Below are 225,966 nucleotides of genomic sequence, written 5' to 3' on the forward strand. Positions count from 1 at the left end.
GGCACCGCTCCGTCGGGCAACTGGTCGAGGCGCTGGATGCGCCGGACTTCTGGATTCGCCTGGTACGCCTGCTCGAACAGTACGTTCCGTTCGACAGCTGGGTGGCCCTGCTGTTCAGCCAGGGCCGGCCACAGGTGTTCGCCGAATGCCCGGGCGCCGACGGCGGGCCGGACCCGCTGTTCCAGGACTACCTGCGAGGCCTCTACCTGCTCGACCCGTTCTACATCGCCAGCCGCGAGAACCCGTGCAGCGGCCTGTTCCGTCTGGCCGACGTGGCACCGGAATGCTTCGAGCAGACCGATTACTACCAGCGTTACTTCCGCCTCAACGTGGTGGCCGATGAAATCCAGATCAACGTCCAGCTCTCCGGCGAACGCACCCTCTGCCTGTCGCTCGGCTCGCGGCGCCGCTTCACCCCCGAGCAACTCGCCGTGCTCGGCCTGGTGCGGCCCTGGGTGGCCGGGCTGATGCGCCAGCGCCTGGCCTTCGAGGACGAAGTGTTGAACAGCCCCGCGGCGCCGGAGCCGGGCTGGCAGGGTTCGCTGGAGAAGGTCGCGGAGCAGATGGGCACGCCACTGACGGCGCGCGAACTGGAGGTCGGCAGGCTGATGCTCAGCGGCTGCTCGAGCAAGGAGATCGCCCGCAAGCTGGCGATCTCGGCGGAAACCGTGAAGGTCCACCGCAAGCACATGTACGGCAAGCTCGGCATCAAGTCGCAGTCCGAGCTGTTCGGCCTGTTCCTCCAGGCCCAGGGCTGACGGGACGGGCGACCGTCCCGTCGCCGCTCAGCGGCGCTTGATCTTCGGCTTCGGCCGGCCCTGCACGCACTTGAAGCGCGGATTCGACTTGCAGATCACGTAGAGCCGGCCACGGCGCTTCACCACCTGGCAATCGCGATGGCGCAGCTTGGCCTGTTTCAGCGAGGCGAGGACTTTCATCAGGCCCCCTTGCCGCCGACGAAGCCGGCGAAACGCTTGTTGAACCCGGCCACGCGGCCTTCGCTCTTGGTCTTGCGCTGTTCGCCGGTGTAGACCGGGTGCGAGGCGCTGGAAACGTCCAGCGTCACGTAGGGATAGGTCTTGCCGTCGGTATGGGTATGGGTCTTGTCGGTCTCCGCGGTGGAGCCGATCAGGAAGTACACGTCGGCCGAGGTGTCATGGAACAGGACGGGACGGTATTCGGGATGGATGCCGGGTTTCATGGGGATGCCTCCTACATAATGTTATATAGTTACATATTACTCCGATAAGAATAATTCGCAACTCCGGAAAGAGTTCCCGGCGACCATTCGGCTGCTCGACCATCCAGACACAATTATTAGCTTGCTTTCTATCCCCGTTTGTTTCCCATAATCAGCGCTTGGTTAGCGCGGGGGGAACCCGTCGTAGACGCCTCGAAGAAGGTGACTACCATTTTGAACCGAAGCCTGAAGATTGGAGACATGATGAATCTGTCGCTACTCAGTCGCTATGCGTTTTTCGCCTGTATCGCCCTGTTCACCTTGGTCAGCCTGCCGTTCCTCGGCAGCACCGAATGGCTCTGGCCGTTCACCCTACTGGGCGTGGCCCTGAGCCTGCTCGGCCTGTTCGACCTGATCCAGACGCCCCACGCGGTGCGCCGCAACTATCCGATCCTGGGCAACATCCGCTATCTGGTGGAAGGCATCCGCCCGGAGATCCGCCAGTACCTGCTGGAAGCCGACGGCGACGCCCTGCCCTTCTCCCGCGCCCAGCGCTCGCTGGTCTACTCGCGGGCGAAGAACGAAAGCTCGGAGAAGCCCTTCGGCACCCTGATCGACGTGTACACCGCCGGCTACGAATTCATCAGCCACTCGATGCGTCCGGCGCCGCTCAGCGATCCCTGCGAGTTCCGCGTCGACATCGGCGGGCCACAATGCAGCAAGCCGTACTCCGCTTCGCTGTTCAACGTCTCAGCGATGAGTTTCGGCGCCCTTAGCGCCAACGCCATTCGCTCGCTGAACCGTGGCGCGCAGATGGGCAACTTCTACCACGACACCGGCGAGGGCAGCATCAGTCCCTATCACCGCGAGAACGGCGGCGACCTGGTCTGGGAACTGGGCAGCGGCTACTTCGGGTGCCGCACCCGCGATGGCAAGTTCGACCCTGAGCGCTTCGCCGCCCAGGCCCTCGACCCGCAGGTGAAGATGATCGAGATCAAGCTCAGCCAGGGCGCCAAGCCGGGACACGGCGGTATCCTGCCCAAGCACAAGGTCACCCCCGAGATCGCCGCCACCCGTGGCGTGCCGATGGGTGAGGATTGCGTTTCGCCGTCGCGCCACAGCGCCTTCTCCACGCCGATCGAGCTGATGCAGTTCATCGCCCAGCTGCGCGAACTGTCCGGCGGCAAGCCGGTCGGCTTCAAGTTCTGCCTGGGCCATCCATGGGAGTTCATGGGCATCGCCAAGGCCATGCTGGAGACCGGCATCCTCCCCGACTTCATCGTCGTCGACGGCAAGGAAGGCGGCACCGGCGCGGCGCCGCTGGAGTTCACCGACCATATCGGCGTGCCGCTGCGCGAAGGCCTGCTGTTCGTCCACAACACCCTGGTCGGCCTCAACCTGCGCGACAAGATCAAGGTCGGCGCCAGCGGCAAGATCGTCAGCGCCTTCGATATCGCCAGCGTCCTGGCCACCGGCGCGGATTGGGCCAACTCGGCGCGCGGCTTCATGTTCGCCATCGGCTGCATCCAGTCGCAGAGCTGCCATACCAACAAGTGCCCGACCGGCGTCGCCACCCAGGACCCGCTGCGCCAGCGCGCGCTGGTGGTGCCGGACAAGGCCGAGCGGGTGCGCAACTTCCATCGCAACACCCTCAAGGGCCTGGCCGAGATGCTCGCCGCGGCGGGCCTGGAACATCCCTCGCAGCTCGAAGCCAAGCACCTGGTGCGACGCATCACCGACACCGAGATCCGCCTGTTCTCGCAGCTGCACTACTTCCTCAAGCCGGGCGAACTGCTTTCCGGCAAGATCGAGGGCGAGTTCTACGAGCGCATGTGGAACATGGCGCGGGCCGACAGCTTCGACGCGGCGGCCTGAGCCGCCGCCCTCGCACGCAAGAAAAAGCCGGAGGCATCGCTGCCTCCGGCTTTTTCATGTCCGCGTAGATCAGCCCAGCAGGATGGTCGCCCAGGTCACGGTGATCACGGTGAGGGCCACGAACTGCGCGGCGCTGCCCATGTCCTTGGCATTCTTCGACAGAGGGTGGCGTTCCAGCGAGACGCGGTCGACGGTGGCCTCGATCGCCGAGTTGAGCAGCTCGACGATCAGCGCCAGCAGGCACACCGCGATCATCAGCGCGCGTTCGCCGCGACTGACGTCGAGGAGGAAGGCCACCGGGATCAGCACCACGTTGAGCAGCACCAGTTGGCGGAAGGCGGCTTCACCGCGGAAGGCGGCGAGGAAACCTGCGAGGGAATAGCCGGTGGCGTTGAGGATACGCTTGAGGCCGGTCTGGCCTTTGAAGGGGGAAGGCGACACGTCGGGTTCTCATCGATTCGGAAGGCCGGCAGTCTAGCCGCCGGCTGGTCAAAAAAGCGTTAAGCCGTCTCTCAATGAGAAGCGGGAACCGTCTCCATTTGTTGCAGCAGCAGCGCGGCCTGGGTCCGGGTGCGCACGTTGAGCTTGCGGAAGATCGCCGTGACGTGGGCCTTCACCGTCGCCTCGGAAACGTTCAGGTCGTAGGCGATCTGCTTGTTCAGCAACCCTTCGCAGACCATGGTGAGTACCCTGAACTGTTGCGGGGTGAGGCTGGCGAGCCCGGCGCTGGCGGCCTTGGCCTCCTCGCTGAGGGCTTCGGCGGCGGCATCCTGCGGCGGCCACCAGGTGTCCCCGTCGAGCACCGCGCGCACCGCCTGCTGCAGGGTTTCCAGCGGACTGGACTTGGGAATGAAGCCGCTGGCGCCGAACTCGCGGGAGCGCTGCACCACCGCGGCCTCCTCCTGTGCCGAGATCATCACCACCGGCACCTGCGGGTATTGCCCGCGCAACAGCACCAGGCCGGAGAAGCCATAGGCCCCCGGCATATTGAGGTCCAGCAGGACCAGATCCCAATCGGCCTTCTCGTTCAGCCGCGCTTCCAGTTCGGCGATGCTGGCGGCTTCCACCAGGCGCACGTCGGGACCCAGCCCGAGGGTGAGGGCCTGGTGCAAAGCGCTGCGAAACAGGGGGTGATCGTCGGCGATCAGGATCTCGTAAGAAGCCATGACATGTCCTAGTTTGTTCGGCCCAGCCGAGGCGGCGCTCAGGATGCCGACCGAGGGCGGACCGGTCAAGCCGAATGAGGGATACCTCGTACACCGCGTTCGTCTTTTCAAACACCCCGGCTTGCTGGCAGAGTGGCGGACCCTCCCCGCCCCGTCGAGCGAGCCATGCGAAGCCAAGCCCTGCGTGCCGATGTCCTGATGCTGATCACCGCCATGATCTGGGGGGTGTCGTTCGTCGCCCAGCGCCTGGGGATGGACGCCATCGGGCCGTTCCTCTATACCGGCCTGCGCTTCGTCCTCGGTGCCCTGGTGCTGGTGCCACTGCTGATGCTGCGCTCGCGACGCGACGGCGCGCAACCCTTCAATCGCGGACAGTTGCTCGCCGGTGTGATCCTCGGCGTCGCCCTGACCACCGGGATCAACCTGCAGCAGGTCGGCCTGCTGTTCACCAGCGTGACCAACTCCGGCTTCATCACCGGGCTCTACGTGATCGTCGTGCCGTTGCTCGGCCTGCTGTTCGGCCAGCGCACCGGCGCGGGCACCTGGCTGGGGGCGTCGCTGGCGGTGCTCGGCATGGCCCTGCTGAGCATCGGCCCGGGCTTCCAGGTCGCCTCCGGCGACTGGCTGCAACTGGCCGGCGCGGTGGTCTGGGGCGCGCACGTCCTGCTGGTAGGCCTGTTCGCCAGCCGCTACGACCCGATCCGCCTGGCCTTCCTGCAGTTCGCCACCTGCGCGGCGGTCAGCCTGCTGCTGGCACTGGTCTTCGAGGAAATCCACTGGGACGCCATCGTCCAGGCCGGTCCCGCCCTGCTATACGGCGGCCTGCTCGGCGTCGGCACCGGCTTCACCCTGCAGGTGGTGGCGCAGAAGCACGCCATCGCTTCCCATGCGGCGATCATCCTGTCCCTGGAAGCGGTGTTCGCCGCCATCGCTGGCGCCCTGTTCCTCGCCGAGACCCTGCACCTGCGCGGCTATTTCGGTTGCGCGCTGATGCTGGCGGGCATGCTGGTGGCGCAGTTGTGGCCGCGCAAGCTCGCCGCCGAAGCGCGCCCGGCCTGACGCTCAGCCACGGAACGGCGCCAGGGCACGGTGCGCCGGGCTGGCCTCGTCCAGCGGAATGTGCCGCTTGGCGCCCAGGTAGCGCTCGCTGAACACCTCCAGGTAGGCGCCGAGCGCCTCGCCCGCGGCCTCGTCGCCAGCCAGCTCCAGGCACAGCGCCGCCACTTCGGCGGTGCACAGGTGCTCGCCACGGGTCGAGCGACGCAGGCGATAGCGCGAGAGCTGCTCGGGCAGCAGGCTGAGCACCGGGAACGGCTCCAGGTAGGGACTCTTGCGGAACATCTTGCGCGCCTCGGTCCAGGTCGCGTCGAGCAGGATGAACAGCGGTCGCTTGCCTTCCACCAGCGGGGCGACCTCGTTCACCACCCGCTCCGCCGCCACGTATTCGCCGGGGAACACCAGGTATGGCTGCCACTGCGGGTCGGCCAGCAACTCCAGCAAGCGCGGGTCGACCTCGGTGCGCGACCAGCCGAAGGCGAAGGTGTCGGCCACGGTATCGGCGATCAGCCAGCCGGTGTTGGTCGGTTTCAGCGCCTCGATGTCGTGCATGACCAGGCACATGCCGGCGCGCACCTCGACCCGCGGCCGCCAGGCGCACATGCAATAGCTCGGCAGCAGCCGACAGCCTTCGCAGCGCGGCATGCGCGAACCGCGCGCGACGAAGGGTTTCAGGCTGCGCGCCAGGCGCTCCTGGCGCAAGCGGGAAACGGCATGGCTCATCGGGCAGGCTCCCGATACGGAAAGGACGGGCGAAGGAACATCGAAGACTCGAGGAAACGGGCTGGAAAGCGACCGCGAAATTCTATCAGAGCCCGCGTGGCTCCTGCTTTGTCGGACAACGTCCGAGGCCGCGAAAAAAAATTCCTCACAGGGGCCTCAGACGTCTAGTTAGAGCGGGATGCGATCCCTATAATCCGCCCCCTTTTTCGACACCGGGCAGCCGGCTCCGCCCGCTGACCTTACTGCCTCTCCAGACGAGTGACGCCCCCCTTGCTCGAGATCCGCAACGTGACCCGCCGCTTCGGCGACTTCACCGCCGTCGACAATGTCAGCCTGACGATCAACACCGGCGAATTCTTCACCCTCCTCGGCCCTTCCGGGTGCGGCAAGACCACCCTCCTGCGCATGCTCGCCGGCTTCGACCAGCCGGACAGCGGCGAGATCCGCCTCAACGGCCAGGACCTCGCCGGCGTCGAGCCGGAGAAGCGCCCGGTGCATACGGTGTTCCAGAGCTACGCGCTGTTCCCGCACATGAGCGTGGCGCAGAACATCGCCTTCCCGCTGAAGATGGCCGGAGTGGCGAAGAGCGAGATCGACGCCCGCGTCGAACAGGCCCTGAAGGACGTGCGCCTGGCGGACAAGGGCGGGCGCATGCCGACACAGCTTTCCGGCGGCCAGCGCCAGCGCGTGGCGATCGCCCGCGCGCTGGTCAACCGGCCGCGCCTGCTGCTGCTCGACGAACCGCTGTCGGCGCTGGACGCCAAGCTGCGCGAAGAAATGCAGATCGAACTGATCAACCTGCAGAAGGACGTCGGCATCACCTTTGTCTATGTCACCCACGATCAGGGCGAAGCCCTGGCGCTGTCGCACCGCATCGCGGTGATGAACCAGGGCCGGGTGGAGCAACTGGACGCCCCGGAAACCATCTACAGCTTCCCGCGCAGTCGTTTCGTCGCCGACTTCATCGGCCAGTGCAACCTGCTCGACGCCACGGTCGAGGCGGTCGACGGCGAACGCGTGCGCATCGACCTCAGGGGCCTGGGCGAGGTCCAGGCGCTGAAATCCTTCGACGCCCAGCCCGGCGAGGCCTGCGTGCTGACCCTGCGGCCGGAGAAGATCCGCCTGGCGCAGAGCGTCACCGCCGACAGCGACGAGGTGCACTTCCGCGGTCGCGTCGCCGAACTGCTCTACCTGGGCGACGTGACCCTGTACATCGTCGAGCTGGAGAACGGCGAGCGCCTGGAAACCCTGCTGCCCAACGCCACGCCCGGCCGAGCCAAGTTCTTCGAGGTGGGCGACGCGGTGGAAGCCGCCTGGCGCTTCGATGCCGGCCATCTGGTCAGGGCCTGACACGATGAGAAAGAACCTCGGCAAGTGGCTGCTGGTCTGGCCGCCGCAAGCGTATCTGCTGTTCTTCTTCCTGGTTCCGGCGCTGATCATGCTGTTCGCCTCGTTCCGCTTTCCCGGCGACTACGGCGGCCTGGCGCCCTGGATGTACAGCGAGGACGGGCAGACCGTCTACGACCTCAGCGTGGAGAACTACACCCGGCTCACCGAGAGCTGGGTGTACCTGCAACTGTTCGTCAAATCCTTCGGCTACGCCCTGGTCACCACCCTGGCCTGCCTGCTGCTCGCCTACCCGGTGGCGACCACCCTCGCCCGGGCCCCGGCGAAGTGGCGCAACCTGCTGATCCTGCTGGTGATCCTGCCGTTCTGGAGCAACCTGCTGGTACGCGTCTACGCCTGGATGATCATCCTCTCGCCGTCCGGTGCCCTGACCCGCGGGATCAACGCCGCGCTGGACCTGTTCGGCGCGCAGCCGATCAGCCTGATGTTCACCCCGTTCGCGGTGATCCTGTGCATGGTCTACGTGCACCTGCCGTTCATGATCCTGCCGCTCTACGCCAACCTGGAGAAACACGACCCGGCCCTGCTGGACGCCGCCCAGGACCTCGGCGCCGGTCGTTGGCAACGCTTCTGGCGGGTGACCTTCCCGCTCTCGCTGCCGGGCGTGGCCGCCGGCGCGGCACTGGTATTCATCCCGGTTCTGGGAATGTTCGCCATCCCCGACCTGGTCGGCGGTACCGACGGCATCATGATCGGCAACCTGATCAAGAGCCAGTTCCTCGACTCCCGCGACTGGCCGTTCGGCAGCGCGCTGTCGATCGCCCTGACCGGCTGCATCCTGCTGCTGGTCGCCCTCGGCATGGGCGCCGCGCGCGCCCGCAAGGGAGGCGCCCATGCGTAGGCCCTACCTGCTCTGGAGCGCCACCGCGCTGGTGTACCTGTTCCTCTACGTACCGCTGGTGATCGTGGTGCTGTACTCCTTCAACGACTCGCGGCTGAACGCCGAGTGGGTGGGCTTCACCCTGGACTGGTACCGCAAGCTGTTCGGCAACCGCGACATGCTCCAGGCCGCCGCCAACTCGCTGGTCATCGCGCTGGTTTCGGCCAGCGTGGCGACCCTGCTCGGCACCCTCGCCGGGGTCGCCCTGCATCGCTTCAAGCTGCGCGTGCTGCCCCTGCTGGTGCTGACCCCGATCGCCATTCCGGAACTCCTGATGGGGGTCTCGCTGGTGATCTTCTTCATCGGCCTGAACATGAGCCTGGGCATGCTCTCGGTGACCCTCGCGCACATCACCTTCTCGGTCGGCTTCGTCGCCCTGGTGGTGCAGGCGCGCATGTCGGGCATGGACGAAAGCCTCACCGAGGCGGCCCGCGACCTCGGTGCCACGCCCTGGCAGAGCTTCCGCCTGGTGACCCTGCCGCTGATCATGCCGGGCATCGTCGCCGGCGCGCTGATGGCCTTCACCCTGTCCATCGACGACTTCGTGATCACCTTCTTCGCCGCTGGCGGCGGCTTCGCCACCCTGCCGACGCAGATCTACACCATGATCAAGATCGCCGTGACGCCCGAAGTGAACGCCGTCTCCACCCTGCTGATGCTGCTCACCCTGGTGCTGATCGTGATCGCCTCGAAACTCTCCCCCAGCGCCATCAAGGGCCATTGATCCGCCGAAACCCGCGTGCCTCCCGGAGAGGCCCGCGGCCTTGCCCTGCTCCGGTTTCCGGAGCCCTGCCACCCCGTAACAAGGAACCATGATGAAAAAGCTGTTGCTCGTCGCAACCCTCATGGCAGGAGCCGCCCAGGCCACCGCCGCCGAGAAGCTGTATCTGTTCAACTGGAACGACTACATCGCCGAGGACACGCTGAAACGCTTCGAGCAGCAATGTGGCTGCGAGCTGGTGCAGGAGTTCTATTCCGGCACCGAGGAAATGATGGCCAAGCTGGCCGCCGGGGCCAGCGGCTACGACGTGATCATCCCGACCCAGAACGCGGTCGAGGCGCTGATCCGCAAGGGCGACCTGCTGGAGCTGGACAAGAGTCGCCTGGCGAACCTGAGCAACGAGGCCGCGGGCTACCTCGACAAGGATTTCGACAAGGGCAACCGCTATTCCCTGCCCTACGCCTTCACCACCACCCTGGTCGGCTACAACAAGACCGAGCTGGACAAGCTGGGCATCGACCCCGCCGACTGGTCGGTGATCTTCGACCCGGCGGTCCTGGAGAAGATCAAGGGCAGGGTCACGGTGATGGACGACCCGCAGGAACTGTTCGGCGCCGCCCTGAAGTACCTCGGTCACTCCGCCAACGACACCGACCCGCAGCACTGGAAGGAAGCCCAGGCGCTGATCCTCGCGGCCAAGCCGTACTGGGCCGCGTTCAACTCGTCGAGCTATATCAAGGAGCTGACCCTGGGCAACATCTGGGTCGCCCATGGCTACTCCAGCGACATGTACCAGGCCAGGGCCGACGCGGAGGCTGCCGGCCGCGCCTTCAAGGTCGACTTCGCCCTGCCCCGCCAAGGTGCGGTGCTGGCCATCGACAACATGGTGATCCACAAGGGCTCGAAGAACCCTGACCTGGCCTACCGCTTCATCGACTTCATGCTCGACGGTCGGAACGCTTCCGAGCTGACCAACCAGATCGGTACCGGCACGCCCAACGCCGCCGCCCTGCCCTTCATCAAGCCGGAAATCAAGACGCTCGCCGCCCTGTTCCCGGACGCCACCACCCAGGCCAGGCTGGAGCCGCTGAAGGACCTGAACTCGCGCCAGCGCCGCGCCCTGAACAAGCTCTGGACAGAGATCAAGCTGCGCTGATCCGCACCGCTATCGACGAAAGGGCGACCCTCGGTCGCCCTTTTGCGTTTCCGTGCCCCGCCCCGAACGCGGTAACATGGCGCCCATTCGCCACCGTCCGTCCCGGGAATGGGCCGACGGAAACAATTCGCCCCCTCCATCGGTCGAATCCGCTTATTGCCCCAGGAGATCTTCGATGTCGCGCTTCATGGCCCTTGCCCTTTGTTTCGTCCTGCCCACCGCCGCCCATGCCGCCTCGCTCAAGGATTTCGAACTGAGCAAGATGCTGGAGAAAGTGGCCAAGGAAAGCAGCGTAGGCACTCCCCGCGCCATCAACGAAGACATCCTCGACCAGGGCTACACCGTCGAAGGCAACCAGTTGATCAATCACCTCAGCGTACGCGCCAGCCACGCCGAGCGCATGCGCTCCAACCCGGACAGCGTGCGCAGCCAGCTCGGCGATAGCGTGTGCAGCAACACCGGCTATCGCCAGTTGCTCGCCCGCGGCGCGATCCTCACCTACAGCTTCACCGAGTACAAGACCAACCAGCCGGTCGCCACCGAACGCTTCGATGCCGGCAGCTGCCGCATCCAGGGCAAGAAGTAGGCGCGCCGCGCGGTCGCCATGCTGGACAAGCAGCATCTGCTGAAGATCGCCAGGACGCCGATGCCGTTCGGCAAGTACCAGGGACGGATGCTGGTCGACCTGCCGGAGGAGTACCTGCTGTGGTTCTACAAGAAAGGCTTCCCGCCTGGTGAACTCGGGCGGCTGATGCAGTTGACCCTGGAACTGAAGATCGACGGGCTGGACGGGCTGCTCAAGCCGCTTCGTCCCCCCGCTCCGTAGGCGAATGACGTCGCCGACGCTATCCGCCGATACCCTGCCCACACCCTGCCTTCGCCAGACACCCGCCCCCGTTCGGCAGGGCGAATAACGCCACAGACGTTATCCGCCGATACGCAGCCGAACTCAGCGCAACAACGCCGGATCGCCCTTGCCGGCCACCGCCGCCGCTTCCTCCGGGGTCAGCAGCGCGGTGCGCGGGACCTCCATCAAGCGGGCGCAAGCCGCCAGCACGTTGCCCCAGCAGGCGCGGTTGGCGAACTGCATGCCCGCCTCGTCGAGGGTGCCGCCGCGGTTGCGATAGCCGAGTACCGAGGTGCGCCGGGCATCCGGCAGGATCGGCCAAAGATGACCGCGCGCCACTTCCGCGCGCATATGGGTGAGTAGCACGCGGCGCTCATGGCTATCCGGGAACAGTCGTTCCACCAGCGCCTCGTCGGCCACCGCCTCGACCTCCCAGCGATCGCGCGGCGCGCGGAAGCGTCCCGGCTCCTGCAGGTAGACCAGCCGGTAGGCCTGCCCGGCCTCGGCCAGGCGCTGCGCGGCGCGGCGCATCTGTTCGAGCTGGTAGCTGCCGTTGGCGATCAGCAGCAGCGGATCGGAGCCGCAGCGCTCCTCGACCAGGATCGCGCCGTCGCGGGCCAGGCGCTCGGCCTGGACGGCGTCGAACACCATCGGCCGGTCGCGCTTGGGGATCACCAGGCAGGCCAGTTGCCCCCGGCTGCGGTAGATCGTCGGTAGCAGCGCCAGGGCGCTGTTGTGATCGGCCGGGAAGAGCACCCGGACCATGTCGCTCATCTCGCCAAGCAGGGCCTCGCAGAAGGTGGTGTCCTGGTGCGACTGCTGGTTCTTGCCGTTCTCCCAGGTATGCGAAGTAGCGACCAGCGGCCAGCCCAGCCAGCCGGCCGGACGCCCGACTTCCTTCTGCTGGCGGGCGAAGATCAGGGTCTGGCGCACCGCGCCGAGCATCTTCACGCAGAACGCCTCGTAGCTGGCAACCAGGTTGAGTCCGCCCTGGTTGGCCAGGCAGGCGGACACCACCGCCTCCTCGTTGAGCGCGGTGATGACCCGACCGCTCACCAATTCCAGTTCGCTCTCCGGCTCGCTGACCCGATGCTTGAGCGCCTTGAGCACGCCGCCGAGGCGGTTGCTGGCCAATTCGTCGGGATTGCCGACCCGGGCGCGCAGGTCGGGGTTGGCCTCCACCAGCTCGGTATAGAAGCGGTCCAGCGCGGCCATCGGCGAGCAGGCGTCGTCGCGATAGCGCAGCGGCGGGATGATCGGTTCGATGGGATGGCGCAGGGCCAGCGGGTTGTCCCGTTCGAGGGGACGCTCGCCACGCTGCTCGGCGAACAGCCGGCGGGCCAATTCGAGAGCCTCAGGCTCGACCCAGAGTTCGTTTGCATGCTGGTTGAACAGTTGCCGGGCCTGTTCGTCGTTATGCGGATTGCCCGGCAGCGGCAGGTTGTGCGCGGCGTTGCTGCCGGCGCCATAGAAGCCGAAGCCCTTGACCGTCTCGGCGATGCCGTAGGGAATCGGCAGCGGGTAGCGGAGGATGCCGCTGTTCTTCTCCTGCACGCGCCGCTCCAGGCGCTGCTCCATCTCCCAGAGCGTACAGACGAAGGCGGCCGGGTCGCGCCCATCGAAGCTGATCGGATCGAAGCCGCAGCGGCGCAGGTGCAGCTTGAAGCCCTCCAGCCCCTCATGGGTGCCCAGTTCGGTGCGCTGCTCGATGCGCCGGCCATTGGCGATCATCACCGGCAGCGCCGCCCCGCAATCCTCGGCTCGCCACCAGCGCGGAATCCAGTCGCTGCCGCGCTGTTCCTCGGCGGCACCATCGGAGAGGAACGCCACCAGGGTCTCGCCGGGCAGCGGCATGTGCGCGTACTGCAATTCGGCGAAGCCGAGGTAGCCGCCCTCGGCGATACCGCCGGCGGTATGCGGATTCACGTGGCTGCCCAGTGGCGCCGCCGGTGCGCCGTTGGGGGCCTGGGCGTAGCCGTAGAAGTCCTGCAGCAAGCGGTTCAGCCCTTCCTCGCCGTCGGCATAGGCGCGCTCCTGCTCCGGGTGCAGGTTGCCGGTGAGGACGTTCAGCGCGTCGATGGCGGCCACGCAATGGCCCTGGCCCATCAGCCAGGCGCGAGTCTTGCCGGTCAGGACGTTGAGTGCCAGATAGCCGGCGTAGGCCGGGACCATGTTCAGGGCTCCGCCGGTGTGGCCCTCGGGCTGTGTCTTGAAATCCTCGGCCTGCAACGGCTGGCCGTCCAGGCGGATGCGCCGGGCGTAGGTCATGTGCACGACGATGCGCAGGGCGCTGGCGGTCAGCCGGTCGAGGGCGCGGAACAGCTGGTAGACGCTGGCCAGGTCCGGTTGCAGCCCGGCTTGGACCAATTGATGAGCGGTGCGGAACACGGCGGCGCGGGTCTCTGCGCTATGCTGGAGCGGACCATGGCCTTGCAGCCACGCGGCAAACGCCGGCTCGGCCGCCGCATGGGCAAGCAACTCGTCCTGACTGGGCAGAATCTGACTCATGGTGGGTAGCCTCCCTAGTGGTGCCTTGCAGTCTAGGCAGCACACGGCAAAGGGCGCTGACCTGCATCAAGCTCCCCGCCCCCGATTCGTTCACCCTGGCCCTGTACGAAGGTTCCATGGCATTCCACGATCCCCGAAAGGTATCGGGGTGTCGACAGAGCTCTGACGGAGGAGGCTCGATGGCATCACTGACGTTTCTAGGCGCCGCCCAGGAGGTCACTGGCTCCTGTTATCTGCTGGAAACCCTCGATGGCGTGAAGGTCCTGCTCGAATGCGGCATGCGCCAGGGGCGCCGCGAAGCCGACAACGGCAACCGCGCGCCCTTCCCCTTCGATCCCGCGAGCATCGACGCGGTGGTCATCTCCCACGCCCACCTGGACCACAGCGGCCTGCTGCCGCGCCTGGCGGCCGAGGGTTTCAAGGGCCCGATCTTCGCCACCGAGGCCACCTGCGAACTGCTGGAACTCATGCTGCTGGACTCCGCGCACATCCAGGAAAAGGACGCCGAGTGGGAGAACCGCTGGCGCAACCGGATCGGCAAGCCGAGCATCAAGCCGCTGTATACCCAGGCCGACACCGAACGCGCGCTCAAGCTGCGCCGGCCGATCAGCCTCGGCAGCACCGTGGCGGTCGCTCGTGGCGTGCGGGTGACCTTTCACAACGCCGGGCACATCCTCGGCTCGTCGATCGTCGAAGTGCAATTCCACGACCAGGTGCAACCGCGCCGCCTGGTGTTTTCCGGCGACCTCGGCAACACCTGCTCGCCGTTGATGCGAGCGCCCTCGCCGCTGAGCCGGGCCGACGTGGTGATGCTCGAATCCACCTACGGCGATCGCGATCACCGCGACAGCAACGACACCCTGGAGGAACTGGCGGCGATTCTCGACCAGGCGCATCGCGACGGCGGCAACGTGCTGATCCCGTCGTTCGCCGTCGGTCGCACCCAGGACCTGCTCTACTACCTCGGCCGCTTCTACCAGGAGGGCCGCCTGCCGCAACAGGCGGTATTCCTCGACAGCCCGATGGCCGCCCGTGCCAATGGCATCTACCTGCGCCACAGCAACGAGTTCGACGACCGCGACCGCGAGTACATTCGCGGCACCGGCACCACCCGCCTGGAGGAATGGCTGCCGGTGCTGCGCGTCACCCGCAGCGCCGACGAGTCGATGGCGATCAACCGGATCAAGAGCGGCGCGGTCATCATCGCCGGCAGCGGCATGTGCACCGGCGGCCGTATCGTCCATCACTTCAAGCACAACCTCTGGCGCCCGGAATGCCATGTGGTATTCCCCGGCTTCCAGGCGCGCGGCACCCTGGGCCGCAACATCGTCGACGGCGCCAGCGCGGTTCGCGTGTTCCACCAGCGCATCGCGGTCAAGGCGCAGATCCATACCCTCGGCGGCTTCTCCGCCCACGCCGGGCAATCGCAGCTGCTCGACTGGGTCGGTCACTTCGCCCACCGTCCAGCGCTATACCTGATACATGGCGAGCGGGAAAAGATGGAAGCGCTGCAGGGCGCGATCCGCGAGCGTCTCGACTGGGATGCCGAGATACCGGAACCCGGCGAACGCATCGAGATCTGAGCCGCCGTCCGCAACTGTCACGCAGTCCGTGGCAGTATGCGGATGACCGCCTGTCCAGGGTGGTTGTAGAAGGAGTATGCGAATGCCCTACGAAGCCGATGACTATCTTTCCCGGCACTTCCAGACCAGCGGCACCGACCTGGCGCGGAAGGTCGACGAACTGGCGGCCCTTGCGGCTCCCGGCGACAGCCCCAATCTCGCGCTCTACCGCGAGATGCTCTTCACCGTGACGCGCATGGCCCAGGCCGACCGCAACCGCTGGGACGCCAAGATCATGCTGCAGACCCTGCGCGAGATGGAGCATGCCTTCAGCGTCCTCGAGCAGTTCAAGCGGCGACGCAAGGTCACCGTGTTCGGCTCGGCGCGCACGCCAGTCGAACATCCGGTCTATGCCCTGGCGCGCAAGCTGGGCGAGGAACTGGCCCGCTACGACCTGATGGTGATCACCGGCGCCGGCGGCGGCATCATGGCCGCCGCCCACGAAGGCGCCGGGCTGGAGAACAGCCTGGGCTTCAACATCACCCTGCCCTTCGAGCAGCACGCCAACCATACGGTGGACGGCAGCGGCAACCTGCTGTCGTTCCACTTTTTCTTCCTGCGCAAGCTGTTCTTCGTCAAGGAAGCCGACGCCCTGGTGCTCTGCCCCGGCGGCTTCGGCACCCTAGACGAGGCACTGGAAGTGCTGACCCTGGTACAGACCGGCAAGAGTCCGCTGGTGCCGATCGTGCTGCTCGACCAGCCGGGCGGCCGCTACTGGGAACACGCCCTGGAGTTCATGCAGGAACAGTTGCTGGAGAATCACTATATCCTGCCGGCCGACATGCGCCTGATGCGCCTGGTGCATTCGGCCGAAGACGCGGTGAAGGAAATCGCCCAGTTCTACCGTAATTTCCACTCCAGCCGCTGGCTGAAAGGCACTTTCGTGATTCGCCTGAACCACGCCCTGAACGAAGCCGCGCTGGCGCACCTGCACGAACACTTCGCCAGCCTCTGCCTGAGCGGCGGCTTCCAGCAGCAGGCCTACAGCGAGCAGGAACAGGACGAACCGGAGTTCCGCAACCTGACCCGCCTCGCCTTCGTGTTCAACGGGCGCGACCAGGGGCGGCTGCGGGAATTGCTGGACTACATCAACCTGCCGGAAAACTGGGACTGAAGCTGCCGCTCCGGCACGCGCTCAATCGTCGCTGCGGCCGTTCAACAGGCGGCTGATCGACTCCATGGAGTAACCCCGGTACGCCAGGAAGCGGCCCTGCTGGGCCTTTTCCCTGGCGTCCTGCGGCAGGCGGGCGAACTTGCGGCGCCAGACCTCACGCAATTGCGCACTCCAGTCGACCTCGCAGGCACCCAGCGCCCTTTCGATATCGGCGCGCGGCAGACCGCGTTGCGCCAGTTCCTCACGGATGCGCAACGGCCCATGGCCGCTACGGGCGCGACTGGCGATGAAGCTTTCGAGATAGCGGGATTCGTCGAGCAGACCTTCCTCGGCCAGGCGGTCGAGGGCAGGATCGATCAACTCGGCAGACGCGCCACGCTGGCGCAACTTGCGGGAAAGCTCGGCGCGCCCGTGCTCACGGCGCGCCAGCAGATCCATGGCCGCCCGCCGCACGGCGACGGGCGTATCGAGCACGATCGCCATTGGCCTCAATCGGCTTCGGCGTCAGCCACTTCTTCGGCGTCGGCCTTCACCGGGCCGCTCTTGGCCAGCAACTGGTCGCGAATGGTCTTCTCCAGTACCGAACCGATTTCCGGATTGTCTTCCAGGTACTTGGCGGCGTTCGCCTTGCCCTGGCCGATCTTGCTGCCCTGGTAGCTGTACCAGGCGCCGGACTTCTCGACCAGGCCCAATTGCACGCCCAGGTCGATGATCTCGCCGGTACGGTAGATGCCCTTACCGTAGAGGATCTGGAACTCGGCCTGGCGGAACGGCGGGGAAACCTTGTTCTTCACCACCTTGACGCGGGTTTCGCTACCCACCACCTCGTCGCCTTCCTTCACCGCGCCGGTACGACGGATGTCCAGGCGGACCGAGGCGTAGAACTTCAGTGCGTTACCGCCGGTGGTGGTTTCCGGGTTGCCGAACATGACGCCGATCTTCATGCGGATCTGGTTGATGAAGATGACCAGGCAGTTGGCGTTCTTGATATTGCCGGTGATCTTGCGCAGCGCCTGGGACATCAGGCGTGCCTGCAGGCCGACGTGGGCGTCGCCCATCTCGCCTTCGATCTCGGCCTTGGGTACCAGCGCGGCCACGGAGTCGACGATGATCACGTCGACCGCGTTGGAGCGCACCAGCATGTCGGTGATTTCCAGGGCCTGCTCGCCGGTGTCCGGCTGGGAGACCAGCAGGTCGTCGACGTTGACGCCCAGCTTGCCGGCATAGTCGGGATCGAGCGCGTGCTCGGCGTCGACGAAGGCACAGGTGGCGCCCTGTTTCTGGGCCTCGGCGATCACCGAGAGGGTCAGGGTGGTCTTGCCCGAGGATTCCGGACCGTAGATCTCGACGATCCGGCCCTTGGGCAGGCCGCCGATGCCGAGGGCGATGTCCAGACCCAGGGAGCCGGTGGAGATGGCCGGGATCGCCTGGCGCTCATGGTCGCCCATGCGCATGACCGCGCCTTTGCCGAATTGGCGTTCGATCTGTCCCAGGGCCGCGGCCAGGGCGCGCTTCTTGTTCTCGTCCATTGAAGTCCTCGCGAAGTCAGGGCGGCCGGACGGCCACGAACAACTGTATAAGTAGACAGTATTATTCCACAGGGCAAGTCGCTCGCCTACCCCCGACGGGAAGAATGTTCCGAACGGTTGCCCGCAGGCGCGGCTAGCCCGGGTTCTCGCCGTTGCTCATGCGCAGCAGGCCGGTCAGCGCGGTCGCCACCGTCTGCCGGCGCACGGCGTCGCGGTCGCCGTTGAACTGGCAGCGCTCACTGACCAGCCGCTCGCCGTCGGCCCAGGCCAGCCAGACCGTGCCTACCGGCTTTTCCGGCGAGCCGCCGTCGGGCCCGGCGACACCGCTCACCGCCACCGCGAAACGCGCCCCGCTGTGCCGCTGGGCGCCGCGCACCATGGCCTCGACCACTTCCCGGCTGACCGCGCCGACTGCCGGGAACAGCGACTCGGGCACCTCCAGCTGGAGGGTCTTCTGGCGGTTCGAGTAGGTCACGTAGCCAGCCTCGAACCAGCCCGAACTCCCCGGGATGCGGGTGATCGCCTCGGCGATGCCGCCACCGGTGCAGGATTCCGCCGTGCTGACCTGCTCGCCCAGGTAACGAAGGCTTTCGCCGAGGCGGGCGGCCAGTGCGGTCAGGTCGGACTCCATCAGGGTCATCACTGTTCTCCAGGGTAGAAACGGAAAGGGACTACCCTACACCATCGGCTTTTCCATTCAGAAGCAGCTTTCGGACAAGCGCAACCGCGCGAAGGCAGCGAATGCGCGAACATGCGTGTTCCATCACCGTCCAAGGAAAGGCACCCCATGAACATCGCGCCACTCAAGGTCTCTCTGCTCTCCCTCGCCCTGCTCCTCTCCCCCGTTGCCAGCCTCCCCGCCCATGCGGCCTGCACCGCCAACCTGGCCCTGCAACCCGCCAGCAGCCTGCCCGCGCTCGGCGGGCGCCTGGTCTACCACAGCTATATGGAGTACGGGGACGGCTCCTCGAACCTCTACCTGCACGATTTCAAGAGCAAGAGCACCCGCCAGCTCAACCAGCCCGGCTGGAACATCGAGGACCCGATGAATGCGCATTTCTCCCCGGACGGCCGCTACCTGACCTTCATGGGCCGCCAGAATGGCGCCTGGCACGTGTTCGCCTGGGCCATCGGCGGTACCCAGGCGCCGAGCAACCTGACCGCGGCCATCGGCGGTCGCAACGAGGATCCGAAGTTCTCCTTCGACGGCCGCCAGGTCGTGCTCAAGCACGAGGGCGACATCCGCCTCGCCACCCTGGTCTTCAATGGCGATGGCAGCGTCGGCGTGAGCGCCTGGAAAGCCGTGACCGGCGACGGCTGGAGCACCGAGGAGTCGATGCCGTTCCTCACACCCTCAGGCAAGTACGTGGTCTACGCGACAGGAGCCGGCGACAGCCTGCGGGTGGTGCACAGGAACCTGGAGAACGGCCAGGTCTGCGCCCTCGCCACCCCGGCCGCGGGGGGCCGCGACTATTACCCGGTGGTACGCGACTACACCGCCTACTTCCTCTCGCGTACCCAGCCGGCCGGCAACGACCAGTTGGCCATGGTCGTACCCAACAGCCCGCCCGGCACCCCGGCGATCCTGCCGCTCAACCACTGCCAGGGCGACAATTCCGACGCCGCGCCGGTGAACGAGGACTACCTGATCTTCTCCAGCACTTCGTTCGACCCGACCTACAGCCTGCTCCTCGGCGACATCGCCGCGGCGCGGGTCTGGCGTCTCGACCCGGCGCAGATCAACCTGCCCGACGGTCGGCAGAAGCTCGGCGCCAGCTATACCGCGGCACGCTGAAAGCAGCCCGCACAGGCACGGACCTGAGGGTCCGCGCCGGTTCCGAACGGACCCGACACAGGCCGGCGAATCGGGTTAACATTACCCTCTTTTGCACCGTCCAAAGCCCGCTTCCGAAGGCCCGTATGACCGACCTCTCCCAGCACACGCCGATGATGCAGCAGTACTTCAAACTGAAGCATCAGCACCCCGACCAATTGATGTTCTATCGCATGGGCGACTTCTACGAGCTGTTCTACGAGGACGCGAAGAAGGCCGCCAAACTGCTCGACATCACCCTGACCGCACGCGGCCAGTCCGGCGGCAAGGCGATCCCGATGGCAGGCATTCCCTTCCATTCGGCGGAGGGCTACCTGGCCAAGCTGGTCAAGCTCGGCGAGTCGGTGGCGATCTGCGAGCAGATCGGCGACCCGGCCACCAGCAAGGGGCCGGTGGAGCGCCAGGTGGTGCGGATCATCACCCCCGGCACGGTGAGCGACGAGGCGCTGCTCGACGAACGCCGCGACAACCTGCTGGCGGCGATCCTCGGCGACGAGCGCCTGTTCGGCCTCGCCGTGCTGGACATCACCAGCGGCCGCTTCAGCGTCCAGGAGATAAAAGGCTGGGAAACCCTGCTGGCCGAACTGGAGCGCCTCAACCCGGCCGAGCTGCTGATTCCAGACGACTGGCCACAGGGCCTGCCGGCGGAGAAGCGCCGCGGCGTACGTCGCCGCGCGCCATGGGACTTCGATCGCGACTCGGCGCACAAGAGCCTCTGCCAGCAATTCGGCACCCAGGACCTGAAAGGCTTCGGCTGCCAGAACCTGACCCTGGCCATCGGCGCCGCCGGCTGCCTGCTCGCCTACGCCAAGGAAACCCAGCGTACCGCCCTGCCGCACCTGCGCAGCCTGCGCCACGACCGCCTCGATGACACGGTGATCCTCGACGGTGCCAGCCGCCGCAACCTGGAGCTGGATATCAACCTCAGCGGTGGCCGCGAGAACACCCTGCAATCGGTGGTCGACCGCTGCCAGACCGCCATGGCCAGCCGCCTGATGAGCCGCTGGCTGAACCGTCCGTTGCGTGACCGCGCGGTACTGGAAGCCCGCCAGGAGTCCATCGCCTGCCTGCTGGAACGCTACCGCTTCGAGAACCTGCAACCGCAGCTCAAGGAAATCGGCGACCTCGAACGCATCCTCGCCCGCATCGGCCTGCGCAACGCCCGCCCTCGCGACCTGGCGCGCCTGCGCGACGCGCTGGCGGCGCTGCCGGACCTGCAGAACGCCATGACCGAACTGGAAGCGCCGCACCTGCAGGCGCTGGCCACCACCATCGGCACCTATCCCGAACTCGCCGAACTGCTGGCCAAGGCGATCATCGACAACCCGCCAGCGGTGATCCGCGACGGTGGCGTGATCAAGACCGGCTATGACGCCGAGCTGGACGAGCTGCAGGCGCTGAGCGAAAACGCCGGGCAATTCCTGATGGACCTGGAAGCGCGCGAGAAGGCCCGCACCGGCCTGCCCAACCTGAAGGTCGGCTACAACCGCATCCATGGCTACTTCATCGAGCTGCCACGGGTGCAGGCCGAACAGGCGCCGGCCGACTACATCCGCCGGCAGACCCTGAAAGGCGCCGAGCGCTTCATCACGCCGGAACTGAAGGCCTTCGAGGACAAGGCGCTGTCGGCCCAGAGCCGCGCCCTGGCCCGCGAGAAGGCGCTCTACGAAGAGCTGCTGGAACGCCTGATCGGCCACCTCGCTCCGCTCCAGGACAGCGCCTCGGCGCTGGCGGAACTGGACGTGCTGGCGAATCTCGCCGAACGCGCGCTGAACCTCGACCTGAATCGCCCACGGTTCGTCGAACACACCTGCCTGCACATCGAGCAGGGCCGCCATCCGGTGGTCGAGCAGGTGCTGGAGACACCGTTCGTGGCCAACGACCTGGCGCTGGATGCCGACACCCGGATGCTGGTGATCACCGGTCCGAACATGGGCGGTAAATCCACCTACATGCGGCAAACCGCGCTGATCGTGCTGCTTGCGCACATCGGCAGCTTCGTTCCGGCTGCACGCTGCGAGCTGTCCCTGGTGGACCGCATCTTCACCCGCATCGGCTCGTCCGACGACCTTGCCGGCGGCCGCTCGACCTTCATGGTGGAGATGAGCGAAACCGCCAACATCCTGCACAACGCCACCGACAAGAGCCTGGTGCTGATGGATGAGGTCGGCCGCGGCACCAGCACCTTCGACGGCCTGTCGCTGGCCTGGGCAGCGGCCGAGGACCTGGCCCGGACTCGCGCCTTCACCCTGTTCGCCACCCACTATTTCGAACTGACCGTACTGCCGGAAAGCCAGCCCGCGGTAGCCAACGTGCACCTGAACGCGACCGAGCACAATGAACGCATCGTGTTCCTGCACCATGTACTGCCGGGACCGGCGAGCCAGAGCTACGGCCTCGCGGTGGCCCAGTTGGCCGGCGTGCCGGCCCCGGTAATCCAGCGCGCCCGCGAACACCTCAAGCGCCTGGAAACCACCAGCCTGCCGCACGAGATGCCGAGCCAGCAGAGCGGCAAGCCCGCCTCGCCGATGCAGAGCGACCTGTTCGCCAGCCTGCCGCACCCGGTGATCGATGAATTGTCGAGGATCAATCCCGACGATATCAGCCCGCGGCAAGCTCTCGATCTGTTATATGCATGGAAGATGCGGGTCTGACGGACTACCGCACAAGCTGCTAGAATCGCGCGCGCTTAGCCGCCCGCCTGAGGAGAGAACTAGAAAATGACCTTCGTCGTCACCGACAACTGCATCAAGTGCAAATACACCGACTGCGTGGAAGTCTGCCCGGTAGACTGCTTCTACGAAGGACCCAACTTCCTGGTCATCCATCCGGACGAGTGCATCGACTGCGCCCTGTGCGAGCCCGAATGTCCGGCCCAGGCGATTTTCTCCGAAGACGAAGTGCCGGAGAACATGCAGGAATTCATCGAGCTGAACAGCGAGCTGGCGGAAATCTGGCCGAACATCACCGAGAAGAAGGATGCCCTGCCCGACGCCGAGGAATGGGACGGCGTCGCCGGCAAGCTCCAGCATCTGGAGCGCTGATACGCCAAGGCCCGCAAACAGCGGGCCTTTTCTTTGGCGACGAGTAAAACGGCAGGCAAAAAAAAGGGGCGGGGTATTACCCCGCCCACTCTTCAGTCCCTCGTCATCATCCTGATGAATCGCCTCCCTGGCGACGTCCCTTCCCCGATCCTTCGGGGTTGCGTGTTCCCTGTACGCAGGAGTGATATTAGCGATTCCCAGTGCTCCCGCAACCTGCCAGAAAACCCAGCGAAGCTTCTTCGGCAGCCATTTTAGAAAAATATATTCCTTTAATTTCAATAAGTTACTTAAATTCACCGAGCGTTTTTGGCAAACCTCCCGGGCATTTATCTACTTAGGCTCACACGCCGTGTAAGTTAATGCTTACAAGAGCAGACACAAAAAACCCGGCGAACGCCGGGTCTTCAGTGGGTCTAAGGTTTTCCGTCACTGGAACAGCGCGTCACTCGACAGGCCATTCTTCTCCAGAATCTCCCGCAGGCGCTTCAGCGCCTCGACCTGGATCTGACGAACCCGCTCGCGGGTCAGGCCGATTTCCTGGCCGACCTCTTCCAGCGTGCTGCTTTCGTGCCCGCGCAAGCCGAAGCGGCGAATCACCACCTCACGCTGCTTGTCGGTGAGTTCCGTCAGCCACTGGTCGATGCTTTCGCTGAGATCGTCATCCTGCAGCAGCTCGCACGGGTCGGTGGGGCGATCGTCGGTGAGCGTATCCAGCAGGGTCTTGTCCGAGTCCGGACCAAGAGAGACGTCCACCGAAGTCACCCGTTCGTTCAGGCCGAGCATGCGCTTGACCTCGGCGACCGGCTTCTCCAGCAGGTTGGCGATTTCTTCGGGTGAAGGTTCGTGGTCGAGCTTGTGGGTCAGTTCCCGCGCCGCACGCAGGTAGACGTTGAGCTCCTTGACCACATGGATCGGCAAGCGAATGGTCCGGGTCTGGTTCATGATGGCCCGCTCGATGGTCTGGCGGATCCACCAGGTGGCGTAGGTCGAGAACCGGAATCCGCGCTCCGGATCGAACTTCTCCACGGCGCGGATCAGGCCTAGGTTGCCTTCCTCGATCAGGTCGAGCAGGGACAGTCCGCGATTGACATAGCGCCGGGCGATCTTCACCACCAACCGCAGGTTGCTCTCGATCATCCGCTTCCGACCAGCGGGATCGCCCTTCTGCGCCAGACGAGCGAAGTGGACTTCCTCTTCGGGCGTCAACAGGGGCGAGAAACCGATTTCGTTGAGATACAGCTGCGTTGCGTCCAACGCGCGCGTGTAGTCGATGTGCTTGTGTTGTTTGGAAGAGAAGGAAGTGGTGGCTTTTGGAGTTGCCCGGGGAGAAGGCTGCTCGTCGGCAGACGACTCGTCCAGCATGATGCCGGGCTCCAGGAGGAGCACTTCATCATCGTGGTCAAACTCCGGCCCTTCTTTTTTGAGTGCCATGTCGTTATCCCTTGCATGAGTTCGACTCAAGCCCGGGCGATTCCTTTCCCGCTGGACACGCCCGGACCCGCTCACCTACATGATGTGGGCGGGCGAACTCCCGGTCAGCGACGTGGCAAATATTGCAGTGGATCGACAGGCTTACCCTGGCGGCGAATCTCGAAGTGCAGCTTCACCCGATCGGTTCCTGTGGAGCCCATCTCGGCAATCGATTGCCCTACCTTGACCTGTTGCCCTTCCCGCACCAGCAGCCTGCGGTTGTGACCGTAGGCACTCACGTAGGTCTCGTTGTGTTTGATGATGACCAACTCGCCGTAGCCCCGCAAACCACTACCGGCGTATACAACGGTCCCACCAGACGCAGCCAGGACAGGCTGGCCCAATTGACCGGCTATATCAATCCCTTTATTCAAACTTCCGTTTGAGGCAAAACGGCCGATCAGAGTACCGCTCGCGGGCCATGCCCACCCCCCCACCGCAGGCCCCGCGACGACGGGAGTCGCGCCGCTGCTGGGTGGGGTCGTGGTCGAGGCCGGAGCCGGTGCGGGCTTGGCAGGTACCGACGTACTAACTGCGGGTGGAACCGGGGTAGGCTTGGTCGCCACGGGCGCAGCGACGACCGGCGTGTTTTTCGCGACGGACGGTTGCGCCGATGCCCGCCCACCAAATTGGATAGCTTGACCGACCTGGATGGTATAGGGCGGCGCGATGCCATTGCGCGCGGCCAGGGCTTTCCAGTCCCAGCCGAAGCGGAAGGCAATGGAATACAGGGTGTCGCCGCGGCGTACGATGTACTGCCCGCTGGTGACCGGCGTACGCCGCGCAGCGGCAGGCGCGGAACCGTTGCGATCGACGACCTTGACCCCGCCGGGAGGCGACGACGAACAGGCGGCGAGAAGGGAACAGACGACGGCCCCAAGCAACAGGTGGCAGCCACCATAGAGCCGAGTCCATTGCCGCAGGGTCGCTGCTAGCCTCAATCCTTCCCCCTTATCCATCTTCTTCGCTTTCGTTCAATCGGGCCGGCGACGCCGGCCGCCGGCTCAGGCGATCGGGCCGTTGAGCAGCGGGACGAAACGTACCGAGTCGAGTACCTGGCGGCTGAACCCGTCCTCGGTGCGGACGATCAGCATCAGTTGCTGGACCTCGCCGCCACCGACCGGGATCACCAGACGGCCCCCCGGGGCCAACTGGTCCAGCAACGACTGCGGGACTTCCGTGGCCGCCGCGGTGACGATGATTCCATTGTAGGGAGCCAACGCCGACCAGCCTTCCCAACCATCGCCCCAACGAAAGACAACATTACGCAGGTTTAGCTCCGCAAGACGCTCCTTGGCCTTGTCCTGCAACGCCTGGATCCGCTCGACGGAGAAGACCCGCTCGACCAGTTGCGCCAGCACCGCGGTCTGGTAGCCGGACCCGGTACCGATCTCCATGACCTTGTCCAGCGGGCCGGCCGCCAGCAGCAACTCGGTCATCCGCGCCACCATGAACGGCTGGGAAATGGTCTGGTTGTGGCCGATCGGCAGGGCGGTGTCTTCGTAGGCGCGATGCGAGAGCGCCTCGTCGACGAACAGATGACGCGGCGTGCGGCGGATCACCTCGAGCACGTGGGCGTTGGACAGGCCTTCTTCGTACAGGCGCTGGATCAGGCGCTCTCGGGTACGCTGGGAGGTCATGCCGATACCCCGGCGATGCAGGTCTTCGGACATCACGTCAGTCCTCCCAGCCACTCGTCGAGGCCGCCGAAGGCTTCGTGGAAGGTACGGTCCAGCTGCAACGGAGTGATCGACACGTAGCCTTGCATGACCGCGTGGAAATCCGTCCCCGGCCCGCCATCCTCGGCATCGCCGGCCGCGGCGATCCAGTAGCCTTCCTTGCCGCGCGGATTGACCACCTTCACCGGTGCGGCGGCACGGGCGCGGTGCCCGAGGCGGGTCAGTTGGATACCACGTACGCGATCCAGCGGCAGGTTCGGGATATTGACGTTGAGCACGGTACGCGGCGGCACGGCCAGGCGCTCGTGGGCGGAGACCAGCAGGCGGGCGAAGTGCATGGCGGTGGGCAGGTTGTCCGTCAACCGCGAGACCAGCGAGAAGGCGAAGGCCGGCCCCTTCAGGAAGCGCCCTTCGATGGCCGCCGCCACGGTACCGGAATAGAGGACGTCATCGCCGAGGTTGGCGCCCAGGTTGATACCCGAGACCACCATGTCCGGCAATTCCTCCAGCAAGCCGTTCAGGCCCAGGTGCACGCAGTCGGTCGGCGTGCCGTTGAGGCTGATGAATCCGTTGTCCAGGCGCTGCGGGTGCAGCGGGCGGTCCAGCGTCAGGGAACTGCTGGCGCCGCTCTTGTCCTGGTCGGGGGCGATCACTACGCAATCGGCATGATCCGCCAGCGCGTCGTAAAGCGCGGCGATACCGGGTGCGGTCACCCCGTCGTCGTTGGCAATCAGTATGCGCATGGGTTTTCCGTCTGCCCTGTCGGTACCAGGTCGAGGATTTCACGCACCACTACGGTGGCGAAACAACCGGCCGGCAGGACGAATTCCAGTTGCAGAACATCAGGTTCGGGATAATGCCACGCCAGCCCCTGGATGGGGAGCCGCAGGATGCGCCGTTCGTGCGCCATGCCCGCCTTCGCCAGCCAGCGGCAGAGCGCCGGCTCGCTCCCGGCCAGGGCCAGCTCGCGTTCGAGGACGCCGGCGCCGCTCGGCGGATCGCCCTCGCCCCAGAGCGGTCCGGTGGGGTGCAGGTCGAGGGCGGCCAGACGGGCATCGCGGCATTCTTCCTCGCCAGCGAGGAAAAAGCTGCGGCTGTCGGTGAAGGCCAGCAGGTCGCCGACCGCTGCCCGGTTCCAGCTACCCTCCGCGACCCGCTCGGCGAGCAGGCGATTGAACAGGTAGCTGCGCCCGGCGGAAAGGAAGCGCGAACGCAGGTTGCGGTTTGCCGGCAGCAGGTCCTGTTCCGCGCAACTGCGCGCGTCGACCAGGTTGCCGCCGCCGTGGCCGAAGCGTTGCAGGCCGAAATAGTTGGGCACGCCGTCCGCGGCGATACGTTCCAAGCGCGCGTCGAGAACGGCACGCTCCGCCCGCAGCCCGGTCAGACGCAGGGTGAAGCCGTTGGCGGCATGCGCGCCTCGCTGCAACTTGCGCGAATGACGGGTGCGGCGAAGAATCCGCAGGTCCGCGCCCTCGGCTGCGCCCAGGTCGGGATCGGCCTTGCCCGGCAGGTGCAGGCTGAACCATTGCCGGGTCAGGGCCTGGCGGTCCTTCAACCCGGCGTAGCTGACGTTCTTCTGCTGCACGCCGGCGGCGCGGCCGAGGCGACGGGCCGCCTCCTCGGTGTTCAATCCGCGCTTTTCCACCCACAACCAGAGGTGCTCGCCTTCACCGCTGAGGGGAATGTCCAGCACCTCGTCGACCTGGAAGTCCTCGGCCACGGCCTTGAGCACCGCCTCGCCGCAGGCTGCCCCATGGGCGCGCGGCCCGAGCAGGTCGAGTTCGCCGAGAACGCTCATCGGGCCATCAGCAAAGCGACCGCATGTACAGCAATGCCCTCTTCGCGTCCGGTGAAACCTAGCCGCTCGGTAGTGGTGGCCTTGACGTTGACCTGGTCGACCGCGACGCCGAGGTCCTCGGCGATCAACCCGCGCATGGTCTCGATGTGCGGCGCCATCTTCGGCGCCTGGGCGACGATGGTGGCGTCGACGTTGCCGACCTTCCAGCCCTTCTCGGCGACGATGGCGACCACGTGTCGCAGCAGCGCGCGACTGTCGGCGCCCTTGAACCGCGGGTCGGTGTCCGGGAAGTGCTTGCCGATGTCGCCCAGCGCCGCCGCGCCGAGTAGCGCATCGGACAAGGCGTGCAGCAGCACGTCGCCGTCGGAGTGGGCGACCAGCCCATGTTTGTGGGGAATGCGCACGCCGCCGAGGGTGATGAAGTCGCCCTCGCCGAAGCGATGCACGTCGTAGCCATGGCCAATTCGCATGAAAAAACGCCCTGGTTGGAATCAGGGCGTGATTCTACCCCGGATCGGGACAGGCTTCAGGTATCGCGGATCAACCGTTGAGAACCCCGGCATGATGGCGCAGGTGATCCTCGATGAAACTGGCGATGAAGTAGTAGCTGTGGTCGTAGCCTGGTTGCAGACGCAGCTCCAGCGGGTGGCCGGCCTTGTCCGCCGCATTGCGTAGCGCTTCCGGCTTGAGCTGGACGGCGAGGAAGTCGTCGCGCTCGCCCTGGTCGACCAGGATCGGCAAGCGTTCGGACGCACCCTCGAGCAACGCACAGGCATCCCACTCGCGCCAGGCCGCCGGGTCCTCGCCCAGGTAGCGGGAGAACGCCTTCTGGCCCCAGGGACAATCGCTCGGATGGCAGATCGGCGCGAAGGCCGACAGCGACAGGTAGCGCCCCGGGTTGCGCAGCGCGCAAACCAGCGCGCCATGCCCACCCATCGAGTGCCCGCTAATGCCGCGCCGCCGGGACACCGGGAAATGCGCCTCGATCAGCGCCGGCAACTCGTGCACCACGTAGTCGTGCATGCGGTAGTGCGCGGCCCAGGGCTCCTGCGTGGCGTTCAGGTAGAAGCCTGCGCCCAGGCCGAAGTCCCAGGCGCCGTCGGGATCGCCGGGGACACCGCTGCCGCGCGGGCTGGTATCCGGCGCCACCAGTACCAATCCCAGTTCGGCGGCGACCCGCTGGGCGCCGGCCTTCTGCATGAAGTTCTCGTCGGTACAGGTCAGCCCGGACAGCCAGTACAGGGCCGGCAGCGCCGCCTCCGGCTCGGCCTGGGGCGGCAGGTAGATGGCGAAGACCATCTCGCAGTTCAGGGTCCGGGAAAAATGACGGTAACGCTGGTGCCAGCCGCCGAAGGTCTTCTGGCTGCCGATCAGTTCGAGGGAATCCTTCACGTGACCTCCGTGAAACGGTCGTGGCGAGCCGCAGGGCCCGCCGCGACGGCTTGTCAGTAATGAATGACGGTGCGGATGCTCTTGCCTTCGTGCATCAGCTCGAAGGCCTCGTTGATGTCCTCCAGCCCCATGGTGTGGGTGATGAAGGTATCCAGCGGGATCTCGCCCTTCTGCGCCTTCTCGACATAGCTCGGCAGCTCGCTGCGCCCGCGCACCCCGCCGAACGCCGAACCGCGCCAGACGCGGCCGGTGACCAGTTGGAACGGCCGGGTGCTGATTTCCTGGCCGGCACCGGCGACACCGATGATCACCGACTCGCCCCAGCCCTTGTGGCAGCATTCCAGCGCGGCGCGCATCAACTGCACGTTGCCGACGCACTCGAAGGAGTAGTCGACGCCGCCATCGGTCAGTTCGACGATGACGTCCTGGATCGGCTTGTCGTAGTCCTTCGGATTGATGAAGTCGGTGGCGCCCAGTTCCCTGGCGATATCGAACTTGCCCGGGTTGATGTCGACCGCGATGATGCGCGCGGCCTTGGCCATCTTCGCCCCGATGATCGCTGCCAGGCCGATGCCGCCCAGGCCGAAGATGGCAACGGTAGCGCCCTCTTCCACCTTGGCGGTGTTCAGCACGGCACCGATCCCGGTGGTGACGCCGCAGCCAAGCAGGCAGACCTTCTCCAGCGGGGCATCCTTGGGAATCTTCGCCAGGGAAATTTCCGGCAGCACGGTGTATTCGGAGAAGGTCGAGCAGCCCATGTAGTGGAAGACCGGCTCGCCCTTGTAGGAGAAACGGCTGGTGCCGTCGGGCATCAGGCCCTTGCCCTGGGTGGCGCGCACGGCCTGGCAGAGGTTGGTCTTGCCGGACAGGCAGAATTTGCACTTGCCGCACTCGGCGGTGTAGAGCGGGATGACATGGTCGCCCACCTGCAGGGAGGTCACGCCCTCGCCCACCGCTTCGACGATACCGCCACCTTCGTGGCCCAGGATGCACGGGAACACCCCCTCGGAATCCTGGCCGGACAGGGTGTACGCGTCGGTATGGCAGACGCCGGTGGCGACGATGCGCACCAGTACCTCGCCCTTCTGCGGCGGCGCCACATCCACCTCGACGATTTCCAACGGCTTGTTGGGGGCGAAGGCGACGGCGGCACGGGACTTGATCATCTGGGAACTCCTGAACGATGGAAGCCGGCGGGCCGCTAAGCGACCCACTGAAACGGAAAGTGTAGAAAACCGCGTTTCAAGGAATAATCAGGCAATAATCAAAACATTATTGCCATACAGGGACAATCCAGATGAATCGCTGGGAAGGACTCGACGAATTCGTCGCTGTCGCCGAAACCGGGCAGTTCACCGCGGCAGCCGAACGCATGGGCGTTTCCTCGTCGCACATCAGCCGCCAGGTCGCCCGCCTGGAGGAGCGCCTGCAGACCCGCCTGCTCTACCGCAGCACCCGGCGAGTATCGCTGAGCGAAGCCGGACAGACCTTCCTGCAACATTGCCAGCGCCTGCAGGACGCCCGCGACGAAGCCCTGCGCGCGGTCAGCGACCTCTCCGCGGAGCCCAAGGGCCTGCTGCGCATGACCTGCGCGGTAGCCTACGGCGAACGTTTCATCGTGCCGCTGGTGAATGCCTTCATGGCCGACTATCCGCAACTGCGGGTCGACATCGAGCTGTCCAACCGCCAGTTGGACCTGCTCCACGAGGGCTTCGACCTGGCCATCCGCCTCGGCCGCCTGAGCGATTCGCGATTGGTCGCCACACGGTTGGCACCACGCGTCATGTACCTCTGCGCCACCCCGGAATACCTGCGCCGCCACGGCACTCCGCAGTCGCCGGCGGAACTCGGCCAGTTCAACTGCCTGATCGGCAGCAGCGACCTGTGGAGCTTCCTCGAGGACGGCCGGGAAACCCAGCACCGGGTCCAGGGCAACTGGCGCTGCAACAGCGGCCAGGCGGTGCTCGACGCCGCCCTGCGCGGCTTCGGCCTGTGCCAGCTGCCCGACTACTATGTGATCGAGCATCTGCGCAGCGGCCGCCTGGTCTCCCTGCTGGAAGGCCACCAGCCGCCGAATACCGCGGTATGGGCGCTGTACCCGCAGCAGCGGCACCTGTCGCCGAAAGTCAGGCAACTGGTGGACTATCTCAAGGAAGGCCTGGCGCAATCCCATCCGGGACTCGCCGGGGAGAAAAACCTGCGCTGAAGCAGTAAGGCGATTCACCGCTGCGATAGACTTGGCGGTTTCCCGTTCCACCCGCTATCGATTCAAGGAAGTCGCATGTCTGCCTTCAATGCGTTTCGCCAACGCTACCTGGTGAGGTTCTGGTCGCCGCTGCCGGCGCTGGTCGCCCTCGGCGTCGCCTCCGCCTACTACTTCGCGCTCACCGGCACCTTCTGGGCGGTGACCGGCGAATTCACCCGCTGGGGCGGCCACGTGCTGTCCTGGTTCGGCTACCAGCCACAGGACTGGAGCTACTTCAGGCTGATCGGCCTTCAAGGCACGCCGCTGGACCGGATCGACGGAGTGATGATCATCGGCATGTTACTCGGCGCCCTGTGCTGCGCCCTCTGGGCCGGCAACGTCAGCCTGCGCTGGCCGACCAGCAAACGTCGCCTGCTGCAGGGCCTGGTCGGCGGTATCGTCGCCGGCTTCGGCGCGCGCCTGGCGATGGGCTGCAACCTGGCGGCGTTCTTCACCGGTATCCCGATGTTTTCCCTGCACGCCTGGGCCTTCATGTTCGCCACCGTCGGCGGCGCCTGGATCGGCGTGAAGATCAGCCTGCTGCCGTTCCTGCGCACACCGCTGAAAGTCGGCGCCACGGCCAGCGCCCTGCCCAGCGCCGAAAGCCTGGCCCGACGCGCACGCCTGCAGGCCCGCCTGGGCCTGGCGGTGCTGGCGCTCGCCGCGCTGTTCGCCGCCTGGCGCTTCGAGGTATCGCTGGTGCTGGGCATGGCCTGCCTGTTCGGCCTGCTGTTCGGCGGCCTGATCGAGCGCGCGCAGATCTGCTTCACCAGCGCCGCACGGGACCTCTGGACCACCGGCCGGACCCGCGCCGCCTTCGGCATCCTGCTCGGCATGGCGGCCGCCTGCATCGGTACCTTCGCCGCGATCCGCCTGGGCGTCGCGCCGAAGATCTTCTGGATGGGCCCGAATGCGATCATCGGCGGCATTCTCTTCGGCATCGGCATCGTCCTCGCCGGCGGTTGCGAGACCGGCTGGATGTACCGCTCGATGGAGGGCCAGGTGCACTTCTGGGTGGTCGGCATCGGCAACGTCATCGGCGGAACCCTGGTGGCGATCTTTTGGGACCAGTTGGGCACCCGCCTCGCCCTGCCCTATCCCAAGCTCAACCTGCTGGAAAGCTTCGGGCCCGGCAACGGCCTGCTATTGACCTTCGCCGGCCTGGCCCTGTGCCTGCTGCTGGTGCAACTGAACGCCTCCCGATTCACCCGACCGCGGAAACCGAACCATGAGCCAGACCGACAAACCGACCCTGTCGCTTGACCTGCGCGGCGAACATTGCCCGTACAACGCCATCGCCACCCTGGAAACCCTGGCGACCATGCAGCCGGGCGAACGCCTGGAAGTGGTCACCGACTGCTCGCAATCGGTCCACGGGATTCCCGAAGATACCCAGCGCCAGGGCTACAAATGCCTGGCGGTGGAGCAGCATGGCGCGCTGTTCCGCTTCCTCATAGAGGTGCCGCTGGAAAGCTGAACGAGCGAGCCAGCAACGACAAGAAAGCCGACCCTCGGGTCGGCTTTCTTGTGCCAGGGTTCAGTGCGGAAAACTGCGCTGCAGGCGCAGCAGGTCTTCCGGGGTGGTGATCTTCAGGTTGTCGGCGCGCCCTTCCACCAGCTTCGGCGCATAGCCGGCCCACTCCATCGCCGAAGCCTCGTCGGTGATCGCCACGCCGGCCACCAACGCATCGGCCAGCGCCCGGTGCAGGGCGCCGAGGCGGAACATCTGCGGCGTATAGGCCAGCCAGACCACCGAGCGGTCGATGGTTTCGCTGACCCGGCCGTCGCGGTCGGAGCGCTTGAGGGTGTCCCTCGCCGGCACCGCCAGCAGCCCGCCGACCGGATCTTCGGCGAGTTCTTCGAGCAGGCGGTCGAGGTCGCCGCGGGTCAGGTTCGGCCGCGCGGCGTCATGCACCAGCACCCAGTCGTCGGCCTGTGCCCCCAACTCCAGCAGGCGCAGCAAGCCGTTCAACACCGAGCCGGCGCGCTCGGCGCCCCCGGCGGCGCGCTGCACATGCCGGCTGGCGGCGCAGTCCAGCCCGGGCCAGTAGGGATCGTCCTCGGCCAGGCAGACCACCAGGCCCCTGAGCATCGGGTGTTCGAGGAAACAATCGAGGGTGCGCTCGATCACGGTGCGACCGGCAAGATCGAGATATTGCTTCGGGCGGTCGGCGCGCATGCGCGAACCCACGCCGGCGGCGGGGATCACCGTCCAGAAGGCGGGAAGGTCGGAAGTCGTCATCGGGAGAAGGGTCGTCAGCTCACTTGGCGAGCTGGTAGAGGGTTTCGCCGTCCTTGACCATGCCGAGCTCGTGCCGCGCACGCTCCTCGACGGTCTCGGTGCCTTTCTTCAGCTCGGCGACTTCGGCTTCGAGAATCCGGTTGCGCTCCAGCAGGCGCTCGTTCTCGCCATGCTGGTCGGCGATCTGCTTCTGCAGGTCGCGCACCTGCGCCAGGCTGCCATCGCCGACCCACAGGCGATATTGCAGGCCCGCCAGCGCCAGGATCAGCACCACGAACAGCCAGTAGGGGCTACGTAACCTCAAGCCTCGAACTCCTTGAGAAGAAAAGGGGTGGCTCTTGCCACCCCTTCACCGTACCAGACTAGGCTCAGCCGCGGAATTCCGCGCGACCACGGTACGGCGCCTTGGCGCCCAGTTGCTCTTCGATGCGCAGCAACTGGTTGTACTTGGACACGCGGTCGGAGCGGCACAGCGAACCGGTCTTGATCTGACCGGCGGCGGTACCCACGGCCAGGTCGGCGATGGTCGAGTCCTCGGTTTCGCCGGAGCGGTGCGAGATCACCGCGGTATAGCCGGCGGCCTTGGCCATCTGGATGGCCTCCAGGGTCTCGGTGAGCGAACCGATCTGGTTGAACTTGATCAGGATCGAATTGCCGATGCCCTTCTCGATGCCTTCCTTGAGGATCTTGGTGTTGGTCACGAACAGGTCGTCGCCGACCAGTTGGACCTTGGCGCCGATCTTGTCGGTCAGGCCTTTCCAGCCGGCCCAGTCGGACTCGTCCATGCCGTCCTCGATGGAGATGATCGGGTAGCGCTGGGTCAGGCCGGCCAGGTAGTCGGCGAAACCGGCGGCGTCGAATACCTTGCCTTCGCCTTCCAGGTCGTACTTGCCGTCCTTGAAGAACTCGCTGGAGGCGCAGTCCAGGGCCAGGGTCACGTCGTCGCCCAGCTTGTAGCCGGCCTTCTCGACGGCCTCGGCGATGGCGGCCAGGGCGTCTTCGTTGGACGACAGGTTCGGCGCGAAGCCGCCTTCATCACCGACGGCGGTGTTCAGGCCACGGGCCTTCAGCACGGCCTTGAGGTGATGGAAGATCTCGGCGCCCATGCGCAGCGCCTCGGCGAAGTTCTTCGCGCCGACCGGCTGGACCATGAATTCCTGGATATCGACGTTGTTGTCCGCATGCTCGCCGCCGTTGATGATGTTCATCATCGGCACCGGCATGGAGTACTGGCCGGGAGTGCCGTTGAGGTCGGCGATGTGCGCGTACAGCGGTACGCCCTTGGCCTGTGCGGCGGCCTTGGCGGCAGCCAGGGACACCGCGAGGATCGCGTTGGCGCCCAGCTTGGCCTTGTTCTCGGTGCCGTCCAGCTCGATCATCGCGTGGTCGAGGGCTTTCTGGTCGGCCGCGTCCTTGCCCAGCAGCAGGTCGCGGATCGGGCCGTTGATGTTGGCCACGGCTTTCAGCACGCCCTTGCCCAGGTAACGGCTCTTGTCGCCATCGCGCAGCTCGAGGGCCTCGCGGGAACCGGTGGAAGCACCGGAAGGCGCGCAGGCGCTGCCGACGATGCCGTTGTCCAGGATCACGTCCGCTTCAACGGTAGGGTTGCCGCGGGAGTCCAGGACCTCACGGCCCTTGATGTCGACGATCTTTGCCATTCTTGTTAACACTCCGAAGTGAATGAACGGGGCGGTCTGAGGAGACTAGGCAGTCTCGATTGCAGGAAAGCTCTTGATCAGCTCGTCCAGTTGCTTGAGCTGGGACAGGAAGGCTTCGAGTTTGTTCAGGCGCAGCGCGCACGGACCGTCGCACTTGGCGTGCTCGGGGTCCGGATGGGCCTCGAGGAACAGCCCGGCGAGCTTCTGGCTGAGCCCGGCCTTGGCCAGGTCGGTGACCTGGGCGCGCCGGCCGCCGGCGGAGTCCGCGCGACCGCCAGGCATCTGCAGGGCGTGGGTGACGTCGAAGAATACCGGGTACTCGAACTGCTTCATGATGCCGAAGCCGAGCATGTCGACCACCAGGTTGTTGTAACCGAAGGAGGAGCCGCGCTCGCAGAGGATCAGGCGGTCGTTACCGGCTTCCTCGCACTTGGTCAGGATGTGCTTCATCTCCTGGGGCGCGAGGAACTGGGCCTTCTTGATATTGATCACCGCGTTGGTCCTGGCCATCGCCACCACCAGGTCGGTCTGTCGCGAGAGGAAGGCCGGCAGCTGGATGATGTCGCAGACCTCGGCCACCGGCTGGGCCTGGAACGGCTCGTGGACATCGGTGATGACCGGTACCTTGAAGGTCTTCTTGATCTCTTCGAAGATCTTCATTCCCTCTTCCAGGCCCGGACCACGGAACGAGTGGATCGAGGAACGGTTGGCCTTGTCGAAGCTGGCCTTGAACACATAGGGGATACCGAGTTTCTCGGTAACCCGTACGTATTCTTCGCAGACCTGCATGGCCAGGTCGCGCGACTCCAGCACGTTCATGCCGCCGAACAGCACGAACGGCAGGTCGTTGCCGATCTGGATATCGCCGACGCGAACGATCTTCTGTGCCATGCTCAGGCCTTCCCGGAATATTTCAGCGCGGCGTTGACGAAACCGCTGAACAGCGGGTGGCCATCACGCGGTGTGGAGGTGAACTCCGGGTGGAACTGGCAGGCGACGAACCACGGATGCTCCGGGGCCTCGACCACTTCCACCAGGGCGCCGTCGCCGGAGCGGCCGGAAATCTTCAGGCCGGCCTGTTCCAGTTGCGGCAGCAGGTTGTTGTTCACTTCGTAGCGATGACGATGGCGCTCGACGATCACGTCCTTGGCATAGCAGTCGTGCACCAGGGTGCCGGTCTGCAGCTGGCACTCCTGGGCGCCCAGGCGCATGGTGCCGCCCAGGTCGGAAGCTTCGGTGCGGATCTCGGTGGCGCCGGTCGCGTCCTGCCATTCGGTGATCAGGCCGACCACCGGATGGCCGCTGGACTTGTCGAACTCGGTGGAGTTGGCGTCGCTCCAGCCGAGCACGTTGCGGGCGTATTCGATGACCGCGACCTGCATGCCCAGGCAGATGCCCAGGTAGGGGATCTTGTTCTCGCGGGCGTACTGCACGGTGCTGATCTTGCCTTCCACGCCGCGCAGGCCGAAGCCGCCCGGGACCAGGATGGCGTCGACACCTTCCAGCAGGCTGGTGCCCTGCTGCTCGATGTCTTCGGAGTCGATGTAGCGCAGGTTGACCTTGGTGCGGCTCTGGATGCCGGCGTGGGTCATCGCCTCGATCAGCGACTTGTACGCGTCCAGCAGTTCCATGTACTTGCCGACCATGGCGATGGTGACTTCACGCTCGGGGTTGAGCTTGGCATCGACCACCCGGTCCCATTCGGACAGGTCGGCCTGCCCGCACTCCAGGCCGAAGCGCTCGACGACGATGTCGTCCAGGCCCTGGGCATGCAGCACCGACGGGATACGGTAGATGGTGTCGACGTCTTCCAGGGCGATCACCGCGCGCTCCTCGACGTTGGTGAAGAGCGCGATCTTGCGCCGCGAGGAGACGTCGATCGGGTGGTCGGAACGGCAGACCAGCACGTCCGGTTGCAGGCCGATGGAGCGCAGCTCCTTGACCGAGTGCTGGGTCGGCTTGGTCTTGGTCTCGCCGGCGGTGGCGATGTACGGGACCAGGGTCAGGTGCATCAGCATCGCGCGCTTGGCGCCGATCTCGACGCGCAGTTGGCGGATCGCCTCGAGGAACGGCTGCGACTCGATGTCGCCGACGGTGCCACCGATCTCCACCAGGGCGACGTCGGCATCGCCGGCGCCCTTGATGATGCGCCGCTTGATCTCGTCGGTGATGTGCGGGATCACCTGCACGGTGGCGCCCAGGTAGTCGCCGCGGCGTTCCTTGCGCAACACGTCCATGTAGACGCGGCCGGTGGTGAAGTTGTTGTTCTGGGTCATGGTGGTACGAACGAAGCGCTCGTAATGGCCCAGGTCCAGGTCGGTCTCGGCGCCGTCCTGGGTCACGAAGACCTCACCGTGCTGGAACGGGCTCATGGTGCCCGGGTCCACGTTGATGTAAGGGTCCAGCTTGAGCATCGTGATCTTCAGGCCACGCGCTTCCAAGATCGCAGCCAGAGAAGCCGAAGCGATGCCTTTCCCCAATGAAGAAACAACACCACCCGTGACGAAGATGTAGCGCGTCATGAAAAACCCTAGAAGTCAGCGTTTAGGCGGGATCAACCGCCGGGGATTCGGAGAAGGGAGGCCAGCTCCCGCCACGGACAAATCCGTGGGCAAAGCAAACTCCTGCTGATTCCGGAGGGAATCGGCGGGAGCAGTACAAGACGGGAGCGTAGTCTACTGGAAACGGCTTACTAGCTCAAACCCGGGTCGTTCGTCGGCGGGCTCCAGGACAGTCGCCAGCCCCCCTCGCGGGGACTGTCCAGGCCAGGAATGTTGGCCACCGCGAGCAGTTCGTCGGCTCGGAAGAGCAGCGGCAAACGACCGCGTAGGAAGCTCGGTACGCCCGCTTCGTTGAGCAATCGCTTGAGGTCGCGGCGACCGCGCCCGGCCAGGGCCAGCACCTCCCCACCCCGCCGGTAGTCGACGCGCAACGGTCCCGCCGGAACCTCGCCGAGCAACGCCAGCCGACCATTGCCGGGAAGAAGCAATGGATGAGCGGGACGCTCCCAGACGAACGGTCCCGCCGCCGCCCGCCAGTCCGCCGGCAACCACCAGATCCGCCCCGCGCCGCGACGCAGCTCGCCGCTCTCCAGGCGCCAGATCGGGTCGGCATCGTCGCCGGCATCGCGCAACGACTCCCAGCCGGCCCAGTGGTCGCTGTCCGGCAACCGCGTCAGCTGTCCCAGCCAGGCCCGCAGCAGGTTGCGCTGGCGCGCAGCGCTGAGGCGGCGCAGAGGCTCCAGGGCGATCCGGGGCAGATCCAGCCAGTCCGGCCAATCCAGTTCCGAGGGTTGGCGGCAGGCCCGGAGGTCGATGGCGGCCAGTTCAGCCAGCAGGTCTTCGGCCTCGCGCAGATGCGCCGCGCAGCGCGCCATGCCGGCGACGGCCTGCGGCCAGTGGGAGGCGAGACGCGGCATGATCTCCCGGCGCAGGTAGTTGCGCGAGAAGCGCGGATCCTGGTTGGAAGGATCCTCCACCCAGTCCAGCCGGTGCGTCTGCGCATAGGCTTCCAGTTCGGCGCGGGAAACCCCGAGCAAGGGTCGGCACAGGCGGCCGCCGCCCAGCGGCCGGCTCACCGGCATCGCCGCCAGGCCGCGCAGGCCCGCTCCACGCAACAGGCGGAACAGCAAGGTCTCGGCCTGGTCGTCGAGGTGCTGCGCGGTGAGCAGCACCTGTCCCTCGCCCAGGTTCGCCTGGAATGCGCGATAGCGGGCGTCGCGCGCCGCCTGCTCGATGCTGCCGCCAACGGCGACCTGCACCCGCTCGACCCGCAGCGGGATACCCAGCGATCGGCAGACCGCCTGGCAGTGCGCCGGCCAACCGTCCGCCGCAGCCTGCAAGCCATGGTGGACATGCAGCGCCGACAGCGCCGGCAAGGCTTCGCTCCGGGCCAGTTGGGCGAGCAGATGCAGCAACACCGTGGAATCCAGCCCGCCGGAAAACGCCACGCACCAGCCCCCCGCTTCGCGCCAGGGCGCCAGGGCCTGTAACAGACGGGATTCGAGCGGCACCGCCGGCATGCTTGCGCTCCTCATGCGACAAGCCCGGCGAATGCCGGGCTTGTCGATCGTACCAGTGCGCCGGATGGCTTACGGCGCGCCGTAGCTCATCAGGCGGTCGTAACGACGCTCCAGCAACTCACCCATTTCCAGGCCCTGGAGCATCTTCAGTTGCGCCAGCAGTTCGCCACGGATCGATTCGGCCATGCTCGCCGGATCGCGATGGGCGCCGCCCAGCGGTTCGTCGATGACCTTGTCGACGATGCCCAGGCCTTTCAGGCGCTCGGCGGTGATGCCCATGGCCTCGGCGGCTTCCGGCGCCTTCTCGGCGGTCTTCCAGAGGATGGAGGCGCAGCCTTCCGGCGAGATCACCGAATAGGTGGAGTATTGCAGCATGTTCAACTGGTCGCAGACACCGATGGCCAGCGCGCCGCCGGAACCGCCCTCGCCGATCACGGTGGCGATGATCGGCGTCTTCAGTCGCGCCATCACCCGCAGGTTCCAGGCGATCGCCTCGCTCTGGCCGCGTTCCTCGGCATCGATGCCCGGGTAGGCGCCGGGCGTGTCGATGAAGGTGAGGATCGGCATCTTGAAGCGTTCGGCCATTTCCATCAGGCGGCAGGCCTTGCGATAGCCTTCCGGACGCGGCATGCCGAAGTTGCGCCGGACCTTCTCACGGACTTCGCGGCCTTTCTGGTGGCCGATGACCATCACCGGGGAACCGTCGAGGCGGGCAACGCCACCGACGATCGCCGGGTCGTCGGCGAAATGCCGGTCGCCGTGCAGTTCCTCGAAATCGCTGAACAGGTAGCCGATGTAGTCGAGGGTATAGGGACGCTTGGGATGGCGCGCGAGCTGGGCGATCTGCCAACTGGACAGATTGCCGAAGATGTTTTCGGTGAGCGCCTTGCTCTTGTCCTGCAGACGCGAGATTTCGTCGCTGATGTTCAGCGCATTGTCGTTGCCCACCAGGCGCAGCTCTTCGATCTTGGCTTGCAGGTCGGCGATCGGCTGTTCGAAATCAAGAAAGTTCGGGTTCATAGGCTTCCGTCGTGCGCAGATTCTAGTGGGCCGTTTCCGTTTGGCGCCCTACCTTACGGGATCGGGCGCCAGGGGTCGAGCCGGGAGCAAGGGCGATCCGCGTTTTCCCGCCGCAGAGCGCGGAACAACGGCGTTATCGCCCATCGCGATTAACGATAATTGAGGAAGACGTTGTCGCGCCCGAACTGGTCACGCAATGCCTGGATCAGATCGTCCGCCGGATCCACCCGCCAGCTCTCGCCGAACTGCAGCAGGGCCTTGGCGTCGGCGCTGGTGTAGTCCAGGGTGATCGGGCAGGAACCGCGATGGCGGTTGAACAGCTCGCCCAGCCAGCGCAGGCGATCGCCCTTCAACAGGTCGGCGTGCAGCTTCATCCGCAGGCTCTCCGCCAGGCCGGTACGCGCCTCCTCCAGGCTCATCACGCGCTTGGCGCGCAGGCGCAGTCCGCCGGAGAAGTCGTCCTGGCTGACCTCGCCCTCGACCACCACCAGCGCGTCGGTCTGCAGCAGCGACTGGGCCGCGGCGAAGGCTTCGGAGAACAGCGAGGCCTCGATCCGTCCGGAGCGGTCGTCGAGGGTGACGAAGCCCATCTTGTCGCCCTTCTTGTTCTTCATCACCCGCAGGTTGACGATCAGCCCGGCCACCGTCTGGGTATCGCGCGCCGGCTTCAGCTCGACGATGCGCTGGCGGGCGAAGCGCCGCACCTCGCCTTCGTACTCGTCGATCGGATGGCCGGTCAGGTACAGGCCGAGGGTGTCCTTCTCGCCCTTCAGGCGTTCCTTGAGGGTCAGCTCCTTGACCTTGCGGTGGTTGGCGTAGACATCCGCCTCCGGCTCGGCGAAGACTCCGCCGAACAGGTCCATGTGCCCGCTGTCGTGGCTGCGCGCGGTCTGCTCGGCGGCCTGGATCGCTTCCTCCATCGCCGCCAGCAGCACGGCGCGGTTGAGGTCGACGGTAGCCTGGTAGGCCTTTAGCTCGTCGTGGTAGTGCGGCCCCAGGCGATCCAGCGCACCGGCGCGGATCAGCGCTTCCAGGGTGCGCTTGTTGATGCGTTTCAGGTCGACGCGGTCGCAGAAGTCGAACAGGGTGTTGAACGGCCCGCCTTCGGCGCGGCATTCGGTGATCGCCTCCACCGGCCCCTCGCCGACGCCCTTGATCGCGCCCAGGCCATAGACGATCCGGCCATCGTCGTCGACGGTGAAGCGGAACTCGGAGTTGTTCACGTCCGGCGCCACGATGCGCAGCTTCATGTGCCGGCATTCTTCGATCAGCGTCACCACCTTGTCGGTGTTCTGCATATCCGCGGTGAGTACCGCGGCCATGAACGGCGCCGGGAAGTGGGTCTTCAGCCAGGCGGTCTGGTAGGAGACCAGGCCGTAGGCTGCCGAGTGCGACTTGTTGAAGCCGTAGCCGGCGAATTTTTCCACCAGGTCGAAGATGTTGCCCGCGAGGTCGGCATCGATGCCGTTGTTCTTGCAACCCTCGATGAAACCGCCGCGCTGCTTGGCCATTTCCTCGGGCTTCTTCTTGCCCATCGCCCGGCGCAGCATGTCCGCGCCACCGAGGGTATAGCCGGCCATGACCTGGGCGATCTGCATCACCTGTTCCTGGTACAGGATGATGCCGTAGGTGGGCTTGAGCACCGGCTCCAGGCCGGCGTACTGGTAATCGGGGTGCGGATAGGACAGCTCGGCGCGACCGTGCTTGCGGTTGATGAAGTCGTCCACCATGCCCGACTGCAGAGGACCCGGGCGGAACAGCGCCACCAGTGCGATGAGGTCTTCCAGGCAGTCCGGCTTGAGCTTCTTGATCAGCTCCTTCATGCCGCGCGATTCGAGCTGGAATACCGCAGTGGTCTCGGCCTTCTGCAGCAGCGAATAGGTCGGCTTGTCGTCCAGCGGGATGAAGTCGATGTTCACCGGCTCCAGACCCTTCTTGGCCTGCTCGCGGTTGATGATCTCCATCGCCCACTTGATGATGGTCAGGGTCCGCAGGCCGAGGAAGTCGAACTTCACCAGGCCGGCCGCCTCCACGTCGTCCTTGTCGAACTGGGTCACCAGGCCGCCGCCTTCCTCGTCGCAGGCGATCGGCGAGAAGTCGGTCAGCTTGGTCGGCGCGATCACCACGCCACCGGCGTGCTTGCCGGTACCGCGGGTGATGCCTTCCAGCTTGAGGGCCATCTCCCAGATCTCGGCGGCTTCCTCGTCGCTCTTGAGGAAGTCGCGGAGCATTTCTTCCTGCTCGTAGGCCTTATCCAGGGTCATGCCGACTTCGAACGGGATCATCTTCGACAGCCGGTCGGCGAGACCGTAGGACTTGCCCTGGACCCGCGCCACGTCGCGTACCACCGCCTTCGCCGCCATGGTGCCGAAGGTGATGATCTGGCTCACCGCGTTGCGCCCGTAGGCGTCGGCCACGTAGTCGATCACCCGGTCGCGGCCCTCCATGCAGAAGTCGACGTCGAAGTCGGGCATGGAGATCCGTTCCGGGTTGAGGAAACGTTCGAACAGCAGGTCATAGGCCAGCGGATCGAGGTCGGTGATCTTCAGCACGTAGGCCACCAGCGAGCCGGCGCCCGAGCCCCGCCCGGGGCCTACCGGTACGCCGTTGTTCTTCGCCCACTTGATGAAGTCCATCACGATGAGGAAGTAACCGGGGAAACCCATCTGGATGATGATATCGAGTTCGAAGTTCAGGCGATCGACATAGACCTGGCGCTTGGCCTCGTAGTCCGGGGTGTCCTTCGGCAACAGCACCTCCAGGCGCTCCTCGAGACCTTCGAAGGAGGCGTGCCGCAGGTAGTCGTCGATGCCCATGCCATTGGGCGTGGGGAAGTCCGGCAGGAAGTACTTGCCCAGCTGCACCTCGATGTTGCAGCGCTTGGCGATCTCGACGGTGTTTTCCAACGCTTCCGGCAGGTCGCTGAACAGCTCGGCCATTTCCGCCGGCGACTTCAGGTATTGCTGGTCCGAATAGGTACGCGGCCGCCGCGGATCGTCGAGAGTCCGCCCCTCGCCGATGCAGACGCGGGTCTCGTGGGCCTCGAAGTCCTCCTGCTTGATGAAGCGCACGTCGTTGGTCGCCACCAGCGGCGCGTTGCAGCGTGACGCCAAAGCCACCGCCGCGTGGAGGTGCTCCTCGTCGTTGACCCGGCTGGTACGTTGCACTTCGACGTAGAAGCGCCCGGGGAACACCTCCATCCACTCGCGCAACAGCGCCTCGGCCTTGGCTTCCTCGCCATCGAGCAGCGCGTGGCCGATCTCGCCCTCCTTGGCCGCGGACAGCGCGATCAGGCCTTCCGCCGCCTCCTTGACCCAGTCGCGCTCGATGATGATCTCGCCGTTGCGCTGGCCTTCGCTCCAACCGCGGGAAATCAGCTCGGTGAGGTTGCGATAGCCCTTCGCGTTCATCGCCAGCAGGCTCAGGCGACTGAGCGGGCCATCTTCCTCGCGGCTGGCGAGCCAGATGTCGGCTCCGCAGATCGGCTTGATGCCGGCGCCCATGGCGGTCTTGTAGAACTTCACCAGCGAGCACATGTTGCTCTGGTCGGTGACCGCCACCGCCGGCATGCCCAGCCCTGCCACTGCCTTGGCCAGGGGCTTGACCCGGACCAGGCCGTCGACCAGGGAGAATTCGGTATGCAGACGCAGGTGAACGAAGGATACGGTCATGAAGGCCCCGGAGCAGAAATAACGCAAAAACGACAAGGCCCGGATTGTACCGGGCCCGGTGGCAAAGCTACAGGTTCAAGAGCGGACGATGCGCCTCGGCTGCGCCGAGAAGCCTCGCCCGCCCCGCGCTCAGGCGCGGCGGTCGTCCCAGATGCCCGGCTCGAGCTTCTGCTGGACTTCCGGGAACTGGCTGGCGTCGAAGGTCGGCAGCTTGCCGGCCTTGCGCTGGGCGTTGTAGTCCTTGGCCAGCTTGATCGCGAGGTTGGACAGCAGCAGGATGGCGATCAGGTTGGTGATCGCCATCAGGCCCATCGACACGTCGGCAAGGTTCCAGACGAACGGCAGCGAAGCCAGCGCGCCGAACATCACCATCGCCAGCACGATCAGGCGGAAGATCAACAGGCCCGCCAGGTGGTTGTGCTCGAGGAATACCAGGCAGTTCTCGGCATAGAAGTAGTTGGCGACGATCGAGGTGAAGGCGAAGAACAGGATGATCACCGCCAGGAAATAGCGGCCCCAATCGCCGACCTGGCTGGTCAGGGCATTCTGCACCAGCATGATGCCCTCGCCTTCCTGCGGTCCGGCCAGCAGGATGATGGCGGCGGAAGCGGTACAGATCAGCAGGGTATCGATGAACACGCCGGCCATCTGCACGTAGCCCTGGGACGCCGGGTGCGGCGGATAGGGCGTGGCCGAGGCGGCGGCGTTGGGCGCCGAGCCCATGCCTGCTTCGTTGGAGAACAGGCCGCGCTTGAAGCCGTTGAGGATCGCCGCGCCGATGCCGCCGGCGGCGGCCTCGTGCCAGCCGAAGGCACTCTTCACCACCATCGCCAGGACGCCCGGCAGTTCGCTGAGGTTGAACAGGATGATGCCCACCGCCAGCAGCAGGTAGGCCACCGCCATGAAGGGTACCGCCAGTTCGGAGAAGCGCGCGATGGAACGCAGGCCGCCGAAGATGATCAACGCGGTGAGGATCACCACGGCGATGCCGCTGATCCAGGTCGGCACGCCGAAGGCGCCCTGCATGGCACCGGTGATGGTATTGGCCTGCACCGAGTTGAAGACGAAACCGAAGGCGATGATCAGGAAGATCGAGAACAGGATGCCCATCCAGCGCGCGCCCAGGCCCTTCTCCATGTAGTAGGCCGGGCCGCCACGGAACTGGCCCTTGTCGTCGCGAATCTTGAACAACTGGGCCAGGGTCGCCTCGACGAAGCCGGTCGCCATCCCCACCAGGGCGATCGCCCACATCCAGAACACTGCGCCGGGACCGCCGAGCGTGATCGCTACCGCCACGCCGGCGACGTTGCCGGTACCGACCCGCGCCGCCAGAGAGGTGCAGAGCGCCTGGAACGAGGAGATTCCCGAGTCGTCCGACTGGCGGCTGCCCTTGAGCACGCTGAAGGTATGACCGAAGTGGCGGAACTGGATCAGCCCCAGGCGCACGGTGAAGTACAGGCCGCAACCGACCAGCAGCCAGATGAGGATCTTGCCCCAGATAAGGCCGTTGAGCAGGTCGACGACCTGAGTGGCGAATTCTTGCATGGATAACTCCCCTGTTCCGCTTGTGGCGGATTGTTGTCAGCCGACCTCCCGGGTAGAAGGCCGCGTGTTTCGGACACACACGGAATGACGTGCGAGCCGAAGGAAATTTCGCTGTGAATGGCACTTGGCAGGAAGGGGCAGGACTTTCCGCTATTGACGTCGCTCGCCGCTTGTCACCAGGCGACAGATACGGTCAGTCACGCGACATCCGTTCAATTATTGAACAGAGACGTCCAGCAATTCGCGAACCGGCGCAAACGAGCGTCGATGGATCGGCGTCGGGCCGAGGCGGGAAAGCGCCTCGAGATGGACCGCGGTCGGATATCCCTTGTGCCCGGCCATGCCATAGCCCGGATAGACCCGGTCCAGCTCGACCATTTCCCGGTCGCGACTGACCTTGGCCAGGATCGACGCCGCAGCGATCGCCGGCACCTGGCTGTCGCCCTTGACCACCGGCGCGCAGGGCACCGCCAGTTTCGGACAACGATTGCCGTCGATCAGGGCCAGCCGCGGAGTCACGCTGAGGCCTTCGACCGCGCGCTGCATGGCGAGCATGGTGGCATGCAGAATGTTCAGCCGGTCGATCTCCTCGACCTCGGCGCGGGCGATGCACCAGGCCAGGGCCTTCTCGCGGATCTCTTCGAACAGCGCCTCGCGGCGGGCTTCGCTGAGCTTCTTCGAGTCGTTCAGGCCGAGGATCGGGCGGCTCGGGTCGAGAATCACCGCGGCGGTGACCACCGGGCCGCACAACGGACCGCGACCGACCTCGTCGACGCCCGCGACCAGATCCTCCACCAGATTGAAATCCAGACCCAGTTGCATCAGCGGCGCTCCACCAGTTGCAGGACGGCTTCCGCCGCCTGTGCCGAGGCATCCTGGCGCAAGGCCCGATGGATGGCATCGAAGAATTCCACCTGCTGCGAGCCGTCGTCCAGCAGCGGCGAGAGGGTTGCGGCTAGCGCTTGCGGGGTGGCGGCGTCCTGGATCAGTTCCGGCACCAACAGGCGTCCGGCCAACAGGTTCGGCAGGGAGATGTACGGGCTTTTCACCAGGCGCTTGAGAATCCGGTACGTCAGCCCGGCGACCCGATAAGCCACCACCATGGGCCGCTTGTAGAGCAGCGCCTCGAGGGTCGCGGTACCGGAGGCGATCAGCACCGCATCGCAGGCGGCAAGCGCTTCATGGGAAGCGCCGTCGAGCAGCGTCAGCGGCAGAGGCTCGCGGCCCTGGAGCATCTGCTCGATCTGTTCGCGCCGTGCAGCGCTGGCGCAGGGCAGCACGAAACGCAGGCCCGGCCGTTCGACGAGCAGGCGCTGGGCGGTGTCGAGGAACAAGGCGCCGAGCTTGCCGACCTCGCCGCCGCGACTGCCAGGCATCAGCGCCAGCACCTGTCCGTCCGCCGGCAATCCGAGCCCCGCGCGGGCCGCAGCGCGATCCGCCTCCGGGGGAATGGTGTTGGCCAGGGGGTGGCCGACGAAACGCACAGGCACCCCATGCTCTTCGTAGAAACGTGCTTCGAAGGGGAACAATGCCAGCATCAGGTCGCAGGCTTCGCGAATCTTCAGCACCCGCTTCTGCCGCCAGGCCCATACCGAAGGGCTGACGTAATGCACGGTGCGCAGGCCAGCCTGGCGCAGCTTGTGTTCGACGCCGAGGGTGAAGTCGGGAGCGTCGATGCCGATCATCACATCCGGCCGGGCCTCGATGAGCGTGCGGATCAGGCGCTTGCGCCGTCGCAACAACTCCGGCAGCCTGCCCAGCACTTCGACCAGGCCCATTACCGACAGGCGCTCCATGGGGAAATAGCTGGACAGCCCTTCGGCCTCCATGCGCGGCCCACCGACGCCGATGAACTCGATATCCGGGTGCCGCGCCCGCAGCGCCTGCATCAGTCCGGCCCCGAGGATGTCGCCGGAGGCCTCGCCGGCGACCAGGGCTACGCGTAATCCGTCAGCCATGGCTCAGCGGGTGATGCCGCGGGTTGCGCTCTGGATGGAATCACGGAACACCGCGACCTCGGGGAACTGGGCAGCGCTTTCGGCCAGCTCGGCCAGGGCTTCCTCGACGGTATGTCCCTGGCGATAGACCACCTTGTAGGCACGCCGCAGGGCATGGATGGCCTCGCTGCTGAAGCCGCGCCGACGCATGCCTTCGAAGTTCATGCTGCGGGCTTCGGCCGGGTTGCCGAAGACCGTCACGTAGGCCGGGACGTCCTTGCCGATGGCGCTGCCCATGCCGGAAAAGCTGTGCGCGCCGATCCGGCAGTACTGGTGCACCAGGGTGTAGCCGGACAGGATCGCCCAGTCGTCCACGTGGACATGCCCGGCCAGCGCCGTGTTGTTCACCAGGATGCAATGGTTGCCGATCACGCTGTCATGGCCGATGTGCGCATAGGCCATGATCAGGTTGTGGTCGCCAATGGTGGTTTCCGCGCGATCCTGGACGGTTCCGCGATGGATGGTCACGCCTTCGCGGATCACGTTGTGGTCACCGATCACCAGGCGCGTCGGCTCGCCCTTGTATTTCAGGTCGGGAGTATCCTCGCCGACGCTGGAAAACTGGTAGATGCGGTTGTGCTTGCCGATCTTCGTGGGGCCCTTGAGCACCACGTGCGGACCGATCACCGTCCCTTCACCGATCTCCACTTCCGCCCCGACGATGGACCACGGGCCCACCTGGACGTCAGCCGCCAGCCTGGCGCTCGGATCGATGATGGCGCGAGGATCGATCAAACTCATAGTTTGCGTTCCGCACAGATGATTTCAGCCGAGCATACCGGCTTGTCGTCGACGGTAGCGTGGCAGTCGAATTTCCAGATGCTGCGCTTCACGCTGATGAACTTGGCGTGCAGTTGCAGTTGGTCGCCCGGCAGGACCGGCTGGCGGAAGCGCAGCTTGTCCGAACCGACGAAGTAGTAAAGGGTGCCGTCGGCGGGCTTCACGTCGAGCATCTTGAAACCGAGGATACCGGCCGCCTGGGCCATCGCCTCGATGATCAGCACGCCCGGCATGATCGGGTGCTCGGGGAAATGTCCGTTGAAGAACGGCTCATTGATACTGACATTCTTGTAGGCGCGAATGCGCTTGCCCTCGATGTCCAGCTCTACCACCCGATCCACCAGCAGGAAAGGATAGCGATGAGGCAGGTATTCGCGAATCTCGTTGATGTCCATCATGTTAGGGGGAGCCTGTTCAGAAAAGGGTGACGCAAAAAAACGTCAATTACGCATCAGATGAAGCGTCACCGCTTGAGGTCACGGCAGCCAGGCGTTTTTCCAGCTGCTGAAGTCGACGCGCCATGTCGTCCAGTTGACGAATGCGCGCGGCGCTTTTTTTCCATTCGGCCGCCGGTTGCATGGCGGTACCGGAGGAATACGATCCCGGCTCGGTGATCGAGCGGGTCACCATGGTCATGCCGGTCACGAAAACGTTGTCGCAGATCTCGATATGGCCGACCAGGCCAACGCCGCCGGCGAGCATGCAATGCCTGCCGATCTTGGCGCTGCCGGAAATGCCGACGCAAGCGGCCATGGCGGTATGATCGCCGATCTGCACGTTGTGCGCGATCATGATCTGGTTGTCCAGCTTCACACCGTTGCCGATCAGCGTATCGGACAGTGCTCCACGGTCGATGGTGGTGTTCGCGCCGATCTCGACGTCGTCACCGATGGTCACCCCGCCGATCTGGGCGATCTTCTGCCAGACGCCCTTCTCGTTGGCGAAACCGAAACCTTCGCCGCCGATCACCGCGCCCGACTGGATACTCACCCGCGCGCCGATGGTGACGTCGTGGTAGAGCGTGACCCGCGGCGCCAGCCAGCCGCCTTCGCCGATCACGCTACGGGCTCCGATCACGCAGTGCGCGCCGATGCTGACGCCAGCGCCGATGCGGGCGCCACTCTCGATCACCGCATAGGCGCCGACGCTGGCGCTCGGATCGACCTCGGCGTCCGCCGCGACGATGGCGGTAGGATGGATACCGGCAGCCGCCTTCGGTTTGCGATCGAACAGGTGCGACAGGCTGGCATAGGCCAGGTAGGGGTTGGCCACCACCAGCGCGGTACCGGCGAACCCGTCGGCGTCGGCAGCCGTCAGCAGGACGGCGCCGGCACGGCTTTCGGGCAGGTACTTGCGATACTGCGGGTTGGCCAGGAAGCTCAGCTGAGCCGGTCCGGCCTCCTGCAAGGTCGCCAGGCCCTGGATCGGCAGGTCCGCGTCGCCACGGACTTCCGCGCCGACATGCGCGGCCAGCTGGCCCAGGGTGTAGGACAAGGTACTCATCATCAACGCAGCTGGTTCATCCGCTCGATCACCTGGCGGGTGATGTCGTATTGCGGCTTGACGTCGACCACGGCGCCACGTTCGATGACCATGTCGTAACCACCTTTCTTGATGGTCTCCTCGACGGCCTGGTCCAGCTTCGGCTTGAGTTTCTTCAGCATGTCGCGGTCGGCGGCGGCCTTCGACTCGTTCAATTCCTTGGACTGGAACTGGAAGTCACGGGCCTTCTGCTTGAAGTCCAGCTCGGCCTTCTCGCGGTCGCCCTGGGACATCTTGCTGCCGTTGGAAACCAGCTTGTCCTGCAGAGCCTTGGCGTCGCGCTCGAGGTTCTTCAGCTTGTTCAGCTGGGGGCCGAACTTCTTCTCGGCATCCACGGCGTATTGCTTGGCGGCATCGGACTCGAGCAGCGCCATCTGGTAGTTGAGCACCGCGATCTTCATTTCAGCGAACGCCGAAGGAGCCGCCATGATGGCTGCGGTGATCAGGACGAACTGGGTGAACTTACGCACGATGCACTCCTGCACAAAGCATGGTTTCGTTACTCGGTACTACGTACAAATCAGAAGGTCTGGCCCAGGGAGAACTGGAAGACCTGGGTTTCCGCGTTGTCCGGCTTCTTGATCGGCGTCGCCAGGCTGAAGCTCAGCGGGCCCAGCGCGGTGATCCAGGTCAGGCCGACGCCCACGGAACTGGCGAGGTTGTCGGTCTTGATGCCGTCGCAGTTGGTGGTGGTCTTGGTCGGGCAGTCGGTATCGAAGGTGCTACCCACGTCCCAGAACAGCACGGTACGCAACTGGCGCTGGTCCTTGACGAACGGCAGCGGGAACAGCAGCTCGGCGCCGCCGGTGATCAGGATGTTACCACCGAAGGCTTCGGGATCCTGGTCCGGGTCGGTGTAGCGACCACGCTCATCAGGCCCAGGAATGATCTTCCCATCCTTGTAAGCCCTAGAGGGGGTACTACGAGGCCCCAGCGTGCTGTCCTTGAAGCCCCGCACCGAGTTGAAGCCGCCGGCGTAGTAGTTCTCGTAGAACGGCAGGCGCTCGGTGGATCCGTAGCCGTCGCCATAGCCCAGCTCGGTGTGGAAGCGCATGGTGTAGTTGTCGGTCAGCGGGGCGAAGACCTGGCCGCGGTAGTCGATCTTGTAGAACGACAGGTCGCTGCCCGGCAGGGTGGTTTCCAGGGTCAGGCTCTGCGAGTGACCACGGGTGGCCAGCACGCCCTTGTTCAGGGTCGATTCGGACCAGCCGATGGAAGCCTTGAAGTTGGTGAAGTTGTCGCCTTCCTTGTCGAGGAAGTCGTAGATCTCGTCCACGGTGTAGCGGCCGGTGTCGATCTGGTCGCGCTGCACGCTCAGGCCATAGGTCAGGCGCGAGGTCTCGCTGATCGGGTAGCCGATGCTCATGCCGGCGCCCAGGCTGTTCACCGAGTAGCTGGCGACGTCGACGTCGAGTTCGTCGTAGTCGGTCTTCCGGTAGAAGGCGTTGTAGCCGAGGCTGACGCCGTCGACGGTCCAGTAGGGGTCGACGAAGCCGAAGTTGTAGCGGGTCTGGTATTCGCTGCGGGTCAGGCCGATGCTGACCTTGTTGCCGGTACCCAGGAAGTTGTTCTGGCTGATCGAGCCGCCGAGGATCAGGCCGGCGCTCTGGGCGAAGCCGACGCTGGCGGTGATCGAGCCGGACGGTTGCTCTTCGACGCTGTAGTTGACGTCGACCTGGTCGTCGGTGCCGGGAACCGCCGGGGTCTCGACGTTGACTTCCTTGAAGTAGCCGAGGCGCTCCAGGCGGGCCTTGGACTGGTCGATCAGGTAGGTGGAGGCCCAGCCGCCTTCCATCTGGCGCATTTCGCGGCGCAGCACTTCGTCTTCGGTCTTGGTGTTGCCGCGGAAATTGATGCGGTTGACGTAGGCGCGCTTGCCCGGGTCGACGACGAAGGTCACCGAGACGGTCTTGTCGTCGTCATGGGCTTCCGGCACGCCGTTGACGTTGGCGAAGGTGTAGCCCTCGTTGCCCAGGCGACGGGTGATCAGGTCGGAGGTGGTGGTCATCACCTTGCGCGAGAACACCTGGCCCTTCTGTACCAGCAGCAGGCGCTTCACTTCCTCTTCCGGCACCTTCAGGTCGCCGGTCAGCTTCACGTCGCGGATGGTGTACTTCTCACCCTCGTTGATGTTGACGGTGATGTAGACGTGCTTCTTGTCCGGGGTGATGGATACCTGGGTGGAGGCGATATCCATGTTGATGTAGCCGCGGTCCAGGTAATAGGAGCGCAGGCGCTCGAGGTCGCCGGAGAGCTTTTCGCGGGCGTACTTGTCGTCGTTCTTGAAGAACGACAGCCAGTTGGTGGTCTTCAGTTCGAACAGGTCGGTCAGGTCTTCTTCGGAGAAGACGGTGTTGCCCACCACGTTGATGTGGGAAATCGCGGCGACCGTGCCTTCGTTGATGTTGATCTTCAGCGCGACGCGGTTGCGCGGCTGCGGGATCACTTCCGCGTTGATCTCGGCCGAGTAGCGGCCCTGGGCCACGTACTGGCGTTGCAGCTCGTTGCGCACGCCTTCGAGGGTGGCGCGCTGGAAGATCTCGCCCTCGGCCAGGCCGGACTGTTTCAGGCCCTTGAGCAGGTCTTCCTTGGAAATCGCCTTGTTGCCCTCGATCTCGATGCTGGAGATCGACGGGCGCTCGACTACAGTGACTACCAGCACGTTGCCATCACGGCCGAGCTGGATGTCCTGGAAGAAGCCGGTCTTGAACAGGGAGCGGGTGGCCTGGACCAGGGCCTGGTCGTCGATGGTCTCGCCGACGTTCAGCGGCAGGGCGGCGAACACGCTACCGGCGGACACGCGCTGCAGGCCATTGACCCGGATATCGGAAACAGTGAAGGACTCGGCGTGAACCTCGGCGATCATCAGCGCTGACAGCAGCGCGGGTAGCAGAAAGCGTTTCATGGAGTCCTTTTTTTCCAACTGACAAATAGAGAATCTGCCGCAAAGGGCGGCAGATTCGAATTCAACATGACTACAGACGACTCAGATCGTTGACCAGAGCGAGCAACATCACGCCAACGACCAGACTGATGCCGATCTGCATCCCCCAAGCCTGTACCCGTTCGGATAATGGGCGCCCGCGCACCCACTCAACCAGATAGAACAGCAGATGCCCGCCATCAAGGACAGGGATCGGCAGCAGGTTGAGAACCCCCAAGCTAATGCTCAGATAGGCCAGGAAATTGAGAAAATCCCCCACGCCAGACTGGGCTGAAGCGCCCGCCACTTTAGCAATGGTTATCGGCCCGCTCAAGTTTTTTACCGAGAGCTCGCCGAGCAACATTTTCTTTATGGAGTCGAGCGTTAGCAGGCTCATGGTCCAGGTTCGGGAAAGCGCCTGACCCACCGCCTCCAGCGGTCCGTAGCTCACTTCGCGGAGCATTTCCGCCGGCCATTCGGTACCGGCGACCCCCGCCCCCATGTAGCCGCTCCGGGCCTTGCCCTCGCCGCGCACCGCCAGCTCCAGGGCAACATCCAGCACTTCGCCGTCGCGCAGCACCTTGAGCTGGACGCGCTGCCCGGGACGGGCACGGACGCTGTCCACCACCTGCTGCCAGTCGTCGACGGCGATGCCATCGATGCTCTGCAAGCGGTCGCCGAGCTTCAGTCCGGCGGCCTGCGCCGGCCCCTTGGGGTCGAGTTCGGCCAGCACCGGCGGCAAGGCCGGCCGCCAGGGCCGGATGCCCAGCGAGGCGATGGGATCGGGATTGTCCTCGCCCTTCAGCCAGCCATCCAGACGCACCTGGTGGGTGGAATCGACATTCGAGCCTTTTTCCTGCACCCGCACTTCCAGCGTACCGCTCTCGCCGAGACGGCGAACCAGCTGCAGGTTGACCCCGTTCCAGCCGGTGACGGGCTCGCCATCCACCGCCAGCAGCTCCTGCCCGGCCTCCAGGCCGGCCTGGGCGGCCAGGCTCTCCGGCGCCACGGAACCGATGACCGGGCGTACCTGCTGGCTACCGAGCAGGGCGACGACCCAGAAGAACAGAATCGCCAGTAGGAAATTGGCGATGGGACCAGCCGCGACGATGGCGATCCGCTGACGGACCGTCTTGCGATTGAAGGACTGTTCGAGCAGATGGGCCGGTACTTCCGCCTCGCGCTCGTCGAGCATCTTGACGTAGCCGCCCAGCGGAATGGCCGCCACCACGAACTCGGTGCCGTGCCGGTCGTGCCAGCGCACCAGCGGCGTGCCGAAGCCGACGGAGAAGCGCAGGACCTTCACCCCGCAGCGTCGCGCGACCCAGAAGTGGCCGAATTCGTGGAACGTCACCAGCACACCCAGGGCTACCAGGGTGCCGACGATCATGTAAAGCGCACTCATCTCCTACCTCCAGGCCGTCCGAAGACTAGCCGGCGTGCCGGGTCAACCATTGCCCGGCGACCGAACGCGCGCGGCGATCGGCAGCCAGGACCTGATCGAGCGATTCGACTGCGGTCACCGCCTCGCGGTTCAGCACGTCCTCGATGATAACCGCGATGTCGCTGAAGCGGATGTGCCGCTCGAGAAATGCGGCCACGGCCACCTCGTTCGCGGCATTCAGCATGGCCGGGGCGCTGCCGCCGGTTTCCGCGGCCTGGCTCGCCAGGCGCAGGCAGGGGAAGCGCTGCTCGTCGGGGCGCTGGAAATCCAGGCGACCGACGGCGAACATATCCAGCGGCGAAACGCCGGAATCGATTCGCTCCGGCCAGGCCATGGCATAGGAAATCGGCGTGCGCATGTCCGGATTGCCGAGCTGGGCGATCACCGAACCGTCGACGTAGTCCACCATCGAGTGGATCACGCTCTGCGGGTGGATCACCACCTCGACCTGGCTCGGCTGGGCGTCGAACAGCCAGCACGCCTCGATCAGTTCGAGCCCCTTGTTCATCATGCTGGCGGAATCGACGGAAATCTTCCGCCCCATCGACCAGTTCGGGTGCGCACAAGCCTGCTCCGGCGTCACCGAAGCAAGCTGCTCCAGCGGCGTCTCACGGAACGGGCCGCCGGAGGCGGTCAAGAGGATCCGGCGCACGCCGACCCGCTCCAGGCCATCGGCATAATTGCGCGGCAGCGACTGGAAGATCGCGTTGTGCTCGCTGTCGATCGGCAGGAGCACCGCGCCGCTGCGCTTGACCGCCTGCATGAACAGCGCGCCGGACATCACCAGCGCCTCCTTGTTGGCCAGCAGTACGCGCTTGCCGGCCTCGACGGCCGCCAGGGTCGACGGCAGCCCGGCGGCGCCGACGATGGCCGCCATTACCATGTCCACTTCGGGCGCGCTGGCCACTTCGCACAACGCCTGCTCGCCGAACAGCACCCGGGTGCGGACACCCGCCGCGGCGAGCGAGCCCTGCAAGGCAATCGCCGCGGCCTGCTCCGGCACCACCGCATAGACGGGGCGGTGCCTGAGGCACAGCGCCTCGAGTTCGGCCAGGCGGCTGAAGCCAGTCAGGGCGAAGGCCTCGTAACGATCGGGATGACGCTGGACGACGTCCAGGGTGCTCAGGCCGATCGAGCCGGTCGCGCCGAGCACGCTGATCCGCTGCGGTCGACTCATGGCGCACCCCAGCCGGCGGCCCAGAGCAGGGCCGCGAACACCGGGATGGCTGCCGTCAGGCTGTCGATGCGATCCAGCACGCCACCGTGGCCGGGCAGCAGGTTGCTGCTGTCCTTGATTCCGGATTGGCGCTTGAACATGCTTTCGGTGAGGTCGCCGACGATCGAGACGAACACCACCAGCGCCGCGCCGAGCAGGGCCAGGAGCAGCGCGCCGAGGGACCAGCCGCGGTAGAGGCCGACCGCCAGGGTGATCGCCAGGCTGGCCGCCAGGCCGCCGTAAACGCCTTCCCAGCTCTTGCCGGGGCTGACCCGCGGCGCCAGCTTGCGCTTGCCGAAGGCCTTGCCGGAGAAGTAGGCGCCGATATCCGCGCCCCAGACCAGCACCATCACGGCGATGATCAGGCCATTGGCCAGCGGCCACTGCTTGAGCAGGACCAGCCCCTGCCAGGCCGGCAACAGGATCAGCAGGCCCATGCCCAGGCGGCGCCAGCGGCCGCCCCAGTAGCCGACGCTTTCCGGGTAGGTGAGCACCAGCACGGTGGCCAGCGTCCACCAGACCAGCGCCAGCAGCAGCACGGCTCCGGCAAGCTGCGGCAGATGGTAGAGAGCGACCATCAGCACGGCGACCGTCGCCGCGTAGGCAACGCGACCGAACTGTTGTTCATAGCCGGCCAGGCGCGCCCATTCCCAGGCCCCCAGGCTCACCACCGCGCCGATGAACAGGGCGAAGAACGCCCCTTCGAGAAGGAAAAAACCACCCAGCGCGATGGGCAAAAGCACCAGCGCCGTGATGATCCGTTGTTTCAGCATGACGGACGGGCCTCGGCCTCGACTTGCTCGCTGGTCTTGCCGAAGCGGCGCTGGCGCTTGGAGAAATCCGCCAGGGCAGCCCGCATCGCCGCGTGCTTGAAGTCGGGCCAGAACAGGTCGGAGAAATACAGCTCGGCGTAGGCCAGCTGCCAGAGAAGGAAATTGCTGATGCGATGCTCGCCACCGGTGCGGATGCACAGGTCGGGCAGCGGCTGGTCGCCGGTCACCAGGCAGCCCTGGAGCAGCTCGGCGGAGATATCGTCCGCCGCCAGGTGCCCGCCCTGGACCTCGCGCGCCAGGCGCTGTGCGGCCTGGACGATGTCCCACTGGCCGCCGTAGTTGGCGGCGACCTGGAGGAGGAAACGGGTATTGCCGGCAGTGGCGGCTTCCGCTTCGCGCATGGCCGCCTGCAACTCCGGATGGAAACGCGTGCGATCGCCGATGATGCGCAGGCGGATGCCGTTCTCGTCGAGCTTGCGCACCTCGCGGCGCAGGGCCACGAGAAACAGCTCCATCAGCGCGCTGACTTCGTCCGCCGGACGCTGCCAGTTCTCGCTGGAGAACGCGAACAGGGTGAGGACCTCGACCCCTGCCTCGGCGCAGACCTCGATCACCGCCCTGACGGCATCGACACCGGCCTTGTGGCCGGCAACGCCGGGCAGAAGACGCTTCTTCGCCCAGCGATTGTTACCGTCCATGATAATGGCCACGTGGCGTGGCACGCACACATCCTTCCGGGTCTTTTCCATGACGTCAGCCCGGCCTCAGACAGCCATGAGGTCCGCTTCTTTGGCTTCCAGTGCCTTCTCGATCTCACCGATGAACTTGTCGGTCAGCTTCTGCACGTCGTCGCCGGCGCGGCGCTCTTCGTCCTCGCTGATTTCCTTTTCCTTCTGCAGGTCCTTCAACTGGGCCAGCGCATCGCGACGGATGTTGCGCACGGAAACCCGCGCCTGCTCGGCCTCGGCACGCGCCTGCTTGGTGTAGCCCTTGCGGGTCTCCTCGGTCAGGGCCGGCATCGGTACGCGGATGGTGGTGCCGGCGGTGGCCGGGTTGAGCCCCAGGTCGGAGGTCATGATGGCCTTCTCGACCGCCTGGATCATGCTCTTGTCGAACACGGCCAGGGCCAGGGTACGGGAGTCTTCCACGGTGACGTTGGCGACCTGGCGCAGCGGCGTATCGGCCCCGTAATAGGAAACCATCACGCTATCCAGGATGCTCGGATGCGCGCGACCGGTACGAATCTTCGCGAAGGCATGGCCCAGCGCTTCCAGGGTCTTGCCCATGCGCTCCTGCGCTTCCTTCTTGATCTCGTTGATCATTCTCAACCCTCCTCGATCAGGGTGCCTTCGGCACCACCAACAACAATATTCAGCAATGCGCCCGGCTTGTTCATGTTGAACACCCGCAGCGGCATGTTCTGGTCACGGCACAGGCAGATGGCGGTCAGGTCCATCACGCCGAGCTTGCGGTCGAGCACTTCATCATAGGTCAGGCGCTCGAACTTCTCGGCATTCGGGTCCTTGAACGGGTCGGCAGTGTACACGCCATCGACCTTGGTAGCCTTAAGGACCACGTCGGCGTCGATCTCGATGGCGCGCAGGCAAGCCGCCGAGTCGGTGGTGAAGAACGGGTTGCCGGTACCGGCGGAGAAGATCACCACCTCGCCACCGCCGAGGTGGCGCATGGCCTTGCGGCGGTCGTAGTGGTCGGTCACACCGACCATGGAGATCGCCGACATCACCAGCGCGGGGATGTTCGAGCGCTCCAGCGCATCGCGCATCGCCAGGCCGTTCATCACGGTGGCCAGCATCCCCATGTGGTCGCCGGTCACCCGGTCCATGCCGGCCGCGGACAGGGCCGCGCCGCGGAACAGGTTGCCGCCGCCGATGACCAGGCCGACCTGCACGCCGATCCCGACCAACTGGCCGATTTCCAGCGCCATGCGGTCCAGCACCTTGGGATCAATGCCGAACTCCTCCGAGCCCATCAGGGCTTCGCCGCTCAACTTTAGAAGAATGCGTTTATAGCGAGGTTGACGAGCGCTCAGTTGCTGAGCCATGACCTTTTCTCCTGCGGCGATAAAAATACGTGACGGCCGGGCCGTCGTGGGCGGAGACGACTTTGCGCCTGCGTTGCGTGCAAGCCCGCCGAGCGGGCCGGCAACGCGGAAGCTGCCCCGAACGCTTCCCCATTTGACGAAGAGGCCGCACGCATCAGCGGGCAGCCTCTTCCGGGGCGACAGTCGAAACCGTCTTTGTTACTGCTTGGTGGCGGCTACTTGAGCGGCAACTTCGGCAGCGAAGTCCACTTCGGCCTTCTCGATGCCTTCACCCACTTCGTAACGAACGAAGGAAACGATTTCGGCGCCGGCCTGCTTGGCCAGGTCGCCGACCTTCACTTCCGGGTTCTTCACGAAAGGCTGCTCGACCAGGCTCGCTTCGGCGAGGAACTTGCTGATGCGGCCCTTGACCATGTTCTCGACGATGTTCTCCGGCTTGCCGGCGATCTTGTCGGCGTTCAGCGCCAGGAAGATTTCCTTCTCTTTCGCGATCGCTTCTTCGGAAACTTCCGAAGCGCTCAGGAACTGCGGGTTGCTGGCGGCGACATGCATGGCGATGTCCTTGGCCAGTTCCGGGTTGCCGCCTTTCAGGTTGACCACGACACCGATGCGGTGGCCGTGCAGGTAGGCGCCGACCACGTCGCCCTCGACGCGGGTCAGGCGGCGGATGTTGACGTTCTCGCCGGTCTTGGCGACCAGGGCCAGACGAGCTTCCTCACGTGCTTCGACCAGCGGAGCGGCGTCGGTCAGCTTCTCGTTGAAGGCCTTTTCCAGGCTCTCGGCGACGAAGCCCTTGAAGTCGTCCTGGAGGGCCAGGAAGTCGGTCTGGGAGTTGACTTCGATGATCACGGCGGCCTTGTTGTCGGCAGCGATCTTGACGGCGATCGAGCCTTCGGCGGCAATGTTGCCGGCCTTCTTGGCAGCCTTGATCGCACCGGCAGCGCGCATGTCGTCGATGGCCTTCTCGATGTCGCCGCCAGCGGCGGTCAGCGCCTTCTTGCACTCCATCATGCCCAAGCCGGTACGCTCGCGCAGTTCTTTAACCATGGCTGCAGTAATTTCTGCCATTTCGAAATCCTCTTGAGTGGTAGCTCTCAAAAAACCTTTGTGCCCGGCCTGCCGGACAGAAACTCAAAGGTGGCAAAAAGGGGGCCTAGCCCCCTTCCTGCGCACCGTCGGACGTCTGAACGTCCCGGAATCAGCCTTCGGCGGATTCGGCCGGCGCTTCCTCGACGAACTCGTCGGCGCTGGTGGCAGCGCCCTGCTTGCCGCGGATTACCGCTTCGGCCATCGAGTTCAGGTAGAGTTGCACGGCGCGGATGGCATCATCGTTACCGGGAATTACATAGTCGACGCCTTCCGGGCTGCTGTTGGTATCGACAACGCCGATGACCGGGATGCCCAGCTTGTTGGCTTCGGTGATGGCGATGCGCTCGTGGTCGACGTCGATCACGAACAGAGCGTCCGGCAGGCCGCCCATGTCCTTGATGCCGCCCAGGCTGCGCTCGAGCTTCTCGAGGTCACGGCTGCGCATCAGGGCTTCTTTCTTGGTCAGCTTGTCGAAGGTGCCGTCCTGGGACTGGGTTTCCAGGTCGCGCAGGCGCTTGATCGACTGACGGATGGTCTTGTAGTTGGTGAGCATGCCGCCCAGCCAGCGATGGTCGACGTACGGCATACCGCAACGAGCGGCTTCCTCGCGAACGATCTTGCCGGCGGAACGCTTGGTGCCGACGAACAGGATCTTGTTCTTGCCAGCGGCCAGGCGCTCAACGAAGGTCAGGGCCTCGTTGAACATCGGCAGGGTCTTTTCGAGGTTGATGATATGGATCTTGTTGCGCGCGCCGAAAATGAACTTGCCCATTTTCGGGTTCCAGTAACGGGTCTGGTGGCCGAAGTGCACACCGGCCTTCAGCATATCGCGCATGTTGACTTGGGACATGATAGTTCCTCGATAAGTCGGGTTAGGCCTCCACGCATCCCAATGACCAACCCTTGCGGGCACCCAGGCCATCGTGTCGATGCATGTGTGGGTTTGTGCTCCGAAAAAGGCCGCAGCCTCGGAGCGGGGCGCTTTATACCATAACCGTGGACGCAGTGAAACCCGCCGCGGATGGCCGGGCGGGAGTAGATCGGTCGGTCAGGTCTGCTAGAATCGCGTATTCCTTATTATTCATGCGTGCTTGCACGCCCGAAGAGAATTCGCATGACCGTCACCATCAAGACGCCCGACGATATCGAGAAGATGCGCATCGCCGGCCGCCTGGCCGCCGAAGTGCTGGAAATGATCGGCGAACACATCAAGCCCGGCGTGACCACCGAGGAGCTGGATCGCATCTGCCACGACTATATCGTCAACGAGCAGAAGGCGATTCCCGCCCCGCTGAACTACAAGGGCTTTCCCAAGTCGATCTGCACCTCGATCAACCATGTGGTCTGCCATGGCATCCCCAACGAGAAGCCGCTGAAGGAAGGCGACATCCTCAACGTCGACATCACCGTCATCAAGGACGGCTACCACGGCGACACCAGCAAGATGTTCCTGGTCGGCAAGACCCCGGAATGGGCCGACCGCCTCTGCCAGATCACCCAGGAATGCATGTACAAGGGCATTTCCGTGGTGCGTCCGGGCGCGCACCTGGGCGATATCGGCGAAATCATCCAGAAGCACGCGGAAAAGAACGGCTTCTCGGTGGTCCGCGAATACTGCGGCCATGGCATCGGCAAGGTGTTCCACGAGGAGCCGCAGGTCCTCCACTACGGTCGTGCGGGTACCGGCATCGAGCTGAAGGAAGGCATGATCTTCACCATCGAGCCGATGATCAACCAGGGCCGCCCGGAGACCCGCCTGCTCGGCGACGGCTGGACCGCGATCACCAAGGACCGCAAGCTGTCCGCGCAATGGGAGCACACCGTGCTGGTCACCGCCGATGGCTACGAGATCCTCACCCTGCGCAACGACGAAACCTTCCCGCGCACCTCGGCAGCCTGATCCGGCCCGGCTTTTGCTGCCAGCCGTGCGCCTCGACGCCCCGCCCCATTCCGGCGGGGCCGACGCCCCGATTCGGCGCAGCGCGCGCACCAATACAGCGCAAAAACGCACCAAGACGGGGCGCTCGCGTATCGAACCCAACCGCTAGCAGATAAAGGAAGGCCGCATGCCGCAGGTGGATCCCGAATTGTTCGATCGCGGGCAGTTCCAGGCGGAACTGGCCTTGAAGTCCAGCCCGATCGCCGCCTTCAAGAAGGCCATCCGGCAATTCCGCGAAGTGCTCGACAACCGCTTCAACAGCGGCCGCGACACCCGCCGCTTGATCGAAGATCGCGCCTGGTGCGTCGACCAGATCCTGCAACAGGCCTGGCAGCGCTTCGACTGGGGAGACGACGCCGACATCGCCCTGGTCGCCGTGGGCGGCTACGGCCGCGGCGAACTCCACCCCTACTCCGACGTCGACCTGCTGATCCTCCTCGACAGCGAGGACCAGGAGAGCTTCCGCGAGCCGATCGAAGGCTTCCTCACCCTGCTCTGGGACATCGGCCTGGAAGTCGGCCAGAGCGTGCGCTCGGTGCAGCAGTGCGCGGAGGAAGCACGCGCCGACCTGACGGTGATCACCACCCTCATGGAATGCCGCACCATCTGCGGCCCTGACAGCCTGCGCCAGCGCATGCTGCGGGTTACCGGCAGCGCGCACATGTGGCCGAGCAAGGAGTTCTTCCTGGCCAAACGCCACGAACAGCAGCGCCGCCACGCCAAGTACAACGACACCGAGTACAACCTCGAGCCCAACGTCAAGGGCTCCCCCGGCGGCCTGCGCGACATCCAGACCATCCTCTGGATGGCCCGCCGCCAGTTCGGCAGCCTCAACCTGCACGCCCTGGTGCGCGAAGGCTTCCTGGTGGAAAGCGAGTGCAGCATGCTGGCTTCCAGCCAGGAGTTCCTCTGGCGGGTCCGCTATGCCCTGCACATGCTCGCCGGGCGCGCCGAGGATCGCCTGCTGTTCGATCACCAGCGCAGCATCGCCCGTCTGTTCGGCTACGAAGACAACGACGTCAAGCTGGCGGTCGAACGCTTCATGCAGAAGTACTACCGGGTGGTGATGGCGATCTCCGAGCTGAACGACCTGATCATCCAGCACTTCGAGGAAGTCATCCTGCCCTGCGAGCAGCCGGTGCAGATCCAACCGCTGAACAGTCGCTTCCAGTTGCGCGACGGCTACATCGAGGTGACGCACCCGAACGTCTTCAAGCGCACCCCGTTCGCCCTCCTGGAAATCTTCGTGCTGATGGCCCAGCACCCGGAAATCAAGGGCGTGCGCGCCGACACCATTCGCCTGCTGCGCGACAGCCGACACCTGATCGACGACGAGTTCCGCCACGACATCCGCAACACCAGCCTGTTCATCGAGCTGTTCAAGAGCAGCCAGGGTATCCACCGCAACCTGCGGCGGATGAACCGCTACGGCATCCTCGGCCGCTACCTGCCGGAGTTCGGCCATATCATCGGGCAGATGCAGCACGACCTGTTCCATATCTATACGGTGGACGCCCACACCCTCAACCTGATCAAGCACCTGCGCAAGCTGAATCGGCCGGAGATGGCCGAGAAATATCCGCTGGCGAGCAAGATCATCGATCGTCTGCCCAAGCCGGAACTGATCTACATCGCCGGTCTCTACCATGACATCGCCAAGGGCCGTGGCGGCGACCACTCGGAACTCGGCGCGGTGGACGCCGAGGCCTTCTGCCAGAGCCACCAGTTGCCGCTCTGGGACACCCAACTGGTGTCCTGGCTGGTGCAGAACCACCTGGTGATGTCGACCACCGCGCAACGCAAGGACCTCTCCGACCCGCAGGTGATCTTCGATTTCGCCCAACTGGTCGGCGACCAGACCCACCTCGACTACCTGTACGTGCTCACCGTGGCCGACATCAACGCCACCAACCCGACGCTCTGGAACTCCTGGCGCGCCAGCCTGCTCCGGCAGCTCTACACCGAGACCAAGCGCGCCCTGCGCCGCGGCCTGGAGAACCCGGTGGACCGCGAGGAGCAGATCCGCCAGACGCAGACCGCGGCCCTCGACCAACTGGTACGCAACGGCATCGACCAGGACGATGCCGAGCAGTTATGGAGCCAGCTCGGCGACGACTACTTCCTGCGCCACACCGCCGGCGACGTGGCCTGGCACACCGAGGCGATCCTCCAGCACCCGGACGACGGCACGCCGCTGGTGCTGATCAAGGAAACCACCCAGCGCGAGTTCGAGAGCGGTTCGCAGATCTTCATCTACGCCGCCGACCAGCACGATTTCTTCGCGGTCACCGTGGCCGCCATGGACCAGCTCAACCTGAGCATCCAGGACGCGCGGATCATCACCTCCACCAGCCAGTTCACCCTCGATACCTATATCGTGCTCGACGCCGACGGCGACTCCATCGGCAACAACCCGGAGCGCATCGCCGAGATCCGCGAGGGGCTTATCGACGCATTGAAGAACCCCGACGACTACCCGACCATCATCCAGCGCCGGGTGCCGCGCCAGCTCAAGCACTTCGCCTTCGCCCCGCAGGTGACCATCTCCACCGACGCGCTGCGCCAGGTCTCGGTGCTCGAAGTCATCGCCCCCGACCGCCCCGGCCTGCTGGCGCGGATCGGCGGCATCTTCCTGGATTTCGACCTGTCGGTGCAGAACGCCAAGATCGCCACCCTCGGCGAGCGCGTGGAGGACGTCTTCTACATCACCGATGCGCGCAACCAGCCGCTCGCCGACCCCGACCTGTGCAAACGCCTGCAGGCCGCCCTGGTCGAGCAGCTGTCACAAGACAACGGACGGGACACCCTGCCTACCCGGATAAACTTCTGAGAAGCCTTGCCAACGCCATGAATACCGCACTCGACAACCTCCAGCCCTACCCCTTCGAGAAGCTCCGCGCCCTGCTCGGCGGCGCCCGGCCGCCCGCGACGCTGAAGCCGATCGCACTGTCCATCGGCGAGCCCAAGCACCGCTCGCCGAGCTTCGTCGCCGAAACCCTGGCGGAGAACCTGGACCAGCTCGCGGTCTACCCGACCACCCTCGGCCTGCCGGCCCTGCGCGAAGCCATCGCGCGCTGGTGCGAGCGGCGCTTCTCGGTACCGGCCGGCTGGCTGGATGCGGCGCGCCACGTACTGCCGGTGAACGGTACCCGCGAGGCGCTGTTCGCCTTCACCCAGACCGTGGTCCGCCGCAGCGAGCCCGGCGAGGCGCCCGGCCTGGTGGTCAGCCCGAACCCGTTCTACCAGATCTACGAAGGCGCGGCGCTGCTCGCCGGAGCCGTGCCGCACTACCTGCCCTGCCGCGAGGAAAACGGCTTCAACCCCGATTTCGACGCGGTCGACGAGGCGACCTGGCAGCGCTGCCAGACTCTCTTCCTCTGCTCGCCGGGCAACCCCACCGGGGCCCTGGTACCGCTGGAGACCCTGAAGAAGCTGATCGCCCTGGCCGACCGCTACGACTTCGTGATCGCCGCCGACGAGTGCTACAGCGAACTCTACTTCGACGAAAACGCCCCGCCGCCCGGCCTGCTCAACGCTTGCGCCGAGCTGGGCCGCACGGACTTCAGCCGCTGCGTGGTGTTCCACAGCCTGTCCAAGCGCTCCAACCTGCCCGGCCTGCGCTCGGGCTTCGTCGCCGGCGACGCGGAGATCCTGAAGAAATTCCTCCTCTACCGCACCTACCACGGCTGCGCCATGCCGGTGCAGACCCAGTTGGCGAGCATCGCCGCCTGGAACGACGAGGTCCATGTGCGCGCCAACCGCAGCCTCTACCGCGAGAAATTCGACGCCGTGCTGGCGATCCTCGACGGCGTGCTCGACGTACAGCGCCCGGACGGCAGTTTCTACCTGTGGGCACGTACCCCGGTGGACGACACCGTATTCACCCGCGAACTGTTCGAGCAGCAGCACGTGACGGTGGTGCCGGGTTCCTACCTGTCGCGCGAGGTGGACGGCGAGAACCCCGGCGCCAACCGCGTGCGCATGGCCCTGGTGGCACCACTGGCCGAGTGCGTCGAAGCCGCCGAGCGCATCCGCGACTACCTGCGGGCGCGCTGAAGCCTGCGCGGAGAAACGAAAAGGGATCGCCGCGGCGATCCCTTTTCGTTCACACCCAGCGGGCGAAGCGATTGGTCAGCCAGCTTTCCTGCTGGTCCAGCTCGCGCAGGATGTCGCCCAGGGTCTCGTCGTCGATCTCGTTGTTGCGCCGCTGCCGGTACAGTTCCAGGCGCTGCGCGCGCAACGCCTTCAGGCGCAAGGCCTTGTCGGCGATCTCCAGGGCTTGGGCCTGGTCGCGGGCCTCATCGGTGGTCGGTGCGGTATCCAGCGACTGGCGGTATTCGGCCATGATCTGCGCACGCGCCTCGGCGACCCGCGAAGTATTCGCCGCATCGTTGCCTTCCACCTGCGGCAGTTCCTCGCTCTCCAGGGCCCGGATCGCCGCCTCCGCGGTCTTGCGCCAGGCCTCGCGCCGCTCGCGCTCGTGGGCGCCATTGTTGCTCGCCGGCAGCCCGCGCAGCAGCAGCGGCAGGCCGATGGTCGCGCCGATCAGGGAAATCAGGATCACGCTGGTGGCGATGAAGATGATCAGGTCGCGCTGCGGGAAGGCGCTGCCATCCATCAGGCTCATCGGTACCGACAGCACCGCCGCCAGGGTCACCGCACCACGCACGCCGCTCAATGCACTGAGGGCGGAGAGACGGCGCAGGGAGATGCCGCTCAGCCCGGGCGGGCTTTTGCCGCGCCAGCGATCGATGCGCAGCGACAGCTTCCAGTAGCCATAGACCCAGCCGTAGCGGATCAGCATCAGCACGGCGGTGATCGCCGCCACGTAGGCCAGCAGCAGCGAGGAACGCCAGAGCAGGTCGCCGTGGTGGTTGGCCACCGACTTCATGATGTCCGGCAACTGCAGGCCGAGCAGCAGGAACACCACGCCGTTGAAGGCGAACTCCAGCATCGACCAGACGCTGCGGTTGAGCAGGCGCGTGGAAGTCTGCCGCGGCAGCAGGTCGACCCAGCTCTGCATCATGCCGGCCGCTACCGCCGAGAGAATCCCGGAGACGCCCAGGTGTTCCGCCACCATGTAGGAGGCGAACGGCAGCAACAGCATCAGTACCACGTGGGTCGCCGGGTCGTCCCAGCCACGGGAGATCATCCAGGCGCGGATGCGGCCCAGCGACCAGCTGAGGAACACCCCGATGGCCAGGCCGCCGACCGCGACCAGGAGGAAGTTGAGGCTGGCGTCCACCAGCGAGAACACGCCGGTCATCGCCGCGGCGATGGCGAACTTGAATGCCACTAGGCCAGAGGCATCGTTCATCAGCGCCTCGCCCTCCAGCAGGTGCATCAGGCGCTTGGGCAGCCGCCCCTGGGTGATCGCCGAGACCGCCAGGGCGTCCGTGGGCGACAGCACGGCGGCGAGGGCGAAGGAAGCCGCCAGGGGAATTTCCGGGATCAGCAGGTGGATGAAATAGCCGGCGCCGACCACGGTGAAGAACACCAGGCCGAACGCCATCATCAGGATCGGCCAGCGCATCCGCCAGACTTCCCGCTTGGGAATACGCCAGCCGTCGACGAACAGCAGCGGCGGAATGAACAGGAAGAGGAACAGCTCCGGGTCGAGGGCAATGTGCAGTCCGAGGGACGGCAAGGCCAGCAGGGCCCCGGCGGCGATCTGGATCAGTGGTAGCGGCAAGGGCAGCAACTGGGCAGCCAGGCGGGTGGCGCCGACGACCAGCAGCAGGGTCAGAACGGTGTACACGGTTTGCATGAGGGCGGGGATCTCCGGCTTCGTCCCTGGACGATGCGACTGCGTCGATTGCACCATCGCGATCGGTAGGCAGCTATCCGACATTCGCACAATCCGTACGGTCTTTCCTAGCCCCGCCGCTCTACCCCGCGCGTCCGCCCCCTCCGCGGCGACGACCGGGGCGCCCGGCCAAGGTTCCCGCACTAGTACATCCGAGCTATTTCATAGCGGTGCGAGACGCTCCTACACTCCCCTTCAGTCCAGGCCCGCCGTAGCGTCGGCCAGGACGACGCCCCGAAGGAGTACGGGGTGCAGCGCCCACTCAGACAAAGGAATGCCGCCATGACAAGCAAGGGACTTACTTCCGCACTGCTGCTCGCCTCGATGTTCGCCGCCACCTCCGGCTGCCTCCAGCAGAACGCACTGACCCAGGGCTACCGCACCACCCAGCCCGGGCAACCCGGCCAGGCCCAGGTCGCCTCCGCCAACACCCCTTGCACCCCCAGCGCCACCAATGACCTGATCGCTACCGGTCGCAGCCTGCTGGACATCACCACCAACCTGATCAAGACCCGCAACCAGATGAGCGACGGCGGCAGCATCATGCGCGACGTCGACGACGTGCAGAAGGTCGGCAAGGGCCATGCCGTACTGGACAGCGTCGAGAGCATGACCGGCGGTCCGCAGCAGCCCTGCGGCTAAGCGCACCACGACGATTCATCCCGGACAGCGAGCCCCCGCACGCTGTTCTCCCCCTGAGCCTCGCCTACCCGGCGGGGCTTTTTTTGTCCTGCGCCAAACAGCCGCCGCCCCGCATCAAGGAACTCGCCCATCACCCGGCCATGCAGACCAGGCCGCTTCGAGTCCCGTTCGTCACCTGTGCAAGGCGTCTGGAACGCGGCTATTGTCCGACGATCGAAGTGATGGCAATGTAGAATTACACCTTTGGATGTAGTCGTTTCGGGTAGGTCGCGAGATGGAACGAGCTTTTTCCCCTACCGCGGAATCGCGGAGCAGCGGCCCATGAGGCGCGCCGAGATGCTGTTGCTGAAGAGCCTGGCTGAGACACTGATGGCCGACCGGGACAACCGCCACGACGACTTGCAGGCGACCATGCGGCTGGCGCACCTGAGTTCGCCGGAGATGATCCTGTACATGGTCAACCGGGTGCTCGAGCTCGAAGAGAGCATCGAGCGGATCGCCGCGGTTCTCCAGAAACTCTCTGCGGACGAGCCGATGCCCCTAGAGGAAACGCCGCCCGAACCAGCCTTCGAACCGGCCCTGCAGTCCCGCGCCACCGAGACCGCGGAAACCTAGCGGCGGGCAGGCCGCTACACCAGCACCTGGCGAGTGCTGGCGATCAGCGCATGCACCTGTCGCTCCACCTGCTCCGCCACCGGCACTTCGGGCCCCCGCCCCTCCGGGCAGGGCAGGTTCGGCGTGGTGCCGAACAGCCGGCAGATCAGCGGACGTTCCTCATAGGCCTCGCAGCCGTTCGGTCCGAGATGGACGCAGTTCCACTCGGCCAGGGCGGCGTCGTGTTCGGCCTCGCTCTTCACCGGCAGGCGGGCCATCTCTTCCGACGAGGCGGTAACCGGCCCGCAGCAATCGTGGCAGCCGGGCTTGCAGGCGAAGCCCGGTATCTGCAGGCGTAATTGGTCTATCTGGCGACCGATGCAACTCATGGGAAATCTCCTCGGCGGGGGAAGGATTGTACAGCGCGGACCGGAGCATTCCGAAAGTACCGGTAAGGATGCTCTCCAGCGAGCCGAATCGACCTGTTCAACCTGCGCTCTCTCCGTTCCCGGCCAGGGAAACAGCCCGGCTCCCTGTCCGCCCGCCCGTCCACGGCTATCTGCCGTCACGCCGCTCCCGAGCGCGGTAGCCCCGAGACCGCACAGGGGCGGAACGACGTGGCATAATCCGGCGATCACCTTTCGGCGACCTATCGGCAGGGCCCGGGAAGACCCGGGCCTCGGGAGAAGCAATGACCTACGTTCTCTACGGCATCAAAGCCTGCGACACCATGAAGAAGGCTCGGACCTGGCTCGACGAGCACAAGGTCGCCTACGACTTCCACGACTACAAGGCCGTCGGCATCGACCGCGAACACCTGCGGCGCTGGTGCGCGGAGCACGGCTGGCAAACCGTCCTCAACCGCGCCGGCACCACCTTCCGCAAGCTCGACGAAGCGCAGAAGGCCGATCTCGACGAAGCCAAGGCGATCGAGCTGATGCTGGCCCAGCCGTCGATGATCAAGCGCCCGGTGCTGGAGCTGGGCGGCAGGACGCTGGTCGGCTTCAAGCCCGACGCCTACGCCGCCGCCCTGGCCTGAGCGGGAGGCCGCATGAGTGTCGCCTGGGCCCTGTTCGTACCCGCCTGCTTCGCCCTCAACCTGGCGCCGGGGCCGAACAACCTGCTGTCGCTGAACAACGCCGCCCGGCACGGTTTCGCCACCGCCTCGCTGGCCGGCGGCGGGCGCCTGCTGGCATTCGCCGGCATGCTCGCCCTGGCCGCCTCCGGGCTGGCGCTGGTGCTGCACACCTCGGCCTGGCTGTTCCTGGCGATCAAGCTGCTCGGCGCTGCCTACCTGTTGTGGCTTGCGGTGCAATTGTGGCGGACCGATGCGCAGCCACTGGCGAACGAAGCCAGCCCGGCGCGCCCCAGCCTCTGGCGCCTGGGGCGCCAGGAGTTCCTGGTGGCGGCGGGCAACCCGAAGGCCATCCTGATTTTCACCGCCTTCCTGCCGCAGTTCGTCGATCCCGGCCAACCGCTGGGCGCCCAGTTCGCCCAGCTCGGAGCGGCATTCCTGCTGCTCGAATGGCTGGCCATCGCTCTTTATTCCTATGCCGGGCTCCACCTCGGCCGGCTGCTCGCCGGCCAGCGGGCCCGGCGTCTGTTCAACCGCGGTTGCGCCGCGCTGCTCGGCAGCGCGGGACTGGGCCTGCTGCTCAGCCGCCGTCCGGCCTGACCGTTCCACTCCGTTTCGAGGAAACCCACATGTCGCAATCCCTGTTCAGCCTGGCCTTCGGCGTCGGCACCCAGAACCGCCAGGAAGCCTGGCTGGAAGTGTTCTACGCGCTGCCGCTGCTCAAGCCTTCGAGCGAAATCGTCGCCGCCGTCGCACCGATCCTTGGCTACGCAGCCGGCAACCAGGCGCTGACCTTCACTTCGCAGCAGGCCTACCAGTTGGCCGACGCCCTGAAGGGTATCGACGCCGCTCAGTCGGCCCTGCTCTCGCGCCTGGCGGAAAGCCAGAAGCCGCTGGTCGCCACCCTGTTGGCGGAAGACGCCGCGCCGTCCTCCACCGCGGAGGCCTACCTCAAGCTGCACCTGCTCTCCCACCGCCTGGTCAAGCCGCACGCTGTGAACCTGAGCGGCATCTTCCCGCTCCTGCCGAACGTGGCCTGGACCAATATCGGCGCGGTGGACCTGGCCGAACTGGCCGAACTGCAACTGGAAGCGCGACTGAAGGGCAAGCTGCTGGAAGTCTTCTCCGTCGACAAGTTCCCGAAGATGACCGACTACGTGGTCCCGGCCGGCGTACGCATCGCCGACACCGCCCGCGTGCGCCTGGGCGCCTACATCGGTGAAGGCACCACGGTGATGCACGAAGGTTTCGTCAACTTCAACGCCGGCACCGAAGGCCCGGGCATGATCGAAGGCCGCGTATCCGCCGGCGTGTTCGTCGGCAAGGGGTCGGACCTGGGCGGCGGCTGCTCGACCATGGGCACCCTTTCCGGTGGCGGCAACATCGTCATCAGCGTCGGCGAAGGCTGCCTGATCGGCGCCAACGCCGGCATCGGCATCCCGCTGGGCGATCGCAACATCGTCGAGGCCGGCCTGTACATCACCGCCGGCACCAAGGTCGCCCTGCTCGACGAGCAGAACGCCCTGGTGAAAGTGGTCAAGGCCCGCGACCTGGCCGGTCAGCCCGACCTGCTGTTCCGCCGCAACTCGCAGAACGGTGCGGTGGAGTGCAAGACCAACAAGACCGCCATCGAGCTGAACGAAGCGCTGCACGCGCACAACTGAGCCCAGCTCGCCTCCCCGCTCGCCCGACGGTGCTCGCCAGCGCCGCCGGGTGCGCTACCCTTTCCCCTGTAACCGTCCTCGCACAGTGTCCGCCATGTCCCTGCCGTCTCCCTGGCGCGCCGACTTTCCGGCCTTTTCCGCCTTCGCCGCGGAAGGCCTGACCTACCTCGACAGCGCCGCCACCGCCCAGAAGCCACAGGCCGTACTCGACGCCCTGAACGGCTACTACCTCGGCGGCGCCGCCAACGTCCACCGCGCCCAACATGTCCCCGGCGAGCGTGCCACCCGGGCCTTCGAGGCCGCGCGCAGCCGCGTCGCCCACTGGCTGCACGCCGGCAACCCGGCCGAGGTACTGTTCACCCGCGGCACCACAGAGGCGATCAACCTGGTGGCCTATGGCCTGGAGCGGCATTTCCGGCCTGGCGACGAACTGCTGGTCAGTGCCCTGGAACACCATGCCAACCTGCTTCCCTGGCAGCAGTTGGCCCTGCGCCGCGGCCTGGTCCTGCGCGTGTTGCCGCTGGACGAGCGCGGGGTGATCGACCTGGAGCAGGCCCGCCATATCATCGGCGAGCGTACCCGCCTGCTGGCGATCAGCCAGTTGTCCAACGTTCTCGGCACCTGGCAACCGGTGGTGGAGTTGATCCAGCTGGCCCGCGAGCGCGGTGCCTGGACCCTGGTCGACGGCGCCCAGGGCAGCGTCCACGGACGCCACGACCTGCCGGGCCTGGGCTGCGACTTCTACGCATTCTCCGGCCACAAGCTCTACGGCCCCGACGGCATCGGCGTGCTCTGGGGTCGCCCACAGGCCCTGGAGCAACTGGCGCACTGGCAGTTCGGCGGCGAGATGGTACGCCACACCGGCTTCCACGAAGCCAGCTTCCATGCCGCTCCGCTCGGCTTCGAGGCGGGCACCCCGGCGGTTTCCGCGGCGATCGGCCTAGGCGCGACCATCGACTGGCTGGCCACCCTGGACGAAGCCGAAGTCGCCGCCCACGAAGGCGCCCTCCACGCCCGCCTGCTCGCCGGCCTGCTGGCGCGCGACGGCGTCAGCCTGCTCGGCGAACCGCAGGCGGCGCTGGCCAGCTTCTGCGTCGACGGCGTGCACGTCGCCGATCTCGCCCACCTGCTCGGCGAACAGGGCATCGCGGTGCGCGCCGGCCACCATTGCGCGATGCCGCTGCTGCAACGCCTCGAGGTACCCGGCGCCCTGCGTGTCTCGCTGGGCTTGTACAACGATGCCGACGACCTGGAGCGCTTCTTCCTGGCCCTCGACCGCTCACTGGAGTTGCTGCGATGAACCCGGTTCTCCCCGAACAGGCCCAGGAGGCACTGGACGCCTTCGGTCACACCGCCAGTTGGGAACAGCGTGCGCGTCTGCTGCTGCAATGGGGCGAGCGCCTGGCGCCGCTCACGGAACACGAACGCCAGGAAGAGCATCGCGTGCACGGTTGCGAAAGCCTGGTCTGGCTGCTCGGCGAGCAGCGCGACGGCCACTGGCGCTTCCGTGCCGACAGCGACGCGCGCCTGATCCGCGGCCTGCTGGCGGTGCTGCTGGCACGGGTCGACGGCATCGAGACCCGCGAACTGGCGCGCCTGGACCTCAACGACTGGTTCACCTGCCTGGGTCTTTCCCGCCAACTGTCGCCCTCGCGCAGCAACGGCCTGAACGCCGTGCTGCAACGCATGCGCGAACTGGCCGGCCAGACCGCCGGCTGAGCCCGCTCAGCGCGCCAGCAGCTCCGGCAGGTGCCGGGCCAGGGCGCGGTAGCGGTCCTCTTCGATCCGATAGGCCCAGTCAGGATGGGCGGCGACCTCGCCCTCGGCGAAGCCCTCGACGCTCTTCGGCAACAACCAGTATTGCTCGCCCTGGCGCCGAATCTCGCCATCCAGGCGCGCGCCGGAAAACGTCCGCAGGCTGAACGCCAGGAGCAATGGCGCCTGCCTGAATCCCACCTGCGCCAGCGGCGCTACATCGGCGAAACGCAGGTCGGCGAACAGCGTCGCCGCGCCGTTGGCCGCTGCCTCATAGGCCAGCTTGCGCCCTGTGGGCAATTGCCGAACCTGCAGGTTCGGCTGCCCGGCGTCGTCGCGATAGAGATCCAGGCGCTCGCCCTTCGGATAGCGCAGTTGCAGTTCGCGCACCCGGGCGAAGGGCAGCGTGGCGATCCGCCGGTCGAGCCACTCCAGCTCGTTGTTCGGCAACGGCAGGCGCTTGTCGATCAGCCAGGCCTGCGGGTCGCCCAGTCGTCGTACGAAGCTACCGCCATGCTGCGCATCCTTGCCCACCAGCAGCACCAGAGGCTCGCCGGACTGCCAATGCAGGCTCAGGCGTAGCGCCTGCCCCTCGCCACGCTCCGCCAGGCCAAGCAGCGCGTGGTTCTTCGGGTTGGCGCTCTTCGCCTCGACCTTGCGCGCCTCTGCCAGTGCCTCGAGCAGCGCCGACAAGCGTAGCCGGTCGGCCGGATAGTCGGCCTTGGCCGGCAGGACCCACGCGCCCGCACGCCGCTCGACCCGGATATCCGGCGAACCGTCGGCAAACTGCATGTGCAGGCCACTCAGCGTCGCGCTGTCCAGCTCCGGCAGCCAGCGCTCTGCCGCCGGCAAGGCAGGTACCTCGGCTGCGCGCTCGCGCTGCAGCCAGGCGAAGGTTCCGGCCAGCGCCGCCACCAGCGCCAGCAGGACGATCAGCGTATTGCGCCGCATGCGTCAATGCCCTCCCCGGGCCATGCGCCGGCGCCGCCAGAGCCAGCCGAGCAGCACGCCGACCGTGAGCAACGAGGGAACCAGGGCGATATTGACCAGCTTCAGGGTGCGGCCCAGTGCGTCGATATCGGCGTTCAACTGGTACTGCACCTCGCGCAGCTCCTTGCGGATGCGCAGCTTCTCCTGCATGTACTGGCGCACCGTGGCCTGCTGTTCGGGCGTCAGTTCGACGGCCTTCTCCGGGTCGGCACCCTGCTGGAGGGCGGCGAGTTGCTGCTCGGTATCGGCGAGGCGCTGCTTGAGCTGCTCCTCCTTCTGCCGGAAGCTCGTCTCGGCCTCGCGCTGCAGGCGCTCGACCACCACGAACGGCCGGCTGAACCGGCCGCGGGAGCGCACGCTGATCAGCGCGTCGGTGCCCGACAGGTTGTCCAGCGCGTTGACCACCAGCGCGCCGTTGTCGGCCCAGGGCTGCGGCACGCGCTGGCCGAAGAAGTCCTGCACCTGGACCCACATGCGATCGCTGAGCAGGTCGGTATCGGCCACGACGATGACATTGATGTTGCGCGCCTCCTTCAGGCCTTCGCGATGCCCCTCGATGCCCTCCGCGAAGGCACTCTTCGCCGGCCCCTGGATACGGGCGGCGAGAGTATGCCGCCGGCCGCTCGGGCGCAGCTCGCGCATCAGATCGCCGGGGTCGCGCAGCAGGCCGAAGCGCGAGGCGTCGAATGGCATCGCCTGGGTCGAGCTTTGCAGCAAAGGCGTGAAGCTGGTGCTCGCTCCGGGGAGCCTTTCGAGGATGCCGGGCGTCGCCAGGGTCAGGCTTTCCAGGCCGGCAGTGGCGATGTCGTCCTGGTCCAGCGCCTCGCGCGGCAAGCTGAGCCAGGCCGGATGCCGGGCCGGACGCTGGTCCCGGCCAAGACTGATGGACATCGCATAGGCGCCGTCGCCGAGCACCTTGCCCGGCAGCAGCCGCAGCCCCCAGGCCTCGAACAGCGGCGCGAGGTCGGACGACTTGTCGCCATCCAGCGTAGCGGCGAAATCGCTGCCGCTGTCGGCCTCGCTGAAGGGGTCGACGAACGCCAGCAGCTTGCCCCCGCGCAGGACGAACTGGTCGATGGCGTATAGCGTCTGCTCGGGTAACTGCTTGGGATGCACCAGCAGCAGCACCGAGACCTCCGGCGGGATTTCCGTGGCATCGCTCTTGAGGCTGCGCAGGTCGAATTGCTGGCGGATTTCCTCCATGACCATCCACGGCGAGGTCGGCTGCCGGCTGGCCATGTCGAAGCCGCCATTGAGCGGCAGCGACGACATCAGGCCGACCACCGGCCGCTGCGGCTGGGCCAGGGTCTGCACCAGGCGACTGATGTCGTATTCGAGGAACTCCTCCTGATCGAGCGGGAAGAAGGGTATGACCTGGACTCCGTCCAGGGCGTTGCTGCCGGCCAGGCCGAAGTACAGGTTGTCGCCGCCCTGCTGCAGGGGAATTCCTTGCAGGCCGAACTCGGTGGCCTTGTCCTCGTTCTCGGAGAACGGCTCGGGATCGATCACCTGCAGGCGAATCCTGCCGTTCGCCTCGCGCTCGTAGGCGCGCAGCAGTTCCTCGACGCGCCTGGCGTAGTTGCGCAGCGGCACCAGTTCCCGGGCACCGCTATCCGAATAGAAGAAGTACAGGTTGATCGGCTCGTCGAGGCCGGCCAGGATCCGCTTGGTGCCGGGGCTGATGGTGTAGAGCTTCTGCTCGGTCAGGTCGAGCCGCGCGCCGCTGAACAGCAGGCCGGAGACCATGTTGAAGGCCAGGAACGCCAGCGAGATCAGCAACAGCCCGGCGCCAGAGGACAACACGCGTTTCATCGACTCCCCCTCATTCGGCTTTCTTCAGCTCGACCGCCACCGCCGTGGCGGCCAGCCAGGCGACGATCAGGCTGACGAAATACAGCAGGTCGCGCAGGTCGATGACGCCCTTGCTGACGGCATCGAAGCGGGTCAGCAGGCTCAGCGAGGCCACCGCATCGAGCAACCACTGCGGCGCCCACTGGCTGAACGCATCGAGCACCAGCGGAAAGCCGCTGAGCATGAACAGGAAGCAGGCGGCCACGGCGAGGATGAAAGCGATCACCTGGTTCTTCGCCAGGGCCGACATGCACGAACCGATGGCCAGGTAGCCGCCGGCCAGCAGCCAACTGCCCAGGTAGCCGGCGAGAATCGCACCGTTGTCCGGCTCGCCCAGGTAGTTCACCGTGAGCACCATGGGGAAGGTCAGCAGCAGCGCGATTCCGGCGAACGCCCAGGCGGCCAGGAACTTGCCGGCCACGGCTTCGAAGCGGGTCAGCGGCAGGGTCATCAGCAGCTCGATCGAGCCGGACTTGCGCTCCTCCGCCCACAGGCGCATGGCCAGCGCGGGAACCAGGAACAGGTAGAGCCAGGGATGGAAGGCGAAGAAGGAGGCCAGGTCGGCCTGGTTGCGTTCGTAGAAGTTGCCCAGGTAGAAGGTGAACACGCCCGCCAGGACCAGGAAGATCACGATGAACACATAGGCCAGCGGCGTGGCGAAATAACTCGCCAGCTCGCGCTTGAAGATCACCGGCAGTTGCTTCATGCCTCCGTCCCCCGGGTCAGGTTGCGGAATACCTCGTCGAGCCGGCCGCGCTCCACGTCCAGTTCGCGGATCCGCCAGCCGCGCTCGGCGACCAGCCCGCTGACCTGGGGGAAGATCACCGCGCCCGGCTGCGCCAGGACGGTCAGGCTGCCTTCGGCGGGGTTCTCCTCGATGCCCGCCACGCCCGGCAGCACCGCCAGCGCCACGGCATCCAGGGGCTCGTCGCTGTAGAGCGTCACCGCCTGGTGGTAGCGCGAGCGGCTGGCCAGCTCCAGCGGCGTGCTGTCCGCCAGCAGCCGCCCGCCGCCGATCACCAGGGCGCGGCTGCACAGCGCCGAGACTTCCTCGAGGATATGGGTGGAGATGATCACGATGCGCTCCTGCGCGAGGCCGCGGATCAGTTCGCGGACCTGGTGCTTCTGGTTCGGATCGAGCCCGTCGGTGGGCTCGTCGAGCACCAGCGCCCGCGGTTCGTGGAGGATCGCCTGGGCCAGGCCGACACGCCGGCGGAAGCCCTTGGAGAGGGTTTCGATGGTCTGCCGGCGCACCTCGTCCAGTTCCAGCAGCCCCAGTGCCCGGGCGACCCGCTCGCGCTTGCCGGCACCACGGTAGCCACGGATCTCGGCGATGAAATCGAGGAAGCCCTGCACGGTCATTTCCGCGTAGCAGGGCGAACCTTCCGGGAGGTAGCCGATCAGCCGCTGCGCCTGCAGCGTGCGGTTGCGGATGTCGAAGCCGAAGATGCTCGCGGTGCCGGCGCTGGGCGCCAGGAAGCCGGTGAGCATCTTCATGGTGGTGGACTTGCCGGCGCCGTTCGGACCGAGGAAGCCCAGTACCTCCCCCGTCTCCACCTGGAAGGACAGGTCGTCCACCGCCACCCGCGAGCCGAAGCGTTTGCCGAGGTTTCTTGTTTCGATCATGGTCCCCTACCTGTTCCGGCGGCCGCCGCCATGTCCGGCCAGGGCCGCGAAAAACGCGCAGGGACTATAGCCGAAGCGCCCCGCCGCCTGGCAATACGGGGCATCGGGAGAACCTTGGCAAAACGTGACAGAACCCGAACGCCTGCCGAAGGTTCTACATTCGCAACCTGTTCGCCGCCGTTCGCCGTAGGACGCGTTGCGTTCTTTTGCGGCCCTCCGGGGATTGCGGCAAACTAGCCGCGCCCGTCACGCCGGGTCCCGATCAACTGCCAGTAGACACCGTATGCCCCGCTACCCTTTCCGCCGCTTTGGTTTTGGCGCCCTGCGCCGCCTGCTGTACCTCTGGGTACGCTCGGAAACCATCAACCAATCGGCCTTCACCCTGAAGATCGACCGCAGCAAGCCGGTGCTCTACGTGCTGCAACAGCCTTCGGTCAGCGATCTCGCGGTAGTGGATACCGAATGCCGCAAGGCCGGGCTGCCGCGTCCGGTGATGCCGGTAGCGGTAGGCGACGCCATCGAGCCGGCGGCGTTCTTCTACCTGACGCCCGAACCCGACTGGCTCGGCCGCCAGGATAAGCGCGGCGCCTCGCCGACCCTGGTGCGCATGCTCGCCGCGGTCGGCCAGAACGGTCTCGACGACGCGCAGATCATTCCGGTCAGCGTGTTCTGGGGACAATCGCCGGACAGCGAATCGAGCCCCTGGAAGCTGCTGTTCGCCGACAACTGGGCGGTCACCGGGCGCCTGCGCAAGCTGGCGCGTATCCTGATCCTCGGACGCAAGACCCGCGTGCAGTTCTCCGCGCCGATCCACCTGCGCGAGCTGGTGGAACAGGGCAAGGGCCACGAACGCACGCTGCGCATGGTCAACCGTATCCTCCGGGTGCACTTCCGCAACCTGAAGACCGCGGTGATTGGTCCCGACCTGTCGCACCGCCGCAACCTGGTCAAGGGCCTGCTGCGCGCGCCGCTGGTACGCCAGGCGATCAGCGAGGAATGCGAGAGCGAACGGATATCCCAGGAAAAGGCCGAAGGCATCGCACTGCGCTACGCCAATGAAATCGCCTCGGACTTCTCCTATCCGGTGATCCGCTTCCTCGAAGTCATCCTCAGTTGGTTCTGGAACAAGCTGTACGAAGGTGTCAAGGTCAACCACATCGAGCGGGTGCAGGACGTGGCCCAGGGCAACGAGATCGTCTACGTGCCCTGCCACCGCAGCCACATCGACTACCTGCTGCTCTCCTACCTGCTGTTCCGCAACGGCCTGACCCCGCCGCACATCGCCGCCGGGATCAACCTGAACATGCCGGTGATCGGCTCGATCCTGCGCCGCGGCGGGGCCTTCTTCATGCGCCGCAGCTTCAAGGGCAACCAGCTCTACACCGCGGTGTTCAACGAGTACCTGCACACCCTGTTCTCCCGCGGCTTCTCCACCGAGTACTTCGTCGAGGGCGGCCGTTCGCGCACCGGGCGCATGCTCCACCCACGCACCGGCATGCTCGCCATCACCCTGCGCAGCTTCCTCCGTGACTCGCGCCGGCCGATCGTCTTCGTGCCGGTCTACATCGGCTACGAGCGCGTGCTGGAAGGCCGCACCTACCTCGGCGAACTGCGCGGCGCGACCAAGAAGAAGGAGTCGATATTCGACCTGTTCAAGGTGGTCGGCGCCCTGAAGCAGCGTTTTGGCCAGGTCTGGGTGAACTTCGGCGAGCCGATCCATCTCGACCAGTTCCTCGACCGCCACCAGCCCGACTGGCAGGACCAGGACCTCGGCCCGGAATACCGCCCCGACTGGCTGCCGCAGACCACCAACCTGCTGGCCAAGGACGTCGCCCGCCACCTCAACGACGCGGCGGCGATCAACCCGGTCAACCTGGTCGCCCTGGCGCTGCTCTCCACCAGCCGCCAGGCCCTCGACGAAAGCGCCCTGGCGCGAATCCTCGACCTCTACCTGGCGTTGCTGCGCAAGGTGCCCTACTCGCCCAGCGCGACCCTGCCGGACGGCGACGGCCAGGCCCTGATCGAATACGTGAAGAGCATGAACCTGCTGGCCGAGCAGAAGGACGCGCTGGGCCGCATCCTCTATCTCGACGAACAGAACGCGGTGCTGGCGACCTACTACCGCAACAACGTCCTCCACGTCTTCGCCCTGCCGGCGCTGATCGCCAGCTTCTTCCAGAGCAACTCGCGGATCAGCCGCGAACAGTTGCTGCGCTTCGCCCGCGCGCTCTATCCCTACCTGCAGGCGGAACTGTTCATCCGCTGGAGCCTGGACGAACTCGACGCGGTGATCGACCAGTGGCTGGCGGCCCTGGTGGAACAGGACCTGCTGCGCCAGGAGAACGACACCTTCATCCGCCCGGCGCCAAGCTCGCGGCAATACGTGCTGCTGATCCTCCTCGCTCGTTCGGTGACCCAGACCCTGCAGCGCTTCTACATGGCCATCGCCCTGCTGCTCAACGCCGGGCAGAACGCCCTGACCGCCGAGGAACTGGAGAACCTCTGCACCGTGATGGCCCAGCGCCTGTCGATCCTGCATGGCCTGAACGCCCCGGAGTTCTTCGACAAGAGCCTGTTCCGCCACTTCATCCAGACCCTTCTCGACCTGCGCGTGCTGCGCAAGGACGAGGCCGGCAAGCTGAGCTACCACGAACTGCTCGGCGAACTGGCCGAAGGCGCCGCCAAGCGCGTGCTGCCGGCGGAGATCCGTCTGTCGATCCGCCAGGTGGCGCTGGAGCGCCCCGCCGAGGAAGCCGCCGCCGAAAGCAACGACGCGGCCGCCAACTGAAGCCCGGCGCCCGCCCCGCGAGGGACGGGCGTCGCTCCGCTGAAATATCCTGCGACCTTTCCCTGTTCCGGCCCGGCAACCTATGCTGGTTTCCCGGGTCAGAGGCCCGCTCGTTTTTTTGTTCCGTCTGAAAGGAGGCTCCCATGAAAAAACTGCCATTGCTGCTCGCCGCCAGCATTCTCGCCGGCTGCGGTACCCAGCAATCGACTTCGAACGCCAGCTTCGATGGTGAGGTCTTCTACCGCGAGCGTATCGCCCTGCCGCCCTCGGCGCGCCTGAGCGTGAGCCTGGAAGACGTGTCCCTGGCCGACGCCCCCTCGGTGCAGTTGGCCAGCCAGACCCGCGAGATCACCAGCCAGGTGCCGCTGGCGTTCCACCTGGAGTACGACCCGAAGCAGGTCAAGCCGGGCCACAGCTATGCGGTGAGCGCGCGCATCGAGCTGAACGGCCAGTTGCTGTTCATCAACACCACCCGCCACTCGGTGAAACTCGACGGCAGCGACCCGCAGCCCTATCGCGTGCAGGTCGAATCGGCGCGCTGAAGCACACCGCGGCATGCCGCCGGTGCGAACCGGCGGTTCCCTCCAGTACACTCCACCTCCTATTCGCTACCGGTTGCCGATCCACCTCACGACGAGCGGCCGGATACCCCGTACGTTCCACATCAAGGACGCTGTCATGTTCCGACTCACTGCCCTCTGCGCCGGCCTGCTGCTCTCGGCCAACGCCCTCGCCCTGTCCCTCGCCGACCTGTCGCAGAACGACGCCTCCAGCGGCCTGAAGGACGCGCTGACCCAGGGCGCGCAGATCGCCGTCCGCCAGCTTGGCCAGCCGGGCGGCTTCAACAACAACCCGGACGTGCGCATCGAACTGCCCGGCAAGCTGGGCAAGGCGGCGAAGCTGATGAAGCAGTTCGGCATGGGCGCCCAGGTCGACCAGCTCGAGGCGAGCATGAACCGCGCCGCCGAGGCTGCCGTGCCGCAGGCCCAGGGCCTGCTGGTGGAGGCGGTGAAGAAGATGACCGTGGCCGACGCCAAGGGCATCCTCAAGGGCGGTGACGACGCCGCCACCGAATACCTGGACAAGTCCAGCCGCGAACAGCTGCGCGCGAAGTTCCTGCCGATCGTCAAGCAGGCCACCGACGAGGTCGGCCTGGTCAAGCAGTACAACGCCTTCGCCAGCCAGGCGGCGACCCTTGGGGTGGTCGATGCGAAGAGCGCCAACGTCGAGGGCTATGTCACCGAGCAGGCCCTCGACGGGCTCTTCGAGATGATCGCCAGGCAGGAGACGAGCATCCGCCAGAACCCGGCGGCTGCCGCCACCGGCCTGGCCAAGAAGGTCTTCGGCGCGGCCAGGTGAGCCGACGGACGGGGCGCGATCGCCCCGTCCCCTTCTCCCGTCAGGCCCGCGCCTCGTCCTTCTTCACGCGGAACCAGGCGGCATAGAGCGCCGGCAGGAACAGCAGGGTGAGCACGGTGGCGACGATCAGCCCGCCCATGATCGCCACCGCCATCGGCCCGAAGAACACGCTGCGCGACAGCGGGATCATCGCCAGCACCGCCGCCAGCGCGGTCAGCACGATGGGCCGGAAACGCCGCACGGTAGCCTCGATGATGGCGTGCCAGCGATCCAGTCCATGGCTGATGTCCTGTTCGATCTGGTCCACCAGGATTACCGAGTTGCGCATGATCATGCCGGCCAGGGCGATGGTCCCGAGCATCGCCACGAAGCCGAACGGCTGGCGGAACAGCAGCAGGAACAGGGTCACGCCGATCAGGCCCAGCGGTGCGGTGAGGAATACCATCGCCATCCGCGAGAAGCTGCGCAACTGCACCATCAGCAGGCTCAACACCACCACGATGAACAGCGGCACGCCGGCGTTCACCGAACTCTGGCCCTTCGCCGCGTCCTCCACCGTGCCGCCCACCTCCAGCAGGTAGCCGTCCGGCAACTCGGCGCGGATCGGTTCCAGGGTCGGGGCGATCTGCGCGACCAGGGTCGCCGGCAGCGAATCGTCGTAGATATCGGCGCGCACGGTGACCGTCGGCAGGCGGTTGCGGTGCCAGATGATGCCCTCTTCGAAGCCGTATTCGAGCGTAGCGATCTGCGACAGCGCCACGCTCCGGCCATTCTCGGTCGGCACCGCCAGGCTCGGCAGCAACGACAGGTCACGACGCTCCTGCTCGGTGCCGCGCAGGAGGATCTCGATCAGCTCGTTGTCTTCGCGGAAGAAGCTCACGTGCGAGCCGGTCAGCGCGCTCTGCAGGAACTGCGACAGGCTGGCGGTGCTCACCCCCAGGGCACGGGCGCGCTCCTGGTCGATGCTCAGGTACACCACCTTGCTCGGCTCTTCCCAATCCAGGTGCACATTCACCACGTGCGGGTTCTCGCGCATCTTGTCGGCGACCTTGCGCGCCAGTTCGCGAACCTGCGGGATGTCCTCGCCGGAAACCCGGAACTGCACCGGATAGCCCACCGGCGGCCCGTTCTCCAGGCGACTGATGCGGCTGCGCAGGTGCGGGAAGTCCTCGTTCATCCGCTCGATCAGCCACTTGCGCAGCGCCTCGCGGCTCTCCAGGTCCTTGGCCAGCACCACCACCTGGGCGAAGCTGGCCGCCGGCAATTGCTGGTCCAGCGGCAGGTAGAAGCGGGGCGAGCCGGTGCCGACGTAGGCCACGTAGTTGTCGATGCCGTCATGGCCCTGCAGCATTTTTTCCAGGCGCTGGACTTCCTCGCCGGTAGAGCGCAGTGAGGCGCCCTCCGCCAGCTTGATGTCCAGCAGCAGCTCCAGGCGCGCCGAGGGCGGGAAGAACTGCTGCGGCACCAGGCGGAACAGCAGCAGCGCGCCGACGAAGGCCGCGAGGGTCAGGACGATCACCGTCTTGCGGTAGCGCACGCACCACTCCACCAGACGCCGGAAGCGCTGGTAGAAGGCCGTAGCATAGGGATCGTAGCCATCGGCGCTGCCGCCGTGCTTCTGCGCGTGCAACCTGGCCAGGTCCGGCAGCAGCTTGGCCCCCAGGTAGGGAACGAAGACCACCGCGGCGAACCAGGAGACCACCAGGGCGATGGTCACCACCTGGAACAGCGAGCGGGTGTATTCGCCAGTGCCGGACTGCGCGGTGGCGATCGGCAGGAAGCCGGCGGCGGTGATCAGGGTGCCGGTGAGCATCGGGAAGGCGGTGCTGGTCCAGGCGAAGCTGGCCGCCTTGAGGCGGTCGTAGCCCTGCTCCATCTTCACCGCCATCATCTCCACCGCGATGATCGCGTCGTCCACCAGTAATCCCAGCGCCAGCACCAGGGCGCCGAGGGAGATCTTGTGCAGGCCGATGCCGAAGTAATGCATGGCGGCGAAGGTCATCGCCAGCACCAGCGGGATCGACAGCGCCACCACCAGGCCGGTGCGCAGGCCGAGGGAGAAGAAGCTCACCAGCAGGACGATCACCAGCGCCTCGGCCAGCACCCGGATGAACTCGCCGACCCCGGTACGTACCGCCGCCGGCTGGTCGGACACCTTGCGCAGTTCCAGTCCGGCCGGCAGCGACTGCTGCAGGCGGGCGAACTCGGTTTCCAGGGCCTTGCCCAGCACCAGGATGTCGCCGCCCGGCTTCATCGCTACCGCCAGGCCGATGGCGTCCTCGCCCATGAAGCGCATGCGCGGCGCCGGCGGATCGTTGAAGCCGCGGCGAACCTCGGCCACGTCGCCGATGCGGAAGGTGCGGTCGCCGACGCGGATGGGGAAGTCGCGGATCTCCTCCACCGAATCGAAACGCCCGGAAACGCGCAACTGCACGCGGTCGCTGGCGGTCTCGAAGAACCCGGAGGAGGCCACCGCGTTCTGTTCCTCCAGCGCCTTCTGTACCGCCGCCAGGGGCAGGCCGAGGGTGGCCAGCTTGGTGTTGGACAGGTCGATCCAGATCTTCTCGTCCTGCAGGCCGATCAGCTCGACCTTGCCGACGTTCCTGATCCGCTGCAATTGCAGTTGCAGGCGGTCGGCATAGTCCTTCATCACCGCGTAGTCGAAGCCCTTGCCGGTGAGCGCATAGATGTTGCCGTAGGTGGTGCCGAACTCGTCGTTGAAGAACGGGCCCTGGATGCTTTGCGGCAAGGTGGCGCGAATGTCGCTGATCTTCTTGCGGATCTGGTACCAGAGTTCGGGGATCTCGCTGGAATGGATGTCCTCGCGGGCCATGAAGGTCACCTGCGAGACGCCGGGGCGGGAGAAGGACACGATGCGATCGTAGTCGCCGGTTTCCATCAGCTTCTTCTCGATACGCTCGGTGACCTGCCGGGCCACCTCTTCGGCGCTGGCGCCCGGCCAGTTGGTCTGCACCACCATGGCCTTGAAGGTGAACGGCGGGTCTTCGCTCTGCCCCAGCTTGCTGTAGGACAGCGCGCCGACCGCGCCAAGCAGGATCATCAGGTACAGGACGATCTGGCGATTCTGCAACGCCCAGGCGGAAAGGTTGAAGGACATGCGACTACTCCTTGGCCGCCAGTTTCACCGTGCGGTTGGCCCGGTCGATCGGACGCACCTGCTGCCCTTCGCGAAGCACCTGGACCCCGGTGGCCACCACCCAGTCGCCAGCCTTCAGGCCTTCGAGCACCGGCACCCGGTCCTCGGCATAGGGACCGGTGCGCACCGCCTGCCGGCGCAGGGTCGAGCTGCCCGGCTCGACCACCCAGACGAACGCCTGGCCGGCCTCTGCGGTCAGCGCCGACAAGGGAACCGATAACGGCACCGCCTCGGCGGCGGCGACGTAGACCCGCGCGCTCTGGCCCAGTTCGGCCGGAGTCGCGCGGTCGTCGAAGGCCACCCGGGCGGCGAAGGTACGCGATTGCGGATCGGCCGCGGGCGAGAGCTCGCGGATATGCCCGGCGAAGCGTCTGTCGCGTTGCGACCAGAGTTCGACCGACACCGGCTGGCCGATGCGGAAACGTTCGAAGCTGTGTTCCGGCAGGCCGATCAGCACCTCGCGTTCGCCGTCGGCGGCCAGGCTGAAGACCGTCTGTCCGGCCGCCACCACCTGGCCCACCTCGACGCGCCGGCTGGCGATCACGCCATCCTGGGGCGAGCGCAGCACGGCGTAGCCGGCCTGGTTGTCGGCGACGTTGAATTCGGCGCGGATCTGCTTCAGCCGCGCCTCGCCGGCGCGGTAGCTGTTCTGGATGTTCTCGAACTGGGAATGGCTGACCAGGTTGCGGTCGAGCAAGGTGCGGTAGCGCCGGTACTCGGCGCGCACGGTCTGCAAGTTGGCCTCGGCGGCACTGACCTGGGCCCGCGCCGCCTCCAGTTGCAGGCGCACGTCCTGGGGATCGAGTTCGGCCAGGGGCTGGTCCTTCTTTACCCGCTCGCCGACTTCCACCAGCCGGCGGATGACCTTGCCGCCGATGCGGAAGGCCAGCTCCGGCTCGTGGCGGGCGCGGATCTCGCCGGGAAAGGCCTGGCTCACCTCCCCCGCCGGCTGGGGCTGGACGACGATCGCCGGACGCGCCGCGGCTGGCGGCGGCGTGCCGTTGCCGCAGGCGGCGAGGAACAGGGAGGAAAACAGGGACAGGGCGACGAGCGGGATATGGCGGTACATGTGACACCTTCCGCAAACTGCGTTCGAGTTCTTATACTGGGCGGTATAGTAAAAATACAGAACCCATCAGTCCAGTATTTCAATTGTATAAGCGCATGTCAGAATCCACCTCCTCCGTCGGTCCCGGCCGGCCCAAGGACCCGGCCAAACGGGAAGCCATTCTCGAGGCGGCCAAGCGCCTGTTCCTCTGCAACGGCTACGACGGCAGCAGCATGGAAGCCATCGCCTCGGAAGCCGGCGTTTCCAAGCTCACCGTCTACAGCCACTTCACCGACAAGGAAACCCTGTTCAGCGAAGCGGTGAAGGCCAAGTGCGCCGAGCAGCTTCCCGCCCTGTACTTCCAGCTGGCCGAAGGCGCGCCACTGGAAAAGGTCCTGCTGAATATCGCCCGCGGCTTCCACCGGCTGATCAACAGCCACGAGGCGATCGCCCTGACCCGCCTGATGGCCGCGCAGGCCGGGCAGAACCCCAAGCTTTCCGAGCTGTTCTTCGAGGCCGGGCCGAAGCAGGTGATCGACGAGATGGAACGCCTCCTCGAGCAGGCCCGCCGCAGCGGCAAGCTGGCGTTCCCGGACGCGCGCCACGCCGCCGAACACTTCTTCATGCTGGTCAAGGGCTGCGCCAATTACCGTCTGTTGATCGGCTGCGCCGAACCGCTGGACGAGGCCGAAGGCGAGCGGCACGTGGAAGAAGTGGTGGCGCTGTTCCTGCGCGCCTTCGCCGCGGGCGGCTGAGGCAGCTCAGGCGCGACGGCGGAAACGCACCCGCGCTCGCTGCGGACGCAGCGAAAACCAGCCGCGCGGCGCCAGGTCGCCGTCGTGCATGATGTCCCAGTGCTCGACCCAGTAGGCCAGCGCCGCCGCCAGATCGATCATCGCCATCGCGGTGCCGGGGCAGGCGCGGTCGCCGAGGCCGAAGGGGAAGTAGGCGCCGCGCGGCCAGCGCGCCGGTTCGAGGAAGCGCTCGGGACGGAACTCCAGCGGCGCCTCGAACCAACGGGGATCGCGCTGGGTGATCCAGCTCGAGACCATGGTCACGTCGCCGCGCTTCAGCCGCTGGCCGAACACCTCGATGTCCGCCGTCACCTGCCGCGGCGCCAGGCCGTAGGCCGGCGGGTACAGGCGCAGGCACTCCTGCAGGACCGCCCTGAGCAGCGCGCAATCGCGCAGGTCGGCGACCGAGCGGATCGCCGTCCAATTCACTCCCGCCAGCTCGGCGCGTAGCCGCGCGAGCAACTCGGGACGCTGGGCCAGCAGCAACAGGCTCCAGGTCAGGGTCACTCCAGTGGACTGGTGGGACGCCATGAGCAGGGTGCAGAGTTCATCGCGTAGGTCCGCCAGCGGCCGCGGCGAGCGCTCCGCCACCTCGCCCACCGCCTCGCGCAACTGGCCCAGCGCCCAGCGCTTGCGCGGACACAGTTTGCTCGGGAACCAGTGGCCCAGCGGCAGGCCGGTGCTCATTTCCAGCAATGCCACCCGCGACAGCAGGCGCACCGCCTTGGCGATCCGATAGGCCGACGGTTGCAGGTCGACGTCAAACAGCGCGTGACCGCTGAGGGTGACGCTGAACGCAGCCATTTCCAGGTCGAGGTCGTATTCGCGCCCCTCCTCCACCCGCTCGCCCCACTCCGCGGCCAGGCGGCGAACCTCGCTGGCCGGCGGCGGCGCCAGGTGCGGCCGTACCTCCTTGCGCCGGGCCTGGGCGGGGGCGCCCTCACGCATCATGAAGCTGCGCCCGTTCCACTGTTTCAGCATGCACAGCGCCGGCTGCCAGCGTTGCAGGTCATCGCGGCGATCGACCATCAATTCCTGCACCGCCTGCGGATGGAACAGGCACCAGAGGCGCTGCGGGCCCATGCGGGCGACCGCGAGGTCCGGCTGCGCGACGTGCATCTTCTGCAACCAGGCCAGCGGATCGCGCTGCATCTCCAGCCAGTGGCGGGCGCCGGCACGCCCGTCGTTGGCCCAGGGCAGGTGCGCCAGGCGCCGGCGAATCGGACAATCGATGGTCTGCTGCATGCTCGCCGCCTCCCTGCGGTGTCGACACTCAGCCCTTGCCCAGGGCCTTCTTCGGGTAGATGTCGTAGCGGCTGGACTTGCCTTCCAGGCTATAGCCGGGCTTGGGCCCTTCGATGATCGGCGCCTTGCGCGGGCGCTTCACCACCACCCGGTGGCTGGCCAGGGCCAGAGCCGCCTGCAACAGCGCCGGGGCGTCGAGATCGTCGCCCACCAGCGGCCGGAACAGACGCATTTCCTTCTTCACCAATGCGCTCTTGTCGCGATGGGGAAACATCGGGTCGAGGTAGATCACCTGCGGCGCCTCGCCATCCCAGGCGCGCATCAGGTCCGCCGAGTTGCCGCCGAGCAGACGCATCCGCGCGGCGATCGGCGCCACGTCGGGATCGCGCCGGGCGCGCTCCAGGCCATCCTCGAGCAGGGCGGCGATCAGCGGCTGGCGCTCGACCAGGGTAACCTCGCAGCCCAGGCTGGCGAGGACGAACCCATCCCGGCCCAGGCCGGCCGTGGCGTCCAGGACCCGCGGGCGGATGCCTGGCTGGACGCCGACCGCCTTGGCGATCATCTGTCCGCTGCCGCCGCCGAACTTGCGCCGGTGGGCGCTGGCGCCCTCGACGAAATCGACCCGCACCGGACCGGGGGAGTCCGCCCCCAGTTGCAAGACCTGCAAGCCCTGCTCGCCGACCTGCACGGCGAACTCCGCCTCGTCGTCCGCCGCCAGCGGCAGGCCGAGCCGCTCCGCCCAGCGCCGCGCAGCCTCGGCGCAACCGGCGGACAGGGCTTGGACATGCAGGCGAGGAGCGGCGGAATCGGTCATGGTCGGGCAATCGTCGGGGAAAGCGCGGATTTTGCCAGAGTTGGCCCGCGCGCGCTCACCGGCAGACCTTCCATAGGCCCATGTCGAGGTGGAAGTGATCCCGGTGGGCGGCGTTGTAGTCGGGCCCCAGCACCGCATTGAAACTGGCGCAGGCGCCGTCCCGCACGCGGCGCAGGAAGCGCCCGTCGGCGCTCTCGCCGGCCCAGTCCGTGGCCAGGCGGATCCGCCTCCCGTCGGCCAGGCGGAAGCCGCTGATGTCCAGGGCATTGGCCGAGGCATGCTGGCTGCGCCGACCGTCCTCGCGGTTGTAGACGTTGCGGCAGGCGAAGCTGCCGACATGCTCGACCCGCGCCAGCGGCTGGCCATAGATGTCCAGGGCTGCCGGTTGCAGCACGTGCCGCTCGAACAACGCATAGCTCACCGCCAGCGGGCAACTGGCGAGAAAGCTGCTGCTCAACTCCAGCGCCGCCCCACGCACGCGCAGGCTGTTGCTCAACGGGCAGGTAGCCGATGGCGGGTCGTCGGCTACCCGCTGGTAGCGCAGTTGCGAGGTGGCCAGGGCGGCGTCGCAGAGGCTCCGGTCGTCGGCCAGCCGCCATAGCTTGTAGCGGGTCAGCAGGTTCGGCGGTTCGCGCACGTCCAGCGGCAGCCAGGGATTCCAGCGCGCCGGCAGATCGAGCCACTGGTAGCGCAGGGCGCCGATGGCCCCCGCCAGCAGCAGTAATGGCAGCAACCAGGCCAGGCGGCGCACGGGTTCAGCGGAACAGGTCGTTGATACGGTCGAAAGGCATCGCCGCACGGGTCGCTTCCAGGTCGCGCCGCGCCAGCGCCTGCGCCGCCTGATGGAAAGCGCCGAAGGCGACCCGGGCAAGATTCGAGCCCAGGCTCACGCGCTTGACGCCGAGGGCTTCCAGCTCGTCCAGCGACAGCTCCAGGCGCGGCGAACCGACCAGCACGTTGATCGGCTTCGGCGCCACCGCTTCGAGCACCGCGACGATCTGTTCGCGGCGGTTCAAACCGGGCGCGTAGAGCACATCGGCGCCGGCATCGGCGTAGGCGCGCAGACGCCGCAGGGTGTCGTCGAGATCCTCGCGACCATGCAGGAAGTTCTCCGCGCGGGCGCAGAGGGTGAACGGAAATGGCAACGCACGGGCCGCCTCGACCGCGGCAGCAACCCGCTCCAGCGCGGCGGAGAACTCATAGATGGGCTGTCCGGCGCGCCCGCTGGCATCCTCGATGGAACCACCGACCAGACCGGCCTCGGCGGCCAGGCGGATGGTCGTGGCGCAGTCTTGCGGAGCATCGCCGTAGCCGTTTTCCAGGTCGGCGGCGACCGGCAGATCGGTGGCGGCGACGATCGCCCGGGCGTTTTCCAGCGCCTCGGTCCGGCTCACCGCGCCTTCCGCGTCGCGCCGGCCCAGGGAGAACGCCAGGCCTGCGCTGGTAGTGGCAAGGGCGTCGAAGCCGAGGCTGGCGAGCATCTTCGCCGAACCGGCATCCCAGGGATTGGGCAGGACCAGCATGCCGGGCCCCTGGTGCAGGTCGCGGAAACGTTCGGCGCGTTGGCGTTGGCTGGTCATGGCGGCGGGCTCCGTGGCGGGGAAAGGACTCCCTAGCCTAGGCGCAGGCCGGCGGAGCGTCGAGCGCCGCGCTCAGAGCAGGCCCAGTTGCTCCACTTCCGGGGCCGGGATCGGCTCGGGTAGCGCCGGCAAGCCTGGCAGGCGCTGGCCCAGCAGCGCATGGAAACGCTGGGCCTGCTGGGCCGCCAGGTGATTGTCGGGGGTATGCAGGAATACGTATGGAGTCAGGCCGGCCTCAATCCAGTCGGCCACCTTGTCGACCCAGGGCAAAAGGAACACCTCGTTGGCCGGCAGGTCGGGACCGCCGATGAAACGCACCTGTGGCGTATCGCTGAAGGCCGCCGGACGGATCGGCAGGCGCGGCTTCTTCGACTGGGCGTGGAGCACCGCCGGATCGTCCGAACGGCAACTGAACAGCGCCCGCGAATCCAGGCAGATGCGCTCCACGCCACGCTCGCGCAGGTGGCGGTTGAGCAGGCGCTCGTCCTCGCCTTTGTCGAAGAACGCCGGGTGGCGTACTTCCACGGCAATCCGTCGCGGACTCAGCTCATCGAGGAAATACAGCAGTTCGCCCAGGCGCTGCGGGGTGAACGCCGCCGACAGTTGCAGCCACAGCGGGCTGACCCTTTCGCCAAGCGGCGCCAGCAGTTCGAGGAAGTCGCCGGCGGCCTCGAGCCGTTCGCGCAGGTCGCCTTCGTGACTGATATCGCGGGGAAACTTGGCACAGAAGCGGAACCCCGCCGGCATCGTCTCGGCCCAGCGCCGCACGGTTTCCGCCGAAGGCCGGGCATAGAAGGTGGTATTGCCCTCGACCGCGTTGAAGATGCCGCCGTAGTGTCCGAGGTAGTCGGCGGAACGCAATTCGCGCGGATAGAAGCTGCCGCGCCAGGCCGCCTCGTTCCAGGATGGACAACCGAGGAAATAAGGAAGGGAAACCACGGGAGCGCAGGGAACCGCTCAGGCGTAGAGGTCGAGGCCGAGGACATCCTCGGCGCCGGCGTCGATGTTGAGGCTGGCGGTGGAGTTGTAGCTGGCCAGGGCCATCGCCGCATGGCTGCTTACCGGGCGCTGGAACGCCAGCAGGTCGCGGGCGCTGACCGGCAGGCTGTCGCCGCCCGCCGAACTGGCCTGGACCTTGCGCGCCTGCGGCGCCTGCTCGAAGCCCTGGCTGCCGGAAACCGGCGCCGGCTGCTCGCGCCGCGCCTCGACCTCGCGCTGCACGTCGCGATACGGCGTGACCGCGGAGCCCGGTCGGGCGCTGCGCTCCAGCGGCAACGAAGAGGAAGAAAGTCCGTCGATACGCATGATCAAAACCCGGGGAAGTCTCCACACTCTAGCCAGCCCCGAAAGGCTTGGCAATTACCGCTGCGCGGCATTTTCAGGGCGTTTTTTTCGGCGTCGCCACGTTGTCGCGCAGGTACACCGGCAGCGCCTGTTCCGCCTCCACGCCTTCGCCGCGCGCCCAGGCGAAGCCGGCCAGGCTGAGCAAGTCCTCGGCATGCGGCAGCAGGCTCGCGTCCAGCGCGGCCGGGCGCTGCGGCATGCGCTCGACGTAGCCCCAGCCGGTGCCGGCGCCGAACCAGTCCGCGGCAGCGGCGTCCCACGGTACGGCGACCCGCTCGGGCGGCAGTACCGCTTCGCTGCCGGCCAGGCGCATCTCGCCCTGTTGCAACTGGTAGCAACCCCAGTAGACCTCGTCCATCCGCGCGTCGATGGCCGCGGCGACCCGCTCCGCACCCTGCTCGCGGTAGGCCCGCTGGGCCAGGATCGCCAGGTCGGAGACCGCCAGTACCGGGCGCTGCAGGGCGAAGGCCAGGCCCTGGACCACGCCGATGGCGATGCGCACGCCGGTGAAGGCGCCCGGACCGCGCCCGAAGGCGATGGCGTCCACCGCGGACAGGGCGACGCCGGCCTCGTCGAGCAGGTCGCGGACCATCGGCAGCAGGCGCTGGGCGTGCAGGCGCGGGATCACCTCGTAGTGACTGAGCGCCCGCCCCTCGTGGAGCAGGGCGACGGAGCAGGCTTCGGTGGAGGTATCCAGGGCCAACAGAGTGGACATCGACGGTTCCGCGTGGTGAAAAAGACGCCGATTGTACCAGCCTTCGCCGCCCCGGAAACGCCGACGGCCCGCAAGCGGGCCGTCGGTGCTACAGCGCTGCGGATCAGCTCAGGGCCGAAAGCACTTTCGCGGTGATCTGCTCGACCGAGCCGACGCCGGCGATGCTGTGGTATTTCGGGGTGCCTTCGGCGGCCGACAGCTTCTGGTAGAAGTCGACCAGCGGCTTGGTCTGCGAATGATAGACCGACAGGCGGTGACGCACGGTCTCTTCCTTGTCGTCCTCGCGCTGGATCAGCTCTTCGCCGGTAACGTCGTCCTTGCCGGCGACCTTCGGCGGGTTGTGCTCGGTGTGGTACACGCGGCCGGAGGCCGGATGCACGCGACGACCGGCGATACGCGACACGATCTCCTCGTCGTCGACGGCGATCTCGACCACGTGGTCGATGGTCACACCGGCGTCCTTCAGCGCTTCGGCCTGCGGGATGGTCCGCGGGAAGCCGTCGAACAGGAAGCCCTTGGCGCAATCGGCCTCGGTGATGCGTTCCTTGATCAGGGCGATGATGATGTCGTCGGATACCAGGCCGCCGCTGTCCATCACGCCTTTCACCTGCTGGCCGAGCGGGCTGCCGGCCTTGACTGCGGCGCGCAGCATGTCGCCGGTGGAGATCTGCGGAATGCCGAACTTCTCGGTGATGAACCGTGCCTGGGTGCCTTTGCCGGCACCGGGTGCCCCGAGCAGAATCACACGCATCGATATGCTCCTTAGAATTGGTAAGCGAAAGTCTGGATCCGCCTCGTGGGGCCAATCTCGTATTTGCAGGAAACGGCACTGTATGGCGCCGAAAAGGCTGTCCAAGATACACAGCGCCCCCCCACCGCACAAGACACCGAAAGTTGCCCCCCGCCTTCCCTCATCCGGTGTTGCGCAGTCCGGCGGCGACCCCCGCGACCGTCACCAGCAGCGCCTGCTCCAGGCCGCCGCAGGCGTCGCCCTGGCAGCGCCGCGAACGGGCCAGAAGCTCAGCCTGGAGCAGGTGCAGCGGGTCTAGATAGCTGTTGCGCACGCTGATCGACTCGCGGGTCTCGCTGGCGTGGGCGAGCAGCAGCGACTGCCCGGTCAGTCCCAGCACCACGCGCACCGCCTGCGACAATAGGTCGCGTAAACGACGCCCCAGCGGACGCAGCTCGAGCGGCACTAGACGTTCGTCGTAGAGCCGCGCGATATCCGCGTCGGCCTTGGCCAGGACCATTTCCAGCATGTCGATGCGGGTGGTGAAGAACGGCCATCGCTCGCGCATCTGCCCGAGCAGCGCGCCCTCGCCACGCTCGATGGCGTTCAGCAAGGCGGTCTCCCAGCCAAGCCATGCCGGCAGCATCAGGCGCGTCTGGGTCCAGGCGAAGATCCAGGGAATCGCCCGCAGGCTCTCCACCCCGCCTTCGCGGCGCTTGGCCGGGCGGCTGCCCAGCGGCAGACGGCCCAGTTCCTGCTCGGGCGTGGCCAGGCGGAAATACTCGACGAACTGCGGATCGTCGCGCACCACCCTGCGGTAGGCCAGCAGCGCGTCCTTCGCCAGGCGGTCCATCTGCGCGCGCCAGGCCGGCTCGGGAGCCGGCGGCGGCATCAGGGTCGCTTCCAGCACCGCGGCGAGGTAGAGATTGAGGTTCTGTTCGGCGATGTCCGGCAAGCCGAACTTGAAGCGGATCATCTCGCCCTGTTCGGTGACCCGGAAGCGCCCGGCCACCGAACCCGGTGGCTGCGACAGGATCGCCGCGTGGGCCGGCCCGCCGCCGCGGCCGACGGTGCCGCCGCGGCCATGGAAGAGCAGCAGCTCGACCTCGTGCTGGCGGCAGATCTCCACCAGTTTCTCCTGCGCCCGGTACTGCGCCCAGGCCGCCGTGAGAGTACCGGCGTCCTTGGCCGAATCGGAGTAGCCGATCATCACTTCCTGCACCCCGGAGAGCCGCGAACGGTAGCCCGGCAGCGTCAGCAGGCGCTCCATGCAGGGGCCGGCGTTGTCCAGGTCGTCGAGGGTCTCGAACAGCGGCACCACGCGCATCGGCCAGTCGACGCCGCTTTCCTTGAGCAGCAGTTGCACCGCCAGCACGTCGGACGGCTGGCCGGCCATCGAGATCACGTAGGAACCCAGCGACGCCGGTGGCGCGGCGGCGATCGCCCGGCAGGTGGCGAGCACCTCGGCGGTATCCGCCGAAGGCTGGTAGTGCGCCGGCAGCAGGGGGCGGCGGCTGTTCAGTTCCTCGAGAAGGAATTCCAGGCGGGTCTTCTCGTCCCACTCGTCGTAGCTGCCCAGCTCCAGGTACTCGGTGATCTCGCTCAGCGCGGCGGCATGGCGGGCCGAGTCCTGGCGCACGTCCAGGCGTACCAGGAACAGGCCGAAGGTGGCGGCGCGGCGTAGGCAGTCGAGCAACGCGCCATCGGCGATCACGCCCATGCCGCAGGCGTGCAGCGACTCGTGGCACAGTTGCAGCGGCTCGACCAGGTCGCGGTTGTGCTCCAGGACGCCCTCCGCGGCCGGCACCTCGCCGGCCAGGGCCTGGTGGGTCCAGTTGCGGGTCACACGCAGGCGCTCGCGCAATTGCTTGAGCAGGGCGCGATAGGGCTCGGCGCTATCGCCGACCCGCGCCAGCAGCTGCGGCGAGGCCTGCTGCATGGACAGCTCGGCGGCCAGTTGGTCGATATCGCGCAGGTACAGGTCGGCGGCCATCCAGCGCGCCAGCAGCAGGACCTCGCGGGTCACGCTGGCGGTAACGTTGGGATTGCCGTCGCGGTCGCCCCCCATCCAGGACGCGAAGCGCAGCGGCGCGGCGGTCAACGGCAGGCGTTCACCGGTGCTGCGCAGGAGCACCTCGTCGACGTGCCGAAGGACGTTCGGCAAGGCCTGCCAGAGAGAATGCTCGATCACCGCGAAGCCCCATTTCGCCTCGTCCACCGGGGTCGGCCGGACCTTGCGGATCTCGTCGGTATGCCAGGCCTCGGCCACCAGCCGCTGCAGGCGCTGCTGGATGCGACTGCGCTCCTCCGGCAGCAGGTCGGCATGGTCCTTGGCCGCCAGCTGCGCGGTGATCGCATCGTATTTCTGGATCAGCGTGCGCCGCGCCACTTCGGTGGGATGGGCGGTCAGCACCAGTTCGATCTCCAGCCCGGCGAGCTGGCGAGCCAGTTGCCCGGGGGCATGCCCGGCGTCCTTGAGACGCCCCAGCAGCTCTTCCAGCACCAGGTTCTCGAAGGGTTCCGGCTCGTTCGGCCGGCGCCGGCGGATACGGTGGTATTGCTCGGCGATATTGGCCAGGTTGAGGAACTGGTTGAAGGCCCGCGCCACCGGCAGCAGTTCGTCTTCCTCGAGCCCGTCGAGGGTGGCGGTGAGCTGCTGGGCGCCCTCCGCGGAACCGCGGCGGGCAGCCTTGGCGCCCTTGCGGATCAGCTCGATCTTGTCGAGGAACCGCGGGCCGTACTGCTCGCGGATGGTGTCGCCGAGCAATTCGCCCAGTTGGTGGACGTCCTCGCGCAGGCGCGCATCGATTTCCGGCATGACCTGTCTCCACTGCGGGTGGGAAACCAGCTTGGCTCAGGCGCCCCCGCGCTTACAAGCCCGCAGGGTGCCAGTACGGCGCCGCCGGGCCGGAAGCGAGGCTGCCGGCGCCGATCGGGTCTAGTCTGAAGGAAGTGCCCGCACCGAGGCACGGCCCCACGAGGGCCCCCCAGCACGCCCGCCACGACCGGGCTGAAGAGGTCAGCATGAAGATCCGTGAGCTTGTCCGCCATTGGGAACACACCGCCAAGGGCCGCATGGCCCGCAACCACTACAGCATCCCGCTGGACGTCGAAAGCGCCGCGCGCCTCGCCGCGCTGCACGAGATGTATCCGCGGCGCAGCGTCGAGGAACTACTGGGCGAGCTGGTCGGCGCCGCCCTGGAAGAACTGGAGGCGAGCTTTCCCTACGTGAAGGGGAGTCAGGTGGTGGCCACCGACGAACAGGGCGATCCGCTCTATGAGGATGTCGGCCCTACCCCACGCTTCCTGTCGCTCTCGCGCAAGTACCTGCACGAACTGGTCGCGCAACAGGACACCTCCAGTCACTGAGCGCGGCTTCAGCCATGCCGGCGGTGCACGCCGGGGACGTGCATGTGCCCGGCCTCGGCGCATTCCTCGGCGATTGGCGACAGCGGCGCGGGCTGCTCCAGTTCGCGGAGGATGCCGCAGGCCTGGCTGTTGCCGGCGACCGTACAGCGTGAGCCGAGATCCTGCAGTTGCTCGCGCAATGCCTGGAGTTCGGCGATGCGCACCTCGACGTGATGCAGGTGCTCGTCGATCAGCCGGTTGGCGGTGCCGCAATCCGCCTCGGGACGGTCGCGCAACGCCAGCAGGGTACGGATTTCCTCCTGGGTCATGTCCAGCGAGCGGCAGTGACGGATGAACGACAGGCGCTCGACGTGCGCCAGGGTGTATTGCCGATAGTTGCCTTCGCTACGCGCGGGCTCGGGCAACAGGCCTTCGCGCTCGTAGTAGCGGATGGTCTCCACCGGGCAACCGGTTCTCTTCGCCAGCTCACCGATCTTCATGCCAACCCTCCTCCAATCGCCGACGCGGCTACCCGAATTGGCAGTACCGCTTGACTCTGTAGTTGCTACAGGGTGTGCAATCGCACCCAACACGTCAAACGGGAATTGTTTCCATGAGCCACGAACACGCCGACACTTGCTGTCACGGTCACGGTCACGGTCACGGACATGATCATGGGCACCGCCACGCGCCTCGCCCGGCGGTGGCCGCCATCGGAACCCTGGCCGGCAACGCCGAGTTGCGCTGGAGCGACCTACGCATCGAAGCGATGGACTGCCCGACCGAGGAACGCCTGATCCGCGACGCCCTCGGTCGCCAGCCGGCAGTGGAGTCGCTGGAATTCAACCTGATGCAGCGCCTGCTGCGCGTCCAGCATCGCTTCGACAGCGTCGAGCCGCTGCAGAAGCTGATCGCCGGCCTCGGCATGCAGGCGGTGCCGCTGGATGCCGGCGAAAATACCGACGGCCCCTCGCAAGCGCCGGCGAAGCCCTGGTGGCCGCTGGCCCTGGCCGGCGCGATGGCGCTGGCCTCGGAGATCGTCGAATGGTTCGGCCTGGCGCCGGACTGGGTGGTCGCCGGCCTCGCCCTGCTGGCCATCCTCGGCGCCGGCCTGCCGACCTACCGCAAGGGCTGGATCGCACTGAAGAACCGCAACCTGAACATCAACGCCCTGATGAGTATCGCCGTGACCGGCGCCGTGCTCATCGGCCAGTGGCCGGAAGCGGCGATGGTCAGCGTGCTGTTCGCCATCGCCGAGTTGATCGAGGCGAAGTCCCTGGATCGCGCGCGCAACGCCATCCGCGGCCTGCTGCAACTGGCTCCGGAACAGGCCACCGTGCTGGTCGGCGGCGAATGGAAGGAGCTGCCGGCCAAGCAAGTGGAACTGGAAGCCACCGTGCGCGTGAAGCCCGGCGAACGCATCGCCCTCGACGGCGAGGTGACCAGCGGCCGCTCCAGCGTCAACCAGGCGCCGATCACCGGCGAAAGCCTGCCGGTGGAGAAGGAGGTCGGCGAGCCGGTGTTCGCCGGCAGCATCAACGGCGAGGGCGCGCTGGAGTACCGCGTCACCCGCCGCGCCGACGACAGCACCCTGGCCCGGATCATCCACGCCGTGGAGGAAGCCCAGGGTTCCCGCGCACCGACCCAGCGTTTCGTCGACAGTTTCGCCCGCGTCTACACCCCGGTGGTATTCCTCATCGCCCTCGCCACCGCGGTGCTGCCGCCGCTGCTGTTCGGCGGCGCCTGGCTGGACTGGATCTACCGCGCCCTGGTGCTGCTGGTGATCGCCTGTCCCTGCGCGCTGGTGATCTCCACCCCGGTGACCATCGTCAGCGGCCTTTCCGCCGCGGCGCGCCTGGGCATCCTGATCAAGGGCGGGGTGTTCCTCGAACTCGGGCGCAAGCTGTCCTGGGTCGCCCTCGACAAGACCGGCACCATCACCCATGGCAAACCGCAACAGACCGACTACCTGCCGATCGCGGAGGCTGACGGGACGGATGCGCGCCTGCTCGCCGCCAGCCTGGCCGCGCGTTCCGACCACCCGGTATCGCGCGCCGTGGCCAACGCAGCGGAAGAGGACGGCCTTGCCCTGGGCGTGGTCGAGGACCTCGCCGCCTTGCCGGGACGAGGCGTCAGCGGACGCATCGACGGCGTCCTCTACCACCTCGGCAACCATCGCCTGGTGGAGGAACTGGGCCTCTGCTCGCCGGCCCTGGAAGAGCGCCTGGACGCCCTGGAGCGCCAGGGCAAGACGGTCATCGCGCTGTGCGATCCGCAGCGCGTGCGGGCCCTCTTCGCCGTCGCCGACGGGGTCAAGGACAGCAGCCGCGAGGCGATCCGCGAGCTGCACGCGCTGGACGTGAAGACCCTGATGCTCACCGGCGACAACCCGCACACCGCAGCCGCCATCGCTGCCCAGGTAGGCATCGACGCAGCTCGCGGCAACCTCCTGCCGGAGGACAAGCTGCGTGAAGTGGAAGCGCGCCAGGCCGACGGCTCGCGGGTCGGCATGGTCGGCGACGGGATCAACGACGCGCCGGCCCTGGCCCGCGCCGACATCGGCTTCGCCATGGGCGCGGCGGGCACCGACACGGCCATCGAGACCGCCGGCGTCGCGCTGATGGACGACGACCTGCGCAAGTTGCCGCAATTCGTCCGGCTGTCGCGCACCACCCACGCGATCCTGGTCCAGAACATCACCCTGGCCCTGGGCATCAAGGCGGTGTTCCTCGCCCTTACCCTGGCAGGCGAAGGCACCCTGTGGATGGCGGTATTCGCCGACATGGGCGCCAGCCTGCTGGTGGTGTTCAACGGTCTGCGACTGTTGCGCAAGCGTTTCTAAAAGGCCCCACTGGCCTCCTCCAGCCCCACTCAGGTGGGGCTTTTTTCTGCCCGAGTGTTCCGTCCTGGAGCGCTGCGGCAGTTGTGCGTTTCGTGGACTAGAGCCCTGTAGGACGGGCTTTAGTGAGCAGAGGTGGCGTTCTGCGACCACGCCGGAAGCCGACTGTTCAGTCAGAAAATTTCAGATTTTTTTTTGAACCCCTGAACCAGCGGGGGAGTCACTAAAAGTACATGGCCAATCGCCAAGCCCCTGAAACAGAGGCCTGGCAGAGGCTTGCTCAGTGAGCAGGAAGAAAAGACCGGAGGGCCGGAAACGCGCCCACGGTAATGGCCAGAGATGAAAGCCAAGGAATCAGCATCCCTGTCAGAGGAAATTTCCCATGGAGCAAAAAGCGATGAGCAAGCAACACACCGGTTCCCTGCGTGGCCTCAAGCTGGCCCTGCTGGCCGTAGGCAGCAGCCTGGTCCTGGCCGGCTGCGCCGGCAACCCGCCGACCGAGCAGTTCGCCGTGACCGAATCCGCGGTGAATAACGCGGTGAGCGCCGGCGGCCCGGAATATGCCCCGGTCGAGATGAAGTCCGCTCAGGACAAGCTGAGCCAGGCGCGCATCGCCATGAACGACAAGGAATACGACCAGGCCAAGCGCCTGGCGCAGCAGGCCGAGTGGGACGCCCGGGTCGCCGAGCGCAAGACCCAGGCCGCCAAGGCGCAGAAAGCCGTGAAGGATGCCCAGCAGGGCGTCATGGAACTGCGTGAGGAAGGCATGCGCGATACGCAGCACTAAGCCGGATTCCGCCCTTCTTTCGTCGATTCGTGATTAAGGATGACCCCTATGCGTAAGTACATTGCCCTCCCCGCCGTATCCCTGCTGGCCCTGGCGCTGGCCGCCTGCTCCACGCCGCCGAACGCCAACCTGGAACAGGCCCGCAGCAACTTCTCCGCGCTGCAGTCGCAGCCCGACGCGACCAAGGTCGCGGCCCTGGAAACCAAGGACGCCGGCGACTGGCTGGCCAAGGCCGACAAGGCCTACCAGGATGGCGAAGACCAGCGCGACGTGGACCAACTGGCCTACCTGACCAACCAGCGCATCGAACTGGCCAAGCAGACCATCGTCCTGCGCAATGCCGAGGCGCAGTTGCAGAACGCCTCCGCCCAGCGCGCCCAGGCCCGCCTCGACGCGCGCACCGCGCAACTGGACAAGCTGCGTAGCCAACTGAATGCCAAGCAGACCTCGCGCGGCACCATGGTGACCTTCGGCGACGTTCTGTTCGATCTCGACAAGTCCGACCTGAAGCCCGGCGCCATGCGCAACATCCAGCAACTGGCCGAGTTCCTCCAGCAGAACCCGGAGCGCCAGGTGATCGTAGAGGGCTACACCGATAGCACCGGTTCCGCCAACTACAACCAGCGCCTGTCCGAGCGTCGTGCCGACTCGGTGCGCATGGCCCTGCTCAGCCGCGGCATCAGCCCGGAACGCGTAGCCACCCGTGGCTACGGCAAGGAATATCCGGTGGCCAGCAACGGCACCAGCTCCGGCCGTGCCATGAACCGTCGGGTGGAAGTCACCATTTCCAACGACGCCAAGCCGGTCGCGCCACGCTCCTCCGTCAGCGGCTGATAAGCCCTACGGAAGCCCAAAAGCCCCGCCATCCGGCGGGGCTTTTTCATGGGCGGGGCTTGAGCTTTCCAGGTATCAGCGGGCCACAGGCCGCTCGCCGAGCAAGCGCTGGTAGCGCTCAGCCATCGAGCTATCGAAGGCAACCAGGACGATTTCCTCCAGGCTGCTGTGCGCCGGGCGTTGCCGGCAGACCTCTTCGACGGCGATGGCCGCGGCCTGCTCCAAGGGATAGCCGTAGATGCCGCAGCTGATGGCGGGGAACGCGACGCTGGCCGCCCCGGCCTGCTCGGCCAGCACCAGGCTGCGCCGGTAGCAGCTGGCCAGCAGCTCCGCTTCGCCGTTGTCGCCGCCGCGCCAGACCGGGCCGACGGTGTGGATCACGTGGGCCGCCGGCAGACGGAACCCACGGGTGATCTTCGCCTCGCCGGTCTTGCAACCGTGCAGCAGGCGGCAGGCCGCCACCAGTTCGGCACCGGCGGCGCGGTGGATGGCGCCGTCGACACCGCCCCCACCGAGCAGCGAGGAGTTCGCCGCGTTGACGATGGCATCCACCGCAAGACGGGTGATGTCTCCCTGCCAGACGCGGACCTCGGTCATTTCACTTCCTGCGGGACTTCCTGTCCGGCGCAGCGCACGGCGTGCTTCCTGTTGTCCACCAGCACGCCGGAAAGGCCCTTCTGCTCGGTGTCGAACAGCACCAGGACGCCATCGATGCACTGCGCGACCTGCTTGGCCGGCTCCAGGGACAGCTTCACATCTTCGCCGGGCAGGCTCTTCAGCATGGTGAAGTCGGCCAGCAACAGGGCGTCCTGCGGCTTGGCGAAATGCAGGTAGCCGTAGTACCAGAGCACGCCGACGGTGACGAAGATGGTACCGATGCCGGTCAGGATGCAGGGGAGTACGTTACGGTCGCTCATGGATTGCCTTCGGGTTTCGCGGATTCGCGGTTCGGGATTTCGGCCAGCCGGCGCAGGCCGGTGAAGCCATGGGGATCGTCGAGGAAGCGCAGCATCACTTCCTGCCAGGTCGCTTCGGCGAAGGTCTGCACGTGGCCGCCTCGGGTCAGTTGCAGGACCTTCGGCGGCCGCGCCTGGCGGTACAGGGCGATGCCGTTCTCGAGGGGCACAATGGTATCGTCGATGCTGTGAAAGAACAGCATGGGTGCGCCAGAAAGCCGCGCCACCGAATGGATGGCGCTGTCGTCGTCGGGCACCAGCCAGGACAGCGGCACCTGCAGCGGCCAGGTCAGCCAGGAACCGTCCAGCATGTGCCGGGCGATGCCGCGGTAGCTCGCCGGTACCCCGTCGAACACCAGCGCCTTGAACTGGCCCTGGCGCTGCGGATGCTCGGCCAGGTAGTGGATCGCCAGCGCGCCGCCGAGACTCTGCCCCAGCAGCACGCGCTCGGTGCCCTTCACCTCCGGCGCCTGGTCGAGCCAGGCGAACGCCGCGTCGATGTCGCGGTAGACCTCCGGCAGTCCCGGCTGGCCCTCCGACTGGCCGTAGCCGCGATAGTCGAGCATCAGCACCTGGTAGCCCTCGGCGGGCAGCCACCACGTGCCGCCGAGGTGCCAGGACAGGTTGCCGCCGTTGCCGTGCAGGTAGAGCACGGTGCCTTTCACCGGCACGCCTTTCTTCGCCGGCAGCCACCAGGCGCGCAGGCGCACGCCGTCGGCGGTGGTCAGGGTGACGTCGCGGTACTCCAGCCCGGCGCGCGCCGGAGTGATCTGCACCACCGGCTCGGGATAGAACAGCAGCGAACTGCAGCCACCGAGGAACAGCGCGCCGAGTACCAGCAGCGGGATCAGCAGGCGCTTCATCCGTTGTTGGTCCTTACCTCTTCGCGGGCGCGAAAGGTGGCGTCGTAGATGCGCCCGGCCAGGCGCGAGAACGGCAGGCTCTGCAGCCAGACGGTGCCGCTGCCCTTGAGGGTGGTCAGCAGCAATCCTTCGCCGCCGAACAGCATGCTCTTCAGGCCGCCGGCCAGTTGCACGTCGTAGTCGATACCGTCGGTGAAGGCCACCAGGCAACCGGTGTCGACCCGCAGCGTCTCGCCATTCAACTGGCGGCGGATCAGCGTGCCGCCGGCGTGGACGAAGACCAGGCCATCGCCCTCGAGCTTCTGCAGGATGAAGCCCTCGCCGCCGAAGAAACCGGCGCCCAGGCGCTTGGTGAAGGCGATGCCGACCCGGGTGCCATAGGCTGCGCAGAGGAACGAGTCCTTCTGGCAGAACAGGCGCCCGCCGACATCGTCCAGGTCCACCGCCACCACGCTGCCCGGATAGGGCGCGGCAAAGGCCACGTGCTGCTTGCCCTGGCCTTCGTTGGTGAAGTGGGTCATGAACACCGACTCGCCACCGAGCTTGCGCTTGCCGGCGCTCCACAGCTTGCCCAGCAGGCTGTCGTCGGAGCCGTCGCCCATCCGCGCGGTGAAGCGGATGTCGCCGGTCATGTAGTTCATTGCCCCGGCCTCGGCGATCACGGTTTCCCCGGGGTCGAGTTCGATCTCCACGGTCTGCATGGATTCGCCGAGGATGCGGTAGTCGAGTTCGTGGCTGGCCATCGCCGTTCTCCTTGCTTGCCGGCCGACCGCCCGCGCGCACCGGGAAAGACCGGCACGGCGGGGAACGGTCAGAGGATGTTCGCGTAGTCCGCTTCGATGCGGTCCAGGCTGAGGTGGTTGAGGAAGTTCGAGAAGCACATCCAGGCCGACAGCGCGTTGAGGTCGCGGAACTGCGGCGGCAGGTACTTCGGCGGCGCCACCAGGCCCTCGTCCACCAGTTGGCGCAGGGTGCGCATGTCTTCCAGGGTGGTCTTGCCGCAGAACAGCAGGGGGATCTGTTCGAGCTTGCCCTTGCGCACGGCGAGCTGGATGTAGTTGTAGATGAGGATGAAGCCCTTCAGGTAGGACAGGTCCTTGGTGAACGGCAGGCCATCCGGGGTCGAGCCGCGGAAGACCCGGCTGGCGTTCTGGTAGCTGTCCTCCAGGCTGTAGCCCTGCTCGCGGTAGAAGTGGAACACGTCGAGGAAATCGGCGCCCTCCTCGGCCATGTGGATCGCCCGGGTGCGATTGGTCAGCTTGCGCAGGCGGGTCGGGTAGGAGGCGAAGGCGATCACCTCCATCAGGATCGCCAGGCCTTCCTGGGTCACGGTGGAGGACGGCGGTCCCTTGGCGAGGAAGGTGCAGATCGGCTGGCTCAGGCCGTTCAGGGTGGTGCCGACGTGCACCAGGCCCTCGTGGACCTCCAGCGCGCGCACGTCGCGCTCGTTGAACAGGGCGTCGGCGCGTACCTTGATGTAGTCGGCGCCGGCCGCCGCGTCGGCGACGATGCCGTCGGACTCGAACACGCGGATGGTGCCCTCCTCCTCGCCGAACACGGTGTTCAGCCGCGCCTGGAGGATCGGTACGACCTCCTTGGCGGTCAGGGTCTTGGGTTCGTCCTTGAGATCGCCGCGGTCGGCGATGTTGTTCAGGTAGTCGGAGAGCATCAGGCCGAGGTCGGCCAGGGTCGGATCGCCGGCATGGAAGGCGTCCGAGGCCGAGCCGTAGAGTTCCTGGGAGATCAGCCCGAGGTCCGGGGTGCCGCGCGCCTCGAGCATGCGAATGACCATTCGGTATTCCTTGCACATCCGCCGCATGATCTGCCCGACCGGGTTGAACTGGCCCAACTGGCGGGTGATGTCGCGCTCGATGTTCTGGAATTCCTGCTTCTTGGCGCTGGCGTCGAAGGCCAGCGGGCGGCTGTCGTAGTAGCCGCGATCGACCTTCGGCGCATGCTTGCCGCGGCCCTTGAGGAAGTCCTGGCGGATCCCGTCGTCCCATTTGATCGCATCCAGCACGCGGATCGGCGTCTGCGCCTCGACGATGCGATCGGACAGGGAGCGGATGATCTTCTGGTAGTCGTTCTGCGCCTTGCGCTGGCTCATCGGCAATCTCATTGGGTGACCCGCTGGAAGCGGGCGGCCTCGACGAACACGTCGGAATTGGCGGGATCGTTCAGGTAGGCGAAGACCTTCGCCAACGGGCTGCGCACCAGCGCGCCCTTGCCCTGATCGCTGTCGACGGTCTCGCCGTCGAGCTGGCCGGCGCCGAGGTCCTCGACGATGCGCTCGACGTCGAGGTTGTAGATCACCAGCTCGTCACCGTCGGTGATCTCGAAGCCGGCGATGATGAAGTTGCCGCCCAGGCTCTTCGGCAGGCCGGCCGACAGGTACCAGCGCTTGCCCTGGTGGGAGACGGTGAAGCCGTAGTCTTCCAGGCTCTCGGTATTGTCCTTGCTGTCCACGTAGCTGAGCGCACGGTAGACATTGCTGCCGGAACGGGTGATCTCCAGGAATTGTTCTTCCTTCCACTCGTTCTCGCGGCTCCAGGTCCCGAGCAGATGGCTCGGCGCCGCCTCGCGCGGCGGTATCGGCTCCTTGAAGGTGACCAGGCAACCGCCCAACAGCAGGAAACTCAGGACCACCAGGCAACGCCAGGCTTTCATCACACGCTCCTTAGGAACCCTCCGCAACCTGCGACCGGCTGGCCGAGGGAAGGTTCGGGTATGAAAAACCCCGCCATGGCGGGGTTGACGCTCAGGTCACAGGCCCATGACCAGATTCAGGTACCGTCTGAGTATGGCGCGCATTTCGTCCACGGCCAGTTGCTCGACCCCGTCCACGAGGCCCTGATATTCCATCTGCAGAATAATCGACGTCAACACCTTGGCGTCCTGCTCGGGCTGCCCGGAACCGAGCACCTGGAAGAAATGCACGGCGCCGAGGGAGAGAATCCGCTGGTGGGCATCGGCCAGTTCGCGCAGGCGCGGGTTGAGCAACGCCTCCTGGCGGAAGGCCTGCTCGGCCAGCAGGTGCTCGCGGCGCTCGGTGAGCTGGACCTGGACATACTGCACGGCAAGCTCGACGATCCGTTCCACCAGCGAGCCACGGGCGCCGGGGTCGTCGGCCAGCACCGCGGCCATCTCCTGGAGGTCGCCCTCCACGCTGCTCCAGAACGCCGACAGCGCCTCTGCGTTGCGCTCGACGAAGAGGGCGAAGGTGTCGGTGATGAGATCGTCGATGTCCTTGAAGTAGTAGGTGGTGGCCGACAACGGCACCTGGGCCTCGGCGGCCACCGCGCGGTGGCGCACGGCCCGTACGCCGTCGCGGACGATCAGGCGCATGGCGGCATCGAGAATCGCCTGGCGCCGCTGCTCGCTGCCCTGGCGGCTGGCCTTGCGGCCCTGGTAACGAACGCTTTCGGCTACCGCGCTGGCGGCCTGCGCGGCGCTGTCTCTGGGAGCTACTCGGGACACGGTGTTTCCTCCGCTCGCGGACGATGGGGCATTGTTCGGACTTTTTCGCGTGGAATCAATCGGCCGCTATCGGGGAAGCTCCGATCCCACCCGCACCTTCCGTGGTCAGCCGGCGGATCGGCGGCTATCGGCCCCTGACCCGGCGGCCGGGACACCGCGCGGCCATGAAAAAACCGCCCGAAGGCGGCTTTTCCATGGACTGTTGCGGCGCTCAGGCCTGCGGGCGCATGTGCGGGAACAGGATCACGTCGCGGATCGACGGCGAGTTGGTCAGCAGCATCACCAGGCGGTCGATGCCGATGCCTTCGCCGGCGGTCGGCGGCATGCCGTATTCCAGGGCATTGATGAAGTCGGCGTCGTAGTGCATCGCCTCGTCGTCGCCGGCGTCCTTCTCCTTGACCTGCAACATGAAGCGCTCGGCCTGGTCCTCGGCGTCGTTCAGCTCGGAATAGGCATTGGCGATCTCGCGGCCGCCGATGAACAGCTCGAAGCGGTCGGTGACGCTCGGGTCTTCGTCGTTGCGGCGGGCCAGCGGCGAAACCTCGAAGGGGTAGCGGGTGATGAAGTGCGGCTGCTCCAGCTTGTGCTCCACCAGTTCCTCGAAAATCATCACCTGCAGCTTGCCCAGGCCTTCGTGGCCGAGGACCTTGGCGCCGGCCTTCTTGGCGATGGCCCGCGCCTTCTCGACGTCGTTGAGGTCGGCGGCGGTGATCTCCGGGTTGTACTTGAGGATCGAATCGAACACCGACAGGCGCACGAACGGCTCGCCGAAGTGGAAGACCTTGTCGCCGTAGGGCACGTCGGTGGTACCGAGTACCGCCTGAGCCAGTTCGCGGAACAGTTCCTCGGTCAGGTCCATGTTGTCTTCGTAGTCGGCGTAGGCCTGGTAGAACTCGAGCATGGTGAACTCGGGGTTGTGCCGGGTCGAGACGCCTTCGTTACGGAAGTTGCGGTTGATCTCGAAGACCTTCTCGAAACCGCCGACCACCAGGCGCTTGAGGTACAGCTCCGGGGCGATGCGCAGGAACATGGCCATGTCCAGCGCGTTGTGATGGGTCTCGAACGGCTTGGCCGCGGCGCCGCCGGGGATGGTCTGCAGCATCGGGGTCTCCACTTCGAGGAAACCGCGCTCGCTGAGGAAACGGCGGATGTGGGCGATGACCTGGGAACGCACGCGGAAGGTGTGGCGGGTTTCCTCGTTGACCATCAGGTCGACGTAGCGCTGGCGGTAGCGCTGCTCGGTGTCGGTCAGGCCATGGTGCTTGTCCGGCAGCGGACGCAGCGACTTGGTCAGCAGGCGCACGCTGGTCATGTCGACGTACAGGTCGCCCTTGCCCGAGCGGGCCAGCACGCCTTCGGCGCCGATGATGTCGCCCAGGTCCCAGGTCTTGATCTCGGCCAGGGTTTCTTCCGGCAGGGTCTTGCGGTTGACGTAGACCTGCAGGCGCTCGCTGCTGTCCTGGAGGACGATGAAGGAACCGCGGTTGAGCATGATCCGACCGGCCACCTTGACCGGGATCGCTGCGGCTTCCAGCTCTTCCTTGGTCTTGTCGGCGTACTGTTTCTGCAGGTCCGCGAAGTAGGCGTCGCGGCGGAAGTCGTTGGGAAAGGCGATGGCCCGGGCTTCGCGCACGGCGGCAAGTTTTTCCTTGCGCTGGGCGATCAGCTTGTTTTCTTCCTGTTGCAGTTCGTGCTGGTCGAGTTGTTGGTCGCTCATGGTCTTGGTGGTTCCTGGTTAGGCTCTCTTGCCTGTGGAAACGGATTGCGCAACAGGGGCGAAAAGCGTAGCGAACGCCGGCCAGGCAAGGCGGGAAATGGCGAGGACACGGAGTTCACGATCGTAAAAAACGAGCAGTCCGAACCATTTTCCAACGCGGCCTGGCCAGGCGCAGCAGCTTTACAGCCCCTGTTTGAGGCTGGCTTCGAGGTATTCGTCTAGATCGCCGTCGAGCACCTTGTCGCAGTCGCTGCGCTCGATACCGGTACGCAGGTCCTTGATCCGCGACTGGTCGAGCACGTAGGAGCGGATCTGGTGGCCCCAGCCGATGTCGGACTTGGAGTCCTCCAGGGCCTGGGACGCGGCGGTACGCTTCTGCATTTCCAGCTCGTACAACTTGGCCCGCAGCATCTTCATCGCGGTGTCCTTGTTGGCGTGCTGGGAGCGTTCGTTCTGGCACGCCACCACGGTATTGGTCGGCACGTGGGTGATCCGCACCGCCGAATCGGTGGTGTTCACGTGCTGACCGCCCGCACCGGAGGAGCGGTAGGTATCGATGCGCAGGTCGGCCGGGTTGATCTCGATCTCGATGTTGTCGTCGATTTCCGGCGATACGAACACCGCGGTGAACGAGGTGTGGCGACGGTTGCCGGAGTCGAACGGACTCTTGCGCACCAGGCGGTGCACGCCGATCTCGGTGCGCAGCCAGCCGAAGGCGTACTCGCCCTTGATGTGCACGGTGGCGCCCTTGATGCCGGCGACCTCGCCCTCGGACAGCTCGATGATAGTGGCGTCGAAGCCGTGCTTGTCGGCCCAGCGCAGGTACATGCGCAGCAGCATGTTGGCCCAGTCCTGGGCCTCGGTGCCGCCGGAGCCGGCCTGGATGTCCAGGTAGGCGTTGTTCGGGTCCATCTCGCCGCTGAACATGCGGCGGAACTCCAGCTTCTCGAGGATCTCGCGCAGACGCTCGACTTCGTTGGCAACGTCGTCGACGGCGCCCTCGTCGTCTTCCTCGACCGCCATGTCCAGCAGGTCGCGGGAGTCGGCCAGGCCGCTGGTCAGGTCGTCCAGGGTTTCCACCACCTGCGCCAGCTGGGCGCGCTCGCGGCCGAGGTTCTGGGCGTATTCGGGGTTGTTCCAGACGTTGGGGTCTTCGAGCTCGCGGTTTACTTCGACCAGGCGATCATGCTTCTGATCGTAGTCAAAGATACCCCCGAATGGTCTGGGTGCGCTCGGAGAGGTCCTTGATGCTGTTGAGGATCGGGTTGATTTCCATGGCTGGCGCTCACTCGCGGGAAAACGTCGAAAAGCTGCGAAGTATACTGCACTTGCGCCCCACAGGCAGTACGCCGGCCTCTATTTAATGCCGGCCGGCGACGCATGGCCGCCGCGCGCCGCTCAGCCCGCCGGGGCCGGCGGCACCGGCTGTTCCATCAGGCCGACCTGGTTGCGGCCATTGTTCTTGGCCTGGTAGAGCGCCTGGTCGGCCATCTCGATGAGAACCCGGAAGGTTTGCCCGCCGCCGCCCGGCACCAGGGTGCTGACGCCGATGCTGACGGTCAGGTGCGAGCCCGGGCGTGGCTGGTCGTGGCTGATCTGCAGGCTCTCCACCGTGCGCCGGACCTTCTCCGCCAGCAACCGTGCGCCGCCCGGCGAGGTGCCCGGGAGGACCATGGCGAACTCCTCGCCGCCGTACCGAGCCGCCAGGTCCGAGGAGCGACTGCAGCCCTCGCGGATGGCCCCGGCGACCTGGCGCAGGGCCTCGTCGCCGGCGACGTGGCCGAAGGTGTCGTTGTAGCTCTTGAAATAGTCCACGTCGATCATCAGCAGCGACAGTTGCGACTGCTCGCGCAGCGAGCGGCGCCACTCCATCTCCAGGTATTCGTCGAAGTGACGACGGTTGGAGAGCCCGGTCAGGCCGTCGGAGTTCATCAGCCGCTGCAGCACCAGGTTGGTCTCCAGCAACTGCTGCTGGCTCTCGCGCAGCGCCCGATAGGCCTCGTCGCGTTGCTGCAGGGCGATGTACGAACGCGAGTGGTAGCGGATCCGCGCCACCAGCTCGATGGCGTCCGGCAGCTTGACCAGGTAGTCGTTGGCGCCGGCGGCGAACGCCGCGCTCTTCACCGTCGGCTCTTCCTTGGTCGACAGGACGATGATCGGGATGTCGCGGGTCGCCGGGTTGCCGCGGTAGGCAGCGAGCAGCGTGAGGCCGTCGACGCCGGGCATCACCAGGTCCTGGAGGATCACCGTCGGCTTGATCTGGTTGGCCACCGCCACCGCCTGCTGCGGATCGGAACAGAAATGGAAGTCGATGCCCGCCTCGCTCGCCAGTGAGCGACGCACAGCCTCTCCGATCATGGCCTGATCATCGACAAGCAGTACCATGACCGCGCCGTCCAGAGGGGCGCCCAGGTCGGTCTTGCTCTCATGAGGGTTGTGCATGTTTCTCTCCGGGACCGGGGCCCCTCGTATCAAATTGAATGCTGTTCCACGCACCGCCGCGGCGGGCGCCGGCGCCTACCCTGGCGCCTGGCCGGAGTCGAACCCGGCTAATCGAATACCTCCGCCAGGCGCGGGGCGATCTTTTCCAGGGAAAGGATCTGCACCGCTGCATCGATCGCCGCCGCGGCCTTCGGCATCCCGTAGACTGCGCAACTGGCCTGGTCCTGGGCGATGGTGAGGAAACCGCGCTCGCGCATCTGCTTGAGGCCCTGGGCGCCGTCGCGGCCCATGCCGGTCAGCAGCACGCCCACGGCATCGCCACGCCAGTAGTTCGCCACGCTCTCGAAAAACACGTCGATGGACGGCCGGTAGACGAAAGAACGCGGTTCGGCGGTGTACACCAGCGAACCGTTGCGCAGCAGGCGGATGTGATTGTTGGTCCCCGCCAGCAGGATCTGCCCCGGTATCGGCGGCTCGCCATCGCGCGCCAGGCGCACCGGCAGCTTCGATTCGCTGGCCAGCCATTCGGCCATGCCGGCGGCGAATACCTCGTCGACATGCTGCACCAGCACCACTGCGGCATTGAAACTGGCCGGCAGTTGCTTGAGCAACACCGCGAGCGACGCCGGACCGCCAGCCGAAGCGCCGATCGCCACCAGACGCTGGCGCGCCCCGCCGGCCTTCGGCGGCACCACCTGGACCTTGCCACGGTTATCGCGCTGGCCGATCAGCCAGCCGACGTTCTGAATCTTGCGCAACAACGGCGCCGCCGCCGTTTGCGGGTTGCCGATGCCCAGCGCCGGCGTGTTCACCGCATCGAGCGCCCCATATCCCATCGCTTCGAAAACCCGGTGCACATTCTGCTCGATATCGACGGTAACAATCACGATCGCGCAAGGACTTTCCGCCATGATCCGACGAGTTGCCTCGACGCCGTCCATCACCGGCATGAGCAGGTCCATCAGCACCACGTCGGGCGTATCGGCGGCGCACTGGGTCACCGCCTCGGCACCGTTGCTGGCGACCCAGACGATCTGGTGCTGCGGCTCGAAGGCCAGCGCGCGGCGCAGCGCCTCGACGGCCAACGGCATGTCATTGACGATTCCGATCCTCAACCCTGTGCTTCTCCGATCAGGACGACGACGGCATCCAGCAAGGCCTCATCGTGGAAACTGGCCTTCGCCAGATAATAGTCGGCGCCGGCGTCGAGACCGCGCCGACGGTCCTCCTCACGATCCTTGTAGGACACCACCATCACCGGCAGCGACTGCAGGCGGCTGTCGCGACGCACCAGGGTGACCAGTTCGATACCGTCCATACGCGGCATGTCGATATCGGTGATGAGCAGGTCGAAATGCTCCGAGCGCAGGGCGTTCCAGCCGTCCATGCCATCCACCGCCACTGCCACGTCGTAGCCGCGGCCGAGCAGGAGCTTGCGTTCCAGCTCACGCACCGTGAGCGAGTCGTCGACCACCAGGATGCGCTTGCGTTGCGCCCCGCCGGCCTGCCGCCGGCTGCGATCGATGCGCTCCAGGCGGCCGCTGCTGAGCAGCTTGCCGACCGAATGCAGGAGGTCCTCGACGTCCAGGATCAGCACCGGCGAACCGTCGTCCAGCAAGGCGCCGGCGGAAACGTCGCGCACCTTGCCCAGGCGGGGATCGAGAGGCATCACCACCAGGGTACGCTCGCCGACGAAACGCTCCACGGCGACGCCGTAGACCGCATCGCGGTCGCGCACCACCACTACCGGGATGGCCCCTTCGGTGCGGCTGCTCTCGGGCCGCTGCAGCAGTTGCGCAGCCGAGACCAGGCCGACATGGCGACCCTCGTACCAGAAGTGCTGGCGACCTTCGAGCTGGACGATCTCCTCCGCTTCCAGCTCGCACATGCGCTCGATGTGCGCCAGCGGGAAGGCGTAGGCCTCCTCGCCGATCTCCACCACCAGGCTGCGCACCACGGACAGGGTCAGCGGCACCTCGACGTGAAACAGCGCTCCCTGCCCCTGGCGTTGCTCCATGCGCACGCCGCCGCGCAACTGGCGGACCATGTGCTGCACGGCGTCCAGTCCGACGCCGCGACCGGACACCTCGGTGACCTGCTCGCGCATGCTGAAGCCGGGCAGGAAGAGAAACGCCAGGAGTTCCTCCTCGCTCAGTTGCGCCACGGTCTCGGCGGTGGCGAACTGGCGATTGAGCACGGTCTCGCGCAGGCGCTGCAGATCGATGCCGCCGCCGTCGTCGCTCAGTTCCAGGACCAGCATGCCGGCGTGGTGGCGGGCGCGGATGGTGATCCTGCCCTCGGCCGGCTTGCCGGCGGCGAGGCGGGTTTCCGGCGCCTCGATACCGTGATCGACGGCATTGCGTAGCAGGTGGGTGAGCGGCGCTTCGAGTTTTTCCAGGACATCCCGGTCGACCTGGGTGCTTTCGCCCTCGACCAGCAGGCGCACCTGCTTGCCCAGCGAGCGGCCCAGGTCGCGAACCATCCGCGCCTGGCCGCTAAGGACGTCGGCGAATGGCCGCATCCGCGAGGCCAGCGCCGCGTCGTAGAGCACCTGGGCACGCTGGCCGCCCTGCCAGGCGAACTCGTCGAGATCGGCGATGTGCTGCACCAGCATCTGCTGGCATTCGCCAATCAGTTGCCGCGCCTCGCCGAGCATGGCCTGGGCCTGCGGGTCGAGGGCGGTTTCCTGGACCGTCTCGCGTACCACGTCGAGCGCGCGGCTGGCGCTGGACTGCAGGCGACGCAGGCGTTGCAGGGAATCGGCCAGCGGCTTGATGCGCTGGAACTCCACCAGCGACTTGCTGGAGATATCCAGCAGCCGGTCCAGGCGTTCGGCGGTGACCCGCAGGACCCGGCTGCGGCGCTCCTCGGCCTGTTCGCCGCCCGCCTGCCCGGCGGGCTCCTCGTCGTTGTCGTCGCTGGCGGCCGCTGACGCCGCTGGCGGCGCCTCGGGGACCGCTTCCGGCAGACCGGGAGTCGTCGCCGGCAGCTCCGCGCGGGCCAGCGGCAGGCCGCTGCGCACCAGGCCTTCGAGGCGCAGCACCAGGCCGTCGATCTCTTCCCGCCCGGCGCCTTCGGCCCAGCCTGCGTCGCCGGCTGGCGGGGTGCCGATACGCAGCAACAGGTCGCAGCCCTGGAGCAACGCATCGATATGTTCCGATTGCAGGAGCAGGCGTCCGTCCTGCGCCTCCACCAGGCAATCCTCCATGACGTGCGCCACGCGCACGCCGGCGTCCAGCCCGACGATACGCGCCGCGCCTTTCAGCGAGTGCGCGGCGCGCATGCAGGCTTCCAGTTGGTCGGCCTGGGTCGGGCTGCGCTCCAGCGCCATCAGGCCGGCGTTGAGCACCTGGGTCTGGGCCTCCGCCTCGAGCCGGAACAGCTCGAGCAGCGACGCGTCTCTCATCTGGTCCGGGGTCATGCCAGGCTCCGCGCTACGGCTTGCAGGAGAGGGCCTTCGTCGAGCAGGGTGATGCTCCGCTCGCGCCATTGCAGCACGCCGGCCACGTGCCGGCGCGAGGCCTGGCCGTCGGCGTGGTTGGGCGGCAGTATCCGCGCCAGCGGAATCGCATGGATGCCGTCGACTTCCTCCACCGGCGCCACCACCGGACCGCCGGCGGCGGAAATGATCAGCATGCGCGGAACCACCCGGCGCTCGCTGACCGGCGCGGCGCCGGGTTCGAGATCCAGCAGTTCGCCGAGGGAAAGGCAGGCGACCAGCGCGCCGCGCACGTTGGTCACCCCTTGCAGGGCGCGCGAGCGCTGGTGCGGCAGGGAATGGATAGGATTCATCGGCGCCACTTCCACCAGGCTGCCGGTGGCCAGGCCGAACCACTCTTCGCCCAGGCGGAACACCAGGATCGAACGCGTCTCGCCGAGGTCGCTCTGTTCGCGCTGGCTGTCCATCGTTTCGGCGCTGTCGAGCTGGTCCTGGCGCAGGGCGATGCGGTCCAGCAAGTAGGTCGCCGCGGCAGCGTAAACCTCGCAGTTGCGGCAATGGACATGCTCGGCCAGGCGTTCGCAGGACTTGTCGCCATGCACGCCGATGCGGTTCCAGCAGTCATCCACCTGTTGGGTATCGAGCAAGGTCAGGCTCGCCTCAACCATCTTTGTTCACTCCACGGGCCGCACGTTGCTGCAGGCGCCGGGCGCCGGCATGGTCGCCGCGAGCGGCGAGCAGCGCCGCCAGGTGCGCCAGCGCCTCGGCGTGCTGCGGCTCCAGGTACAGGGCCTTGCGGTAGAAATCCTGGGCTTCCTGCTCCTGCCCGGCGACATCGCTGAGCAGCCCGAGCCAGTAGAAGACCGTGGCCGACGGCCCACGCGCGGCCAGTTGGCGCTCGCAGGCGGCGCGCGCCTCGCGGTGCTGGCCGGCATCCGCCAGGCGGGCGATTTCGTCGAACTCGCCGACGGGACTGGCGAGGGGCTGGCCGCTGGCTGGTGGAACCAGGCTGGACAGCCGCTGGCGCGGTTTCGCCGGTGGCGGCGGCGAAGGCCGAATACTCGCACGCTCCACGGCGGCGGCAACCACCGGGCGCGCTCCGTCGCTCACCGCCTTGGGCCGCGCGCCGCGGGGCGCCTCGCTGGTCCGGCGGAACACGAAAGACAGCGGCACGCCGATCGGCTGCATGCCATGCTGGCTGAGCAGGCTCGCCTCGGCTGGTCCGATGAACATCGCGCCGTCCGGCCGCAACAGGCGCTTGAGCACCTCGACCACCTCGCTCTGGGTCGGGCGGTCGAAATAGATCAGCAGGTTGCGACAGAACACGAAATCGTAGGGTGCCTCGCCCGCCAGTAGCCCGGGATCGAGCAAATTGCCGCAGCGGAAGCGCACCTTGCGGCGAACCTGCTCGGCCAACTGGTAGCCCTCGGCAACCTCGCTGAAATGGCGGTCGCGAAACCCCAGTTCGTCGCCGCGGAAGGAATTCCTGCCGTACACCCCGAGGCTGGCGCGCTCGATCACCCGAGCGCTGACGTCGAGGGCGTCGACCTCGAACAGGTACTCGGAGAGCCCGGCATCGAGCAAGGCCATGACGATGGAATACGGCTCCTCGCCGGTGGAACAGGGCAGGCTGAGGATCCTTAGCGCGCGTCCGCCGCCCAGGCTCGGCAGGCGCTCGAAGGCCAGCCTGGCGAGGGTGGTGAACGACTCCGGGTAGCGGAAGAACCAGGTCTCCGGCACCACCACCGCTTCGATCAGCGCCTGCACCTCGCCCGGCGAGCCGTTCAGGCGCATCCAGTATTCGTCCTCGTCGTGCAGCGCGAGGCCGCTCATGCGCTGGCGTACCGCGCGCTCGATCACCGCGCTGCCCACCGAGCTGGCATCCAGGCCGATCCTGCTCTTGAGCAGGCGTTCGAAGCGATCGTTCATGCCGTCCCCTCGCCGCACTCCGGCGGGAACAGCAGGGCGCGCACTTCGTCGGGCAGCAATGCCTCGACCCGCACCCATTGCACCAGTCCCCGTGGTCCTTCATAGACCGGACCGAGATAGCGGGCCCCGCCGTTGTCCAGGCCATAGTCGCGGAACGCCGACGGTTCGCAGCGCAGGGTATCGGTGGCCTGTTCGAGGATCAGTCCGAGCCAGACCGGCTCCCGGTCCTGGCGGGCGCGGTATTCGACCAGCACGATGCGCGTGCTGGTGCGGGCCAGCGCCGCGCGGCCGAAGGCCATTGCGCAGAGGTCGAGCACCGGGACCAGGACGCCGCGATGGGAGAACACCCCGGCGACCCATTCCGGCGCCTCCGGAATGCGCTTCAGGCGCAGCAGCGGCAGCACTTCGACCACTTCGCGGGCATCCAGGGCATAGCGGTCGCCTTCCATGCGGAACAGCAGGAACAGCTTGCTGGTGCGTCGATGATCGCCGGTGGAGCGGGACACGGTCACAGCCTCAGACTTTGAAGCGGGATACGCCGTTGCGCAGCCCGTTCGCCACCAGGTTCAGCTCATCGATGGCGAAGCTGGCCTGGCGCAGCGACTCCACGGTCTGCCCGGTGGCCTCGCCCAGTTGCACCAGCGCCTGGTTGATCTGCTCGGCACCGGTAGCCTGGGCCTGCATACCCTCGTTGACCATCTGCACCCGCGGCGCCAGCGCCTGCACCTGCTGGATGATCTGCGACAGTTGCTCGCCGACCTGGCCGACCTCGGCGATACCGCGGCGGACCTCCTCGGAGAACTTGTCCATGCCCATCACCCCGGCCGATACCGCCGACTGGATCTCGCGCACCATCTGCTCGATGTCGTAGGTGGCGACCGCGGTCTGGTCCGCCAGCCGGCGCACCTCGGTGGCCACCACGGCGAACCCGCGGCCGTACTCGCCGGCTTTCTCCGCCTCGATGGCGGCGTTCAGCGAGAGCAGGTTGGTCTGGTCGGCGACCTTGACGATGGTGGTGACCACCTGGTTGATGTTGCCGGCCTTCTCGTTGAGGATCGCCAGCTTGGCGTTGACCAGGTCGGCCGCACCCATCACGTGGTGCATGGTTTCCTCCATGCGCGCCAGGCCCAACTGGCCGGAACCGGCCAGGGTCGAAGTCTGCTCGGCGGCGCCGGAGACTTCGCTCATGGTCCGCACCAGGTCGCGCGAGGTGGCGGCGATCTCGCGAGAAGTGGCGCCGATCTCCGTGGTGGTCGCGGCGGTTTCGGTGGCGGTGGCCTGCTGCTGCTTGGAGGTCGCGGCGATCTCGGTGACCGAGGTGGTGACCTGCACCGAAGAACGCTGGGCCTGCGACACCAGGCCCTTGAGCTCTTCGGCCATGCCGTTGAAACCGGTCTCGATGGCGCCGAATTCGTCACGCCGGCCGAGGTTCAGGCGTGCGGTGAGGTCGCCACCGGCCATCAGGTCGAGGCTGCGGACGATCTTCTGGATCGGCTGGGTGATCGCCCGCAACAGCAGGAACCCGCAGATGCCGGCTACCACCACCGCCAGCAGCAGGGTCACCAGCATGCTCAGTTCGGCATCGTCCACCGCGTTTACGATGTTGTCCGAGGCGCGGTCGGCGATGTCCTTGTTCAGCTCGATCATCTCGTTGAGGTACTTGCGGCCCTCGCGCCAGTGCTCGGTCAACGGGCCGGCGACGAGCTTGCCGGCTTCCTCGAAGCGCTTCTCGCGGTAAAGCTCGAGCACCTTGTCGTGCTGCTCCAGGTAGTTCTTGCGCACGGCCTGGAAACCGGCGAGCAACTCGTGGTCGCGGGCCTCGTCCGGGTTCATGGTCTTCTGGTAGGAGGCGATCTGCTGGTCCAGGCGCTCCTCGCTGGCGAGGATACTGTCGGCCTCGGCCTTGCTCAGCTCGTGGTCGTCGGTGATGCCGAACAGTTCCTGGGTCTGCAAGTAGTTGTCGGTCCACGAACTGCGTACCAGCGTGATGAAGTACATCCCCGGCATGGCGTCGTCCTGGACACGGTAGGCGCCCTTTTCCACCGTCAACATCTTCACGTACGCAGTAGCGGCCATCAGCAGCATGATCGCGATGATCACGGCGAAACTTGCCAGGATTCGCTGGCGAACAGTCCAGTTCTTCACATTTTTCCCCAAGACTCGAGTCCGGATTCGTTCCTGCCGCCACAACGGCCCGTCAATCGCGCGGACTGTATAGGCCGTCCCCGGCACCGGCAAGCAGCGCCATAGGGTTTTCCCGCTATTGTAGGCGCTGGAAAGGCGTTTTTTGACGCCAGAAGTGTGGCAGAAAGAGAAAGAAAGAAAACTGGCAAGCCAGACTTTTCTGAGAAGACAGGTTCATCACGGAGGGAATGTGCGCCCCGTCCCCATGCCGGGAACGGGGCGCGATTTCACCGGTGGATGTCGGTATGGCGGGTTTCGCGGAGGAACAGCAAGGCGCAGACCAGGCTACCGCCGGTGATCAGCACCGGATACCAGAGGCCGTAGAAGATGTCGCCGGTGTACACCACCAGGGCGAACGAGACCGTGGGCAGGAAGCCGCCGAACCAGCCGTTGCCGATATGGTACGGCAGGGACAGCGAGGAATAGCGGATGCGGGTCGGGAACAGTTCGACCATCAGCGCCGCCAGCGGGCCATAGCAGAGGGTGGAGATCAGTACCAGGGCGAAGATGATGGCGATCACCATCGGCTTGTTCACCTGGCTGCCGTCGGCCTGCTGCGGATAGCCTGCCGTCTTCACCGCGGCCGCCATCGCTTCGGCGTCGAAGCCGGCGATCTCGGTCTCGCCGATCCGCACCCTGACGTCGCTGCCGGCGGGCGCCGCCACCGTCGAGTAGGGCAGGCCGGCCTTGACCAGGAAGGTCTTGACCTTGTCGCAGGGGCTGTCGAAGGTCGCCTTGCCTACCGGGTCGAACTGGAAAGTGCAGGTCGCCGGGTCGGCCACCACGCTGATCGGCGACTGCCGGCTGGCCTGGTCGATGGCCGGGTTGGCGTAGTGGGTCAGGCCCTTGAACAGCGGGAAGTAGAACAGCGTGGCGAGCAACAGGCCGGCCAGCAGCACCGGCTTGCGGCCGATGCGGTCGGACAGCCAGCCGGCGACGATGAAGAACGGCGCGCCAAGCACCAGGGCGACGATCAGCAGACCGTTGGCGGTGCCGCCATCGACCTTGAGCACCTGGGTAAGGAAGAACAGCACGTAGAACTGCGCCGTGTAGAAGGTCACCGCCTGGCCGGCATTGATGCTGAACAGCGCGGTCAGCACCACCTTCAGGTTGCCCCACTGGGTGAAGGACTCGCGCAGCGGCGCCTTGCTGACCTTGCCCTCGGCCTTCATCTTGAGGAACGCTGGCGACTCGCGCATGGACAGGCGGATCCAGGTGGAGATGCCCAGCAGGACGATGGACAGCAGGAATGGCAGGCGCCAGCCCCAGGTCTCGAACTCGTCGCCGGTCAACTGGCGACAGGCCAGGATCACCAGCAGCGAGAGCAACAGGCCGAGGGTCGCGGTGGACTGGATCCAACTGGTGTAGCTACCGCGCTTGTTCGCCGGGGCGTGCTCGGCGACATAGATCGCCGCGCCGCCGTACTCGCCGCCCAGGGCCAGGCCCTGGAGCATGCGCAAGGTGACCAGGATGATCGGCGCGGCGACCCCGATCGAGGCATAGGTGGGCAGCAGGCCGACAGCGAAGGTCGACAACCCCATCAACAGGATGGTCACCAGGAAGGTGTACTTGCGCCCGATCATGTCGCCCAGGCGGCCGAACACCAGCGCGCCGAAGGGCCGCACCAGGAAGCCGGCGGCGAAGGCCATCAGGGCGAAGATGAAGGCCGTGGTGTCGTTGACGCCGGCGAAGAACTGCTTGCTGATCACCGCCGCCAGGGCGCCGTAGAGGAAGAAGTCGTACCACTCGAAGACCGTGCCCAGCGAGGAGGCGAAGATCACCTTGCGCTCCTCCTGGGGCGTGGTCGCAGGCACTGTGTAGGAAGGGGTCGTTGCGTACTCGGTCATTGCGGCTCTCCCGCCCCTTGTGGGGGCTCTTATTGTTGTCTGCCATTTCCGTTTTCAGCGTCGACCGCTGCGGCGCCGGGCGCCACGCGATACGGGGTGTAGCGATCCTCAGGCCTCCACCGCCTCCTTGCCGCCGGCCGCCATGGCGCTTTCGACGACCTGCGGCGCGGCCTCGCGGCGGCGCTCGGCGAGAATCATCTGCGCCGCCTTCTCGGCGATCACCAGCACCGGCGAACAGGTGTTGCCGGAGGTCAGGCTGGGCATGATCGAGGCATCGGCGATGCGCAGGCCGGGGATTCCGTGCACCCTCAATTGCGCATCCACCACCGCTTGCGGCCCCTGGCCCATGCGGCAGGTGCCGGCAGGGTGGAAGATGGTGGTGCCGATCTCCGCCGCAGCGCGCTGCAGATCCTCTTCGCTGCGGTATTCCGGGCCGGGCTTGTATTCCTGCGGACGGAAGGCGGCCAGCGCCGGTGCGGCGGCGATGCGGCGGGTCAGGCGTATGGCGTCGGCGGCGACCTTCAGGTCGCGCGGATCGCTCAGGTAGTTGGGCTGGATCGACGGCGCCTCGCCCGGGTCGAGCGAGCGGATGCGCACCGTTCCCCGGCTGTGCGGACGCAGGTCGCAGACCGACGCGGTGAACGCAGGGAAGGCATGCAGCGGCTCGCCGAAGCGATCCAGCGAGAGCGGCTGGACGTGGTATTCGAGGTTGGCCGAGGGCTGCTGCGGATCGGAGCGGGCGAAGGCGCCCAGTTGGCTCGGCGCCATCGACAACGGCCCGCTGCGGCTCGCCAGGTAGCGCAGGCCCATGCCCAGCTTGCCCCATAGGCTGCCGGCGATCTGGTTGAGGGTGGGAACGCCGTCGACCTTGTAGATCATGCGCAGTTGCAGGTGATCCTGGAGATTGCCACCGACCCCGGGCAACTCGTGGACGACCCCGGCGCCGAGCTGCTCCAGCAGGTCCCGCGGGCCGATCCCGGAGCGTTGCAGCAGGCACGGCGAACCGATCGCGCCGGCGCTCAGGACGATCTCGCGGCGCGCCTCGAAGCGCTGCTCGCGGCCCTGCCAACGGACCGACAGGGCCCTGGCGCGGCCGTCCTCGAGGAGCACTCGCTGGACTTCGGCATGGGTCAGAACCGTCAGGTTGGCGCGCTGGGCGATGCCGCGCAGGAAGCCTTTAGAGGCATTCCAGCGCACCCCGCCGCGCTGGTTGACCTGGAAGTAGCCGCAGCCTTCGTTGTCGCCACCGTTGAAATCCTCGACGCTGGCGATGCCGGTCTGCGCCGCCGCCTGCTGGAAGGCATCGAGCAGCTTCCAGGAGAGCCGCTGGCGTTCTACCCGCCATTCGCCGCCGGCGCCGTGCATTTCGCTGGTCCCGGCGAAATGGTCCTCCATCCTGCGGAACAGCGGCAGCAGCTCTCTCCAGCTCCAGCCCGGATTGCCTTCGGCCACCCACTGGTCGTAGTCGCGGGCCTGGCCACGCATGTAGATCATGCCATTGATCGAGGAGCATCCTCCGAGCACCTTGCCGCGCGGGTACTTCAGGGAACGACCGTTGAGCCCGGGGACCTCGTCGGTGTCGAAGCACCAGTCGGTACGCGGGTTGCCGATGCAGTAGAGGTAGCCGACGGGAATGTGGATCCAGGGATAGTTGTCCGGGCCGCCGGCTTCCAGCAGCAGGACACGGTTGGCAGGGTCGGCGGAAAGCCGGTTGGCCAGCAGGCAGCCGGCAGGTCCGGCGCCAACGATGAGGTAGTCGTAGGTATCCAGTACCTCGGGCATGGCGAGCCTCGTCTTGTCGTTCTTGTGATGGGCCGTCGGACCTGCGGATGACCGGCAAGTCTCGAACGGCTTGAGGCTAGTCGTTCATTCGCGATAAAAAAACAAACGTTTCGGGGCAGCTATTGTTCGTTTTCTAACAGCCCCCCCCCCCCTCGGCCCGGCAGAAGGCTCTCCCCATGTTCGACTGGAATGACCTGCGTTTCTTCCTCGAGTTGCAGCGCAGCGGTCGCCTGCTGACCGCCGCCAAGCGTCTCGGCACCACTCACGCCACGGTGGCCCGGCACATCGAGAACATCGAGCGCGACCTCGGCACCCAACTGTTCGCCCAGCACACCGGCGGCTACCAGTTGACTCCGGCCGGCCAGGCGCTGCTCAAGCACGCCGAGGCGATGGAGAACACCGCGCTGCTCGCCCAGGAAGAAATGAGCCAGAGCATCTCGCCGCTGGGGCAGATCCGCATCGGCGTCACCGAAGGCCTCGGCAGCGTCTTCCTCGCTCCGCGCCTGGCGCAATTGATGCGCCACTACCCGGGCCTGGAGGTCGAGCTGGTCTCGGTGCCGCGCTTCGTCAGCATCACCAACCGCGAAGCGGACATCGCCATCTCCCTCGACCGGCCGAGCGCCGACCTGGTGATCACCCGCCTGCTGACCCGCTATCGCCTGGCGTTGTTCGCCAGCCCCGCCTACCTGGAACAGGCGCCGCCGCTGCGCGACCGCGACGACCTCGGCAGGCACCAGTGGATCGGCTACGTCGACGACCTGCTGTTCAGCCAGGAACTGATGTTCCACCACAGTTTCTGCCGCCACCCGCAGGTCGTGTTCCGCAGCACCAGCGTGGTCGCCCAGCAGCAGGCGGCACAGGCCGGCATCGGCCTGGCGATCCTGCCGCACTTCATGGGTAGCCGCGATCCGTTGCTGGTACCGGTGCTGCCCGAGGAAAGCATCCAGCGCGAGTACTGGATGAGCACCCGGCGGGAACTGCACCGCTCGGTGCGCCTGCGGGTGGTCTGGGACTTCCTGCTGGAGCTGTGCCAGCGCGAGCGAGAGGTTCTGCTCGGCCCTTCGGCAACGCCGCCGCCATGATGGCGGCGGTTATCCGCGGAACGACTCTCCGCCGTCTCAGGCCAGGCGTTGCAGCGCCTGTCTGGCCTGGTTCTCCAGCTCCAGCTTGAACGAGGGTTCCAGGCGCAGCTGCCGCGCCAGCTCCTCGAGGTAGGAGCGCTCCATGAAGCTTTCCTCGTCGACCATCAGCAGGCTGGCCAGGTACATCTCCGCGGCGATCTCCGGGGTGCTCGCGGCACGGGCGATCTCGGCCGGGTCCAGCGGCTTGTTCAGCTCGCGCTCCAGCCAGCCCTGCACCTCGCGGTCGCTGGTCAGCTTGGCCACCTCGCCTTCGATCATCTGCCGTTCGCGCTCGTCGATGTGGCCGTCGGCCTTGGCCGCACCGACGATGGCCTGGAGGATCGCGTGGCTATGCACTTCGGCCTGGGCTTCCGGCAGGCGGTCGACGGTCTGCGGCTGCGCCTGCGGCGCGGCGCCGTTCTGTTGCTGCTGCCAGTTGTTGTAGGCCTTGTAGGCGATCACCCCGAGCGCGGCGAGGCCGCCGTAGGTGATCGCCTTGCCGCCGAACTTGCGCGCCTTCTTGTTTCCCAGCAGCAGGCCGATGGCGCCGGCCGCCAGGGCTCCGCCGCCGGCGCCGGAAAGCAGGCTGCCGAGCTGTCCGCCGCCGCTGGCGCCGGGCTTGCCGCCGGACTTGTTCTGCAACATTTCCTGCCCGGACTTGAGCAATTGGTCGAGCAAACCACGGGTATTCATGAGGAACCTCCAGGACGTTCGGTAACAACCGGATTCGACCGACTCTAGCCCTTCGCGTCCGCGCTGCCCGCCGGGAGTTTGCTTCGAGATATTGCCGGCCTCCCCGGACACCGTGGCAAAGCGCGACACATGTCACATTTCTCCAGATAGAGGCCTAGTGCCAGCAGAAAGCCCTTCGACGCGCCGGCATGGCCCTCTAAACTCCGCGCCCGCCCGCGACTGCGGGTCGGCGTCCGACGCCAGCCGCTCCGCGCGCATTCGCAACAGCAATCTGTGAACATGGCTCCCCCGAGCCACCCACTGCCTCGCAAAGGACTTCCCATGACCATCTCCCGCCGCGACTTCCTGAACGGCGTAGCCCTGACCATCGCCGCAGGCCTGACCCCCGCCGAGATCCTCCGCGCCGCCCCCGGCGGCCGCTACTATCCGCCCGCGCTCACCGGCCTGCGCGGTAGCCATCCGGGCGCCTTCGAAGTCGCACACCAGATGGGCTGGGAGAAGAAGACCTTCGATGTCGACCACCTGCCGATCGAAGAGGAATACGACCTGGTGGTGGTCGGCGGCGGCATCAGCGGCCTCGCCGCCGCCTGGTTCTATCGCGAACGGCACCCCGCGGCGCGCATCCTCGTCATCGAGAACCACGACGACTTCGGCGGCCATGCCAAGCGCAACGAATTCCAGGCCGGCGGGCGCACCATCCTCGGCTACGGCGGCAGCGAGTCGCTGCAATCGCCGAACGCCCTCTATAGCGAAGACGCCAAACACCTGCTGAAACACCTGGGCGTCGAGCTCAAGCGCTTCGAGACAGCCTTCGACACCGACTTCTACCCCGGCCTGGGCCTGTCCCGCGCGGTGTTCTTCGACAAGGCCAGCTTCGGCGTGGACAAGCTGGTCAGCGGCGACCCGACGCCGATGGTTGCCGACGAGGTCCCCCGCGATCGTCTCAATGCCCGCTCCTGGCGCGCCTTCATCGGCGACTTCCCGCTGAGCCGCGAAGACCGGGAGGCGCTCATCGCGCTGTACGAGTCACCTCGCGACTATCTTGCCGGCAAGAGCGTGGAAGAGAAGGAAACCTACCTGGCGAAGACCAGCTACCGCGACTACCTGCTCAAGAACGTCGGGCTCTCGGAAACCTCGGTGAAGTACTTCCAGGGCCGCAGCAACGACTTCTCTGCCCTCGGCGCCGACGCCCTGCCGGCGGCCGACGCATACGCCGCCGGCTTCCCCGGCTTCGACGCCCTCGGCCTGCCGCAACCCAGCGAGGAGGCCCAGGCGGAAATGGACGAGCCGTACATCTACCATTTCCCCGACGGCAACGCCTCGCTGGCTCGGCTCATGGTGCGCGACCTGATCCCCGCGGTGGCGCCGGGCCGAGGCATGGAGGACATCGTCATGGCCCGCTTCGACTACTCGAAGCTGGACCTCGCCGGGCACCCGGTGCGCCTGCGCCTGAACAGCACCGCCGTCAGCGTGCGCAACCGCGCCGGCGGCGTCGATGTCGGCTACAGCCGCGCCGGCCGCCTGCACCGGGTACGCGGCAAGCACTGCGTGATGGCCTGCTACAACATGATGGTGCCGTACCTGCTGCGCGACCTCTCCGAGGAGCAGGCCCATGCGCTGAGCCAGAACGTCAAGTTCCCGCTGGTGTACACCAAGGTATTGCTGCGCAACTGGCAGGCCTGGAAGACCCTCGGCATCCACGAGATCTACGCGCCGACCCTGCCCTACTCGCGGATCAAGCTGGACTTCCCGGTCGACCTCGGCAGCTACCGGCATCCACGCGACCCGCGGCAGCCGATCGGCGTGCACATGGTCTACGTGCCGACCACCCCGAACGCCGGCATGGACGCCCGCACCCAGGCTCGCGTAGGCCGCAGCAAGCTCTACGCGATGAGCTTCGAGCAACTGGAAAAGGACATCCGCGACCAGCTCCAGGCCATGCTCGGCCCGGCGGGCTTCGACCACCGCCGCGACATCACCGGCATCACCGTGAACCGCTGGTCGCACGGCTACTCCTACTTCATGAATACCCTCTACGACGACGAGGCGGAAAGCGAAGCGCTGATGGAACTGGCGCGAAGCAAGGTCGGCAATGTCGCCATCGCCAACTCGGATGCGGCCTGGGATGCCTACGCCCATGCCGCCATCGACCAGGCGGTGCGGGCAGTCCGCGAACTGGGTTGAAGGACGGCGACGGCAGCGGAACCCGCGCTGCCGTCGCGCCCTTCCGATGTCCAGCAAGACTGACAGAAATGTACTGACAGCGATTTCAACCCCTACTCCACGAAAGCCGTTCAAAGACCCTATGTTTCTCGGCCTCCCCTCGAAATAACCTAGGGAAAACACATAGGAAATTTCCTACTAGCATTCAGAAAAGTCCTGATTAAACCGACAGACACCATCGCTAGAATTCGAGCCCGTCCGGAGCTGCCTCCTGGCGGATTATCCGCCTGCCGGCGTTGCCGGTAGCCGCTGCGGAAACCTCCACCTCGATCGGGTTCGATTTCATGAAAACACGCGTCATCCTCGTCGACGACCACGCCCTCACCCTGATCGGCATGCGCTATCTGCTGAGTGCGTACGACGACCTGCGGATCGTCGCCCAGGCCCAGGACGCCGATGGCTTGCTGGCGCAGCTCGAAGCGCACCCCTGCGACCTGCTGATCACCGACCTGATGATGCCCGGCAGCCAGCAGGCCGACGGCTTGCGCCTGGTGCAGAAGGTCCGGCGGCGCTATCCGGACCTGCCGATCATCGTCGTCACCATGCTCGGCAACCCGGCACTCGTTTCATCCCTGCTCAAGCTGGGCATTCACGGCCTGGTGAGCAAACGCGGCATGCTCGACGATCTGCCCAAGGCGATCCGCCACGCCGGCCGTCGACCATTCATCTCGCGCTCCATCGCACACCTGCTGGAAGTGGGCGAAGCCGAGCACGGCAAGCCGCTGGCCAGCCTCGAACAACTCACCCCGCGCGAAGTGGAAGTGCTGCGCCTGTACGGCAGCGGCCTGGCGGTCGGGGAAATCGCCATCCGACTGTGCCGCAGCAAGCAGACCATCAGCGCGCAAAAGAGCAGCGCCATGCGCAAGCTTGGCCTGGACAGCAATGCCGGACTCTTTATCTACATCCGGGAAAACGGCCTGGCCTGAGCAGCGCGGCCGCGATATGTCCGCCCCGCCAGCCCGCTTCGCAAGGTCCGCGCAGCCGCTAGAATGTCCCGCAGCGCCGGGCGTCATCCGTGCCCGCCTCCACCAAAGGACTCTTTTCACATGGACCGTAACCGCCGCCTCTCCGCCCGACTCTGCCTCCTGCTGCTGGGACTCGCCAGCCAGGCCGAAGCCCGCGAACCGCAGCCCTGCGCGTCGCGACTGCTTGACGCCGTAGCCAGGCAGGTCGGCCACGATGGCTGGATAGCCCCTTCGTACGAATCTTCCGGTCCGTTCCTCGCCGTGGCCTGCAAGCCCTGGCCGGACGACCCCGCGCAGACGGTGATCGCCATGGCCTACCTGGATCCGGGCGACACCGCCGTGGAAGGCGAACGCCACCCGCATCTGCTATTGGCCAAGGCCGACAGCCGCAGCGGCAGGCTGCTCGAACGCTACGACAGCGACTTCGAAGAAGACGCCTCCGTCGCCGTCGGCAGCGACAGCCTCTGGCTGGACACCGCGCGCTATCGCCTGAGCCCGACGGTGCGCGCCTTCGGCGTGGTATTCCATAGCGTGGCGCGTGGCGCCAGTTGTCCGGAAGCCGGCTTCGACAACCTGCTGACCCTGGTGGTGCCGGCCGGCGAAGGCAAGCTGCGGCCGGTGCTCAATACCTACCTGGACCAGTGGAGGACGCTGAAAGGCTCGGTCTGCTCCGCCGAGCCCGGGTTCGAACAGGAAGTCTCGCACCTGACCCTGGAACTCGGCCGCGGACGCTCCAACGGCTTTGCCGACCTGGTCATCACCTCGCGGGTCAGCGACGGCGAAACGGAGAACGGCAAACCCTTGCGCACGGTGAAGCGCACGCTGCGCTATGACGGCGAGCGCTACCCGTTCGAGGAGTATTCGGACTTCTGGCACCGCCAGTGAGGGGAGACCGTGGCCAGCAGCCACGGCGAAACAGCGGAACCGCGCGCCCGCCGCAAGGGACGGACGCGCCCGGGGAACTCAGCTCTCGCTGGTTTCCTCGCTCTCTTCGACGGGCGCCGGCTCCTGCTCCGGCTCGCCTTCGTCGTCCTGCTCGTCGTCCGACTGGCAATACGGGGTCGGGTCCTGCGGCCAGATCGCCTTGCCATTGCCGTCGAGCAACTGTTCGGCGCCGCAATCGGTGGTGGCCACGGTGAAGCGCGGCTTGCCGTTCAGGTCGTACAGTGCGCGCAAGGTTTCCGTCGCCTCGTCGCCAGTGCCGCTGACTTCGTAGCCCAGGATGTAACCCTGCTGCGGATTCACCTCCAGCTTCTGCCAGAGCGCTGGAACCAGCGTGCGTCCCTGGCGATCGAGCAACACGGTGTGGGCAGCGTTGTCCATACCGTCGAGACCTTCCAGGAAACGACCGTCATACGCAGACTGGATGCTGATCAGTTCGTCCGGCTCCAGCAGCATCTTGCCGCTGCGGTCCATCAGGCCCACCACCGGCACCTGGCTTTCCGAACCCATGAAGCTGACGGTTTTCTGCGGCCCGCCCTTCTTCGCCACGACGAACAGGTCGTTGCCCAGCGCGCCGATCTGCGCATAACCCGGCTTCACCCACTCGCTGCCTTCGTCGAGGTTGAAGATGCCGAAGTCGGCGCTGAACAGGCCGGTGCTCACGCCGACGGCAGCCAGGCCGGGCACGTCGACGGTGTAGCCAAGCGCGGTGAGGCCGGCGCTGTCGGCCGAATCGTACTGCGGCTGCACCTTCCAGGCGCCGCTGCGATCGATCAGGCCGTACTTGCCCGACGAGCCATCTTCCATGCGCTGCTGGGCCAGCCCGCCCTGCTTGCCGAAGGCGCCGCAACCGGCGAACTGGGCGGCGATCGCCACCTTGCCCTGGTAGTCGAGGTAGCCACAGGGGCTGTCGTACTTCTCGCGGAACGCGACCAGACCGTTGGCCGGGGTGCCCAGGTAATCGTAGCTCTTGCCGTCACCGACCACGTCGCCCTTGGCATCCACCAGTTGGGAGCCCTTGCCGATGACGCTGGCGCTCATCACGCCGTCGTGGAGGTCGCCCAGGCTCTCGTAGGCCACGGCCTTCTGTTCGCCGGTAGCGAGGTTGATGATCCACTTCTCCTCGCCACGCTCGGCGCTGATCAAGCCGCCGTGTTCGGCGACGCTGCCGTTGACCAGGGTGGTGTCGTAGAGCGCCTCGGTGAGCTGCTTGCCCTTGGCATCGAGGATGCCGCGCTTGCCATCGATCTCGTAGATGATGAATTCGTTGGCACTGTTGGGGTAGATGTCGTCGAAACGCGGCGCCTGGACTTCCTTGCCCTGGCCGTCGACCACGCCGTACTTGCCATCGCGGACGAAGCCATAGAGGTTGGGGGTGAGCAGCGACAGGGCTTCGCCGATATCGTCGCGCAACACCTTGCCGTCCTTCGCCTGGATCAGGTTCCAGCGCTCCTCGCGCGCCGCCATCAGGGTGCCCTGGTAGGCGCTGGCGACGATATTGTCGTAGTCGTTGTCGAACGGCACGAGCAGCTTGGCGTCCTGGTCGATCACCGCGCACTGGCCGTTGAGGCATAGCGGGATGCTCAGTGCAGCCATGCTCGGTGCGGCCGGTTGCGGCGCGACCGCCGCAGGCTTCGGCGCATCGTCGCCCTGGTTGCAGGCGCTGAGGAGCAAGGTGGAAACGGAGACGGCGAGGGTGTTGCGGCCGATACGCGACAGTCTTTGCATGCGGATATGTTCTCGTATGATCCCTGAGATATGTGTCCAGCCGCGATGCGCGCGACATCGCGGAACGCGGTAGCCTTCCCGACGGAAAGGCGCGGGCATGATGCCCGTGCCGCGGACCGCCTGGCAATGCCCTGATCCGTCGGCTCGGCGACAGGCGGCGCGCTTGCTGGCAGAATCGCGGCTTTCCGCAAACCGCGCAGGTACCGCCCCATGAACGACCGACTGCAGATCGAAGACCTCCTCCTGGGCGACGGCAAGGAGGTAGTGAAGGGTGCGCTGATCACCACCCAGTACAAGGGCACCCTGGAAGACGGCACGCTGTTCGACTCCTCCTACGAGCGCGGCCGGCCATTCCAGTGCGTGATCGGCACCGGACGAGTGATCAAGGGTTGGGACCAGGGCCTGATGGGCATGAAGGTCGGTGGCAAGCGACGGCTGTTCGTCCCTTCCCACCTGGCCTACGGCGAACGGCAGGTCGGCGCGCACATCAAGCCCCACTCCAACCTGCTGTTCGAGATCGAACTGCTGGAAGTGCTCACCCGCGACGACTGAGCCGAGGGACGGCGGCGGCCTCTGGCCGCCCGTGCCGAACCAATGCGCAGGACGAATAGTCGCTCGGCTACCCGCCCTGCACGAAGCCGGTTTCTCTTCTAATCCGCGGGGCGAGCCGCGGAACCCGTGGCAATGGCGCGAGGCAGGCCGTCCAGCGCACGCAGCAGGCAGAACCCCAGGACGGCCCCCGCCGCGCCCGCGACCAGCATCAGGCCGATCGCGCCCGACCAGTCGAAACGGCTGACGATCAGGCCGATCAGCAAGGGGCCGATCACCTGCCCCAGGTAGTTGCCCTGCATTACCCAGCCGATGGCCAGTGGCGTCAGCGAAGGCGCGGGTGAGGCCAGCGGCGCGGTCGCCAGCACGGTGGTGGGGAGCATGCCGGCGACCGCCGAGAAGACGAACCCCAGCGCAATCGCCAGGAGCCCCGGCATCGCGGCATGGAAGAACGCCGCACCGGTGAGTCCCATCAGGATCGCGGTGCTCGCCAGCAAGGCGCCGGGACGTATGCCGCGGGAAAGGATGAAACCCGCCGCGACATTGCCCAGGGCGTTCGCCGCGACGATGGCCGCGCCGATGAGTCCCGCAGTCTCCAGGGCGACGCCCAGGCGCTGCATGAGGAACACGGGGAGGAACGTCATCAGGGCGAAGAACTGCAGGTTGTAGGTGGTGAAGCCGAGCGCCAGCAGGGTGATCGCCGGAACCTTGAGCAACGTGCCAAGACCGGCCGGCCTCACGCCTGCCGCCCTGCACCCATCGTCGGCAGGGACGCTGAGCGGCAGCAGCAGCGCCGCGACCAGTACCAGCAGTGCGCTCAGTTGCCAGTCGGCACGCCAGTCCGCGAGCAGCGGCCCGAACAGCATCGAGAGGGCGATTCCGCCTGCCATGAAGGTGCTCCACAGACCGAACACCACGCTGCGCCGCGTCTCGCTGGTGATCCTGTGCAACACGGCGGGCGCCGCCACTACCACGATGAGGAAACCGAGCCCCTCGACGAAGCGAGTGGCAAGCAACCAGGCGAAGTCCTGCATCGACGCACCGAGGAGGCTCGCCCCGCCGAGAATCGCCAGCCCACCGGTCAGCAGCCGGCGATCTCCCCAGCGACGCACCAGGAGGCCGGCGGCGATGCCGCCGAATACGCCGACGAACGGAAAGGCGGACATGATCCAGCTCAGCGCGGCGAGGTCGCCGCCGAAGCTCCGTTGCAGCGACGGCAGGGCGATGGTCGCCTTGCCGACATGCAGGGCAGCGGCGATGCCGGCGAAGATCACATTGGCAACTGCCAGCCATCGCGGGCTGGCCTGGGGGTGCGGACGAGCGAGAGTGGACGGGCTATCCATCGTTGCCTCCGGGCATGGAGTGGCGCCCGGCAAGATCGCCAGACGCTCTGCGCGGATTCTGATAGCTCAAGTTAACTTGAGGTAAAGAGCCCAGGAATCAAACGATGTGTTCCATCGCCCGCACCAATGGCAATCCGGCACGCCCGCTCAGTAGAAGTGCTCGCCGTAGAGGTCCCAGGCATTGCGCCGGGCTGCCCGGCGCAGCTGCTCGGTGTAATCCCGCCGGCCGACGGCGGATCGTCCCGAGCTGGCAGCGACAGCTTCGGTCTCGGTGCGGGACGGTTTGTTGCGCGGAGTGTTCAGGGACATGGCGGCGTCACCAGTTCATCCCCGTCGCCGGCCCGCTCAGCAGTGCCTTCGCCATGCCGCGGGCGGACGCCAGGTCCGGCGCCACGCTCACCGGCGGGCCGTAGACAGCCTGCAGCACCGGCGCCAGTTGCTGCAGGTCGGCGAGGTTGTCCGGCTGGCCGTTGGCACTGAGCAGGATGCCCCGGCAATGCTCGACGAAGCGCTGGCGATTTTCCTTGAGCCACAACACCAGGCGCTTGCGCGCCTGCTGGTCGCCTTCAGCTGTTTCCTGCGGGAGCGGCGGATAGACCAGGGCGAAATCGCGCTCGACGGCCAGCAGCGCCTCGACCTCCTCCAACCAGCGCTCGACATCGGCCAGCTCGCGGGGCATCTCGCGGACCTGGACCAAGGGAAAGGCATCGATATCCAACAGGCTCTTAGCGGGGGCATTCATGGGGGGACTCCTGCGGGGAGGCAAGGCGGAGGAATGAGCGGAAGTGCTTGCCAAAACAGTACTGTACGATACAGTTCTTAAATGACCAGCGTCAACCCTAACGAGAAACGCTCTCAGCAAACCGCCTGGAGGCTTGAACGGACCGTCCCGACGGCCCACCATGCGCACCTTCCGACCGCCACCCCGCGAGGCCCGATACCGCTCATGAACGATGCTTCTCCCCGTCTGACCGAACGCGGCAGGCAACGCCGCCGCGCCATGCTCGACGCCGCTACCCAGGCCTTTCTCGAACACGGTTTCGAAGGCACCACCCTGGACATGGTGATAGAACGGGCCGGTGGTTCACGGGGAACCCTGTACAGCTCCTTCGGCGGCAAGGAGGGCCTGTTCGCCGCGGTGATCGCCCACATGATCGGGGAAATCTTCGACGACAGCGCCGATCAGCCGCGCCCCGCCGCCACGCTGAGCGCCACCCTCGAGCATTTCGGCCGGCGCTTTCTCACCAGCCTGCTCGATCCCCGCTGCCAGAGCCTCTATCGCCTGGTGGTGGCGGAATCCCCGCGGTTTCCGGCGATCGGCAAGTCCTTCTACGAGCAGGGGCCGCAGCAGAGCTATCTGCTGCTCAGCGAGCGACTGGCCGCGGTCGCTCCTCACATGGACGAGGAAACGCTCTACGCGGTGGCCTGCCAGTTTCTCGAGATGCTCAAGGCCGACCTGTTCCTCAAGGCCCTCAGCGTGGCCGACTTCCAGCCGACCATGGCGCTGCTGGAAACCCGCCTCAAGCTGTCGGTGGACATCATCGCCTGCTACCTGGAACACCTGTCGCAGAGCCCCGCGCAGGGCTGAGCGACGCGCCGATCAGGCGGAGGGCGGCAGCGCCTGGCCCGGCAGTTCGGTGAGGTGGATCTCGGTGACCAGGGGTTCCTGGCGCGGCAGGGTACGTTCGAGCAGGGGCGAGAAACGCGCCAGCGCGCCGATCAGGTCCCACTGGGTCTCCAGGGCGGCCCCCAGCTCCGAGAGTTCGTTCAGGACCCGATGACCGACCCGTTGCAGGCGTGGCTCTTCGCTCTGGCTGAGCTCCACCGAAAGGTGCGCCAGCATGGTGGTCATGTTGTTCATGTTGCGTGTCGCCAGGACCAGGATATTGGCCAGCAGGGCGACATCGCTGTCAGGCAGGGAGGCGTGGGGAGAACCGGCGTTGGCGTGCATGCGAGCATCCTTTCTCGAAGTGCGGTCCGGAGCGAACGTCGCGGGAGAATAACATCATATTGCCATTACGCAATATCTCCCACGAAACGCCCAGGTTGATTTCCTGATGCCAGGCAGACCGCCAAGGTCGGCAAAGGTTTCCATCAGGTGGGCCGCCAGCGCCTCGCCGCGCCGACGGCCCCGACGGCTCACTGCATTTCCAGGGATTTGCGCGGCGGCGTGCTGCGATGAGCGGCTCGCAGGTACTGCGGCGGCCAGGGCATCTGCTCGTTGCGCAATTCGTCGGCGGCGTGCAACGGCCAGTACGGATCGCGCAGCAGTTCACGGGCAAGCAGGATCAGGTCGGCCTGACCGGTGCGCAGGATATGCTCGGCCTGCACAGGCTCGGTGATCATGCCCACCGTGCCGCTGGCGATGCCGGCCTCCTTCTTCACCCGTTCGGCGAACTCGGTCTGGTAGCCCGGTCCTACCGGGATTTCCGCATTCGCCGCGGTACCGCCGGAAGACACGTCGATCAGGTCCACGCCCAGGTCCTTCAGGCGCCGGGCCAGTTCCACGGTCTCGTCGGGGTTCCAGCCATCCTCCACCCAGTCGGTGGCGGACAGCCGCACGAATAGCGGCAACTCTTGCGGCCAGGCCTTGCGCACCGCGGCGGTGACCTGCAGAAGCAGGCGGATGCGGTTCTCGAAGCAGCCGCCGTACTGGTCGCGACGCTGGTTCGACAGCGGCGAGAGGAACTGATGCAACAGGTAGCCGTGGGCCGCATGCACCTCCGCGACCTTGAAGCCGGCAGCCAGGGAGCGCTCGGCGGCGCGTACGAAGGCCTGCACCAGCGCCTCGATCTGCGCCTCGCTCAGGGCCTCGGGGGTCGTGTGCTGGGGATCGAACGGGATCGCCGATGGCGCCACCGGTATCCAGCCGCCGTCGCTGATCGGCACGCTGCCGTGCTTGCCCAGCCACGGCCGCCAGGTACTCGCCTTGCGCCCGGCGTGGGCCAGCTGGACCCCGGCGACCGCGCCCTGGGACTCGATGAAACGGGTGATGCGATGCAACGGCTCGACATGCGCGTCGCTCCAGATGCCGAGGTCGTCAGCGGTGATGCGCCCCTCGGGCAACACCGCGGTGGCTTCGACTATCACCAGGCCGGCGCCGCCCACCGCGCGGCTGCCCAGGTGCACGAGATGCCAGTCGTTGGCCAGGCCCTCCTGCGCCGAGTACTGGCACATGGGCGATACGGCGATGCGGTTGGGCAAGGTGATTTGACGCAGGCTAAGAGGCTCGAACAGCAGACTCATGGCAGGACTCCCGGTCGGTCTTGGAATAAAGCTCACACCTGAACTTTAGACCGGGTTCGCGGAGGCCAACGGCCCAAGCGACATAAAGCAGCCGCCCTCCTGGCGGAAGACGGCTTGAGCGACCCCGACCGGCATTCCTTCCTGGAGTGCCGGCCGGGGCCACCGAGCTTACAACGCGCTCGGGCAGGTCACGCCGACGGTGCTGAACGCCCGGGTGACGTCAGCCGCCGAGTAGTTGCGGTTCTGCGCCGAGCGAATCACCCCGCAGGCGCCGCTGTTGTAGTTGCTGGTGGCGGTCCAGTAGTAGCGGTTGGCGTCGACGAACACCTCGAAGGCCTTGCGGGTATCCCAGCCCGGCGAATTGGCCAACAGGTAGAACGCACGGTTGTACACGCCGCTGGAGTGGTGCACGTCGATGCCGTTGTAGTACTGCGACGCGTTGTCGATGGATCGCCCGTCGCGGCTGGGCTGGTCCATGTAGCGCAGCGCACCGCTGCCCTTCTTGATGTCGTAGCCGATCAGGAAGTCGTTCTTGCCGCGCATGTAGAACTCGGCTGCCTCGCCGGCCATGTCGGAGAACGCTTCGTTCATTCCGCCTGATTGCCCGCGGTAGATCAGCCCGGAGTTCTGCTCGGTAAAGCCGTGGCTGACCTCGTGGGCCGCCACGTCCAGCGACACCAGCGGATAGAACATGGTGGCGCCGTCGCCGAAGAGCATCGCCGTGCCGTCCCAGTAGGCGTTCTCCACGCTGCGCCCGTAGTGCACCTTCATGTACAGCTTGTGGGTCAGCGGGCTGGTGCCGAACCAGTCCCGGTACAGTTTGAACACCACGCCGCCGAAGAAATGCGCGTCGTTCAGCGGCGAATAGGCGCCGTTGACCTGCTTGTAGGTGTTGGTCGGGCAGGCGAAGCGGAACGGCGTGGTCTTGCTGTCGTCGGTGCTGCCGTTCATGTCGACGGTGATGACGTTGCCGTCGTCCATCTCGCAGCGGTCGTTGACGATCAGCGGACCGTAGTCGCTACCGTAGGTGTACTTGCCGATCTTCTGGTTGCCGCCGGGGCCGCCCGCCTCGGCGTGGGCCAGGCCTTCCCACTGATCGAGCACTTCGCCGGTCTTGGCGTCGATGACGAAATGCGGCCGCGACAGTCCCTCGCCGGGAATCAGGTAGGAGACGTTGTAGACCAGTTGGGCGATGTTGTTCTCGCCCAGGCGGATCACCAGTTCCACTTTGTCATTCTCGGTCTTGCGGCCCTGGGCCTTCAGGCTCTTGGCCTGGGCCAGCACCTGCTCGGCGGATACCGCCGCGGTGGTGCTGCCCGGCAGGTCGGCGGCGATGTTGGCGACGAAATGGCCGCTGCGCTGCGCCGCCACGCTCTTGCCGGGACCCTTGACTTCGGTGATGGCTTCGCCGACCACCCGTACGCCGTTGTGGAATTGCTCGTAGCGGGTGACCTGCTTGCCGTTGGGCAGGGTCGTGCTGCGGATCGCTTTCAGTTCGTCGGCACCGCCAGCGCCGACCGCGGCTTGCAAGGTGACCGGGCCGGGCGCGCCCTGGGCAGCCTTGCTGGGGAGTTTGGACACGTCGATCAGGTCGGCGGCAAAAGCGGCCGGCGAAACACCCATGATCGCAACGAACAACAGGTCAAGCGTAGAAACCTTCTTCATCTTGTTCAGTTCTCCTGGTTTTTTCAGGCCGAAGTACTCGGCCGACGCTTACCGCCGCCTTGTGGGCTGATCGGAACAGCCGTATCAGTCCTTCGGGTAGAAGGAACTGCACTCCCCTGGCTCGGTCCCGTTTTCGACGGTGCTTTCGTGTACCAAAAAGAACCCGCGGCCAAACCTGCCAGAACTGGCAGGTAGCCTTGATTTCGCCGGAAATCTGTATGTTTTCGCTGGAATAGCTAACAGAAAAGCAGGGGGCAGCTAGGTTGCCCGTGGCCCCGTGGCGCGTTCAGCGAGGGGCCATGTGGACGATCATCAGTTGCACGCTTTCCTGGCCGCGGAATTCGTTGACGTCGAGCTTGTAGGCCAGCTCGGCCCAGCGCACGGTAGGGTTGGGCCACTGCTCGCGGTCGATGTTGAAGGCAATGCCATCCAGTTGCAGCGAGCCGCATTCGCTTTTCAGCACCAGCTTCAGGTGACGCTCGCCGACGATCCGCTGCTGCACCAGCTGGAACACCCCGTGGAACATCGGCTCGGGAAAGTGCTGGCCCCAGGGACCGGCCTGGCGCAACGCGCGCGCCAACTCCAGGTGGAACTCCTGGATGCTCAACTGGCCATCGGAGAGCAGGCGCCCGGCCAGGTCCTCCTCGGCCAGTTGGCGGCGTACTTCGGCATCGAAGGCGGCGGAGAAAGCGCCGAAGTTTTCCTGCGGCAACGATAGTCCGGCAGCCATCGCGTGGCCGCCGAACTTGCTGATCAGCCCGGGATGACGGGCGGCTACCGCGTCCAGCGCGTCGCGGATGTGGAAGCCGGGAATCGACCGTGCCGAGCCTTTCAGGCTGCCGTCGCCGGCATCGGCGAAGGCGATGGTCGGCCGGTGGTAACGCTCCTTCAGGCGCGAGGCGAGGATTCCGATCACGCCCTGGTGCCAGTCGGCGTCGAACAGGCACAAGCCGAACGGCAGTTGCTCCAGGCTCAGCTCCTTGAGCTGCGCCAGCGCCTCGCGCTGCATACCCTGCTCGATGGCCTTGCGGTCCTGGTTCAACTGGTCGAGCTGCACCGCCATGTCGCGGGCCAGCGCTTCGTCGTCGCAGAGCAGGCATTCGATGCCGAGGGACATGTCGTCGAGCCGACCCGCCGCGTTCAGGCGCGGACCGAGGATAAAACCCAGGTCGGTGGAGGTGATCCGTACCGGAGGCCGCCCGGCCACCTCCAGCAGCGCGCGCAAGCCCGGCCGGGCGCGGCCGGCGCGGATGCGCGCGAGGCCCTGGTGGACCAGGATGCGGTTGTTGGCATCGAGCGGCACCACATCGGCGACGCTGCCCAGCGCCACCAGGTCGAGCAGCTCGGCGAGGTTCGGTTCCTTCAGCCCGCGCCGGGCGAACCAGTCCAGCTCGCGCAGGCGCGCCCGCAACGCCAGCATCACATAGAAGATCACCCCGACCCCGGCCATGGCCTTGCTGGGGAATTCGCAGCCCGGCTGGTTGGGGTTGATGATCGCATCCGCCGCCGGCAGTTCCGGGCCAGGCAGGTGGTGGTCGGTGACCAGCACCTTGAGCCCCGCGGCTTTCGCCGCCTGGACGCCGTCCACGCTGGAGATGCCGTTGTCCACCGTCACCAGCAGGTCGGGACGCTTCTCCAGGGCCACGCCGACGATCTCCGGGGTCAGGCCGTAGCCGTACTCGAAGCGGTTCGGCACCAGGTAATCGACCCAGGCCGCGCCGAGCATGCGTAGGGCCAGCACGCCGACGCTGCTGGCGGTGGCGCCGTCGGCGTCGAAGTCGCCGACGATGAGAATCCGCTGGCCGCCCTCCAGGGCGTCCACCAGCAGCGCCACGCCCTCCTCGATGCCTTTCAGCCGCTGGTAGGGAATCAGCCGCGCCAGGCCCTTGTCCAGCTCCTCGGCGCAACGCACGCCACGAGCCGCGTACAGGCGCGCCAGCAATGGCGGAAGGTCGCCGAGATCGGGCAGGGTTTCGGGCAGGGGGCGGGGTTCGATACGCATCAGGTCACTCGTTCGGCTCGACGGAAGGAAACGGCGGCGGCGATCAACGCTCGCCCTGCAGCCACTCCAGTTGCAACTCGTGCTGGCCGTTCTCGTCGGTGACGAACAGGGTGCCCTCGCTGATCATCACGGTCCAGTTGATCGAACGCGGCAGGTCGCGGGACAGGCTCTCCAGGGGTTCCTGGGGCACTGCCGCGACGTTGATGTTCTTCAGGCTGCGCACGCTGTCCAGCACCTTGGTCTGCCAGACCCGCAGGTTGCCATAGGCGAGCAGGCTGAAGCGCTCGCAGCGACGCGAGCACCAGGTGATGCGCTCGGCGTCCGGCTGGCCGACTTCGATCCAGTGCAGGACCCGGCCGTCCAGGCTCTTTTCCCAGAGCGCCGGTTCGTCCACGTCCGACAGGCCACGCCCGAAGGCGATCTGCTCGCCGTACCACAGCACGTAGGCCAGCAAGCGCACGGCCAGGCGCTCCTCGGTCTCGGAGGGGTGCCGGGCCACGGTCAGGCGCAACGTCTCGTAGACCCCGCGGTCCAGGTCGGTGAGGGAAATATCGGCTTTATAGGGCGTGGATTGCAGGGCCATGGGAATACCGGCGTGGGAAGCGAAAGGGCGCAAGTCTAACCTGAAACCCGCCCGCGTGCGGTCCGCCGGCCGACCGCCTGCCCTGCCTTTCTCGCGTCGCTGCCGCTCAGCGCGGGGCGTAGCGGCCCCAGAGTTCCTCGAACTCGCGCCGATAGGCGCCGATCAGCACGGCGTCGTCGGTTACCAGCAGGTTCTCTTCGTTGTTGACGCTGGCGCTGCGGGTCCAGTTGAAACTGCCGTTGAGCAGCCAGGCGCCATCCACCAGGGCGAACTTGTGGTGCATGTGGAAGGGACTGTCGTCGATTCGCAGCGGCACGCCGGCCTCGCGCAGCGCATGGATGTCGCTGCCTTCGTCGAACTGCTTGTCATCGTCGCTGATGATCCGCACCGGAACGCCGCGCCGATGGCAGGCCAGGATTTCCGCACTGAGCTGGTCGTCGGAGATGGTGAACACGCAGATGTCCAGGCTCTGCCTGGCCTGCCGGCACAGTTCGCGGATCTTCCGCCGACACTCCTCGCCGGGACTGAAATAGGCGCTGGCGCGGCTGCGCGGCGCCGCCGCGGTAACCTCCAGGGTGCGCACCACCTGCTCCAGCCACTTCAGGGCGGCTATCCGTTCGCCCTGCTCCTCCAGGAGGACCAGCTCACGCACCAGGTCGAAGGCACGGTTGCGCAGGAAACGCACCTGGTCGGGTGCCAGCTCGCTGCCCAGTTGGCGCAGTTCGTCCCGCTCCTCGTTGCTCAGCTTCAGATCGGCCAGGCTGTCGCGCAGCTGGCGGTCCAATCCGTCGAAGTCCATTTCCCGCTCCTCGTGTCCTCAGGGTTGATCGTTCTCCAGCGGCCTCTGCTCGCCGCCCAGCAACCGGCCCAGTTCGTCGAGGCGGCTGGATATCTCGTTGATGCGGTTGTGCGTGCGCAGGTCGACGTCGATCTTGCGGTCCATCACCTTGATCAGCGGCAGGAAACTGTCCTGCAGGCAGGCGGCAAGGCTCTCCAGCACCTGCTGCACGCCCGGCTGCGCAGGCGCCGTCACCTCGACGTTCAGCGCCGGCGCGCCCTGGCCGAGCTGGCGCAATCCAGCCAGCAACTCGTCCCAGGGCGCCGGTTGTACCGGCTGGGGTTCGCGAGCCAGGCCACGGACGCTTTCCACAAGGTCGTTGAGCTGCGCAACCAGCCGTCCGCCGACGTCGGCGTCGCTGCCGCCCATGGACTTGTTGCGCAGGAAGTCACGCTTGATCTGCGCCCAGCGCTCGGCCTGCTCGGGGCTCTGGTTGCCGCGCAGTTCGGCGAGCTTCAGCAGGTTCTCCTCGGCTCCGGTGGTCAGCAGTTGCGACTCGCCCTGGTAGTGGTCGGCGATCAGTTGCAGCAGCTCGGCATCGTTCATCACCGCGGAGATCTTCTCCGCCATCTTGTTCATGTTGCGGTAGCTGCCCTGCAGCTTGAACGGCGGCTCGCTGCGGTACTGGTCGGCCTGGGCGGCGCTGGCGATGTACTGCTGGTTGACCTTGAGCACCACGTCGCGCACCTGCATGAGGCGTTGCAGGGTGCTGCTGATCTCGTTGATCTCGGCACCGCTGTAGCCGTGGACCAGCTCGTTGCTGGAGAACGGCTTGCCCTCGGCCTTGGCGACGAAGCGATAGACGTCGGCCATGTCGCGGGTGGCCAGCGGCGCGAGAACCGGGTTGGAGGTCAGGGCGTTCTCGATGTAGCTGAGGGAGAACGCCTCCTGCATGCCGCTGAGGGTGTCGCCGAGGTTGTAGATGTCGGCGCGGTTGGCGAGCATGTCGGGAATGCGGAAGACCTCGCCGGACTCGGTGTAGGGGTTGCCCGCCATCACCACGCAGAACTTCCGCCCACGCATGTCGTAGGTCTTGGTCCGGCCCTTCCACACCCCTTCCACCCGGCGCGTGCCGTCGCAGAGGGAGATGAACTTCTGCAGGAACTCCGGATGGGTGTGCTGGATGTCGTCGACATAGAGCATCACGTTGTTGCCCATCTCCAGCGCCAGGTTGAGCTTCTCCAGTTCCTGCCGCGAAGTCGCGTCCGGCGCCTGCCCGGGGTCGAGCGAGCGCACCTCGTGGCCGAGGGCAGGACCGTTGATCTTCATGAAGATCAGCCCCAGGCGATGCGCCACGTACTCCATCAGGGTGGTCTTGCCGTAGCCTGGCGGGGAGATCAGCATCAGCAGGCCCATCAGGTCGGTGCGCTTGTTCTCGCCCACCGTCCCCATCTGCTTGGCCAGATTGTCGCCGATGACACCCAGGTAGACGTCATTGATCAGCTTGTTGCGAACGAACGAGGACAGCGGTCGCGGCTTGAACTCGGCCAGGCGCAATGTCTCGCGCTCGCGTTCGACGATCTCCTGGCGCAGCGCCTGGTAGCGCCGCAGCCCCGGCAGGAACTGCTGGCGATGGCGACGCAGGCGGCCGAAGAAGTCGTCCACCGCCAGCGCCAGGCCGCGTTCGACGATGCGCGGATGCTCGCCCATCAGGCCGTCGACCTGGAAGCGCAGGTCGACCTCGGTGATCCGTCGTGGCATCTCCTCGTCCAGCAACGAGAGCGCCACCGCCTCGTCCAGGTAGGCCGCCAGCGGCTGGAACTCGGCGTCGCCACATAGTCCGCGCAGCCAGTTGCCGGCCAGTTCCCACTGGGCGGCGGGCCGCTCGCCGAGACGCTCCAGGGTCTGCCGGTAGTCGTCCCATAGACGCGCGCCTTGCAGGCGCAGCTTGAGTCCTTCCTGCAATTGCCGGGCATATTTGCTGAAGGTGAATTCGGGACGCTCGGCGGACAATTCCCAGACCAGGTACTCGGCCGCCTCGTCGATATGCTGCGGGTCCAGCGCGATGGGCTGTTCGGCGAGCAGCGCACGCATCGCCGCGGCCACTTCGCCGCGAAGGGCGAGCAGGCCGTCGTCACGACCGAACATCTGCTGGATGCTGCGGCTGCTGCGTGCCCGCTCGGGCCAGCCGGCGACTTCCCGCTCCTCGCGCCGGCGGCTCCAGAACAGGCTGGCGAAGGCCCGCGCCGAGGGTGCGTAGCGTAGCAGTCCGGCGCTCTCGCGCAACGGCAGCAGGCGAACCAGGATCGCCGCCGCATCGTGGTCGTGAATGCCTTTCTCGTAGCCCTCCTTGTAGCGCGGTGCGGCGAAATCGCGGATCGCCCGCGCCAGCTCGTCCGGCTGCGCCAGCAGCGCCTGCAAGCGCTCCAGGCTGAAGCCATCGCGGCCCGCGTCGGCGGCGGCGAGCACTTCGCCGGCGAGATATTCGGCGCGGTACAGCGTCTCCGATTCGGATTCCAGGTTCACCTGCCAGAACTCGCGCAACTCATCGAGCCGCGGGTCCTGCAGCGGTTCGAGGAAATCGGTGCCGGTCAGGTGCAGGTACAGCGCGTCGCCGCGCGGCATCAGGGTCAGGTCGAGTTCCTGGGTGTTGACGCTGAAGCGGTGGCGCGGGCCCAGGCGGATGACGTCGCCGCCCTCCTCGAACAGCTCGCTCTTGTCGCGCAATGCGCGGACCGCCTGGTCGCGCGCGGCCTTCAGGCGCGCCTCGACGTCGTCGGCCTTGACGCTGTCCTTCAATTCGCGAAGACGTTCGGCCAGTTCGCGCAACTTGAGGATCAGCGGGTCGGCGGCGAAGAACGCGTTCAGTTCCTCCGCCTGGGTGAAGCGCGCGGTGCGTCGTTGCAGGCTGTCGAGAATTCGCCGGGCGGCGTCGAGCAGTCCCTGGGCCTTGCGCTGGCGCTCGTCGAGCAGGGTCTGCTTGTGCGCTTCGAAGGTTTCCAGCAGCTCCTCGCGCTTGGCCAGGATGTCGCCGAGGAACTGCTCATGGTCGCCGAACTGGCTTTCCAGTTCCTCCAGTTGCACCAGCAGGCGCGACAGTTGCTCGTCGCAGCGCTCGGGGTCCTGGGCCTGGGCCAGGGCGTTGGTGATGCCCTGGCCGAACAGTTTGAACTGGGCGCCGAACTGGGCCACGGTCTCGCTCGAACCGAGTCCCTTGCGCCGCTGCTCGGCGCGCGCCTTGGCCTGGTTCAGGCGGGCGTAGATCTCCGAGATCGACTCGATGATGCGGGTCCGCTGGGTCGCGTCGTCGATGCGCAGCGAAGCCATCAGCGAGGACAGCATGTCGAGGTCGCCGGCCATCGCCTCCAGGGCCGCCAGCGGCTCGCCGAGCTGGGCCACGGTCTCGGCTTTCTGCGCCTCGCCATCGAGGCTCTGCAGGCGCTCCAGCAAGGGCTGCAGGGCCTGTTCGCTGGCGAGGAAGGTCGCGGTGGCGGCGGCCACCCGCTCGTGGGCCGCGAGCAGTTCGGCCTCCATGGCGTCGAGTCGCGCCACGTCGATGTAGCGGTACTCGCGGATGGTCAGCAGCAACCCACGCTGGGCGGTGATGCCGTTGAGCCCGTCGACGAACTGCTGCACCCGGTCCCAGCCGTCGGGCAGCAAGCCGGAGAGGAGCGCCTTGTGCCGCTCCTCCGCGTCGACCATCGCCTGGGCCGACTGGCGGCGGATACTTTCGACCTTCTCGTACTCGTCGAGCACCAGCTCGGCGGTCGCCGCCACTTCGCGCAACAGCGGCGCCAAGCCGTCCAGTTGGTCGCTGCCGAGCCAGTGGTAGACGTCGAACAGGCGCTGGGTGTTCTGGCACAGCAGCGAGTAGCGCTGGATCGAAACCGCCGGGGTCTCGATCTCCCGGCACAAGTCGTAGAGGTCGGAGACGCCGCGCACCAGCTCGGCATTGCCGATCCGCCCGAGAAAACCGCTACGCGCCGGTTGGCGGGCCGCGTACTCCTCGGTGCAGAACGGCGTCTGCCAGACCTGCATCGGATGGATGCGGGTCGGTTCCTCGCCTTCGGCGGCGAAGATCACCATGCGCCCGTCCTCCAGGCGCGCGTAGCCGTGGCCGAACAGCGGATTCTGCAACTGGCGGTTGATCAGGTTGTAGGTGAGCAGCACGTTCCGCCCCTGCTCGGGATGGTAGAAAACGTACTGCACGTCCTCGCCGTTGGGCGAGCGTACCGAGCGCTTGAAGCGCATGCCTTCCATGGATTGCTCGAAGGTGCGGTACTCGCCGTTCTGCAGGTAGTAGCCGCCGGGGAAGATGATCCCGTGGTCCTCCGGCAACTGGATGCAGGCCAGGCCGATGGCGTCGATGCGCTCGACCTTGCCGGTCAGGCTGTTGAACACCAGGTAGCGCCACTGCTCCTCGCGATAGGGCAGGACCTTGAGCAGCAGCAGGCTGCCGAGGCGGGCGAACTCAACCTGCGCGTCGTCCAGCGACTGGGTCTTGTCCATCACCTCTTCGCGATAGATGCCCAGGCCGACCTCGGTGTTGTTCTCGACCTTGATGGTCAGGTCGCCGCCAATGGTCTCGACGAACAGGGTGTCGAGGATGTTCAGGTGCGGGAAGCGGCCCTCCACCACCATCTCGCGGGTAGCCCGCTGCCATTCGAAGTCGAACGGTGCCGGCAAGGCGATGTCGCGCTCGCCGCGGTTGTCGATGTAGCGGACCTCGCTGCCGTCGCTGGAGATCGACCAGCGGAACACGCGGATGTCGGTGATCCGCTCGCCGATCTGGAAGCTGGCCAGCAGCTTGCCGTCGCGGATCGCCAGTTGCAGCAGGCGGGTGTTCTTGTAGTAGGTGTAAAGCTCGTTGAAGTCGTTGACGAAGCCCGGCGCGGCGAGAAAGCTGTCCCCCAGTGGCACAGGCTCCGCCTCGTAGCCTTCGCTGCCCTCCACCAGGCGGTAGAGGGAGAACACGTCGGCCACGCCGGTTTCCTTGCGCAGGCCGATGAACACGTTGTAGCCGAACAGCAGGCAATCGCCGACCTGGACGATATCGCGGGCGATGCAGTTGTTCTCGGTACGGATGCGGACCCGGCCGATCACATCCATCTGGCTGTCGCCGAACTCCTCCAGGCGACTGGCGTTGAGCCTTTCGGCGGTCTGCCGCAGGCGCTGGCCCTGCTCCAGCAGGCGCTTGTGCAGCACCTCGTAGGCGCCGCCCTCGGCAACGGCCTTGTCCAATACGTCCTGCGCGGGAGTTGCGGCTTGAGTGTCCGACATCCTGGTCTTCCTGGGTCTACGGCGGTCATCGATGGAAACCGGCCCGAGCGGCCTGCCCCGGGCGCAGCCAACAGGCCACGCCAGGGGCTGCGCCGCTCAAGGCGCGGGCGGAACGCCTCCGCAGTTGGCGGAGGAGGCTGCGGGTCGACTCAGACTTCCGCCGCCGGCTCGTTCTCGTGGCCGCTCTTGCGTTCCGGCATCACCGCAGCGGCTGCGCCACGGCCGTTGAGCAGGCGGGCGAGAACGTCCTGCACCACCGGGCTCTTGCCGACCACACCTTCGATGGCCTTGCCCACCGACAGCGACTTGGCGAAGGAGTTGAAGAAGTCGCCCTCGCCGCCGACGATCTCGATGTTCGCCTTGCCCAGCGCGGTGGCGAGCACCTCGGCCTGCTCCTTGGCGATGTCCTTGTTCGCGGCGATGGCCGCCATGGCCTCCTCGAAGCTCTTCTCCAGCTGCATGCGGAACTCTTCGTGCTGGCGAGCGCTGTCGCTGAGGGCATCCAGGGCGCCGAACTTCTTGCCAAGCCCCTCGGCCTCGGCATTCAGGCGCTGCAGCAGTACTTCCGCTTCCGCGCTGCCCTGGTCCTTGGTGGCCTTGGCCTTGGCCGCGCCGAGCTGCTCCTCGCCGCGCGCCTGGGCGCCGAGCTTCTCGGCCAGCACCTTGGCTTCGGCCAGGCCGTCCTTCTCCTTGGCCGCGGCCTGCGCCTCGAGCACCCGGGCGTCGGCCAGGCCGCGCTCCTCGTCGCCCCTGGCTTCGGCGATCAGTTGTTCGGCACGTACCCGCGCCGCTGCCAAGCCATCCTTTTCCTTCGCCGCGGCGGTGACTTCCAGCACCCGCGCATCGGCCAGGCCCGGCGCTGCGCGCTCGGCCTCGATGCCCTCGGCCAGACGCTTCTTCGCCTCGGCCTGCTTCGACGCCGCTTCCAGCTCGGCCTGCGCCATGGTGTTGATTTCCACCGCCTTGTGCTTGGAGCGGGCCTCGTCGGCTTCCGCCTGCTTGACCTGGCGTACCAGCTCCTGCTCGGCTTCCGCCTGGGCCTGCAGCAGGATCACCTGCTTGACCCGCTCGGCCTCGGAAACCTCGCGCACCTCCTTGATCCGCTCCTCCTCCTGGGCCACGGTCTTTTCCACCGCGACGCGCTCGCGAATCACATTGGCGATGTTCTTGCGCTGCTCTTCCAGCGCCTTTTCCTTCTCGATCTTCTGCAGCTCCACCTCACGCTCGCGGGCGACGATCTCCAGGTCCTTGGCGCGGGTGACCTTCTCCACCTCGATGACCACCGCGCGCTGGCGGTTCTGCTGCGCCACCTCGACCTCGCGCTGGTGGTTCTCGGTGCGCACGTCGATTTCCTGCTGCGCCTGGATCCGCGCCTGCTCGGCCTTCAGCCGCTCCTCTTCCTTGACCCGCGCGGTTTCCGCTTCCTCGCGGGCACGGATGGTCTCGATCTCGCGCTTCTGCCGGGCCTCGGCGTCAGCCTGCTGGCGCTCCAGGGCCAGGGCCGCCTCGCGGGTCTCGACGTTCTTCTTCTTGATTGCCAGCTCTTCGTTGCGCTCCAGTTCGTTGGTGATGACGTTCTGGGTGGCGGTCAGCTCGGTGATCTTGCGGATGCCCTCGGCATCAAGGATGTTGCTCGGGTCCAGCGAGTTCTTCGCGGTCTGCTCCAGGTAGTCGATGGCGACGTCTTCCAGGACGTAGCCGTTCAGGTCGTTGCCGATCACCTCGATGATGCGGTCACGGAAGTCCTGGCGATTCTCGAACAGCTGGACGAAGTCGAACTGCTTGCCGACGGTCTTCAGCGCCTCGGAGAACTTGGCATTGAACAGCTCGTTCACCGCCGAACGGTCGGAAGCACGGTCGACGCCGATGGCCTTGGCCACCTTGAGCACGTCGTCCTGGGTCTCGTTGACCCGCAGGTAGAAGGCAACGGTGATGTCCGCGCGCATGTTGTCGCGGCAGATCAGGCCGTCCTTGCCGCGCCGGTCGACCTCCAGGGTGATCAGCGAGATGCGCATGAACTCCTTCAGGTGGATCACCGGATAGACCAGCGCACCGGTGAAATGCACCTTGGGCGTCGACGACATGTCGTTGACGATCAGCGCGGTGCCTTGCGGGACCTTGATGTAGAAGGCCTTGAACAGGGCCAGCAGGCCCACGACCAGCAGAACGACCAGGCCCACTCCCAGCAGGAGGGGCATCAGCGACGTCATATCCATAGCAGCAGTTCTCCTTGATTCTCACCGAGCCCGGGTCAGATACCGCGGAACTCTTCCTCGGTAACGACCCGATAGGCGTGCTCCGCCTCCAGGTACTCCAGCAGCACGACGCGATCGCCGCGCTTGAAGCCTTTGTTCTCTTCCGCACGAACTTTCAGGATCAGCCCGGCGCCGCCGTCTTCCAGCAACGCCTCGCCATGTTGCAGGGTGACCCGCCCGCTGCGCACCACCGCGACCTGGCCCAGCACCGACTTGCTGCTGGTGCTTTCCAGCTTGCGGAACAGCGGCCGCAACGGCCGGCACAGCGTGGCCGCCAGCGGCGCCGCCAGGAACAGCGCGCCAACCGCCACCACGGCGCCCAACGGGTAGCGCAGCCAGCCGAGCGGCAATGCGCTGAGCAGCCACAGCTGGACGAAGTAACAGAGGAACCAGGCGAAGAAGGACAGCAGGGTCAGCACCAGGGTGACCGGTACTCCGTTGAGTTTCAGCTTCGCCAGCAGCGCGGCGAGGCCTTCGGCCTGGCCGGCGCCATCGACGACCGACTCGGCGTCGAGATCGAGCACATCGATCTCGACCATGCCCAGGGCGACGATGCCCCAGTAGATGATCGCTAGGATCAGAAGAAAGCTGAACAGCACGGTCGGGAACGACAGCGCCGTCTGCAGGAAACCTTCCATTGTCGCTCTATCCCTGAAAAACGGGCCCGGACGCCTTCGCCGGGCCGCGGGCCTATCAGGCCTTGCCCTTTTCCTTCAGGCGCGCCAGCACGCCATCCACGCTGTTGCCCGAGGCCTTGATCCCGGCCGCGCGCAGCTTGGCGTCCAGCGCATCGTCCGGCGCCGCCGCGCTGGCCAGTTCGGCCGCGGCATCCATGGTCGCCGCGCGTTCGGCCTGGCGCTGCTTGATCCGCTCCAGGGAGTCCACCGCGGTCTGCAGCTTGCTCTTCGAGTTGCCGTAGCGCTGGGCAACGGCCATCTGCGCCTTCTGCACGCTCTCGGTGGCCTTGACCGTATCCACCTGTTGCTTGAGCTGGCGGATGTTGCCCTCGGCCTGGCTCACCGACTTGCGCAACTGGGCTACGCTGGCGGCGAATTCCGCGACCTGGGCACGCTCGCCCTCGAGCTGGTTCTCCAGGGTCGCGATCTTCTCCGCGACCTCCCGGGCCAGCTCCTCGTTGCCGGCCTCCAGTGCCTTGATCGCGTATTGCTCGTACTCGGCGACCTGGGCCGCGCCCTTCTCGACGCGCTCCTGGGCCAGGCGGTGGCGGGCCATGATCGAGGCCAGCGCTTCCCGCGACTTGCGCAGTTCGACGTCGGCGTCGCGGATCTCCTGGTCGAGGATGCGCAGCGCCTGGCTGTCGACGATCGCCTCGCCAACCTCGTTGGCTCCGCCGCGCAGGGCGCTCAGCAGCTTGCTCCATACCGTCATGATGGTGTCCTCCCTCAGGCCCGGGCTTTCAGGTAGCCGGCGTAGACTTCCGTGGCGCGGATCACGTTGCCGGCCAGGGTTTCGATTTCGTGCAGCACGCTGGCCAGCGACGAAGTCGTGCTCAACGCGCCGAACATGCTGTAGCAGCGCTCCTCGCCCGGCAGGTTGAGCAGGCCGATGCTCGACAGCGGGAACAGTTGCCGGCTGAGCAGGACCTCTTCGTTGAAGGCGGTCGCGTCGGTAACGTCGCTTTCCGGCCAGAGCAGCGCCTCGACGATGATCTGCTCGCCCTGGGGCGCGACGAACACCGGCAGGTCGCCGTATTCGCGCATGATCACATAGAGACTCGCTTCCGCCCCCTCGATCAGCTCGATCTGGGCCTCGCCGCTGCTGAACAGCTCGGTGCCGCTCAGGGCCTCGGCCAGCGAGCGAGCGTTCCATACCCGGGCTTCCGTCATGTCTTCCTCCTTCTCCAAATGAGCCGCTCCGGCAGCCGGGCGACGCAGCATCCGCTCGATGCCGGCGAGCGCCGCGGCGTTCTCCGGCAAGATCCAGACTTCCTTCTTCACCAGGCCCTGCTCGCGCAGGCGCTGGCGAAAGACACGCTGATAATGGGCTGATGATTTCCGTTGCATGGACTCACACTACGAGATCACATGTAATATTTCAACAGCTCACATGTAATAAAATCCAACGCACGCGCATATCTACGCCGGGCCGGCCGGAGCATGGAAAAGAAACACGGGGAGGAAAGAGAGAAAGAAATGGCACGAGGGGCCTCCCTGGCTCGGTGTCTGGCGCGCTACATCCTGTATCGACTCCCGCATTAAACCCTCTATGCAAAAGGAATTGAAGGACCGCCGGGCATATCGGGAAAAAACGGGAAACGTCTCACCCTACCGCGGCACCCGCCCGCACCGCCGGCAAATGCTCTAGGCTATGCGCACACTGCAGCCTGACGGACACCGCATGGAACATTCGCCCAAACCGCTGGCCGGCCTGAAGGTGGTCGAGCTCGGCACCCTGATCGCCGGCCCTTTCGCCTCGCGGATCTGCGCCGAGTTCGGCGCCGAAGTGATCAAGATCGAGTCGCCCGACGGCGGCGATCCACTGCGCAAGTGGCGCAAGCTCTACGAAGGCACCTCGCTGTGGTGGTTCGTTCAGGCACGCAACAAGAAATCCCTGACCCTCAATCTCAAGCACGCCGAAGGCCAGGCGATCCTGAAACGCCTGCTCGGCGATGCCGACATCCTGATCGAGAACTTCCGCCCCGGCGTACTGGAAAAGCTCGGCCTGGGCTGGGATGTCCTCCACGCGCTGAACCCGCGCCTGGTGATGGTGCGCCTGTCGGGCTTCGGCCAGACCGGCCCCTACAAGGACCAGCCGGGCTTCGGCGCGGTCGGCGAGTCGATGGGCGGACTGCGCTACATTACCGGCTTCGAGGACCGCCCGCCGGTTCGCACCGGGATTTCCATCGGCGACTCGATCGCCGCCCTGTGGGGCGTGATCGGCGCGCTGATGGCGCTGCGACACCGCGAGGTCAACGGCGGCGAGGGACAGATGGTCGACGTCGCCCTCTACGAGGCGATCTTCGCCATGATGGAAAGCATGGTTCCGGAATTCGACGTGTTCGGTTTCATCCGCGAGCGCACCGGCAACATCATGCCGGGCATCACCCCCTCCTCCATCCACACCAGCGCCGATGGCCGCCACGTACAGATCGGCGCCAACGGCGACGCGATCTTCCGCCGCTTCATGCAGGCCATCGGCCGCGACGACCTGGCCAGCGACCCGCAACTGGCCAGCAACGACGGGCGCGATGCGCGCCGCGACGAACTCTATGGGGTTATCGACCGCTGGGTCGCCTCGCAGCCCCTGGAGGAAGTGCTGGCGGTGCTGGCGCGAGCCGAAGTCCCGGCCAGCCGAATCTACTCCGCCGAAGACATGTTCCGCGATCCGCAATTCCTTGCCCGCGAGATGTTCCTCTCGGCACGCTTGCCGGACGGCAAGCCATTCCGCATGCCTGGCATCGTGCCCAAGCTGTCCGCCACGCCAGGCTCGGCGGATTGGGTAGGCCCGGAACTGGGCGAGCATACCGATGCCCTGCTCGCCGAGCTGGGCTACGACAGCGAGGGCATCGCCGCCCTGCGCCGGGAAGGCGCCATCTGAACGGTACGCGGAGCCCTTCATCGGTGCTCCGCGGACAGGGCGGCCCCTATCCCCTCTCCCCTATCCAGCCAGGGAGAGGGGAGAGGGGCCGCCCTGTCCCCTATCCAGCCAGGGAGAGGGGGTTATCCGCACGCTTCCACGAGCATGGCGCCATCCGGCAAGAGCCGCTGCACCGGCGCGCGCCTTCGGCCTGACCGCCCGATGCGCAACGCGCCCTCGAACGAGACGGTGCTAGCGCGACGAATACAGCAGCACGTGATCCCGCTCGCGGAAGGTCGCCAGCACGTCTTCCTCCATCCGCCCGACCAGCACCTGCAATTCCCGGCGAATGGTCTGCACGGCATCCTCGAGATAGCTTTCGTCGTTCAACTGCACCTTGGCGATGACCCGCTGCAACAGGGTTTCCCCCTGCGGATCGACCAGCGTGACCACCCGTCCGCCATCGGGCCGGGGCTGGCTGAGGGTGAAGGGATGGGGAGCGAAGGCATCGGCCAGTCGTTGCTTCAGGCTGTCCAAATCAGGTCTCCTGTTTCGACGAATAAGACTCGTCAAAGACCGAAAAAACGCGAATAGGGTTCGTCGATGCAAGCATTTACCGGACTAACGGCAGCATCTGGCGAAAGGCCACGTGCCGGCGCAAATAGCCATTCGAGCCGAACCAGGCCAACGCAACGATCAGCCCGCTATAAGGGAAGCACCGGGAAAAACTCCAACCATCCCACCCTCGCGCAACGCCTTCACCTGCTTGAAATTGCAGTATCCGGCGCGTCCGTCAGGCAGTAACAACGAGACTTCCCCCTGCGCATCGAACAGCGAGGATCTCATGACTGCCTTCGCATCCCCCCGCGGCGCCTGGCGCGCCTTCATCCTCGCGCTGGCATTCGCCGCCGGCACGGCACAGGGCTCGCTGCTGTTCGGCGCCGTCGGCCTGGCCAACGACCAGTACGCGCGTCCGGTCGCCGACACCGAGATCGCCAGCACCGCCGTGCTCGCCGATTGTCGTGGCTTCGTCGGGACCATCGCCAGGATCGTCCTGCTGGACGGCTCGATCCGCTGCAACGAGGCTTTTCCCTATGGCTTCGCCAGCCCGATCAGTACCAGCGTCTACTATCCGGCGGACATCGCCGCGTCCGACGCCAAGCTTCCGGTCATCACTTTCGTCGGCGGCATACTTTCCAACGCCGGCAACTATCACGAACTGATGAAACTGTGGGCCAGCCACGGCTTCATCGTGGTGATCTCCTCCGACTTCATCAATTCCTTCCCGCTGATGCACGCCCTCGGCATCCTTGAGGTCGCGAAACTGGACAGGGACCCGGGCTCGGCCCTGCATGACCGGGCCGACTTTTCCCGGACGCTGGTCGCCGGGCACTCCGCCGGCGGCCAGGCCACACTGCAGAGCGCCAGCCTCTCTGCACAAGCCCTGCAACTCATCGAGCCACGGTTGAAGCTGGTCGGCGCCCTGCCGATCGAGCCAGGCCCCCTGGCCATCGGTTCCACGGTAAAGACCCCGACCCTGCTGCTGACCGGACTGGCCGATGTGGTCGTGCCGCCGCTCAGTTGGCCGATCCTCTGGCAGGGCCCGTTGATCCGCGACGTGCCCGCCTGGGGCGCCACGGCCACCACGGCGACCCACTTCAGCCCGCTGCGACAGATCGAGTACAACGAGTTCGCCGGCATCAGCGTCGCCTGGGTGCTGTACCAGGGAAAGAACGATGCCCAGGCCCGCGACTATTTCGTCGGGCGCTACTACAAGCTGGCCAGCGACATCCAGTTCAACGATCCACTGAGGCTGCTCCGCCCCTCGCGCAACAAACTCGCCGCTGCCCTTTGAGAAGACATGAAAAAGCCCGCCATCAAGGCGGGCTTCTTCCTTTCACGACAGGCTCAGAGCGGCTTGCCGCGATTGCCGTGCTGGCTGACGAAGGCCTGTACCTTGGCCAGCTCGTTCGGCAATACGGTGCAGCGCTCCTCGCGCTCGAACAGGTCGGCGAGGTGCGCAGGCAGCGCCGGTGCCTGGCCGATGCCGGCCTTCTCCACCGCTTCGGGGAACTTGACCGGATGCGCAGTACCCAGGGTCACCATCGGCACGCTCAGGCTGCGCCGGCATTCGCGGGCGGCACGCACGCCAATGGCGGTGTGCGGGTCGAGCAACTCGCCACTGGAGCGGTATACCTCGGCGATGGTCTCGCAGGTCTGCTCGTCGCTGACCGCCAGGGAGTCGAACAGCTTGCGCGCCTCGGTCCAGCGCTGGTCTTCCACCGACAGCTTGCCGCTGGCCTTGAAGGCATCCAGCAGTTCGGCGACGGCCTTGCCGTTGCGGCCGTGCAGGTCGAACAGCAGGCGTTCGAAGTTGGACGAGACCATGATATCCATCGACGGCGACAGCGAGGGATGCAGGGTGTCCTTGTCGTAGCGATTACCGCTCATGAAGCGGTGCAGGATGTCGTTGCGGTTGGTCGCGACGATCAGCTGGCTGACCGGCAGGCCCATGTTGCGCGCCAGGTAGCCGGCGAAGATGTCGCCGAAGTTGCCGGTCGGCACCGAGAACGCCACCGAGCGATGCGGCGCGCCGAGCTGCAGCGCGGCATGGAAGTAGTAGACGATCTGGGCCATGATCCGCGCCCAGTTGATCGAGTTCACCGCTACCAGGCGGGTACCCTTGAGGAAGCCCTGGTCGGCGAAGCTGGCCTTGACCATCTCCTGGCAGTCGTCGAAGTTGCCTTCGATGGCGATGTTGTGGATGTTGTCGCCGAGGATGGTGGTCATCTGCCGGCGCTGCACCTCGGACACGCGGTTGTGCGGGTGCATGATGAAGATGTCGACGTTGTCGCAACGGCGGCAGCCTTCGATGGCCGCGGAGCCGGTATCGCCGGAGGTGGCCCCCATGATCACCACGCGCTCGCCGCGCTTGGCCAGCACATGGTCGAGCAGGCGGCCGAGCAGTTGCAGGGCGAAGTCCTTGAAGGCCAGGGTCGGGCCGTGGAACAGCTCCAGCACCCATTCGTTGCCGTTCAACTGGCGCAGCGGCGCCACTGCGTCATGGGCGAAGACGCCATAGGTTTCCTCGAGGATCTTCTTGAAGTCGGCATCGGCGATGCTGCCGGCGACGAACGGGCGCATCACCCGGAAGGCCAGCTCGTGGTAGGGCAGGCCGACCCAGGAGGCGATCTCCTCGAGGGTGAAGCGTGGCAGGTTTTCCGGGACGTAGAGGCCGCCGTCGCTGGCCAGGCCGGCGAGGAGGACATCTTCGAAGTTCAGGGCGGGCACTTGGCCGCGGGTGCTGATGTAACGCATGTTCAAAACCTTCGCTGTTGACGCGGGCCCGCGAGCGGCGCCCGGCGTTCGATCAATTCAGTTGTTCGACACGGATGCGGACCACCGGCCCGGACACGCCTTCCAGCGCTTCCAGGGCGGCGATGGCATCGTTGATGCGTTGTTCGATGACCCGGTGGGTAACCAGGATCATCGGCACCAGGCCGTCCTGTTCCTCGGCCTCCTTCTGCATGATCGATTCGATGTTGATGCCGCGCTCGGACAGGATGGTGGCCACCTGGGCCAGTACGCCCGGGTGGTCCTTGGCCTGGATGCGCAGGTAGTAGGCGCTTTCGCAGGCTTCGATCGGCAGGATCGGGTGGTCGGACAGCGCGTCCGGCTGGAACGCCAGGTGCGGTACGCGGTTCTCCGGATCGGAGGTCATGGCGCGGACCACGTCGACGAGGTCGGCCACCACCGAGGAAGCGGTCGGCTCCATTCCGGCACCGGCGCCGTAGTAGAGGGTCGAGCCGACGGCGTCGCCGTTGACCATCACCGCGTTCATCACGCCGTTGACGTTGGCGATCAGGCGATCCGAGGGAATCAGGGTCGGGTGCACGCGCAGCTCGAAGCCGCTCTCGGTGCGACGCGCCACGCCTAGGTGCTTGATGCGATAGCCGAGGGCGTCGGCGTAGTTGACGTCGGCGCTGGTCAGTTTCGAGATGCCTTCGGTGTAGGCCTTGTCGAACTGCAGCGGAATGCCGAAGGCGATCGAGGCGAGGATGGTCAGCTTGTGGGCGGCGTCGATGCCTTCCACGTCGAAGGTCGGGTCGGCCTCGGCATAGCCCAGGGCCTGGGCCTCGGCGAGCACGTCGGGGAAGGTACGGCCCTTCTCGCGCATTTCGCTGAGGATGAAGTTGCCGGTACCGTTGATGATCCCGGCCAGCCAGTTGATGCGGTTGGCCGACAGCCCCTCGCGGATCGCCTTGATCACCGGGATACCGCCGGCGACAGCGGCCTCGAAGGCGACGATCACGCCCTTCTCGCGGGCCTTGGCGAAGATCTCGTTGCCGTGCACGGCGATCAGCGCCTTGTTCGCGGTGACCACGTGCTTGCCGTTCTCGATGGCCTTGAGCACCAGCTCGTGGGCCAGGGTGTAGCCGCCGATCAACTCGACGACCACGTCGATCTCGGGATTGCACGCTACGTCGAAGATATCGGCGGTGATGGGGGTCGCACCGGTATCGCACTTCGGGTTCGGCCGGCGGGCGGCGATCTGCGCAACCTCGATACCGCGCCCGGCACGGCGGGCAATCTCCTCGGCGTTGCGTTCGAGTACATTGAAGGTACCGCCACCGACGGTCCCCAACCCACAGATGCCTACTTTGACCGGTTTCACGCTGGAACTCCCCATCTCACCTACGACGGCCGGACGCGCCGGCCTGCTATGGTTCCCCGAGCGAATCGAGGTTGACGCGACCACTGTACGGGCCACGACACATCCTGGCGATGGATTCCGCCAGCGGGCGGCGGAAATCGCCAATGATGAAAACAAAAGAGCCGCACATTACGAAGCGGCTCTTTATTAGTCAATTGTTCGGCAGACCCGGCGCTATTTGGCCTCCAGCGCCAGCTTGGCCAACTGCTTGGCCGGCTGGTAGCCGGGGAGCAACTGGCCGTTGGCAAGGACGATCGCCGGCGTTCCCTGCACCCCGACCATCTGGCCCATCTGGAACTGCTTGTCGACCGGGTTCTTGCACTCGGAAGACTTGATCTCCTTGCCGTTCATCATGGCGTCCATCGCCTTGGTCGGCTCCTTCGCACACCAGACCGCCTGCAGTTGCTTGTCGCCCGCCGACTGCGGCCCCTGCCGCGGGAACGCCATGTAGCGCACCTCGATCCCCTGCTCGGTCAGGTCCGGCACCTCGGCATGCAGCTTCTGGCAGTACGGGCAGGTGGTATCGGTGAACACCGTGATGTGCGCCTTGGCCTGGCCCTTGGCCGGATACACCACCATCTCGCTGGCGGGCACGCCGTTGATCGCCTTGGCGATCGCCTGGCTCTCGGCCTTCTCGGTCAGGTTGACCGGCTTGCCGTCCTTCACCTGGTAGAGGTAGCCCTGCATGACGAACTGGCCGTCGGCGCTGGCGTAGAGCACCCGGCCGCCCTTCAGCTGCACCTGGTAGAGCCCCTGCAGCGGGCTGCTGGCGATGGAGTCGATGGGCAGGTCCGGTTGCAGGGCCTGCAGGGTCTTGCGGATGTTCTGATCGGCATTGTCTGCCAGGGCCAGGGTACTCATCAGGCCGAGGGCGGCAGCAGCCAGAAAACGGGTCACGCGCATGTGTCACTCCTGTCGTGCGGTCGGCGAAGCCTACCATAGACCGCTATCCCGACGGGCCCGACGCTTGTCGCAGAACGCTACGAAAGCGCCTCTTTTCGGGTAGGTACGGATTTTTCGGACAAAGCGTCAGCCTCGCGGGTGGTGGCGTGCGTGCAGATCCTGGAGGCGGGCCCGGGCGATATGGGTATAGATCTGGGTGGTCGACAGGTCGCTGTGGCCGAGCAGCATCTGCACCACCCGCAGGTCGGCGCCATGGTTGAGCAGGTGGGTGGCGAAGGCGTGGCGCAGGGTGTGCGGCGAAATCGACGTGCCGATCGCCGCCACCTGCGCGTGATGCTTGATGCGATGCCAGAAGGTCTGGCGGGTCATCTGTTCGCCGCGCAGGCTGGGGAACAGCACGTCGCTGGGCCGCCCGCCGAGCAGGTCGCCGCGGGCCTCGCGCAGGTAGCGTTCGAGCCAGCCGATGGCTTCCTCGCCGAGCGGCACCAGGCGCTCCTTGCTGCCCTTGCCGAACACCTTGACCACGCCCTGGCGCAGGTTGACCTGCTCCAGGGTCAGGCCGACCAGTTCGCTGACCCGCAGGCCGCAGGCATACAGCACTTCGAGCATGGTGCGATCGCGCAGGCCCAGCGGGTCGTCGACTTCCGGCGCCGCCAGCAATGCCTCGACGTCCGCTTCGGAGAGGGATTTCGGCAACGGCTTGCCCAGTTGCGGCAGGTCCACCTGCAAGGTGGGATCCTCGGCGATCAGGCCGTCGCGCAGGCAATAGCGATAGAAGCCACGCAGGCCGGAGAGGAAGCGCGCGGTCGAGCGGGCCTTGTAGCCCTGTTCCAGGCGCCAGGCCAGGTGATCGAGGATGGCGTCGCGGCCGATGCCCTCCAGGCGCAGCCCGCGGCCATCGAGCCAGGCGTTGAACTGCTGGAGGTCGTTGCGATAAGCCTCGCGGGTGTTGTCGGCAAGGCCTTTTTCCAGCCACAGGGCATCGAGGAAACGGTCGATCAGGGGATGTTCGAGGGTACTCATGGATGAAGGCTGCGAACCAAATGAAAGCGCGGCTAGTCTTTCATAGCCTGGGCGCTATCGCGAGCGTTGGCCGTCATCGCCACGTAATGGTTAGTCAGGCCGGTCGACAGGAGGTCGGCCGGCTTCCCGTGCCCGCGGGAAAAAGCGGAGCCATGTGGCTCGATGGTTCGCCCCGGCTCAGGACGAGCGGAGCGACGCTGACAAGGAATCCTCGATGGACCAGAACGCTATCCTGCTCGCCCTCGGCGGCATCGGTGCCGCCGCCCTGCTCAGTCAATGGCTGGCCTGGCGCCTGCGCCTGCCAGCCATTCTTTTCCTGCTGCTGTCCGGGATCGTCGCCGGCCCGCTACTCGGCTGGCTCGATCCGGACGAGATGTTCGGCCCCCTGCTGTTCCCACTGGTATCCCTGGCAGTGGCGCTGATCCTCTTCGAGGGCAGCCTGACCCTGCATTTCAGCGAATGGAAGGAAATCGGCACCGTGGTGCACCGAATGGTGACCATCGGCGCGCTCTCGACCTGGGGCGTGATCGCCCTGGCCGCCCACTACCTGCTCGACTTCAGCTGGGAAATGGCCCTGCTGTTCGGCACCCTGACCCTGGTCACCGGGCCCACGGTGATCGTTCCGATGCTGCGGGTGGTCCGGCCCAAGGCCGCGGTGGCGAACATCCTGCGCTGGGAAGGCATCGTCATCGATCCCATCGGCGCCCTGCTGGCGGTAGTGGTGTACAGCTTCATCATCTCCAGCGGCGAAGGCGATGGCTGGCTACACAGCCTGCAGACCTTCGGTGGAGTGATCCTCTGCGGCAGCCTGTTCGGCATCCTCGGCGGCTGGGCGCTGGGCATCGTCCTGCGCCGCCACTGGCTGCCGGACTACCTGCACAACCTGGCGACGCTGGCCGCGGTGCTGGGCGTATTCATCGCCTCGAACCGGGTGATGCACGAATCCGGACTGCTCGCCGTCACCCTGATGGGAATGGGCCTGGCCAACATGAAGGGCGTCGACGTACGGCAGATCCTGCACTTCAAGGAAAACCTCAGCGTCCTGCTGATTTCCGGCCTGTTCATCCTCCTGGCCGCGCGCCTGGACATCAATGCCCTGCTCGGCCTGGGCCCGGCGGCGCTGCTGGTGCTGCTGCTGATCCAGTTCGTCGCCCGGCCGCTGAACGTGGCGCTGTCGACCTGGGGTTCGCCGCTGAGCTGGCGCGAGCGCGCCCTGCTCAGCTGGATCGCCCCGCGCGGGATCGTCGCCGCGGCGGTCTCGGCGATCTTCGCCATCCGCCTGAGCGCCGAAGGCCATGCCCAGGCGGCGCTGCTGGTGCCGCTGACCTTTCTGGTGATCATCGGCACGGTGGTCCTGCAAAGCGCCACCGCCCGCCCCCTGGCGCGCCTGCTGAAGGTCGCCGAGCCCTCGCCCAGCGGCTACCTGATCGTCGGCGCCAATCCGGTCGGGCGCGCCATCGGCAAGGCCCTGAAGAGCCTCGGCAGCCGCGTGCTGCTGACTGATTCGAGCTGGGAAAACATCCGCGCCGCCCGCATGGACAACCTGCCCACCTATTTCGGCAATCCCACCTCGCAGCACGCCGAAGCCCACCTCGACCTGGTCGGCATCGGGCATTTGCTGGGGGTTTCTCCAGCCGGCGAGCTGAATACCCTGGCGGCCATGCGCTTCCGCCACGAGTTCGGCCATCGCCAGCTGTTCGGCCTGCCGACCAGCCAGGAAGCCAAGCGTACCGACAAGCACCGCTCCAGCGACGAACACCGTGGCCGCCCACTTGGCCAGCGACCGCTGACCTACGCGCAGTTCGCCAGCCTGCTGTCGCGCGGCGCCGAAATCCGCACCACCCTGCTCACCGACACCTTCGGCTGGAACGACTACCAGGCGCTGCACGGCGAGTCCGCGATCCTGCTGTTCGCCCGCGATCCGAACGGCAGGATGCACGTCGCCACGCCACAGTCCACGCTGGCGCCGGGCACCGGCTGGACGCTGCTGTCGCTGATCGACGCGGAACCGTCAGTCAGCAAGTCGCAGGCCACGGAAATCGCCGACTAGACTTCAACGAACCGACGAAAGACCGTCGTCACCCTATCCAAGGTTGGGTGACAAACGAAGCCCACGAAGAGGATGATTGCATCTAGCCATCATCCTCTTTTTTCATCAGGCCATGACCATGTCCAATCAACAACATTCCCGCCTGGGCCAGATCCTGATCAACAAGGGGCTGATTAGCGCCGCCCAACTGGACGCCGCGATCCAGGCGCAGTTGAGCAACCACAAGCGCCTGGGCGAAACCCTGATCGAGCAGGGCCTGCTGAGCGAACGGCAACTGAAGAAGGCGCTGAAGAAGCAGACCAACCTGCGCCTGGCCGCGACCCTGGTCGCCGCCCTGCTCAGTCCGTTCCAGATGGCCAGCGCCGACATCCAGCGTATGCAGCCGCCAGCGGCCATGAGCCGCCAGGAATTGCCGAAGAACCTGCGTCCGCTGACCGACGTCGAGATGAGCAACGTCAACGCCCAGGGCCTCAACGAAAGCCTCGAGGGCCTGTTCCTGAAGGCCGAGGGCGGCGACGGACTGGCCGCGGTGAAGCAACTGGCGAAGCTGGTGATGCCGATGCTCGACAGCCTGGAGGCGGAAACCTCGATGAGCGACGTTCGCTACGAAACCGGCAAGACGCAAAGCACGCTCAACCCCGACGGCTCGGTCAACCTGCGCCTGCCGAGCAGTATCGGCGAGGTGCGCTTCGACAATATTCGCATTGCCGGCGCGCCGCGCGAGCAGACGTTCGGCAGCGTCAGCCTGCAACAGATCGACCTGTCCCAGGCCTCCCTGAAGATCAGCCTGCGGCCCTGATCCCAACCCAGGGCCGGATCGTCCGGGGATATGGAAAAGGCACCCGTGGGTGCCTTCTTTCCGCCTGTCTCAAGCCGCCTGGCTGGCCGGGAACCCCGGCAGGACCGGAACCGGCCGCTTTTCGTCGTCGATGGCAACGAAGCTGAACAGGCCGTGTATGGCCTTCTCGCGACCGTCGGCGTACATGCTTTCCAGGTACACCTCGACCTCCACCTTGAGGCTGGTGTTGCCGACCTTGACCACCCGTCCGACCAGTTCGACGATCGAGCCCGCCGGGATCGGGTGGTTGAAGTCGATGCGATCGGTGGAAACGGTCACCAGCGGCAGGCGGCAGAAACGGGTCGCGGTGATGAACGAGACCTCGTCCATCCAGGCCAGCGCAGTCCCGCCGAACAGGGTGTTGTGGTGATTGGTGGTGGGCGGGAATACCGCCTTGGTCACACGGGTTTCGGAAAGCTCGGTGCGACGCAGGATTTCTTGCTCTCTGGGGGTCATGCCACGAATACCGGATGGAGTGGCTGCCTGGGTGCCGCGGATGTTGTACTGGTTATGCGCTGCCGTGGGCAGTAGGAAGCGCCGCCGGAAAGGCGAACGCCAGACATGAAAAAAGCAGCCCTCGGGCTGCTTTTCTCGGAGAAGAACCGGATTAGACCAGTTTTTCCTTGATGCGCGCGGCCTTGCCGGACAGGGCGCGGAGGTAGTACAGCTTGGCCTTGCGCACGTCGCCGCGACGCTTGACGCTCAGGCTGTCGACGATCGGGCTGTAGGTCTGGAAGGTACGTTCCACGCCCACGCCGTTGGAGATCTTGCGCACGGTGAAGGCGCTGTTCAGGCCACGGTTGCGCTTGGCGATAACGACGCCTTCGAAGGCCTGCAGACGCTGACGGTCGCCTTCCTTCACCTTGACCTGGACGATCACGGTATCGCCGGGGGCGAACGCCGGGATCTCTTTGTTCATCTGTTCAGCTTCGATCTGCTGAATGATCTTGTTGGTCATGCTGTGCTCCTAAGACCGGCAATCGGCCAGCCATCGATACGTTAACTATCGTCCCGCTGACGGATATATTCCGCCAGCAGCTTCTGCTCTTCTCCAGAAAGCGAGCGGCTATCCAGAAGATCGGCGCGTCGTTCCCAGGTCCGCCCAAGGGCCTGCTGCAAACGCCAACGCCGGATGTGTTCATGGTTGCCACTGAGCAACACTTCAGGAACACGTTTGTCCGCGTACACCTCGGGTCGGGTGTAGTGCGGGCAGTCGAGCAGGCCATCCGTGAAGGAGTCCTCCTCGGCGGAATCTGCATGACCCAATGCACCGGGCAGCAACCGCGTCACTGCATCGACCAGCACCATGGCCGGCAACTCACCGCCGGACAGGACATAATCGCCGATCGACCATTCTTCATCGACGTGCTCTTCGATGAAGCGCTCGTCGATGCCTTCGTAGCGCCCGGCGATGAGGATCAACGCTTCCTCTTCGGCCAGTTCGCGTACGCCCGCCTGCGTCAGCTGGCGGCCTTGCGGCGAAAGGTAGATCACCTTCGCCTTCCTGCCCCCGGCGGCTTGCCTGGCATCCGCCAGCGCGCCCTCCAGAGGCTTGATCTTCATCACCATGCCAGGGCCACCGCCGAAGGGCCGGTCGTCCACCGTCTGGTGGCGGTCCTCGGTGTAGTCCCGTGGATTCCAGCAGGTCAGCGTGAGCAACCCCTGCTTTACCGCACGGCTGGTGATGCCATAGTCACTGATCGCGCGGAACATCTCCGGAAAGATGCTGACGACGCCCACCCACAAACGCTTGTCCATGGATGATCAGAAGTCCGCGTCCCAGTCCACCCGCATCTCGCCAGCGGCCAGGTCGATCGACAGCACGCACTGCCCGGTGTAGGGCAACAGGCGCTCGCGGTCGTCCAGGCTGCCCGCGCAGGGCTTGACCACCATGACATCGTTGGCACCGGTTTCCAGCAGATGGTCGATCACGCCGAGCAACTGCCTGCCCTGGTCGATCACCTTCAGGCCTTCCAGCTGGTGCCAGTAGTACTCACCTTCCTCGAGAGAGGGCAACTCGCTACGCGGGATGCAGATCTCGTAACCGGTGAAGGTGCGGGCCTCTTCGCGATCGTCGAGCCCCTTGAGCTTGGCGGCCAGGACCTTGCCATGCAGGCGCCCCCTGACCAGCTCGGCCTGCCGAATCTCGCCGTCGCGCCGGAGCGTCCAGCGGCGATAGTCCAGCAGGTTGTCCAACGGGTCGGTAAAGGAATACACCTTCACCTCACCGCGGATGCCGTACACCGAAACGATCTTGCCGATCACGACCAGGTCGTCGGCGGGTGTCGGCATTTCACTCATGACGGCTTAGGCGTTTGCCTTGGCAGCGTCCTTGAGCAGCTGAGCAACGCGCTCAGACGGCTGTGCACCCTGGCCGAGCCAGTAGGTAGCACGCTCCTGGTCGACGGACAGACGCACTTCGCCACCAGTCGCAACCGGGTTGAAGAAACCGATGCGCTCGACGAAGCGACCATCGCGCGCATTGCGGCTGTTGGTCACGGTCAGGTGGTAGAAGGGGCGCTTTTTGGAGCCGCCACGAGCAAGACGGATGGTTACCATGTGAACTTCGTTCCTGTAGTCGGTGCTTGCAAAATGAATGCACGCTGGGCCCACGGCCCGAAAGGCCGCATATTCTAAGGATTATCGGGGAATTTGCAAATCTCTTTTTCGGCCACCCATCGGCCGGCGCGGAGAGCGCGGGAAGCACACGGTCCGCCCGCCGGCCGACGGAGCGAAACCGCCGGCGTGGCCAGCGGCCGCGCGTCCGATCAAAGCTTGGGCATGCCCCCCGGGAACATACTGCCCATGCCTCGCATCATCTTGGCCATGCCGCCCTTGGCGGTGACCTTCTTCATCATCTTCTGCATCTGCTTGTGCTGCTTGATCAGCCGGCCGACGTCCTGCACCTGGGTACCGGAGCCAAGGGCGATGCGGCGCTTGCGCGAGCCGCTGATCATTTCCGGATCGCGCCGTTCGCCGGGCGTCATCGAGTTGATGATCGCCTCCATCTGCTTGAACTGTTTCTCCGCAGCACCCTGGGCATTGCCCATCTGCGCCAGGTTGACCCCGCCGAGCATCGGCAGCTTGTCCATGAGCCCGCCGAGGCCGCCCATGTTCTTCATCTGTTGCAACTGGTCGCGGAAGTCTTCCAGGTCGAAGCCCTTGCCCTTCTTGATCTTCTTCGCCAGCTTCTCGGCCTTGTCGCGGTCGAGGTTCTGCTCGGCCTGTTCGATCAGGCTGAGCACGTCGCCCATGCCGAGGATGCGCGAGGCCACGCGGTCGGGATGGAACGGATCGAGCGCTTCGCTCTTTTCGCCCATGCCGAGGAACTTGATCGGCTTGCCGGTGATCGCCCGCACCGAGAGCGCGGCACCACCACGCGCGTCGCCGTCGACCTTGGTCAGGACCACGCCGGTCAGCGGCAAGGCGTCATTGAAGGCCTTGGCGGTGTTGGCGGCATCCTGGCCGGTCATGGCATCGACCACGAACAGGGTTTCCGCCGGCTTGATCGCCGCGTGCACCTGCTTGATCTCGTCCATCATGTCGGCATCGATGTGCAGGCGGCCTGCGGTATCGACGATCACCACGTCGATGAACTTCAGCCTCGCCTCGCGGATCGCCGCCTCGGCGATGGCCACCGGCTTCTGGCTGACGTCGGAAGGGAAGAAGGTTACGCCGACCTCGCCCGCCAGGGTTTCCAGCTGCTTGATAGCGGCGGGTCGGTAGACGTCGGCGGAAACCACCATCACCGACTTCTTCTTGCGTTCCTTAAGGAAGCGCGCCAGCTTGCCCGCGGTGGTGGTCTTGCCCGCGCCCTGCAGGCCGGCCATCAGGATCACCGCCGGCGGCGCGACGCTCAGCGCCAGGTCCTCGTTGGCCGCCCCCATCAGCTCCTCGAGCTCGGCGCGGACGATCTTCACGAACGCCTGTCCCGGGGTCAGGCTCTTCGAGACCTCGGTACCGACGGCGCGCTCCTTGACCTTGTTGACGAAGTCCTTGACCACCGGCAGGGCCACGTCGGCCTCGAGCAGGGCCATGCGCACTTCGCGCAGAGTGTCCTTGATGTTGTCCTCGGTCAGCTTGGCCTTGCCGGTGACATGGCGAAGCGTCTGCGAGAGGCGGTCTGTAAGGTTTTCGAACATGCGCGATCCTTCCACGGGGGTTGCGGCAAGCGGCGGATTATAACCAAGAGCGCGTCGCGGGACACGCGATGAAAGACGGAGTGTGTGTCCGGCGACGACCGGAGGCCAGCCTCAAGTCCTTGATTTGCCGATGCGTTCCGTCTTTGCCGAAGCGACCGCCGGACCATGAGGTCGCGGCGCCCGCGGCAGGCGGTCCGCCAACCCGGCCACAGGTACGAGAGAACTGTTCGCAACGGCTTTCTCGCGACGCTCGATCTATGCCAAACTCCCATCCTTTCGGGCCCGCGATTACAAGGACTTATGCATCCCCTGCTGCCCAGCCTCATCGCTGCTGTTCTCTATCTCGGCACCGCCGCCTACCAGGGTGCCTGTGTGTCCAAGCGCACCGCGCCGGGCAAACCCCTGCTGCTCCTGTTCGGACTCCTGGCACTGGTCGCCCACGCCTTCAGCCTCTACCAGCAATTGCTGACCCCGGCCGGCCTGGTGCTGGACTTCTTCAACGCCGCCAGCCTGATCGCCGCCGCGGTAATTCTCCTGACCCTGCTGGCGACCTTGCGGATACCGGTGGAGAACCTGCTCCTCCTTCTATTCCCGCTGGGCGCCCTCACCACCCTGCTGGCGGTACTCATCCCCCACGGCACCGTCGAGCCGATCAACGAACAGCCGGGCATCCTGGCCCACATCCTGCTCTCGATCCTGGCCTACGGCCTGCTCACCATCGCGGTGTTCCAGGCGCTCTTGCTGCTGCTCCAGGACTACCGCCTCAAGCACAAGCATCCGTCCGGGCTGATCCGCAACTTCCCGCCCCTGCAAACCATGGAAAGCCTGCTGTTCGGCTTCCTCTGGGGCGGCTGGTCGCTGCTTTCGCTGTCGCTGCTGTCCGGATGGCTGTTCGTCGACAACCTGTTCGCCCAGCACCTGGCGCACAAGACCATCCTGTCCTGCTTCGCCTGGGTGGTCTTCGCCGTGCTCCTCTGGGGTCGCCACCAGCTCGGCTGGCGGGGCCACAAGGCGATCCGCTGGACCCTGGCCGGTTTCTGCCTGTTGATGTTGGCGTACTTCGGCAGCAAGCTGGTGCGGGAATTCATCCTGCACATCTGATGGGCCTCCTTCATGGATGAGCTGCACCCCGGGTACCTGGTCGGCCTGCTGGTTCTCCTGGTCGCCTGCTCGGCGTTCTTCTCCTGCGTCGAGACCGCCCTGCTCAACCTCGACCGTTACCGCCTGCGCCTGCAGGCCAAGCAAGGCCTGCGCGGGGCCCGGCGCAGCAGTTGGCTGCTGCTGCACGACGACCGCCTGCGCGGCACCCTGTTGTTCGGCCGCACCCTGGTCAACGTCAGCGCCGCCGCCCTGGCCAGTTGGGCCGCGCTGCGCCACTGGGGCGTCATCGGCCTGGCCGTCGCCATCCCCGGCATGACCCTGCTCCTGCTGCTGTTCGGCGCCCTGCTGCCGCGCCGCTACGGCGCCCTTCGCTCGGAACGCGTCGCCCTGCCGCTCAGCCTGCCGCTCCTGATCCTGCAGCGCCTGTGCTGGCCCCTGCTGTGGCTACTGACCCTGCTGAGCAACGCGCTGCTGCGCCTGCTCGGCGTCGCCGCGGCGGAACAGGACGACAGCGGACGCAGCCGCGACGAAGAGGCCCTGCATCCGGCCGACAACCCCCAGGCCAGCGAGGTCAACCGGCATGACATGCTGCTCGGCCTGCTGGACCTGGAGAAGGTCACGGTCAACGACCTGATGATCCCGCGCAACGAAATCGAAGGCATCGACCTCGACGACGAACTCGAGGTCATCGTCGAGCAGTTGCGCACCACCAGCCACACCCGCCTGCCGGTCTACCGCGACGACGTCAACCAGATCGAAGGGGTCGTGCACATGCGCCAGATCGCGCGCCTGCTGACCCAGGGCCGCCTGACCAAGGAGAATCTCCGCCAGGCCTGCATGGAGCCGTATTTCGTGCCGGAAAGCACGCCGCTGTCGACCCAGTTGGTGAACTTCCAGAAGGAGAAGCGCCGTATCGGCGTGGTGGTCGACGAATATGGCGAGGTGATCGGCATCGTCACGCTGGAGGACATCCTCGAAGAGATCGTCGGCGACTTCAACGACCTCGACAGCCTCGACAACCCGGATATCCAGGCCCAGGAGGACGGCAGCTTCGTCATCGACGGCAGCGCCAACCTGCGCGAGCTGAACAAGTCGCTTGGCTGGCAATTGCCCTGCGACGGCCCGAAGACCCTCAACGGCCTGGTCACCGAAGCCCTGGAGCAGATCCCCGATTGCGCGGTGTGCCTGCGCATCGGCCCCTACTGCCTGGAAATCCAGCAGTCGGCGGAAAACCGTGTGAAAAGCGTGCGCGCCTGGCATCCCCGCGCGCTGACCCCGCTGGTCGAAAGCGACGCCAGCGTCTGATCCGGGATTGCCGAACCGGCCCCGCGGCGCTCTATAATCGACCCCAGCTTATCCAGCCCTGCCGCCGGTTCCGCCGCTACCCGCAGCCCGAGCCCCGGCCAGTCACCCGCCAGTCCCGCCTGCCCGCCCGGCCCCGATGCCGACGGTACCAGCCGGCGCACGGCGCGCAGCCCCATCCTCCCTGCGCGACCGATCTCGTCCGCCCCACCCGGGCGCCGCGCCGCCGCATCGGCGCACTGGCCATAACCATCCGGCCGCACGGAAGCACTCCGTCGTGCCCCGACTGCCAGGGACCTTCCCACCATGACCGCCGCCACCCTCGCCGCCGACGCCGCTCCGGAACCGGCCAACTCGACCACCCGGGTCGCAGTCGCCAGCTTCATCGGCACCGCCATCGAGTTCTACGATTTCTACGTCTATGCCACTGCCGCCGCCCTGGTGATCGGTCCGGTATTCTTCCCGCAGACATCCGGCACCGCGCAGATGCTCAGCGCCTTCCTCACCTTCGGCATCGCCTTCCTCGCCCGTCCGCTGGGCTCGGCGCTGTTCGGCCACTTCGGCGACCGCATCGGGCGCAAGTCGACCCTGGTCGCCTCGCTGCTGCTGATGGGGGTATCCACCACCCTGATCGGCGTCCTCCCCGGCTACGACAGCATCGGCTACTGGGCGCCGTTGCTGCTCTGCGTGCTGCGCTTCGGCCAGGGCCTCGGCCTCGGCGGCGAGTGGGGCGGCGCCGCGCTGCTGGCCACGGAGAACGCGCCGGCCGGCAAGCGCGCCTGGTTCGGCATGTTTCCCCAGCTCGGCCCGTCGATCGGCTTCCTCGCCGCCAACGGCCTGTTCCTGGCCCTGGCGATGCTGCTCAGCGAGGAGCAGTTCCGTGAGTGGGGCTGGCGGATCCCGTTCCTGCTCAGCGCGGCGCTGGTCGTGGTCGGCCTCTACGTACGCCTGAAGCTGGCGGAAACCCCGGTGTTCGCCAAGGCCATGGCCAAGCACGAGAGGGTCCGCCTGCCGATCGCCGAGCTGTTCGCCCAGCACTGGCGGCCGACCCTGCTCGGCGCCCTGGCGATGGTGGTGTGTTATGCGCTGTTCTATATCTCCACGGTGTTCTCGCTGAGCTACGGGGTGGCCAGCCTCGGCTTCAGCCGCGAGGAGTTCCTTGGTCTGCTGTGCCTCGCGGTGCTCTTCATGGCCGCCGCCACGCCGCTGTCGGCCTGGCTCAGCGACCGCTTCGGACGCAAGCCGGTACTGCTGCTCGGCAGCCTGGCGGCGATCGCCTCCGGCTTCGCCATGGAGCCGCTGCTCAGCCAGGGCTCGACGTTCAGCGTCGCCCTGTTCCTCTGCATCGAGCTGTTCCTGATGGGGGTCACCTTCGCCCCGATGGGCGCGCTGCTGCCGGAAATATTCCCCACCCACGTGCGCTACACCGGCGCGTCGGCGGCCTACAACCTGGGCGGCATTCTCGGCGCCTCGGTGGCGCCCTATATCGCCCAGAAGCTGGTCGGCATCGGCGGCCTGGGCTGGGTCGGCGGCTACGTCTCCGCAGCGGCGCTGCTCAGCCTGCTGGCGGTGCTGTGCCTGAAGGAAACCCGCGACAACGACCTCGGCGCAGTGTCCTGAGTCTCGCTCAGGCTACCGCGACGCCGCCCTTCTCCCTCGCCGCCAACCAGTCGGCGAGGGCCCCGGCCCAGACCTGGTAGCCCAGCTGCGACGGATGAAAGCCGTCGATGGCCAGGTAGCCCGGAAGCAGGTCCAGCGAGATCGGGCAGTAGCCGGCGCCGGTCGCGCCAGCGAGATCGCGCAGCGCCTCGTCGAGCAGCCGCCCGCGCCACCCCAGCAGGGCCCGCAGCAACCCGGGCAAGGCGGAAAAATGCCGCAGCGGCGGCACCGCGGTGCAGGTCACCTGCGCGCCGGCCGCCTGGAAGCCTTCGATCAGGGCCGCGCAGTCGGCACGCCAGCGTTCGAGGGAGCGCAGGCTGGTGGTGTCATTGACGCCGAAGACCAGGATCACCTGGTCGAAGAAACGTCCCGCCACCTGCGGTAGCAGGCGTTCGCGCGCCTCGCCGCTGGTGATGCCGTTCTCGCCCAGCGCCTGCCAGGCCACCGGGCGGCGCAGACGCTCGCCCAGCGCCGCGGCCAGGCGGCCGGCCAGGGCGTAGTCCAGGCAACTGGCGCCGACCCCGGCCACTGTCGACTCACCGAACAACAGCAAGCGCAGCGGCTCTTCGGCACCGGACCCACCGACCAGCCCTTCGCGAGGTCCCGCCGCGGGCGCCAGGCGCAAGGCTCGGCGGCGGGTGCGGATAGCCAGCGGCACCGCCAGCGGCAGCAACGGCAGAGCCGCCGCCCACCAGGCCAGCGTTGCCAGCCGGCGCATCTCAGAGTTCGACGCGAACCGCCTGGGCGGCCCGGGTCGCCTTGGCGCGGGCGGCGTCGATCGACTCGTCGCGCGCCAGGGCCACGCCCATCCGCCGCTGGCCATCCACTTCCGGCTTGCCGAACAGGCGTAGCGCCGTATCCGCCTCGCTCAGCGCGGCGCCGAGGTTGGCGAAAGCGACCTGCCGGGACTTGCCTTCCACCAGGATCACCGCCGAGGCCGACGGGCCGAGCTGGCGGATCACCGGGATCGGCAGGCCGAGGATCGCCCGCGCGTGCAGCGCGAACTCGGAAAGATCCTGGGAAATCAGGGTCACCAGGCCGGTATCGTGCGGACGCGGCGACACCTCGCTGAACCACACCTGGTCGCCCTTGACGAACAGTTCGACGCCGAACAGCCCGCGTCCGCCGAGGGCCTCGGTCACTGCCCGGGCGACCCGCTCGGACTCGGCCAGGGCCTGCGCGCTCATCGCCTGCGGCTGCCAGGACTCGTGGTAGTCGCCCTTGACCTGGCGGTGACCGATCGGCGCGCAGAAAGTGGTGCCGTCGACGTGGCGCACGGTGAGCAGGGTGATTTCGTAGTCGAAATCGATGAAGCCCTCGACGATCACCCGGCCCTTGCCGGCGCGCCCGCCTTCCTGGGCATAGTCCCAGGCCGCCTGCAGGTCGTCGGGGCCTTTCAGGACGCTCTGGCCCTTGCCCGACGAACTCATGATCGGCTTCACCACGCAGGGGTAGCCGACGCGCTCGACGCCACGGCGGTAGTCCTCGAAGGTATCGGCGAAGTGATAGGGCGAGGTCGGCAAGCCGAGCTCCTCGGCAGCCAGCCGGCGGATACCCTCGCGGTTCATGGTCAGTTGCGCGGCGCGGGCGGTGGGCACCACGGTGTAGCCTTCGGCCTCCAGCTCGACCAGGGTCGCGGTGGCGATGGCCTCGATCTCCGGCACGATGTAGTGCGGCTTCTCCTGCTCGATCACCGCGCGCAGGGCGGCGCCGTCGAGCATGCTGATCACGTGGCTGCGATGTGCCACCTGCATGGCCGGCGCGTTGCCATAGCGATCGACGGCGATCACTTCGCAACCCAGGCGTTGCAGCTCGATGGCGACTTCCTTGCCCAGCTCGCCGGAGCCACAGAGAAGGACGCGGGTCGCGCTCGGCGACAGGGGGGTACCGATACGGGTCATGGAAGAACCTCGGAAATGAAAGAAAACGGAATCCGCTTCAGGCGGAACCGCTGACCAGCCCTTGCGCCTTGGCGCGCTCGAAACAGCGACCGAGCACCTCGCGGCGCTCGTCGTTGCTCATCAGGCCCCAGCGGGTGATCTCGGCCGCCGTGCGCTGGCAGCCGATGCAGATGTCCTGCTCGTCCAGCGCACAGACATGCACGCAGGGCGAAGCCACCGGTCGCTCGTTCACGCCGGGTCCTCGACGAGGTCGCGGGCGTAACGGCGGGCATTGTGCACATAGTGGGCGGCGCTGGCCTCGAGCATTTTCTTCTGCGGCTCGCTCAGCTCGCGCACTACCTTGCCCGGCGAGCCCATCACCAGCGAGCCGTCGGGAATCTCCTTGCCCTCGGGAATCAGCGCGTTGGCGCCGATGATGCAGTACTTGCCGATCTTCGCCCCATTGAGGATCACCGCGTTGATCCCCACCAGGCTGTAGTCGCCCACGCTGCAACCATGCAGCATGGCGTTGTGGCCGACGGTGACGCCCTTGCCGAGGGTCAGCGGATAGCCCATGTCGGTGTGCATCACCGAGCCGTCCTGGACGTTGCTGTGCTCGCCGATATGGATCAGCTCGTTGTCGCCGCGCAGCACCGCGCCAAACCAGACGCTGGCGCCGGCATCCAGGCGAACCTTGCCGATCACCGCTGCGCTGGGCGCGATCCAGCTGTCGGGATGGGTTTCGACGCGGGCATCGCCCAGGCGGTATTTCATCGCGATCTCCTCATGGCCGGGGTCTGCGCCCCGTCGGTCAACTCAGTTTGATGAACGAAGCCGGCGGCGTGTGCAGGTCGATGGGGTCGTCGTACAGCAGGTTGACCAACTCCACCACCATGATGGCCGTCAGGCCCCAGATCTTGAACTCGCCGAAGCGATAGCTGGGCACGTACCAGCTGCGGCCGAAGTAGTCGATACGGTGGGTGACCTCGCGCGGGTCGTCGCGAAAGAAACTCAGCGGCACGTTGAACACCGCGGCGATCTCGCCGTCGTTGGGCTGGTACTCGACGAAGTCGGGAATGAAGGCGACATAGGGAGTGACCTCGATGCCATGCCGCGAGACCAGGGTGCTCAGCGGCCCGACCACTTCCACCAGGCCCGGCGGCAAGGCGATCTCCTCCTCCGCCTCGCGCAGGGCGGTGCGCACCAGGTCGGCATCTTCCGGGTCGCGCCGCCCGCCGGGGAAGGCGACCTCGCCGCCATGGGTGGACAAACCGGCGGCGCGCAGGGTCAGCACCAGCTCCGGATCGTCGCTGCGGGTGATGGGCACCAGCACGGCCGCTTGGGGGAAGCGCTGGTCGGTATCCAGTTGGCGGGGGCGGTGCGCCTCGATGCGTTGGCGCAGCTCGTCGAGCGTGCAGTTCATACTGCCGGGGTTTCCGAGGTCTTGTCGTTTCCCCGAGATCATGGCACGAAAGCCCCGGCCAGCCCACCCCTCCCGCACGGGGCCTTGTCGCCTCCCGGCCAGCCGAGCAAGATAGGCCTTTCCCCGAAGAAGAACCTGGCATGAAATTCTGCAGCCTGTGCGGCGCCACGGTGGTCCAGCGCATCCCGGACGGCGACAACCGCCTGCGCTACGTCTGCGACGCCTGCCACACCGTGCACTACCAGAACCCGCGTATCGTCGCCGGCAGCCTGCCGGTGTGGGACGGCCAGGTCCTGCTCTGCCGTCGCGCCATTGCGCCGCGCCTGGGCTACTGGACGCTGCCGGCCGGCTTCATGGAGAACGGCGAGACCCTCGCCCAGGCGGCGGCCCGCGAGACAGAGGAAGAAGCCAACGCGCGGATCGGCGACCTGCAGCTCTATACCCTTTTCGACCTGCCGCACATCAGCCAGGTCTACCTGTTCTTCCGCGCCGAGCTGCTCGACCTGGATTTCTCCGCCGGCGATGAAAGCCTGGAGGTGCGGCTTTTCGACGAAGCGGAGATTCCCTGGTCGGAGCTGGCTTTTCCGACCATCGGCCGTACCTTAGAATGCTACTTCAGCGACCGCCGCGAAGGCTGCTTCCCGGTGCGCAACGAAGCCATTGCACCTATGCTGGCTTCCTATAAGAAAGACTGAACGCCAAACACTCGAACACCGCCGCCGTTGCGGCTCAAGGGAACATCGGGGATTTCACTTCCATGCGCTGGTTGCTTGCTTTGCTGTGCTTGACCTTCGCCAGTCTGACCCAGGCCAATGCCGCGCCGAGCCTGGAAGGCAAGGTGGACAAGGTCCTGGTGCTCAAGTCCGAGCGAAAACTGCTGCTCCTCAACAAAGGCAACGTCCTGAAAAGCTACCGTGTCTCGCTGGGCAAGCGCCCGACCGGCCCGAAGCTGGCCGAAGGCGACAACCGCACCCCGGAAGGCTTCTACTGGATCGACTGGCGCAAGACCAGCAACAACTACAACCTCTCCATGCACATTTCCTACCCCAACGCCCGCGACGTGGCCAAGGCCCGGGAAAAGGGCCTGCCGGCCGGTGGCATGATCATGATCCACGGCACCCCGCTGGATGACGAATACCCGGAGTGGTACTTCTCCACCCTGGACTGGACCAATGGCTGTATCGCCATGAACAACACCGACATGCGCGAAGTCTGGAGCGTGGTGAAAGACGGCACGCTGATCGAGATCCGCCCCTGACAGAACCAGGCTGATACCACTCGTCAGCCGTCAGCCACGCCAGGAACGCCGCCGCGAGATTTTCCGGCGGCGTTTTCTTTTATCCGTCAAACCCTTGCATCCCTTACTCAGGCCGAGTCAATCGACGGGACGGCTGGCTGACGCGTGCGCGACGCACAACTGGCATTGACGTGGTATTCAAGTGGTATTAGTTTTCCCAGCATTACCGGGCGACAACAACACAATCCGCATCGGAACCTCTCATGAAGACAGCCCACGACCTGCTCCTGGCCCTGCGTCCCGACGAGGCGCAACCCACCCCCCTCTATCTGCAACTGGCGCGCAATCTCGAGAGCGCGATCCATGCCGGCCAGTGGAAAGCGGAGGAAGCGCTGCCCTCCGAACGCAACCTCAGCGAAACCCTGAACATTTCCCGCGTCACCGCGCGCAAGGCCCTCGAAGTACTCTTCGAGCAGGGCCTGATCCGCCGCAACCAGGGCTCCGGCACCTTCATTACGCCGCGTCTCGAACAACCGTTGTCGCGTCTCTCCAGCTTCAGCGAGATGCTCCGCCTGAAAGGCTTCACCCCCGGCTCCACCTGGCTGGAGCGCGGCATCGCCCTGCCCACCCACGACGAACTGATCCGCCTCGGCCTCTCGCCGACCGAGAAGGTCACGCGCATGAAGCGCCTGCGCAAGGCCGACGGCACAGTGATGGCGATCGAGAACAGCACCCTGCCGGCGCGCCTGCTGCCGGACCCGACAGCGGTCGGCGATTCCCTCTACGAATACCTGGACGGCATCGGTCGCCCAGTGGTCCGCGCCCTCCAGCACGTGCGCGCGATCAACTCGTCCGCGTCCGATGCCGCGCTGGTCGGCATCGCGCCGGGCACCGCGATGCTGCTGATGACCCGGATCGGCTACCTCGAGGACAACACCCCGATCGAGCTGACCGACACCTACTGCCGCAACGACTACTACGACTTCGTCGCCGAACTGCGACGCTGACCGACACGGAGCCGCCATGCTCGAAGGCAACATTCTCACCCCGCAAGGCTGGGTCCTCGGCCGCCTACACATCCAGGACGGGCGTATCCAGCGGATCGAAGGCGAGCCCTGCGATCCGGCCGGCAACGCCGATCCGTACCTGCTGCCAGGCTTCATCGACCTGCATGTGCACGGCGGCGGCGGCCGCGACATCATGGAAGGCGGCGACGCCTTCGCCACCATCGCCCGCACCCACCGGCGCTTCGGCACGACCTCGCTGCTGGCCACCACCATGACCGCACCGCGCGAGGAGATCGCCGACATCCTCAGCCAGCTCGGCGCTTACTGCCGCCGCTCGCTGGAGGGCGGTTCACGGATACTCGGCGTGCACCTGGAAGGCCCCTACATCAACTCCGGCAAGCTCGGCGCGCAGCCCAACTTCGCCCATGCCGCGGTGCTCGAGGAAGTCGAGGACTACCTGCGCCGCGCGCCGATCCGGGTGATCACCATCGCCCCCGAGATCGCCGGACACCGGCCGCTGATCCGCGCCCTCGCCGAGCGCGGCGTACGCCTGCAGATCGGCCATACCCTGGGCAGCTACGAGGACGGCGTGGCCGCACTGGAAGCCGGCGCCAGCAGCTTCACCCACCTCTACAACGCGATGACCGGCCTGCACCACCGCGAACCGGGTATCGTCGGCGCGGCCCTGGCCCACGCACGCTACGCCGAGCTGATCCCCGACCTGCTGCATGTCCATCCCGGCGCCATCAGGGTGGCCCTGCGTTCGATCCCGTGCCTGTACTGCGTGACCGACTCCACCGCCGCCGCCGGCATGCCCGACGGCCAGTACAAGCTCGGCAGCCACACGGTGACCAAGTGCCTGGGCGGCGTGCGCCTGCCCGACGGCACTCTGGCCGGCAGCACCCTGACCATGGACCAGGCGCTGCGCAACCTGGTGAAGATCGGCCTGCCCCTGGCCGAAGCCTCGCAACGCCTTTCGCAATTCCCCGCCGATTACCTCGGCCTCGCCGAGCGCGGCCGCCTGGCGCCCGCAGCCTGGGCCGATGTGGTGCGCCTGGATCGCTCCCTGGAACTCGACGCCGTGATGGTGGAAGGAGAACTCGAATGACTTCGCTGATGCTCGAGGAAGCGCTCTCCGCCGCCACGGTGGCGAGCCGTCAACTGGCCGTGCTCGACGCCTGCCTGCCGGCGCTTGGCCAGCGTCTGCGGGAGGTCGATCCGAACCTGGCGCTGACCGTCGCGCGCGGCAGCTCCGACCATGCCGCCAGCTACTTCGCCTACCTGGCCATGCAGCACGCCGGCTTGCCGGTGGCCTCGCTGCCCATGTCGGTAGTGACCCTGAACCGCTCGCCACTGCGTGTCGCCGGGCAGGCCGTCTTCGCTTTCTCGCAGTCCGGGCAGAGCCCCGATCTCGTGGACAGCCTGCGCATCCTGCGCGAACGCGGCGCCCTGGGCATCGCCCTGGTGAATGCCGAGGATTCGCCGCTGGAAGCCGCCAGCGAATTCGTCGTGCCGCTCTGCGCCGGCGCCGAGCGCAGCGTCGCAGCGACCAAGAGCTTCATCGCCACGCTCAGCGCCAGCGCCCGCCTGCTCGCCCACTGGCAGCGCGACAATGCCCTGCTGGCCGCAGGCCAGGGCCTGGCGGCCGGGCTGGAGCAGGCCGCCAGGCTCGACTGGTCGCCGGCCATCGAGGTCCTGCGCGACTGCCAGCGGCTGATGGTGATCGGTCGCGGCGCCGGCTACGCCATCGCCCAGGAGGCCGCGCTGAAATTCAAGGAAACCTCGGCGATCCAGGCCGAGGCCTTCAGCAGCGCCGAGGTCCGCCATGGACCGATGGCGCTGGTCGAGGAGCGCTATCCGCTGCTGGTGTTCGCTCCCCGCGGCCCGGAGCAGGAAGGCCTGCTGGCGCTCGCCGAGGATATGCGCCAGCGCGGTGCGCAGGTATTGCTCGCCGCCCCGGACGACATCGCCGAACGCGACCTGCCGCTGCAGCGCGCCGCGCATCCGGCGCTCGATCCGATCCTGGCGATCCAGAGTTTCTACGTCATGGCCGCCGGCCTGGCCGAAGCCCGCGGCATGGACCCGGACCAGCCACGGCACCTGAGCAAAGTCACCCGAACCCACTGAGCCTGAGCGCGCGCCCATGAACAACAAGAATCTCGCCCTCAAAGCGCCCCTGAGCGGCCCCGTGATGCCGCTCAACCGAGTACCCGACCCGGTGTTTTCCAGCGGCACCCTGGGCGAAGGCATCGCCATCGACCCGCTCAACGACTGCCTGCACGCGCCCTGCGCCGGGCTGGTCAGCCACTTGGCGCGAACCCGCCACGCGCTCAGCCTGCGCGCCGACAACGGTGCCGAGCTGCTGCTGCACGTCGGCCTCGACACCGTACAGCTGCAAGGCGAAGGCTTCGAGGCGCTGGTCGAGGAAGGTGCGCGGGTGATCGAGGGCCAGCCGCTGCTGCGCTTCGACCTGGACCGCGTCGCCCGCGGCAGCCGCAGTCTGATCACGGTGATGATCCTGACCAACGGCGACGGCTTCCAGGTACGCCCGCTGACCACCAACCCGGTGGAGGTCGGCGCGCCGCTCCTGCAACTGAGTCCGGAGAAGGCCGAGCAACGTCCGGCCAATCCCGCGCCTGGCGAAGGCTCCGCGCAGCGCCAGGTCCGCGGGCGGGCGCGGGTCGCCCATCATGGCGGTCTGCACGCACGCCCGGCAGCGCTGCTACGCAAGACCGCGCAGGGCTTTTCCAGCCAGGCCGAACTGCACTTCGCCGGGCAGGTGGCCAGCGTCGACAGCCTGGTCGGCATCATGGGCCTGGGGGTCGCCGAACAGGACGAGGTAGAGGTGATCTGTCGCGGCGAAGACAGCGAGGCGGCCCTCGGCGCCCTGCTCGCGGCCCTCGCCAGCGCCACCGCGGGGGCTCCGAAGGATGCCCCGCGCGCCATCGCCCCGGGCGAGCCGGCGCGACCTGCGGCTGTCGCCGGTACCCTGGCCGGCGTCTGCGCTTCGCCCGGCCTGGCCAGCGGTCCCCTGGCGCGGCTCGGCGCCATCAGCCTGCCGGCGGATGACGGCCGGCATCGTCCCGAGGAACAGCACCTCGCCCTGGACCAGGCCCTGCAACGGGTGCGCGACGACGTACAGGGGAGCCTGCAGCAGGCCAGGCTCGGCGGCGACGAGAACGAAGCGGCGATCTTTTCCGCGCATCTCGCGCTGCTGGAAGACCCGGGTCTGCTGGACGCCGCCGACATGCTGATCGACCAGGGCGTCGGCGCCGCCCACGCCTGGCACCGGGCGATCCAGGCCCAGTGCGAGATTCTCCAGGCGCTGGGCAACCTGCTGCTGGCCGAGCGCGCCAACGACCTGCGCGACCTGGAAAAACGCGTGCTGCGGGTACTGCTCGGCGACACCGCGCCGTTGCGGGTGCCTGCTGGGGCCATCGTCGCCGCCCGGGAGATCACCCCCTCCGACCTCGCGCCGCTGGTGGATGCCGGCGCGGCTGGCCTGTGCATGGCCGAAGGCGGCGCCACCTCCCACGTGGCCATCCTCGCCCGCAGCAAGGGCCTGCCGTGCCTGGTGGCGCTCGGCGCCGGGCTGCTGGAGCTGGAGGAAGGCCGGCAGGTGGTGCTGGACGCCGGCCAGGGCCGGCTGGAACTCAGCCCCGACGCTCGACGCCTGGAGCAGGTCGCCTTGCAAGTGGCGCAGCGCGAGGAACAACGCCGCCGCCAGCAGGCCGATGCGCAGCGCGAGGCGCTCACCCGCGACGGCCGGCGCATCGAGATCGGCGCCAACGTCGCCTCGCCGCGCGAGGCCGCCGAAGCCTTCGCCAACGGCGCCGACGGGGTCGGCCTGCTACGCACCGAGTTTCTCTTCCTCGAGCGCCGCGCCGCGCCCGACGAAGAGGAGCAGCGCAACGCCTACCAGGAGGTCCTGGACGCCATGGGCCAGCGCAAGGTGATCATCCGCACCATCGATGTCGGCGGCGACAAGCACCTCGACTACCTGCCGCTGCCGGTGGAAGAAAACCCAGCACTGGGCCTGCGCGGCATCCGCCTCGGCCAGGCGCGCCCGGAGCTGCTCGACCAGCAGTTGCGCGCGCTGCTGAGGGTCGAACCACTGGAACGCTGCCGGATACTGCTGCCGATGGTCAGCGAGGTCGACGAACTGCGCGCCATCCGTCGCCGCCTCGGCGAGCTGGCCACGCAGTTGGGGATCGAGCGCCTGCCCGAACTCGGGGTGATGATCGAAGTGCCCTCCGCCGCCCTGCTCGCCGATCAACTGGCCGAACACGCCGACTTCCTCTCCATCGGCACCAACGACCTGTCGCAGTACGCCCTGGCCATGGACCGTTGCCACGCCGGCCTGGCCGACCGCATCGACGCCCTGCACCCGGCGCTGCTGCGGCTGATCGCCCAGACCTGCGCCGGAGCAGCCCGCCACGGCCGCTGGGTCGGCGTCTGCGGTGCGCTGGCCTCGGACCCGCTGGCGACACCGGTACTGGTCGGCCTCGGGGTCGAGGAATTGTCCGTCGGGCCGAACCTGGTCGGCGAGATCAAGACCCGGGTGCGCCAGCTCGACGCCGCTGAATGCCGCCGCCACGCCCAGGCGCTACTGGACCTGGGCAGCGCCCGGGCGGTGCGCGACGCCTGCCTGCAACACTGGCCGCTGGCCTGACAAGAACAATCGGAGACCACCGCCATGCCCCCGTTCCTGATCGAAAGCCTGCAACGCCTGGGCCGCGCCCTGATGCTGCCGATCGCGATCCTGCCGATCGCCGGCCTGCTGCTGCGCCTGGGCGACGTCGACCTGCTCGACATTCCGCTGGTCCACGACGCCGGCAAGGCGATCTTCGCCAACCTGGCGCTGATCTTCGCCATCGGCATCGCCGTCGGTTTCGCTCGCGACAACAATGGCACCGCCGGCCTCGCCGGCGCCATCGGCTACCTGGTGATGATCTCGGTGCTCAAGGTGATCGATCCGGGCATCGACATGGGCGTGCTCTCCGGCATCATCAGCGGCCTGGTGGCTGGCGCCCTGTATAACCGCTTCAAGGACGTGAAGCTGCCGGAATACCTGGCGTTCTTCGGCGGCCGCCGCTTCGTGCCGATCGCCACCGGGATCAGCGCGGTCTGCCTGGGCCTGCTGTTCGGGGTGATCTGGCCACCGCTGCAACAGGGCATCAACGGCCTCGGCCAACTCATGCTGGAAAGCGGCAGCTTCGGCGCCTTCGCCTTCGGCGTGCTGAACCGCCTGCTGATCGTCACCGGGTTGCACCACATCCTCAACAACCTGGTGTGGTTCGTCTTCGGTAGCTTCACCGACCCGGAAACCGGGCGCGTCGTCACCGGCGACCTGGCGCGCTATTTCGCCGGCGACCCGAAGGGCGGCCAGTTCATGGCCGGGATGTTCCCGGTGATGATGTTCGGCCTGCCCGCCGCCTGCCTGGCGATGTACCGCAACGCCCGTCCGGAGCGGCGCAAGCTGATCGGCGGGCTGCTCCTGTCGATGGCCTTGACCGCCTTCCTCACCGGCGTCACCGAGCCGGTGGAGTTCGCCTTCATGTTCCTCGCGCCGCTGCTCTACCTGCTGCATGCGCTGCTCACCGGCCTGTCCATGGCCCTCACCGACCTGCTCGATATCCGCCTCGGCTTCACCTTCTCCGGTGGCGCCATCGACCTCGCCCTGGGCTGGGGCCGTTCCACCCACGGCTGGATGCTCTGGCCGCTGGGCCTGCTCTATGCCGGCATCTATTACCTGGTGTTCGACTTCTGCATCCGCCGCTTCAACCTGAAGACCCCGGGCCGCGAAGACGACGCGAGCAGCGAATCGGGCGACAACGCCGAAGCCGAGCGCGCCCCGGCATTCATCCGCGCCTTGGGTGGCGCAGCCAACCTCGAAGTGGTGGACGCCTGCACCACGCGCCTGCGTCTGCGCCTGGTCGACCGCAACAAGGCCTCGGACGCCCAACTCAAGGCCCTCGGTGCGATGGCCGTGGTACGTCCGGGCAAGGCCGGCAGCCTGCAGGTGGTGGTCGGCCCACAGGCCGACAGCATCGCCGACGAGATCCGCCGCGCCCTGCCCTTCGATACGCAACCGGGCGAAGCCGTACCGCCGCTGGGCAGTCCGCACACAGCCGAAGAGGTGGTGGCGATGCAGGCCACCGTCGACGCCGCCGAAGCCCAGGCCTGGCTCGGCGCCCTCGGCGGCGCCGGCAACCTGCGCGAGGTACGGGACGTCGCACTGACCCGCCTGCGGGTCAGCGTGGCGGACGAACGCAAGCTGGCCACCGAGCAACTGCGTCGTCTCGGCGGACAGGGCGTCAGTTCCCTCGCCGGCGGCATCTGCCATATCCTGGTGGGCCCCCGCGCCGCGGCCCTGAGCCAGGCCCTGCAACCGCTGCTGCGGCGCTGACGGCAGGAGGGCTGGACCTCGGCCAATCGGCGGATAACCGCCAAGCGGTTATTCGCCCCACGCCACAGCTCCCCCGTTCGGGTTCGATAATCGCGAAGCGGTTGTTCGCGCCACGCCACAGCCCCGGGTCGGGCTCTCCCCGTGAGGCGGATAACGAAAAGGGCGGCCACTGGCCGCCCTTCTTGCTTGTCCGAGGAAAACTCAGAAGACCATGTCGGTCAGGCGCCAGACTTCGTAGGCCGGGGTCTCATAGGGATGCGCCGCCTTCAGCGCCTTGACGCTGGCGTGGATGAGCTCGTCGGCCACCACCAGCTCCACTTTCCACTCCGCCACGTGCTCGACCTGGCCGACCTGGCCCAGGTAGGGTTGGCTACCGTCCAGGGGCCGGAACTGGCCCTGGCCAAGGGACTGCCAGCAGCAACTGTCGTACGCCCCGATGCGCCCGCCACCCGCGGCGAACACCGCTTGCTTGACGACATCCAGATGGCTCTCAGGCACATAGAAACACAGCTTGTACATCGTTTTCTCCGCACGAATCGAATGCTGCACGAGGCGGTCGGTGGTTGTGCGACTGCCGACGCCAAATAATGGCACTTTGCCTTGACATGATGAATATTTGACGCTGCCTTTACGACAGATAAGCGCAACATTTGTTCGCTCGTCACAACACCTTCGTGCGGGCGTTCACAGATTTACGTTCAGCCGCGGAAACGCCGCCACCTGGCCTTCAGCCCGGAGGCGGAAGGCGCATGGCTGCCGTCGCAATACGGCAGGTCGGCGGAGCGCCCGCAGCGGCACAACAGCAACAGGCGCTCGCGGGTCGCGTGGAGCGTCAGGCCGTTGCGGCAGTCGGCGGGACAATCGGGAAGCGAAGCCGAAGCCCCGCAGGTACAGAGCCGCAAGGTGTCGCCGGGAGAGACCCGGCGAACCTCGGGAAGAAGGTCGGGCGACGAGTTGGAGTCCGCATCGCCCGCCATGCCGGATCAGTCCACCCAGACCCGGGCGTTGCGGAACATGCGCAGCCAGCCGCCGTCTTCCTGCCAGTCGTCCGGACGCCAGGAATTCTGCACGGCGCGGAACACCCGCTCGGGGTGCGGCATCATGATGGTGACCCGGCCGTCGCGGCTGCTCAGCCCGGTGATGCCGCGCGGCGACCCGTTGGGGTTGGCCGGGTAGGCTTCGGTGACCTTGCCGTGGTTGTCGACGAAACGCAGCGACACGCAGCCGGAAAGGTCGGCCTCGAGCAACGCTTCCTCCGACTCGAACTCCGCATGGCCTTCGCCATGGGCGATGGCGATCGGCAGGCGCGAACCGGCCATGCCCTGCAGGAAGATCGACGACGACTCCTGCACCTGGACCATCGCCACCCGCGCCTCGAACTGCTCGGAACGGTTGCGCACGAAGTGCGGCCAGAACTCGGTGCCGGGAATCAGCTCGTGCAGGTTGGACATCATCTGGCAGCCGTTGCAGACGCCGAGGGCGAAGCTGTCCTTGCGCGCGAAGAACGCCTGGAAGCCGTCGCGGGCGCGGGCGTTGAAGAGGATCGACTTGGCCCAGCCCTCGCCGGCGCCGAGCACGTCGCCGTAGGAGAAGCCACCGCAGGCCACCAGGCCCTTGAAGGCGTCCAGGTCGACCCGCCCGGCGAGGATGTCGCTCATGTGCACGTCGATCGCGGCGAAGCCGGCGCGGTCGAACGCCGCGGCCATCTCCACCTGGCCGTTGACGCCCTGCTCGCGGAGGATCGCCACTTTCGGCCGCACGCCCTTCTTGATGTAGGGCGCGGCGATGTCGTCGTTGACGTCGTAGCTGAGCTTGATCGACAGCCCGGGGTTGTCTTCGTCCAGCAGCGCGTCGAACTCCTGCTCGGCGCAGTCGGCGTTGTCGCGCAGACGCTGGATCTGGTAGCTGGTCTCGCTCCAGATGCGTTGCAGGATGCGGCGCTGGGCGCTGTAGACGGTCTCGCCGTTGTAGTTCAGGTTGATCTCGTAGCCGTTGACCGGCTGGCCGATCACCGCCACGCAGTCGTCGAGACCGGCGGCGCTGAACTGCGCGAGGACTTCCGGAGTGGCGCCCTCGCGAACCTGGATCACCGCGCCCAGTTCCTCGCTGAACAACACGGCCGCCAGCTCTTCGCGGCTATCGGCCAGGGCATCGAGGTTCAGCTCGACGCCGCAGTGACCGGCGAAGGCCATCTCCAGCACGCTGGTGATCAGGCCGCCGTCGGAACGGTCGTGGTAGGCGAGGATATGGCCGTCGGCATTGAGCCCCTGGATCACCGCGAAGAAGGCTTTCAGGTCCTCGGCGTCGTCGACGTCCGGCACGACGCGGCCGAGCTTGCCGTGGACCTGGGCCAGGATCGAGCCGCCGAGACGGTTCTTGCCGCGGCCGAGATCGATCAGGATCAGGTCGGTCTCGCCCTTGTCCAGGCGCAGTTGCGGGGTCAGGCTCTGGCGCACGTCGGCGACCGGGGCGAAGCCGGTGACGATCAGCGAGACCGGAGAAGTGACGCTCTTGTCCTCGCCATTGTCCTGCCAGCGGGTCTTCATGGACATCGAGTCCTTGCCCACCGGGATGGTGATGCCCAGTTCCGGGCACAGTTCCATGCCCACGGCCTTGACCGTGTCATACAGGCGCGCGTCCTCGCCGGGGTGGCCGGCGGCGGCCATCCAGTTGGCGGAAAGCTTGATGTCGGACAGCTTGCCGATACGCGCGGCAGCCAGGTTGGTGACCGTCTCGCCGATGGCCATGCGTCCGGAAGCCGGGGCGTCCAGCAGCGCCAGCGGGGTACGTTCGCCCATCGCCATGGCCTCGCCGGTGTAGACGTCGAAGCTGGTGGCGGTGACGGCGCAGTCGGCCACCGGCACCTGCCAGGGCCCGACCATCTGGTCGCGGGCCACCAGCCCGGTGATGGTGCGGTCGCCGATGGTGATCAGGAAGCTCTTGCTGGCCACGGCGGGATGGCGCAGGACGCGCTCGACGCTTTCCTGCAGCTCCAGCCCGGCGGCGTCGAAATCGTCGCCCAGCTCGGCCTCGCGGGTAACCGCGCGGTGCATGCGCGGCGCCTTGCCGAGCAGGACTTCCAGCGGCATGTCCACCGGCTTGTTGTCGAAATGGCTGTCGGCGACGGTCAGCTGGCGCTGCTCGATGGCCTCGCCGACCACCGCGAACGGGCAGCGCTCGCGCTCGCAGATGGCCTTGAAGGTCTCGAAGTCGGCGGCGTCCACCGACAGCACGTAGCGCTCCTGCGACTCGTTGCACCAGATTTCCAGCGGGCTCATGCCCGGCTCGTCGTTGGGCACCGCGCGCAGCTCGAAGCGACCGCCGCGGCCGCCGTCGTTGATCAGTTCCGGCAGGGCGTTGGACAGGCCGCCGGCACCGACGTCATGGATGAAGCTGATCGGGTTGCGCTCGCCGAGCTGCCAGCAGCGGTCGATCACTTCCTGGCAACGTCGCTCCATTTCCGGGTTGTCGCGCTGCACCGAGGCGAAGTCGAGGTCGGCGGAGCTGGCGCCGGTGGCCATCGAAGAGGCGGCGCCGCCGCCCAGGCCGATCAGCATGGCCGGGCCGCCAAGGACGATGAGCTTGGCGCCGACGCTGATCTCGCCCTTCTGCACGTGTTCGTCGCGAATGTTGCCCATGCCGCCGGCGAGCATGATCGGCTTGTGGTAGCCGCGCACTTCCTCGCCGTGAGGGGTAGCGATCTTCTGCTCGAAGGTACGGAAGTAGCCGGTCAGCGCCGGACGGCCGAACTCGTTGTTGAACGCGGCGCCGCCCAGCGGGCCCTCGATCATGATGTCCAGCGCGGTGACGATGCGCTCGGGCTTGCCGTAGGGCACTTCCCAGGGCTGTTCGAAACCGGGGATCTGCAGGTTGGACACGGTGAAGCCGGTCAGGCCGGCCTTCGGCTTGGCGCCGCGGCCGGTGGCGCCCTCGTCGCGGATCTCGCCGCCGGAACCGGTGGAGGCACCGGGGAACGGCGCGATGGCGGTCGGGTGGTTGTGGGTCTCCACCTTCATCAGGATCTGCACCGGCTCGCGGCTGGCGGCGTATTCGCGGGTCTGCGGATCGGGGAAGAAACGCCCGGCGACATGGCCGACGATGACCGCGGCGTTGTCCTTGTATGCGGACAGCACGCCTTCGCGGTTCATCTCGTAGGTGTTCTTGATCATGCCGAACAGGCTCTTGTCCTGGGCCTGCCCGTCGATGTCCCAACTGGCATTGAAGATCTTGTGCCGGCAATGCTCGGAGTTGGCCTGGGCGAACATCATCAGCTCGACGTCGTGCGGGTTGCGCCCCAGTTCGCCGAAGCTCTTCAGCAGGTAGTCGATCTCGTCCTCGGCCAGGGCCAGGCCCAACTCGACGTTGGCCTTCTCCAGCGCGGCGCGACCGCCGCCAAGCACGTCGACGGCGGTGAGCGGGCGGGGCTGCGCATGGCTGAACAGCTCGGCGGCGCCTTCCAGGCGGTCCAGCACCAGTTGGGTCATGCGGTCATGCAGGCGGGCGGCGACCTGCTGGGCGTCGCTCTCGGACAGTTCGCCCTGCACATAGTAGGCAATGCCGCGCTCCAGCCGGTCGATCTTCGCCAGGCCGCAGTTGCGGGCGATGTCGGAGGCCTTGCTCGACCACGGCGAGATGGTGCCGAAGCGCGGCACCACCAGGAACAGCCGTCCGCTGGGCTCCTGCACCGGCACGCTCGGGCCGTATTTCAGCAGCCGCGCCAGCACCTGCTCCTCGTCGGCGGTGAGCGCGCCGGTGACGTCGGCGAAATGCGCGAACTCAGCGTACAGCCCGGTAACGGCAGGTACGTGCTGGGTCAGTTGCTCGAGCAGTTTGCCGTGGCGGAAAGCGGAAAGGGCGGGAGCGCCGCGCAGGATCAGCATTGTCGGAACAGCCTCTGGAGACGGGAAGGTGTGGGGGCCGGCCGGGCCGGCCCGCAGAGGCCGTGCATTCTACCGTAAAGCACCGTCCGGCGGCACCCGCGCCGATGGCTATCGCATAGCCCTCCATCGGATCCGCGGCGGCCCGCTTCGAGAACGGCGCCGCAGCGCTCTGCGACGGGGCAAGCGAAACGGCGGACGAACGGTATCCCGGCGATAGCAGAGAAGGTCCCGGCTGTCGAGATATGGCGCCGTCTCGCCTTTGCGTATACTGCGCCGATGTTTGCCCTGACCGCGTACCGCTTACGTTGCGCCGCCTGGCTGTTGGCGACCGGCATCTTTCTGCTGCTTGCGGGCTGTAGCGAGGCGAAAGCCCCTACCGCCCTGGAGCGCGTGCAGAAGGAGGGCGTACTGCGCGTGATCACCCGCAACAGCCCGGCCACCTACTTCCAGGACCGCAACGGCGAAACCGGCTTCGAATACGAACTGGCCAAGCGCTTCGCCGAGCGCCTCGGCGTCGAGCTGAAGATCGAGACCGCCGACAACCTCGACGACCTCTATGCCCAGCTTTCCCGCGAGGGCGGCCCGGCGCTCGCCGCGGCCGGCCTGACCCCGGGACGCGAAGACGACGCCAGCGTGCGCTACTCGCACACCTACCTCGACGTCACCCCGCAGATCATCTACCGCAACGGCCAGCAGCGCCCGACCCGCCCGGAAGACCTGGTCGGCAAGCGCATCATGGTGCTCAAGGGCAGCAGCCACGCGGAGCAGCTCGCCGAGCTGAAGAAGCAGTATCCCGAACTGAAGTACGAAGAATCCGATGCTGTCGAAGTGGTCGACCTGTTGCGCATGGTCGACGTCGGCGACATCGACCTGACCCTGGTCGACTCCAACGAACTGGCGATGAACCAGGTGTACTTCCCCAACGTCCGCGTCGCCTTCGACTTCGGCGAAGCCCGCGGGCTGGCCTGGGCCTTGCCGGGGGGCGACGACGACAGCCTGATGAACGAGGTCAACGCGTTCCTCGACCAGGCCAAGAAGGAAGGCCTGCTGCAACGCCTGAAGGACCGTTACTACGGGCATGTCGACGTACTCGGCTACGTCGGCGCCTACACCTTCGCCCAGCACCTGCAGCAACGCCTGCCGCGCTACGAAAGCCACTTCAAGCAGAGCGGCAAGCAGCTGGATACCGACTGGCGCCTGCTCGCCGCCATCGGCTACCAGGAATCGCTGTGGCAGCCCGGCGCCACCTCCAAGACCGGCGTGCGCGGCCTGATGATGCTGACCAACCGGACCGCCCAGGCGATGGGCGTGTCCAACCGGCTCGACCCGAAGCAGAGCATCCAGGGCGGCAGCAAGTATTTCGTGCAGATCCGCAGCGAACTGCCCGAGAGCATCAAGGAACCGGACCGCAGCTGGTTCGCCCTGGCCGCCTACAACATCGGCGGCGCGCACCTGGAAGACGCGCGCAAGATGGCCGAGAAGGAAGGCCTCAACCCGAACAAGTGGCTGGACGTGAAGAAGATGCTGCCGCGCCTGGCGCAGAAGCAGTGGTACGCCAAGACCCGCTACGGCTATGCGCGCGGCGGCGAGACCGTGCACTTCGTACAGAACGTGCGGCGCTACTACGACATCCTCACCTGGGTGACCCAGCCGCAGATGGAAGGCAGCCAGATCGCCGAGAGCGGGTTGCACCTGCCCGGCGTGAACAAGACGCGCCCGGAAGAAGACAGCGGCGACGAGAAACTCTAGCCGCCCCCTCCCCTCAGGATTCTCCGTCGCTTGCCAGCCAGGCGGCGTGCTCGCGCACATCGGTCGGCCAGCCGGCGATCCGCTCGGCGAAGCCCTCGCGATCCCCGGTGAACAGCGCACGCGTCGCCTCCTCGAAGCCCGGCAGGTCGCCGGCCATCGCATTCATGAAATGGTAGGCGCGCTCCTGCGCCTGCCGCGCACGCCCGGACTGGCTGCGGCGCGCCTCCTCGACCAGCTTGCGCAGCGCCACCGAGGCGCCCCCGGGCTGCGCGGCGAGCCATTCCCAGTGGCGCGGCAACAAGGTCACCTCGCGCGCCACCACGCCCAGCTTCGGCCGCCCGCGCCCGCGCGGCGCGGCCTCCTCCGCCGGTTGCCGCTCGCCTGCGACGACCAGGCGCGCCAGCAGGTCCTCGCTGGAACCACGGATATCGAGATCGACGGAGCGCCCAGTGGCATTGTCGAATACCAGCAGCGGTCCGGCTGCACCGCCGGCGACCGCTTGCTTCAAGGCCAGCGCGACCTCCGGCAGCGCCGCCGTCAGCAGCCGGCGCGTGCCGTCGAAGCAGGTGAAGGATTGGATGTATGGATCATTGGCCATGACAGGCTCCCATGGATGGAACGCCCGAATAATACCCGGATATAAATAGAGCAACAATATTAATCCGGATAAAATAAATCCCATGAAAAAGGCCGCCCTATGGCGGCCTCTTCCGGCAGCGATGACCTACCAGCCGGCCGGCAGCAGGTTCATGGCGCTACAAATGGCGTAGGCGGCGCTGGCCAGGTAGATCGTCACGATCACCGCCTGGATCGCCGGATGGGCGATCCAGCCGCATTTCCAGGCCGGCTCGAAGTCGCCGTTCCTACGCGCCGAGCGCAGCATCAGGATCGGCATGATCGAGAGAATCACCCCGCTGAAGGCCCCGGCGAAGTACAACGCGTTGACGAAGCCGACCAGCCCGCTGTAGGCCAGGACGAACGGCGGCAGCGCGACGATCGCCAGCACCAGCAGGCGGGTCTTCGGCCGGTTCTCCGGACCGAGCTTGTGGAACTTGTCGAAGATGTTGGTCAGGAAGCTACCGCCCAGGCCCCAGTAGGACGTCAGCATGGCGCACAGGGCGAAGGTGTTGGCGGTGAAGAAGGCCCATTCGCCGAGCGCCTTGCCCCAGGCCAGGGTGGCGACTTCGGACTGGTTCTCCAGGCCGGTCAGGGCGATCACCGAGAGCGGCACGATGCTGAGCAGGACGAAGGTGGTCAGCATCCCGGTGATCACCGCCTTCGGCAGGCGCTCCGGGGCGTGGCTGAAACCACGGGCCATCTCCGGGACGATGTACTGGGCGGAGAAGCAGAACACCGCGATGTTGAATACCGGCACCATGTAGATCCAGTCGCCGTCGAGCAGACGGGCGAACTCGGTATTGTCGTTGAGCAGGGTGGCCGCCACCAGGATCAGGATCATGCTGACCATGCCGATGCTGATGAACTTCTCGCCCTTGCCGATGGCGCTCAGCCCCAGGTACAGCACGCCGGCGGCCGGAATGAAGAACAGCACGCTGCCCAGGGCCGGGCTGATACCGAAGAAGGCGCTGAGGATCTTGCCGCTGCCGCTCATGTAGGCGATCAGCGCGCCGATGCTGTTGACCGCTACGGACAGGAAGATCGCCCAGGCGCCGAAGGAGCCGACATAGCGCTGGGCAAGGCCGCTCAACTGGTTGTGGGTGCGCGTGCGCAGGGCGGTTTCCGAGACGTAGAGCATGGAAATGGTGGTGAACAGGCCGGCCACCGCCAGCCAGAGCAGCAATGGCATGAAGCCGGCCTTGCGGCTGGCGTAGGCCATGGACAGCACGCCTGCGCCGATGTTGGTTCCGACGATCATCGCCACCGCCTCGAGGAACGTCAGGCGCTTGACCTCCAGTCCCGAGGAATCGACGGCTTCCGCCCCGGCGTGATCCTGATACTGCTGGACCCGGGTATCACTCATGACAACAACTCCCTGCATTTCGAATTGGCATTGTGCGGGAGGCGGCCAGGACCGCCGTACCGATGGCCTTCTTCGAGGACAATGCAGGGCCGGGAATCGCGGACGCCTCCGGACCGGCCGCGCTTTTCGGCTGCGCGGTCCGGCGGGGGTATCCGCAGGCGGGCTCGCTCTCACCTGAAGCCATTGCCTGCGGGCCGCTTGCTCAAGCGGCCGTGCAAAATATCACACAATTCGACGAAGGAAGCGCGCGGCGACTACGACTTTACGCCTATGCCGATCGTCCGAAATATCCGGATAAATAATTGATGCAGATGGCTTTTGAAGGAGAGGAAGGGGCAAGGACGTGCTTTAACGTTTCAGCCGGAGCGTTCGAAAAGAGAAACATCCGTCAGTCTTCGCGAGGCTTCTTCGCCGCTTCGCGCCGCGCGCGGAAGAACGCCGAGAGCGCCTGGCTGCATTCTTCCGCCAGCACGCCGCCCTCGACCATGACCCTATGGTTGAGATGCTCCTGCTCGAAGAATCGCCCACGGCTTTCCACTGCGCCCGACTTGGGCTCGACCGTGCCGTACACCAGGCGCTGGATGCGTGCGTGCACCAGCAGTCCGGAACACATGCTGCAGGGTTCCAGGGTCACATACAGGGTGCTGCCTGGCAGCCGGTAGTTGCCCGCCTCCGCCGCTGCCATGCGGATCGCCAGCATTTCGGCGTGGGCACTGGGATCGTGGCTACTGATCGGCCGGTTGAAGCCCCGCCCGATGATCTCGCCCTCGCGCACCAGGACCGCGCCCACCGGCACTTCGCCGAGGGCCGCGGCCTTTTCCGCCTCTGCCAGGGCCTCGCGCATGAAATGCGGGTCCCGGCTGCGATCGATGATCGGACGCACGCCTTTTACCGTCGGGTAGCCCTTGCCGTTGCTGATCAGCTTAGTCACCCGCACCAGGCCTCGCCGACCGCGATGGTCCCCATCAGGCCGGTCTCCATATGGTCGATGACGTGGCAGTGGAACATCCACAGGCCCGGATTGTCCGCCACCAGCGCCACGCGGGCAGTCTCGTTCTTGCCCAGCAGGTAGGTGTCGGTGAAGTACGGGATGATGTCCCGGCGATCCGAATCCAGCACCTTGAAGGCCATCCCATGCAGGTGGATCGGGTGCTGGTACTGCGCCATGTTGCGCAGCTCGAAGATGTAGCTCTGGCCTTCCTTGAGCTTGGCCAGCGGCGGCGCGTTGTGCTTGTGCTCCTCGCCGCCTTCCCAGGCCTTGCCGTTGATCTGCCAGAACGACGGATAGGGATTCTTGCCGCTGGTATCGGACATGGCCCCGACCCACTCGAAACGGAAACCGATCTTCTCGGCATTGGCCAGGTCCGGTTCGCTCACCGGATTCGCCGGCAACGGCTTCGGCCAGTCGCCGGCAGGTGCCTCGGCGCTGGCCACGCTGCGGATCGTCGCCAGGCGTACCGGCCCGTCGCGCAGGGACAGCTCGGTGCCCGCTTCCGGCACCTTCAGCGCCAGCTCCAGGCGCATCCCGGGACCGATCCAGTACTGCCCCTCGAAGCCGCGTGGTTCCACCGGATGGCCATCGATGGCATAGATCCTCGCCTCGCCGTTGGGCAGGTTGAGACGGTAGGTGACGGTGTTGTCGACGTTCAGCAGGCGCACCCGGACGATCTGCCCGGCCGGCAGGTCGATGGTCGGCACATGCTTGCCGTTGATCGTCGAATAGCGCCCGCGGGTGCCTTCGCGCGCGGCCTGGCGCGGCACGCTGAAGGGGGTGAAGGCGCCCTGCTCGTCCACGTGCCAGGTCTTCAGGCAGAGAACCTTCTCGTGGCGGAACCCGGTGGGTTCACGCTCCTCGATGATCAGCGGGCCGACCAGTCCGCGGCCGAGCTGCTCGCTGCTCATCAGGTGCGGGTGGTACCAGTAGCTGCCGGCGTCCTGGGTCTTGAACTGGTAGATGAAGCTCTCGCCCGGCTGCACCGGCGGCTGGGAAATGTACGGCACGCCGTCCATCTCGATCGGCAGGCGGATGCCGTGCCAGTGGATGGTGGTCGGTTCGTCCAGCCTGTTGGTGAAGCGCACCCGCAGCCACTCGCCCTGCTTCGCCCGCAACTCCACGCCGGGGCACTGGCCGCCATAGGCCAGCGCCGGACTGCTGAAGCCCGGGACGATCTCCAGGTCCAGCGGCGCGGCGATCAGTTCGTAGTCGTACTCCTGCGCCACCTGCGGACGCGCCAGCCAGAGGCGCGCGCCGCCGGCGCCGAGGCCGACCACCGCCAGCCCGGCGAGGCCGCCGAGCACTTGTCTACGGGTAAATGTCATGGAGCCTTCACCTTCGCGGTACTGCGGCTGGGAAATGATAGATTTTCTCATTTCCCAGCCGCGAAGGCGAGCCATCGCTCCGTGCAACCGCCTCTTTGCTGATCCGGAGCAAACGAAAAGGGCAGCCGAAGCTGCCCTTTCCTCTCATCGGCGCGAGCCGATCATTCCCACTCGATAGTCGCCGGCGGCTTGCTCGACACGTCGTAGGTGACCCGGGAGATACCGGCAATCTCGTTGATGATGCGGTTCGAGACCTTCTCCAGCAGTTCGTAGGGCAGGTGCGCCCAGCGCGCGGTCATGAAGTCGATGGTCTCCACCGCGCGCAGGGCGACGACCCAGGCGTAGCGACGGCCGTCGCCGACCACGCCGACCGATTTCACTGGCTGGAACACCACGAACGCCTGGCTGGTCTTGTGGTACCAGTCGAAGGCGCGCAGTTCCTCGATGAAGATGTGGTCGGCCTGGCGCAGCAGGTCGGCGTACTCCTTCTTCACCTCGCCGAGGATGCGCACGCCCAGGCCCGGGCCGGGGAACGGGTGGCGGTAGACCATGTCGTAGGGCAGGCCCAGCTCCAGGCCGATCTTGCGCACTTCGTCCTTGAACAGTTCGCGCAGCGGCTCGACCAGTTCGAACTGCATGTCCTCCGGCAGGCCGCCGACGTTGTGGTGCGACTTGATCACGTGGGCCTTGCCGGTCTTGGCGCCGGCCGACTCGATCACGTCGGGGTAGATGGTGCCCTGGGCGAGGAACTTCACGTCCTGCAGCTTGGTGGCTTCTTCGTCGAAGACTTCGATGAAGGTGCGGCCGATGATCTTGCGCTTCTCTTCCGGGTCGGCGACGCCGGCCAGGCGGCCGAGGAACTTGTCCTCGGCGTTGGCGCGGATCACCTTCACGCCCATGTTCTCGGCGAACATGGCCATCACCTGGTCGCCTTCGTGCAGGCGCAGCAGGCCGTTGTCGACGAACACGCAGGTCAGTTGGTCGCCGATGGCCTTGTGCAGCAGCGCGGCGACCACCGAGGAGTCCACGCCGCCGGAGAGGCCGAGCAGGACCTTGGAGGAACCGACCTGGGCGCGCACGGTGGCGATGGCGTCGTCGACGATGTTCGAGGGGGTCCACAGCGCGGCGCAACCGCAGATGTCGAGGACGAAGCGCGAGAGAATGCGCAGGCCCTGCTTGGTGTGGGTGACTTCCGGGTGGAATTGCACGCCGTAGTAGGCGCGGGCATCGTCGGCCATGGCGGCGATCGGGCAGCTCGGGGTGCTGGCCAGGATGTGGAAGCCGGCCGGCATCTCGGTGACCTTGTCGCCGTGGCTCATCCACACGTCGAGGCCGAGCACGCCGTCGTCGTCCACGTGGTCCTCGATGCCGTCCAGCAGGCGCGCCTTGCCGACCACGTCGACGCGGGCGTAGCCGAACTCGCGCAGGTCGGAGCCCTGCACCTTGCCGCCCATCTGCTCGGCCATGGTCTGCATGCCGTAGCAGATGCCGAACAGCGGCACCTTCAGGTCGAACACCGCCTGCGGCGCGCGCGGGCTGTCGGCTTCGTGTACCGACTCGGGGCCACCGGCGAGGATGATGCCGCGCGGCGCGAAGGCGATGATCGCCTCGTTGCTCATGTCGAAGGGATGGATTTCGCAATACACGCCGATCTCGCGCACGCGGCGAGCGATCAGTTGGGTGTACTGGGAGCCGAAATCGAGGATCAGGATACGGTGGGCGTGAATGTCTTGGGACATGGCCATCTCTCGCTACGGAATTCGAAAACGACACGGGGCTGAATCGAACAGCCCCGTGCAGCACTCATTTCAATCAGCCTCAACCAACCCGGTAGTTGGGGGCTTCCTTGGTGATCTGGACGTCGTGGACATGGGACTCGGCCATGCCCGCGCCGGTGATCCGGACGAACTGCGGCTGCGTGCGCATCTGCTGGATGTCGGCGCTGCCGGTGTAGCCCATGGCGGCGCGCAGGCCGCCCATCAGCTGGTGGACGATGGCGGACAGGGCACCCTTGTACGGCACGCGACCCTCGATGCCTTCCGGCACCAGCTTCTCGGCGCCGGCGGAGGCGTCCTGGAAGTAGCGGTCGGACGAGCCCTGGGAGCCGGACATGGCGCCCAGCGAACCCATGCCGCGGTAGGACTTGTAGGAACGGCCCTGGAACAGCTCGATCTCGCCCGGCGCTTCCTCGGTACCGGCGAACATCGAGCCCATCATCACACAGTAGGCGCCGGCGACCATGGCCTTGGCCAGGTCGCCGGAGAAGCGGATGCCGCCGTCGGCGATCAGCGGTACGCCGGTGCCTTCGAGGGCGGCGGCAACGTTGGCGATGGCGGAGATCTGCGGCACGCCGACACCGGCGACGATGCGGGTGGTGCAGATCGAGCCCGGGCCGATGCCGACCTTGACCGCGTCGGCGCCAGCCTCGGCGAGGGCCTTGGCGGCCTCGGCGGTGGCGATGTTGCCGCCGATCACCTGGACGTCCGGGAAGGTCTGCTTGACCCAGCGCACACGCTCGATCACGCCCTTGGAGTGGCCGTGGGCGGTGTCCACCACCACCACGTCGACCCCGGCGGCGACCAGCGCGGCAACGCGCTCGCCGGTATCGGCGCCGGTGCCGACGGCGGCGCCGACGCGCAGGCGGCCCTGCTCGTCCTTGGACGCCAGCGGGTAGGTCTTGGCCTTCTCGATGTCACGGAAGGTCACCAGGCCACGCAGGTAGAAGTTCTCGTCGACCACCAGCATCTTCTCGATGCGGTTCTCGTAGAGCTTGGCCTTCATCTCTTCCAGCGGGGTGCCTTCGCGGGCGGTGACCAGCTTGTCCTTCGGGGTCATGATCGCGGCGACGGTATCGCCGGCGTTCGGCTTCACCCGCAGGTCGCGACCGGTGACGATACCGACCAGCTCGCCCTGCTCCACCACCGGGAAACCGGAGAAGCCGTACTCGCGGGCCATCTGCAGCAGTTCGATGATCTTGGTCGAGGGGGTCACGGTGACCGGGTCGCGGACGATGGCCGTTTCGTGCTTCTTGACCTTGCGGACTTCCGCGGCCTGCTGCTCGATGCCCATGTTCTTGTGGATGATGCCGATGCCGCCTTCCTGGGCCATGGCGATGGCCAGGCGGGCTTCGGTCACGGTATCCATCGCGGCGGATACCAGCGGGATGTTCAGTTCGATGCCGCGGGTCAGGCGAGTTTTCAAACTCACGTCCTTGGGCAGGACTTCGGAATAACCGGGGATCAGAAGGACGTCGTCGAAAGTCAGGGCTTCTTGACTGATTCGCAGCATGGCGGGCGCTCCCAGACGGGAAAAATGGAAGCGCGACATTATACCCAGCCACGCGCTTCCGCTCAACGCAGTTGATCGCCGAAAACGGCGAATGGGCAAATATCTTGCAAGGCGCCCGCCAGGCCCCGTTCCGCCTGTCCTATCCCGCATTTGCAGGATGGCAGCGCGGCAGCGGATGGCCGGATACTGCGTACGTCACCCAGCGACCGCCCAGGCGGCGGGACGCCGATTCCAAGAACTATAAAAGTGGGACGGGGGAGAGAATGAAAGGGAGCACTGACCCGCATTCGTCATCCGCAGCCTTGCTCGCGGCGTTCGGCGCCGCCGTGCTGGACATCAACCGGCTGGCGCGCGACAAGACCCTGGAGCGTTTCCATCGCACCGCGCTGGAACGTCTGCAGCAACTGGTACCGTTCCAGCGTGCCTGGTGGGGCCGCGCGGCGCTGATCGACGGTGTGCCGGTGGAGCACAGCGCACACCTGTTCAACCTCGAAGAGCACTATGTGGAGGACTGGAAATCGATCAGCCACGACGACATTACCGTCGGCCTGGTACACGCCCGCCCGGGCACCGCCGTGGCCGTTGACATGCAGGCCACCGCCGGGCTGCGCTGGCTTGGCGCGCGTCACGACATCGGTGAGCTGCTCTGCGTGATCCACGTCGATCCGATCACCCGCCTCAGCGACCATGTCGCCCTCTATCGCACGCCTGGCGGCCCGCCCTTCGCGGACCAGGAGAAGCTGCTCCTCGGGCAACTCTCGGCGCACCTGGCCGCGGCCGTCTCGGCCAACCAGATCCGTACCCTGGTGGCCCTGCGCGAATCCCTCGAACGCCAGGCTCTGGCCATGGCGGTATGCGACCGCTACGGCGTGCTGCATTGCGCCGAACGCGGCTTCGTCGACCTGCTGCTCGGCGCCTGGCCGGGCTGGACCGGTCCGCAGTTGCCGGAGGAAACCAGCCCGCAGGGCTATCGCGATGCGCGCCTGGTGATCGACTCGCGGCAGGTCGGCGACCTCTACCTGCTCACCGCGCGGCAACCGAGCGCGATCGAACAGTTGAGCAATCGCGAAGGCGACGTCGCCCTGCTGTTCAGCGAAGGCAAGACCTACAAGCAGATCGCCCGCGACCTCGGCCTGGCGCCGAACACCGTGCGCCATCACATACGCACCATCTATTCCAAGCTCGGCGTCAACGACAAGGCGAGCATCGCCCACCTGCTGCACCAGTTCCCGCCTGGCTGACAGCCCTCCACCCCTGCCATCACCGCTTCGACCGCCCCGTCAAGGGCGGCATGGGCGCCCTTTCGCCTGCGAAAAGGCGCAACCACCACCGGCGCGACGAACGCCGGGCACACAACGACCGGGGAGACCGACACATGACCCACCGCACCGCCTCGATGGCCGCACCGACCGCCAGCGCCCTCGCGCTGTTCGGCATCCAGCTCCTGCTGGGCGCCGAGGCCGGCGCCGCCGACCTCAACGCCCGCGACTTCTTCGGCGCCCCGGCGGGCACCACGCTCGGCGTACTCTACCTGCCGGCGACCCGCGCCCATGAGTTCCACGGGCCGGCCGATCGCAACGGCAAGGCCGAACTGAAGACCAACGCGGTGGCCTACCGCCAGGTGTTCTTCAGCGACATCTGCGGCACTCTCTGCACGCCGCAGTTCATCATTCCCTTCGTCGACATCGATGCGCGCCTGCCCGGCAGCGTCGGGCATACCGGCGAGACCGGTTTCGGCGATCCCCAGGTCGGCGGCACCCTGTTTTTCGTCAACGACCTGGAACGGCGCCGCTACAGCGGCCTGCTGACCCTGATCACCCTGCCGCTGGGCGAGTACCACGCGAAGAACCCCGATGTCTCGCCCGGCGCCAACCGCTGGGGCGCCACCTTCGTCTACAACTACACCCAGGGCATCGGCCGCGACTGGGTGCTGGAAGCCAACCTGGAAGCGCAGTTCTACGCGAAGAACGACGACTACTTCGGCAGCGACCTGGAACAGAAACCGCTCTATCGCCTGCAAGCCTTCGCCTCCTACGACTTCAGCCAGAGCACCTACGGCGCCCTCAAGCTGGTGCACGCCGATGGCGGCGAACTGAAGCTGCAGGGCCATACCCTCGACGACACCCACCAGCGCTACACCCAACTCGGCTTCGAGCTAGGCCACTGGCTGGACCGGCGCAACAGCCTGATGTTCGGTCTCTCGCGCAACGTCGCCACCGACAATGCTTTCCATGGCAGCCAGGCCCTGTTGCGCCTGGTCCATGTGTTCTGAGGAGGCGCAGCCATGAGCGCTTCCGACAAGACTCTCGCCAGCGCCTCTCCGGCGTCCGGCAACCTCGCGCTGCTCGCGGCCATCGTGGTGTTCGCCGCGATCACCCCGACCATCCTGATGACCGCCCCCGCCGTCGCCGCGCAACTGGCGACCCAGTGGCAACTGAGCCCGGCGCGGGTCGGCGACCTGTTTTCGGTGGAGCTGGGCGCCATGAGCCTGGCGACGCTGCCGGCCTTCCATTGGCTGAAACGCGTCGATTGGCGCCACGCGGCGCTGCTCGCCGGCCTGCTGTTCATCGCCGCCAACCTGGCCTCGGCGCTGGCCGGCAGCTACCCGCTGCTGCTCGCCCTGCGTTTCTGCAGCGCCCTCGCCGGCGGCTCGCTGATGATCCTCTGCCTGTCCAGCGCCGCCAGCACCGCCACCCCGAGCCGGGTCTACGGGCTCTGGGTGATGGGCCAACTGGTGGTCGGCGCCGTCGGCCTGGCACTGCTGCCGGCGCTGTTCGAACGCTTCGGCCTGGCCGCCTGCTACCTGTTGCTGGCCGGCCTGATGGGCCTCGCCCTGCCGTTGTCGCGGGCCTTCCCCAGTGGCAGCCCGCCAGCGGAAGCCCGCGCCAGTACCGGCGCGGTTCACTCGCGACTGCGGGTCGGGCTGGGCATCCTCGCCGTGCTCACCTTCTATATCAGCCTCAGCGGCGTCTGGACCTTCATCGGCGCCATCGCCGAAGGCGCGGGGATCGGTGCCGGCGCCAGCGGCGAGGTACTCGCCGTCGCCACCCTGATGGGCATCGCCGGGGCGGCCTGCGCCTCCTTCATCGGCAACCGCCTGCCGCGCGACCTGATGCTGCTCGGCGGCTACCTGGCGATGGCCGCGGCGATCCTCCTGCTGATCGGCCAGCCGCCGCTGGCGCGCTTCGCCCTGGCCGCGCTGCTGTTCAAGTTCACCTGGACCTTCGCCCTGCCGTTCATCCTCGCCTGCCTCGCCGACCTGGACCGCTCCGGCCGCCTGATGAACGCCTCCAACCTGGTCATCGGCGGCGGGCTGGCCATCGGCCCGGCGCTGGCAGGACGACTCATCGAAGGCAGCGGCGGTTTCCTCCCGCTGCTGCCGATCGCCGCCGGCCTGGCCGCCCTCTCGCTGCTGCTGGCCCTGGCCTGCCGGCCACGCTGAAACCCTTTCCCGAACCACGGATACCCGCCATGACCCGACGTACCGCTTTCTTCTTCGACGAACTCTGCCTCTGGCACGCCGCCGGCCCGCACGCGCTGACCCTGCCGGTCGGCGGCTGGGTGCAACCGCCTGCCGCCGCCGGACACGCCGAATCACCGGAAACCAAGCGCCGGCTGAAAAGCCTGCTCGACGTGTCCGGCCTGACCGCCCGCCTGCAACTGCGCAGCGCACCGCCGGCGAGCGACGAGGACCTGCTGCGCGTGCATCCGGCGCACTATCTGGAACGCTTCAAGGCATTGAGCGACGCCGGCGGCGGCAGCCTCGGCCAGGACGCGCCGATCGGCCCGGGCAGCTACGAGATCGCCCGGCTCTCCGCCGGCCTGGCCATCGCCGCGCTGGACGCGGTGCTCGCCGGCGAGGCGGACAACGCCTACTCGCTGTCGCGGCCGCCAGGTCATCACTGCCTGCCGGACCAGGCGATGGGCTTCTGTTTCTTCGCCAACATCGCCGTGGCCATCGAGGCGGCCAAGGCGCGCCACGGCGTCGAGCGGGTCGCGGTGCTGGACTGGGACGTGCACCACGGCAACGGCACCCAGGCGATCTACTACCGGCGCGACGACGTGTTGAGCATTTCCCTGCACCAGGACGGCTGCTTCCCGCCTGGCTACAGCGGCGCCGAAGACATCGGCGAGGATCGCGGTCGTGGCTTCAACCTCAACGTGCCGCTGCTTCCCGGCGGCGGTCACGACGCCTACATGCAGGCCATGCAACGCATCGTGTTGCCGGCGCTGGAGCGCTTCCGCCCGCAATTGATCGTGGTCGCCAGTGGCTTCGACGCCAACGCGGTGGACCCGCTGGCACGCATGCAACTGCACAGCGACAGCTTCCGGGCGATGACCGCGATGGTCCGCGACGCGGCCGAGCGGCATGCCGGCGGACGCCTGGTGGTGGTCCACGAAGGCGGCTACTCGGAAGCCTACGTGCCGTTCTGCGGCTTGGCTGTGATCGAAGAACTCAGCGGCGTGCGCAGCGCGGTGCGCGACCCGCTGCGCGACTTCATCGAGTTGCAGCAGCCCAACGCGGCGTTCCGCGACTTCCAGCGCCAGCGCCTCGAAGAGCTGGCCGCACAGTTCGGCCTGTGCCCGGCGCAGCCGCTTCAAGCGGCCAGGTAGCGCCCGACCAGCGCCAGGCCGCTGCACAGCACCAGCCAGGTGACCAGGCGGACGAAGGCTTCACGCGACAGACGCAGGGTCACCCGACGGCCGATCCACAGGCCCAGCGCCATGCCCGGCAGCAGGCAGGCGGCGAGCAGCCAGGGCTCGCGCGCGGCATACAGCCCGGCGAGCAGGAACAGCCCCAGGCGGACGAAGGTGCTACAACCGATCAGCGCGCTCTGGGTGGCACGCATCTGCTCCTTGCTCGCCAGGCGTCCGTTCAGGTACAGCGAATAAAGGAAGCCGCCGCTGCCGAACAACGCGCCGAACAGCCCGCCGAAGACACCGAAGGGCAACGCCCAGGTCGCCCGCCAGCGCGGCTGGCCGCGTGGCTGGAGGAACAGCGCGTAGAGCGCATAGAGACTGACGAACACGCCGAGGGCCAGCATCAGCAGCTCCGCGCGTAGCGCCAGAAGTCCGTACGCCCCGAGCGCACAGCCCAGCAGCATGCAGGGCAGCAGACGCTTGAGCTCAGTGACGGCGATCTGCCGCCGCGCCGGCAGCCAGTTGCCGAACGACGCGCTGAAATCCAGCAGGACCAGCAGCGGAATGATCTGCGACAGCGGCAGCACCCCGGCCAGCAACGGGCCGGCGACCAGCGCGGTGCCGAAGCCGGCGATGCCGAACACCACATAGGCGAGGACGATGGCCAGTTCGACCAGCAGCCATTGCCATAGGCTGAACGGCAGGGCGGCGAACAGGACTGACGGATCGAGCGAGGACATGGCGACTCCCGGAACGACGACCTGCGCACTCTAGCGAGCGCAACGGCGCGCCAGCCAATACAATCCGAGCCCTGTAGCCATCTCGAAAAGGCATGGGGAATCTTCCGATGATCTCTTTGCGGCAACTCCATTACTTCGTCGAAATCGTCGAGTCCGGCGGCTTCAGCCGTGCCGCCGAACGCCTGTTCGTCGCCCAGTCGGCGCTCAGCCGGCAGGTGCGCGAACTGGAGGACAGCATCGGCACCCCACTGCTCCGCCGCGGTCCGCGCCAGGTCGAGCTGACGCCGGCCGGTCGCGCCTTCCTGCCACGCGCGCAGCGCCTGCTCGGCGACCTGGAGGCCGCCCGGCGCCTGGCTCGCGAGGTCGGCGAAGGCGGCCATGGCCTGCTGCGCCTGGGGCACTCCAGCTCGGTGCCGCTGGTGGGCGGCCTGCAAGCGGCGCTGCGCGGCTACCTCGCGGTGCAGAGCGGCGTCCGCCTGGAACTGACCCAGCAATCCTCCGAGCAGCAACTCGCCGATCTCGCCGAAGGACGCCTGGACCTTGGCCTGCTGCGCCTGCCGGTGCTGCGCCAGCATCCCCGGCTGCACCTCCGCGCCCTGTACCGCGAGCCGTTGCTCCTGGCTCTCGCCGCCGACCATCCGCTGGCCCGCCGTGAAGCCCCCGTGGCCTTGGCCGCCCTGGCCGGAGAAACCTTCGTCTCCATTCCCCACCTGCAACGCGGCGGCCTCAGCTATCGCGCCGCCGAACTCTGCCTCGGCGCCGGTTTCTACCCACGCCCGGCGCGCGCGCTGTCGCGCAAGACCAGCCAGTTGCAACTAATCGAGGCCGGCTTCGGCGTCGCCCTGGTGCCCGCCTCGATGCGCGCCATCGCACCGCCCGCCGTGAGCTTCATGTCTCTGGCCGAGGCCGAGGCATACAGCGAGGTGGCGCTGGCCTGGCGACGCGACGATAGCCCCCTGGTGGAAGGCTTCGTCGAATATTTCCTGGAGAATCTGCCGAACGAAGCCAAGGATTGATCGCACATCCCGGTGCGCCGCCTTATCATGCCGCCCATGCGTAACGATCCCTTCCAACGGCTCGGCCTCGATCGCGAGGTGCTGACCGTCAGCCAACTGAACCAGCGCGCCCGCCTGCTGCTGGAAGACGTGTTCCCGCAGGTCTGGGTCGAGGGCGAGCTGTCCAACCTCGCCCGGCCGGCCTCCGGCCATGTCTACTTCACCCTCAAGGACAGCAACGCGCAGATCCGCTGCGCGCTGTTCCGGCAGAACGCCCTGCGCGTACGCCAGGCCTTGCGCGACGGGCTGGCGGTAAAGGTGCGCGGGAAGATCTCGCTGTTCGAGGGACGCGGCGACTACCAGTTGATCGCCGATACCGTCGAGCCGGCCGGCGACGGCGCCCTGCGCCTGGCCTTCGAGGCATTGAAGGAAAAACTCGCCGGCGAAGGCCTGTTCGCCAGCGAACGCAAGCGTCCGCTGCCCGCCCATCCGCGCCGCATCGGTATCGTCAGTTCGCCCAGCGGGGCGGTGATCCGCGACATCATCAGCGTGTTTCGCCGCCGCGCACCGCAGGTCGAGCTGACCCTGGTGCCCACCGCAGTCCAGGGCCGCGAGGCCGTCGCGCAGATCGTCCGCGCGCTGCAACTGGCCGACCGGCAGGGCTTCGACGCGCTGATCCTGGCCCGTGGCGGCGGTTCCCTGGAAGACCTCTGGTGCTTCAACGAAGAAGCGGTGGCGCGCGCCGTGGCGGCCTGCGCCACGCCGATCGTCAGCGCGGTCGGACACGAGACCGACGTATCGATCAGCGACTTCGTCGCCGACGTGCGCGCGCCGACGCCTTCGGCCGCCGCCGAACTGCTGGCGCCCAACGCCGGCGACCTGCAGCAGCGTCTCGACGGCCTGCGCCGGCGCCTGGTGCTGCGCATGCGCGACCAGTTGCTGCGCGAACGCCTGCGCCTGGAAGGCGTCGCCCGCCGCCTGCGCCATCCCGGCGAACGCCTGCGCCAGCAGGCGCAGCGCCTGGACGACCAGGACATGCGCCTGCGCCGTGCCTTCGAGCGCCAGCTGGCGGTCCACCACGAACGCCTGGTCCGCCTGGAGACACGTCTCGCCGCACAGCATCCGGGCCGCACCCTGGCGCTGCTCCGGCAGAAGCTCGACAGCCTCGCCGCGCGCCTGCCGCGCGCCGCCCGTGAGGTACTGAAGGATCGTCGTCAGCGCCTCGAAGGACTGGCGCAGACGCTCAACGTGGTCAGCCCGCTGGCGACCCTGGGCCGCGGCTACAGCATCCTCCTCGACGAGCGTGGCCGGGCGATCCGCGATGCCGGCCAGACCCAGCCGGGACAGCGCCTGAAGGCGCGCCTGGCGGAAGGCGAACTGGAGGTGCGGGTCGAGGACAACCACCGGACGCCGGTGACCCTGTCGCTGCTGGACTGAGCCGCGATGATCCGCCTCAGCCAGCGCGCCCTGGCCTACCTCAACGAGGTGATCCACCACGGTTCTCTTCGCCGCGCCGCCCAGCACCTGAACATCGACCCCTCGGCCATCAGCCGGCAGCTCGCCAGCCTGGAGGAACATCTCGGCGTGCGCCTCCTGCAACGCACCCCGCAGGGCGTGGCGCCTACCGAGGCCGGCGAGCTGCTGGTGGCGCACTACCGCCAGCAACGGGCCAACGAAGAGGGCGTGCTGTCGCGTCTGTCGGCCCTGCAGGGGCTGCGCCAGGGCAAGGTGCGCCTGGCGGTCGGCGAGGGCTTCATCGCCGACCTGATCTCCCAGCCATTGCAGAGTTTCATCCTGCGCTACCCCGGCATCGAGCTGGAGGTCCGCATGGCCGGGGCCAACGAAGGCGTGGCGCTGGTCAAGGAAGACGCCGTCGACCTGGCCCTGGTCTACGCCCCGGTCGAGGACGGCGAGTTGGACGTGCACGTCGACACCCGCCAGCCCCTCGACCTGATCATCCCCGCCAACCATGCCCTCGCCGGACACCGCGGCGCGGTGCCGATGCGCGCGCTGCGCAACGAGTCGCTGGCGTTGATCCACAACAGCACCGGCATGGGCCAACTGGCGGTGATCGCCGCCCAACTGGAGCGCATCGAGCTAAGGCCGAAGCTGCGCACCAACTCGGTGGCGGTGCTGACCAATTTCGTCAAGTCCGGCATCGGCGTGGCCTTCATGCCGGAGTTGACGGTCAGCCACGAGATCGAGGCCGGGCATATCCGTTGCCTGCCGCTGGCCCACCCGGCGCTGCGCGACGCCCGCGCGCGGATCGTCAGCCACAAGGGCCGCGAGCTGACCGTGGCGGCGATCGCCTGCCTGGAACACCTGCGCCGCGGCATGCGCTTCTTCAGTGGCGACGCGCCCGGGCTCTCGCAGCGCTGAGGCGTTGTCTTTTTCGCATCACGTCCGGACTTGAATAGTCAACGAGACAACGGCTAGCGTTGCTTCGCTTTCGTGCGAGCACCCGGCCCCGCGCCCCGACAAGAAGTGCCGCCGATCCCCCGACCGTTCGGACTGCCATAAGGAAAACAACATGCACACGAATCCGCGCCGCGGCCTCGCCCGCCGCTTCGCCGCCGGACTGCTGGCCGCCGCCCTGGGCCTGGGCGGCAGCCTCGCCCAGGCCGCCACCACCCTCAACCTGAGCTATAACGGCGCCGCCGACAGCGAGAAGAACCTGGTGCACCTGTTCGCCAGCAACCTCAAGCGCCTGGCCGAGGAAAAGAGCGGCGGCGAACTGCAGTTCAAGCTCTACCCCAACAGCATGCTCGGCGAAGAGGAGCAGCGCATGGAACAGGTGATGACCGGCCCCGGCCTGAACATCGCCTCCTTCGCCGGGATCGCCCCGCTGTTCCCGGAGATCTACGTCAGCGCCACGCCCTTCATGTTCAAGGACGCCGCCGCGGCCCACGCCTTCTTCGACAGCGGCAGCTACTGGCAGGCCGCCCGCGAGGCCTTCCGCGAGCGCACCGGCACCGAGCTGCTGGCGGTGGTCGAGGAAGGCGGCTTCCTCAACTTCACCAACGGCAAGAAGCCGATCCACGGCCCGGCGGACTTCCAGGGCCTGCGCTTCCGCGCCATGGATCCCAGCCAGGTGGCGCTCTACGAAGCCTTCGGCGCCTCCGGCACGCCGATCCCCTGGACCGAGTTGTACATGGGCCTGCGCACCGGCGTCGCCGACGGCCAGATGAACCCGACCTCCTACATCATCCTCGGCAGCCTCTACCAGGTGCAGAAGTACCTGACCCTGGCCAACATCCAGTACTCCGACCAGTTCCTGGTGGCCAACGGCGATCTGCTCGCCAGCCTCCCGGCAAAGGAGCGCCAGGCCCTGCTCGACGCCGCCGCCGAAGCCACCCGGCTGAACCGCGAGGCGGTCGCTGCCCAGCAGGAGCGCGACCTCGCGTTCCTCAAGGAAAAGGGCATGCAGATCATCCAGCCGTCCGCCGATGACCTCGCCGCCTTCCGCGAGAAAGGCCAGCCGTCCTACCTGGCCTGGCTGAAGACCCAGGACATCGAGCCGCGCTGGACCGAGATGGCCTTCCGCGACGCCGGTCTCGCCACCGCCCCCTGACCTTCGCGCGTTGCCCCCCCGACGGCCGCTGCCGTCGGCCGGGCGCGCCTGTCCGACTTTCCGGAGTACCTCCCATGCCGTCATTGCTCAAGGGCATGCGCGCCGCGTTGCTGAACCTCGCCACGCTGCTGTTGCTGCTCGACCTGGTCCTGCTCATCTACGGCGTGTTCGCCCGCTACCTGCTCGGCAGCTCGCCGATCTGGATGGACGAACTGGCCCGCTACCTCATCATCGGCGCAGTAATGCTGGCGCTCGGCGCGGTATGGATGGAAGGCGGGCACATGCGCGTCAACCTGCTGGAACAACGCCTGCCGCCGCGCCTGGCGCAGGCCCTCAGGCTCTACCAGTGGCTGCTGGCGCTGGCCTTCTTCGCCTTCGCCGCCTGGGTCAGCACCCGCTACGCGCTGAACGCCGGGCGCTTCCGCAGCCTCGGCCTGGGCGTCAGCCGCACCTGGCCGTTGCTCAGCCTGCCGCTCGGCTTCGGCCTGCTGACCCTCATGCTGTTGCTCCAGGGGCCCTGGCCGCGGCAGCCGGCCAGCACCACCGTCGAGGGAGGGTCGCAGGCATGATGGCCATCGCCATGATCGCAGCCTTCGTGGTCAACCTCCTGCTCGGCCTGCCGCTGTTCCTCTGCCTGCTGCTCACCGCGCTGGTGGGGTTCCTCTTCGTCGACCCGGCGCTGTTCGCCAACACCCTGCCGCAGCGCTTCTTCGGCGGCATGGACATCTTCTCGCTGATGGCGATCCCGCTGTTCGTGCTGGCCGGCAACCTGATGAACCATTCCGGCATGACCCCGCGCCTGATGCGCCTGGCCAACGCCCTGGTCGGCCACTTCCGCGGCGGCCTCGGCCACGTCAACGTGGTCGCCGGGGTGTTCTTCGCCGGGGTCAACGGGTCCGCCGCGGCCGACGCTTCGGCACTCAGCACCCTGCTGGTGCCGGCCATGGAAAAGGAAGGCTACTCGCGGCGCTTCGCCGCCGGGCTGACCGCGGGCAGCTCGCTGATCGGTCCGATCATCCCGCCGAGCATCTTCATGATCCTCTACTCCTCGCTGACCAACACCTCGGTGGGCGAGCTGTTCCTCGCCGGGGTGATTCCCGGCCTGCTGCTGGCCGCCGCCTTCATGCTGCTGAACGCGGTGTACGCCTACCGCAACGGGCTGCAGGCGCGCCATGCGGCTCCGGCCTGGGGCGAGATCCTGGCGGCGCTGTCCGGCGCCCTGACCGCGCTGATCGCGCCGGTGATCATCGTCGCCGGAATCGTCCTGGGACTGGTCACGCCCACCGAGTCGGGCGCCCTGATCGCTCTCTACGTGGCACTGGTCGGTCTGCTCCAGCGCCAACTTAGCCTGGTCGGGCTGTGGAACTCGCTGCGCGAGACGGTACGCCTGACCGCCAGCATCTACGTGATCATCGCCGCCGCTTCGGTGGTCAACTGGTTGCTCAACTACGCCCAGGTCGCCAGCGAGTTCGCCCAGTTGCTGGAGCCGTTCGGCCACTCGCCGACCCTGATGCTGTTCATCATCAGCGCGGTGATCTTCGTCTGCGGCATGCTCATGGAAGAAGTCTCGGTACTGATGCTGCTGACGCCGATAGTCGCTCCGGTGGCGCTGGCCGCCGGCGTGGATCCGGTGCACCTGGGGCTGATCTTCACCCTGAACATCACCATCGCCCTGATCACCCCGCCAATGGGCGCCTGCCTGTTCATCGTGGCGACCATCAGCCGCCTCGATATCCTGGAAATGTTCAAGGGTATCTGGCCGTTCATCCTCGTGGCCCTGGGGGTGCTGTCGCTGCTGATCCTGTTCCCGTCCCTGACCCTGTGGCTGCCACGCCTGCTCAATTGACGCCATGACCGACTTCACCCAAGCCATCCCCGTTCTCCCGGAGCCCGACTGGCACGCCGTGGCCGGCATCCCCATCGTCGATGCCGGCACGCCGCTGGAGGCGCTCGGGCTGAGCCGCGAGTTCAGCGTCTGGCCGGCCTACCACAAGCTCGGCATTCCTCACGCGATCCCGGAGTGCCACGCTCGCGGCGAGGTCTTCGAGCGTCTCCTGCGGGTCGCCGCCGCCCTCCCCGGCGGCGTGCGCCTGGTGGTGCTGGACGCCTGGCGGCCGTTCGCCGTGCAGCAGTATCTCTACGACAGCCTGTCCAGCGCCCTGGCCGCGCACTACCCACGGGCCGGCGAGGCCGAGCTGGAACGGCTCACCCGCCAGTTCGTCTCGCCGCCGAGCAGCAGCCGCGAGGCGCCCAGCCCGCATCTCACCGGCGGCGCGGTGGACGTCACCCTGTGCGACGCCCAGGGCCGCTGGCTGGACATGGGCAGCGCCTTCGACGAAGCCGTTCCGGCCTCCTACACCGCCTACTTCGAACGCCTGGCGGAGCCCGACACGCGCCAGCGACGCGTCCGCGATCACCGTCGCCTGCTCTATCACGCGATGCTCGACGCCGGTTTCAGCAACCTGCCCAGCGAATGGTGGCACTACGATTTCGGCGACCAGCTCTGGGCCTGGCACACCGGCGCGACGCAGGCGCTGTTCGGCCCGGTGCAGTTGCAGGCGATGGACGCGCTCTGGCGCCAGCAGTTGCAGAAGCGCCCTCCGGCGGACTAGGAGGCGAAGGCGCGCCGGTAGCCCAGCGGCGGCAGGCCGAACGCGGCGGAGAACTGCTGGCGCAACGACACCGCCGAACCGAAGCCGGCCAGCCCGGCGATCGCCTGCACCGAATGCTCGGTGGTTTCCAGCAGGCGCTGGGCCAGGGCCAGGCGTTCGGCCTGCAGCCACTGGTTGACGGTGGTGCCGGTGAGCTGGCGGAAATGCCGGGTGAAGGTCCGCCGGCTCATCAGCACCCGCTGTGCCAGGCTGTCCAGGCTGTGCGCCTGGTCGAGGTTCTGCCGCAGCCACACCAGCAGCTCGCCGAGACGGCCGTCCTGGGCACTGTCCGGCAGCGGCTGCTCGATGAACTGGGCCTGGCCGCCCTGTCGATGCGGCGCCACCACCAGGCGCCGGGCCAGGTGATTGGTAGTCTGCGCACCGAGCCGCTGGCGGACCAGGTGCAGACAGCAGTCGATGCCGGCGACGGTGCCTGCCGAGGTCAGCAGGCCGTCGTCCTCGATGTACAGCACGTCGGGCTCCACCCGCACCGCAGGGAAGCGCCCGGCGAAATCCTCCGCCCACATCCAGTGGGTGGTGGCGCGGCGACCGTCGAGCAACCCGGCCTCGGCCAGCACGAAGGCCCCCAGGCACAAGCCCACCAGTTGCGCTCCGCGTGCACGGGCCGCGATCAACGCATCCAGCAGCGCTTGTGGCGGACGCTCGTGTGGATCGCGCCAGCTCGGCACGATCACGGTCTGCGCCTCGGCCAGCGCTTCCAGCCCGGCCTCGGCCTCGATGGTGAACCCCACCGTGGTTCGCAGCCGGCCCGGCTCGGCGGCGCAGACACGCAGGTCGAAGGCCTGCGCGCAGGGGTCGTAGCACTCCTGGCCGAACACCAGGCAGGGCACCGACAGGTGGAACGGACTGATGCGGTCGAAGGCCACCACGGCCACGGACTGGCGGGACATGCGCACCTCGGTGGGTATGAGCGGGTTGGCCCGATTCTAGCGAAAGTTGTCTCTCAGGCCACTCACTCGCTACGCCGCGCCGGGACCAGAATCTGCCTCACCCACTCAGGAGGAAACGCCATGTCCGCACGTCAACCCAAACGCGCCTTGCTGGTCATCGACGTACAGAACGAATACGTCAGCGGCAACCTGCGTATCGAATTTCCCGCCATCCAATCGTCGCTGGAACGCATCGGCGCCGCCATGGATGCCGCCCACGCGGCGGGCATCCCGATCGTCGTGGTGCAGCACCTGGCACCGGCGGACTCGCCGTTGTTCGCGCGCGGCAGCCGGCAGGCCGAGCTGCACGAGGTGGTCGCCTCGCGGCCCTACCAGCACAAGGTGGAAAAGCAACTGGCCAGTTCCTTCGTCGGCACCGGGCTGGCCGACTGGCTGCGCGAGCGCGACATCGACACCCTCGCCGTGGTCGGCTACATGACCCAGCACTGCGACGACTCGACCATCCGCCAGGCGATCCACGAAGGCTGGCAGGTGGAATACCTGCACGACGCCAGCGGCTCGGTGCCCTACCGCAACCGCGCCGGCCAGGCCAGCGCGGAAGAGATCCACCGGATCTTCGGCATCGTCCTGCAGTCCTCCTTCGCCGCCGTGCTCAGCACCGAGGAGTGGCTGGAAAGCCTCGCCGGCCGGCACGTTCCGGAACGCGACAACATCTACGACTCCAACCAGCGAGCCCTGGCCAACCGCTGAAACGGCGCCGCCCCCCCACGCGGGGCGGCGAGCGCTCAGCCGACCAGCGAGCCGCGCGCCGGCAACGGCTTCCAGCCCGGGAACTCGCGCAGCCGCGGGTCGGGCACCGCGCAATAGGCGAATGTCCAGTTCGGCGCCGGCAGGTCCAGGCGCTCCAGCGGCACACGCGTGCCGGCGCCGGCCTGCGGCGCCTTCCAGTCCTGGGTGATGTGCACACCGCCCTGGCTGGCCAGGAGGATGCCGCGGTTGGCGCTGGTGTCGTCCACCGTCCAGCGCGCGGCGGAGGCGTCCATCAGCACCTCCAGATGCTCGTCGGTCACCTTGGCGCCGAACGGCGACTGCAACAGCCAGCAGTACAGGCGCAGGTGCATCGCCCAGTTCCAGGCGGCCTTCTGCTCGGCCGCCCATTGCAGGAAACCACGGAGGATGGTCAGGCCATCCGGCGGATCGATCTTCAGCAGTTCCGGGCAAAGGTCGTAGAGATGGTGCCAGGCGCTGCTCAGGCGCTTGTTGAGCTGGTCCGGACGCAGGGTGGAGTTCTTCGGCGGCAGGCCGGGAGCCACCACCAGGCCGGTCTGCGCCGGCAAGGGATATCTGTTGCTGTTCATGCTCTGAACCTCGCACGCAAAGGCGGGGCGCCGGGCGCCCCTGCTCGACACGGCGCTCAGTGGCCGTGCTGCTCGTGCCCGCCCTGTTCGGCCGGCGCCTTGGACTCGACGACGATTTCCACCGGCACGTCGCCGGCCTTGCGGAAATGCAGCGTCAGCGGGAAGCGCTCGCCGGCCACCAGTGGCTGCTTCAGGCCCATCAGCATCAGGTGGTAGCCGCCGGGAGCGAAGCGCAGGTCCTTGCCTGGTGCGACGTCGACGCTGTCGACTTTCTGCATGCTCATCATGCCGTTCTTGTGCACATGCTCGTGCACCTCGGCGGAAGCCGCGCGCGGCGTGTCGGCGCCAAGCAGGGTGTCGTTTTCCTTGCCGTGGTTCTGCACCACGAAGTAGGCCGCGCCGTTCGGCGAGGTCGGCGGCAGGGCCAGCGCCCAGGGATGCTCGATGTGCAGCTGGCCGGCGTTGTACTCGTGGGCCTGGGCGAAAGCGGAAACGGCCAGCAGGGCCGCGGCAGCAAAGAAGGATGTGCGCATGGTGACTCTCCAGTAGCGTATGACCGGTCTTTTTCCGTCGGACCGGCGATTCCAGGGGGGAAGCTAGGGTATTGCGCCGCGACCTGCCCCGACCCGAAGGTCCAGGTTGTCGAAGGCGCGGGGGAGGAGTCAGGCGACAGGAGAAGCGCGCGGATTGGCGAGGCGCCAATAGCGCAGGGGAGGCAGGTCGGTGGCGGAGAAGGCGTTACGGGCCGGGCTGGCCAGCGGCGCCAGCGGCAATGCCGGCCAGGAGGCGACCAGTCCGGGCGTGCCGGCGGCGCCGGCGCAGCAGCAGAGGTGCGGGGCCAGGCTCTCGTGGTCGTCGGGAAGATCGATGTCCTTGAGCGCGGCACCCAGCTTCAGGCGCAGCAGCGAATCGGACGAGGTGCTGCAGAAGCCGCCGAGCAGCAACGAGGCGCGCTCCTGCGTCGTCAGCGCCTGCGAAAGCGGCACCACGAACAGGTTCATCAGCACGGCCAGGCTGGCCAGCCAGGCCACGGGGCGCCGTGACAGGGGCATCGTCGGTTCTCCGGAGAATGGGCCCTTTATGCCTGAGCGCGGGGCAAAAGTAAAAACGCCGGGCGCGACAGAGTGCCGCAGGTGAAAACGTTTGCAACCCTTGCGGGCTTTCCCCCGCCGCGCTCTTCCGCCAGCATAGACGGCTTTGACGCCCGACGAGTCGAGAAGCCGATGCCCCGCACCCTAGCCTTCGTTTCCACGCTGTTGCTCGCCGCTTTCTGCGCCCTGCCCACCCAGGCCGACAGCTTCATCATGCGCCTGCTGAACAAGCCGGTGCCCGGCGGGGTGGCGGTGGTCGACCTCGGCGAGGAAGGCCCGCCGCCGCGGGCCTTCTACCAGGGCAAGCCGGTGCTGGTGGTACGCGAGGAAGGCCGCCGCTGGATCGCCGTGGTCGGCATCCCGCTGAGCACCAAGCCCGGCCCGCAGAAGCTGGAAGTGCGAGCGGCGACCGGCAACCACGAGGAACGCTTCAGCGTCGGCAGCAAGCACTACCGCGAGCAGCGCATCACCCTGAAGAACAAGCGCCAGGTCAATCCGCTGCCGGAAGACCTCAAGCGCATCGAACGCGAACTCGCCGAGCAGACCGCCGCCTACCGCCGCTTCAGTCCCGGCCTGCCCAGCAACCTGATGCTCGACAAGCCGGTCGACGGTCCGCTCTCCAGCCCCTTCGGCCTGCGCCGCTTCTTCAACGGCGAAGAGCGCAACCCGCATTCCGGTCTAGACTTCGCGGTACCGGCCGGTACGCCGATCAAGGCGCCGGCGGCCGGCAAGGTGATCCTCATCGGCGACTACTTCTTCAATGGCAAGACGGTGTTCGTCGACCATGGCCAGGGCTTCATCAGCATGTTCTGCCACCTGTCGAAGATCGACGTGAAGCTCGGCCAGCAGGTGCCGCGCGGCGGCGTACTCGGCAAGGTCGGCGCCACCGGCAGGGCCACCGGACCGCACATGCACTGGAACGTCAGCCTGAACGACGCGCGAGTCGACCCGGCAATCTTCATCGGTGCCTTCCAGCCCTGAGAAGTGAGCAACGCGGCACCGGCTGAGGTCAGAAGGAACAGGGGGCGCGTCGATGCGCCCCTTTCATGACCAAGGGAGACACCGCATGACTCACCCGCTTCGCCTGCTCTGGCTGTGCTCGGCACTGTTCGTGGTCCTCGGCCTGGGCTTCGTCTTCTTCCCCGGCCCGCTCGCCTCCCTGCTCACCAGCGGCGAACCGCTCACCCCCGCCGCCCTCACCGACCTGCGCGCCAGCTACGGCGGCACCAGCTTCGGCATCGGCCTGCTGCTCGGCTATGCCGCCCTGCGCCCCCGCTACCTGGTGCTCGGCCTGCTCGCCGCCCTGGCGGTGATCGCCAGCGGCGGCGCGGCGCGTCTCTACGGTGTGCTGATCGACGCCTCGCCGGCGCTAACCACCTTCCTCTGGCTCGGCGCCGAGGCGCTGCTCTGCGTGCTGTTGCTGGCGGCACTCTGGAAGACCCGCCAGCTCGACCTCGACTGAGCGCCGGGCAGCAGGTCTCAAGCCAGGACCCGGCGAACCGCCGGCAGCCGCGACAGCACCAGCCAGTCCAGCGCCCAGACCAGCAGGAGCGAGGCCCCCACCAACGGGAAGGCCACGCCCAGCGCCAGCATGATGGCGATGCCGCTCTTCCAGCGCGGCAGCTCGTGGCGCAGCGGCGGCACGCCAAGGCGTCCGGCCGGCTTGCGCTTCCACCAGATCCACAGGCCGCTCGCCGAGCTGAGCAGGATCGCCAGGCAGACCGCGAGCATCAGCAACTGGTTGCCGAGGCCGAAGAGCTTGCCTTCGTGCAGCACGACGCCCATCTGCACGCTCCTCGCCACCGCGTTGTAGTCCTGCCAACGCACGTCGGCGAGAACCTTGCCGCTGTACTGGTCGATGTGCAGGGTGGCGTCGTGGCGCGGATCGTCGGGGAACACGGAAATCGTGTAGACCCCCTCCATCCCGCTCGGCAGGGCGATCCCGTAGCCCGCCGCCACGCCGCGCTCGCGGGCGATATCCACCACCCTTTGCAGAGGGATGCCCGCCGGCATCGGCATGTCCATCGGCATCGCGTGCCCGGCCTGGGCGGAATGCCCGCGATGCTCGGCATGGGCGTCGGCCGCCGGCGGCTGCGAGCGCGGCAGCGGAGTGTTCTCCAGCGGCCAGGGCACCTGCTGGCGCGACGCGCTGTTGAGGCTACCGGCCTGCATGTCGGAGGTCGGCACATCGTTCCACATCGCCGCCGGGAAGCGGTTCCAGACATCGGCGAACTGCTTGCCCCAGTAGCCGGTCCAGGTCATCCCGCTGAGCAGCATGAACAGCAACAGCAGGCTACCCCAGAAACCGGCGAGCACATGTAGCTCGCGCCACAGCGGTCGTCCGCGCAGGTGCAGGCGCGGCCAGAACAGCGCGCTCGCCGCCCGCCCGCGCGGCCACCACAGATAGAGACCGGAGACCACCAGGACGATGCCCCAGCCGGCGGCCAGCTCGATCAGCCGGTCGCCGACGGTCCCGACCATCAGCTCGCCATGCAGTGCCCGGGCCACCGCCTGGAGATTCAGCTGCGCATCCTGGCGGCCGAGTTCGCGCCCGCTGTAGGGATCGACGAAGAGGTTCCATTGCCTGCCCTCTTCGCCAATCACGAATTGCGCGCTGCGCCCCGCCTCGCTCGGCGGCAGGTACTGGCTGACGGCGGCCTGCGGGTGCGCCTGGCGCACCCCGGCGAGCAACTGGTCGGCGCTGCGCATCTGCGCACCGGCCTCGACCCGCAGCAGTTGCGGATAGAGCAGCGCATCCAGTTGCGGCTTGAACAGGTAGACGATTCCGGTCAGCGCCAGCAGGATCATGAAGGGCGCGACGAACAGGCCAGCGTAGAAATGCCAGCGCCAGGCCAGCGCGTAGAAGTCACGGCCGTTCTTTTCGTTCGATTGCATGGATCACCTCATCGGAGCGCACACAGGCAAGGCGGGCCCCGCTGGACGGGGCCTCGTTGAAGGTTCAGAAGCTGAAGTCGACCTTGGTCCAGAAGGTCCGGCCCGGCTCGGGAACCGTTTCGTTGGCGGAGAAACCGAAGCCGGCGTCGCCGGCCTTGTTCAGGTGCTCGGTGTAATCCTTGTCGAACAGGTTATCGACACCGGCGCTCAGCTTGACGTTGCGAGTCACCCGGTAGGCGCCGTTGAGCGAGAAGACGCCGAAGCCGGCGCTCTTGTCGAAGTCCTTGCCGACCACGTTGCCCTGGTCCCTGGCGATGCGATTCTGCGGCGCGACCACCCGCCACAGGCTGCCGGCACTCCAGTCGCCTTCCTCGTAGGTCAGGCCGAAGCGCGCTTCCAGCGGCGGGATCTGCGGCAGCGCGCGGTCGTCGGAGCTGTTCTTGCCCCAGGCATAGGCCAGGCTGGCGTCGGTCTTCCAGTTGCCGGTGAGCTGGTAGGAAGCGCCCAGCTCGCCGCCCATGATCCGCGCGTCGACGTTGGTCGCCTGGGTCGAGGAACCCATCATGCCCTCGCGATAGCTGAACAGGATGAAGTCCTGGACCACCCCGACGTAGCCGGAGGCCCAGGCCTGCAGCTTGTCGCCGTTGTACTGGAGGCCGAAGTCGAGCTGGGTGGTCTTTTCCGGCTTGATCTTGTCGAAGGCGTTGACCGACCCGTTCGGCCCGCGCTTGGGCGAGAACAGCTCCCAGTAGTCGGGGAAGCGCTCGGCATGGCCGAGGCCGGCGTAGAGGGTGGTCGGCGAGTCGGCGAGGTCGTGCTCGTAGCGCACGAAGCCGCTGGGCAGGGTATCGGCGCGGGTGTCGTTGGCCGTCGGGTTGGCCATGGCGTGGCCCATGTGCCCGGACTTCAGGGTCTGCCGGTAGTCCTTGACCGAGGCGCGGTCCAGGCGCAACCCGCCGATCAGCCGGTCGCGCTCGGCGGCGAACCAGGTCAGTTCGCCGAAGGCCCCGTAGTTGTGGAACACCGCGTCCTTGTTCCAGGGGAACTGGTCGGCGTCGGTGTAGTAGTCGGTCATCATGTCGTACTTGGAGCCGCGCGCGCGGTGCTCGTTGCGCATGGCGTCGACCCCGGTGACCAGCTTGAAGTCGTCCCAGCGCCAGGTGGCCGCCAGGCGACCGCCGAGGGTGCGTCGGTCCACCTGGGACGCCATCGGCATGGGCATCATGCTGGATGGGTCGGGAGTGCGCAGGCGGAAGTTGTCCATGATGTGGTCGGCGTAGTTGTAGTAGACCTGTGCCTCGACCTTCTCCAGCACATCGCTGACGTTCGATTTGACGAAGCGCAGGCCCAGGCTCTCGCGCTTGAACTGCGAGCCGTCCATGCCGCGCCCGGCGTAGCGTGCCTCGCCGTCGCCCTTGCCGGCGGTGAGTTCGATCAGGGTGTCCTCGTCGGGGGTCCAGCCGACCGCGACGTCGCCGTTCCACTTCTTCCAGCGCGACGGCACGGTATTCCCGGCGCCGTCCTCGTAATCGTCGGACTGCGCGTGGTTGCCGGTGAAGCGCAGGTAGCCGAGCCGGTTGCCGGCGGCGGCGTCCAGCACCTTGTCGAAGCGGCCATTGGAGCCGGCCAGCAGGCTGGCGTTGACCCGCGAGCCGAGTTCGCCGAAGCGCTCCGGCTCACGCTCGAAGAGGATCGTCCCGGCCGACGCGCCCGGCCCCCAGAGCACCGTCTGCGGGCCCTTGATCACGGTGAGCTTGTCGTAGGTTTCCGGCGAGATGTAGGAGGTCGGCGCGTCCATCCGGTTCGGACAGGCACCGAGCATCATGCCGCCGTTGGTGAGGATGTTCAGGCGCGAACCGAACATCCCGCGCAGCACCGGGTCGCCGTTGCTGCCGCCGTTGCGGATCACCGCGAAGCCGGGAATGGTCTTCAGGTAGTCGGCCCCATCGCTGGCCGGCACCGGTTGGCGCGGCTCCTTGGGATTGGTGACGATGGTCAGCGGCGAACTCTGGGCGACTCCGGTGACCACGCTCGGCGCCAGCTCCACGGCGTGATCCTGGTGCTGTGAGTGTTCCTCGGCCAGGAGCGCCGACGGAGACAGGGCCAGGCCGCACAGTGCGGCGAAGGCTCCCGCCCAGCGGCGGCGTTGTGCGAGACGGGCAGGGTCGAAGCTGAAAGCGGCGGTCGGGCAGGCGTTGCCGGCCGCTCGTTGTTGAGTAGACATACGTTTTTCCATGATCTATGTGACTTCCGCCCCGCCCCCACGGCGAGCAGGCACCCGGCCAGGCTCGCGTCACCGGCGCGGCGAAGACGCGCCGGTGCCCCCAGGAAGCGGCGGCTATCGGATTGAAAGAGGTCAGGCGATCAGGAACGGCGGCGCACGGGTACGGGCGCCGGGAAACACCGGCGAGGCGACGAACGCCTCGTTCAGGAAAGCGACGGCGGGCGCCGTCGCGAAGGGAACGGAGAACAGCGCCAGGCAGGCGTCTTCGGTGGGCGGCGGGCTGTGGAACAACAGGCTGCAATAACCGCACTTCTCCCAGAGCACGTCGCTGGCCAGGCGATTGCCTTCCTCGCCGCCCATCCCCGGCATGCCGGCATGGACGACGGAGCGCTGGGCATCGGAACAGCCGGCATGGGCCATGTCGCCATGGTCCATGTTCTCGTGGGACATGCCTTCGTGGCCCATCCCCACGCCCATCGGCATCGGGTGGTCCATCGGCATCGACTGGGAGATCAGCGGCCCGACGAAGATCATCAGCATGGCGAACAGAGCCAGCCATGCACCGATGCCTTGTCGTTTCAGAGTGGTCGCCACCTGCGACTCCCGCCGTCTTGAATGAAGACCACCGCGTAGCGGGCCGGATGGCCGCTCGCGCCGGGTCATGCCGAAAAGAAGAATGCGCCTGTCGTTATACGCCCCAGGCACGGGGAACGAAATGATCGCACAAGGGCGGCTGCCTCTTCTGCGGCATGGGGCCGCAGAATTTTCCGTTGCGGAGAGCGTGCCGGCGGCGCAATCGAGGACAAGCTTTCGCCGCAGAGAAAGAATAAAAACCCACAAAAGCCGCACAAATGGGAAATTCTACTAATTTTCCTTTAATGCTTGCCATTCAAATGCAGTCTCACTAGTGTGGTACGCATGAAAACACCACACACCCTCATCCTGCTCCGCCAACACGCCTGCCTGTGCCTGGTCAGCCCGCGACTGCGTGGCTGAGCGACGCTTCTCTTCATCTCGTCACTGCGTTCGCCTGGCCCCGCCGGCCCAGGAACCGACTCCAAAGGATTAGCCCCATGAGCATGTTGAAAGACCCTTCGCAGAAATACCGCCCATTCCCGGCCATCAATCTGCCCGACCGCACCTGGCCGTCGAAGACCATCACCGAGGTGCCGATCTGGTGCAGTTCCGACCTGCGCGACGGCAACCAGTCGCTGATCGAACCGATGGACGCGGCGAAGAAGATGCGATTCTTCAAGACCCTGGTGCAGGTCGGCCTGAAGCAGATCGAAGTGGCCTTCCCGTCGGCTTCCGATACCGACTTCAACTTCGTCCGCGAGTTGATCGAAGGCAACCACATCCCGGACGACGTCACCATCCAGGTGCTGACCCAGGCCCGCGAAGACCTGATCACCCGCACCTTCGAATCCCTGCGCGGGGCGAAGAAGGCCATCGTCCACGTCTACAACGCCACCGCCCCGTCGTTCCGCCGCATCGTCTTCAACCAGGACAAGCAGGGCGTCGTGGACATCGCCACCAACGCCGCGAAACTGATCAAGAAGCTGGCCGCCGAGCAACCGGATACCCAGTGGTCGTTCCAGTACTCGCCGGAAATCTTCAGCTCTACCGAGCTGGAGTTCTCGGTGGAGGTCTGCAACGCGGTGATCGACGTCTGGCAACCGACCCCGGACAACAAGATCATCCTCAACCTGCCGGCCACCGTGGAGTGCGCCACGCCGAACGTCTACGCCGACCAGATCGAATGGTTCGGCCGCCACGTCGACAAGCGTGACAGCGTGATCATCAGCCTGCACACCCACAACGACCGTGGCACCGGCGTGGCCGCCACCGAGCTGGGCCTGATGGCCGGCGCCGACCGCGTCGAAGGTTGCCTGTTCGGCAACGGCGAGCGCACCGGCAACGTCGACCTGGTGACCCTGGCCTTGAACATGTACACCCAGGGCCTGCATCCGCAACTGGACTTCTCCGACATCGACGCGGTGCGCAAGGTGGTCGAAGAATGCAACCAGTTGCCGGTCCACCCGCGCCATCCATATGTCGGCGACCTGGTCCATACCGCTTTCTCCGGCTCGCACCAGGATGCCATTCGCAAGGGCTTCGCCCAGCAGAAGGAAGACGCGATCTGGGAAGTGCCGTACCTGCCGATCGATCCGGCCGACATCGGCCGCGACTACGAAGCGGTGATCCGGGTCAACAGCCAGTCCGGCAAGGGCGGCATCACCTTCCTGCTCGAACAGGAGTACGGCATCAGCCTGCCGCGGCGCATGCAGATCGAGTTCAGCCAGGTAGTGCAAGGCGAGACCGACCGTCTCGGCCTGGAAATGACCGCACAACAGATCTACTCGCTGCTGGAAAACGAATACCTCAAGGCGACCTCGCCCTACGTCCTCGCCAGCCATCGCCTGCAGGAAGAGAACGGCACCAGCGCCGTCGACCTGGAAGTCTCCTTCGACGGCGAGAAGCAGCACTGGCGCGGGATCGGCAAGGGACCGCTGGAAGCCTTGGTGGCCGCCCTGCCGGTCAAGGCGGAAATCATGGACTACCATGAGCACGCCATCGGCGCCGGCGCCAATGCCAAGGCCGCGGCCTATATCGAGATCCGCCTGGAGGGCCAGCGCCCGCTGCACGGCATCGGCATCGACGAGAACATTACCACCGCCAGCTTCCGCGCCCTGTTCAGCGCGCTGAACCGCGCGGTGACCCAGGCCGAGGCCAAGGCGGCCTGACCGGCACGGAAGGGAAAAAGGGAGCCAGGCGGCTCCCTTTTTTCATGGGCATCTTTCAGCTGAGTCGCTTCACTCATCCTCGCCGCTGGCGCTGACCGCTCCCAGGCAACGGAGCTGGTACGCCCCCTCCCCTGTGGTCAGGCGCCAGGACTCGCCATCGGCCTGGGGCTCGGCTTCCATCACCGCGTTGTAGGAAAAACGCCACTCGCGACGGGTGCGTCCATCCAGGCTTTCCACCGCCAGCACCCAGTCTTCGCTGGCGAACGGCTGGTCGGCTTCCGCCGCCAGGTCCGCCTGGTCCAGCAGGTTCTCGTTGAGTTCGAAGCGCCAGGCGTGCAGACCGTCGATCTCGAGCATGTCGGCGGTTTCCAGTTCATCGAGCAGGTAGCGTTGTGTAGTCATGGCCAGTCATCGCGGATAAAGAACTCATGATAAGGCAAAGCGCGGGCTGCCCCTCACACCACCAGCATCACCACCGGGATCGCTACCGACAGGACCACCAACATGAACAGCAGGCCGATCCCCGCCGCCCGCCAGTTGGAAATGAACGCTCCGCCCGCTGCCTTGTGGCTGTCCAGGGCCGGACCGAAGGCTGATTTGGCGTAGTAGACCATGCCGAATATCTGCGCCACCGTGAAGCCGATCGAGGGGATGTTCTCCGGCAGTATCGCGCCCAGAACTGGCAGCAGGACAAACAGGCAGAGGCCGACCAGCCAGGTTTTCCCGACTTCCTGCGCCCGTCCCAGGCGACGGAGATTCACCGCCGCGAGGAAGGCACCGGCCAGGGGCGTGCCGATGAAGGTACCCAGACCGATCGCGGAAAGCCTGTACAGCGGCTCGCCATGGGTGGCGTCAGGCTCGTCCAGGCGGGCCTCCGGTGGGCGGAACGGATTCTCGGTGTCGCTGTTCATGCGTGTGCTCCCTGCGGATATTTACTGAAGCTTTACCAGGGCCGGCATTGGAAAATCCCGGCAACCGGCAGAGTCTATAGGACGCTGCGCGCCGGCTGAACATTCCGCGCCCGCCGGGAGTCACAGCAAGACGTGCGAACGAAAGCGCCCACACAGGACCGCACTCAGGAGGGATGACGCATGACCACACGCAAACTCGGCAACTCCGGCCTGGAGATACCGGCACTGGTATTCGGCGGCAACGTCTTCGGCTGGACTGCCGACGAAAGCACCTCCTTCAGGCTGCTGGACGCCCTGCTCGACGCCGGCCTGAACTGCATCGACACCGCCGACGTCTATTCGCGCTGGGTTCCCGGGCACCAGGGCGGCGAGTCGGAAACCCTCATCGGCAAGTGGCTGAAACGCACCGGCAAACGCGACCGCATGGTGATCGCCAGCAAGGTCGGGATGGACATGGGCAATGGCCACAAAGGCCTCTCCGCCGCCTATATCGAGCAGGCCCTGGAGCGCTCGCTACGACGCCTGCAGACCGACTACCTGGACCTCTACCAGTCGCACACCGACGATCCCCACACCGACCTGGAGGAAACCCTTTCCACCTATGGCGAACTGATCAAGAAAGGCAAGGTACGGGTCATCGGCGCCTCCAACTACGACGCCCGGCGCCTCCTCGAAGCGCGCCAGGTCAGCGCCCGGCTTAACCTGCCGAGCTACCAGAGCCTGCAACCCGAATACAACCTGTACGATCGTGCCGACTACGAGACCAACCTGGAGCCGACGGTGGAAGAACTCGGTATCGGGGTGATCAGCTACTACTCGCTGGCCAGCGGCTTCCTCAGCGGCAAGTACCGCAACCAGGCCGACACCGCCGGGCGAGCCCGGGGAGAGAAGGTGAAGGGTTATCTCAACGAGCGCGGCGTGGCCATCCTCGCGGCGCTCGACGAAGTGGCCGAGCAGTACAACGCCAACCCGACCCAGGTCGCCCTGGCCTGGCTCATCGCTCGTCCGACGGTGACCGCGCCGATCGCCAGCGCCACCAGCCTGGAACAGCTCGACGACCTGATCGCCGCCACCCACCTGAAGCTCGACGAACAGGCGATCCACCGCCTGGACAGCGCCAGCGCCTATTGACCGACCTGCCGTCGAGGGCGGCCTCGCCCCGTTGAGTGGAGCGGATAACCGTATCGCGGCTATCCGCTCCGCATCGACGGGAAAGCCTTAGCTGAAGCGCGCCAGCAGCGAACCGATGTCCAGGTCGCCCTGCGGCGCCTGGCCGTCCGGCGTCAGCTTGTTGACCAGTTCCGGCAGCAGGCTGCTCAGGTGTTCGGCCGCCTCGCCCTGGCTGACTCCGGCGGAGTCCGCCAGTTGCTGCAATTGACCGTCGCCGAAGACCCGGGAAATGTCCGCCGCCGACACCGACTGGTTCGGCCCACCGCCGATCCAGGAATTCAGGGCATCGCCCAGGCCTGCGTTCTGGAGCATCTGGAACAACCCGCCGAGTCCGCCCAGTGAGCCGGCCTCCACGCCCGGCGCCGCCTGCCCGGCACCGCCCGCGGCGCCACCGAGCAGATCGCCGAGGACGCCACCCAGCCCGCCGCTCGCGGCCCCGCCGCCGGCACCACCAAGGATGCTGCCCAGCGAACCGAGCAGACCACCGCCATCGCCACCGCCCTGTGCCGCACCGCCCTGGCGCGACATCAGCATGGTCACCAGCCCGATCAACAGGGCCACTTTCGGATCGCGAGCACCTCCCTGTCCTTCAGAGCCACCCAGCGCCGAACCGAGAATCGAATCGAGCAGTCCCATTGGTCTTCCTCCTGATCTGATGCCCACGGCGCGGCGCCGCGGGATACGGGTAACTCCATTCCCGGCACTGCGCCATCATGCGCAGCGCCGGGTCATGGCCTCGGACATCGACCGGAAGCGGACGTTCCGGCACTCAAGGATGGATTTCGAAGCGATCCGCGTCCATGTAGGCCGGGAAACGCTGGCGATAGGCCGCCAGTGCCGCCGCTTCCAGCCGGACGCGGAACACGCCGTCGGCGTCCGCCGCGTTGAACAGGCTGTCGCCCTGGAAGTCCAGGACCTGGCTATCCCCAGCGTAGCGCAAGGCGTTGCCGTCTTCGCCGATACGGTTCACCGCCACCACGTAGCAAAGGTTCTCGATCGCCCGCGCCGGCAGCAGGCGGTTCCAGTGCTGTCGACGAGGCGCGGGCCAGTTGGCGGTGTAGAGCAACAGGTCGGTGTCGTGCGGGTCGCGGCTCCACACCGGGAAACGCAGGTCGTAGCAGATCAGCGGGCGCACCCGCCAGCCCTTGAGTTCGAACAGTTCCTGGCGTTCGCCGGGACTGTAGTGCTCGTGTTCGCCGGCCATGCGGAACAGATGGCGCTTGTCGTAGTGCAGCATCTCGCCGTCCGGACGCGCCCAGAGCAGGCGGTTGCGATGGCTGCCGTCGGCGAGCTGGACGATCAGGCTGCCGGTGACCACCGCGCCAAGGCGCCGGGCCTGCTCCAGCAGCCAGGCATGGGTCGGCCCCAGTTCGGGCTCGGCCTGCTCGGCCGAAGCCATGCTGAAACCCGTGGTGAACATCTCCGGGAGGACCACCAGGTCGGCACCGGCGGCGCTCTCCAGCAGGGCGGCGAAATGCTCGCGGTTGGCCTGGGCGTCGTGCCAGACCAGGGAGGATTGGACCAGGGCGATGTCCAGGTCCGGCAGAACCGTCAGATCGCGCATAGCTTTTCCGCTGCCTGACGCAGCGTCTCCTCGCGTTTGGCGTAACAGAACCGGACCAGCCGCATGGCGTCCGGAGCCTTTTCATAAAACACCGAAACCGGGATCGCCGCCACTCCGTGTTCGCGGGTCAGCCACTCGGCCATGGCCACGTCGTCCAGGTCCGGACGGATGGCCGAATAGTCCACGCACTGGAAGTAGGTGCCCGGCGCACGGGTAAAACGGAAGCGAGAGTCCAGCAGCAGGTCGCAGAACAGGTCGCGCTTGGCCTGGTAGAAGCCGGGCAATTGCCGCAAGTGCTCCGGATGGCCGGCCATGTAGTCCGCCAATGCCCATTGCAGCGGCGTGACGCCACAGAAGTTGACGTACTGGTGAACCTTGCGCAGCTCCGCGCTGAGCGCCGGCGGCGCGACCACGTAGCCGGTCTTCCAGCCGGTGACGTGGTAGGTCTTGCCGAACGAACTGACCACGAAGGAACGCGGATACAACTCGTCGTGGGACAGCACGCTGGTATGGGCGACACCATCGAACACCAGGTGCTCGTAGACCTCGTCGCTGATCAGATAGATATCCCGGTCGCGGATCAGCGCGGCCAGGCGGTCCAGTTCCTCGCGGCTGATCAGCGCGCCGCTGGGGTTGTGCGGGGTATTGATGATGACCAGCCGGGTACGCGGCCCGATGGCCTCGGCCATGCGCTGCCAGTCGATGGAGAAGTCCGGCAGCGCCAGCGGCACGTGCACGCAACGCCCGCCGGCGAGTTGCACGGAGGGTTCGTAGCTGTCGTAGGACGGGTCGAGCACCACCACTTCGTCGCCCGGATGGACCAGCGCCTGGATCGCGCTGAAGATCGCCTCGGTCGCCCCCGGCGTGATGGTCACCTCGCTGTCGGCGCTCACCCGGCGTCCATAGAACTGCTCGATCTTCTTCGCCACCTGCTCGCGCAGGGCCGGCAAGCCGGTCATCGGCGCGTACTGGTTGTGCCCGGCGGCGATATGCCTGCCTACCGCCTCGCGCAACTCCGGCGGGCCGTCGAAATCGGGAAAGCCCTGGGAGAGGTTGATCGCGCCACACTCGGCGGCCAGTTGCGACATGCGGGTGAAGATGGTGGTGCCGACATTCGGCAGCTTGCTCTGAATCATCGGGACTTCCTGCAGAGACTCGCCGGACGACAGCCCGGCCAGACGGGTGGCAGGGCAGGATAGCCGATCCGGGAGCGACGCTGCAGGGGCACGCCTTAGAAAAAACCGTGACCGCTTCAGGTCAGAGGGGAATATGCGCCAGGCGATGGCGCAGGACGAATAACCACCTCGCGATCATTCGTCGCCACGACAGGGAATCGGCGGTCAACGCCGGCGGCCTGGTTCGTCCCGCGGGCTACAGCCGCGGCCAATGAAAAAGGCCCGACAGGGATACCTGCCGGGCCTTTCGACGAAGGAAACGCCACCCTCAGCGGCGCTTGTCCTTCTTCTTCTTCTCGGCTTTCTTGTGGTGCGACATCAGCCGGCGCTTCTTGTTGACCTGGCGCGCGGTGAGCGAGTTCTTCTTGCCCTCGTAGGGGTTCTCGCCGCCCTTGTACTCGATGCGGATCGGCGTACCGACCAGCTTCAATACCCGCCGGTAGGTCTTCTCCAGGTAGCGGGTATAGGCCTTCGGCACCGCGTCCACCTGGTTGCCGTGGATCACGATCAGCGGCGGATTGGCGCCGCCCAGGTGGGCGTAGCGCAGCTTGATCCGGCGACCGTTGACCATCGGCGGCTGGTGCACCTGCACGGCGTCCTCGAGGATGCTGGTCAGGCGGCTGGTCGGCCAGCGGGTCACCGCCGAACGGAAGGACTCCTGGACCGACTTGTAGAGATGGCCGACGCCGGTGCCATGCAGGGCCGAAATGAAATGGATGTCGGCGAAGTCGACGAACAGCAGGCGCCGCTCCAGTTCGGTCTTCACGTAGTCACGCTCGGCCGCCTCCATGCCATCCCACTTGTTCAGGGCGATGACCAGGGCACGGCCGGTCTCGAGGACGAAGCCGAGCAGGTTGAGGTCGTGCTCGACCACCCCTTCGCGGGCGTCCATGACGAAGATCACCACGTTGGCGTCCTGGATCGCCTGGAGGGTCTTCACCACCGAGAACTTTTCCACCGCCTCGAAGATCTTGCCGCGACGCCGCACGCCAGCGGTGTCGATCAGGGTGTACTTCTCCTCGTTGCGCTCGAACGGGATGTAGATGCTGTCGCGGGTGGTGCCGGCCTGGTCGTAGACGATCACCCGCTCTTCGCCGAGCATGCGGTTGACCAGGGTCGACTTGCCCACGTTGGGCCGGCCGATGATGGCAATCTTGATCCCGTCCTTCTCGCTGGGACCGGGAATCCGGGTCGGTTCCTCGCCTTCGGCGACCTCTTCGCTCGCCGGCTCGCCCTCGCCCTCTTCCTCCGCGTTGTCCTTGGGGAAGATCCCCAGGGCTTCCTGCAGCATATGGTTGATGCCGCGACCGTGGGCGGCGGCGATCGGCAGCGCATCGCCCAGGCCCAGCGGGCTGAACTCGGCGCGAGCGAGATCGGGATCGATGGTGTCGACCTTGTTGGCGATCAGGAAGCTGCGCTTGTTCCGCTTGCGCAGGTGCTCGGCGATCATCTGGTCGGCGGCGGTCATGCCGGCGCGCGAATCGACCAGGAACAGGACGGCATCCGCCTCCTCGATGGCCTGCAACGATTGCTCGGCCATTTTCGCATCGATGCCTTCCTCATCGCCGGAGATGCCTCCGGTATCGATGACGATATAGGTGCGGCCCTGCCAGCGCGCCTCGCCGTACTGGCGATCGCGAGTCAGGCCTGCGTACTCCGCCACGATGGCGTCGCGCGACTTGGTCAGGCGGTTGAACAGAGTGGACTTGCCGACGTTCGGGCGACCCACCAGGGCAATAACGGGAACCATGCGGCTCTCCACGAGAATTCAGAAAACACAAAGGCCGCTGACGTCGGACGGCAGCGGCCGGACACTTGAAACCCAGTCTAGCGGATGGTGTAGGCGACGAGCTTGCCACCGTTGCCGAACACGTACATCCAGCTCCCGACCACCAGCGGACGAACCCGCACGCCATCGCTGTCGACCCGCTCGCGACCGACGAAGCGACCGTCCACCTGGCTCAGCAGATGCACGTAGCCTTCCAGGTCGCCGACCACCACGTTGCTGGAGAACACCGCCGGAGCCGACAGTTGGCGACGCGCCAGGGCGTCGTTGTTCCACAGCGAAGAGGCACCGCGCGAGTCCAGGCCTTCCACCGAACCGCTGGCCTGGCTGACGTAGATATTGCCGAAGCCTTCGGCGACGCCGACGTAGCTCGACGCTTCGCGCTGCCAGAGCAGGCGGCCGCTGTTCACGTCCAGCGCCGCGGCACGGCCCTGGTAGCTGACCACGTAGAGGGTGTCGCCGGACAGCAGGAGGCCGCCGTCGATGTCCACCACGCGATCCAGTTCGGAACGCCCCTGGGGAATCGCTACCCGCTGCTCCCAGATCGGCAGGCCGCGCTGTACGTCGACCGCCACCACCTTGCCGCTGGCCAGGCCGGCCAGGGCCATGTTGCCGGCGATCAGCGGCGCGCCGGTGCCGCGCAGGGTCAGCACCGGCACGGTGCTTTCGTAGATCCAGCGCTGGTCGCCGCTGGCCGCATCGAGGCCGATCAGCTTGTCGTCCTGGGTCTGCACCACCACCACGTCGCCGTTGGTGGCCGGCGCCGACAGCACTTCGCTGTTGACTCGCTTGGTCCACTTCTTCTTGCCGGTGGCTTCGTCGAGGGCGATCACGTCACCGCGCAGGGTACCCACCAGCACCAGGCCGTAGCCAACGCCGACACCGCCGGAAACCGGACGCTCGAGGTCCTTCTTCCAGAGCACGTCGCCGGTCTCGCGCTGGATCGCCATCACCCGCCCTTCGGCGGACGCGGCGTAGATGGTGGAACCATCGACGGCCGGTTCGAGCAGGTTGTACAGGTCACCCTGGCCATCACCGACCGAGCGGCTCCACTGCTTGCTCAACACGACTTCCTCTTTGAAGTCGGTCAGTTCGGCGGGCGGGAGTTCCTTCTTGCTGTTGCTGCTGCAACCCACGACCGCCAGGGCCAGGGCGAGCAGCGCCGCGTGTTTCCATTGCACCATCTCAGGCCTCTCCCTTGGACAGGTCGTCGAGCTTGATCTGCAGGGCATCGCCGGCACCGTCTTCGGGCAGCGACTGCTTGGCTTTCTCGTAGGCCGCGCGCGCCTCGTCGGTGCGCTTGAGCTGCACCAGCAGGTCGCCCCTGAGCTCCTCGCGGGTCGAGACGTAGGCCTTGTCGGCATCGCCATCGAGCAGCTTCAGGCCTTCCTCGACCTTGCCCTGGGCCGCCAGGACCCGGGCCAGGCGCTGCCGCGCCAGTTCGCCGAGGGTGGCGTCGGCCGGCTTGTCCATGACCGCCTTCAGCTCGGCAACGGCGTCATCCAGCTTGCCGCTGTCGACCGCGACCTTGGCCA

Annotated in this window: 207 protein-coding genes (2 of these 207 only partly in view); 73 read left to right on the top strand and 134 right to left on the bottom strand. The window is 66.6% G+C overall.

Translation table 11 applies throughout. The annotated features are described in order from the left end of the window. Positions 1–758 carry the 3' portion of a helix-turn-helix transcriptional regulator gene (locus HMPREF1224_RS20645; RefSeq protein ID WP_003092207.1) on the top strand. Its footprint begins 28 nt before the window's first position, so the window shows 758 of its 786 coding nt (coding positions 29–786); its start codon lies off the left edge, out of view; it ends in the stop codon at positions 756–758. A gap of 27 nt (positions 759–785) precedes the next feature. Here HMPREF1224_RS20645 and ykgO read toward each other — a convergent pair whose 3' ends face one another. Beyond that, positions 786–938, bottom strand: a complete 153-nt coding sequence (ykgO, locus tag HMPREF1224_RS20650; protein ID WP_003092209.1) for a type B 50S ribosomal protein L36 — start codon at positions 936–938, stop codon at positions 786–788. Next, entirely contained in the window at positions 938–1,201 is a 264-nt protein-coding gene (locus HMPREF1224_RS20655; protein WP_003092213.1) for a type B 50S ribosomal protein L31, read from the bottom strand. The genes ykgO and HMPREF1224_RS20655 overlap by 1 nt, the downstream gene beginning before the upstream one ends. Before the next feature lie 243 nt (positions 1,202–1,444). Here HMPREF1224_RS20655 and HMPREF1224_RS20660 point away from each other — a divergent pair, with 243 nt between their 5' ends. Beyond that, entirely contained in the window at positions 1,445–3,055 is a 1,611-nt protein-coding gene (locus tag HMPREF1224_RS20660; protein ID WP_003098476.1) for an FMN-binding glutamate synthase family protein, read from the top strand. 69 nt (positions 3,056–3,124) lie between these two features. Here HMPREF1224_RS20660 and HMPREF1224_RS20665 read toward each other — a convergent pair whose 3' ends face one another. After that, positions 3,125–3,496, bottom strand: coding sequence for a diacylglycerol kinase (locus HMPREF1224_RS20665; RefSeq protein WP_003092226.1), 372 nt, complete (start codon positions 3,494–3,496; stop codon positions 3,125–3,127). Between the two features lie 71 nt (positions 3,497–3,567). After that, positions 3,568–4,221, bottom strand: a complete 654-nt coding sequence (gene erdR / locus HMPREF1224_RS20670) for a response regulator transcription factor ErdR (RefSeq protein WP_003092229.1) — start codon at positions 4,219–4,221, stop codon at positions 3,568–3,570. A 132-nt stretch (positions 4,222–4,353) separates the two neighbouring features. Here erdR and HMPREF1224_RS20675 point away from each other — a divergent pair, with 132 nt between their 5' ends. Further along, the gene (locus HMPREF1224_RS20675) at positions 4,354–5,280 is read left to right on the top strand and encodes a DMT family transporter (protein ID WP_003119360.1); all 927 of its coding nucleotides are present in this window, start codon (positions 4,354–4,356) and stop codon (positions 5,278–5,280) included. 3 nt (positions 5,281–5,283) lie between these two features. Here HMPREF1224_RS20675 and HMPREF1224_RS20680 read toward each other — a convergent pair whose 3' ends face one another. Then, positions 5,284–6,000 (bottom strand): tRNA-uridine aminocarboxypropyltransferase, encoded by a 717-nt coding sequence (locus HMPREF1224_RS20680; RefSeq protein WP_010793354.1) that lies wholly within the window; start codon positions 5,998–6,000, stop codon positions 5,284–5,286. A 258-nt stretch (positions 6,001–6,258) separates the two neighbouring features. Here HMPREF1224_RS20680 and HMPREF1224_RS20685 point away from each other — a divergent pair, with 258 nt between their 5' ends. From HMPREF1224_RS20685 to HMPREF1224_RS20710, 6 genes are all read left to right on the top strand, one after another. Next, positions 6,259–7,350: an ABC transporter ATP-binding protein gene (locus HMPREF1224_RS20685; protein ID WP_003119359.1), complete on the top strand. Its 1,092-nt coding sequence runs from the start codon at positions 6,259–6,261 to the stop codon at positions 7,348–7,350. A gap of 4 nt (positions 7,351–7,354) precedes the next feature. Beyond that, positions 7,355–8,248, top strand: a complete 894-nt coding sequence (locus tag HMPREF1224_RS20690) for an ABC transporter permease (RefSeq protein ID WP_003092241.1) — start codon at positions 7,355–7,357, stop codon at positions 8,246–8,248. Beyond that, positions 8,241–9,011 (top strand): ABC transporter permease, encoded by a 771-nt coding sequence (locus HMPREF1224_RS20695; RefSeq protein WP_010793355.1) that lies wholly within the window; start codon positions 8,241–8,243, stop codon positions 9,009–9,011. The genes HMPREF1224_RS20690 and HMPREF1224_RS20695 overlap by 8 nt, the downstream gene beginning before the upstream one ends. An 88-nt stretch (positions 9,012–9,099) precedes the next feature. Continuing rightward, a complete protein-coding gene (locus tag HMPREF1224_RS20700; RefSeq protein ID WP_003113877.1) occupies positions 9,100–10,164 on the top strand; it encodes a polyamine ABC transporter substrate-binding protein in 1,065 nt (354 codons plus the stop codon). Positions 10,165–10,339: 175 nt separating this feature from the next. After that, the gene (locus HMPREF1224_RS20705; protein WP_003092248.1) at positions 10,340–10,750 is read left to right on the top strand and encodes a quorum-sensing-regulated virulence factor family protein; all 411 of its coding nucleotides are present in this window, start codon (positions 10,340–10,342) and stop codon (positions 10,748–10,750) included. Between the two features lie 18 nt (positions 10,751–10,768). Continuing rightward, positions 10,769–10,990 carry a DUF3820 family protein gene (locus HMPREF1224_RS20710; RefSeq protein ID WP_003092249.1) on the top strand — a complete coding sequence of 74 codons (222 nt, stop codon included), beginning with the start codon at positions 10,769–10,771 and terminating at the stop codon, positions 10,988–10,990. A gap of 123 nt (positions 10,991–11,113) precedes the next feature. Here the strand turns inward: HMPREF1224_RS20710 and HMPREF1224_RS20715 are convergent, their stop codons facing one another. Next, complete coding sequence (locus HMPREF1224_RS20715; protein WP_010793356.1) at positions 11,114–13,519, bottom strand: phosphoketolase family protein; 2,406 nt, start codon at positions 13,517–13,519, stop codon at positions 11,114–11,116. Between the two features lie 179 nt (positions 13,520–13,698). On the opposite strand from HMPREF1224_RS20715, the gene HMPREF1224_RS20720 reads away from it, so the two are divergent. Then, positions 13,699–15,102, top strand: a complete 1,404-nt coding sequence (locus HMPREF1224_RS20720; protein WP_003098484.1) for an MBL fold metallo-hydrolase RNA specificity domain-containing protein — start codon at positions 13,699–13,701, stop codon at positions 15,100–15,102. Between the two features lie 82 nt (positions 15,103–15,184). Next, on the top strand, positions 15,185–16,255 hold the full coding sequence (locus HMPREF1224_RS20725; RefSeq protein WP_003092255.1) for an LOG family protein: 1,071 nt from the start codon (positions 15,185–15,187) through the stop codon (positions 16,253–16,255). Between the two features lie 21 nt (positions 16,256–16,276). Here HMPREF1224_RS20725 and recX read toward each other — a convergent pair whose 3' ends face one another. From recX to HMPREF1224_RS20740, 3 genes are all read right to left on the bottom strand, one after another. Next, entirely contained in the window at positions 16,277–16,738 is a 462-nt protein-coding gene (gene recX, locus HMPREF1224_RS20730) for a recombination regulator RecX (RefSeq protein ID WP_003098485.1), read from the bottom strand. Positions 16,739–16,743: 5 nt separating this feature from the next. Next, positions 16,744–17,784 (bottom strand): recombinase RecA, encoded by a 1,041-nt coding sequence (gene recA / locus HMPREF1224_RS20735; RefSeq protein ID WP_003092260.1) that lies wholly within the window; start codon positions 17,782–17,784, stop codon positions 16,744–16,746. 133 nt (positions 17,785–17,917) lie between these two features. Then, positions 17,918–18,424 carry a CinA family protein gene (locus HMPREF1224_RS20740; protein WP_003092262.1) on the bottom strand — a complete coding sequence of 169 codons (507 nt, stop codon included), beginning with the start codon at positions 18,422–18,424 and terminating at the stop codon, positions 17,918–17,920. A 147-nt stretch (positions 18,425–18,571) separates the two neighbouring features. On the opposite strand from HMPREF1224_RS20740, the gene HMPREF1224_RS20745 reads away from it, so the two are divergent. The 3 genes from HMPREF1224_RS20745 to fdxA all read left to right on the top strand — a co-directional run bounded on the left by HMPREF1224_RS20745 (position 18,572) and on the right by fdxA (position 22,662). Then, the gene (locus HMPREF1224_RS20745) at positions 18,572–19,579 is read left to right on the top strand and encodes a TolB family protein (RefSeq protein ID WP_010793357.1); all 1,008 of its coding nucleotides are present in this window, start codon (positions 18,572–18,574) and stop codon (positions 19,577–19,579) included. Between the two features lie 125 nt (positions 19,580–19,704). Beyond that, the gene (gene mutS, locus HMPREF1224_RS20750; RefSeq protein WP_003113873.1) at positions 19,705–22,272 is read left to right on the top strand and encodes a DNA mismatch repair protein MutS; all 2,568 of its coding nucleotides are present in this window, start codon (positions 19,705–19,707) and stop codon (positions 22,270–22,272) included. 66 nt (positions 22,273–22,338) lie between these two features. Further along, positions 22,339–22,662, top strand: a complete 324-nt coding sequence (gene fdxA / locus HMPREF1224_RS20755; RefSeq protein WP_003119354.1) for a ferredoxin FdxA — start codon at positions 22,339–22,341, stop codon at positions 22,660–22,662. A gap of 426 nt (positions 22,663–23,088) precedes the next feature. Here the strand turns inward: fdxA and rpoS are convergent, their stop codons facing one another. The 8 genes from rpoS to HMPREF1224_RS20795 form a co-directional block, all read right to left on the bottom strand. Then, positions 23,089–24,093: an RNA polymerase sigma factor RpoS gene (gene rpoS, locus HMPREF1224_RS20760; RefSeq protein WP_003113871.1), complete on the bottom strand. Its 1,005-nt coding sequence runs from the start codon at positions 24,091–24,093 to the stop codon at positions 23,089–23,091. 104 nt (positions 24,094–24,197) lie between these two features. Next, the gene (locus tag HMPREF1224_RS20765) at positions 24,198–25,091 is read right to left on the bottom strand and encodes a peptidoglycan DD-metalloendopeptidase family protein (protein ID WP_003143263.1); all 894 of its coding nucleotides are present in this window, start codon (positions 25,089–25,091) and stop codon (positions 24,198–24,200) included. 45 nt (positions 25,092–25,136) lie between these two features. Further along, positions 25,137–25,772: a protein-L-isoaspartate(D-aspartate) O-methyltransferase gene (locus HMPREF1224_RS20770; protein WP_003098558.1), complete on the bottom strand. Its 636-nt coding sequence runs from the start codon at positions 25,770–25,772 to the stop codon at positions 25,137–25,139. Positions 25,773–25,804: 32 nt separating this feature from the next. Further along, on the bottom strand, positions 25,805–26,554 hold the full coding sequence (gene surE, locus HMPREF1224_RS20775) for a 5'/3'-nucleotidase SurE (protein ID WP_003092341.1): 750 nt from the start codon (positions 26,552–26,554) through the stop codon (positions 25,805–25,807). After that, positions 26,542–27,609 (bottom strand): tRNA pseudouridine(13) synthase TruD, encoded by a 1,068-nt coding sequence (gene truD / locus HMPREF1224_RS20780; RefSeq protein WP_004345456.1) that lies wholly within the window; start codon positions 27,607–27,609, stop codon positions 26,542–26,544. The genes surE and truD overlap by 13 nt, the downstream gene beginning before the upstream one ends. Further along, entirely contained in the window at positions 27,606–28,079 is a 474-nt protein-coding gene (gene ispF / locus HMPREF1224_RS20785) for a 2-C-methyl-D-erythritol 2,4-cyclodiphosphate synthase (protein ID WP_003098560.1), read from the bottom strand. Before ispF ends, truD begins: the two co-directional genes overlap by 4 nt. A gap of 70 nt (positions 28,080–28,149) precedes the next feature. Next, the gene (gene fghA, locus HMPREF1224_RS20790) at positions 28,150–29,001 is read right to left on the bottom strand and encodes an S-formylglutathione hydrolase (protein ID WP_003113869.1); all 852 of its coding nucleotides are present in this window, start codon (positions 28,999–29,001) and stop codon (positions 28,150–28,152) included. Positions 29,002–29,054: 53 nt separating this feature from the next. Continuing rightward, positions 29,055–30,167 carry an S-(hydroxymethyl)glutathione dehydrogenase/class III alcohol dehydrogenase gene (locus HMPREF1224_RS20795; RefSeq protein WP_003092351.1) on the bottom strand — a complete coding sequence of 371 codons (1,113 nt, stop codon included), beginning with the start codon at positions 30,165–30,167 and terminating at the stop codon, positions 29,055–29,057. 131 nt (positions 30,168–30,298) lie between these two features. On the opposite strand from HMPREF1224_RS20795, the gene gfnR reads away from it, so the two are divergent. The 3 genes from gfnR (at position 30,299) to yedF (ending at position 32,723) form a co-directional block, all read left to right on the top strand. Further along, a complete protein-coding gene (gene gfnR / locus HMPREF1224_RS20800; protein WP_003098564.1) occupies positions 30,299–31,207 on the top strand; it encodes a glutathione-dependent formaldehyde neutralization regulator in 909 nt (302 codons plus the stop codon). Between the two features lie 75 nt (positions 31,208–31,282). Next, a complete protein-coding gene (gene yedE, locus HMPREF1224_RS20805) occupies positions 31,283–32,509 on the top strand; it encodes a selenium metabolism membrane protein YedE/FdhT (protein ID WP_010793358.1) in 1,227 nt (408 codons plus the stop codon). After that, positions 32,475–32,723, top strand: coding sequence for a sulfurtransferase-like selenium metabolism protein YedF (gene yedF / locus HMPREF1224_RS20810; protein WP_003092358.1), 249 nt, complete (start codon positions 32,475–32,477; stop codon positions 32,721–32,723). The genes yedE and yedF overlap by 35 nt, the downstream gene beginning before the upstream one ends. 60 nt (positions 32,724–32,783) lie before the next feature. Here yedF and ispD read toward each other — a convergent pair whose 3' ends face one another. From ispD to rpsB, 24 genes are all read right to left on the bottom strand, one after another. Continuing rightward, positions 32,784–33,488, bottom strand: a complete 705-nt coding sequence (ispD, locus tag HMPREF1224_RS20815) for a 2-C-methyl-D-erythritol 4-phosphate cytidylyltransferase (protein WP_003092359.1) — start codon at positions 33,486–33,488, stop codon at positions 32,784–32,786. A gap of 19 nt (positions 33,489–33,507) precedes the next feature. Beyond that, positions 33,508–33,792: a cell division protein FtsB gene (gene ftsB / locus HMPREF1224_RS20820; RefSeq protein WP_003098569.1), complete on the bottom strand. Its 285-nt coding sequence runs from the start codon at positions 33,790–33,792 to the stop codon at positions 33,508–33,510. A 64-nt stretch (positions 33,793–33,856) separates the two neighbouring features. After that, positions 33,857–35,146 (bottom strand): phosphopyruvate hydratase, encoded by a 1,290-nt coding sequence (gene eno, locus HMPREF1224_RS20825; RefSeq protein WP_003092364.1) that lies wholly within the window; start codon positions 35,144–35,146, stop codon positions 33,857–33,859. Between the two features lie 45 nt (positions 35,147–35,191). Next, positions 35,192–36,037: a 3-deoxy-8-phosphooctulonate synthase gene (kdsA, locus tag HMPREF1224_RS20830; RefSeq protein ID WP_003092365.1), complete on the bottom strand. Its 846-nt coding sequence runs from the start codon at positions 36,035–36,037 to the stop codon at positions 35,192–35,194. A gap of 2 nt (positions 36,038–36,039) precedes the next feature. Continuing rightward, positions 36,040–37,668, bottom strand: a complete 1,629-nt coding sequence (locus tag HMPREF1224_RS20835) for a CTP synthase (protein ID WP_003092366.1) — start codon at positions 37,666–37,668, stop codon at positions 36,040–36,042. A 170-nt stretch (positions 37,669–37,838) separates the two neighbouring features. Further along, a complete protein-coding gene (gene tilS / locus HMPREF1224_RS20840) occupies positions 37,839–39,167 on the bottom strand; it encodes a tRNA lysidine(34) synthetase TilS (RefSeq protein ID WP_010793359.1) in 1,329 nt (442 codons plus the stop codon). A 69-nt stretch (positions 39,168–39,236) separates the two neighbouring features. Beyond that, a complete protein-coding gene (accA, locus tag HMPREF1224_RS20845; RefSeq protein ID WP_003109333.1) occupies positions 39,237–40,187 on the bottom strand; it encodes an acetyl-CoA carboxylase carboxyl transferase subunit alpha in 951 nt (316 codons plus the stop codon). A 149-nt stretch (positions 40,188–40,336) separates the two neighbouring features. Beyond that, positions 40,337–43,858 carry a DNA polymerase III subunit alpha gene (gene dnaE / locus HMPREF1224_RS20850; RefSeq protein ID WP_010793360.1) on the bottom strand — a complete coding sequence of 1,174 codons (3,522 nt, stop codon included), beginning with the start codon at positions 43,856–43,858 and terminating at the stop codon, positions 40,337–40,339. 129 nt (positions 43,859–43,987) lie between these two features. Continuing rightward, positions 43,988–45,403 (bottom strand): alanine/glycine:cation symporter family protein, encoded by a 1,416-nt coding sequence (locus tag HMPREF1224_RS20855; protein ID WP_003092370.1) that lies wholly within the window; start codon positions 45,401–45,403, stop codon positions 43,988–43,990. A 216-nt stretch (positions 45,404–45,619) separates the two neighbouring features. Continuing rightward, positions 45,620–46,225, bottom strand: a complete 606-nt coding sequence (rnhB, locus tag HMPREF1224_RS20860; RefSeq protein WP_003098580.1) for a ribonuclease HII — start codon at positions 46,223–46,225, stop codon at positions 45,620–45,622. Next, positions 46,225–47,361: a lipid-A-disaccharide synthase gene (gene lpxB, locus HMPREF1224_RS20865; protein ID WP_010793361.1), complete on the bottom strand. Its 1,137-nt coding sequence runs from the start codon at positions 47,359–47,361 to the stop codon at positions 46,225–46,227. Before lpxB ends, rnhB begins: the two co-directional genes overlap by 1 nt. A gap of 3 nt (positions 47,362–47,364) precedes the next feature. Continuing rightward, the gene (gene lpxA, locus HMPREF1224_RS20870) at positions 47,365–48,141 is read right to left on the bottom strand and encodes an acyl-ACP--UDP-N-acetylglucosamine O-acyltransferase (protein ID WP_003092373.1); all 777 of its coding nucleotides are present in this window, start codon (positions 48,139–48,141) and stop codon (positions 47,365–47,367) included. Then, positions 48,138–48,578, bottom strand: coding sequence for a 3-hydroxyacyl-ACP dehydratase FabZ (gene fabZ, locus HMPREF1224_RS20875; protein WP_003092375.1), 441 nt, complete (start codon positions 48,576–48,578; stop codon positions 48,138–48,140). Before fabZ ends, lpxA begins: the two co-directional genes overlap by 4 nt. A gap of 46 nt (positions 48,579–48,624) precedes the next feature. Further along, a complete protein-coding gene (lpxD, locus tag HMPREF1224_RS20880; RefSeq protein WP_003098585.1) occupies positions 48,625–49,686 on the bottom strand; it encodes a UDP-3-O-(3-hydroxymyristoyl)glucosamine N-acyltransferase in 1,062 nt (353 codons plus the stop codon). After that, positions 49,686–50,192: an OmpH/Skp family outer membrane protein gene (locus tag HMPREF1224_RS20885; RefSeq protein WP_003098586.1), complete on the bottom strand. Its 507-nt coding sequence runs from the start codon at positions 50,190–50,192 to the stop codon at positions 49,686–49,688. The genes lpxD and HMPREF1224_RS20885 overlap by 1 nt, the downstream gene beginning before the upstream one ends. Positions 50,193–50,242: 50 nt before the next feature. Next, positions 50,243–52,627: an outer membrane protein assembly factor BamA gene (bamA, locus tag HMPREF1224_RS20890; protein ID WP_003098590.1), complete on the bottom strand. Its 2,385-nt coding sequence runs from the start codon at positions 52,625–52,627 to the stop codon at positions 50,243–50,245. Between the two features lie 70 nt (positions 52,628–52,697). Beyond that, positions 52,698–54,050: a sigma E protease regulator RseP gene (gene rseP / locus HMPREF1224_RS20895; RefSeq protein ID WP_003098594.1), complete on the bottom strand. Its 1,353-nt coding sequence runs from the start codon at positions 54,048–54,050 to the stop codon at positions 52,698–52,700. A gap of 25 nt (positions 54,051–54,075) precedes the next feature. Next, positions 54,076–55,266 carry a 1-deoxy-D-xylulose-5-phosphate reductoisomerase gene (ispC, locus tag HMPREF1224_RS20900; RefSeq protein ID WP_003158292.1) on the bottom strand — a complete coding sequence of 397 codons (1,191 nt, stop codon included), beginning with the start codon at positions 55,264–55,266 and terminating at the stop codon, positions 54,076–54,078. Further along, positions 55,263–56,078 (bottom strand): phosphatidate cytidylyltransferase, encoded by an 816-nt coding sequence (gene cdsA, locus HMPREF1224_RS20905; RefSeq protein WP_003092388.1) that lies wholly within the window; start codon positions 56,076–56,078, stop codon positions 55,263–55,265. The genes ispC and cdsA overlap by 4 nt, the downstream gene beginning before the upstream one ends. Beyond that, entirely contained in the window at positions 56,072–56,827 is a 756-nt protein-coding gene (gene uppS, locus HMPREF1224_RS20910) for a polyprenyl diphosphate synthase (RefSeq protein WP_003113863.1), read from the bottom strand. Before uppS ends, cdsA begins: the two co-directional genes overlap by 7 nt. Before the next feature lie 15 nt (positions 56,828–56,842). Then, on the bottom strand, positions 56,843–57,400 hold the full coding sequence (frr, locus tag HMPREF1224_RS20915; RefSeq protein WP_003092390.1) for a ribosome recycling factor: 558 nt from the start codon (positions 57,398–57,400) through the stop codon (positions 56,843–56,845). A gap of 2 nt (positions 57,401–57,402) precedes the next feature. Then, the gene (gene pyrH, locus HMPREF1224_RS20920; RefSeq protein ID WP_003092391.1) at positions 57,403–58,140 is read right to left on the bottom strand and encodes a UMP kinase; all 738 of its coding nucleotides are present in this window, start codon (positions 58,138–58,140) and stop codon (positions 57,403–57,405) included. 198 nt (positions 58,141–58,338) lie between these two features. Then, positions 58,339–59,208 carry a translation elongation factor Ts gene (gene tsf, locus HMPREF1224_RS20925; protein ID WP_003092393.1) on the bottom strand — a complete coding sequence of 290 codons (870 nt, stop codon included), beginning with the start codon at positions 59,206–59,208 and terminating at the stop codon, positions 58,339–58,341. 130 nt (positions 59,209–59,338) lie between these two features. After that, positions 59,339–60,079 carry a 30S ribosomal protein S2 gene (gene rpsB / locus HMPREF1224_RS20930; protein ID WP_003092394.1) on the bottom strand — a complete coding sequence of 247 codons (741 nt, stop codon included), beginning with the start codon at positions 60,077–60,079 and terminating at the stop codon, positions 59,339–59,341. 264 nt (positions 60,080–60,343) lie between these two features. Between rpsB and map the strand changes: the two genes are divergently transcribed. From map to dapC, 3 genes are all read left to right on the top strand, one after another. Continuing rightward, the gene (gene map / locus HMPREF1224_RS20935; RefSeq protein ID WP_003092395.1) at positions 60,344–61,129 is read left to right on the top strand and encodes a type I methionyl aminopeptidase; all 786 of its coding nucleotides are present in this window, start codon (positions 60,344–60,346) and stop codon (positions 61,127–61,129) included. A gap of 166 nt (positions 61,130–61,295) precedes the next feature. Beyond that, positions 61,296–63,998 (top strand): [protein-PII] uridylyltransferase, encoded by a 2,703-nt coding sequence (locus HMPREF1224_RS20940; RefSeq protein WP_010793362.1) that lies wholly within the window; start codon positions 61,296–61,298, stop codon positions 63,996–63,998. A gap of 17 nt (positions 63,999–64,015) precedes the next feature. Next, positions 64,016–65,224: a succinyldiaminopimelate transaminase gene (dapC, locus tag HMPREF1224_RS20945; protein ID WP_010793363.1), complete on the top strand. Its 1,209-nt coding sequence runs from the start codon at positions 64,016–64,018 to the stop codon at positions 65,222–65,224. A gap of 49 nt (positions 65,225–65,273) precedes the next feature. On the opposite strand, the gene HMPREF1224_RS20950 is transcribed toward dapC, so the two are convergent. After that, positions 65,274–67,019, bottom strand: coding sequence for a Na+/H+ antiporter (locus HMPREF1224_RS20950; RefSeq protein ID WP_003119343.1), 1,746 nt, complete (start codon positions 67,017–67,019; stop codon positions 65,274–65,276). A 237-nt stretch (positions 67,020–67,256) separates the two neighbouring features. Here HMPREF1224_RS20950 and HMPREF1224_RS20955 point away from each other — a divergent pair, with 237 nt between their 5' ends. Together HMPREF1224_RS20955 and HMPREF1224_RS20960 are read left to right on the top strand one after the other, a co-directional pair. Then, a complete protein-coding gene (locus HMPREF1224_RS20955) occupies positions 67,257–67,616 on the top strand; it encodes a hypothetical protein (protein WP_003092416.1) in 360 nt (119 codons plus the stop codon). 321 nt (positions 67,617–67,937) lie between these two features. Beyond that, the gene (locus tag HMPREF1224_RS20960) at positions 67,938–68,231 is read left to right on the top strand and encodes a hypothetical protein (protein ID WP_003098613.1); all 294 of its coding nucleotides are present in this window, start codon (positions 67,938–67,940) and stop codon (positions 68,229–68,231) included. 14 nt (positions 68,232–68,245) lie between these two features. Here HMPREF1224_RS20960 and HMPREF1224_RS20965 read toward each other — a convergent pair whose 3' ends face one another. Next, positions 68,246–68,599, bottom strand: a complete 354-nt coding sequence (locus HMPREF1224_RS20965) for a YkgJ family cysteine cluster protein (RefSeq protein ID WP_003098616.1) — start codon at positions 68,597–68,599, stop codon at positions 68,246–68,248. 302 nt (positions 68,600–68,901) lie between these two features. On the opposite strand from HMPREF1224_RS20965, the gene HMPREF1224_RS20970 reads away from it, so the two are divergent. The 5 genes from HMPREF1224_RS20970 (at position 68,902) to HMPREF1224_RS20990 (ending at position 72,668) form a co-directional block, all read left to right on the top strand. After that, a complete protein-coding gene (locus tag HMPREF1224_RS20970; RefSeq protein ID WP_003098619.1) occupies positions 68,902–69,249 on the top strand; it encodes an ArsC family reductase in 348 nt (115 codons plus the stop codon). Positions 69,250–69,261: 12 nt separating this feature from the next. Then, the gene (locus HMPREF1224_RS20975; protein ID WP_003098622.1) at positions 69,262–69,885 is read left to right on the top strand and encodes a LysE family translocator; all 624 of its coding nucleotides are present in this window, start codon (positions 69,262–69,264) and stop codon (positions 69,883–69,885) included. Between the two features lie 29 nt (positions 69,886–69,914). Further along, positions 69,915–70,949: a 2,3,4,5-tetrahydropyridine-2,6-dicarboxylate N-succinyltransferase gene (gene dapD, locus HMPREF1224_RS20980; protein ID WP_003113860.1), complete on the top strand. Its 1,035-nt coding sequence runs from the start codon at positions 69,915–69,917 to the stop codon at positions 70,947–70,949. 94 nt (positions 70,950–71,043) lie between these two features. Beyond that, positions 71,044–72,249 (top strand): cysteine desulfurase, encoded by a 1,206-nt coding sequence (locus HMPREF1224_RS20985; RefSeq protein WP_003098634.1) that lies wholly within the window; start codon positions 71,044–71,046, stop codon positions 72,247–72,249. Next, positions 72,246–72,668: a SufE family protein gene (locus HMPREF1224_RS20990; protein WP_010793364.1), complete on the top strand. Its 423-nt coding sequence runs from the start codon at positions 72,246–72,248 to the stop codon at positions 72,666–72,668. The genes HMPREF1224_RS20985 and HMPREF1224_RS20990 overlap by 4 nt, the downstream gene beginning before the upstream one ends. A gap of 6 nt (positions 72,669–72,674) precedes the next feature. Here the strand turns inward: HMPREF1224_RS20990 and HMPREF1224_RS20995 are convergent, their stop codons facing one another. From HMPREF1224_RS20995 to HMPREF1224_RS21010, 4 genes are read right to left on the bottom strand one after another with little or no spacing between them, the layout of a single operon-like run. Then, complete coding sequence (locus tag HMPREF1224_RS20995; protein WP_003092443.1) at positions 72,675–73,655, bottom strand: DUF4340 domain-containing protein; 981 nt, start codon at positions 73,653–73,655, stop codon at positions 72,675–72,677. 3 nt (positions 73,656–73,658) lie between these two features. Further along, on the bottom strand, positions 73,659–75,506 hold the full coding sequence (locus HMPREF1224_RS21000; protein WP_010793365.1) for a GldG family protein: 1,848 nt from the start codon (positions 75,504–75,506) through the stop codon (positions 73,659–73,661). Between the two features lie 10 nt (positions 75,507–75,516). Further along, positions 75,517–76,251 carry an ABC transporter permease gene (locus HMPREF1224_RS21005; protein WP_003117479.1) on the bottom strand — a complete coding sequence of 245 codons (735 nt, stop codon included), beginning with the start codon at positions 76,249–76,251 and terminating at the stop codon, positions 75,517–75,519. Then, on the bottom strand, positions 76,248–77,171 hold the full coding sequence (locus tag HMPREF1224_RS21010; protein ID WP_003122138.1) for an ABC transporter ATP-binding protein: 924 nt from the start codon (positions 77,169–77,171) through the stop codon (positions 76,248–76,250). Before HMPREF1224_RS21010 ends, HMPREF1224_RS21005 begins: the two co-directional genes overlap by 4 nt. Positions 77,172–77,454: 283 nt before the next feature. Here HMPREF1224_RS21010 and plsB point away from each other — a divergent pair, with 283 nt between their 5' ends. The 3 genes from plsB to HMPREF1224_RS21025 all read left to right on the top strand — a co-directional run bounded on the left by plsB (position 77,455) and on the right by HMPREF1224_RS21025 (position 81,318). Further along, the gene (gene plsB, locus HMPREF1224_RS21015; RefSeq protein ID WP_003113856.1) at positions 77,455–79,959 is read left to right on the top strand and encodes a glycerol-3-phosphate 1-O-acyltransferase PlsB; all 2,505 of its coding nucleotides are present in this window, start codon (positions 77,455–77,457) and stop codon (positions 79,957–79,959) included. A 143-nt stretch (positions 79,960–80,102) separates the two neighbouring features. Beyond that, on the top strand, positions 80,103–80,501 hold the full coding sequence (locus HMPREF1224_RS21020) for a YbaY family lipoprotein (RefSeq protein ID WP_003098642.1): 399 nt from the start codon (positions 80,103–80,105) through the stop codon (positions 80,499–80,501). Between the two features lie 136 nt (positions 80,502–80,637). Next, positions 80,638–81,318 carry a DUF4197 domain-containing protein gene (locus HMPREF1224_RS21025; RefSeq protein WP_010793366.1) on the top strand — a complete coding sequence of 227 codons (681 nt, stop codon included), beginning with the start codon at positions 80,638–80,640 and terminating at the stop codon, positions 81,316–81,318. A 40-nt stretch (positions 81,319–81,358) separates the two neighbouring features. Here the strand turns inward: HMPREF1224_RS21025 and mexK are convergent, their stop codons facing one another. Together mexK and mexJ are read right to left on the bottom strand one after the other, a co-directional pair. Continuing rightward, on the bottom strand, positions 81,359–84,436 hold the full coding sequence (mexK, locus tag HMPREF1224_RS21030) for a multidrug efflux RND transporter permease subunit MexK (RefSeq protein ID WP_003092464.1): 3,078 nt from the start codon (positions 84,434–84,436) through the stop codon (positions 81,359–81,361). 4 nt (positions 84,437–84,440) lie between these two features. Then, positions 84,441–85,544 carry a multidrug efflux RND transporter periplasmic adaptor subunit MexJ gene (gene mexJ / locus HMPREF1224_RS21035; RefSeq protein ID WP_003113855.1) on the bottom strand — a complete coding sequence of 368 codons (1,104 nt, stop codon included), beginning with the start codon at positions 85,542–85,544 and terminating at the stop codon, positions 84,441–84,443. Between the two features lie 95 nt (positions 85,545–85,639). On the opposite strand from mexJ, the gene mexL reads away from it, so the two are divergent. Then, positions 85,640–86,278 carry an efflux system transcriptional repressor MexL gene (gene mexL / locus HMPREF1224_RS21040; protein WP_003092468.1) on the top strand — a complete coding sequence of 213 codons (639 nt, stop codon included), beginning with the start codon at positions 85,640–85,642 and terminating at the stop codon, positions 86,276–86,278. 6 nt (positions 86,279–86,284) lie between these two features. Here the strand turns inward: mexL and HMPREF1224_RS21045 are convergent, their stop codons facing one another. The 9 genes from HMPREF1224_RS21045 to ppc form a co-directional block, all read right to left on the bottom strand. Then, a complete protein-coding gene (locus HMPREF1224_RS21045; protein WP_010793367.1) occupies positions 86,285–87,562 on the bottom strand; it encodes a cytochrome P450 in 1,278 nt (425 codons plus the stop codon). Positions 87,563–87,590: 28 nt separating this feature from the next. Beyond that, positions 87,591–88,376: a class I SAM-dependent methyltransferase gene (locus HMPREF1224_RS21050; protein ID WP_010793368.1), complete on the bottom strand. Its 786-nt coding sequence runs from the start codon at positions 88,374–88,376 to the stop codon at positions 87,591–87,593. 55 nt (positions 88,377–88,431) lie between these two features. Then, positions 88,432–89,127, bottom strand: coding sequence for an extensin-like domain-containing protein (locus HMPREF1224_RS21055; RefSeq protein WP_003119334.1), 696 nt, complete (start codon positions 89,125–89,127; stop codon positions 88,432–88,434). A 4-nt stretch (positions 89,128–89,131) separates the two neighbouring features. Continuing rightward, a complete protein-coding gene (locus HMPREF1224_RS21060) occupies positions 89,132–89,956 on the bottom strand; it encodes an isocitrate lyase/PEP mutase family protein (protein ID WP_003098657.1) in 825 nt (274 codons plus the stop codon). Between the two features lie 72 nt (positions 89,957–90,028). Next, positions 90,029–90,895: a DUF72 domain-containing protein gene (locus HMPREF1224_RS21065; RefSeq protein WP_003098658.1), complete on the bottom strand. Its 867-nt coding sequence runs from the start codon at positions 90,893–90,895 to the stop codon at positions 90,029–90,031. Positions 90,896–90,913: 18 nt separating this feature from the next. Beyond that, positions 90,914–91,261 (bottom strand): hypothetical protein, encoded by a 348-nt coding sequence (locus tag HMPREF1224_RS21070; RefSeq protein ID WP_003098661.1) that lies wholly within the window; start codon positions 91,259–91,261, stop codon positions 90,914–90,916. Between the two features lie 73 nt (positions 91,262–91,334). After that, the gene (gene tsaB, locus HMPREF1224_RS21075; RefSeq protein ID WP_003110619.1) at positions 91,335–92,015 is read right to left on the bottom strand and encodes a tRNA (adenosine(37)-N6)-threonylcarbamoyltransferase complex dimerization subunit type 1 TsaB; all 681 of its coding nucleotides are present in this window, start codon (positions 92,013–92,015) and stop codon (positions 91,335–91,337) included. 103 nt (positions 92,016–92,118) lie between these two features. After that, on the bottom strand, positions 92,119–92,766 hold the full coding sequence (gene adk / locus HMPREF1224_RS21080; protein WP_003092485.1) for an adenylate kinase: 648 nt from the start codon (positions 92,764–92,766) through the stop codon (positions 92,119–92,121). 160 nt (positions 92,767–92,926) lie between these two features. Beyond that, complete coding sequence (ppc, locus tag HMPREF1224_RS21085) at positions 92,927–95,563, bottom strand: phosphoenolpyruvate carboxylase (RefSeq protein WP_010793369.1); 2,637 nt, start codon at positions 95,561–95,563, stop codon at positions 92,927–92,929. Between the two features lie 206 nt (positions 95,564–95,769). On the opposite strand from ppc, the gene HMPREF1224_RS21090 reads away from it, so the two are divergent. After that, positions 95,770–96,114 (top strand): hypothetical protein, encoded by a 345-nt coding sequence (locus HMPREF1224_RS21090; protein ID WP_003092488.1) that lies wholly within the window; start codon positions 95,770–95,772, stop codon positions 96,112–96,114. Positions 96,115–96,122: 8 nt separating this feature from the next. Here the strand turns inward: HMPREF1224_RS21090 and cadR are convergent, their stop codons facing one another. Then, complete coding sequence (gene cadR / locus HMPREF1224_RS21095; RefSeq protein WP_010793370.1) at positions 96,123–96,593, bottom strand: Cd(II)/Pb(II)-responsive transcriptional regulator; 471 nt, start codon at positions 96,591–96,593, stop codon at positions 96,123–96,125. Between the two features lie 113 nt (positions 96,594–96,706). Between cadR and HMPREF1224_RS21100 the strand changes: the two genes are divergently transcribed. From HMPREF1224_RS21100 to HMPREF1224_RS21110, 3 genes are all read left to right on the top strand, one after another. Beyond that, positions 96,707–98,935, top strand: coding sequence for a heavy metal translocating P-type ATPase (locus HMPREF1224_RS21100; RefSeq protein ID WP_003137970.1), 2,229 nt, complete (start codon positions 96,707–96,709; stop codon positions 98,933–98,935). Between the two features lie 379 nt (positions 98,936–99,314). Then, positions 99,315–99,719, top strand: a complete 405-nt coding sequence (locus tag HMPREF1224_RS21105) for a DUF4398 domain-containing protein (RefSeq protein ID WP_003092495.1) — start codon at positions 99,315–99,317, stop codon at positions 99,717–99,719. A 48-nt stretch (positions 99,720–99,767) separates the two neighbouring features. Beyond that, complete coding sequence (locus tag HMPREF1224_RS21110; protein ID WP_003092499.1) at positions 99,768–100,553, top strand: lipotoxin F family OmpA-related lipoprotein LptF; 786 nt, start codon at positions 99,768–99,770, stop codon at positions 100,551–100,553. Between the two features lie 75 nt (positions 100,554–100,628). Here the strand turns inward: HMPREF1224_RS21110 and HMPREF1224_RS21115 are convergent, their stop codons facing one another. From HMPREF1224_RS21115 to HMPREF1224_RS21200, 18 genes are all read right to left on the bottom strand, one after another. After that, complete coding sequence (locus HMPREF1224_RS21115; protein ID WP_003122134.1) at positions 100,629–101,150, bottom strand: O-acetyl-ADP-ribose deacetylase; 522 nt, start codon at positions 101,148–101,150, stop codon at positions 100,629–100,631. After that, positions 101,147–101,470, bottom strand: a complete 324-nt coding sequence (locus HMPREF1224_RS21120; RefSeq protein ID WP_003092509.1) for a PA3694 family proteiin — start codon at positions 101,468–101,470, stop codon at positions 101,147–101,149. Before HMPREF1224_RS21120 ends, HMPREF1224_RS21115 begins: the two co-directional genes overlap by 4 nt. Continuing rightward, complete coding sequence (locus HMPREF1224_RS21125; protein ID WP_003103721.1) at positions 101,467–102,372, bottom strand: alpha/beta hydrolase; 906 nt, start codon at positions 102,370–102,372, stop codon at positions 101,467–101,469. The genes HMPREF1224_RS21120 and HMPREF1224_RS21125 overlap by 4 nt, the downstream gene beginning before the upstream one ends. Then, positions 102,369–103,115 carry a TIGR00266 family protein gene (locus tag HMPREF1224_RS21130; RefSeq protein ID WP_010793371.1) on the bottom strand — a complete coding sequence of 249 codons (747 nt, stop codon included), beginning with the start codon at positions 103,113–103,115 and terminating at the stop codon, positions 102,369–102,371. Before HMPREF1224_RS21130 ends, HMPREF1224_RS21125 begins: the two co-directional genes overlap by 4 nt. Before the next feature lie 68 nt (positions 103,116–103,183). Continuing rightward, a complete protein-coding gene (locus HMPREF1224_RS21135; RefSeq protein ID WP_003092515.1) occupies positions 103,184–104,479 on the bottom strand; it encodes a flavohemoglobin expression-modulating QEGLA motif protein in 1,296 nt (431 codons plus the stop codon). Positions 104,480–104,487: 8 nt separating this feature from the next. Then, positions 104,488–105,039: a hypothetical protein gene (locus HMPREF1224_RS21140; protein WP_003103725.1), complete on the bottom strand. Its 552-nt coding sequence runs from the start codon at positions 105,037–105,039 to the stop codon at positions 104,488–104,490. 96 nt (positions 105,040–105,135) lie between these two features. Further along, positions 105,136–105,849 carry a TetR/AcrR family transcriptional regulator gene (locus HMPREF1224_RS21145; protein ID WP_003092520.1) on the bottom strand — a complete coding sequence of 238 codons (714 nt, stop codon included), beginning with the start codon at positions 105,847–105,849 and terminating at the stop codon, positions 105,136–105,138. A 211-nt stretch (positions 105,850–106,060) separates the two neighbouring features. Continuing rightward, entirely contained in the window at positions 106,061–107,566 is a 1,506-nt protein-coding gene (gene lysS / locus HMPREF1224_RS21150) for a lysine--tRNA ligase (protein ID WP_003103728.1), read from the bottom strand. 180 nt (positions 107,567–107,746) lie between these two features. Next, positions 107,747–108,842, bottom strand: a protein-coding gene (gene prfB / locus HMPREF1224_RS21155; RefSeq protein WP_010895661.1) for a peptide chain release factor 2 whose coding sequence is annotated in 2 segments (ribosomal slippage) — positions 107,747–108,769 and positions 108,771–108,842 — 1,095 coding nt in all. Because the reading frame shifts where the segments join, the coding sequence is not laid out codon by codon here. Positions 108,843–108,964: 122 nt separating this feature from the next. After that, positions 108,965–110,008 carry a Wsp signal transduction system regulator diguanylate cyclase WspR gene (wspR, locus tag HMPREF1224_RS21160; RefSeq protein WP_003103734.1) on the bottom strand — a complete coding sequence of 348 codons (1,044 nt, stop codon included), beginning with the start codon at positions 110,006–110,008 and terminating at the stop codon, positions 108,965–108,967. Between the two features lie 107 nt (positions 110,009–110,115). Then, entirely contained in the window at positions 110,116–111,123 is a 1,008-nt protein-coding gene (wspF, locus tag HMPREF1224_RS21165; protein WP_003092534.1) for a Wsp signal transduction system protein-glutamate methylesterase WspF, read from the bottom strand. Beyond that, complete coding sequence (wspE, locus tag HMPREF1224_RS21170; protein WP_003103736.1) at positions 111,120–113,429, bottom strand: Wsp signal transduction system sensor histidine kinase WspE; 2,310 nt, start codon at positions 113,427–113,429, stop codon at positions 111,120–111,122. The genes wspF and wspE overlap by 4 nt, the downstream gene beginning before the upstream one ends. Further along, positions 113,426–114,115, bottom strand: coding sequence for a chemotaxis protein CheW (locus tag HMPREF1224_RS21175; protein WP_003103738.1), 690 nt, complete (start codon positions 114,113–114,115; stop codon positions 113,426–113,428). Before HMPREF1224_RS21175 ends, wspE begins: the two co-directional genes overlap by 4 nt. Next, on the bottom strand, positions 114,108–115,376 hold the full coding sequence (locus tag HMPREF1224_RS21180) for a CheR family methyltransferase (RefSeq protein WP_003113845.1): 1,269 nt from the start codon (positions 115,374–115,376) through the stop codon (positions 114,108–114,110). The genes HMPREF1224_RS21175 and HMPREF1224_RS21180 overlap by 8 nt, the downstream gene beginning before the upstream one ends. Next, positions 115,373–115,888, bottom strand: coding sequence for a chemotaxis protein CheW (locus tag HMPREF1224_RS21185; protein WP_003106290.1), 516 nt, complete (start codon positions 115,886–115,888; stop codon positions 115,373–115,375). The genes HMPREF1224_RS21180 and HMPREF1224_RS21185 overlap by 4 nt, the downstream gene beginning before the upstream one ends. A 4-nt stretch (positions 115,889–115,892) precedes the next feature. Continuing rightward, positions 115,893–117,521: a Wsp signal transduction system chemoreceptor WspA gene (wspA, locus tag HMPREF1224_RS21190; protein ID WP_003106291.1), complete on the bottom strand. Its 1,629-nt coding sequence runs from the start codon at positions 117,519–117,521 to the stop codon at positions 115,893–115,895. Between the two features lie 266 nt (positions 117,522–117,787). Further along, positions 117,788–119,407: an MFS transporter gene (locus HMPREF1224_RS21195; protein ID WP_003106293.1), complete on the bottom strand. Its 1,620-nt coding sequence runs from the start codon at positions 119,405–119,407 to the stop codon at positions 117,788–117,790. A gap of 108 nt (positions 119,408–119,515) precedes the next feature. After that, the gene (locus HMPREF1224_RS21200; protein WP_003117468.1) at positions 119,516–121,189 is read right to left on the bottom strand and encodes a GMC family oxidoreductase; all 1,674 of its coding nucleotides are present in this window, start codon (positions 121,187–121,189) and stop codon (positions 119,516–119,518) included. 176 nt (positions 121,190–121,365) lie between these two features. Between HMPREF1224_RS21200 and HMPREF1224_RS21205 the strand changes: the two genes are divergently transcribed. Further along, a complete protein-coding gene (locus tag HMPREF1224_RS21205) occupies positions 121,366–122,271 on the top strand; it encodes a LysR family transcriptional regulator (RefSeq protein WP_003092552.1) in 906 nt (301 codons plus the stop codon). 36 nt (positions 122,272–122,307) lie between these two features. Here the strand turns inward: HMPREF1224_RS21205 and HMPREF1224_RS21210 are convergent, their stop codons facing one another. Next, positions 122,308–123,003 (bottom strand): tellurite resistance TerB family protein, encoded by a 696-nt coding sequence (locus HMPREF1224_RS21210; RefSeq protein WP_003106298.1) that lies wholly within the window; start codon positions 123,001–123,003, stop codon positions 122,308–122,310. A 321-nt stretch (positions 123,004–123,324) separates the two neighbouring features. Here HMPREF1224_RS21210 and HMPREF1224_RS21215 point away from each other — a divergent pair, with 321 nt between their 5' ends. The 3 genes from HMPREF1224_RS21215 (at position 123,325) to HMPREF1224_RS21225 (ending at position 127,076) form a co-directional block, all read left to right on the top strand. After that, positions 123,325–125,187: a flavin monoamine oxidase family protein gene (locus HMPREF1224_RS21215; protein WP_010793372.1), complete on the top strand. Its 1,863-nt coding sequence runs from the start codon at positions 123,325–123,327 to the stop codon at positions 125,185–125,187. Between the two features lie 323 nt (positions 125,188–125,510). Further along, positions 125,511–126,152, top strand: coding sequence for a two-component system response regulator TtsR (locus HMPREF1224_RS21220; RefSeq protein WP_003092560.1), 642 nt, complete (start codon positions 125,511–125,513; stop codon positions 126,150–126,152). A gap of 120 nt (positions 126,153–126,272) precedes the next feature. Next, positions 126,273–127,076, top strand: coding sequence for a PA3715 family protein (locus HMPREF1224_RS21225; protein WP_003113840.1), 804 nt, complete (start codon positions 126,273–126,275; stop codon positions 127,074–127,076). 78 nt (positions 127,077–127,154) lie between these two features. Here HMPREF1224_RS21225 and HMPREF1224_RS21230 read toward each other — a convergent pair whose 3' ends face one another. Beyond that, positions 127,155–128,861, bottom strand: a complete 1,707-nt coding sequence (locus HMPREF1224_RS21230) for a WG repeat-containing protein (protein ID WP_003113839.1) — start codon at positions 128,859–128,861, stop codon at positions 127,155–127,157. 210 nt (positions 128,862–129,071) lie between these two features. Between HMPREF1224_RS21230 and HMPREF1224_RS21235 the strand changes: the two genes are divergently transcribed. Beyond that, on the top strand, positions 129,072–129,413 hold the full coding sequence (locus HMPREF1224_RS21235; RefSeq protein ID WP_003092567.1) for an FKBP-type peptidyl-prolyl cis-trans isomerase: 342 nt from the start codon (positions 129,072–129,074) through the stop codon (positions 129,411–129,413). Positions 129,414–129,511: 98 nt separating this feature from the next. On the opposite strand, the gene HMPREF1224_RS21240 is transcribed toward HMPREF1224_RS21235, so the two are convergent. From HMPREF1224_RS21240 to HMPREF1224_RS21245, 3 genes are all read right to left on the bottom strand, one after another. Continuing rightward, positions 129,512–130,753 carry an MFS transporter gene (locus HMPREF1224_RS21240; RefSeq protein WP_010793373.1) on the bottom strand — a complete coding sequence of 414 codons (1,242 nt, stop codon included), beginning with the start codon at positions 130,751–130,753 and terminating at the stop codon, positions 129,512–129,514. Between the two features lie 147 nt (positions 130,754–130,900). Next, positions 130,901–131,062, bottom strand: a complete 162-nt coding sequence (gene armR, locus HMPREF1224_RS0112125; protein WP_003100689.1) for a MexR antirepressor ArmR — start codon at positions 131,060–131,062, stop codon at positions 130,901–130,903. A 7-nt stretch (positions 131,063–131,069) separates the two neighbouring features. Then, positions 131,070–131,495, bottom strand: coding sequence for a hypothetical protein (locus HMPREF1224_RS21245; protein ID WP_003100688.1), 426 nt, complete (start codon positions 131,493–131,495; stop codon positions 131,070–131,072). A 204-nt stretch (positions 131,496–131,699) separates the two neighbouring features. Between HMPREF1224_RS21245 and nalC the strand changes: the two genes are divergently transcribed. After that, on the top strand, positions 131,700–132,341 hold the full coding sequence (gene nalC, locus HMPREF1224_RS21250) for an efflux system transcriptional repressor NalC (RefSeq protein WP_003113837.1): 642 nt from the start codon (positions 131,700–131,702) through the stop codon (positions 132,339–132,341). Positions 132,342–132,353: 12 nt separating this feature from the next. Here the strand turns inward: nalC and HMPREF1224_RS21255 are convergent, their stop codons facing one another. The 11 genes from HMPREF1224_RS21255 to HMPREF1224_RS21305 form a co-directional block, all read right to left on the bottom strand. Further along, positions 132,354–132,704, bottom strand: a complete 351-nt coding sequence (locus tag HMPREF1224_RS21255; RefSeq protein ID WP_003100685.1) for a hypothetical protein — start codon at positions 132,702–132,704, stop codon at positions 132,354–132,356. Positions 132,705–132,892: 188 nt separating this feature from the next. After that, positions 132,893–133,999 carry an NADH:flavin oxidoreductase/NADH oxidase gene (locus HMPREF1224_RS21260; RefSeq protein ID WP_003119323.1) on the bottom strand — a complete coding sequence of 369 codons (1,107 nt, stop codon included), beginning with the start codon at positions 133,997–133,999 and terminating at the stop codon, positions 132,893–132,895. Positions 134,000–134,167: 168 nt separating this feature from the next. Beyond that, entirely contained in the window at positions 134,168–135,664 is a 1,497-nt protein-coding gene (gene lasB, locus HMPREF1224_RS21265; RefSeq protein WP_003100682.1) for a M4 family elastase LasB, read from the bottom strand. A 286-nt stretch (positions 135,665–135,950) separates the two neighbouring features. After that, the gene (recJ, locus tag HMPREF1224_RS21270) at positions 135,951–137,666 is read right to left on the bottom strand and encodes a single-stranded-DNA-specific exonuclease RecJ (protein ID WP_003100681.1); all 1,716 of its coding nucleotides are present in this window, start codon (positions 137,664–137,666) and stop codon (positions 135,951–135,953) included. Positions 137,667–137,709: 43 nt separating this feature from the next. Beyond that, on the bottom strand, positions 137,710–138,249 hold the full coding sequence (locus HMPREF1224_RS21275) for a YaeQ family protein (RefSeq protein WP_003092594.1): 540 nt from the start codon (positions 138,247–138,249) through the stop codon (positions 137,710–137,712). 106 nt (positions 138,250–138,355) lie between these two features. Next, the gene (locus HMPREF1224_RS21280) at positions 138,356–139,048 is read right to left on the bottom strand and encodes a phospholipase D-like domain-containing protein (RefSeq protein ID WP_010793374.1); all 693 of its coding nucleotides are present in this window, start codon (positions 139,046–139,048) and stop codon (positions 138,356–138,358) included. An 18-nt stretch (positions 139,049–139,066) separates the two neighbouring features. Beyond that, positions 139,067–144,307: a DNA repair ATPase gene (locus tag HMPREF1224_RS21285; protein WP_010793375.1), complete on the bottom strand. Its 5,241-nt coding sequence runs from the start codon at positions 144,305–144,307 to the stop codon at positions 139,067–139,069. Positions 144,308–144,456: 149 nt separating this feature from the next. Further along, positions 144,457–146,523, bottom strand: coding sequence for a flotillin family protein (locus HMPREF1224_RS21290; protein WP_003119319.1), 2,067 nt, complete (start codon positions 146,521–146,523; stop codon positions 144,457–144,459). Between the two features lie 35 nt (positions 146,524–146,558). Further along, entirely contained in the window at positions 146,559–147,200 is a 642-nt protein-coding gene (locus HMPREF1224_RS21295) for a hypothetical protein (protein ID WP_003100672.1), read from the bottom strand. 55 nt (positions 147,201–147,255) lie between these two features. Further along, positions 147,256–147,951 carry a PspA/IM30 family protein gene (locus HMPREF1224_RS21300; RefSeq protein ID WP_003092609.1) on the bottom strand — a complete coding sequence of 232 codons (696 nt, stop codon included), beginning with the start codon at positions 147,949–147,951 and terminating at the stop codon, positions 147,256–147,258. 14 nt (positions 147,952–147,965) lie between these two features. After that, positions 147,966–148,586 carry a biofilm formation regulator BacA gene (locus HMPREF1224_RS21305; protein WP_003092612.1) on the bottom strand — a complete coding sequence of 207 codons (621 nt, stop codon included), beginning with the start codon at positions 148,584–148,586 and terminating at the stop codon, positions 147,966–147,968. 304 nt (positions 148,587–148,890) lie between these two features. Here HMPREF1224_RS21305 and HMPREF1224_RS21310 point away from each other — a divergent pair, with 304 nt between their 5' ends. After that, positions 148,891–150,120: a CaiB/BaiF CoA transferase family protein gene (locus HMPREF1224_RS21310; protein ID WP_003143193.1), complete on the top strand. Its 1,230-nt coding sequence runs from the start codon at positions 148,891–148,893 to the stop codon at positions 150,118–150,120. A 231-nt stretch (positions 150,121–150,351) separates the two neighbouring features. Here the strand turns inward: HMPREF1224_RS21310 and HMPREF1224_RS21315 are convergent, their stop codons facing one another. Further along, a complete protein-coding gene (locus tag HMPREF1224_RS21315) occupies positions 150,352–150,636 on the bottom strand; it encodes a DUF3509 domain-containing protein (RefSeq protein WP_003092618.1) in 285 nt (94 codons plus the stop codon). Positions 150,637–150,748: 112 nt separating this feature from the next. On the opposite strand from HMPREF1224_RS21315, the gene HMPREF1224_RS21320 reads away from it, so the two are divergent. Beyond that, entirely contained in the window at positions 150,749–151,954 is a 1,206-nt protein-coding gene (locus HMPREF1224_RS21320; protein WP_016852517.1) for a poly(ethylene terephthalate) hydrolase family protein, read from the top strand. Positions 151,955–152,007: 53 nt separating this feature from the next. Here HMPREF1224_RS21320 and thrC read toward each other — a convergent pair whose 3' ends face one another. From thrC to xerD, 4 genes are all read right to left on the bottom strand, one after another. Next, the gene (gene thrC, locus HMPREF1224_RS21325) at positions 152,008–153,417 is read right to left on the bottom strand and encodes a threonine synthase (protein ID WP_010793378.1); all 1,410 of its coding nucleotides are present in this window, start codon (positions 153,415–153,417) and stop codon (positions 152,008–152,010) included. A 52-nt stretch (positions 153,418–153,469) separates the two neighbouring features. Continuing rightward, positions 153,470–154,774 (bottom strand): homoserine dehydrogenase, encoded by a 1,305-nt coding sequence (locus tag HMPREF1224_RS21330; RefSeq protein ID WP_003109642.1) that lies wholly within the window; start codon positions 154,772–154,774, stop codon positions 153,470–153,472. A 213-nt stretch (positions 154,775–154,987) separates the two neighbouring features. After that, a complete protein-coding gene (dsbC, locus tag HMPREF1224_RS21335; RefSeq protein ID WP_003092626.1) occupies positions 154,988–155,716 on the bottom strand; it encodes a bifunctional protein-disulfide isomerase/oxidoreductase DsbC in 729 nt (242 codons plus the stop codon). A 126-nt stretch (positions 155,717–155,842) separates the two neighbouring features. Then, positions 155,843–156,739, bottom strand: coding sequence for a site-specific tyrosine recombinase XerD (gene xerD, locus HMPREF1224_RS21340; RefSeq protein ID WP_003092629.1), 897 nt, complete (start codon positions 156,737–156,739; stop codon positions 155,843–155,845). A 214-nt stretch (positions 156,740–156,953) separates the two neighbouring features. Here xerD and HMPREF1224_RS21345 point away from each other — a divergent pair, with 214 nt between their 5' ends. Both HMPREF1224_RS21345 and HMPREF1224_RS21350 read left to right on the top strand, forming a co-directional pair. After that, complete coding sequence (locus HMPREF1224_RS21345) at positions 156,954–158,789, top strand: cation:proton antiporter (RefSeq protein ID WP_003100653.1); 1,836 nt, start codon at positions 156,954–156,956, stop codon at positions 158,787–158,789. 112 nt (positions 158,790–158,901) lie between these two features. After that, a complete protein-coding gene (locus tag HMPREF1224_RS21350) occupies positions 158,902–159,588 on the top strand; it encodes a cyclic di-GMP-binding domain-containing protein, MshE-related (protein ID WP_003119314.1) in 687 nt (228 codons plus the stop codon). 69 nt (positions 159,589–159,657) lie between these two features. On the opposite strand, the gene HMPREF1224_RS21355 is transcribed toward HMPREF1224_RS21350, so the two are convergent. The 6 genes from HMPREF1224_RS21355 to ffh all read right to left on the bottom strand — a co-directional run bounded on the left by HMPREF1224_RS21355 (position 159,658) and on the right by ffh (position 163,769). After that, positions 159,658–160,083 (bottom strand): acyl-CoA thioesterase, encoded by a 426-nt coding sequence (locus HMPREF1224_RS21355; protein ID WP_003092635.1) that lies wholly within the window; start codon positions 160,081–160,083, stop codon positions 159,658–159,660. A 151-nt stretch (positions 160,084–160,234) separates the two neighbouring features. Continuing rightward, positions 160,235–160,585: a 50S ribosomal protein L19 gene (gene rplS, locus HMPREF1224_RS21360; protein ID WP_003092637.1), complete on the bottom strand. Its 351-nt coding sequence runs from the start codon at positions 160,583–160,585 to the stop codon at positions 160,235–160,237. A gap of 41 nt (positions 160,586–160,626) precedes the next feature. Beyond that, positions 160,627–161,385 (bottom strand): tRNA (guanosine(37)-N1)-methyltransferase TrmD, encoded by a 759-nt coding sequence (gene trmD, locus HMPREF1224_RS21365; RefSeq protein WP_003119312.1) that lies wholly within the window; start codon positions 161,383–161,385, stop codon positions 160,627–160,629. 6 nt (positions 161,386–161,391) lie between these two features. Then, positions 161,392–161,919 (bottom strand): ribosome maturation factor RimM, encoded by a 528-nt coding sequence (gene rimM / locus HMPREF1224_RS21370; protein ID WP_003113830.1) that lies wholly within the window; start codon positions 161,917–161,919, stop codon positions 161,392–161,394. A gap of 15 nt (positions 161,920–161,934) precedes the next feature. Further along, positions 161,935–162,186, bottom strand: a complete 252-nt coding sequence (gene rpsP, locus HMPREF1224_RS21375; protein WP_003092643.1) for a 30S ribosomal protein S16 — start codon at positions 162,184–162,186, stop codon at positions 161,935–161,937. Between the two features lie 209 nt (positions 162,187–162,395). Then, the gene (gene ffh, locus HMPREF1224_RS21380; protein ID WP_003092645.1) at positions 162,396–163,769 is read right to left on the bottom strand and encodes a signal recognition particle protein; all 1,374 of its coding nucleotides are present in this window, start codon (positions 163,767–163,769) and stop codon (positions 162,396–162,398) included. 300 nt (positions 163,770–164,069) lie between these two features. On the opposite strand from ffh, the gene HMPREF1224_RS21385 reads away from it, so the two are divergent. The 3 genes from HMPREF1224_RS21385 to HMPREF1224_RS21395 all read left to right on the top strand — a co-directional run bounded on the left by HMPREF1224_RS21385 (position 164,070) and on the right by HMPREF1224_RS21395 (position 167,792). After that, positions 164,070–164,870, top strand: coding sequence for a cytochrome C assembly family protein (locus tag HMPREF1224_RS21385; RefSeq protein WP_003092649.1), 801 nt, complete (start codon positions 164,070–164,072; stop codon positions 164,868–164,870). 12 nt (positions 164,871–164,882) lie between these two features. Then, positions 164,883–166,175, top strand: coding sequence for an HlyC/CorC family transporter (locus HMPREF1224_RS21390; RefSeq protein ID WP_003111904.1), 1,293 nt, complete (start codon positions 164,883–164,885; stop codon positions 166,173–166,175). A gap of 303 nt (positions 166,176–166,478) precedes the next feature. Further along, complete coding sequence (locus HMPREF1224_RS21395) at positions 166,479–167,792, top strand: MFS transporter (RefSeq protein ID WP_003113829.1); 1,314 nt, start codon at positions 166,479–166,481, stop codon at positions 167,790–167,792. Positions 167,793–167,799: 7 nt separating this feature from the next. On the opposite strand, the gene HMPREF1224_RS21400 is transcribed toward HMPREF1224_RS21395, so the two are convergent. From HMPREF1224_RS21400 to HMPREF1224_RS21420, 5 genes are read right to left on the bottom strand one after another with little or no spacing between them, the layout of a single operon-like run. Then, positions 167,800–168,549, bottom strand: a complete 750-nt coding sequence (locus HMPREF1224_RS21400) for an SGNH/GDSL hydrolase family protein (RefSeq protein WP_003113828.1) — start codon at positions 168,547–168,549, stop codon at positions 167,800–167,802. Between the two features lies 1 nt (position 168,550). Then, positions 168,551–169,732: a formate-dependent phosphoribosylglycinamide formyltransferase gene (gene purT / locus HMPREF1224_RS21405; RefSeq protein ID WP_003092658.1), complete on the bottom strand. Its 1,182-nt coding sequence runs from the start codon at positions 169,730–169,732 to the stop codon at positions 168,551–168,553. 37 nt (positions 169,733–169,769) lie between these two features. Beyond that, entirely contained in the window at positions 169,770–169,964 is a 195-nt protein-coding gene (locus HMPREF1224_RS21410; protein WP_003092660.1) for a DUF1289 domain-containing protein, read from the bottom strand. Continuing rightward, positions 169,961–170,485 carry a gamma carbonic anhydrase family protein gene (locus HMPREF1224_RS21415; RefSeq protein WP_003092662.1) on the bottom strand — a complete coding sequence of 175 codons (525 nt, stop codon included), beginning with the start codon at positions 170,483–170,485 and terminating at the stop codon, positions 169,961–169,963. The genes HMPREF1224_RS21410 and HMPREF1224_RS21415 overlap by 4 nt, the downstream gene beginning before the upstream one ends. Positions 170,486–170,522: 37 nt before the next feature. Continuing rightward, positions 170,523–171,134: a CoA pyrophosphatase gene (locus HMPREF1224_RS21420; protein ID WP_003092664.1), complete on the bottom strand. Its 612-nt coding sequence runs from the start codon at positions 171,132–171,134 to the stop codon at positions 170,523–170,525. Between the two features lie 140 nt (positions 171,135–171,274). On the opposite strand from HMPREF1224_RS21420, the gene HMPREF1224_RS21425 reads away from it, so the two are divergent. The 7 genes from HMPREF1224_RS21425 to nagE all read left to right on the top strand — a co-directional run bounded on the left by HMPREF1224_RS21425 (position 171,275) and on the right by nagE (position 179,787). Then, on the top strand, positions 171,275–171,829 hold the full coding sequence (locus HMPREF1224_RS21425) for an NUDIX hydrolase (protein ID WP_003092665.1): 555 nt from the start codon (positions 171,275–171,277) through the stop codon (positions 171,827–171,829). Between the two features lie 62 nt (positions 171,830–171,891). Beyond that, positions 171,892–172,392 carry a L,D-transpeptidase family protein gene (locus HMPREF1224_RS21430; RefSeq protein ID WP_003092667.1) on the top strand — a complete coding sequence of 167 codons (501 nt, stop codon included), beginning with the start codon at positions 171,892–171,894 and terminating at the stop codon, positions 172,390–172,392. Between the two features lie 242 nt (positions 172,393–172,634). Then, complete coding sequence (locus HMPREF1224_RS21435) at positions 172,635–173,378, top strand: GntR family transcriptional regulator (RefSeq protein WP_003113827.1); 744 nt, start codon at positions 172,635–172,637, stop codon at positions 173,376–173,378. A 16-nt stretch (positions 173,379–173,394) separates the two neighbouring features. Next, positions 173,395–174,486 (top strand): N-acetylglucosamine-6-phosphate deacetylase, encoded by a 1,092-nt coding sequence (nagA, locus tag HMPREF1224_RS21440; RefSeq protein ID WP_003113826.1) that lies wholly within the window; start codon positions 173,395–173,397, stop codon positions 174,484–174,486. Next, entirely contained in the window at positions 174,483–175,505 is a 1,023-nt protein-coding gene (locus tag HMPREF1224_RS21445; RefSeq protein WP_003148055.1) for an SIS domain-containing protein, read from the top strand. Before nagA ends, HMPREF1224_RS21445 begins: the two co-directional genes overlap by 4 nt. A gap of 16 nt (positions 175,506–175,521) precedes the next feature. Then, positions 175,522–178,050: a phosphoenolpyruvate--protein phosphotransferase gene (gene ptsP, locus HMPREF1224_RS21450; RefSeq protein WP_003113824.1), complete on the top strand. Its 2,529-nt coding sequence runs from the start codon at positions 175,522–175,524 to the stop codon at positions 178,048–178,050. A gap of 24 nt (positions 178,051–178,074) precedes the next feature. Beyond that, positions 178,075–179,787, top strand: coding sequence for an N-acetylglucosamine-specific PTS transporter subunit IIBC (gene nagE, locus HMPREF1224_RS21455; protein WP_003113823.1), 1,713 nt, complete (start codon positions 178,075–178,077; stop codon positions 179,785–179,787). A gap of 201 nt (positions 179,788–179,988) precedes the next feature. Here the strand turns inward: nagE and HMPREF1224_RS21460 are convergent, their stop codons facing one another. The 3 genes from HMPREF1224_RS21460 to purL all read right to left on the bottom strand — a co-directional run bounded on the left by HMPREF1224_RS21460 (position 179,989) and on the right by purL (position 184,667). Continuing rightward, complete coding sequence (locus tag HMPREF1224_RS21460; RefSeq protein ID WP_003092679.1) at positions 179,989–180,306, bottom strand: YqfO family protein; 318 nt, start codon at positions 180,304–180,306, stop codon at positions 179,989–179,991. A gap of 179 nt (positions 180,307–180,485) precedes the next feature. Further along, positions 180,486–180,764 carry a CDGSH iron-sulfur domain-containing protein gene (locus HMPREF1224_RS44225; RefSeq protein WP_003113822.1) on the bottom strand — a complete coding sequence of 93 codons (279 nt, stop codon included), beginning with the start codon at positions 180,762–180,764 and terminating at the stop codon, positions 180,486–180,488. A 6-nt stretch (positions 180,765–180,770) separates the two neighbouring features. After that, positions 180,771–184,667 (bottom strand): phosphoribosylformylglycinamidine synthase, encoded by a 3,897-nt coding sequence (gene purL, locus HMPREF1224_RS21465; RefSeq protein WP_010793381.1) that lies wholly within the window; start codon positions 184,665–184,667, stop codon positions 180,771–180,773. A 276-nt stretch (positions 184,668–184,943) separates the two neighbouring features. On the opposite strand from purL, the gene mltF reads away from it, so the two are divergent. Continuing rightward, the gene (gene mltF / locus HMPREF1224_RS21470; RefSeq protein WP_003104806.1) at positions 184,944–186,416 is read left to right on the top strand and encodes a membrane-bound lytic murein transglycosylase MltF; all 1,473 of its coding nucleotides are present in this window, start codon (positions 184,944–184,946) and stop codon (positions 186,414–186,416) included. A 13-nt stretch (positions 186,417–186,429) separates the two neighbouring features. On the opposite strand, the gene HMPREF1224_RS21475 is transcribed toward mltF, so the two are convergent. Both HMPREF1224_RS21475 and HMPREF1224_RS21480 read right to left on the bottom strand, forming a co-directional pair. Further along, on the bottom strand, positions 186,430–187,014 hold the full coding sequence (locus tag HMPREF1224_RS21475; RefSeq protein ID WP_010793382.1) for a DUF2239 family protein: 585 nt from the start codon (positions 187,012–187,014) through the stop codon (positions 186,430–186,432). A gap of 126 nt (positions 187,015–187,140) precedes the next feature. Further along, on the bottom strand, positions 187,141–188,397 hold the full coding sequence (locus tag HMPREF1224_RS21480; protein ID WP_003105913.1) for an aromatic amino acid transport family protein: 1,257 nt from the start codon (positions 188,395–188,397) through the stop codon (positions 187,141–187,143). 62 nt (positions 188,398–188,459) lie between these two features. Between HMPREF1224_RS21480 and HMPREF1224_RS44230 the strand changes: the two genes are divergently transcribed. Beyond that, positions 188,460–188,699, top strand: coding sequence for a hypothetical protein (locus HMPREF1224_RS44230; protein WP_152959661.1), 240 nt, complete (start codon positions 188,460–188,462; stop codon positions 188,697–188,699). Positions 188,700–188,785: 86 nt separating this feature from the next. On the opposite strand, the gene tadA is transcribed toward HMPREF1224_RS44230, so the two are convergent. The 4 genes from tadA to guaB form a co-directional block, all read right to left on the bottom strand. Further along, positions 188,786–189,334, bottom strand: a complete 549-nt coding sequence (tadA, locus tag HMPREF1224_RS21485) for a tRNA adenosine(34) deaminase TadA (protein ID WP_003092697.1) — start codon at positions 189,332–189,334, stop codon at positions 188,786–188,788. Beyond that, on the bottom strand, positions 189,325–190,716 hold the full coding sequence (locus HMPREF1224_RS21490; protein ID WP_003119305.1) for a multicopper oxidase family protein: 1,392 nt from the start codon (positions 190,714–190,716) through the stop codon (positions 189,325–189,327). Before HMPREF1224_RS21490 ends, tadA begins: the two co-directional genes overlap by 10 nt. Positions 190,717–190,877: 161 nt before the next feature. Then, positions 190,878–192,455, bottom strand: coding sequence for a glutamine-hydrolyzing GMP synthase (gene guaA, locus HMPREF1224_RS21495; RefSeq protein ID WP_003105901.1), 1,578 nt, complete (start codon positions 192,453–192,455; stop codon positions 190,878–190,880). Positions 192,456–192,534: 79 nt separating this feature from the next. After that, positions 192,535–194,004 carry an IMP dehydrogenase gene (gene guaB, locus HMPREF1224_RS21500; protein ID WP_003092702.1) on the bottom strand — a complete coding sequence of 490 codons (1,470 nt, stop codon included), beginning with the start codon at positions 194,002–194,004 and terminating at the stop codon, positions 192,535–192,537. 263 nt (positions 194,005–194,267) lie between these two features. Between guaB and HMPREF1224_RS21505 the strand changes: the two genes are divergently transcribed. From HMPREF1224_RS21505 to HMPREF1224_RS21520, 4 genes are all read left to right on the top strand, one after another. Continuing rightward, positions 194,268–195,245 (top strand): helix-turn-helix transcriptional regulator, encoded by a 978-nt coding sequence (locus tag HMPREF1224_RS21505; RefSeq protein WP_003119304.1) that lies wholly within the window; start codon positions 194,268–194,270, stop codon positions 195,243–195,245. Between the two features lie 134 nt (positions 195,246–195,379). Next, positions 195,380–196,276, top strand: a complete 897-nt coding sequence (locus tag HMPREF1224_RS21510) for a transporter (protein WP_003113818.1) — start codon at positions 195,380–195,382, stop codon at positions 196,274–196,276. A gap of 12 nt (positions 196,277–196,288) precedes the next feature. After that, positions 196,289–197,446: an MFS transporter gene (locus HMPREF1224_RS21515; RefSeq protein WP_003113817.1), complete on the top strand. Its 1,158-nt coding sequence runs from the start codon at positions 196,289–196,291 to the stop codon at positions 197,444–197,446. A 29-nt stretch (positions 197,447–197,475) separates the two neighbouring features. Beyond that, positions 197,476–198,618 carry a class II histone deacetylase gene (locus HMPREF1224_RS21520; protein ID WP_003113816.1) on the top strand — a complete coding sequence of 381 codons (1,143 nt, stop codon included), beginning with the start codon at positions 197,476–197,478 and terminating at the stop codon, positions 198,616–198,618. Here the strand turns inward: HMPREF1224_RS21520 and HMPREF1224_RS21525 are convergent. Further along, positions 198,603–199,385 carry a sulfite exporter TauE/SafE family protein gene (locus tag HMPREF1224_RS21525; RefSeq protein ID WP_003113815.1) on the bottom strand — a complete coding sequence of 261 codons (783 nt, stop codon included), beginning with the start codon at positions 199,383–199,385 and terminating at the stop codon, positions 198,603–198,605. The genes HMPREF1224_RS21520 and HMPREF1224_RS21525 overlap by 16 nt on opposite strands. Positions 199,386–199,492: 107 nt before the next feature. Here HMPREF1224_RS21525 and HMPREF1224_RS21530 point away from each other — a divergent pair, with 107 nt between their 5' ends. From HMPREF1224_RS21530 to HMPREF1224_RS21560, 7 genes are all read left to right on the top strand, one after another. After that, positions 199,493–200,401, top strand: a complete 909-nt coding sequence (locus HMPREF1224_RS21530; RefSeq protein WP_003113814.1) for a LysR family transcriptional regulator — start codon at positions 199,493–199,495, stop codon at positions 200,399–200,401. 36 nt (positions 200,402–200,437) lie between these two features. Next, entirely contained in the window at positions 200,438–201,817 is a 1,380-nt protein-coding gene (gene xseA, locus HMPREF1224_RS21535; protein WP_010793383.1) for an exodeoxyribonuclease VII large subunit, read from the top strand. Positions 201,818–201,823: 6 nt separating this feature from the next. Continuing rightward, positions 201,824–202,759, top strand: a complete 936-nt coding sequence (locus HMPREF1224_RS21540) for a LysR family transcriptional regulator (protein WP_003092728.1) — start codon at positions 201,824–201,826, stop codon at positions 202,757–202,759. Between the two features lie 151 nt (positions 202,760–202,910). Beyond that, the gene (gene dctP, locus HMPREF1224_RS21545; protein WP_003105399.1) at positions 202,911–203,951 is read left to right on the top strand and encodes a TRAP transporter substrate-binding protein; all 1,041 of its coding nucleotides are present in this window, start codon (positions 202,911–202,913) and stop codon (positions 203,949–203,951) included. A gap of 74 nt (positions 203,952–204,025) precedes the next feature. Beyond that, positions 204,026–204,520, top strand: coding sequence for a TRAP transporter small permease (locus HMPREF1224_RS21550; protein WP_003105397.1), 495 nt, complete (start codon positions 204,026–204,028; stop codon positions 204,518–204,520). Beyond that, a complete protein-coding gene (locus HMPREF1224_RS21555) occupies positions 204,517–205,797 on the top strand; it encodes a TRAP transporter large permease (protein ID WP_003105394.1) in 1,281 nt (426 codons plus the stop codon). The genes HMPREF1224_RS21550 and HMPREF1224_RS21555 overlap by 4 nt, the downstream gene beginning before the upstream one ends. Positions 205,798–205,801: 4 nt before the next feature. Continuing rightward, entirely contained in the window at positions 205,802–206,563 is a 762-nt protein-coding gene (locus tag HMPREF1224_RS21560; protein ID WP_003105392.1) for a M15 family metallopeptidase, read from the top strand. On the opposite strand, the gene HMPREF1224_RS21565 is transcribed toward HMPREF1224_RS21560, so the two are convergent. Further along, positions 206,560–207,513, bottom strand: coding sequence for a GlxA family transcriptional regulator (locus tag HMPREF1224_RS21565; RefSeq protein WP_003092735.1), 954 nt, complete (start codon positions 207,511–207,513; stop codon positions 206,560–206,562). The genes HMPREF1224_RS21560 and HMPREF1224_RS21565 overlap by 4 nt on opposite strands. A gap of 120 nt (positions 207,514–207,633) precedes the next feature. Here HMPREF1224_RS21565 and HMPREF1224_RS21570 point away from each other — a divergent pair, with 120 nt between their 5' ends. After that, positions 207,634–208,263, top strand: coding sequence for a cysteine hydrolase family protein (locus HMPREF1224_RS21570; RefSeq protein ID WP_003105389.1), 630 nt, complete (start codon positions 207,634–207,636; stop codon positions 208,261–208,263). A gap of 35 nt (positions 208,264–208,298) precedes the next feature. Here the strand turns inward: HMPREF1224_RS21570 and HMPREF1224_RS21575 are convergent, their stop codons facing one another. From HMPREF1224_RS21575 to HMPREF1224_RS21585, 3 genes are all read right to left on the bottom strand, one after another. Next, positions 208,299–208,871 (bottom strand): putative natural product biosynthesis protein, encoded by a 573-nt coding sequence (locus HMPREF1224_RS21575; protein ID WP_003105387.1) that lies wholly within the window; start codon positions 208,869–208,871, stop codon positions 208,299–208,301. 56 nt (positions 208,872–208,927) lie between these two features. Then, entirely contained in the window at positions 208,928–209,404 is a 477-nt protein-coding gene (locus HMPREF1224_RS21580; RefSeq protein WP_003105385.1) for a copper chaperone PCu(A)C, read from the bottom strand. A 129-nt stretch (positions 209,405–209,533) separates the two neighbouring features. After that, a complete protein-coding gene (locus HMPREF1224_RS21585) occupies positions 209,534–209,923 on the bottom strand; it encodes a DUF2946 family protein (RefSeq protein ID WP_003105383.1) in 390 nt (129 codons plus the stop codon). Positions 209,924–210,094: 171 nt separating this feature from the next. On the opposite strand from HMPREF1224_RS21585, the gene HMPREF1224_RS21590 reads away from it, so the two are divergent. Then, positions 210,095–210,943, top strand: a complete 849-nt coding sequence (locus HMPREF1224_RS21590; protein ID WP_003105381.1) for a M23 family metallopeptidase — start codon at positions 210,095–210,097, stop codon at positions 210,941–210,943. Positions 210,944–211,028: 85 nt separating this feature from the next. Continuing rightward, positions 211,029–211,424 (top strand): DUF4345 domain-containing protein, encoded by a 396-nt coding sequence (locus tag HMPREF1224_RS21595; protein WP_003092748.1) that lies wholly within the window; start codon positions 211,029–211,031, stop codon positions 211,422–211,424. A 17-nt stretch (positions 211,425–211,441) separates the two neighbouring features. Here the strand turns inward: HMPREF1224_RS21595 and HMPREF1224_RS21600 are convergent, their stop codons facing one another. The 3 genes from HMPREF1224_RS21600 to HMPREF1224_RS21610 form a co-directional block, all read right to left on the bottom strand. After that, positions 211,442–212,857 (bottom strand): PepSY-associated TM helix domain-containing protein, encoded by a 1,416-nt coding sequence (locus tag HMPREF1224_RS21600; RefSeq protein ID WP_003105378.1) that lies wholly within the window; start codon positions 212,855–212,857, stop codon positions 211,442–211,444. Between the two features lie 64 nt (positions 212,858–212,921). After that, positions 212,922–215,093 carry a TonB-dependent copper receptor gene (locus tag HMPREF1224_RS21605; RefSeq protein ID WP_003122105.1) on the bottom strand — a complete coding sequence of 724 codons (2,172 nt, stop codon included), beginning with the start codon at positions 215,091–215,093 and terminating at the stop codon, positions 212,922–212,924. 120 nt (positions 215,094–215,213) lie between these two features. After that, on the bottom strand, positions 215,214–215,675 hold the full coding sequence (locus tag HMPREF1224_RS21610; protein ID WP_010793384.1) for a DUF2946 domain-containing protein: 462 nt from the start codon (positions 215,673–215,675) through the stop codon (positions 215,214–215,216). Between the two features lie 479 nt (positions 215,676–216,154). Here HMPREF1224_RS21610 and leuA point away from each other — a divergent pair, with 479 nt between their 5' ends. After that, positions 216,155–217,825 (top strand): 2-isopropylmalate synthase, encoded by a 1,671-nt coding sequence (gene leuA / locus HMPREF1224_RS21615; RefSeq protein ID WP_003092766.1) that lies wholly within the window; start codon positions 216,155–216,157, stop codon positions 217,823–217,825. 69 nt (positions 217,826–217,894) lie between these two features. Here the strand turns inward: leuA and HMPREF1224_RS21620 are convergent, their stop codons facing one another. Both HMPREF1224_RS21620 and HMPREF1224_RS21625 read right to left on the bottom strand, forming a co-directional pair. Further along, positions 217,895–218,227 carry a DUF5629 family protein gene (locus HMPREF1224_RS21620; RefSeq protein WP_003092770.1) on the bottom strand — a complete coding sequence of 111 codons (333 nt, stop codon included), beginning with the start codon at positions 218,225–218,227 and terminating at the stop codon, positions 217,895–217,897. A gap of 53 nt (positions 218,228–218,280) precedes the next feature. Then, positions 218,281–218,736: a hypothetical protein gene (locus tag HMPREF1224_RS21625; protein ID WP_003107363.1), complete on the bottom strand. Its 456-nt coding sequence runs from the start codon at positions 218,734–218,736 to the stop codon at positions 218,281–218,283. 180 nt (positions 218,737–218,916) lie between these two features. Here HMPREF1224_RS21625 and HMPREF1224_RS21630 point away from each other — a divergent pair, with 180 nt between their 5' ends. Continuing rightward, on the top strand, positions 218,917–219,867 hold the full coding sequence (locus HMPREF1224_RS21630) for an aldo/keto reductase (RefSeq protein ID WP_003107361.1): 951 nt from the start codon (positions 218,917–218,919) through the stop codon (positions 219,865–219,867). Positions 219,868–219,954: 87 nt separating this feature from the next. Here HMPREF1224_RS21630 and HMPREF1224_RS21635 read toward each other — a convergent pair whose 3' ends face one another. From HMPREF1224_RS21635 to HMPREF1224_RS21660, 6 genes are all read right to left on the bottom strand, one after another. Then, on the bottom strand, positions 219,955–220,542 hold the full coding sequence (locus tag HMPREF1224_RS21635; RefSeq protein ID WP_003113804.1) for a YidB family protein: 588 nt from the start codon (positions 220,540–220,542) through the stop codon (positions 219,955–219,957). Between the two features lie 133 nt (positions 220,543–220,675). Beyond that, positions 220,676–221,470 (bottom strand): amidohydrolase, encoded by a 795-nt coding sequence (locus HMPREF1224_RS21640; RefSeq protein ID WP_010793385.1) that lies wholly within the window; start codon positions 221,468–221,470, stop codon positions 220,676–220,678. After that, entirely contained in the window at positions 221,458–222,606 is a 1,149-nt protein-coding gene (locus HMPREF1224_RS21645) for a pyridoxal phosphate-dependent aminotransferase (protein ID WP_003106648.1), read from the bottom strand. Before HMPREF1224_RS21645 ends, HMPREF1224_RS21640 begins: the two co-directional genes overlap by 13 nt. A 307-nt stretch (positions 222,607–222,913) precedes the next feature. Next, entirely contained in the window at positions 222,914–224,395 is a 1,482-nt protein-coding gene (gene der, locus HMPREF1224_RS21650) for a ribosome biogenesis GTPase Der (protein WP_003092786.1), read from the bottom strand. Between the two features lie 77 nt (positions 224,396–224,472). Next, entirely contained in the window at positions 224,473–225,615 is a 1,143-nt protein-coding gene (bamB, locus tag HMPREF1224_RS21655; protein WP_003092789.1) for an outer membrane protein assembly factor BamB, read from the bottom strand. Between the two features lies 1 nt (position 225,616). Next, on the bottom strand, positions 225,617–225,966 hold the 3' portion of the coding sequence (locus HMPREF1224_RS21660) for a YfgM family protein (RefSeq protein WP_003106650.1). 295 nt of this gene lie beyond the right edge of the window; only the last 350 of its 645 coding nucleotides appear in the window; its start codon lies off the right edge, out of view; it ends in the stop codon at positions 225,617–225,619.

It is taken from the genome of Pseudomonas sp. P179, from assembly GCF_000478485.2.
Taxonomy (GTDB): domain Bacteria; phylum Pseudomonadota; class Gammaproteobacteria; order Pseudomonadales; family Pseudomonadaceae; genus Pseudomonas; species Pseudomonas aeruginosa.

Coding starts and splice junctions, on each gene's coding strand:
- mexL (WP_003092468.1), top strand. CDS start 85,640: ATGTCAGAATCCACCTCCTCCGTCGGTCCCGGCCGGCCCAAGGACCCG.
- der (WP_003092786.1), bottom strand. CDS start 224,395: ATGGTTCCCGTTATTGCCCTGGTGGGTCGCCCGAACGTCGGCAAGTCC.
- mexJ (WP_003113855.1), bottom strand. CDS start 85,544: ATGTACCGCCATATCCCGCTCGTCGCCCTGTCCCTGTTTTCCTCCCTG.
- surE (WP_003092341.1), bottom strand. CDS start 26,554: ATGCGCATACTGATTGCCAACGACGACGGGGTGACCGCACCCGGTATC.
- purT (WP_003092658.1), bottom strand. CDS start 169,732: ATGACCCGTATCGGTACCCCCCTGTCGCCGAGCGCGACCCGCGTCCTT.
- HMPREF1224_RS21445 (WP_003148055.1), top strand. CDS start 174,483: ATGACTTCGCTGATGCTCGAGGAAGCGCTCTCCGCCGCCACGGTGGCG.
- pyrH (WP_003092391.1), bottom strand. CDS start 58,140: ATGGCTCAGCAACTGAGCGCTCGTCAACCTCGCTATAAACGCATTCTT.
- recA (WP_003092260.1), bottom strand. CDS start 17,784: ATGGACGAGAACAAGAAGCGCGCCCTGGCCGCGGCCCTGGGACAGATC.
- HMPREF1224_RS44225 (WP_003113822.1), bottom strand. CDS start 180,764: ATGGCGGGCGATGCGGACTCCAACTCGTCGCCCGACCTTCTTCCCGAG.
- nagE (WP_003113823.1), top strand. CDS start 178,075: ATGCCCCCGTTCCTGATCGAAAGCCTGCAACGCCTGGGCCGCGCCCTG.
- adk (WP_003092485.1), bottom strand. CDS start 92,766: ATGCGTGTGATTCTGCTCGGGGCACCCGGTGCCGGCAAAGGCACCCAG.
- mexK (WP_003092464.1), bottom strand. CDS start 84,436: ATGTCCTTCAACCTTTCCGCCTGGGCGTTGCAGAATCGCCAGATCGTC.
- HMPREF1224_RS20725 (WP_003092255.1), top strand. CDS start 15,185: ATGCCCTACGAAGCCGATGACTATCTTTCCCGGCACTTCCAGACCAGC.
- ispF (WP_003098560.1), bottom strand. CDS start 28,079: ATGCGAATTGGCCATGGCTACGACGTGCATCGCTTCGGCGAGGGCGAC.
- gfnR (WP_003098564.1), top strand. CDS start 30,299: ATGAATCGCTGGGAAGGACTCGACGAATTCGTCGCTGTCGCCGAAACC.
- lysS (WP_003103728.1), bottom strand. CDS start 107,566: ATGAGCGACCAACAACTCGACCAGCACGAACTGCAACAGGAAGAAAAC.
- purL (WP_010793381.1), bottom strand. CDS start 184,667: ATGCTGATCCTGCGCGGCGCTCCCGCCCTTTCCGCTTTCCGCCACGGC.
- HMPREF1224_RS21290 (WP_003119319.1), bottom strand. CDS start 146,523: ATGGATATGACGTCGCTGATGCCCCTCCTGCTGGGAGTGGGCCTGGTC.
- dapC (WP_010793363.1), top strand. CDS start 64,016: ATGAATACCGCACTCGACAACCTCCAGCCCTACCCCTTCGAGAAGCTC.
- HMPREF1224_RS21230 (WP_003113839.1), bottom strand. CDS start 128,861: ATGCAAAGACTGTCGCGTATCGGCCGCAACACCCTCGCCGTCTCCGTT.
- HMPREF1224_RS21130 (WP_010793371.1), bottom strand. CDS start 103,115: ATGGCCAGCCACGAACTCGACTACCGCATCCTCGGCGAATCCATGCAG.
- HMPREF1224_RS21045 (WP_010793367.1), bottom strand. CDS start 87,562: ATGCAGCAGACCATCGATTGTCCGATTCGCCGGCGCCTGGCGCACCTG.
- HMPREF1224_RS21505 (WP_003119304.1), top strand. CDS start 194,268: ATGAAAGGGAGCACTGACCCGCATTCGTCATCCGCAGCCTTGCTCGCG.
- eno (WP_003092364.1), bottom strand. CDS start 35,146: ATGGCAAAGATCGTCGACATCAAGGGCCGTGAGGTCCTGGACTCCCGC.
- HMPREF1224_RS20965 (WP_003098616.1), bottom strand. CDS start 68,599: ATGAGTTGCATCGGTCGCCAGATAGACCAATTACGCCTGCAGATACCG.
- HMPREF1224_RS21025 (WP_010793366.1), top strand. CDS start 80,638: ATGTTCCGACTCACTGCCCTCTGCGCCGGCCTGCTGCTCTCGGCCAAC.
- HMPREF1224_RS20720 (WP_003098484.1), top strand. CDS start 13,699: ATGGCATCACTGACGTTTCTAGGCGCCGCCCAGGAGGTCACTGGCTCC.
- guaA (WP_003105901.1), bottom strand. CDS start 192,455: ATGTCCCAAGACATTCACGCCCACCGTATCCTGATCCTCGATTTCGGC.
- HMPREF1224_RS21090 (WP_003092488.1), top strand. CDS start 95,770: ATGAAGATCCGTGAGCTTGTCCGCCATTGGGAACACACCGCCAAGGGC.
- HMPREF1224_RS21590 (WP_003105381.1), top strand. CDS start 210,095: ATGCCCCGCACCCTAGCCTTCGTTTCCACGCTGTTGCTCGCCGCTTTC.
- HMPREF1224_RS21640 (WP_010793385.1), bottom strand. CDS start 221,470: ATGCGCGATCTGACGGTTCTGCCGGACCTGGACATCGCCCTGGTCCAA.
- HMPREF1224_RS21240 (WP_010793373.1), bottom strand. CDS start 130,753: ATGGATAGCCCGTCCACTCTCGCTCGTCCGCACCCCCAGGCCAGCCCG.
- dctP (WP_003105399.1), top strand. CDS start 202,911: ATGCACACGAATCCGCGCCGCGGCCTCGCCCGCCGCTTCGCCGCCGGA.
- dnaE (WP_010793360.1), bottom strand. CDS start 43,858: ATGACCGTATCCTTCGTTCACCTGCGTCTGCATACCGAATTCTCCCTG.
- nalC (WP_003113837.1), top strand. CDS start 131,700: ATGAACGATGCTTCTCCCCGTCTGACCGAACGCGGCAGGCAACGCCGC.
- xerD (WP_003092629.1), bottom strand. CDS start 156,739: ATGAGTACCCTCGAACATCCCCTGATCGACCGTTTCCTCGATGCCCTG.
- fdxA (WP_003119354.1), top strand. CDS start 22,339: ATGACCTTCGTCGTCACCGACAACTGCATCAAGTGCAAATACACCGAC.
- HMPREF1224_RS21620 (WP_003092770.1), bottom strand. CDS start 218,227: ATGACTACACAACGCTACCTGCTCGATGAACTGGAAACCGCCGACATG.
- HMPREF1224_RS21625 (WP_003107363.1), bottom strand. CDS start 218,736: ATGAACAGCGACACCGAGAATCCGTTCCGCCCACCGGAGGCCCGCCTG.
- mltF (WP_003104806.1), top strand. CDS start 184,944: ATGTTTGCCCTGACCGCGTACCGCTTACGTTGCGCCGCCTGGCTGTTG.
- HMPREF1224_RS20970 (WP_003098619.1), top strand. CDS start 68,902: ATGACCTACGTTCTCTACGGCATCAAAGCCTGCGACACCATGAAGAAG.
- HMPREF1224_RS21390 (WP_003111904.1), top strand. CDS start 164,883: ATGGATGAGCTGCACCCCGGGTACCTGGTCGGCCTGCTGGTTCTCCTG.
- HMPREF1224_RS21195 (WP_003106293.1), bottom strand. CDS start 119,407: ATGACCGAGTACGCAACGACCCCTTCCTACACAGTGCCTGCGACCACG.
- HMPREF1224_RS21010 (WP_003122138.1), bottom strand. CDS start 77,171: ATGATCGAAACAAGAAACCTCGGCAAACGCTTCGGCTCGCGGGTGGCG.
- rnhB (WP_003098580.1), bottom strand. CDS start 46,225: ATGCAACTGGGTCTGGATTTCAATCTGGTGGAGGATCTGGTCGCGGGC.
- uppS (WP_003113863.1), bottom strand. CDS start 56,827: ATGGAAAAGACCCGGAAGGATGTGTGCGTGCCACGCCACGTGGCCATT.
- lpxB (WP_010793361.1), bottom strand. CDS start 47,361: ATGGCTGACGGATTACGCGTAGCCCTGGTCGCCGGCGAGGCCTCCGGC.
- fabZ (WP_003092375.1), bottom strand. CDS start 48,578: ATGATGGACATCAACGAGATTCGCGAATACCTGCCTCATCGCTATCCT.
- HMPREF1224_RS20740 (WP_003092262.1), bottom strand. CDS start 18,424: ATGACCCTGATGGAGTCCGACCTGACCGCACTGGCCGCCCGCCTCGGC.
- HMPREF1224_RS21295 (WP_003100672.1), bottom strand. CDS start 147,200: ATGGAAGGTTTCCTGCAGACGGCGCTGTCGTTCCCGACCGTGCTGTTC.
- HMPREF1224_RS20680 (WP_010793354.1), bottom strand. CDS start 6,000: ATGAGCCATGCCGTTTCCCGCTTGCGCCAGGAGCGCCTGGCGCGCAGC.
- leuA (WP_003092766.1), top strand. CDS start 216,155: ATGAGCATGTTGAAAGACCCTTCGCAGAAATACCGCCCATTCCCGGCC.
- HMPREF1224_RS21005 (WP_003117479.1), bottom strand. CDS start 76,251: ATGAAGCAACTGCCGGTGATCTTCAAGCGCGAGCTGGCGAGTTATTTC.
- HMPREF1224_RS21575 (WP_003105387.1), bottom strand. CDS start 208,871: ATGAACAGCAACAGATATCCCTTGCCGGCGCAGACCGGCCTGGTGGTG.
- HMPREF1224_RS21400 (WP_003113828.1), bottom strand. CDS start 168,549: ATGCGCCGGCTGGCAACGCTGGCCTGGTGGGCGGCGGCTCTGCCGTTG.
- tsf (WP_003092393.1), bottom strand. CDS start 59,208: ATGGCAGAAATTACTGCAGCCATGGTTAAAGAACTGCGCGAGCGTACC.
- HMPREF1224_RS20660 (WP_003098476.1), top strand. CDS start 1,445: ATGAATCTGTCGCTACTCAGTCGCTATGCGTTTTTCGCCTGTATCGCC.
- tilS (WP_010793359.1), bottom strand. CDS start 39,167: ATGCCGGCGGTGCCGCTCGAATCCCGTCTGTTACAGGCCCTGGCGCCC.
- HMPREF1224_RS21255 (WP_003100685.1), bottom strand. CDS start 132,704: ATGCACGCCAACGCCGGTTCTCCCCACGCCTCCCTGCCTGACAGCGAT.
- HMPREF1224_RS20985 (WP_003098634.1), top strand. CDS start 71,044: ATGTCCCTGCCGTCTCCCTGGCGCGCCGACTTTCCGGCCTTTTCCGCC.
- HMPREF1224_RS21200 (WP_003117468.1), bottom strand. CDS start 121,189: ATGCCCGAGGTACTGGATACCTACGACTACCTCATCGTTGGCGCCGGA.
- HMPREF1224_RS21345 (WP_003100653.1), top strand. CDS start 156,954: ATGGACCAGAACGCTATCCTGCTCGCCCTCGGCGGCATCGGTGCCGCC.
- HMPREF1224_RS20940 (WP_010793362.1), top strand. CDS start 61,296: ATGCCGCAGGTGGATCCCGAATTGTTCGATCGCGGGCAGTTCCAGGCG.
- HMPREF1224_RS20715 (WP_010793356.1), bottom strand. CDS start 13,519: ATGAGTCAGATTCTGCCCAGTCAGGACGAGTTGCTTGCCCATGCGGCG.
- HMPREF1224_RS21215 (WP_010793372.1), top strand. CDS start 123,325: ATGACCATCTCCCGCCGCGACTTCCTGAACGGCGTAGCCCTGACCATC.
- HMPREF1224_RS21520 (WP_003113816.1), top strand. CDS start 197,476: ATGACCCGACGTACCGCTTTCTTCTTCGACGAACTCTGCCTCTGGCAC.
- recX (WP_003098485.1), bottom strand. CDS start 16,738: ATGGCGATCGTGCTCGATACGCCCGTCGCCGTGCGGCGGGCGGCCATG.
- accA (WP_003109333.1), bottom strand. CDS start 40,187: ATGAACCCGAACTTTCTTGATTTCGAACAGCCGATCGCCGACCTGCAA.
- yedE (WP_010793358.1), top strand. CDS start 31,283: ATGTCTGCCTTCAATGCGTTTCGCCAACGCTACCTGGTGAGGTTCTGG.
- cdsA (WP_003092388.1), bottom strand. CDS start 56,078: ATGCTGAAACAACGGATCATCACGGCGCTGGTGCTTTTGCCCATCGCG.
- HMPREF1224_RS21480 (WP_003105913.1), bottom strand. CDS start 188,397: ATGAGTGATACCCGGGTCCAGCAGTATCAGGATCACGCCGGGGCGGAA.
- lpxD (WP_003098585.1), bottom strand. CDS start 49,686: ATGATGAGTACCTTGTCCTACACCCTGGGCCAGCTGGCCGCGCATGTC.
- HMPREF1224_RS20855 (WP_003092370.1), bottom strand. CDS start 45,403: ATGCAAGAATTCGCCACTCAGGTCGTCGACCTGCTCAACGGCCTTATC.
- HMPREF1224_RS21310 (WP_003143193.1), top strand. CDS start 148,891: ATGCGCACACTGCAGCCTGACGGACACCGCATGGAACATTCGCCCAAA.
- rpsP (WP_003092643.1), bottom strand. CDS start 162,186: ATGGTAACCATCCGTCTTGCTCGTGGCGGCTCCAAAAAGCGCCCCTTC.
- HMPREF1224_RS21205 (WP_003092552.1), top strand. CDS start 121,366: ATGTTCGACTGGAATGACCTGCGTTTCTTCCTCGAGTTGCAGCGCAGC.
- ykgO (WP_003092209.1), bottom strand. CDS start 938: ATGAAAGTCCTCGCCTCGCTGAAACAGGCCAAGCTGCGCCATCGCGAT.
- HMPREF1224_RS21125 (WP_003103721.1), bottom strand. CDS start 102,372: ATGAAGCGCCTGCTGATCCCGCTGCTGGTACTCGGCGCGCTGTTCCTC.
- HMPREF1224_RS21225 (WP_003113840.1), top strand. CDS start 126,273: ATGGACCGTAACCGCCGCCTCTCCGCCCGACTCTGCCTCCTGCTGCTG.
- ffh (WP_003092645.1), bottom strand. CDS start 163,769: ATGTTCGAAAACCTTACAGACCGCCTCTCGCAGACGCTTCGCCATGTC.
- HMPREF1224_RS21630 (WP_003107361.1), top strand. CDS start 218,917: ATGACCACACGCAAACTCGGCAACTCCGGCCTGGAGATACCGGCACTG.
- HMPREF1224_RS21550 (WP_003105397.1), top strand. CDS start 204,026: ATGCCGTCATTGCTCAAGGGCATGCGCGCCGCGTTGCTGAACCTCGCC.
- HMPREF1224_RS20955 (WP_003092416.1), top strand. CDS start 67,257: ATGACAAGCAAGGGACTTACTTCCGCACTGCTGCTCGCCTCGATGTTC.
- bamB (WP_003092789.1), bottom strand. CDS start 225,615: ATGGTGCAATGGAAACACGCGGCGCTGCTCGCCCTGGCCCTGGCGGTC.
- HMPREF1224_RS21235 (WP_003092567.1), top strand. CDS start 129,072: ATGAACGACCGACTGCAGATCGAAGACCTCCTCCTGGGCGACGGCAAG.
- HMPREF1224_RS20835 (WP_003092366.1), bottom strand. CDS start 37,668: ATGACGCGCTACATCTTCGTCACGGGTGGTGTTGTTTCTTCATTGGGG.
- HMPREF1224_RS20960 (WP_003098613.1), top strand. CDS start 67,938: ATGAGGCGCGCCGAGATGCTGTTGCTGAAGAGCCTGGCTGAGACACTG.
- HMPREF1224_RS21510 (WP_003113818.1), top strand. CDS start 195,380: ATGACCCACCGCACCGCCTCGATGGCCGCACCGACCGCCAGCGCCCTC.
- HMPREF1224_RS21280 (WP_010793374.1), bottom strand. CDS start 139,048: ATGGACTTCGACGGATTGGACCGCCAGCTGCGCGACAGCCTGGCCGAT.
- rseP (WP_003098594.1), bottom strand. CDS start 54,050: ATGAGTGCGCTTTACATGATCGTCGGCACCCTGGTAGCCCTGGGTGTG.
- HMPREF1224_RS21350 (WP_003119314.1), top strand. CDS start 158,902: ATGACCATGTCCAATCAACAACATTCCCGCCTGGGCCAGATCCTGATC.
- dsbC (WP_003092626.1), bottom strand. CDS start 155,716: ATGCGCGTGACCCGTTTTCTGGCTGCTGCCGCCCTCGGCCTGATGAGT.
- HMPREF1224_RS21435 (WP_003113827.1), top strand. CDS start 172,635: ATGAAGACAGCCCACGACCTGCTCCTGGCCCTGCGTCCCGACGAGGCG.
- rplS (WP_003092637.1), bottom strand. CDS start 160,585: ATGACCAACAAGATCATTCAGCAGATCGAAGCTGAACAGATGAACAAA.
- HMPREF1224_RS21430 (WP_003092667.1), top strand. CDS start 171,892: ATGCGCTGGTTGCTTGCTTTGCTGTGCTTGACCTTCGCCAGTCTGACC.
- HMPREF1224_RS21540 (WP_003092728.1), top strand. CDS start 201,824: ATGATCCGCCTCAGCCAGCGCGCCCTGGCCTACCTCAACGAGGTGATC.
- HMPREF1224_RS21105 (WP_003092495.1), top strand. CDS start 99,315: ATGGAGCAAAAAGCGATGAGCAAGCAACACACCGGTTCCCTGCGTGGC.
- HMPREF1224_RS21220 (WP_003092560.1), top strand. CDS start 125,511: ATGAAAACACGCGTCATCCTCGTCGACGACCACGCCCTCACCCTGATC.
- HMPREF1224_RS21300 (WP_003092609.1), bottom strand. CDS start 147,951: ATGACGGTATGGAGCAAGCTGCTGAGCGCCCTGCGCGGCGGAGCCAAC.
- HMPREF1224_RS44230 (WP_152959661.1), top strand. CDS start 188,460: ATGGCCTTCTTCGAGGACAATGCAGGGCCGGGAATCGCGGACGCCTCC.
- HMPREF1224_RS21490 (WP_003119305.1), bottom strand. CDS start 190,716: ATGACATTTACCCGTAGACAAGTGCTCGGCGGCCTCGCCGGGCTGGCG.
- rimM (WP_003113830.1), bottom strand. CDS start 161,919: ATGCCGACACCCGCCGACGACCTGGTCGTGATCGGCAAGATCGTTTCG.
- HMPREF1224_RS21140 (WP_003103725.1), bottom strand. CDS start 105,039: ATGAAAGCCTGGCGTTGCCTGGTGGTCCTGAGTTTCCTGCTGTTGGGC.
- HMPREF1224_RS20700 (WP_003113877.1), top strand. CDS start 9,100: ATGATGAAAAAGCTGTTGCTCGTCGCAACCCTCATGGCAGGAGCCGCC.
- HMPREF1224_RS21260 (WP_003119323.1), bottom strand. CDS start 133,999: ATGAGTCTGCTGTTCGAGCCTCTTAGCCTGCGTCAAATCACCTTGCCC.
- HMPREF1224_RS21355 (WP_003092635.1), bottom strand. CDS start 160,083: ATGACCCCCAGAGAGCAAGAAATCCTGCGTCGCACCGAGCTTTCCGAA.
- HMPREF1224_RS21635 (WP_003113804.1), bottom strand. CDS start 220,542: ATGGGACTGCTCGATTCGATTCTCGGTTCGGCGCTGGGTGGCTCTGAA.
- lpxA (WP_003092373.1), bottom strand. CDS start 48,141: ATGAGTTTGATCGATCCTCGCGCCATCATCGATCCGAGCGCCAGGCTG.
- HMPREF1224_RS21415 (WP_003092662.1), bottom strand. CDS start 170,485: ATGAAATACCGCCTGGGCGATGCCCGCGTCGAAACCCATCCCGACAGC.
- HMPREF1224_RS21100 (WP_003137970.1), top strand. CDS start 96,707: ATGAGCCACGAACACGCCGACACTTGCTGTCACGGTCACGGTCACGGT.
- guaB (WP_003092702.1), bottom strand. CDS start 194,004: ATGCTGCGAATCAGTCAAGAAGCCCTGACTTTCGACGACGTCCTTCTG.
- erdR (WP_003092229.1), bottom strand. CDS start 4,221: ATGGCTTCTTACGAGATCCTGATCGCCGACGATCACCCCCTGTTTCGC.
- HMPREF1224_RS20975 (WP_003098622.1), top strand. CDS start 69,262: ATGAGTGTCGCCTGGGCCCTGTTCGTACCCGCCTGCTTCGCCCTCAAC.
- HMPREF1224_RS21425 (WP_003092665.1), top strand. CDS start 171,275: ATGAAATTCTGCAGCCTGTGCGGCGCCACGGTGGTCCAGCGCATCCCG.
- trmD (WP_003119312.1), bottom strand. CDS start 161,385: ATGGACAAGCGTTTGTGGGTGGGCGTCGTCAGCATCTTTCCGGAGATG.
- HMPREF1224_RS21595 (WP_003092748.1), top strand. CDS start 211,029: ATGACTCACCCGCTTCGCCTGCTCTGGCTGTGCTCGGCACTGTTCGTG.
- HMPREF1224_RS21070 (WP_003098661.1), bottom strand. CDS start 91,261: ATGCGTATCGACGGACTTTCTTCCTCTTCGTTGCCGCTGGAGCGCAGC.
- HMPREF1224_RS20655 (WP_003092213.1), bottom strand. CDS start 1,201: ATGAAACCCGGCATCCATCCCGAATACCGTCCCGTCCTGTTCCATGAC.
- HMPREF1224_RS21515 (WP_003113817.1), top strand. CDS start 196,289: ATGAGCGCTTCCGACAAGACTCTCGCCAGCGCCTCTCCGGCGTCCGGC.
- ispD (WP_003092359.1), bottom strand. CDS start 33,488: ATGACGACTTCCGACCTTCCCGCCTTCTGGACGGTGATCCCCGCCGCC.
- HMPREF1224_RS21275 (WP_003092594.1), bottom strand. CDS start 138,249: ATGGCCCTGCAATCCACGCCCTATAAAGCCGATATTTCCCTCACCGAC.
- HMPREF1224_RS21115 (WP_003122134.1), bottom strand. CDS start 101,150: ATGACCGAGGTCCGCGTCTGGCAGGGAGACATCACCCGTCTTGCGGTG.
- wspE (WP_003103736.1), bottom strand. CDS start 113,429: ATGACCCCGGACCAGATGAGAGACGCGTCGCTGCTCGAGCTGTTCCGG.
- truD (WP_004345456.1), bottom strand. CDS start 27,609: ATGAGCGTTCTCGGCGAACTCGACCTGCTCGGGCCGCGCGCCCATGGG.
- HMPREF1224_RS21580 (WP_003105385.1), bottom strand. CDS start 209,404: ATGCGCACATCCTTCTTTGCTGCCGCGGCCCTGCTGGCCGTTTCCGCT.
- HMPREF1224_RS21050 (WP_010793368.1), bottom strand. CDS start 88,376: ATGACCGATTCCGCCGCTCCTCGCCTGCATGTCCAAGCCCTGTCCGCC.
- HMPREF1224_RS21305 (WP_003092612.1), bottom strand. CDS start 148,586: ATGCAACGGAAATCATCAGCCCATTATCAGCGTGTCTTTCGCCAGCGC.
- HMPREF1224_RS20765 (WP_003143263.1), bottom strand. CDS start 25,091: ATGGATAAGGGGGAAGGATTGAGGCTAGCAGCGACCCTGCGGCAATGG.
- HMPREF1224_RS21565 (WP_003092735.1), bottom strand. CDS start 207,513: ATGTCCCGCCAGTCCGTGGCCGTGGTGGCCTTCGACCGCATCAGTCCG.
- HMPREF1224_RS21475 (WP_010793382.1), bottom strand. CDS start 187,014: ATGGCCAATGATCCATACATCCAATCCTTCACCTGCTTCGACGGCACG.
- HMPREF1224_RS20695 (WP_010793355.1), top strand. CDS start 8,241: ATGCGTAGGCCCTACCTGCTCTGGAGCGCCACCGCGCTGGTGTACCTG.
- cadR (WP_010793370.1), bottom strand. CDS start 96,593: ATGAAGATCGGTGAGCTGGCGAAGAGAACCGGTTGCCCGGTGGAGACC.
- HMPREF1224_RS20950 (WP_003119343.1), bottom strand. CDS start 67,019: ATGTCGGATAGCTGCCTACCGATCGCGATGGTGCAATCGACGCAGTCG.
- HMPREF1224_RS20770 (WP_003098558.1), bottom strand. CDS start 25,772: ATGACCTCCCAGCGTACCCGAGAGCGCCTGATCCAGCGCCTGTACGAA.
- HMPREF1224_RS21180 (WP_003113845.1), bottom strand. CDS start 115,376: ATGAACGATCGCTTCGAACGCCTGCTCAAGAGCAGGATCGGCCTGGAT.
- HMPREF1224_RS21385 (WP_003092649.1), top strand. CDS start 164,070: ATGCATCCCCTGCTGCCCAGCCTCATCGCTGCTGTTCTCTATCTCGGC.
- wspR (WP_003103734.1), bottom strand. CDS start 110,008: ATGCACAACCCTCATGAGAGCAAGACCGACCTGGGCGCCCCTCTGGAC.
- HMPREF1224_RS21135 (WP_003092515.1), bottom strand. CDS start 104,479: ATGAGCCAGCGCAAGGCGCAGAACGACTACCAGAAGATCATCCGCTCC.
- HMPREF1224_RS21585 (WP_003105383.1), bottom strand. CDS start 209,923: ATGCCCCTGTCACGGCGCCCCGTGGCCTGGCTGGCCAGCCTGGCCGTG.
- nagA (WP_003113826.1), top strand. CDS start 173,395: ATGCTCGAAGGCAACATTCTCACCCCGCAAGGCTGGGTCCTCGGCCGC.
- plsB (WP_003113856.1), top strand. CDS start 77,455: ATGCCCCGCTACCCTTTCCGCCGCTTTGGTTTTGGCGCCCTGCGCCGC.
- HMPREF1224_RS21110 (WP_003092499.1), top strand. CDS start 99,768: ATGCGTAAGTACATTGCCCTCCCCGCCGTATCCCTGCTGGCCCTGGCG.
- HMPREF1224_RS20795 (WP_003092351.1), bottom strand. CDS start 30,167: ATGATCAAGTCCCGTGCCGCCGTCGCCTTCGCCCCCAACAAGCCGTTG.
- HMPREF1224_RS21460 (WP_003092679.1), bottom strand. CDS start 180,306: ATGTACAAGCTGTGTTTCTATGTGCCTGAGAGCCATCTGGATGTCGTC.
- ppc (WP_010793369.1), bottom strand. CDS start 95,563: ATGCCGGAAATCGATGCGCGCCTGCGCGAGGACGTCCACCAACTGGGC.
- rpsB (WP_003092394.1), bottom strand. CDS start 60,079: ATGTCCCAAGTCAACATGCGCGATATGCTGAAGGCCGGTGTGCACTTC.
- recJ (WP_003100681.1), bottom strand. CDS start 137,666: ATGCGTATCGAACCCCGCCCCCTGCCCGAAACCCTGCCCGATCTCGGC.
- ptsP (WP_003113824.1), top strand. CDS start 175,522: ATGAACAACAAGAATCTCGCCCTCAAAGCGCCCCTGAGCGGCCCCGTG.
- HMPREF1224_RS20690 (WP_003092241.1), top strand. CDS start 7,355: ATGAGAAAGAACCTCGGCAAGTGGCTGCTGGTCTGGCCGCCGCAAGCG.
- HMPREF1224_RS21000 (WP_010793365.1), bottom strand. CDS start 75,506: ATGAAACGCGTGTTGTCCTCTGGCGCCGGGCTGTTGCTGATCTCGCTG.
- HMPREF1224_RS21060 (WP_003098657.1), bottom strand. CDS start 89,956: ATGACCAGCCAACGCCAACGCGCCGAACGTTTCCGCGACCTGCACCAG.
- HMPREF1224_RS21285 (WP_010793375.1), bottom strand. CDS start 144,307: ATGTCGGACACTCAAGCCGCAACTCCCGCGCAGGACGTATTGGACAAG.
- bamA (WP_003098590.1), bottom strand. CDS start 52,627: ATGAAACGCTTTCTGCTACCCGCGCTGCTGTCAGCGCTGATGATCGCC.
- HMPREF1224_RS21600 (WP_003105378.1), bottom strand. CDS start 212,857: ATGCAATCGAACGAAAAGAACGGCCGTGACTTCTACGCGCTGGCCTGG.
- HMPREF1224_RS20990 (WP_010793364.1), top strand. CDS start 72,246: ATGAACCCGGTTCTCCCCGAACAGGCCCAGGAGGCACTGGACGCCTTC.
- HMPREF1224_RS21555 (WP_003105394.1), top strand. CDS start 204,517: ATGATGGCCATCGCCATGATCGCAGCCTTCGTGGTCAACCTCCTGCTC.
- HMPREF1224_RS21120 (WP_003092509.1), bottom strand. CDS start 101,470: ATGAGCGACCGTAACGTACTCCCCTGCATCCTGACCGGCATCGGTACC.
- rpoS (WP_003113871.1), bottom strand. CDS start 24,093: ATGGCACTCAAAAAAGAAGGGCCGGAGTTTGACCACGATGATGAAGTG.
- HMPREF1224_RS20995 (WP_003092443.1), bottom strand. CDS start 73,655: ATGCGGCGCAATACGCTGATCGTCCTGCTGGCGCTGGTGGCGGCGCTG.
- xseA (WP_010793383.1), top strand. CDS start 200,438: ATGCGTAACGATCCCTTCCAACGGCTCGGCCTCGATCGCGAGGTGCTG.
- frr (WP_003092390.1), bottom strand. CDS start 57,400: ATGATCAACGAGATCAAGAAGGAAGCGCAGGAGCGCATGGGCAAGACC.
- ispC (WP_003158292.1), bottom strand. CDS start 55,266: ATGAGTCGACCGCAGCGGATCAGCGTGCTCGGCGCGACCGGCTCGATC.
- HMPREF1224_RS21530 (WP_003113814.1), top strand. CDS start 199,493: ATGATCTCTTTGCGGCAACTCCATTACTTCGTCGAAATCGTCGAGTCC.
- HMPREF1224_RS20745 (WP_010793357.1), top strand. CDS start 18,572: ATGAACATCGCGCCACTCAAGGTCTCTCTGCTCTCCCTCGCCCTGCTC.
- HMPREF1224_RS20710 (WP_003092249.1), top strand. CDS start 10,769: ATGCTGGACAAGCAGCATCTGCTGAAGATCGCCAGGACGCCGATGCCG.
- HMPREF1224_RS21395 (WP_003113829.1), top strand. CDS start 166,479: ATGACCGCCGCCACCCTCGCCGCCGACGCCGCTCCGGAACCGGCCAAC.
- HMPREF1224_RS21525 (WP_003113815.1), bottom strand. CDS start 199,385: ATGTCCTCGCTCGATCCGTCAGTCCTGTTCGCCGCCCTGCCGTTCAGC.
- lasB (WP_003100682.1), bottom strand. CDS start 135,664: ATGAAGAAGGTTTCTACGCTTGACCTGTTGTTCGTTGCGATCATGGGT.
- yedF (WP_003092358.1), top strand. CDS start 32,475: ATGAGCCAGACCGACAAACCGACCCTGTCGCTTGACCTGCGCGGCGAA.
- tsaB (WP_003110619.1), bottom strand. CDS start 92,015: ATGTCCACTCTGTTGGCCCTGGATACCTCCACCGAAGCCTGCTCCGTC.
- HMPREF1224_RS21420 (WP_003092664.1), bottom strand. CDS start 171,134: ATGAACTGCACGCTCGACGAGCTGCGCCAACGCATCGAGGCGCACCGC.
- HMPREF1224_RS21020 (WP_003098642.1), top strand. CDS start 80,103: ATGAAAAAACTGCCATTGCTGCTCGCCGCCAGCATTCTCGCCGGCTGC.
- HMPREF1224_RS21245 (WP_003100688.1), bottom strand. CDS start 131,495: ATGAATGCCCCCGCTAAGAGCCTGTTGGATATCGATGCCTTTCCCTTG.
- HMPREF1224_RS21175 (WP_003103738.1), bottom strand. CDS start 114,115: ATGGTTGAGGCGAGCCTGACCTTGCTCGATACCCAACAGGTGGATGAC.
- armR (WP_003100689.1), bottom strand. CDS start 131,062: ATGTCCCTGAACACTCCGCGCAACAAACCGTCCCGCACCGAGACCGAA.
- thrC (WP_010793378.1), bottom strand. CDS start 153,417: ATGCGTTACATCAGCACCCGCGGCCAAGTGCCCGCCCTGAACTTCGAA.
- HMPREF1224_RS21645 (WP_003106648.1), bottom strand. CDS start 222,606: ATGATTCAGAGCAAGCTGCCGAATGTCGGCACCACCATCTTCACCCGC.
- mutS (WP_003113873.1), top strand. CDS start 19,705: ATGACCGACCTCTCCCAGCACACGCCGATGATGCAGCAGTACTTCAAA.
- dapD (WP_003113860.1), top strand. CDS start 69,915: ATGTCGCAATCCCTGTTCAGCCTGGCCTTCGGCGTCGGCACCCAGAAC.
- kdsA (WP_003092365.1), bottom strand. CDS start 36,037: ATGGCACAGAAGATCGTTCGCGTCGGCGATATCCAGATCGGCAACGAC.
- HMPREF1224_RS20705 (WP_003092248.1), top strand. CDS start 10,340: ATGTCGCGCTTCATGGCCCTTGCCCTTTGTTTCGTCCTGCCCACCGCC.
- HMPREF1224_RS21570 (WP_003105389.1), top strand. CDS start 207,634: ATGTCCGCACGTCAACCCAAACGCGCCTTGCTGGTCATCGACGTACAG.
- map (WP_003092395.1), top strand. CDS start 60,344: ATGACCGTCACCATCAAGACGCCCGACGATATCGAGAAGATGCGCATC.
- HMPREF1224_RS21560 (WP_003105392.1), top strand. CDS start 205,802: ATGACCGACTTCACCCAAGCCATCCCCGTTCTCCCGGAGCCCGACTGG.
- HMPREF1224_RS21210 (WP_003106298.1), bottom strand. CDS start 123,003: ATGAATACCCGTGGTTTGCTCGACCAATTGCTCAAGTCCGGGCAGGAA.
- HMPREF1224_RS21605 (WP_003122105.1), bottom strand. CDS start 215,093: ATGGAAAAACGTATGTCTACTCAACAACGAGCGGCCGGCAACGCCTGC.